Origin of the sequence: Alteromonas sp. BMJM2 (assembly GCF_027257845.1) — a bacterium.
Lineage (GTDB): Bacteria > Pseudomonadota > Gammaproteobacteria > Enterobacterales > Alteromonadaceae > Alteromonas.
In genome coordinates this window covers 57,672-246,934 of the sequence record NZ_JAPVOT010000004.1, presented here as the reverse complement: position 1 = coordinate 246,934, position 189,263 = coordinate 57,672, and the positions used below count along the sequence as shown (strand labels likewise).

At 44.1% G+C, this 189,263-nt stretch carries 143 protein-coding genes and 1 tRNA gene (1 of these 144 only partly in view); 61 read left to right on the top strand and 83 right to left on the bottom strand.

Annotated features, from left to right (window positions below; all coding sequences use genetic code 11):
- Nucleotides 1-319 precede the first annotated feature (319 nt).
- Entirely contained in the window at nucleotides 320-2,761 is a 2,442-nt protein-coding gene (locus tag O9X84_RS07095; protein ID WP_269518978.1) for a DNA polymerase II, read from the bottom strand.
- A 284-nt stretch (nucleotides 2,762-3,045) separates the two neighbouring features.
- Between O9X84_RS07095 and O9X84_RS07090 the strand changes: the two genes are divergently transcribed.
- A complete protein-coding gene (locus O9X84_RS07090; protein ID WP_269518977.1) occupies nucleotides 3,046-4,083 on the top strand; it encodes an MBL fold metallo-hydrolase in 1,038 nt (345 codons plus the stop codon).
- Nucleotides 4,084-4,265: 182 nt separating this feature from the next.
- On the opposite strand, the gene O9X84_RS07085 is transcribed toward O9X84_RS07090, so the two are convergent.
- The 5 genes from O9X84_RS07085 to O9X84_RS07065 form a co-directional block, all read right to left on the bottom strand.
- A complete protein-coding gene (locus O9X84_RS07085) occupies nucleotides 4,266-5,576 on the bottom strand; it encodes a sensor histidine kinase (RefSeq protein WP_269518976.1) in 1,311 nt (436 codons plus the stop codon).
- A complete protein-coding gene (locus tag O9X84_RS07080; protein WP_269518975.1) occupies nucleotides 5,576-6,160 on the bottom strand; it encodes a chemotaxis protein CheX in 585 nt (194 codons plus the stop codon). The genes O9X84_RS07085 and O9X84_RS07080 overlap by 1 nt, the downstream gene beginning before the upstream one ends.
- Nucleotides 6,157-6,522, bottom strand: coding sequence for a response regulator (locus O9X84_RS07075; RefSeq protein ID WP_269518974.1), 366 nt, complete (start codon nucleotides 6,520-6,522; stop codon nucleotides 6,157-6,159). Before O9X84_RS07075 ends, O9X84_RS07080 begins: the two co-directional genes overlap by 4 nt.
- 255 nt (nucleotides 6,523-6,777) lie before the next feature.
- Entirely contained in the window at nucleotides 6,778-7,959 is a 1,182-nt protein-coding gene (locus O9X84_RS07070; protein WP_269518972.1) for a pyridoxal phosphate-dependent aminotransferase, read from the bottom strand.
- A 44-nt stretch (nucleotides 7,960-8,003) separates the two neighbouring features.
- Nucleotides 8,004-8,825, bottom strand: coding sequence for a sulfite exporter TauE/SafE family protein (locus tag O9X84_RS07065; RefSeq protein ID WP_269518970.1), 822 nt, complete (start codon nucleotides 8,823-8,825; stop codon nucleotides 8,004-8,006).
- A 669-nt stretch (nucleotides 8,826-9,494) separates the two neighbouring features.
- Between O9X84_RS07065 and O9X84_RS07060 the strand changes: the two genes are divergently transcribed.
- Nucleotides 9,495-10,460, top strand: coding sequence for a LysR family transcriptional regulator (locus tag O9X84_RS07060; protein ID WP_269518969.1), 966 nt, complete (start codon nucleotides 9,495-9,497; stop codon nucleotides 10,458-10,460).
- Nucleotides 10,461-10,485: 25 nt separating this feature from the next.
- On the opposite strand, the gene O9X84_RS07055 is transcribed toward O9X84_RS07060, so the two are convergent.
- On the bottom strand, nucleotides 10,486-11,196 hold the full coding sequence (locus tag O9X84_RS07055; RefSeq protein ID WP_269518968.1) for an endonuclease/exonuclease/phosphatase family protein: 711 nt from the start codon (nucleotides 11,194-11,196) through the stop codon (nucleotides 10,486-10,488).
- Entirely contained in the window at nucleotides 11,184-13,391 is a 2,208-nt protein-coding gene (locus O9X84_RS07050) for a VTT domain-containing protein (protein ID WP_269518966.1), read from the bottom strand. The genes O9X84_RS07055 and O9X84_RS07050 overlap by 13 nt, the downstream gene beginning before the upstream one ends.
- A gap of 255 nt (nucleotides 13,392-13,646) precedes the next feature.
- Between O9X84_RS07050 and O9X84_RS07045 the strand changes: the two genes are divergently transcribed.
- The 3 genes from O9X84_RS07045 to O9X84_RS07035 all read left to right on the top strand — a co-directional run bounded on the left by O9X84_RS07045 (nucleotide 13,647) and on the right by O9X84_RS07035 (nucleotide 18,767).
- The gene (locus O9X84_RS07045) at nucleotides 13,647-15,389 is read left to right on the top strand and encodes a PAS domain S-box protein (RefSeq protein WP_269518964.1); all 1,743 of its coding nucleotides are present in this window, start codon (nucleotides 13,647-13,649) and stop codon (nucleotides 15,387-15,389) included.
- Nucleotides 15,390-15,714: 325 nt separating this feature from the next.
- On the top strand, nucleotides 15,715-18,015 hold the full coding sequence (katG, locus tag O9X84_RS07040) for a catalase/peroxidase HPI (RefSeq protein ID WP_269518963.1): 2,301 nt from the start codon (nucleotides 15,715-15,717) through the stop codon (nucleotides 18,013-18,015).
- A gap of 266 nt (nucleotides 18,016-18,281) precedes the next feature.
- Complete coding sequence (locus O9X84_RS07035; protein WP_269518962.1) at nucleotides 18,282-18,767, top strand: hypothetical protein; 486 nt, start codon at nucleotides 18,282-18,284, stop codon at nucleotides 18,765-18,767.
- A 46-nt stretch (nucleotides 18,768-18,813) separates the two neighbouring features.
- On the opposite strand, the gene O9X84_RS07030 is transcribed toward O9X84_RS07035, so the two are convergent.
- The gene (locus O9X84_RS07030; RefSeq protein ID WP_442864514.1) at nucleotides 18,814-20,058 is read right to left on the bottom strand and encodes a mechanosensitive ion channel family protein; all 1,245 of its coding nucleotides are present in this window, start codon (nucleotides 20,056-20,058) and stop codon (nucleotides 18,814-18,816) included.
- A gap of 575 nt (nucleotides 20,059-20,633) precedes the next feature.
- On the opposite strand from O9X84_RS07030, the gene O9X84_RS07025 reads away from it, so the two are divergent.
- Nucleotides 20,634-22,058, top strand: coding sequence for a DEAD/DEAH box helicase (locus O9X84_RS07025; RefSeq protein ID WP_269518959.1), 1,425 nt, complete (start codon nucleotides 20,634-20,636; stop codon nucleotides 22,056-22,058).
- Nucleotides 22,059-22,100: 42 nt separating this feature from the next.
- On the opposite strand, the gene O9X84_RS07020 is transcribed toward O9X84_RS07025, so the two are convergent.
- Nucleotides 22,101-22,943, bottom strand: a complete 843-nt coding sequence (locus tag O9X84_RS07020; RefSeq protein ID WP_269518958.1) for a thioredoxin family protein — start codon at nucleotides 22,941-22,943, stop codon at nucleotides 22,101-22,103.
- 227 nt (nucleotides 22,944-23,170) lie between these two features.
- Between O9X84_RS07020 and dld the strand changes: the two genes are divergently transcribed.
- Nucleotides 23,171-24,904 carry a D-lactate dehydrogenase gene (gene dld / locus O9X84_RS07015; RefSeq protein WP_269518957.1) on the top strand — a complete coding sequence of 578 codons (1,734 nt, stop codon included), beginning with the start codon at nucleotides 23,171-23,173 and terminating at the stop codon, nucleotides 24,902-24,904.
- Between the two features lie 197 nt (nucleotides 24,905-25,101).
- On the opposite strand, the gene mmsB is transcribed toward dld, so the two are convergent.
- Nucleotides 25,102-25,977, bottom strand: a complete 876-nt coding sequence (mmsB, locus tag O9X84_RS07010; protein ID WP_269518956.1) for a 3-hydroxyisobutyrate dehydrogenase — start codon at nucleotides 25,975-25,977, stop codon at nucleotides 25,102-25,104.
- Nucleotides 25,978-26,023: 46 nt separating this feature from the next.
- Nucleotides 26,024-27,523 (bottom strand): CoA-acylating methylmalonate-semialdehyde dehydrogenase, encoded by a 1,500-nt coding sequence (locus O9X84_RS07005; protein ID WP_269518955.1) that lies wholly within the window; start codon nucleotides 27,521-27,523, stop codon nucleotides 26,024-26,026.
- A 98-nt stretch (nucleotides 27,524-27,621) separates the two neighbouring features.
- Between O9X84_RS07005 and O9X84_RS07000 the strand changes: the two genes are divergently transcribed.
- Nucleotides 27,622-28,509: a LysR family transcriptional regulator gene (locus O9X84_RS07000; RefSeq protein ID WP_269518954.1), complete on the top strand. Its 888-nt coding sequence runs from the start codon at nucleotides 27,622-27,624 to the stop codon at nucleotides 28,507-28,509.
- A 24-nt stretch (nucleotides 28,510-28,533) separates the two neighbouring features.
- On the opposite strand, the gene O9X84_RS06995 is transcribed toward O9X84_RS07000, so the two are convergent.
- Nucleotides 28,534-29,466 carry an AEC family transporter gene (locus tag O9X84_RS06995; protein WP_269518953.1) on the bottom strand — a complete coding sequence of 311 codons (933 nt, stop codon included), beginning with the start codon at nucleotides 29,464-29,466 and terminating at the stop codon, nucleotides 28,534-28,536.
- Between the two features lie 188 nt (nucleotides 29,467-29,654).
- Here O9X84_RS06995 and O9X84_RS06990 point away from each other — a divergent pair, with 188 nt between their 5' ends.
- On the top strand, nucleotides 29,655-31,475 hold the full coding sequence (locus tag O9X84_RS06990) for a diguanylate cyclase (RefSeq protein ID WP_269518952.1): 1,821 nt from the start codon (nucleotides 29,655-29,657) through the stop codon (nucleotides 31,473-31,475).
- 108 nt (nucleotides 31,476-31,583) lie between these two features.
- Nucleotides 31,584-32,702 (top strand): adenosylhomocysteinase, encoded by a 1,119-nt coding sequence (locus O9X84_RS06985; protein WP_269518951.1) that lies wholly within the window; start codon nucleotides 31,584-31,586, stop codon nucleotides 32,700-32,702.
- Nucleotides 32,703-32,850: 148 nt separating this feature from the next.
- Here O9X84_RS06985 and O9X84_RS06980 read toward each other — a convergent pair whose 3' ends face one another.
- Nucleotides 32,851-33,312 carry a tetratricopeptide repeat protein gene (locus O9X84_RS06980; RefSeq protein ID WP_269518950.1) on the bottom strand — a complete coding sequence of 154 codons (462 nt, stop codon included), beginning with the start codon at nucleotides 33,310-33,312 and terminating at the stop codon, nucleotides 32,851-32,853.
- 239 nt (nucleotides 33,313-33,551) lie between these two features.
- Between O9X84_RS06980 and O9X84_RS06975 the strand changes: the two genes are divergently transcribed.
- Nucleotides 33,552-36,023 (top strand): winged helix-turn-helix domain-containing protein, encoded by a 2,472-nt coding sequence (locus O9X84_RS06975; RefSeq protein ID WP_332108318.1) that lies wholly within the window; start codon nucleotides 33,552-33,554, stop codon nucleotides 36,021-36,023.
- Nucleotides 36,024-36,055: 32 nt separating this feature from the next.
- On the opposite strand, the gene O9X84_RS06970 is transcribed toward O9X84_RS06975, so the two are convergent.
- A complete protein-coding gene (locus O9X84_RS06970; RefSeq protein ID WP_269518949.1) occupies nucleotides 36,056-36,421 on the bottom strand; it encodes a hypothetical protein in 366 nt (121 codons plus the stop codon).
- A gap of 302 nt (nucleotides 36,422-36,723) precedes the next feature.
- On the opposite strand from O9X84_RS06970, the gene O9X84_RS06965 reads away from it, so the two are divergent.
- From O9X84_RS06965 to O9X84_RS06955, 3 genes are all read left to right on the top strand, one after another.
- Nucleotides 36,724-37,257, top strand: coding sequence for a retroviral-like aspartic protease family protein (locus O9X84_RS06965; protein ID WP_269518948.1), 534 nt, complete (start codon nucleotides 36,724-36,726; stop codon nucleotides 37,255-37,257).
- A 156-nt stretch (nucleotides 37,258-37,413) separates the two neighbouring features.
- On the top strand, nucleotides 37,414-38,622 hold the full coding sequence (locus tag O9X84_RS06960) for a M24 family metallopeptidase (RefSeq protein WP_269518945.1): 1,209 nt from the start codon (nucleotides 37,414-37,416) through the stop codon (nucleotides 38,620-38,622).
- 171 nt (nucleotides 38,623-38,793) lie between these two features.
- On the top strand, nucleotides 38,794-39,948 hold the full coding sequence (locus tag O9X84_RS06955; RefSeq protein WP_269518944.1) for an acyl-CoA dehydrogenase family protein: 1,155 nt from the start codon (nucleotides 38,794-38,796) through the stop codon (nucleotides 39,946-39,948).
- Between the two features lie 67 nt (nucleotides 39,949-40,015).
- Here the strand turns inward: O9X84_RS06955 and O9X84_RS06950 are convergent, their stop codons facing one another.
- A complete protein-coding gene (locus O9X84_RS06950; protein WP_269518943.1) occupies nucleotides 40,016-41,227 on the bottom strand; it encodes a saccharopine dehydrogenase family protein in 1,212 nt (403 codons plus the stop codon).
- A gap of 80 nt (nucleotides 41,228-41,307) precedes the next feature.
- Nucleotides 41,308-41,871, bottom strand: a complete 564-nt coding sequence (locus O9X84_RS06945) for a DUF1439 domain-containing protein (protein WP_269518942.1) — start codon at nucleotides 41,869-41,871, stop codon at nucleotides 41,308-41,310.
- 383 nt (nucleotides 41,872-42,254) lie between these two features.
- Between O9X84_RS06945 and O9X84_RS06940 the strand changes: the two genes are divergently transcribed.
- Both O9X84_RS06940 and O9X84_RS06935 read left to right on the top strand, forming a co-directional pair.
- Entirely contained in the window at nucleotides 42,255-44,360 is a 2,106-nt protein-coding gene (locus O9X84_RS06940; protein WP_269518941.1) for an LruC domain-containing protein, read from the top strand.
- A 10-nt stretch (nucleotides 44,361-44,370) separates the two neighbouring features.
- Complete coding sequence (locus tag O9X84_RS06935) at nucleotides 44,371-44,886, top strand: hypothetical protein (protein WP_269518940.1); 516 nt, start codon at nucleotides 44,371-44,373, stop codon at nucleotides 44,884-44,886.
- A 40-nt stretch (nucleotides 44,887-44,926) separates the two neighbouring features.
- Here O9X84_RS06935 and O9X84_RS06930 read toward each other — a convergent pair whose 3' ends face one another.
- Both O9X84_RS06930 and O9X84_RS06925 read right to left on the bottom strand, forming a co-directional pair.
- Nucleotides 44,927-45,361: a DUF3010 family protein gene (locus O9X84_RS06930; RefSeq protein ID WP_032097312.1), complete on the bottom strand. Its 435-nt coding sequence runs from the start codon at nucleotides 45,359-45,361 to the stop codon at nucleotides 44,927-44,929.
- A gap of 130 nt (nucleotides 45,362-45,491) precedes the next feature.
- Nucleotides 45,492-45,944: an RrF2 family transcriptional regulator gene (locus O9X84_RS06925; RefSeq protein WP_032097313.1), complete on the bottom strand. Its 453-nt coding sequence runs from the start codon at nucleotides 45,942-45,944 to the stop codon at nucleotides 45,492-45,494.
- Nucleotides 45,945-46,076: 132 nt separating this feature from the next.
- On the opposite strand from O9X84_RS06925, the gene O9X84_RS06920 reads away from it, so the two are divergent.
- The 5 genes from O9X84_RS06920 (at nucleotide 46,077) to O9X84_RS06900 (ending at nucleotide 50,418) form a co-directional block, all read left to right on the top strand.
- The gene (locus O9X84_RS06920; RefSeq protein WP_269518937.1) at nucleotides 46,077-46,877 is read left to right on the top strand and encodes a sulfite exporter TauE/SafE family protein; all 801 of its coding nucleotides are present in this window, start codon (nucleotides 46,077-46,079) and stop codon (nucleotides 46,875-46,877) included.
- A 10-nt stretch (nucleotides 46,878-46,887) separates the two neighbouring features.
- Entirely contained in the window at nucleotides 46,888-47,742 is an 855-nt protein-coding gene (locus O9X84_RS06915; protein WP_269518936.1) for an MBL fold metallo-hydrolase, read from the top strand.
- 10 nt (nucleotides 47,743-47,752) lie between these two features.
- Nucleotides 47,753-49,423: a bifunctional protein tyrosine phosphatase family protein/NAD(P)/FAD-dependent oxidoreductase gene (locus tag O9X84_RS06910; protein WP_269518935.1), complete on the top strand. Its 1,671-nt coding sequence runs from the start codon at nucleotides 47,753-47,755 to the stop codon at nucleotides 49,421-49,423.
- Nucleotides 49,424-49,620: 197 nt separating this feature from the next.
- Nucleotides 49,621-50,172 (top strand): DUF2938 family protein, encoded by a 552-nt coding sequence (locus tag O9X84_RS06905; RefSeq protein WP_269518934.1) that lies wholly within the window; start codon nucleotides 49,621-49,623, stop codon nucleotides 50,170-50,172.
- A 66-nt stretch (nucleotides 50,173-50,238) separates the two neighbouring features.
- On the top strand, nucleotides 50,239-50,418 hold the full coding sequence (locus O9X84_RS06900; RefSeq protein WP_269518933.1) for a hypothetical protein: 180 nt from the start codon (nucleotides 50,239-50,241) through the stop codon (nucleotides 50,416-50,418).
- A gap of 6 nt (nucleotides 50,419-50,424) precedes the next feature.
- Here O9X84_RS06900 and O9X84_RS06895 read toward each other — a convergent pair whose 3' ends face one another.
- The 9 genes from O9X84_RS06895 to O9X84_RS06855 all read right to left on the bottom strand — a co-directional run bounded on the left by O9X84_RS06895 (nucleotide 50,425) and on the right by O9X84_RS06855 (nucleotide 59,626).
- Entirely contained in the window at nucleotides 50,425-52,083 is a 1,659-nt protein-coding gene (locus O9X84_RS06895) for an amino acid ABC transporter ATP-binding/permease protein (RefSeq protein ID WP_269518931.1), read from the bottom strand.
- A complete protein-coding gene (gene cydD, locus O9X84_RS06890) occupies nucleotides 52,080-53,783 on the bottom strand; it encodes a thiol reductant ABC exporter subunit CydD (RefSeq protein WP_269518930.1) in 1,704 nt (567 codons plus the stop codon). Before cydD ends, O9X84_RS06895 begins: the two co-directional genes overlap by 4 nt.
- A 3-nt stretch (nucleotides 53,784-53,786) precedes the next feature.
- Nucleotides 53,787-54,788, bottom strand: a complete 1,002-nt coding sequence (cydB, locus tag O9X84_RS06885) for a cytochrome d ubiquinol oxidase subunit II (RefSeq protein ID WP_269518929.1) — start codon at nucleotides 54,786-54,788, stop codon at nucleotides 53,787-53,789.
- Nucleotides 54,789-54,790: 2 nt separating this feature from the next.
- Entirely contained in the window at nucleotides 54,791-56,188 is a 1,398-nt protein-coding gene (locus tag O9X84_RS06880) for a cytochrome ubiquinol oxidase subunit I (protein ID WP_269518928.1), read from the bottom strand.
- Nucleotides 56,189-56,424: 236 nt separating this feature from the next.
- On the bottom strand, nucleotides 56,425-56,694 hold the full coding sequence (locus O9X84_RS06875) for a hypothetical protein (protein ID WP_269518927.1): 270 nt from the start codon (nucleotides 56,692-56,694) through the stop codon (nucleotides 56,425-56,427).
- Nucleotides 56,695-56,702: 8 nt separating this feature from the next.
- Nucleotides 56,703-57,104 carry a rhodanese-like domain-containing protein gene (locus O9X84_RS06870; RefSeq protein WP_269518926.1) on the bottom strand — a complete coding sequence of 134 codons (402 nt, stop codon included), beginning with the start codon at nucleotides 57,102-57,104 and terminating at the stop codon, nucleotides 56,703-56,705.
- Nucleotides 57,105-57,113: 9 nt separating this feature from the next.
- The gene (locus tag O9X84_RS06865; protein WP_269518925.1) at nucleotides 57,114-57,983 is read right to left on the bottom strand and encodes an MBL fold metallo-hydrolase; all 870 of its coding nucleotides are present in this window, start codon (nucleotides 57,981-57,983) and stop codon (nucleotides 57,114-57,116) included.
- Nucleotides 57,984-58,067: 84 nt separating this feature from the next.
- Entirely contained in the window at nucleotides 58,068-58,718 is a 651-nt protein-coding gene (locus O9X84_RS06860) for a peroxiredoxin (RefSeq protein ID WP_269518924.1), read from the bottom strand.
- A 509-nt stretch (nucleotides 58,719-59,227) separates the two neighbouring features.
- On the bottom strand, nucleotides 59,228-59,626 hold the full coding sequence (locus O9X84_RS06855; RefSeq protein WP_269518922.1) for a DUF3718 domain-containing protein: 399 nt from the start codon (nucleotides 59,624-59,626) through the stop codon (nucleotides 59,228-59,230).
- Nucleotides 59,627-59,941: 315 nt separating this feature from the next.
- Here O9X84_RS06855 and O9X84_RS06850 point away from each other — a divergent pair, with 315 nt between their 5' ends.
- Nucleotides 59,942-62,182, top strand: a complete 2,241-nt coding sequence (locus O9X84_RS06850) for a penicillin acylase family protein (RefSeq protein ID WP_269518921.1) — start codon at nucleotides 59,942-59,944, stop codon at nucleotides 62,180-62,182.
- 130 nt (nucleotides 62,183-62,312) lie between these two features.
- On the opposite strand, the gene O9X84_RS06845 is transcribed toward O9X84_RS06850, so the two are convergent.
- Both O9X84_RS06845 and O9X84_RS06840 read right to left on the bottom strand, forming a co-directional pair.
- Nucleotides 62,313-66,854 carry an EAL domain-containing protein gene (locus O9X84_RS06845; RefSeq protein WP_269518920.1) on the bottom strand — a complete coding sequence of 1,514 codons (4,542 nt, stop codon included), beginning with the start codon at nucleotides 66,852-66,854 and terminating at the stop codon, nucleotides 62,313-62,315.
- A 604-nt stretch (nucleotides 66,855-67,458) separates the two neighbouring features.
- Nucleotides 67,459-67,545, bottom strand: a tRNA-Leu gene (locus tag O9X84_RS06840).
- 442 nt (nucleotides 67,546-67,987) lie between these two features.
- Between O9X84_RS06840 and O9X84_RS06835 the strand changes: the two genes are divergently transcribed.
- Nucleotides 67,988-70,066 (top strand): GAF domain-containing hybrid sensor histidine kinase/response regulator, encoded by a 2,079-nt coding sequence (locus O9X84_RS06835; protein WP_269518919.1) that lies wholly within the window; start codon nucleotides 67,988-67,990, stop codon nucleotides 70,064-70,066.
- On the opposite strand, the gene O9X84_RS06830 is transcribed toward O9X84_RS06835, so the two are convergent.
- Nucleotides 70,037-71,098, bottom strand: a complete 1,062-nt coding sequence (locus O9X84_RS06830; protein ID WP_269518918.1) for a methionine synthase — start codon at nucleotides 71,096-71,098, stop codon at nucleotides 70,037-70,039. The two genes, O9X84_RS06835 and O9X84_RS06830, sit on opposite strands and share 30 nt — an antisense overlap.
- Nucleotides 71,099-71,233: 135 nt before the next feature.
- A complete protein-coding gene (locus O9X84_RS06825; protein WP_269518916.1) occupies nucleotides 71,234-72,211 on the bottom strand; it encodes a DUF1852 domain-containing protein in 978 nt (325 codons plus the stop codon).
- Between the two features lie 461 nt (nucleotides 72,212-72,672).
- Here O9X84_RS06825 and O9X84_RS06820 point away from each other — a divergent pair, with 461 nt between their 5' ends.
- A complete protein-coding gene (locus tag O9X84_RS06820; RefSeq protein ID WP_269518915.1) occupies nucleotides 72,673-75,813 on the top strand; it encodes a WD40/YVTN/BNR-like repeat-containing protein in 3,141 nt (1,046 codons plus the stop codon).
- An 84-nt stretch (nucleotides 75,814-75,897) separates the two neighbouring features.
- Here O9X84_RS06820 and O9X84_RS06815 read toward each other — a convergent pair whose 3' ends face one another.
- The 6 genes from O9X84_RS06815 to O9X84_RS06790 form a co-directional block, all read right to left on the bottom strand.
- Nucleotides 75,898-77,031 carry a HupE/UreJ family protein gene (locus tag O9X84_RS06815; RefSeq protein WP_269518914.1) on the bottom strand — a complete coding sequence of 378 codons (1,134 nt, stop codon included), beginning with the start codon at nucleotides 77,029-77,031 and terminating at the stop codon, nucleotides 75,898-75,900.
- An 82-nt stretch (nucleotides 77,032-77,113) separates the two neighbouring features.
- Nucleotides 77,114-78,265, bottom strand: coding sequence for a hypothetical protein (locus tag O9X84_RS06810; protein ID WP_269518913.1), 1,152 nt, complete (start codon nucleotides 78,263-78,265; stop codon nucleotides 77,114-77,116).
- Between the two features lie 184 nt (nucleotides 78,266-78,449).
- Nucleotides 78,450-78,977 (bottom strand): Ig-like domain-containing protein, encoded by a 528-nt coding sequence (locus tag O9X84_RS06805; RefSeq protein WP_269518912.1) that lies wholly within the window; start codon nucleotides 78,975-78,977, stop codon nucleotides 78,450-78,452.
- An 11-nt stretch (nucleotides 78,978-78,988) separates the two neighbouring features.
- Nucleotides 78,989-80,581 (bottom strand): DUF4331 domain-containing protein, encoded by a 1,593-nt coding sequence (locus O9X84_RS06800; protein ID WP_269518910.1) that lies wholly within the window; start codon nucleotides 80,579-80,581, stop codon nucleotides 78,989-78,991.
- Between the two features lie 169 nt (nucleotides 80,582-80,750).
- Entirely contained in the window at nucleotides 80,751-81,452 is a 702-nt protein-coding gene (locus O9X84_RS06795; protein WP_269518909.1) for an anti-sigma factor, read from the bottom strand.
- Entirely contained in the window at nucleotides 81,449-81,982 is a 534-nt protein-coding gene (locus O9X84_RS06790; protein WP_269518908.1) for a sigma-70 family RNA polymerase sigma factor, read from the bottom strand. The genes O9X84_RS06795 and O9X84_RS06790 overlap by 4 nt, the downstream gene beginning before the upstream one ends.
- A gap of 576 nt (nucleotides 81,983-82,558) precedes the next feature.
- Between O9X84_RS06790 and O9X84_RS06785 the strand changes: the two genes are divergently transcribed.
- Complete coding sequence (locus O9X84_RS06785; RefSeq protein ID WP_203565055.1) at nucleotides 82,559-83,002, top strand: RDD family protein; 444 nt, start codon at nucleotides 82,559-82,561, stop codon at nucleotides 83,000-83,002.
- Nucleotides 83,003-83,228: 226 nt separating this feature from the next.
- Here the strand turns inward: O9X84_RS06785 and lptG are convergent, their stop codons facing one another.
- The gene (gene lptG / locus O9X84_RS06780; RefSeq protein ID WP_269518906.1) at nucleotides 83,229-84,290 is read right to left on the bottom strand and encodes an LPS export ABC transporter permease LptG; all 1,062 of its coding nucleotides are present in this window, start codon (nucleotides 84,288-84,290) and stop codon (nucleotides 83,229-83,231) included.
- Nucleotides 84,291-85,391 carry an LPS export ABC transporter permease LptF gene (lptF, locus tag O9X84_RS06775; protein WP_269518905.1) on the bottom strand — a complete coding sequence of 367 codons (1,101 nt, stop codon included), beginning with the start codon at nucleotides 85,389-85,391 and terminating at the stop codon, nucleotides 84,291-84,293.
- 260 nt (nucleotides 85,392-85,651) lie between these two features.
- Here lptF and pepA point away from each other — a divergent pair, with 260 nt between their 5' ends.
- The 3 genes from pepA (at nucleotide 85,652) to O9X84_RS06760 (ending at nucleotide 90,488) form a co-directional block, all read left to right on the top strand.
- Nucleotides 85,652-87,157 carry a leucyl aminopeptidase gene (gene pepA, locus O9X84_RS06770; protein WP_032097563.1) on the top strand — a complete coding sequence of 502 codons (1,506 nt, stop codon included), beginning with the start codon at nucleotides 85,652-85,654 and terminating at the stop codon, nucleotides 87,155-87,157.
- A 6-nt stretch (nucleotides 87,158-87,163) separates the two neighbouring features.
- Nucleotides 87,164-87,586: a DNA polymerase III subunit chi gene (locus tag O9X84_RS06765; protein ID WP_269518904.1), complete on the top strand. Its 423-nt coding sequence runs from the start codon at nucleotides 87,164-87,166 to the stop codon at nucleotides 87,584-87,586.
- Between the two features lie 127 nt (nucleotides 87,587-87,713).
- Nucleotides 87,714-90,488 carry a valine--tRNA ligase gene (locus O9X84_RS06760; protein ID WP_269518903.1) on the top strand — a complete coding sequence of 925 codons (2,775 nt, stop codon included), beginning with the start codon at nucleotides 87,714-87,716 and terminating at the stop codon, nucleotides 90,486-90,488.
- Nucleotides 90,489-90,702: 214 nt separating this feature from the next.
- Here O9X84_RS06760 and O9X84_RS06755 read toward each other — a convergent pair whose 3' ends face one another.
- The 5 genes from O9X84_RS06755 to O9X84_RS06735 form a co-directional block, all read right to left on the bottom strand.
- On the bottom strand, nucleotides 90,703-93,417 hold the full coding sequence (locus O9X84_RS06755; RefSeq protein ID WP_269518902.1) for an ATP-binding protein: 2,715 nt from the start codon (nucleotides 93,415-93,417) through the stop codon (nucleotides 90,703-90,705).
- 27 nt (nucleotides 93,418-93,444) lie between these two features.
- Nucleotides 93,445-94,728, bottom strand: a complete 1,284-nt coding sequence (locus tag O9X84_RS06750) for an ABC transporter substrate-binding protein (RefSeq protein WP_269518901.1) — start codon at nucleotides 94,726-94,728, stop codon at nucleotides 93,445-93,447.
- A 340-nt stretch (nucleotides 94,729-95,068) separates the two neighbouring features.
- A complete protein-coding gene (locus O9X84_RS06745) occupies nucleotides 95,069-96,187 on the bottom strand; it encodes a choice-of-anchor H family protein (protein WP_269518900.1) in 1,119 nt (372 codons plus the stop codon).
- Between the two features lie 157 nt (nucleotides 96,188-96,344).
- Entirely contained in the window at nucleotides 96,345-96,755 is a 411-nt protein-coding gene (gene rraB, locus O9X84_RS06740; protein ID WP_269518898.1) for a ribonuclease E inhibitor RraB, read from the bottom strand.
- Between the two features lie 39 nt (nucleotides 96,756-96,794).
- Entirely contained in the window at nucleotides 96,795-97,520 is a 726-nt protein-coding gene (locus tag O9X84_RS06735) for a 1-acylglycerol-3-phosphate O-acyltransferase (protein WP_269518897.1), read from the bottom strand.
- Between the two features lie 353 nt (nucleotides 97,521-97,873).
- Here O9X84_RS06735 and O9X84_RS06730 point away from each other — a divergent pair, with 353 nt between their 5' ends.
- Nucleotides 97,874-99,016 (top strand): HD domain-containing phosphohydrolase, encoded by a 1,143-nt coding sequence (locus O9X84_RS06730; RefSeq protein ID WP_269518896.1) that lies wholly within the window; start codon nucleotides 97,874-97,876, stop codon nucleotides 99,014-99,016.
- A gap of 261 nt (nucleotides 99,017-99,277) precedes the next feature.
- Here O9X84_RS06730 and glnG read toward each other — a convergent pair whose 3' ends face one another.
- The 4 genes from glnG to glnA form a co-directional block, all read right to left on the bottom strand.
- Nucleotides 99,278-100,687, bottom strand: a complete 1,410-nt coding sequence (gene glnG / locus O9X84_RS06725) for a nitrogen regulation protein NR(I) (RefSeq protein WP_269518894.1) — start codon at nucleotides 100,685-100,687, stop codon at nucleotides 99,278-99,280.
- Nucleotides 100,677-101,762: a nitrogen regulation protein NR(II) gene (glnL, locus tag O9X84_RS06720; protein WP_269518893.1), complete on the bottom strand. Its 1,086-nt coding sequence runs from the start codon at nucleotides 101,760-101,762 to the stop codon at nucleotides 100,677-100,679. The genes glnG and glnL overlap by 11 nt, the downstream gene beginning before the upstream one ends.
- A 125-nt stretch (nucleotides 101,763-101,887) precedes the next feature.
- Nucleotides 101,888-102,478, bottom strand: coding sequence for a DUF4124 domain-containing protein (locus tag O9X84_RS06715; RefSeq protein ID WP_269518891.1), 591 nt, complete (start codon nucleotides 102,476-102,478; stop codon nucleotides 101,888-101,890).
- A 116-nt stretch (nucleotides 102,479-102,594) separates the two neighbouring features.
- Nucleotides 102,595-104,004 carry a glutamate--ammonia ligase gene (glnA, locus tag O9X84_RS06710; protein ID WP_269518889.1) on the bottom strand — a complete coding sequence of 470 codons (1,410 nt, stop codon included), beginning with the start codon at nucleotides 104,002-104,004 and terminating at the stop codon, nucleotides 102,595-102,597.
- Nucleotides 104,005-104,457: 453 nt separating this feature from the next.
- Between glnA and typA the strand changes: the two genes are divergently transcribed.
- The 3 genes from typA (at nucleotide 104,458) to O9X84_RS06695 (ending at nucleotide 108,224) form a co-directional block, all read left to right on the top strand.
- On the top strand, nucleotides 104,458-106,287 hold the full coding sequence (gene typA / locus O9X84_RS06705) for a translational GTPase TypA (protein WP_269518887.1): 1,830 nt from the start codon (nucleotides 104,458-104,460) through the stop codon (nucleotides 106,285-106,287).
- Between the two features lie 259 nt (nucleotides 106,288-106,546).
- Entirely contained in the window at nucleotides 106,547-106,924 is a 378-nt protein-coding gene (locus O9X84_RS06700; RefSeq protein WP_269518885.1) for a response regulator, read from the top strand.
- Nucleotides 106,925-107,072: 148 nt separating this feature from the next.
- On the top strand, nucleotides 107,073-108,224 hold the full coding sequence (locus tag O9X84_RS06695) for a MalY/PatB family protein (RefSeq protein WP_269518883.1): 1,152 nt from the start codon (nucleotides 107,073-107,075) through the stop codon (nucleotides 108,222-108,224).
- A 222-nt stretch (nucleotides 108,225-108,446) separates the two neighbouring features.
- Here the strand turns inward: O9X84_RS06695 and O9X84_RS06690 are convergent, their stop codons facing one another.
- The gene (locus tag O9X84_RS06690; RefSeq protein WP_269518882.1) at nucleotides 108,447-109,643 is read right to left on the bottom strand and encodes an Nramp family divalent metal transporter; all 1,197 of its coding nucleotides are present in this window, start codon (nucleotides 109,641-109,643) and stop codon (nucleotides 108,447-108,449) included.
- Between the two features lie 233 nt (nucleotides 109,644-109,876).
- Between O9X84_RS06690 and O9X84_RS06685 the strand changes: the two genes are divergently transcribed.
- Nucleotides 109,877-110,578 carry a UPF0149 family protein gene (locus O9X84_RS06685; RefSeq protein ID WP_269518881.1) on the top strand — a complete coding sequence of 234 codons (702 nt, stop codon included), beginning with the start codon at nucleotides 109,877-109,879 and terminating at the stop codon, nucleotides 110,576-110,578.
- A gap of 22 nt (nucleotides 110,579-110,600) precedes the next feature.
- Here the strand turns inward: O9X84_RS06685 and O9X84_RS06680 are convergent, their stop codons facing one another.
- The 3 genes from O9X84_RS06680 to O9X84_RS06670 all read right to left on the bottom strand — a co-directional run bounded on the left by O9X84_RS06680 (nucleotide 110,601) and on the right by O9X84_RS06670 (nucleotide 113,283).
- The gene (locus O9X84_RS06680; RefSeq protein WP_269518880.1) at nucleotides 110,601-110,792 is read right to left on the bottom strand and encodes a hypothetical protein; all 192 of its coding nucleotides are present in this window, start codon (nucleotides 110,790-110,792) and stop codon (nucleotides 110,601-110,603) included.
- A gap of 384 nt (nucleotides 110,793-111,176) precedes the next feature.
- A complete protein-coding gene (locus O9X84_RS06675) occupies nucleotides 111,177-111,605 on the bottom strand; it encodes a CopD family protein (protein ID WP_269518879.1) in 429 nt (142 codons plus the stop codon).
- 1 nt (nucleotide 111,606) lies between these two features.
- Nucleotides 111,607-113,283 (bottom strand): chloride channel protein, encoded by a 1,677-nt coding sequence (locus O9X84_RS06670; protein WP_269518878.1) that lies wholly within the window; start codon nucleotides 113,281-113,283, stop codon nucleotides 111,607-111,609.
- A gap of 119 nt (nucleotides 113,284-113,402) precedes the next feature.
- On the opposite strand from O9X84_RS06670, the gene O9X84_RS06665 reads away from it, so the two are divergent.
- A complete protein-coding gene (locus O9X84_RS06665; RefSeq protein ID WP_269518877.1) occupies nucleotides 113,403-114,143 on the top strand; it encodes a DUF6776 family protein in 741 nt (246 codons plus the stop codon).
- A 131-nt stretch (nucleotides 114,144-114,274) separates the two neighbouring features.
- On the opposite strand, the gene azu is transcribed toward O9X84_RS06665, so the two are convergent.
- The gene (gene azu / locus O9X84_RS06660; RefSeq protein ID WP_269518876.1) at nucleotides 114,275-114,748 is read right to left on the bottom strand and encodes an azurin; all 474 of its coding nucleotides are present in this window, start codon (nucleotides 114,746-114,748) and stop codon (nucleotides 114,275-114,277) included.
- Between the two features lie 321 nt (nucleotides 114,749-115,069).
- Here azu and O9X84_RS06655 point away from each other — a divergent pair, with 321 nt between their 5' ends.
- The 9 genes from O9X84_RS06655 (at nucleotide 115,070) to erpA (ending at nucleotide 125,081) form a co-directional block, all read left to right on the top strand.
- Nucleotides 115,070-116,482 (top strand): class II fumarate hydratase, encoded by a 1,413-nt coding sequence (locus O9X84_RS06655; RefSeq protein WP_269518875.1) that lies wholly within the window; start codon nucleotides 115,070-115,072, stop codon nucleotides 116,480-116,482.
- Nucleotides 116,483-116,793: 311 nt separating this feature from the next.
- A complete protein-coding gene (gene minC / locus O9X84_RS06650) occupies nucleotides 116,794-117,564 on the top strand; it encodes a septum site-determining protein MinC (RefSeq protein WP_269518874.1) in 771 nt (256 codons plus the stop codon).
- A gap of 33 nt (nucleotides 117,565-117,597) precedes the next feature.
- Nucleotides 117,598-118,407, top strand: coding sequence for a septum site-determining protein MinD (minD, locus tag O9X84_RS06645; protein ID WP_071980489.1), 810 nt, complete (start codon nucleotides 117,598-117,600; stop codon nucleotides 118,405-118,407).
- Nucleotides 118,407-118,658 carry a cell division topological specificity factor MinE gene (gene minE, locus O9X84_RS06640; RefSeq protein ID WP_032097356.1) on the top strand — a complete coding sequence of 84 codons (252 nt, stop codon included), beginning with the start codon at nucleotides 118,407-118,409 and terminating at the stop codon, nucleotides 118,656-118,658. The genes minD and minE overlap by 1 nt, the downstream gene beginning before the upstream one ends.
- A gap of 239 nt (nucleotides 118,659-118,897) precedes the next feature.
- Nucleotides 118,898-119,431 (top strand): hypothetical protein, encoded by a 534-nt coding sequence (locus tag O9X84_RS06635; RefSeq protein ID WP_269518873.1) that lies wholly within the window; start codon nucleotides 118,898-118,900, stop codon nucleotides 119,429-119,431.
- A gap of 11 nt (nucleotides 119,432-119,442) precedes the next feature.
- A complete protein-coding gene (locus tag O9X84_RS06630; protein ID WP_269518872.1) occupies nucleotides 119,443-120,417 on the top strand; it encodes a GGDEF domain-containing response regulator in 975 nt (324 codons plus the stop codon).
- Nucleotides 120,418-120,534: 117 nt separating this feature from the next.
- Nucleotides 120,535-122,790, top strand: a complete 2,256-nt coding sequence (locus O9X84_RS06625; protein ID WP_269518871.1) for an EAL domain-containing response regulator — start codon at nucleotides 120,535-120,537, stop codon at nucleotides 122,788-122,790.
- A 2-nt stretch (nucleotides 122,791-122,792) separates the two neighbouring features.
- Complete coding sequence (locus O9X84_RS06620) at nucleotides 122,793-124,646, top strand: sensor histidine kinase (RefSeq protein ID WP_269518870.1); 1,854 nt, start codon at nucleotides 122,793-122,795, stop codon at nucleotides 124,644-124,646.
- Between the two features lie 90 nt (nucleotides 124,647-124,736).
- Nucleotides 124,737-125,081 carry an iron-sulfur cluster insertion protein ErpA gene (gene erpA / locus O9X84_RS06615; protein ID WP_269518869.1) on the top strand — a complete coding sequence of 115 codons (345 nt, stop codon included), beginning with the start codon at nucleotides 124,737-124,739 and terminating at the stop codon, nucleotides 125,079-125,081.
- 297 nt (nucleotides 125,082-125,378) lie between these two features.
- Here erpA and O9X84_RS06610 read toward each other — a convergent pair whose 3' ends face one another.
- A complete protein-coding gene (locus tag O9X84_RS06610; RefSeq protein WP_269518868.1) occupies nucleotides 125,379-126,356 on the bottom strand; it encodes a D-2-hydroxyacid dehydrogenase in 978 nt (325 codons plus the stop codon).
- 164 nt (nucleotides 126,357-126,520) lie between these two features.
- Between O9X84_RS06610 and O9X84_RS06605 the strand changes: the two genes are divergently transcribed.
- Together O9X84_RS06605 and O9X84_RS06600 are read left to right on the top strand one after the other, a co-directional pair.
- On the top strand, nucleotides 126,521-128,323 hold the full coding sequence (locus O9X84_RS06605; RefSeq protein ID WP_269518867.1) for a trans-sulfuration enzyme family protein: 1,803 nt from the start codon (nucleotides 126,521-126,523) through the stop codon (nucleotides 128,321-128,323).
- Nucleotides 128,324-128,608: 285 nt separating this feature from the next.
- A complete protein-coding gene (locus tag O9X84_RS06600) occupies nucleotides 128,609-129,055 on the top strand; it encodes an SRPBCC family protein (RefSeq protein WP_269518865.1) in 447 nt (148 codons plus the stop codon).
- A gap of 156 nt (nucleotides 129,056-129,211) precedes the next feature.
- Here O9X84_RS06600 and O9X84_RS06595 read toward each other — a convergent pair whose 3' ends face one another.
- The 3 genes from O9X84_RS06595 to O9X84_RS06585 form a co-directional block, all read right to left on the bottom strand.
- The gene (locus O9X84_RS06595; RefSeq protein ID WP_269518864.1) at nucleotides 129,212-130,333 is read right to left on the bottom strand and encodes an alkene reductase; all 1,122 of its coding nucleotides are present in this window, start codon (nucleotides 130,331-130,333) and stop codon (nucleotides 129,212-129,214) included.
- 180 nt (nucleotides 130,334-130,513) lie between these two features.
- Nucleotides 130,514-131,836 carry an anhydro-N-acetylmuramic acid kinase gene (locus tag O9X84_RS06590; protein WP_269518863.1) on the bottom strand — a complete coding sequence of 441 codons (1,323 nt, stop codon included), beginning with the start codon at nucleotides 131,834-131,836 and terminating at the stop codon, nucleotides 130,514-130,516.
- An 8-nt stretch (nucleotides 131,837-131,844) separates the two neighbouring features.
- The gene (locus O9X84_RS06585; RefSeq protein ID WP_269518982.1) at nucleotides 131,845-133,194 is read right to left on the bottom strand and encodes an OapA family protein; all 1,350 of its coding nucleotides are present in this window, start codon (nucleotides 133,192-133,194) and stop codon (nucleotides 131,845-131,847) included.
- Nucleotides 133,195-133,552: 358 nt separating this feature from the next.
- Between O9X84_RS06585 and tyrS the strand changes: the two genes are divergently transcribed.
- The gene (gene tyrS / locus O9X84_RS06580; protein WP_269518862.1) at nucleotides 133,553-134,752 is read left to right on the top strand and encodes a tyrosine--tRNA ligase; all 1,200 of its coding nucleotides are present in this window, start codon (nucleotides 133,553-133,555) and stop codon (nucleotides 134,750-134,752) included.
- Nucleotides 134,753-134,863: 111 nt separating this feature from the next.
- Here the strand turns inward: tyrS and O9X84_RS06575 are convergent, their stop codons facing one another.
- The 7 genes from O9X84_RS06575 to O9X84_RS06545 all read right to left on the bottom strand — a co-directional run bounded on the left by O9X84_RS06575 (nucleotide 134,864) and on the right by O9X84_RS06545 (nucleotide 140,004).
- Entirely contained in the window at nucleotides 134,864-135,475 is a 612-nt protein-coding gene (locus O9X84_RS06575; protein WP_269518861.1) for a GNAT family N-acetyltransferase, read from the bottom strand.
- The gene (locus tag O9X84_RS06570) at nucleotides 135,475-135,858 is read right to left on the bottom strand and encodes a DUF2721 domain-containing protein (protein ID WP_032097366.1); all 384 of its coding nucleotides are present in this window, start codon (nucleotides 135,856-135,858) and stop codon (nucleotides 135,475-135,477) included. Before O9X84_RS06570 ends, O9X84_RS06575 begins: the two co-directional genes overlap by 1 nt.
- A gap of 89 nt (nucleotides 135,859-135,947) precedes the next feature.
- Nucleotides 135,948-136,352, bottom strand: a complete 405-nt coding sequence (locus tag O9X84_RS06565) for a rhodanese-like domain-containing protein (protein ID WP_269518860.1) — start codon at nucleotides 136,350-136,352, stop codon at nucleotides 135,948-135,950.
- 93 nt (nucleotides 136,353-136,445) lie between these two features.
- Nucleotides 136,446-137,495 carry a cobalamin-binding protein gene (locus O9X84_RS06560; protein WP_269518859.1) on the bottom strand — a complete coding sequence of 350 codons (1,050 nt, stop codon included), beginning with the start codon at nucleotides 137,493-137,495 and terminating at the stop codon, nucleotides 136,446-136,448.
- Between the two features lie 5 nt (nucleotides 137,496-137,500).
- Nucleotides 137,501-138,442 carry a cobalamin biosynthesis protein CobD/CbiB gene (locus O9X84_RS06555; protein WP_269518858.1) on the bottom strand — a complete coding sequence of 314 codons (942 nt, stop codon included), beginning with the start codon at nucleotides 138,440-138,442 and terminating at the stop codon, nucleotides 137,501-137,503.
- 37 nt (nucleotides 138,443-138,479) lie between these two features.
- Complete coding sequence (locus O9X84_RS06550; RefSeq protein WP_269518857.1) at nucleotides 138,480-139,178, bottom strand: 5'-methylthioadenosine/adenosylhomocysteine nucleosidase; 699 nt, start codon at nucleotides 139,176-139,178, stop codon at nucleotides 138,480-138,482.
- Between the two features lie 238 nt (nucleotides 139,179-139,416).
- Complete coding sequence (locus O9X84_RS06545; protein ID WP_269518856.1) at nucleotides 139,417-140,004, bottom strand: DUF2726 domain-containing protein; 588 nt, start codon at nucleotides 140,002-140,004, stop codon at nucleotides 139,417-139,419.
- 413 nt (nucleotides 140,005-140,417) lie between these two features.
- Between O9X84_RS06545 and O9X84_RS06540 the strand changes: the two genes are divergently transcribed.
- Complete coding sequence (locus O9X84_RS06540; protein WP_269518855.1) at nucleotides 140,418-144,293, top strand: PAS domain-containing protein; 3,876 nt, start codon at nucleotides 140,418-140,420, stop codon at nucleotides 144,291-144,293.
- Between the two features lie 314 nt (nucleotides 144,294-144,607).
- On the opposite strand, the gene O9X84_RS06535 is transcribed toward O9X84_RS06540, so the two are convergent.
- The 7 genes from O9X84_RS06535 to gltB form a co-directional block, all read right to left on the bottom strand.
- A complete protein-coding gene (locus O9X84_RS06535; protein ID WP_269518854.1) occupies nucleotides 144,608-145,540 on the bottom strand; it encodes a S41 family peptidase in 933 nt (310 codons plus the stop codon).
- A 515-nt stretch (nucleotides 145,541-146,055) separates the two neighbouring features.
- A complete protein-coding gene (locus O9X84_RS06530; RefSeq protein ID WP_269518853.1) occupies nucleotides 146,056-147,156 on the bottom strand; it encodes a hypothetical protein in 1,101 nt (366 codons plus the stop codon).
- Between the two features lie 152 nt (nucleotides 147,157-147,308).
- Nucleotides 147,309-148,451, bottom strand: coding sequence for a topoisomerase IV (locus tag O9X84_RS06525; protein WP_269518852.1), 1,143 nt, complete (start codon nucleotides 148,449-148,451; stop codon nucleotides 147,309-147,311).
- A 10-nt stretch (nucleotides 148,452-148,461) separates the two neighbouring features.
- On the bottom strand, nucleotides 148,462-148,875 hold the full coding sequence (locus O9X84_RS06520; protein ID WP_269518850.1) for a phosphate ABC transporter substrate-binding protein: 414 nt from the start codon (nucleotides 148,873-148,875) through the stop codon (nucleotides 148,462-148,464).
- 735 nt (nucleotides 148,876-149,610) lie between these two features.
- Entirely contained in the window at nucleotides 149,611-150,030 is a 420-nt protein-coding gene (locus O9X84_RS06515; protein ID WP_269518849.1) for a hypothetical protein, read from the bottom strand.
- A gap of 336 nt (nucleotides 150,031-150,366) precedes the next feature.
- Nucleotides 150,367-151,782: an FAD-dependent oxidoreductase gene (locus tag O9X84_RS06510; protein ID WP_269518848.1), complete on the bottom strand. Its 1,416-nt coding sequence runs from the start codon at nucleotides 151,780-151,782 to the stop codon at nucleotides 150,367-150,369.
- 13 nt (nucleotides 151,783-151,795) lie between these two features.
- Nucleotides 151,796-156,262 carry a glutamate synthase large subunit gene (gene gltB / locus O9X84_RS06505; protein WP_269518847.1) on the bottom strand — a complete coding sequence of 1,489 codons (4,467 nt, stop codon included), beginning with the start codon at nucleotides 156,260-156,262 and terminating at the stop codon, nucleotides 151,796-151,798.
- Between the two features lie 592 nt (nucleotides 156,263-156,854).
- On the opposite strand from gltB, the gene O9X84_RS06500 reads away from it, so the two are divergent.
- From O9X84_RS06500 to O9X84_RS06480, 5 genes are all read left to right on the top strand, one after another.
- Complete coding sequence (locus O9X84_RS06500; RefSeq protein ID WP_269518846.1) at nucleotides 156,855-157,862, top strand: N-acetylmuramoyl-L-alanine amidase; 1,008 nt, start codon at nucleotides 156,855-156,857, stop codon at nucleotides 157,860-157,862.
- A gap of 126 nt (nucleotides 157,863-157,988) precedes the next feature.
- On the top strand, nucleotides 157,989-160,343 hold the full coding sequence (gene arcB / locus O9X84_RS06495; protein WP_269518845.1) for an aerobic respiration two-component sensor histidine kinase ArcB: 2,355 nt from the start codon (nucleotides 157,989-157,991) through the stop codon (nucleotides 160,341-160,343).
- A gap of 207 nt (nucleotides 160,344-160,550) precedes the next feature.
- Nucleotides 160,551-161,102, top strand: a complete 552-nt coding sequence (locus tag O9X84_RS06490) for a PH domain-containing protein (RefSeq protein WP_269518844.1) — start codon at nucleotides 160,551-160,553, stop codon at nucleotides 161,100-161,102.
- Nucleotides 161,102-162,817 carry a PH domain-containing protein gene (locus tag O9X84_RS06485; protein ID WP_269518843.1) on the top strand — a complete coding sequence of 572 codons (1,716 nt, stop codon included), beginning with the start codon at nucleotides 161,102-161,104 and terminating at the stop codon, nucleotides 162,815-162,817. Before O9X84_RS06490 ends, O9X84_RS06485 begins: the two co-directional genes overlap by 1 nt.
- A 70-nt stretch (nucleotides 162,818-162,887) precedes the next feature.
- Nucleotides 162,888-164,504, top strand: a complete 1,617-nt coding sequence (locus O9X84_RS06480; protein ID WP_269518842.1) for a sodium:solute symporter family transporter — start codon at nucleotides 162,888-162,890, stop codon at nucleotides 164,502-164,504.
- A gap of 140 nt (nucleotides 164,505-164,644) precedes the next feature.
- Here O9X84_RS06480 and prpF read toward each other — a convergent pair whose 3' ends face one another.
- The 5 genes from prpF to O9X84_RS06455 all read right to left on the bottom strand — a co-directional run bounded on the left by prpF (nucleotide 164,645) and on the right by O9X84_RS06455 (nucleotide 172,040).
- Nucleotides 164,645-165,826 (bottom strand): 2-methylaconitate cis-trans isomerase PrpF, encoded by a 1,182-nt coding sequence (prpF, locus tag O9X84_RS06475; RefSeq protein ID WP_269518841.1) that lies wholly within the window; start codon nucleotides 165,824-165,826, stop codon nucleotides 164,645-164,647.
- Nucleotides 165,827-166,435: 609 nt separating this feature from the next.
- Nucleotides 166,436-169,027 (bottom strand): Fe/S-dependent 2-methylisocitrate dehydratase AcnD, encoded by a 2,592-nt coding sequence (acnD, locus tag O9X84_RS06470; RefSeq protein ID WP_269518840.1) that lies wholly within the window; start codon nucleotides 169,025-169,027, stop codon nucleotides 166,436-166,438.
- A gap of 11 nt (nucleotides 169,028-169,038) precedes the next feature.
- A complete protein-coding gene (gene prpC / locus O9X84_RS06465) occupies nucleotides 169,039-170,163 on the bottom strand; it encodes a bifunctional 2-methylcitrate synthase/citrate synthase (RefSeq protein WP_269518839.1) in 1,125 nt (374 codons plus the stop codon).
- Between the two features lie 273 nt (nucleotides 170,164-170,436).
- Nucleotides 170,437-171,312: a methylisocitrate lyase gene (gene prpB / locus O9X84_RS06460; RefSeq protein ID WP_269518837.1), complete on the bottom strand. Its 876-nt coding sequence runs from the start codon at nucleotides 171,310-171,312 to the stop codon at nucleotides 170,437-170,439.
- Between the two features lie 65 nt (nucleotides 171,313-171,377).
- The gene (locus O9X84_RS06455; protein ID WP_032097383.1) at nucleotides 171,378-172,040 is read right to left on the bottom strand and encodes a GntR family transcriptional regulator; all 663 of its coding nucleotides are present in this window, start codon (nucleotides 172,038-172,040) and stop codon (nucleotides 171,378-171,380) included.
- 863 nt (nucleotides 172,041-172,903) lie between these two features.
- Here O9X84_RS06455 and O9X84_RS06450 point away from each other — a divergent pair.
- Nucleotides 172,904-175,168 carry a TonB-dependent receptor gene (locus tag O9X84_RS06450; RefSeq protein WP_269518836.1) on the top strand — a complete coding sequence of 755 codons (2,265 nt, stop codon included), beginning with the start codon at nucleotides 172,904-172,906 and terminating at the stop codon, nucleotides 175,166-175,168.
- Between the two features lie 273 nt (nucleotides 175,169-175,441).
- Nucleotides 175,442-175,765: a hypothetical protein gene (locus O9X84_RS06445; protein ID WP_269518835.1), complete on the top strand. Its 324-nt coding sequence runs from the start codon at nucleotides 175,442-175,444 to the stop codon at nucleotides 175,763-175,765.
- A 27-nt stretch (nucleotides 175,766-175,792) separates the two neighbouring features.
- Here O9X84_RS06445 and O9X84_RS06440 read toward each other — a convergent pair whose 3' ends face one another.
- The 3 genes from O9X84_RS06440 to O9X84_RS06430 all read right to left on the bottom strand — a co-directional run bounded on the left by O9X84_RS06440 (nucleotide 175,793) and on the right by O9X84_RS06430 (nucleotide 178,308).
- The gene (locus tag O9X84_RS06440; RefSeq protein ID WP_269518834.1) at nucleotides 175,793-176,398 is read right to left on the bottom strand and encodes a response regulator transcription factor; all 606 of its coding nucleotides are present in this window, start codon (nucleotides 176,396-176,398) and stop codon (nucleotides 175,793-175,795) included.
- A 9-nt stretch (nucleotides 176,399-176,407) separates the two neighbouring features.
- Complete coding sequence (locus O9X84_RS06435) at nucleotides 176,408-177,583, bottom strand: sensor histidine kinase (RefSeq protein ID WP_269518832.1); 1,176 nt, start codon at nucleotides 177,581-177,583, stop codon at nucleotides 176,408-176,410.
- A gap of 134 nt (nucleotides 177,584-177,717) precedes the next feature.
- Entirely contained in the window at nucleotides 177,718-178,308 is a 591-nt protein-coding gene (locus O9X84_RS06430; RefSeq protein ID WP_332108320.1) for a DUF7010 family protein, read from the bottom strand.
- 367 nt (nucleotides 178,309-178,675) lie between these two features.
- On the opposite strand from O9X84_RS06430, the gene O9X84_RS06425 reads away from it, so the two are divergent.
- The 7 genes from O9X84_RS06425 (at nucleotide 178,676) to O9X84_RS06395 (ending at nucleotide 185,829) form a co-directional block, all read left to right on the top strand.
- On the top strand, nucleotides 178,676-181,471 hold the full coding sequence (locus tag O9X84_RS06425; protein WP_269518828.1) for a monovalent cation/H+ antiporter subunit A: 2,796 nt from the start codon (nucleotides 178,676-178,678) through the stop codon (nucleotides 181,469-181,471).
- Entirely contained in the window at nucleotides 181,471-181,839 is a 369-nt protein-coding gene (locus O9X84_RS06420) for a Na+/H+ antiporter subunit C (RefSeq protein WP_032097389.1), read from the top strand. Before O9X84_RS06425 ends, O9X84_RS06420 begins: the two co-directional genes overlap by 1 nt.
- Nucleotides 181,836-183,362, top strand: a complete 1,527-nt coding sequence (locus tag O9X84_RS06415; protein ID WP_269518826.1) for a monovalent cation/H+ antiporter subunit D — start codon at nucleotides 181,836-181,838, stop codon at nucleotides 183,360-183,362. Before O9X84_RS06420 ends, O9X84_RS06415 begins: the two co-directional genes overlap by 4 nt.
- Nucleotides 183,359-183,859: a Na+/H+ antiporter subunit E gene (locus O9X84_RS06410; RefSeq protein ID WP_269518825.1), complete on the top strand. Its 501-nt coding sequence runs from the start codon at nucleotides 183,359-183,361 to the stop codon at nucleotides 183,857-183,859. Before O9X84_RS06415 ends, O9X84_RS06410 begins: the two co-directional genes overlap by 4 nt.
- A complete protein-coding gene (locus O9X84_RS06405; RefSeq protein ID WP_100972823.1) occupies nucleotides 183,853-184,122 on the top strand; it encodes a K+/H+ antiporter subunit F in 270 nt (89 codons plus the stop codon). Before O9X84_RS06410 ends, O9X84_RS06405 begins: the two co-directional genes overlap by 7 nt.
- Before the next feature lie 91 nt (nucleotides 184,123-184,213).
- The gene (locus tag O9X84_RS06400) at nucleotides 184,214-184,600 is read left to right on the top strand and encodes a Na+/H+ antiporter subunit G (protein WP_269518824.1); all 387 of its coding nucleotides are present in this window, start codon (nucleotides 184,214-184,216) and stop codon (nucleotides 184,598-184,600) included.
- Between the two features lie 470 nt (nucleotides 184,601-185,070).
- Nucleotides 185,071-185,829, top strand: coding sequence for a hypothetical protein (locus tag O9X84_RS06395; RefSeq protein ID WP_269518823.1), 759 nt, complete (start codon nucleotides 185,071-185,073; stop codon nucleotides 185,827-185,829).
- 49 nt (nucleotides 185,830-185,878) lie between these two features.
- Here O9X84_RS06395 and O9X84_RS06390 read toward each other — a convergent pair whose 3' ends face one another.
- The 3 genes in view from O9X84_RS06390 to O9X84_RS06380 are tightly spaced (at most 59 nt apart) and all read right to left on the bottom strand, a layout consistent with a single transcriptional unit that may run on beyond the window.
- Nucleotides 185,879-186,691: a hypothetical protein gene (locus O9X84_RS06390; protein WP_269518822.1), complete on the bottom strand. Its 813-nt coding sequence runs from the start codon at nucleotides 186,689-186,691 to the stop codon at nucleotides 185,879-185,881.
- Between the two features lie 59 nt (nucleotides 186,692-186,750).
- Complete coding sequence (gene fabG, locus O9X84_RS06385) at nucleotides 186,751-187,482, bottom strand: 3-oxoacyl-ACP reductase FabG (RefSeq protein WP_269518821.1); 732 nt, start codon at nucleotides 187,480-187,482, stop codon at nucleotides 186,751-186,753.
- Nucleotides 187,472-189,263: the 3' portion of an MMPL family transporter gene (locus O9X84_RS06380; RefSeq protein ID WP_269518820.1), read on the bottom strand. Its footprint extends 521 nt past the window's final position; only the last 1,792 of its 2,313 coding nucleotides appear in the window; its start codon lies off the right edge, out of view — the gene reads right to left on this strand; its stop codon occupies nucleotides 187,472-187,474. The genes fabG and O9X84_RS06380 overlap by 11 nt, the downstream gene beginning before the upstream one ends.

Below are 189,263 nucleotides of genomic sequence, written 5' to 3'. Positions count from 1 at the left end.
CATGGTTGTTTGGTCTCAGTGATGTTTGGCGATTGATCTGATCACCAAACGTCATGAATGTTCCCTTCTTTTTTATCTCACTGATTTTGCTATTTTATTTGTGGGGATACCTCAGGGTCAGAACCCAATATATTGTCATCTTCAGCTTGTAAGTTTTGCTGTCGAAGTAAAAAATAAACGGGGTCAGAACAGTATTTATCCCCAACCTAAACAAACATAATCAAACTCAACGCTCATAAAAGAGGAATAGAACCCACTGTTGTTATCTATAGGCTCAAACGAGAATAGATAACAGAAAATGTGGATCTGACCCCCTTTATTAAAAGAGCATGAGTTGATCGTTGACGATGTCGCTGAAATCTATTCCGACTAATGGGAGGATACTTTCTGCGATTGGGCGAATTTGCTTGTCAACATAATGATTATAGTCTAGCGGGGAGCGCACCATATCGCTGGTCTGGGGGCCATTTAATGTAATCACATAGGATATGGTTCTATTACGTTGATACTGCAATGGTGCTCGACGCTCTGCATTTAGTTTGTCGGCCAAAATAGCGGCCTTCACATGAGGTGGATGAGATTTTGTATAAGACGACAGCGGTTTTCTTAAACGCTTTTTATAAATCAGCTGTTGGTCTGCATCCCCACTATTTATCTTATCAATCGTATCTCGTATAAATTGATTCACAGGCTGCTGTTTAAATACTTTACTGTAAAGCTCGTACTGAAAGTCCTTTGCTAATTGTGTCCAATCAGAGCGAACGTTTTCTAGCCCTTTAAACACTAATTCTTCGGTCTCAGTACTCTTATTTATGTTATCTTCAGAGAAAGTGGTACCGTCATCGTCGTTAGATGCCCGTTGAGGCTCAGTATGTTCTATCCCCGTATCTCGAATACCAGCATAACGTTTCTTACTTCCCTCTGATGAACCTCTGATAGTAGGCATAAAGAACTTGGTAAAATGAGATTCAAACTCAATCTCTAGCTCGCAGGTGAGGTTAAATTCTTTAGCGATAAGATTCTGCCATTTTTGATTGATAATTGTAGCAAGCTGCTTACCTGTTTCCTTAGGCGTACCGAGTGAAACATTATCATTTAAGTGAACAAAGGTTGAGTCTGTATCACCGTAGATAACCGTATATCCTAACTCTTCAATCCATTTCGCAGTGGTCTGCATAATGTCATGGCCACGTAGGGTAATTGAACTGGCGAGTCTAGGGTCGTAAAAAGGGCAGCCGCCACTACCTAATACGCCATAAAACGAGTTCATTATAATCTTGATAGCCTGAGAGCGGGGTTTGTCTTCTTGACGCTTTGCTTCGTCACGTTGTGCCCAAAGATTTTTGATAATGTCGGGCAAGAAGTGTTTGGTACGGCTAAAAACAGCTCCCTTGAAGCCAGGAATGGCTTTTTCAGGAGAAAGCAAACCTTCAGCTAACCCCAAGGGGTCGATATTAAATGTGCGTATTATTGACGGATAAAGGCTTTTAAAATCTAAAACCAGTACATCATCATACAGTCCTGGTAAGGAACGCATTACGTATCCACCAGGGCTTGCAAGCCCGCCATTTGACGGTCGCACGCCAGCAACATAATGCTCTCTATGCAGCTTTGGTAAATATACGTTTAAAAACGCGGCAACTGACCCACCGGGTCTACCTAACTCAAGTCCCGTCAACGTGCCTCGCAGCGTTAAGAAATCAATAAACTGGGTTTTTTGTTGGATACTGTTTACGAGTTCGCTGTCTTTAAAGTTGTAGTCGGCAAGAGATAAGGGCGCGTGCAAATACTGATGCTTGATTGCCTTGAGTTTATCGTCTTCTTGAATAAGCTTATTTTCGTTTAAAAGCTGCTCGGCTACATTGTCTAAAGAAAACGAGTCGAAGTGATATGTCATTGTTTTTAGCGCTTCTATACCGTCGACAATGCAGCGGCCCGGTATATTAACCAGTACTTGGTCATCCCATTCTCTCGCCGTGGCCTCTCTACCCTGTCGGCCCATCAATAGTTTTTCATTAACGCGCTTTGCACGTCGCGCTATGACAGCGAAGTCAAACTGCTTCACATTCCAGCCCAAAATAATATCAGGGTCGATGCTGCAGATTCGGGAGAAAAATACGTTGAGCAGCGTTTTCTCGCTATCAACCACCGTCAACGTGTAATGCTGACTCGTTGATACTAATTCCTTACTTTCGAAAGTAGGGGGCCTAACTAAGATGACTTCGTTATGGCTCTCACCTGCGATTGAAATGCTAAATAGTGATTCGGTCTCATCGCATTCAATATCAACACTTACCCAGGTGAATGCTGGCAAATAGTTAGACGGTCTAATTCGAGCGTTAGTTATTTCATTGTCGTTGCTAGGAGAAACAAACTCTATAGCACCATAAATGAAACGTTCCATAAGGTATCGGTCGGCTAACCGAATATCTGCTTCATAAAGCGTGATACTATTTTCGGTCGCAATTTTTCTGAGCTTGTGCATTTGGCTTTCGGTATTGGTTTTTACAGTAACAACCGATATTTGCTCTAGTGTTTTAAAGTGGTCAGAGGGAAAGGACACATCACGGCGCAACATACCTGAGGCGGCTAAAGCACTTATAAGTTTGTCTTTATTATCCATAGCAACAAAACAAGTGGGCTGCTGAGGCGAAGACACTAGCCTTACCGTCTTTTCGTGTGTTTTCACCCACAGCTCAACAAACGCCTTACCCTTTTCGGTAAACGTGCTTTTATTGAGAATATAACCTTGTTTAATCACGCCATGCTTTTCTTTTGTTTATCAACTCTAAACAATGAGCTACTACCACTTTTCAAAACCTATTGCTGCTAATTCGCTATTAGAAACCCGATTCCCAGCCAGAAAAGCTAAGTATACCGCACCTCGCCGTCGGTTATCCTCATTCCATTATCTACAAAGTCAGCACATTGTTATAACTTACTACTATAGATGTTCATTCGAGAGATACGTTTGTTTTTACGTTTAAGCCGCGTTAGAAGTAACATCCCGTATAATCAGTTTTATATCTTTAAAAGAGGTATGCCATGCAATATCTAGCAGACAAACAGCCACAGCCTGGTGAACTTGTTGAAATTGCGAACGGTGTTATGTGGCTAACTATGCCTTTGCCGTTCGAACTTGACCACATTAATCTCTATCTTATTAAAGATGGAGACAACTGGGTGGTTGTTGATACGGGTATTGGTACGTCGACAACGAAAGCGTTGTGGCAACAGATATTTGAAAAGCTCGATGGCAACATATCCGCCGTTATCGTCACCCATCTTCATCCCGACCACATTGGGCTAGCGGGTTGGATTGCCGACGAATTTGACGTTCCTTTTTATATGTCACAAACAGAGTACTTCACTGCTAGAGCGTTTTGTGCGGGTAAAAATGGTGCGTCGAATAAAAGAGATGTCCGTTACTTTAGTCAAGCTGGCCTAGACAGCGAGCTAGTTGAGAAGCTTACTCAGGGAGACGGCAAGGGGTTTAGCCAGGTAGTATCGCCTATTCCAGTGAGTTATAGGCGATTGAAGCACAATGATGTGCTGTCATTTGATAATAAAGAGTGGAAAGTATTGGTTGGAAGAGGACATTCTCCAGAGCACGCTTGTCTCTACTGCGAAAGTAAAGGGGTGTTAATTTCGGGGGACCACATACTGCCCATGATAACGCCTAATATTGGCGCTTACTCTACCGAACCTGACGCGCTTACTTTGCATGACTACCTCACCACGCTCCCTCCGTTCAAAGCGCTCCCAGAAGATACAGTTGTATTACCCGCTCACAAGCTCCCGTTTGTAGGCTTGCACCAACGGGTTGATGAGTTACTTGCTCATCACCATCAACATCTCTGCGCATTAAAAAAAGCCTGTGCAACACCCCAAACAGTGGCTCAGTTGTTGCCCGTGATGTTTAAGCGAAAACTCTCTAGTAGAAATATGGTTTTTGCCGTGGCGGAGTGTTACGCCCATTTGAATTATTTGGTTGCCGAGGGGGAACTAACAAAAACGCTAGTAGATGATAGTGTATTAACGTTTACTCAGTGCTCGTCCGCTAAACTGACAGCAGCTAGTTGAGAGCGGCTAAACTAACAGGCCCTAGAAAAATACGTATTACGTGTTTATTTTACGTGACTAATACAAGTGTTGAGCCCAGCACTACCTCACAAAATGCGCTGGAACTATTAGCAAGGAGCTATAAACCAGTAACTATGTTAGAAACTGAGCCAGAATCTAGGCAAGTCGCTTTTTCGTTAGCGCTATTTTGAAAGCGCTTCAGTCGCGGTCTCTAAATTGTCAGTAGACGGAGATTGCGGGGGGCTTTTGGGGATCGTAATTTGCACAACGGTGCCTTTTCCTTCTTTACTGCTGATAGACACTTTTCCCTGATGTTTCTCTATTGCGGTATAGGCAACAGATAAGCCCAATCCCTGACCTTGCCCTTCAGGTTTGGTAGTAAAGAAAGGTTCAAATATACGCTTTACGTTTTGTTCAGCAATACCACACCCGCTGTCTAAAATTTTAAACGCAATATCATTGTCGTTTTCGATAACGCTAAGCTTTATAAAGCCTTTATCTTCAATGGCCTGGGCTGCGTTAACCATTACGTTCATCAGTGCTTGCTTGAGCGTGCCAGGGTCGCCAATGATTTCTAGCTTTTCCTTAGCACATTCAAACTTATACTCAGGCTTTGCATACTGCGCCGATATTAATGTAATAAGCTGTTTTGCCACGCTGCATACTTCAATCGTTTGATAGCCATCAGCGGTCTCTAAAGAAAAGTTTTTAAGGTTTTCGACGATGTCTCTCACACGACCCAAACCTTCGCTCGACTCATCAATAAGCTCGGTAATATCGTCCTTTAGCATTGCATAGTGGTTACTTTCATACAGAGATTGAATCTGTTCTTGCATCTCTTCTGTGAAATGAGTGATTTGAGATTCCACACCATCACATATTGCCAAAAGATGTGATGCATACTGAGACAAGGTATCTAAGTTTGCAGTAACAAAGCCTATAGGATTATTGATTTCATGAGCTATACCTGCTGCTAACTGTCCCGTAGAGGCCATTTTTTCAGCTTGAATAAGCTGGCTTTGTGCGGTATCCAGTTTTCTGATGAGCTTACGCTGCTCAGCGTGTTCTCTTTTTAGCGCCTGAGAGAGCTTTTGCTGGGCACGAAAATAGCTAGCCTGGGCGGTTACATCTTGAAGGAATATGCAGGCTAATTTTCTGCTGGATGTATTATCTTTTATGGGAATGATTTCCATATTTTGATACATCTGGGTTTCTTCACCCGTAATGGGGCGGCTACTTTTAAACGGGAATATGTGTGGCCGTTGTTCCCAATAACTAAAGCTGGGGTGTTGCAACACAAACACCGACTTAAGTCGCCGTTTGAGAAATTTTCCTTGGCCTTTGAATAATTCAGTGACAGGTTGTTCTTTATAGTCTTTTCGCAACTCGTGTGGCAAGCGGTCTAAAAAAAAGTCATTCAAGTAAACCACGTTGAATGCTTCGTCAACAATGCCGATCCCAACGGGAAGTTTACCAACGAGTTGTTCGAACATTACCCGAGTAACTCATCCAATGTGTCTTTCATTCTGATGAGAGATTCATCGTCTAAACAAAAAACGACGCGCATGCTGAAAGAGGATATCGCGATAACAAATTGCACTTCCATGACCAATGTATGTTGCCACTGCAAATCAGTGAAGTTCGACTTTTCAGGTTGAAATAGGGTTGGCATATTTAAGTTCGTGGTCAGCTCTAACTGATCAGACAGTCCCGCTAAGCAGGCACCTGCAAGAATGTTGCAAAGTTCTAGTATGATTTCTTGAACGTCTTCTTTTGTAAGAGGCTCTTCGTAATCCATAAGTTTTGCCACCTCTGCCAGTCCAGACTGAGATAGCACCGACATGACTTCGCCGTGAATATCGCCTAAAAATGACTGGCGGGTATAAAATGCATCTTTGGTTTCAAACAATAGACTGTATAGCTCATCCGGCGTAACGGTAGAGATTAATGGAATAGATATATCAATTTTCGTTTCAATAAGTTGAGCAAGTGAATTAGCAGCTTGCCCCATTGATATATTGAGCAACTCTTGCAGCGCATCTCTTTGATCTTCGTCAAGTGGTAACACAATACTCATAAGTACCCCAATTCGAACATCGCCATCGCGAGCTCTTCTTTGTCTAGTGGTTTTCTCAAAAAACGCTTTGCGCCAAGTGATATCACAATCTTTTGTTTCTCTGGCTGAAAATCAGCACTGATAACAATAACGTTGAGTGTACTTGCTTGGTCATGAAGGTATTCCAACACGCCAACGCCATCTACCTCGGGCATAGTGAGGTCGAGCAATAGTAGATCAAACGTTGTGTCTGTCAGCAAGTTTATGGCCTCTTGGCCATTCGTTGCTTCACTAATGGTATAGTCTAAATCTTGTGGCAATGCGCGAATTACACTGCGTCTTGACAGCTTAGAGTCATCAGCAACTAAAACAGATATCGACATTAAAAATCTCCTAGATGGCATCTATCATGTCTGCACAGTAGTAAAGTATGTGCAAGATTAGCGTTACTGCAACAATCGATGAAAAAAAGTTTGCAGATAGCCGTACTTTTAATATTTTTGATTATATGGCAAAAGTGACTTTTGTGCGTATTATACTTTAAGTCTAAAAGTGTGGCCAAAGAGGTAAATGAATAGGTCTATAGAGGTTTTAGGTCTGTGCGCCGGGATTGAAGACGCACAGGAAAACAGTGCTGATTAAACGTTTTGGGCTTTTTCCATCTTTTCTAGGGCTTCTGGTATTGCATCAATATACCTTTGCACATCGCTAATTGTGCCCATGCTAACCCGAGACCAATTGTTGTAACTTCTGTAAATACCGCGGATCAATATGTCTTTTTCAGCCATTGCACGTCTGAAGTGTTCAGCATTTCCACTTCCTAAATTGACAAAGACGAAATTAGTACTCGATGATGCGGCTGTCAAACCGTTAGCTTTCACAGCATCCATCACCATCGCGCGGCCCTGTAGAATTTTATCTTTTGAAAACGTGAGAAATGCATCATCGTTATAGCTTGCAATCGCTGCCGCAAGACCGGCTTGGTTCAACGTGTAATTACCCATCCCGTATTGATTTACCCATTCAGTATTTTGTTCTGATGCTATTAGGTAACCCACCCGCATACCCGCAAGGCCATAAATTTTCGAGAAGGTACGAGCCACGACTATATTGTGGCCAGCTTTAACGAGTGGGATCATGGTATGTGCCGATGGGTCATCGGTAAGTTCGTTGTATGCTTCATCTACCAGCACCAGCGTTTTCTTAGAGGCTTTAATGCAAAACTCTCTCAGCGCTTTAGGGTCTAAAATTTTTCCAGTTGGGTTATTAGGGTTACATATGTGCACCATACCAATAGAGCCATCGATAGCGTTGTAAATAGCGTCTAAATCAATATCTAGCGCGGCCGTATTAGCTACGCGGATAATTTCACGACCCCCTTGTTTTTCAGGCGCTTTGGACGTGGTATCCCAAAATAGATCAGGCCCTAAAATATTGCCCTTTTGACTAGCCGCTAACGCGGTATAAGATAAAATTGGGCTTGAGCCTGCGCTTAGCGATATATTTGTTTTTTCAATGCCGTGTCGCTCTGCAATCATGTCTATTAATCTCATGGCTGCAGGATAGGCATAGTATGCACCACCTTGCGCTGCAGCATCCGATATGGCTTTAAGTGCCGCAGGGCTGGGGCCAAATGGATTTTCGTTGGCATTAAGTTTGGCTACCCCTGGTTTAGGGCCATAGCGAAGTGGCGGTTGATTTTTTAATGCCTGAGCGGTTGCTGCCTGGGCGCCTAGGGTGGTAACAATGCCGCTTGCTCCTAAAGCCGTAGCCGCGGCGCTTCCGCCAAGAAATAAACGTCTTGAGCGATTCATAGTCATGGTGTTATTCCTTTTTCTTCATCATTAATTTTTCTGTTACTCGCCTACATTGCTTTGTAAAACATAGCGCTAGACACAAGGACGAGATAGATACCAAATAAGCGCTTCAGTCTTTTTTCACTAAAGTTATGGGCCATTTTGGCCCCAATAGGCGCGGTAAAAATAGCGCCAATGCTAATAGCCACAAGGGCAGGTAGATTGATGTAGCCAACGGTACCAAACGGCAGTGCACCAGTTTGAGAATGTGTCATAAATAAAAAGCCGATAGCACCGGGTAACCCAATTAAAAAGCCAACGCCTGCAGCGGTAGCTACCGCTTGCTGAATACTGCGTTTGCACATCACCATGGTGATAACGGTTGGTGTGCCGCCACCAATACCCAGCAATGCAGAAAAGCCTCCTAGTACGAAGGCAAGCAACGCTTTACCCTTTCCCGAGGGCATCGCGAATACAAGGCCTGGTCGAACGACGAATTCAGGAAATAAAAAATACACCGAGTACAATAATACTCCGGCCGCGAATACCACGGTGAGGCCGTTAGCGCTGGTATAACTTGCAATCGCCACTCCACCTATTACACCCAGCACAAGCCAAATGCTCCACGAGCGAAGTATATCGAAATCCACAGCACCTTTTGCTTTATGGGCCATGACAGAACGAGCACTAGAAACAACAATAGAGGCTAATGAGGTTCCAATGGCCACTTTTACCAATGCCTCTGAAGGAGGAGTAAAGAAAGGAAACACGGCTAAAAGGGCAGGTACTACGACAAAACCTCCACCATTGCCGAACAGGCCTGCAGTTATCCCTGCAATTGCACCTGTTGCACATAACGTAACTACAAACAGCAGTAGTTCTATTTCCATTAACGCTTTTGCTCCGTTGAAAGTTGTTGCACTGATAAATTGATGAACTTGAGCGTTTAACAGTAGTCAGGCTTGGCGTTCTTGTATGCGTTCTTATATGTATTGTTATAAGTGTCGTTATTTACGTCGCTTATATGCACTTATTTTAAGCAATACAATGCACAACAAAGGCGCTATGCAAGGAGACTATTCCAGCCTTCGCCCATTTTAAAAAATGCGTTTCATGTTCGTAGGCTAAAAGCTCTTTTACCAGCGAGGAAGAAAGAACATTATTTAGGGGTATAAGGAAAGTATTGAGCCTGTCCTCGAACCATTGATTTTATTGGTCTGTAGCTAGTTAAGTCGATGCTTTAAATTTTTAGGGATGAGACGCCAGAAAAACCCATGCTGTATGTCGTAGTCGATAGATACGGCTGTACGTGAGAGGTTCTGTGAACAAAATTGGGAGCAAATCTGTGAGCAAATTTGGTGGCATATACTTTGCTGCTCTCGTCTATACAAAAGAGCAATGCTAAGCATGCTTGCTGTAAACGGCCTTATTGAGAACAGTCTCTGGCGATAAACCACTTAGCTATAAATTGCCGGCTTATTACTACCTATTCAACACAGCGACTGCGTGAGCAAGTATGCATCGGTGTGTTGATTTATCAATTTTACCGAGGTGGTGTTGTGCATTCAAAACAATTGGAATATTTTGTTACCGCCGCGAAGAAAGGCAGTATTGCGTCTGCAGCACGAGCACTTAGTATTGCTCAACCAGCAGTGAGTCAACAACTGGCAAGTCTAGAAAGAGAGATTAAAGCCACCTTGTTTAACCGCAGCTTTGCGGGAATTACCCTCACTGCTGCGGGTGAAATTTTTCTTACTCATGCAATAGCACTGTTAGAGCAAATGGATATTGCCAAAAATGCAGTAAGCGAGAAAAGTCACTCGCAAAATAGAGTAATTAAAATTGGCGTTATTCCCTCTATTGGAAATGTGGTCTCGCTGCCGCTGCTTACTGAAATGGGTAAATCGAGTGAAAGATTAAAAGTAGAAATAAGTACAGGTCCTTCCTACACCATCAAAGACTGGCTTGAATCAAAGCACATCGATATCGCGTTAACTTATCGAGAAGCTATCGATGATAAAAGCACACATGCTACCCCTTTGATTCAAGAAGAAATGCACCTGGTGTTTTCTGCATCCACTGAAAAGCGAGAATTTGAATTTCTTCGTCATCGAGCAGAAGTTTCGTTTCGTGAGTTGCGGGAGGTTCCTTTACTCTCGCCGGGATTAAAAGATTCACTAGGGCAGTTAATTGCGAATTACGAACAAAAAACAGGTGTAATGTTAAATCACGATCACGCTTATTCCGGACAATTAATGACAGGCTTGCGACAAGTTATTAATGGTGAAGGCGTAATGATTCTGCCTACATCCGCTATTTTTCATCTCAAAGAGTCTGGCCTAGTGGAGTCAGTTAAAATCGTAGAGCCAGATATGCACCGCACGGTGTTCGCATTTACAGACAAAAATGCAGTTAAACAACGGCATATTCAACAAGCCTTGGGTACTATCAAAAAGGTGGTTAGCGCCGAATATGACCTTCAGCACTGGTGTGGCAAGCTTGAATTTGCCACATCAGTTACTTAGTGTAGATAGTGATGATAACTGGTTACTAACCTTGTTCTGGTAATTCGATATCGATAAGCACAGGAAGATGATCAGACATTACTGCGGTTCTCTTGTCCTTAACTTTGCCGTACTTCTGCACGCGAATATCACTTGATACCCACACTCTGTCGAGGGAAAAAACAGGGAAGCCACTAGGAAATGTCGCCCCCATTTTTTGCTGGTGTAGCAATGAATTTAAAGACGTAAACGCTTTTGAGAAAAACTGCCATTCGTTGAAGTCGCCTGCAAGCACCATAGGTGTTGGGTGACTCTCTAACCGCTTTTCTAAATAGGTATGCAACAGCGAGAACTGAGATTTTCTCTCTTTTGTTTTAAGCCCTTTGTGCGTATTTACCACTGTTAACGGGCCTTTTTCCGTTTGAAGCTCAACTAACTGAACATTTCGCGGTTGTCTACCGTCCTGACTTACATCCAATGTTTCTGTAGACAAAACGTCAAAGCGACTCAATACTGCATTGCCGTACCACCCATCGGGCTCAGTAAGTGCCGGGGATGCAGTCAGACTAAACGCATTGTTGGCGCAGATATCGTTAATATCCTGCGCCGTATCCCTGTCACTTGGGCGGGTATCCATTTCCTGCAATAACACAATGTCAGCACCAAGTTGTGTTAAATACTGCCCAATCCTTTTGTAGTCATGCTGCTTATCTGTTCCTATGCCACCGTGAATATTATAAGAAACTATGCGGCACATTCTTCACTCTCACTGTTTTCCGATTGTTTATCAGACGCATTGGCCTGTTTCTTCTGTTGATAATAGCGTGCAAATTTTTGCGAGCCCCATATCAGAAACGCCCAAAGTAATATGCCTGCTACAAGGTAGCTAATCGACTCAATAGACGGGTTACGCCAAATCTGAGTAATCGAGTCTCCCACTAGGCCTTTCGCTATCATCGGTGGAAACATACCAAGAAAGGTCCCTACCAAGAATTGAAAAATACCGATAGATGAAATACCCGCCACCAGGTTCACTAAGCTGAAAGGGGCTACAGGCAACATACGTATAGCTGCAACACCTACTATGCCGCTGCGCTTAAGTTTTTCATCCACTGCAGCAACTTTCGGCCCGCCAAGTTTTCGTAACCCAGCATTGCCCGAAAGCTTACCAATACCAAATAGTATGGCCGAGCTTAATAATGCCCCCATCATTCCGTAAACTGGCCCCCATATAGGGCCAAAAATAGCCGCAACGGCGAGGGATAATACGGTAACAGGGAAAAAGAGAATGCCGCCTATTACATAAACTAGAAGCACAGTGGGTAGGGCAAAATAGGTGCCGCGACTTTCTTCTAAAAATGCATTGATGCTATCGGCACTTAGCCAAGAAATAGATTGGCTGGCCCAAAACATAAGACCGCCAAGTACCGCCAATACGGTTAAGCCGATGGCTATCATTATACTGCGGCGCCTTGGGTTTCTAGCAGGTGTCACAGCGCCGCCTAAAGTGGGAATAGAAATAAGCGGCTCTTCGGGGTCTGACAATGATCGAAAAAGATTGCTACTCGACTGCTCAGTAAATATTTCATCTCGCACTTCAGTTAATACGTACCCGTGTGCGATTTGGCCGCGCATAAGGGCGTCAACAGGCTGTGATTCTTTGAGAATCGTTTCCATGTCTTCTATCGTTCTGCCCGTATGCTCTGCTAAAAGGTCATTTCTCACATGGGCAATGCTTTGTCTATTTTGAGGTGTATTACCAAACAGTACGGTGTCAATTTCAGTATCTAAGGTCATTGAGCGGTTGCTCAAATTTGATGAGCCGATAACGAGATACTTATCATCAATGGTCATTACCTTTGAATGAATACGCTTGTATGCTCTGCGACCCTGCATATCTTCAATAGACGAGTACGTAACTTTTACTCGCTCAGGGGCGATGCCTTTCTCTAAGATAGATTTAAACTGTATTCTACTTGCCCAGAACGCTTCGCATTCAAACTTTCCCTTGGGCTCGTAAGAACTCACAATACACACGCTTAAGTCAGGCTTTAATTTGAGCTGCCTATTTAATGCTTCTGCTATTTCTTGGCGGGTGGTGAACTGATTTTCAATATAAATAATTGATTCAGCTTCGTTTATGAGGTCGAGCAGCATGTTGCGTACTTCTTGCGCAGGTTCTACTTCATCCATAAATGGGATGGTTCTAGCAAGTGCACACTCAACATTCTCAAAAATAGGTGGGTAATCTTGCGGCCATGATGGTGGAATAGGCGCATCCATACTTACATTTGCGTCATCTCTCACCATAATAGGAGTTTCGTTTGCTACGCGCTGCCATCTCCAACGAACGAGTTTAGAGAAGTCGGCCACTACAGGGCCACTTGATACCATTTGAACATCATGCAGGGGGCCATATTCGCCATCTGGTCCGTCACGCTCTTCAGATACAACGGGGTGATCTCTTGTGTCCCAACGGTTGGTTGATACATCCATGCCACCAGAAAAAACTAGCTCGTCATCAATAAGCACAATTTTCTGGTGCTGGCTTCCGCCCATAGGAATGGTATCGTCGAGTTCGGTTTTTACATTGTCAGGCGTCTTTTCATCCCACGCCTCTTTTGCCCACATTTCTCGCTGTGCGAAAAAAGCTAATGACGAATCCCAACGTAGCAGATAGACTTTAATTTCGGGGTTTTGTTCAGCCTTCCATTTAAGCAGGTCGCTTATTCTACTTGGCGCTTCGCTTTGCTCCTCATCTTTACCTCGGATGAGGCGAATTCGACTATCGATGTCCCAGCCAACGATAAATATGCTGTGTTGTGCTTTGACAATCGCACTGTGCAACGCTTTGTAATAGTTGCCGCAGTCAATGAGGGGCGCTGCGTAGGCTGCATTGCTTTTTACCCAACAGTTTTCACCCGGTTCAAATATATTATTTTGCGATGTCATTACGGTACCCTTTGGCTAATCATTTCCTTCAACAGTACACAGCTGCAGAAATTGTTCCGCTTTTACCGGTGATGGCTGCCGATTTAAGAGTATGTTTTTATTAAATAAATTTTAAATTTAACGCCGTCTGTATCTGAATGTACGGTAGTGTATTGTAATTCTTTCACGCCGTAGGGCCTTATTTTCGTTCTAATTGGTAAAAACCGTATTTATCGCCTATATATTGTTTTGGTAATACATCGGAGTTTGATAAAGATGGCGTTTTTTTTCCGAGAGAATGCGGCGAAGCAGGCATTATCCCAATCCATTCTTGCTGTTGTTACGATAGATGAAAACAATAATATTACGTTTTACAACGAAGCAGCTTCAAAAATGTGGGGCTATGCTCCCTCAGAAGTCCTTGGTAAAAACATTAAGATGCTCGTACCAAGAGAACATCAATCAAATCACGACAGTTATGTGAATACTCACCGTAACACTGGCGTTAATAAGATTGTAGGGAGTTCACGCGAAGTAGAACTTGAGACTAAGTCGGGGCAGCGGATATGGGTGCAGCTTGCGCTTTCTCAGGTTCTCGTGGGCGGAAAAAAACATTACACGGCATTTGTGCGTGACGTCACGGAAGAGCGAGAAGCTCGAGAAATTGTAGAGCAAACCCTCGAGCAAGCTCTTGATGCGGTTGTATGCATTAATGAGCGCAACGAGGTGACACTTTTTAATGCATCCGCTGAGAAATTTTGGGGATACAAGCGTGAAGAGGTTATTGGTAAAAACGTCAAAATGCTGGTTCCTCAAGCCATTCAGGCAAATCACGATAATTACGTGAACGCAAACAGAGAGACGGGACAGGATAAAATTGTTGGTACTAGTCGCGAGGTACGGGTAGAACGAAAAGACGGTAAAGAATTATGGGGTAGGCTGTCTCTTTCTAAGGTGCGTCTTGCCGATAGAACGCTGTATACCGCATTTGTAAGAGACGTTACCGTAGAAGTAGAACAACGTGAATTACAACGAATGCTGTCGTTGGTGGCTAACGAAACTGATAACGCGGTCATCATTTCTGATTCAGAAGGGCTGATTGAGTACGTTAATAACGGTTTCTATCGCCTCACAGGCTGGAGCTTAGAGGAAGTAAAAGGTAAAAAGCCAGGCTCATTCCTGCAAGGCGAAGAGACCGACCACCGAACCGTAGACGTTATTCGGCAAAAACTTAAAAATCGCGAAGCGTTCTACGATGAAATCCTCAACTATCGCAAAGACGGTTCACCTTACTGGACATCACTGTCTATCAATCCGGTTTTCAAAGAAGGCCAGTTAGTTAACTTTATTGCGGTACAGGCTGACATCACTCGCGTTAAACAAATGGCCCTCGACTTTACCAATAAACTCAATGCCATTGGTAGTGCGCTTGTGCTCTTAGAAATGGAACCAGATGGTAAATTAATAGAAGCTAATAAGTTACTCAGAGAGACTATTAAAGGTGCTTACGATTCTAAAGATTTTGCACGAGAGCTTATGTCTCGCCTTACCACTGAGGATTTATCGCAGCTGAATTCAACTGGCTTTGTATCTAAGATTTTAGAGTTTAAGAGCAATGACAAATACTTAGCGTTTGACGCGAGAGTAAGTGCACTGAAAAACTTTAATGGTCAAATTACCCGATATGTATTTTTTGCCATTAATGTGTCTTCTCGCAAACAAGCGGTTAACGATACACAAGGAGCAATGCAAGAGCTACTCACTACAAGTCAGACTATCAGCACCATTGTCGGTACTATCAACTCTATATCGGAACAGACAAACTTACTGGCACTTAACGCTGCTATCGAGGCTGCGCGTGCCGGAGAAATGGGTAGGGGCTTTGCAGTTGTAGCTGATGAAGTAAGAACGCTCGCTGGTAACTCTCAATCCTCATCAAACGAAATCGACAACCTTGTTAAAACGACGGTGTCGAAAATTGAAGAACTCGCAAAATTAATCAAAGGCATCGACGGTTAAATAATACAGCGGCGTGGATAACACGCCGCTTCTGTTTGTCATTCAGCAGAAGATGTTAAATAAAGTCGCAACGCCCATAACGTTGTCGCTGATGGTGTAATAAAAAACAGAATAGTAGCCTTGAATTTTCTCTAAGCTAAAGAAAATTAACAAAAAATTTATTGATTGGAAAATACTATTAAGTGAATCCAATTTATTAACTATCACTAGTAGCCACTTCTGACTATCTTTATCTGCGTTAAAAGTAAAATTATTGTTAATCAAATAACCAAACAAGACATTTCTTTTTTGGTTTTGGTACAACTAGCACCAACGGGATGAAAACATGACCATGATAAGGTTTAAAAGAACAACGCTATCCGCACTAGTAGCATTATCGTTAAGTGCAACAGGCGCCTTTGCTAATCAAGAAATCAGCAAGCCAGCAGGGGCAAAAGGTACTGGGATGACTAAAGCATTTCAGGCAAAAACCAATCAATTTTGGTGGCCCAATCAATTAGATCTTTCATCTCTTCGAGATCATGACAGCCGTTCTAATCCTCTTGGTGATGAGTTTAATTACGCTAAAGCGTTCTCAAAACTAGACCTAGACCAAGTAAAAGCTGACGTAAACGAGTTGCTTACGACATCACAAGACTGGTGGCCAGCAGATTATGGTAACTACGGTCCATTCTTTATCCGCTTGTCTTGGCACAGCGCAGGTACTTATCGCACGCTTGACGGAAGAGGCGGCGGTGATGGCGGTCAGATGCGGTTCAACCCGCTTAACAGCTGGCCAGATAACGGTAACCTAGACAAAGCACGTCGCTTACTATGGCCAATTAAGCAAAAGTATGGTGAAAGCCTTTCATGGGGTGACCTAATGATACTTGCTGGTACCGTAGGTATGGAAAACATGGGCTTCGACACCTATGGCTTTGCCGCCGGTCGTACAGACGATTGGGAACCAGACATGGTGTACTGGGGTCCAGAAGTGGAAATGCTAGCAAGCGATCGTGAAGAGAGTGATGGCGAGCTTAAGCGTCCGCTGGGCGCAACGCACATGGGGCTAATATACGTCAATCCGGAAGGCCCTAAGGGTGTTCCTGATCCGTTGGGCTCAGCGAAGAACATTCGAACTGCGTTTAAACGCATGGCGATGAACGACGAAGAAACCGTAGCGCTAATCGCCGGTGGTCACACCTTCGGTAAGATGCACGGTGCGCACAAACCTGCCGATTGTCTCGAGGGCGAGCCGGGGGCTGCTGGTTTAGAAGAGCAAGGTTTAGGATGGAAAAATAACTGTGGTAAAGGGCATTCTGAAGATACAGTAACCAGTGGTTTGGAAGGAGCTTGGACACAGGCGCCGACAAAATGGACAAGTTTGTATTTATCAAACTTGATGGGCTTTGAGTGGAAACAAACGCGCAGCCCAGCAGGTGCAGTACAGTGGATCCCTAAAGACGAATCTGCTCATCAGTCTGTTCCAGATGCCCACGTTGAAGGCAAAATGCACGCGCCAGTGATGACCACTGCCGACCTTGCATTAAAATACGACCCTGAATATCGCAAAATTGTAGAACGCTTTTTAGCCGATCCAAACGCGTATCAAACTGCATTCGCGAAAGCGTGGTTTAAGCTTACTCACCGAGATATGGGGCCGAAAGCTCGCTACTTAGGTAACGATATTCCAGAAGAAAACTTCATCTGGCAAGACCCGGTACCGGTTGCAGACTATAAAGCCATTTCTGCAGGTGATGTGAAAAAGTTAAAAGGCGAAATTTTAGATACAGGCCTTTCAATACAGGAGCTTGTTAAAACAGCGTGGGCCTCTGCGGCTAGCTTCAGAGCATCGGATTATCGTGGTGGCGCAAACGGTGCACGCCTAGCGCTTGCGCCTCAAGCAAGTTGGGAAGCTAACGAACCAGAATTAGTTAAGTCTGTTATCGCTAAGCTTAGAGAAGTACAAGGCAACTTTAATTCGAAAATGTTTACGAAGAAAAAAGTATCGTTGGCCGATTTGATTGTTATCGGTGGCGCTGCCGCTATTGAGAAAGCAGCATCAAATGCTGGTGTTAGCGTGGAAGTACCTGTTGTAGTGGGCCGAACAGATGCGACGCAAGAGCAAACAGATGTCAACGCTTTCTCGTTGCTTGAGCCAACAGCAGATGCATTTAGAAACTACTATGATGCAGAGGCAAGCTATCGCTCGCCTACTGAAATGCTAGTAGACAAAGCCGATCAGCTTAACTTGACGGTGCCAGAGATGACGGCACTCATCGGTGGCATGCGCACACTTGGCGCCAATACTGGCAATAGTAAGCACGGCGTGTTTACGGACAAGGTTGGTGCGCTAAGCAACGATTTCTTTGTTAACTTACTTGATATGTCGACAAAGTGGAGAAAGACTGATGATCCTGCTGTTTACGAAGGTGTAGATCGCAGCTCTGGTGAAGTGCTGTATACAGGTACGCCAGTGGATCTTGTATTCGGTTCAAACAGTGAGTTGCGTGCAGTTGCAGAAGCTTACGCTTACGACAATGCCAAAGAACGCTTCGTTACTGACTTTGTAGATGCATGGACAAAAGTTATGACGTTAGACAGATTTGACCTACGTCACGATGTTACTGCAAAGCTAGGTAGGTAGTAAAAGGGTAACCATCAATAAAACGGGGCTTCAGCCCCGTTTTTTGTTTGTAAGGCGTGCTTGCTTTTACAATGTGAGTGTAAAAGCCGCCCGTGATCTGTACGCTAAGAATTATGGGGTGAGGGGGTAAAGATTTCAGTCAATCTGCTTTACAGTCAAATACGCGATGGTTACGATTATCAGCGATGTATTTATGGCCTACTAGGGCATCAAGTCAAGAACAGCGCTTTATGCAAAGCGTTAGGTAATTCACAGGCAATAAATTTATGACCAGCCCACAGCGCACGCTAGTTGCGCTAGACATGTTAAGTGACGATATAAACCTATTGAACGATTCGCAAGTTAACAGCGAACTTCATTTTAAATTGCTCAGCGACTTCCTATTGCAGCTCAAGCAATTAAACGACAGTGTTCAACAAGAATCGGAAGCTGCGATGAGATGTCTGTTTGTTGGCTCTCAATTTGAACAAGCTATTGGCCGTAAATCTATGCTCATTGTTTATATGAAACTACTGAACTATGTATTGACAGCATGGGACGCAACTCTCAAAGCCGAAGCCATTATCAACGACAGCTTTGATGATAATGCGGATGTGCGATTGGAGCTTTTGCAAGTAAAGGCGATAAAGGCTAAATCACAACTAAAAACAGTGGCCTCGGCTATGGGCAAGCAAGACTATGAAGTGTTTTGCAGCTTACTAGGGCTTACTGCTGATAAGTGGCAGTGGGACACACTGCGCGCCCGTTTTTAAGGTTTTTACGCGCAGGTAGCATAGATAAATTCAGCCCAGTTAAGGGCTACTCTGATCCCTTAATACTCATCTTTGAAATAACGTCGCTTTCATTGAGTACACGTACTTCACGTTGAGGGAAAGGTATCTCAATATTGTGTTCTCTCAAGGTTTCAAAAACCATCAACAGCAAGTCGCCACCCACGCGATTTTTACCGTCGTCTACCCCTTCCATCCAAAACTCAATGAACATATTAACCCCTGAGTCGCCAAAACTATCGATTTCACAGTCTGGCTGTTCTTCAAAGGGTACCCCTTCACCGCCTATCACCTGCGGGTGGTCAGCGACAGCAGATTTCACAATTTCAACCATCGCGCGAATATCCGTTTTATACGCCACTGAAAAGTCGATGCGATAGCGTTGTTTGGAATCTTTGTGCGTCCAGTTAATGAGCAGTGAGCTGATGAACTTTTCGTTAGGAACGAGTATATCTTTACCATCAAAGGTTTCTAATACCGCGTAGCGCATTTTAAACTCGCGAACGATACCTTTTCGTCCATCCTCTAGCTCTACATAGTCGCCAACGGTTAATGAGCGGTCGAGTAGAATAATAATGCCGGAGATAAAGTTGGAGGCGATAGACTGAAGGCCTAAGCCTAGCCCAACACCTAGGGCTCCACCAAATACGGCTAATGCGGTTAGGTTAATGCCCATCACATTGAGCAACAAAATAAACGCTACGCAAAATAGCGCTACTTCAAAAAGCTTTGCAAATACTTCTTTTGTCGATAAATCTAGCGACTTATGGTTTCTGATAATGTCTTGGCCAATGGCATTGGAGCTTCGGCCTAACCAAAAGAGCAGCCCGCCGAATATGACCACGCGAGCAACGCCATAGGCAGAAATTTGAACATTGCCCACCGAAATAGCGATAGATGCCAAGGCTTCATTAATTATAGGGAGTAGCCCAATAAGGTGTAAAAACAAAATAGGCAAACCCACAACTCGCATAAGCCGAGCGGTAGATTTATTTTCTACAAAACCGTTAATAATAGAATTCACAAAAATGAGCACGGCAACTACAACGGCGATATCTAATAGCCATGCATCAAACTGAAACCGTTCTCCAAGTACAGTAGAAAACTTGAGTAAACTAATAGTAATGATAGGGAATAGGGCGCGGCCGGCGTTGTACAAAAAACCATGCAGTGTATGGGCCCCGTGCTGCGGCTTGCTTTTGGTAAATCTGAGTGACTTTTCAATCTGTCTTGAAAACAAAAATGCGCTTAAATAAATAAAAGCAATAATCATCAGTTGAATATAAAAGCTAGTCGACAGCAACGACGACTCAATAATGAGAAGCTTACTTTCGATAGCTTGATAAAATTGCTCTATGTTCATTCTTAAATTTTCTCCAAGAGCATACGAGTATGTATGCAGAAAACGGGTTTTATACTGAATGGAAGATTTGGTAAAGGTTTATTTATCATAGGGGCTGTTTATTTTTGCCTATAGGATTTTCAAACAGTTTGTGCGTTGTTTAGATAAACATGACTTAGTCTAGCACAGTGACTAAATTACCTTAAAAGCGATAAATAACCATGTTCACAAGCGCAATGCTTAAAAAGTGTGCTGGTTATGATGCGCTTTAAATGATAGACTCCGCGCGCGCTTTGACAGGATAGTAGCGTGCGTTTATTCCATCTTGTACTATAAATCAAAAGAGCTTTTTAAGTCGCTTCGGTGCCTTGGTCATCCCCTTTATATTTTAAACCCATCGGTTAGCAAAATAGCCCATCGGTTAGCAAAACGGCATTCTCGCTTCACCCAAAGGTACCTACTGCTTTATCAGACAAAGCAACAATTTTTCAGGAGTTAGTTATTTAATGTCATTTTCCCAGCTAGGGCTTGCCGAGCCGTTGTTGAAAGCAATCGAAAAACAAGGGTTTAGCAAACCATCACCTATTCAAGAAAAAGCAATTCCCGTCGTGATGGAAGGGAAAGATGTACTTGCTGCTGCGCAAACCGGAACCGGAAAAACTGCAGGGTTTGGGTTGCCTATATTGCACAATCTATTAGATGGTAAAAAAGCGTCGGGTAATAATATTAGAGCCTTAGTGCTGACACCTACTCGAGAGCTAGCCGCCCAGGTTGAAGAAAGTATTCGTTCGTTTAGCACTTTTGTGCCGTTAACGACGGCAGTTGTATTTGGTGGTGTAGGTATAAACCCGCAAATGATGAAGTTGAGAAAAGGTGTTGATGTGCTTATTGCCACCCCAGGCCGTCTTCTCGATTTATATCAACAAAATGCTGTGAAGTTTTCTCAGCTAGAAGTACTTGTGTTAGATGAAGCAGATAGAATGTTGGACATGGGTTTTATCCACGACATTAAAAAAGTACTTAAACTGTTGCCCGCGAAGCGTCAAAGCCTACTTTTCTCTGCCACATTTTCACCAGAAATTACAGCATTAGCGCAAACAATTACTCGCGATCCAGTTCACATCTCTACGGCGCCAGCAAACACGACTGTAGACTCAGTAAAACAGCATTTGATTACTGTCGACAAGTCTAAAAAGACCTCAGCACTTATCAGCTTAATTAAGCAGGAAAAGTGGAGCCAGGTACTCGTATTCAGCCGTACCAAGCATGGTGCCAATCGCGTTGCCGATAAACTGTCGAAAGCGAAGATTCCAGCTGCCGCTATTCATGGTAATAAAAGCCAGGGTGCGAGAACCAAAGCACTATCAGATTTTAAATCAGGCGACATTAACGTATTGGTAGCAACCGACATCGCCGCTCGAGGCATCGACATTAGTGAACTACCTATTGTTGTGAATCTTGATTTGCCCAATACGCCTGCAGACTATGTTCATCGAATTGGTAGAACGGGAAGAGCAGGCTCAAGTGGACAGGCATGGTCTTTTGTCAGTGTAGATGAACTTCAAAGTCTTAAAGATATTGAAACCCTTATACAAAAACTGCTGCCAAGAGAGACGTTAGAAGGGTTTGCACCCCAAGTGCCGGTTCCTGTCACCACATTGTCTGCGCCGAAAAAGCCTAAGAAGCCTAAAGCGGCAAAAACGTTTGATAGTGCAAATCGCTCTCAGGGTTCTGAGAATGGACGAAGCGCAAATCGAGGCGGGGCTAATAAAAGCGGTGCAAATAAAACTGGAGCTCAGTTTAAAAACAAGCGACGCAGCTCATCAAATACGGAAGGTGGCAATCGCGGTAATTCTGCGGGCCAAAGTCAGTCTAAAGGTAACGGCAGCAGTCATTCTGCCGCCAGACGTTCAAAGCCTCAAAACGCTTAATACGCTATTTAGGGCGCTATTTAGCACGCTATTTAGGACGGGTCACTGCCATGAAAAAGGGCCATGCTCATTGAGTGTGGCCTTTTTGGTTTCTAACACCCCTTCACTTGGGTTTAGTTGTGCTTGAGTTCGTTCCATTAGCTCTTTTTGCAAAGTCGCACGAAACTGGCGAACTTCTTTCCACATAGCGTAAAAATTGTCCATTGTGTCACCTTCTAAGTCACCCTTGATATCATCCTTTAACAAAGGTGATAGCTCCTCGTAGGCTGCCTGTAAACGAGCAGCATACTGTTCGTTATAAGACATCTCTTCAGGCGTTGGAGTATAAGACTGCAATATAGCGATTTCGTGCTCACTTAATTCTCCATGAGCGGTAAAATATTCAACATAATCAATAAGCGGAATGCTATCAGCATGTGCCCACCTCGCCATACTGGCGCGATTAAGTAAGGTTCCTGTGTTAGGTTCAACGATCATTACTGTGGGTGTGGCATAGTAAATGGGGTAATCAAACCGCTTGGTAATGTTACGTCTATCCTCTAGTAAGCCAACATCCACAAGCAGGGTGGTGTAATACTTTTCTAAAATAGGTTGAAGTGCTTCTGATTCAAAGTGCGAGGCTAGACCTGTACTGTCATGACACCATTGAGCACCCAACACTACCAATAAAAGCGTGTCGCTATTTTTTGCTTTCTCTTGTGCATCAATCACATCCTGTAAAGGAGATTCGCTAGGCGTATAAGAGAGCGTACTTTTATCACTACCATCATCGCTACTTTTGCTATTGGCCGCCATTGTTGATGTAGCAAATAGCAGTGAGGATAGGGCGGTTATCATCATTACGGTTAATAGAAATTGTAGAAGGTGCTGAGTTGTTGATTTCATTTTACGATGTCATGTGAATATGTTGTCTGCATTCAATGTATCACAACTCAACTAGGAACCGCATATTCAACGCTACGCTTTAAAAAAGCTTATGCGTTTACCAGTTTTAGGCTCATTAAATATAAGTAAATTGTATTAAGAACCTAACGGTTCCCTCTTTGTTCTATTTAGCTTTCGTGTATAGTTCCTCACCAGCGAAGAATTTCTGTTTTAACGTAGAGAGACCCATGGCCGTGCACCTTGATACCCAGTCGTTGATTGCGTCTATGCAAAATGTTGTTGGACAATCTTATTTACTTACTGACCCAGCAAAAAAGCAGCCTTACTGTAAAGGCATTCGCTTTGGTTCTGGTGAAGCGCTTGCGGTTGTGCGCCCAGGTTCGTTGGTGGAAATTTGGCGAGTGCTAAAGCTGTGTGTCGACGCAGACGTAGCAGTGATTATGCAGGCAGCAAATACAGGCCTTACTGGCGGCTCTACGCCTGATGGAAAAGAGTACGATAGACCGCTCGTTATCATCAGCACTATGCGTATCGACGATATTCAGTTAGTGAACGAGGGCAAGCAAATAGTCGGTCTTGCAGGCAGTACGTTATTTGGTTTAGAAGAGCAGTTAGCGCCCTATGGTCGAGAGCCACATTCGGTGATTGGCTCTTCATGCATCGGCGCATCAATAGTAGGCGGCATTTGTAATAATTCCGGCGGGGCGCTTGTTAAGCGCGGGCCAGCCTATACAGAGCTTGCTTTATTTGCACAAATTGACGCAGACGGCACGCTCTCATTGGTGAATAACCTCGGCATCAAATTGGGCAATGATCCTGAAGAAATCCTCGAGAATCTAGAAAACAAACGTTGGACAGATTCTGATGTAGAGCAGCCTGACGCAAGGGCGTCGGACAATGAATACGATGCTAGGGTGCGAGACGTCGATTCAGACACACCATCGCGCTATAACAATGACGGTCGCAGGCTGCACGATGCCTCTGGATGTGCGGGAAAACTTGCCGTATTTGCTGTTCGCTTAGATACCTTCCCTATACCTGACAAAAAACAGGTGTTTTATGTGGGGTCAAACGATGCGAACGTATTTACTTCGGTTCGCAGAGATATCCTCTCTACTTTTAAGCATTTACCAGATTCCGGTGAGTATTTGCATCGGGACTGTTACGACGTGTCGAAGAAATACGGTAAAGACATGTTCATTGTTATCAATAAGCTGGGTGCAAAGTTTATCCCTCGACTGTTTGCGTTTAAACGTAAATTCGATGCGTTTGCGGATAAGTTAGGTTTTTTACCCAATAAAATGTCAGACCGTGTTATGCAGGCTTTTAGCTATTTGTTTCCCAATCATTTGCCCAAACGCATGGATGAATTCAGAGATAAATACCAGCACCACTGGATTTTAGAAATGAGTAATGAGGGTGTTGATGAAGCTCGCCAATACCTTAATGAATTTTTCAAAAACAACGAAGGTGGCTATTTCGAATGTACCGAGGATGAAGCCGACAAAGCGATACTTCATCGTTTTGTAGCCGGTGGTGCAATTGGTCGTTATCACATTATGCACGGCAAGGAGGTGGGCGCTATGATGACGATAGATGTGGCCCTTCGCCGTAACGACCCCGCATGGTTTGAAGTGCTCCCTAAAGATATTGATGAGCAGATAGACACGAAACTGTATTACGGCCATCTGTTTTGCCACGTGATGCATCAAAATTACATTGTCAAAAAAGGCGCTGATGCAAAAGCGCTAAAAAATAAGATATTAAGCACTTTTGATGAACGCAAGGCGGAATATCCAGCCGAGCACAACGTGGGGCACGAGTATGCAGCCAAAGAAACATTGCGTAACTTCTATAGAGAGCTCGACCCAACAAATAGCTTTAACCCAGGTATCGGTAAAACCACGAAGTTTAAAAACTGGGCTGATGAAGCTGGTGGCTGTTGTGGCGGTCACGACTAAGCAGTTATAAAAGACAGTTATAAAGAAGCAGGTTTAGCTAAGCGGTGTTAACCACAAGCCTTAACAACAGACTTCAAATTGTTAAAAATAAAAAAAGCCGATATTGATATGTCCACAACGTGACGCTCAATATCGGTTTTTTTGTGGCTTAGTTTTTAAATATTTCAAGCTCTGAAGCGTGAAGTTTACAGGCTAGCTTAGGCAAGCTTATTGATAATCGATGAAAAATCGAGTGAGCCATTGCCTTCATCACAGTGTTGCTCAAACCACTTGGCCGCAAGTTTGCCCATAGGCACTTGAGCATCAACCCCTTCAGCGCCCTGCATGGCTAGCGTTAAGTCTTTAAGCATAAGAGCTGAGGCAAAGCCGCCAGCAAAATCTTTATCAGCTGGGCTTTGCGGACCTACACCTTTTACTGGGCAGTACGTGGTTAATGACCACGTTTGACCGGAGGCATTAGACGCAATATCAAAAAACACTTGAGGGTCTAAGCCTAGTTTTTGCGCTAGCTGCAGACTTTCGCAGGTGGCTATCATTGAGGCACCTAACAACATGTTGTTGCAAATTTTAGCTGCTTGACCTGCGCCATGGCCTCCTGCATGGACAATTTTCTTGCCCATTGCACCGAGTACGCCCTGCGCTTTTTCAAATGCATCGGCATCACCGCCCACCATAAAGGTAAGCGTTCCCGCCGCTGCCGCCGCTGTTCCACCTGAAACAGGGGCATCTAGCATCTTAAGTCCGTGGCTTTCAGCTAATTCAGATACTGCCTTTGCTGTGCCCACATCAATGGTTGAGCAGTCTATTAGCAACGTATCTTTATCCACATTAGCCAGTATTTGATTGGCGTATATATCGTGCACATGCTTTCCAGCAGGCAGCATGGTTACTACGATTTCAGCGCCTTTTACAGCGTCAACCGCAGATGATGCGACCTTACAGCCAAACCCTTTAGCTTTGTCTAGCGCGGCCTCGCTAAGGTCGAACGCCGTTACATCAAAATTGCCTTTTACCAGGTTGTCGGCCATGCCAGAGCCCATGTTACCTAGGCCAATAATTGCAACTGTAGTCATCTTTTACATTCCTTATCCTACGTGTTATCGAGGGCGTGTTATCTCATTAGCCCATGGTAGGGATGACAAACGCGTTATCGTTGGTGTCAGAACCGTCGGGCCAGCGCTGGGTGATAGTTTTCACTTTCGTCCAGAATTTAACGCCTTCCATACCGTGCTGGTTAGTGTCTCCAAATGAAGAGCGCTTCCACCCACCAAAGGTGTGATAAGCAACAGGCACCGGGATAGGTACATTAATACCCACCATGCCCACGTTGACTCGCTGGGCAAATTCACGGGCCGCGTGACCGTTACGGGTGTACATGGCTACACCGTTACCGTATTGATGCTCGCTGGCAAGATTAACCGCTTCATTAAAATCGTTAGCTCGTACAATTTGCAGTACCGGGCCAAAAATCTCTTCTTGGTAAGAACGCATGTCTTTAGTTACATGGTCAAACAACGTAGGTCCGATAAAAAAGCCTTTGCTGTCATTGGGGATTTGCGAGTTACGACCGTCGTAAACAAGTTCTGCGCCTTCCTCAACAGCAAGGTCGATGTAGCCTTCAATACGCGCTTTGTGCTCGCCGGTAACTACAGGTCCGTAATGGGCATTAGGATCTTCAGAATGGCTAACCATAATGTCTTTGATTGCTGGAATGAGTTTTGCCTTAAGCTTCTCAGCCGTTTCTTCACCGACAGGCACTACTACCGGCAATGCCATACAGCGTTCGCCCGCAGATCCATATGCCGCGCCAACAAGATCAGCGACAACTTGGTCGAGGTCGGCATCGGGCATAATAATACCGTGGTTTTTAGCGCCGCCCATGGCCTGAACTCGTTTGCCAGCTCGTGCTCCACGCTCGTAAACGTAGTTTGCAATGTCGCTTGAACCTACAAAGCTCACTGCTTTGATATCTTTGTGGTCTAAAATGCCGTCTACGGCTTCTTTGTTGCCGTGAACCACATTGAGTACGCCGTCGGGTAAACCTGCTTCTGTCATTAGCTTCGCTAACTCTACCGGTACAGATGGATCGCGCTCAGACGGCTTTAAAATAAACGAGTTACCGCACGCTATTGCCACACCAAACATCCACATTGGGATCATGGCAGGGAAGTTAAACGGTGTTATACCCGCTACCACGCCTAAAGCCTGACGCATAGAGTACACATCAATGCCTGGTCCTGCGCCTTCGGTATATTCACCTTTTTGAGCATGAGGTATGCCGCAAGCAAATTCGATAACTTCTAAACCGCGCTGAATGTCGCCTTGCGCATCGCTTAATACTTTTCCGTGCTCGCTTGATAATAACTGCGCTAGTCTGTCGCGGTTAGCTTCAAGAAGCTCTTTAAACTTAAACATTACCCGTGCGCGGCGCTGCGGGTTAGTCGCTGCCCATTCAGTTTGAGCTGCTAGCGCAGAATCGACAGCTTTTTGTAAGGTATTTTGATTGGCTAAGAATACTTCAGCTTGAACATCGCCTGTGTTTGGTGCGAAAACCGACGCAGTGCTTTCTGACTCGTCGCTGTATGATTTACCGGCGATATAATGATTAATTTGTCTCACGTAATTACTCCTAGATTTTTTTACAATATTGAAACCTTGTGTTTGCAAGATCAATACATATACTTACAGCTTGGTGCTGTAAAAATGCAGGTGTATTGATGAATTGGGATGACATGAGGCTATTTCTCGGGCTGGCGAGAAATGGTCGGGTAGCAATTGCAGCTAAAGGACTTGAGTTAGATCCCACTACACTTATACGCCGTGTAAAAAAGCTTGAGGATTCTCTAAACTGCAAATTATTTGAGTTAACGAATAAGGGTTATGTCTTAACGTCTCATGGCGTTAAGCTAGTTAACTACATCGAGAAAGCGGAGCATTATTTTCTTGAGGCGCAAAATGAGCTACATGATGAGCGCTCACATCTAGCGGGTACTATTCGAGTAAGCGTATCAGAAGGGTTTGGCAATTGGTTTTTAGCCCCGCGGCTTCCCGAATTTAAGCGTCTGTTTCCTGGTATTTGTATTGAGCTGGTGGCAACGAGCGGTTTTTTAAACTTGAATAAACGAGAAGCGGATATTGCCATTCTTCTTGAGAAGCCAAGCAAAGGGTTACTCGTTACTCAAAAGCTCACTGAGTACTGTCTATATTTGTATACCAAAGCGTCTTTAGTTGAAGAGGGCAAGCCAGAGTCTCTTAGTGAACTCGCCCATTTTAACCTAGTAAGCTACGTGCCTGATTTGGTATTTGCCCCACAGCTTAAATTTATTGAGGAAACCGCACTATCTCAGCTGAGCGCGTTAAGAAGCACAAGTATTCATGCTCAATACCAAATGTTAATTAACGGCGCAGGGGTAGGTATATTGCCTAAGTTTATTGCAGAGCATCAGCAAGGGCTTACTCGACTATTAGAAAAAGATATTCATATTAAACGTACATTTTGGTTAGCTACCCACAAAGAAACCCACTCCCAAGCTCGCTTTCAAGCCTTTATCAACTGGCTTACTGACGAGGTGGAAAAGGAAAGTAAACGTTTCTGCGACAGCTAGGTCAATACTGTCTGGCTTTTTGAGCTACACCAGCCCAAGCGCTGACAAAGTGCCGAACCCCAATGCCGTAATAGGTAAAGAGACTAGGGTGCTTACTGCAATAATACTTGCGGCTAAACGGTGATCTCCACCTAAATTTCGCACCATGATATAGCTGGCCGCTGCCGTAGGGGCGATAGAAAGTAACAGCAACACGCCCAAACTCATCCCTCTTATGCCCGTCATGTATGCCATGCCAACTAACAGTGCGGGATAGATAATACACTTACTTATTGTCGTGATAACAATGTTGTACCAATCGCTAGAAAAAGACCGAAACTGTAACGAGGCACCGGTACAAATTAATGCGAGCGGAAGCGTTAATTGAGCAAAGTACTCCCCAGTTTTAAGCACAACTTCGGGTAACTGCCATTGATAGTACGAAAATGGCAGGGCCATAACGATAGACAAAATGAGCGGGTTTTTCGCAATTCCTTTTATTTGGTTAATTGGCGAACTAAAGCCTATTTGATAAAAATTGAGAATAAAAACCGATAAAACATTGTACAAAATAGTAATACAACCCATATATACCGAGGCAGCCGCTAGCCCTTCCTGCCCGTAGGTATTAGCCGCATACGCAAGGCCAATAATGCCCATATTTGCCCTAAATCCGCCCTGCACAACAACGCCTTTTGCATTGGTATCGGTAACGGTGAAGTGAGCAAGAACCACAAGGGCACCAAACATGGCCAATGTACCCACAAGACCGATAGCAACCAATGGTAGATTCGCCGCTTTTGAAAAATCAGACTGACTAATAGAGAGAAACAACAGCGCGGGTAGGGCTAAGTTAAAAACCAACTTAGACCCAGATTCTACAAAGCCATCGTTAAGCCATTTGATGCGTACAAAGTACCAACCCAAAAGTAATAGGATGAGAACGGGAAATAAGGTGCTGGTAATAAATGAAAGCATTGGCTAAATTGAGTGATCGACAGTGTTAATTAGAGTATCAAAATTTTGTCCTGCACGAGGGTTTTCTCGAGGAAAGTGGGTGAGCCCGTACTTAATTTTCTCTTAAATTAACTTATCAATACAAAAAATATTCACAAATTATTATAAAAAGAGTAAATTTCATTCATCGGCTGTTTTAGGGAAGTATGGTGAGCCAGCAAAATAGGTTGAAGGGGGTCCGCGCCTTTTTCACAATAATGATTTATTTCGTTTGTGGGTATATCTCGTGGTATGCCTCTGCTCAGCCTAATAGTATCAATAGTGATACAAGCTCTAGCTTTAACTCTAACTTAAACACCGATACCGAAACCAAAAGTAGCGCCGACAGTCAGTTTGTAGTTATTTCATCCTCCGACGATCACCGCTCTCTGGTGAACAATAAACTCTTTTTAAGTAAGCCTGACAATACTATTACTACCGCTCAACAAGCGCTGACGGCATTCAATGACGGTGAATTCATTGAAAACACCGCTAATCGAGTGAGTTTTGGTTTTACTGAAGAGGTGCTGTGGGCTGTATTACCTATTCAAGCGGATACAACCACGGATGGCGGGTTATCCAGCGTTATCGAAATTGACAATGCGTGGCTAGATGTCGTCGATATCTTTTTTATTTCCGGTAATGAAATAGTGAGGCAGGAGTCGCTAGGCGACACTGAGGCGATAAGCGGGCGTACATACAACGCTAGAATGCCCTCGGTTAGTCATGTCTTTGCACCAGGCAATACGTATGTGTTGTTTCGCTTCATCTCTCAAGATCCAATGACAATTCCAATCTACCTCTGTAGTGAAAAATCGAAGCAAAGTGTCATGCTTGAAAATGCCTATTTTTATGGTTTTTTATATGGTGCCTTACTTATTTTACTGGTGTATAACTTGGTGCTTTACACCTACCTCAGAGAGCGTAGATACTTACTTTATTCCTGCTATCTACTCGCTTTTACTGCCTTTAATTTCACTTATACCGGTCATGGTTACTGGTGGCTTTGGGGTGAAATGCCAACGGTGCAGCAGTGGCTCATGCCCACTCTTATGCTGTGTTACATAACCGCAGGTGTAACTTTCACTATTGAGTTTTTAAATGTTAAGAAGTACTTACCCTCGCTGTTTGCCAAACGCAAATACATATACGCAGGGTTGCTTGCCTTAGCCGTGGTTATGCTGGCCTATGGTAGTCAGCAATTTGCCATTATGGCGCAGCTGGTTATTTTAACCACGCTGTCGTTGTGGATGCTTCTTATTGGCGTGATGTGTTACAAAAACGGCAATGTGTTAGCGGCGTTTTTTGTGCCGGCAATTGCACTTGGCACTGGCGGTGCGACGGTATCGAGCTTGGCAACATGGGGCGTTGTGCCCTACTCACAGTGGGCATTTAGAGGTATAGAGCTTGGTATGCTGCTGGAAATGTCCCTACTGTCAGTTTCCTTAGGGTTTAATTTTAAAGAAGTATATAAAGCTCGGTTAAGCGCAGAATTTACGTCTAGAATCGATCCTCTCACTAACCTGTATAACCGCAGAGCATTTACGCAATTGGTGTATCCTATCTGGGAGCTGGGCGTTCGTAAAAAGCAGCGCATGTCGATTGTATTAATCGACTTAGATTGGTTTAAACAAATTAACGACGAATTTGGACATGACGCAGGTGACGGTGTTCTAGAGTTAGTTGCCAAAACTATCAAGGCGAGAGTACGCAGCTCTGATTTGGTTTTTCGATGGGGAGGAGAAGAGTTTTTACTATTTTTGCCAGACACCAGTGAGAGTGATGCCAAAGCACTCGCAGAAACCCTGCGTTTGAGTGTAAAAGAGGTAACCAGTGAATCCATTACTACAGTGACTACCAGTATTGGTGTTGCGGCTTTCAATCCCGATCAAGCTGGCGATAGCAAAATAGAGAAACTCATAAAAGTCGCTGACAATGCGCTTTATCTGGCAAAACAAAATGGTAGGAATTGCGTACAGGTAAGCGCGTAAAAAGGTTCTTATCTTTTCGTAAATATCCACGGTTTTATGTGTTTGTCCCATTGTTGAACATCACTGTTCTAGCGTATGCTTTCTCTTTTCTTTCGGTGGACATCATCCATGTATCAAAATTTTCAAGCCGAGCTAGACTGGGCAAGCCTTCACATGCCTCGTACCAAGCGAGCTGTCTCTTCATTACCCGATTTAAGCAATGTAAAACTAGCCTGTAATATGCATCTTGACTTAAAAATGGCTCCTTTAGTTGAGGGGCTGCTATCGCAGGGGTGCGAGATATTTTTAACAACCTGTAATCCCACCACCGTTCAAGACGACGTGGTAAATTACTTAGTTAAAAAGGGTGCAAAAGCACATGCATGGCGTGATATGAGCGAGGCTGAGTGGTCGGCGTCCTTCGATAAAGCCTTGAACTGGCAGCCCACACATTTATGCGAAATGGGCGCAGATCTCACCACTCGCTTACATGACAATGCCGACAAAGGAGAGTCTACGCCCACTATAAAAGCGGGTTTGGAAGCCACAGGCTCTGGTATTAGTCGTTTAAACGGTATGGCACCACGCTACCCTATATTTAACTGGGACGACTTACCCGTGAAAGAGGGGCTGCATAATCGGCACATGGTAGGGCTTAGCGCCTGGCAAACCTTTTTTCAAACCACACATCTCACGCTGCACGAAAAAGTAGTGGTAGTAGTCGGTTACGGTTTAGTTGGCCAAGGTGTGGCGGCGTCAGCCAAAGCATTTGGGGCACAAGTTCAGGTTGCAGAGTTGGATCAAGCTCGAGCGCTGCAGGCAAAATATGACGGCTGGCCGGTGGTAGATTTAAAAGAAGCGGTTAAAGACGCTGACATCATTGCCACGGCAACAGGCGCTGAAGGGGTTATTGGCGCTAGGCATTTAGATACCATGAAAGATAACTCGTTTATCTTAAATGTGGGTCATGTGGCTAAAGAGATTGACGTTGCCTATCTAAAAGACAATAGCAGTCACAGCGAGCCCATGCCTTATGTCAATGCGTATAAGCTTAAAGACAAAACCATCTTCTTATTAGCAGATGGCTCTATGTTTAACTTAACGGCAGGTTACGGCGACAGCCTGAATGCGTTTGATGTCACACTGGCTGTGATGGCGTCAGGCATAGGGCATATTGTAGGCGAGGGCTCGACACATCAAAGCGGGCTTTATTTGCTGCCTGAGAAAGCCTGGAAGTCCGCACTGTAGGCCCGTGCTTTAATGCTGCATTTTAAAAGTGTATGTTAAGTTGGTGTTTTAACGCTCAAAAAAGGCAATGACTTACGCCATTGCCTTATGCTGTTGCTTTACGCTTTGTTCTACATAGGCTTACTCAAGTCAAGAACAAAACCTTGTGTTAGTTTTTAGAAATTTGAAGGCGAGTATTCGCAAGCGTTAGGTTATTTGATGAGAAGCGGTTGAGCTTATTAGCTGCAACCGAACGCTCGAAGTTCTCAACACACAGCGTGGCTTTGTTTTCTAAGCAATTCAACACTGCTAGGTTATTTAGGGCGATACTCTTATTACCTGACTGGTCAACGGCCCTTGCGCAATGGGTTTGGGCTGCTTCTAAATTGCCTGTTGCGATGTGTGCCACACATAGGTTTGTGTGCAGTGGAGCCTGCTTGGTCATTACCGTAGTGCGCGCGAGTTGCGCATTTAATTTGCGAATGCCATCTGTATAATTGCCGTTCTCTATTTCCTGAACGCCGTACACATTTTCCACAGTAGTACGAAGCTTATAAACGTTATTGTTGTTTTGCGCTAACGCAGTAGTCGCAAAAAGAAGTGTGGCTGCTAGGGTTAAAAGTTTAGTCATGATAATTTTCCACTTGTCGCGCTAGTTGAATTGCTTTTAGTCTAATCGCGTTGCCGTGAGTCAGACGCTGGTTAACGTTTTGTTAAACGATGGGTGGAGAATAGTGAAATTCGATTTAATTACATGATGAAAAGATAATAACGAACAAATTTCTTTCTAATGAAAACCTAATGTTCATTATTTTTCTGTTTTAGTTCAAATAATTCAATTATTTATGTTTTTTGAAATGAGGTCGCTTGGTGCCGTCTACGCTATTTAGTATTGAAAATTATATTGTTAATACCGCGGATAATACGATCTCCGGCGACGATAGCACTGTGAAAATTGAGCCGAAATGTATAAAAGTGTTAAAAGTTTTGGCAGAACATGCACCTGAGGCAGTGAGTAGAGAGCACATGCACAAGGTGGTGTGGGGAGAACGAATTGTTGTTGATGAAGCTCTGTCACGGGTTATTTCTCAGTTGCGTCATGCGCTAAACGATAATAAATCGAAGCGGCTGATCAAAACCATTCCCAAACTAGGCTATAAGCTTACGGTAACGCCTGTTGAGCTATCAGCCGCTATGAGCTCTTCGAATAATCAGCTTTCAAATACGCCGTCTGCAAATAAGTCCTCTTCAATTACCCCAACGGCGCAAGCAGCAGTTAACATTAATGCTGAAACCAGTGGCAACACTGCCGACCAAAGCCTGAACCAAAGCCTGGACCAAAACCCAGGCCTAAACAGAAACCAAAACCAAAAGTCTGCAACTGCATCTATCGAAGGCAGCCCTTCACTTATAAATGAAGATGCAAATAAAGACTCAAGCAGAGACTCCATCATTGGCTTAAGCACAGACTCAGCCGCAGGCCAAACGGAAAGTATAGAAAAACCAGAGAGCGCTGCGAATACTGAGTCGGCGCCCAACAGTGAGAAGGCCGAAGAGTCTTCTGTGAAAAGCGGAAAAAGCCAACGTCAAAGCTCTCATCAAAGCACTCGCCAAAGCGCTCATCATTCTATACAGAAGAGTACATTAAAAAAGAACCAGAGGTTTTGGTTGCTAGCTAGTGTGCTGGTGGTTGCTGTTATCGCAACCGCTATCACATGGGTATTCACAGGGAGTGATAACCCGTTGGTAGACAGCACCAAGCAATCGTCGCTTGAGAGCAATTCTATTGCAATACTGCCTTTTAGCCAGATTTCAGATGATACCGACTCGTCGTATATTTCACTTGGGCTTACCGAGGAAATAATTTCGAGCTTGTCTACGACTCCTGGCTTTAACGTGCCTTCGCGATACTCTACTTTGGCGTTGACCAAGAAAGGACTTTCTCTCGCTGACATTGCCACGGCCTTAAACGTAAATTATGCCCTTGAGGGAAGCGTCAGGCGTATTAACCAAAGCTTTAGAATATCTGTTCGACTGATTGCTCCGTTTGAAGACAAAGCCTTATGGACCGCTCAGTTTGATGTCACTAACAATGATTTACTAAAAGTGCAGCTTGAAATTTCCAATGCAATTATTGCGCAGGTTTCCAGCAGCCACTCTTCATCTAAGGCGCCAATAAAGGCAGGGATCACCGCAAATGCTGCTGCTTACCAAGCATATCTAAAAGGCACCTATTGGTGGATGAATGGTACTACCAGCGAGTGGTTTAGCAAAGCAGAAACAGCGTTTTTAGACGCCGTTAATTACGACCCTGCGTTTTCTGCTGCCTATGGCAGTCTTGCGTACATTTATGCGCGGTATAATTTTTATGATTTATATATACCTCAAGAGCAGGCGTTGCCTAAGGCAAGGGCTGCTATTGATAATGCACTGCGTTTAAACCCAAGCGACGCTAATGCCCATAATGCCACAGCTATTTTGGCAACTTTAAGTTTTGACTTTAAAAAAGCAGCTTCCTCGCTAAATCGTGTGCTTAGCGAGGATGCAAACAATGCAACCAGTCTTTACTTACATTCAGAGTTGGCGCTAGCGCAGCTATCACCCGATAGAGCGCTGTCATTTGCAAAACAAGCTCGTGAGATAGAGCCTCTATCACCGTGGGTGAATGTTAACCTTGCTATTGTTCATTATTGGCGAGGTGAAACGACGCAGGCGCTGGCCGCGCTCGATAACGCATTGGAGTTAGATAGCGCTTACACATGGGCTTATGTGTGGAAGGCTAGGGTGCTAGCATTACAGGGCAACAATAATGACGCCATCGATGTTATGGAAGCCTGTTTGACCATCGATCCATTTTCAACGATTAACGCCGCATACCTTGGCACGCTTTATTCAGTGCAGGGTAATGCAAATAAAGCGAATCAGTGGTTTACCCATACCGCCTCATTGCTAGGCGATACCACTACGGCCAGGTTCTGGAAAACCCATGGAGACAGGCTAGAGAGGGAAGCGATTAGCAATACAGATATCGCGCTTATGGAGCCGCTTCTCCAAAAGCAGACGCAAGCATTCAGTGTTATTCCAATGCTTACCGAGGGATACATAGCGACACAGCAAGAAAGTGTTGGCTTTGATGTTATCCGCGCCCATTTCCCATCGCTAAACACCGTTAACCCAATGGTAAATAGCCAAAACGCGGAGGCTGCGTTAGCACTACTTCAGCTTTCTTCTCAATCGGAGCCTAATATTAGCAAAGCGATGACGACGTTTATTAATGCTTACCCAGTATGGGCAAAGCGGACTGGGTTTAAAGACAGATTTGAAAAAGCGGTGTCAGATTGACACCGCTTTAAGTTCACATAGCCGATAGGCTATTAACGGCGTTTGAATGGAGGATGACCGCTAAAGTTGGTTGAACTGCTGTTCTCTTCAATGGTTTCAAATTGAGCAACGTCAATAACTGGAATGCATTCGACTGAGCGTTTAAATGGCGGCTTACCGCGCATGTCCACGCTTATTCTATTTTCACATTCAGTGGCGGCACCTAGCATTTCAAACTGAGCCACATCGTGCTCCTGTACTTCAACAAGCCTACGCTCAAATGGCGGCTTGCCAGTACGATCCACAATAATCATTTTTGTTACGCTAGTATTGTCTGCGCCTTCGTTGGCAACAGCAGTAGCGAACGGTACAGCGGCTATCGAAGATAGCATTAAAAGAGGTAATAAACGTTTTTTCATGATAAACCCTCGTTTTGCGAATAATCACTGATTTGTACGTCTAAAGTCTAACTTTTGATGACAAAAAAATAACCCCATCTCGCGATAGCTAAAAGCTATCAGTTAAGAAGGTAATAGCAAAAAGGCTTTATCAACAAACAAGGGGAGTGCACGTTTTATGTGCTCTTTTGCACGCTGCTGGTGCGATGCGTTATTGAAAAATAAAGTAACTATCGCAAAATCATAGGCTTATTATTTGGCTTCGTTATTGCTGTGTTTATCTTCATACCATTCATTGCTGCGAATGAAGCTAATTACGATATATGAAAATACACACTAAGCGCCTTTCACTAAGCACCTTGTTGACGATCTTTATTGCAGTATTCACAGGCAATATATTGAGCACTAGTGTGGCTAACGCCAATTCGTTTTCGTTAACAAGCAGCAGTGGCGGAACCTTGTACTTACAAAGTTTTGATGCGGACAAGCGCGAATTCAACTACCTCATTGATACTGGCTCTTCCCTCACTATTTTGAATAAGGCTACGTTTAAGGTTTTTGCAGCTCAGCAAAATGTGACTGAAGAAGGCGTGGTCATTGCTAAACTAGCGAACGGTAAAAAGCACAAGGTGAAGCTTTACACCATACCTACATTGGCGTTAAGTGCAGACTGTCATTTTGATAATGTAAAGGTGGCTGTAATGGACAATCAGCACAATATCCTCGGAATGGAAGTGTTGGGCAGAGCAGCACCATTTGGTATTCAAATGTCGCCACCCACATTAACGCTGCACCAATGCGACGATGATGTAAGCTCAGAATTACTTGCAAAAAGCCCATCAAAACCTGATTTATAACCGCTTTAATAACCAGCGCAATAAAAACGTGTTGTGAAAACCAGTTTCCATTGTTTTATCTTTTTCATTCTGTCCTCTATAGCGTTTTCCTATCGGCACCGTTACCAATCATGTAGATTAGCCACACTGCATTTGACGTAACGAGGCAAACATTTCATGCAAATTGGCGGAAAAACTCAGCAAGAAGCACTAGCAACACTGCGCGACATGACAACAGATATGGAACAACCTTCTGTTTCAGAGCACACAAGTAGAATTGAAAAAGCGCAGCGCTATATGCAGGCCAATAATATAGCTGCACTTTATCTCAATGCGGGTACTAATTTAGCCTATTTTACTGGAATGCAGTGGTACGCCAGCGAGCGCTTGGTTGGCGCCATATTGCCAGCTCGTGGAGACGTTGTTTATATTGCCCCGACCTTTGAGATTGATTCCTTAGAAGAGCGTAAGCTTATTGCTGGACACATAGAAGGTTGGCAAGAGCACGAGAGCCCCTACGCCTTATTCGCAAAGCTACTGAGTGACATTGATACCGCGAATGGCAGCAAGATTGCTGTCGACGAATCAACACAGTTTTTCATTGTGGATGGGTTCAGTAAAGCCTTGCCTAATACCATTGAAATAATTAATGGTAGCGAAGTGTCTGCCCATTGCCGAATGCAAAAATCGCCTCATGAGCTAGCGCTTATTCAGCGAGCCATGGATATGACGTTAGCGGTTCACAAGGCAACCGCAAGTATGCTCAAAGAAGGAATGACAACTACGGAAGTAGAAGCCTTCATCAACGAAGCCCACAGGAAAGTGGGTGCAAGTGGAAGTTATTTCTGTATCGTTTTGTTTGGCAAGGCCACCTCATTTCCACATGGGGTTAAAGATCCTCAGGTTTTAAAAGCCAACGATCTTGTTTTAATCGATACTGGCTGCAAGCTGCATGGATACCTATCAGATATTACGCGAACCTATTGTTTTGGCGAGCCAAGTGCAAAGCAAAGGCTGCTGTGGAACAGTGAGAAACAAGCGCAAATAGCGGCGTTTAATGCGGCAACGGTGGAAAGCACATGCGGCGACGTAGATGCAGCTGCTAGGCACAGCTTAGAAGCTGAAGGCTTAGGGCCAGATTATACGCTGCCTGGATTGCCTCACCGCACGGGTCATGGTATTGGGATGGACATCCATGAATGGCCTTATTTAGTTAAAGACAACCCTCATCAACTAGCGCCCGGTATGTGTTTTAGCAACGAGCCTATGATTGTTGTGCCCGGTGAGTTTGGCATTCGTTTAGAAGATCATTTCTATGTCACTGACGCCGGCCCTGTATGGTTTACCGAGCCAAGTAACTCAATCACTGAGCCGTTTAATGACTAAACGGCTTTTAAAACCCTATCTCATATCGGTCAATAAATGGCAGTGATTACGCATACTAGATAAACATCATTCGAACCCTTCAGAGGGATCCTCTACACTCAGCGTAATGTAAAAAAGTTGTAAATTTAAAAGGGCGAATTGCCGCCCGACTAAGTCTCATGAGGTAAAATGATGTCTGACAATAATGCTGCAATCAATGAAGAGCTTACGATGTTCAAAGACATGGTATTGCGTTTTATGGACCAAGAAATACTGCCCCATTATTCAAAATGGGAAGACGACCATCATATGCCTCGTGAAGTGTGGCATACCATGGGACGAGCGGGAATGTTGCTTGTTGATATGCCTGAAAAGTATGGGGCAGCTGACGCTAGCTTTGATGTTTGTCAGATGATTCAAGGAGAAATGTGTCGTCTCGGTCTGCACAGTTTAGCAACGGGCTATAATATTCACGCCAATATTGTTGCGCCCTATCTGTTAAACATCGGAACCGAAGAACAAAAAGACTACTGGTTGCCGAAAATGGCCACAGGGGAAGTGCTTACCGCACTAGCAATGACAGAGCCCAATGCAGGCAGCGATGTGGCAGGCATGAAAACTAACGCTGTAAAAGAGGATGATAGCTACATTCTCAACGGCTCAAAGGTGTTTATCACCAATGGCAACCAGGCCGATATGATCATTGTTTGCGCCAAGACCGACCCAAAAGCAGGTGCTAAAGGGGTGTCGTTGTTTTTGGTCGACACCAGTCTTCCTGGGTTTTCTACCGGAAAACCCATTCACAAAATAGGTCAGCACAGCAGCGATACTGGCGAACTCTTTTTTGAAAATATGAAAATTCCAGCTAACGCACTATTAGGCGAAGAGGGACGTGGGTTTGCCTATTTAATGCAGGAGCTACCCAGAGAGCGCTTGGGTTGCGCAGTGCAAGCTATTGGCCATGCACAAGGTGCACTCGACCTTACCATCGATTACGTAACCCAACGCAAGGCGTTTGGTCAAACAGTAGGGCAATTTCAAAATACGCGGTTTAAATTAGCCGAATGCCAGACTGAACTTGAAATGTGTAAAGCGCTTTTAGAAAAACACATGGACAAGTTTAGTCGTGACGAAATGACGGTGACCGATGCAGCGATGCTTAAATTGGCAGCCACCGAGATGCAGCTAAAAATGGTGAATGAATGTCTGCAATTATTCGGCGGCTATGGCTATACCGATGAATATCCTATTTCACGTTTTTATCGTGATGCTCGGGTACAAACCATTTATGCAGGCAGCTCCGAAATTATGAAAGAGGTCATCGCAAGAGGGATGTTAGGGCGTTAACTTGTGTCATTTATGAGCCCGCTTATTTTGCGGGCTTCATTTTTTTTACGATTCTTTTATGGTGCTTTTATAATTCTTTTATAACGACTCCGGCATGCTTGCCCAATCGATTTATCAGCGCATCACCGAGTGCTGAGGCGGGGGTCCAAAAGCCACCTTTTACATCGGGGATATCTTTTGCCAAGCAAAGCGAGGCTTGCGAAAGCATTTTTGCAGTACTGCCATATCCTGGGTCTTTGTCACCGGTAACTTGTACCACCTGTCTCTTGCCATTGTTTAATTCAGCATAAAAGCGCATGTCGAACATGCCGTTTTCTTGATCTTCAACCGATGGGCCTTCACCAGGCTTTGGTAAAATGTGATTTGCGAGTAAATTCCTTATTGGCGCAAAACTGGCCGCCCCTACAAATGCACCTAAACCAAGGGTAGTTATCCATGCCGTGCTTGCGGTTTTACTCGACATAGCTTCATCGTATTTGAAGTCTTTGCCATACATGGTACCAAGCAGTTGATTACTGCGATGAACAATACGCTCGTTAATGGCAGCCATAACAAAGGGCATTGTCCAAATACCAAGGTCGTTGTCGTATTCTGCTTTTTTATGATTTTTTTGGCGTAAATGAAAAGGGTGTCCAGCATTGCAAAGCATGTAAGGGTTTACCAAAAGCTTTCTAAGGCTCGGGTTGTCACTGGCCTCTTTAAGTACGTTTAACATGCTTGCGATAGTGCCTCCAGATGCTGCGCCTTTAAGCTTATATACCCGCATCTTTATTTGCGTGGCAGGGCTTTCCGTTTTTTCGATAGCGCTTCGCTGGGAAAAATAAACCCCTAAATCTGATGGAATTGAGTCGAATCCTGAACAGTTAATAATACGAGCTCCTGAGGCTTGTGCCTGAGGTTCATATTTATCGAGCATTGCTTTTATCCATTGAGGCTCACCGGTTAAGTCGCAGTAATCTGTGCCGGTGCTTGCGCATACTTTTACCAGAGTCTCACCGTATAGTGCATAGGGCCCCACAGTGGAGATAATAACCTTGGTTTTCTCGCACAACGCGGTAAGCGCGGTTTCGTCGCTGGCATCAGCAACAAAGTGAGGGACTGATGCTAAGCCGTGCTCTTTTTTTAATGCGAGAAGCTTTTGCTCGTCTCTTCCTGCAATAGCCCAAGAAAAGGTTTCTTCAGCGTAGGTAGCAAGATAGGAAATCATAATTTTGCCAACGAAGGAGGTGGCGCCATATAACAGTATGTCGAATTCTTTTGTGGGCGTAGTCGTGTTCATATTCTTCTTATAATGATGTGGTTGTAAAATCTAGGTACGAATATTTAAGCTAGGTCAATTTCTCCACTTTTCTATCTACTCTACTTGCCCTGCTGAGGGCGAAGAGCCAGCTTTCCTTGCTCAACAGATAATGTGATGGGAATACTAGAGAGAAGGTTAACCGTTTTATTTGTTGTGTCTAATTTATACACGGGGTTAGACACTAAGTAGCCATTGATAAGCTGCATTACTTCTTTGCTTAAAGGTGCGAGGTTGCCTTTATATCCCGCCGCATCCACAGTGCTATCAAGCAACGACAATGAGTGAACAAAAATCGCTTTTTTCTCACTGTCATAATAAGGGGTGCCTTCTAAAGACAAGCGTATTTTAGCGGGATAGCTAAATCCAAACGCGTTTATGCTGGCTGTGGCGTCGGTGCCTAACTGAACAACATCTCTTCCTTCGGGGCCAATGTTTACCGATATATCGTTCACCTCTAAGAGCAGAGGGATACCCGCGAGGGAGGCTTTTTGTTGAAGTTTATCTAGCTGACTACCTAATACCTGCTCTACATCTGCATTTGAAACCGTATACACAGATAGCTGAGAAAGTGTTGCGCACCCATTCAAAAATACAATGGCGGCCAATAGGGATAAAAACTTCATTACGTTTACTCTCTTCTTACATTCAGGATGTCACATAGTAGACATTAAAGGCTGTGTGAGGTCTACCTTTTAACGTCATATGGCGTTTTCCTATTAGCAGCGAGACTCGGGTGAACCTCAATAAAAGACTCAAAGTTACAGTGGTTACGAAAGGATTTTTCAATTGCGAAATTGTCTTAATTTGAAATTCTCAAAATGAAAATCGCGATTTCGGTTTTACAAAAAAGCAATAGAGTGGCCAGGATTTTCAACAAAATATAAATTTTAAGTATCTGTTTTAATGTATTTATTTTGAAGTTTTCACAGTTTTGAAAGCAGTGCGATTTTACTGGCATATAAATTGTTACCACAGTAATTAACATCCTTTTACTGTGAGTAATTCAATGAAAACACCTTTTAAGCCGACAGCTGCAATGTTATTGGCGTTCTCATCGCTTCATGTGTCTGCTGATGCTTTTGACACGTGTCCTTCTCAAGCCTTTTTGATGCAAGATACAACTGCTCAGTTGTACGGTGTTAACTTAGTCACAGGGAACGTTGATTTACTTTCAAGTAATCTTGGCACCAACAATCGAATTAACGGGTTTGGTTTTAGTAACCACGATAGGTATTTATACGGCTGGGGGTATGAAAGCAAAACGATTGTGCGAATTGGTGACGATTTTCAAATAGAGCCGTTAAACCTGACCAACAAGCCCGGGGCCGATTTCTTTGTAGGGGATGTTGCGCTATCAGAAAACGCCTATTACCTCTATAAAAAAGGCAGTAAGTATGGCCTTTATCGCGTTTCACTCGATGAGAACGACGACAGCTATCTAGATATGCAGCAGGTAATAGATGGTGCCTCTCTTTCAATGCTTATTTACGATTTAGCATTTCACCCCTCTGATGGTTTTGCGTATTCCGTAGACAAATACGGAGACTTATATCGTATTGACGTTGCTAACGGCAGTAAAACTAAAGTAAGTAACGTAGGGCAAAGAGGTACTTTTGGTGCTGTGTATTTCGACGTTAATGGCACTTTCTATATCAGCCGAAATCAAGATGGCAATGTTTTTAGAATTGACGTAGCGGGAGCTAACCCCAAAGCAGAGCTTTTCGCTTACGGGCCAAGCTCGGGTAACAACGATGGCGCTCGTTGCGCAATGGCGCCCATCATTGATGAGTCGATTCCAGCGACAACGGATTTTGGCGATGCGCCAGACACTTATCTTACGTCATTATCAAGCAACGGAGCCAGACATGGCGTGGTAGATGGGATACACCTAGGTAACGGGGTTGATGCTGAGTACGACGCCCATGTTTTCCCTAATAGCGATGAACTTACAAACGCTGATGAGGACGGGGTTAACTTTATTACCGCGTTTGAAGCGGGTCTTGAAAGTTTCATGCAAGTCTCCGTAGAAGGTGACGGCTATTTAAGTATGTGGGTTGACTGGGATCAAAACGGCACGTTTGAAGCCAGCGAACAATTAATTGCAGATAAAAGCCTAACTACCGGCACGCACTTTATTTTTGAAGACACGCCGCTAGGGGTAACCTCTGGTGTTACCTGGGCACGGGTACGATACACATCAACCAGTGGTGTTGGTGCCAGTGGTGGAGTAATCGATGGTGAAGTTGAAGATTATCAGGTGGCCGTGGTCAATCCTGGCAACAGTTTAGTTAATAACACTCCTTACTTTTTAGCATTTGAAGACAACTGGCCTGAAACCGGAGACTATGACTTCAATGATGTGGTGATCCGCTTGGACTCATCAATGATTGTGTCACAAGAAAGTACAGTGAAAAAACTGAGTCTTTCTGGTGAGTTAACCGCAATGGGGGCTTCGTATAATAACGGCTTCGCTATTCAACTTGAAGGCATCACTAACGAAGATATCGATAGTGACAGTATTCGATTCAGCATTAATGGAAAAACGGTGAATACTGCCTTGTTAGAGGATGGAACAGACAATGCCGTGCTTAAGATCAGTGACGATTTATGGAAGCACGTCACTGCTGGCGGCTGCTGGTTTTATAAAACTGAAGAGGGATGCACTTCTCAGTACGAATTTAAATTTTCAATCTCGCTGCAGCTTAACCGTGACATAAGTTTAAATAGCTTTCCGCAGGCACCCTATAAACCGTTTATTTTTGCAACGGAAAATACGCCTCATGGAGACGCTTTTGCAAACAATCCTGGTAGGGGGCTAGAGATTCACCTCAAAAACAAGTCGCCTACTTCGCTGGCAAATATGAGTTATTTCGGATTAGCCGAAGATGCGTCGGACGTCTCAACATCAACGACATATCAAACAGAAAATGGCTTACCTTGGGCAATAGCGATAAATGCAAGTACGCACACTAACTGGCTACATCCTCAGGAGTATGTGGATATTTTAAAAGCCTATCCTAAGTTTTCAGATTTTGTGACCACCAATGGCGAAAAGAATCAGTCATGGTTTACAAAAGAAAATGCCGACTCAACTAAAGTGTATTCTTACTAAGGGGCTACCAATGAAATATCTTTTACTCGTACCAACAATAGCAATGTTAGCCGCGTGTGGCGGGGGCGGCGGTGACTCGTCTGTATCAACAAGCAGTGGCACTGCGCAAGCTGCGCCACCTGCAGCTAGCACTCCTTCTCCGGCTACGACACCACCACCTGCGCCTGAGCCAGAGTCTAATGATGAACCTGAAGTGATGGGAGATCTCATTAGTGATGAAGAGTTTGATTTTATCGGCGAAAGCAGTCTCACTTTAGCGTTGGACAATAATACCGATGCACCAAGGGTATACCTCAACGTGTGCAACGACTTTTCGACGGTTAATGGTGAGGTAAAGGTGAACTATAACACTTGCCAACTTCGCACCACTTTGCCGTCTGGCTCTGCTGAGTACCAGTTGACAATAGGTGGTGATGTTGAAAACTTAGTGGCTCAAGTGTGGGTTGTTGAAGAAGGAGCGATGCCTATCAACTTCTATTGGTCGGCGTCAGAAGATGATGCTAACTGGGCAATAGTCGTCAATTAATCAGCAAAGCGCCTGTAATAACTGCAGGCGCTTAATGCTATTATTCTTGATGAGCACGTTTCATTAACCAGGCATAGGCCGTGGTGAAAGCCGGCTCTTGAAATTGTTTTAACCCTGTATCTGAAAATGGCACTGCAACCGGATTTCTGCGCAACGATTCTTTAATTTCAGTGGGACCAAATACAACAACCTCTAGCCCATCTATTAATTCAATAGCCGCTTCAAGCTTAAACCCAATGGCACTTCCAGCAAATTTGCCCTTACTCTGGCGCTGACGAATAACGACAGCATCAATTTTGTAGTCGGCCATTAATTTTTCAAACGTACTTTGAAAACTTTTAAGACCTTTCGCACTGGTATCGGCCAGCGTTAAACGGCGGGTTCGGCAGTCAGGTACATGAAACAAGCCGTCTATTAATGACAAAAGACATACTGTCGCTTCATTACCTTTTAGATCTACACCACAAACTTTCATACTATTTCCTATTGATATCAGCACACCATTATAGCCTGTTTCAGTATACTTGAAGAGCTATGTCTAAAATTTTCATCCATCAACCGCAAGGTGCAGATAAAAGTGGGTGAGGGTCGAGAAAAGAAAGGGGCTATTCTAGCTCAATAAAATCTATTGCCAAGTGCATCGCCAACGCCCCCTCTCTTCCTTCAACTAGGTCGTAAAGAGAATATTGGTCTAATTCTGCAATGAATTTAGCTGTTGCGTCCTCAAGAATCGTTCTTAATCTGCAGGTGGGGGAGATGACGCATTGATTGGTTGGTGAAGCAAAGCATTCAGCCAGTGCAATATCTTCTACCGTAAGTCTGAACACTTTCCCAATATTAATATCTTTCGGCTCTAAGGCTAGCCTGATGCCGCCACCACGCCCTTTAGTGCCCAAGATATATCCGTGCTCAATGAGTAAAGAGATAACTTTTTTCAAATGGTTGTATGAAACAAAGTATGCATCAGCAATCTCACTGGTTTTCACCGTTCTATTTTTTCGTAAAGCTAAATAAATAAGAACGCGAAACGCCAAGTTAGTAAACGTGTTTATTTTCATATGTCATCTAAAAATCCGATTGCTGTGATTTCTAAATTTTACCGTAATGGATAAATTAAATATATATTTAGAATATACTTTATTGTATATTTTGTTCTAAGATATATTTTTATGTAATAAGGTGGCGTGATAATGATGATTCTTGGTTACATTGCAGCTGTACTCATGGGGTTGGTACTAGGCGTAATAGGCGGAGGTGGCTCAATACTTACCGTTCCCATATTGGTCTACTTAATGGGAGTTACTCCAGATGTAGCGACTGGATATTCATTGTTAATCGTCGGTGCTACGGCAGCCTATGGTGCAGTGCGCTATTTCAAAGAAGGCTTGGTCGATGTGAAGTCTTCCATATTGTTCGCCATTCCCTCCATTATAGCGGTCTACCTATCTCGTGCTTACCTAATGCCCGCAATACCAGAGACCATCGAGTTTCAATCAATATCGATAGATAAAAATTTGGGCATCATGGTGTTGTTCGCCTCTTTGATGCTGGCCTCTGCGGCAATGATGTTGAAAAAAGCGTACAGCAAAGCAGGTCCCGCCAAAGAAAATACTGAAAATACCTCTCCCAATATTGCACTCATTGTCGTAGAGGGAGCGGTTGTTGGTTTGATAACTGGAATACTTGGTGCCGGCGGCGGTTTTCTTATCATTCCAGCACTCGTTCTAATTTTAGGAATGCCCATGAAAAATGCCGTGGGTGCTTCTCTATTTATCATTGCACTCAAGTCGTTGCTTGGCTTTGTTGGCGATTTACAAACCGGAATTCAATTGGAGATGCCTTTGCTGCCACTTATGTTGGTTGCGACGTTTATTGGGATGGCAATCTCCACAAAAGTAGCGGGGAAACTAGATGGTGCAGCTTTACAAAAGTTCTTTGCATTTTTCACTCTAGTTATTGCCGTTTTTATTATGTCAAAAGAGCTTCTTTAAGGGGAATACCATGAACGTTGAAACATTTTACGACAACAAGACAGCAACATTCACATACGTACTTTTCGATCCCATTTCCAAAGAATGCGGTGTTATAGATTCGGTTGCCGATTACGACATTTTTTCAGGTCGAGTATCGATGGAAAGTGCCGATAAAGTTATTGCATTTATTAATGATAAACAGCTTATTAATCAATGGATTTTAGAGACCCACGTACATGCAGATCATATAACAGCAGCGCATTATTTAAAGTCAAAAGTGGGTGGCAAAATTGGCATTGGCTCTGGAATCAAAGAAGTTCTGGATACGTGGTTAGACGTTTTCGAAATTTCAAATGACACGCCAAATGATGGCAGTCAGTTTGATGTTTTATTTGAAGAAAGCGATACGTTTAACATTGGTGAATATGAAGTGACGGTATGGCATACGCCGGGTCACACACCAGCATGTGCGAGCTTTCTAGTCGACGGGAAGATTTTTGTCGGTGATACCATGTTCGCGCCGAACTTAGGTACAGCGAGATGTGATTTTCCGGGCGGTAGTGCAGAGCAACTTTATAACACCATTCAACGCTTTTTTACTCTGCCCGAAGAGACCGTTGTCTTTCTTGGGCACGACTACCCGAAAGAAGGTAACGAACCACTCTCTACCCTATCCATCAAAGAAGCAAAAGAAACCAATAAGCAAATCCGCCCTGATGTGCCTTTAGCAGAATACGTTGAAAAACGTGAAGCGAGAGATGCAACCCTCGCTGTACCAAAGCTACTGCTGCCCGCCATTCAGGCGAACCTGAGAAATGGACAATTTGGCGCACCTTCAAAGAGCGGTAAACAATTTATCAAAATTCCTGTAAACGCTATTTAGGAGGTGGAATATGAAATACGCTAATGTTACACAACAGCTTTCAGTTTCACCCCAAATTTTAGTTGAAGATATAGAGGCAATTAAAGCTGCCGGGTTTAAGTCAATTGTTTGCAATAGGCCAAACGGTGAAGGCGCAGATCAGCCTACATTTTCTGAGATAGAAGCGAAAGCAACCTCTGTGGGTATTCCCTGCGTTTATCAACCCGTAGTGAGTGGGAAGGTAACAACGGAAGATGCCGTAAAATTCGAAGAAAACCTACAAAAATTGGAAGGGCCTGTTTTTGCGTATTGCAGAACGGGGACTCGCTCCATATCGTTATGGGCTATGACCGCAGTCAAAACCTTATCATTTGAAGAAGTACTGTGTTTATCTCAAAAAGCGGGTTATGACTTAAGTGGGGTGGTAAGGCGACTTAAAAACGGTGGAGAAACGCCCACTGATCATGCTGATTACTCCCATGCGGTAGTTATTGTCGGTGCGGGGGCAGGTGGCGTTGCGGTGGCATCGAGCCTCAAAGCACGATGTCCAGAGCTCGATATTGCTATTGTTGAGCCAAATGAGGTGCATTATTACCAACCTGGATGGACGCTTGTTGGGGGCGGTGTATTTAACGCAAATGAAACTGTTCGAACTGTTGCATCGGTCATTCCACAAAATGTGAAATGGATAAAAGCAGGAGTGGCAGCGTTTTCTCCGAAAGAAAACATGATTGTGGTCGATGGATGTAGAACAGTTAAATACGAACACCTGGTCGTGTGTCCTGGCATAAAGCTCGACTGGAGCAAAATTGCAGGACTCAGCGAGGCGCTTGGTGAGAACGGCGTCACCTCTAACTACCGGTTCGACTTAGCGCCCTATACATGGGAGCTAGTAAAAAATCTCAAAAAAGGGAAAGCGATATTTTCTCAGCCGCCAATGCCAATAAAGTGTGCTGGTGCACCTCAAAAAGCCATGTACCTATCGTGTGATCACTGGCTTAAAGAAGGCGTACTGGATAAGGTTGATGTTCAATTTTATAACACGGGAGCGGTTCTTTTTGGGGTTAAAGAGTACGTGCCCGCCTTAATGGAATACGTTAAAAAGTACAATGCAAATCTTAACTTTGAGCACCAGTTAGTAAAAGTTGACGGTAAATCAAAAGTAGCATCATTCAAAAATGTTGCGCAGCCGGATGCTCCGCTTGTGGAGACTGAGTTTGATATGCTCCACGCAGTGCCTCCTCAGTCGCCACCCGATTTTATTAAAGTAAGTCCGCTTGTAGATAGTAATGGCTGGATAGATGTAGATCAGTCGACGTTGCAGCACAAATCTTTCGATAACATTTTTGCCCTAGGTGATGCGACAAACTCACCCAATGCAAAAACAGCAGCAGCTGCTCGTATGCAAGCACCGGTAGTCGCAAATAATTTGCTGTATGAGCGCGGAGTACAAACGGGTAAGGCGATATACAACGGTTACGGAAGTTGTCCACTCACGGTGGAGCGAGGTAAAGTCGTACTCGCAGAGTTTGGCTACGGTGGGAAGATTCTAAATAGTATGCCTTCATGGGTCATTGATGGCACAAAACCATCACGCCTTGCATGGTACTTAAAAGAAAAATTGTTACCGCCGATTTACTGGGAAGGAATGCTTAAAGGACGTGAGTGGATGGCAAAACCTAAACCACAATCACCGCAATAGTTTTTCTGTTCTCATACTGCACAACATCCGGTCGTTAAATAGTTTAGCCTCCGGATGATATACATTATTTAGCCTCATAAATTAATAACTTCATAAACGAAAATTACCGAGATTTTGTAGACACTTATAAAGGTTATGCATTAGGCATGGGCAGAAATATTCTACTAAGTATGTCGGTTCAATTTAGGTAGAACCTTATGAATGCAAATGCATCAAGCAAAGTAAATAGCTTTCGAATTATTGCCGCCGCAGTGGTATTGGGGGTTCTCGCTACAGCCTTCCTCGATATTATCAATTACTTACAACATGTTGTTTTCAATAAGCCGTTAACTCGATATGAATATATCGGGCGATGGGTTATCTATTTGACTGACGGTATGTTCTTTCATCAATCCATCAAGGCGGCAGAGCCTCGAGCAGGCGAATTATTGCTCGGCTGGATAGGCCACTACGGAATCGGGGTTGCCTTCGCAGGGCTTATGTTAGCGTTTACCGGTTTAAAATGGATACAAGCGCCTTCACTCTTACCTGCTTTTATTGTGGGTCTTGCTACCTGCAGCATTCCTTTTTTTATTATGTACCCTGGAATGGGCTATGGTATCGCCGGATTATCAACGCAGGCCCCTACCATGCTTCAATCGAAAGTGTTGCTATCTCATTTGATTTTCTCGGTTGGCCTTTACTTAGCCGGGCGGCTAGTTGAAAAATTGTTAGTCGGCAAATGGAAAGGAAAGACGGTTGCACGATAACTATTGATTTACACCAAAAATTAACAGCTCTCCAATTGGCCAAAATTTTTAATAAGGGCATCTATTGTGCAGGTGGGGCCAGGTTTTGAACACTCTAGTGAACATGATTTCGCAGTCACACGACTGGGGACGCTTTATGAATATCGCTATCATGGATACACAGTATCGCCACAGCTGCACGTAGATTATCACTTTGGGCACGGTAGCTCAGTGGTAGCTGGTTTAGCATTGGGCTTCGATTTTTAATCGCTATTATTTCAAATCTACATCCAACTGCTGATAATTAACTCCTTTTCCTAAAACAAAACTAGGCACTTCATGCAGCAAAATAATAGATTTGCGCGCTTCAAGCCATGGCGATATCCGGTCATAAATACGTTTGGCCATGGTGTTATCTAGCCCATTAAATGGTTCATCTAATACAACCATGGCGGGGTCTCTGAGTAATAGCCTTGCAAGGCACAAGCGCCTAGCTTGCCCGCCTGAAACCTGTCCCCCGCTTTCACCAAGCCAAGTATTTAGGCCCTCTGGAAGTGCATCTGCCCATTTAAGAAGCTCAACCTTAGCGAGAGCATCAAATACTCTTTGTTCATCTACATCCTCAAGACCGAGCGTTAAATTGTAGTAGAGGCTTCCCGATAATAAGCTAGGAGATTGCTCAAGATAACTACAAACCCTGTATAAACTTTTTGATGAAATTGCAGTTAAAGAGTGCTCATTAATCTCTATGTTAACGCCGGGTTGAACTGCAGGAGTAAGCTTAAATAAAAGCTTCGCAAGTGTGGATTTGCCGGCGCCTGAACGACCCGTTATAAAAAGTGGTTTAGTATCAGTAAGGGTAAAAGATATCTCTCTTTGGAAACTTGCCGGAATAGTGGAGAGGTTATTTACTTTACACGCTATCGCTTGTATGTGGTTGATATGGGTTAAATCCGTTTCAATTTCTGTGGACGCCAGTTTTTTGAGCCGCTCACTTGCATATTCTGTTTTTCCCCAAGTGCTAAATTGCTCCGGTATGGTTTGCAGCAACTCAGATACTCCAATAAATAAAAGCGCTAACATAATGGCGGTGGGGCCTTCAATTATTTCATTGCCCACCGCCCAAAGACCAGAAAAGAAAACCGCGCTAAGCGCAATACCAAAAAGGCTGTCGGTGACAAACTGTAGTTTAGCCACGCGCTTTTGTAATACACAGTGATGCTCTTCAAACAGTGATAATTCAACGAGAGTATGGGCTTGATGTGCAGCCATCATATCTTGGCTAGATAAAACAAACGCTCCTTTTATATGGCTTATTAAAGACTCTCTCGTGCGATTAAGTTGAGCAATTGAAGCTTTCGCAGCACCTCTAGTCTGTGAAACAGAATATCTGATCAGCAACATCCAAGAGAGTACTGCTGTAAGAAAAAATACAGCGGCAAAATCAAACCAGATAAAGCATAAAAATGCACTGACCAATAAGATGACTAACCCTGTAGCAAGTGTTGGTATTGTATAGCGAATTAAAATACCGTCTAAGGCATCTAGGTCTGAGGTAAGACGGCTTAACCATTCACTGTCGCAGGTTTGTCTTATTTCGTGAAGCGGCTTGTGGGAAAGCGCTTTAAATATTGTCACTCTATACGTAGCGATAAGCCGCAAAATTGTGTCGTGATTATAAAGCCTTTCGATATAGCGGCCGACAGTTCGACTCAAGGCAAAGTAACGAATACCTGAGCCTGGCATATACATATCAAGTTTTACAATCAAACCTGCACTTATAGCTAGCCCTGCTAGTGCAGTGGCGGTAATTAGCCAGCCTGATAGAGCCAGTAGCCCAACTCCTGATAGCATGGTTAATAGCGACCAAAAAAGACCAATGAAAAGTCGCTTACGTTCGCTCTGATAGATTATCGATAGCCAAAACTTCATTGTTCGTTTTCAACCTTTTTGGTTAGGTCAATATGGATATCGGACATCGCTATTATCATTGGATCGTGGGTCGCAATAACGATCAGAGCCCTTTCTTTGAGTTCTTTAACAGCGTCATTTATCAAATCTTTACTTTTAAGATCTAGGCTCGCAGTAGGTTCATCTAGCAAAACTATTTGAGTAGGGTTAAGCAACACTCTGGCCAAAGATATCCTTTGCATTTGACCGCCTGATAGGCCTTGACCATGCTCACCTAATACGGTGTCTAGTCCTTGATGCTTAAGGGTGATCTCATTCGTCAAATCGAGTTTGTCTAAAGCAGTCAGCATTTGAGCTTCGTTGGCATTTGGAGCCGCTATCGCAAGGTTGTGTCGGATGCTAGCATTTTTAATCCACGTTTTTTGCGGTAAGTAGGCGATGGAATGCGTGTTTTTAAGGGATAAGTTCACTTCCCCCGAAATAGGGTGAAGATAACCTGCAATTGTGTTTAAAAGGGTGGTTTTACCGCAGCCAGAATCTCCTGAAAATACGAGCAAACCGCGCTTTGAAATGCGAGTGGTAACACTGTTGTTTAATGGCAAGTGAGACCGGTAGCCCACCACAAGATTATGCAGTTCAAGTTTTGCATCATGCTCAGATAGCGTAACCTTGCGCGCATCACTGTTGCCGTACTGCTCTTCTTCAGACTGCAGGTGGGATAACGATGCTAGTATATTGTTGGCAGCCCCCACTGCACTGGCTTTGTCATGGTAGTAGGCTGATAGGTTTCGCAGTGGCTTAAAAAATTCTGGCGCTAACAGTAAGATAGCAAGCCCTGAAAATAAACTAAGCGACTGAGCGGGGCCCCAGTCAATAGCACCATAAAGTGAAAAACCGATGTAAATGGCTAGGCTGGCAATGGCCACACTGGTAAAGAACTCAAGCACAGTAGAAGATAAAAACGCAAGCTTGAGTGTTTTCATAACAACGTGCCGATAATTATCTCCCCGGGCTGCTACTTCGTCCGACATGGTTTGCTGGGCACCCAATAAAGAGATGGTTGAAAGGTTGGCAATGCGATCAAGAAAATGCCCGGCGAGACGTTGTCGAAGCAGTGAATACTTTTCGTTTATATGCTCAGCGCCCATACCGACTAAAATCATAAATAGCGGAATGAGTGGAGCAGAGACGAGCAGCAATATTGCGCAAAGCCAATTTAAATAGCCAACGACGATTATAATCAACATTGGCGACACAACAGCAAGCATCTGCTGAGGCCAGTAACGTGAGAAGTAGCCATCAACAGCTTCTATGTCTTCAACCCATTGCGATGCAATAGCCCCGCCTGAGAGGGTTTGCAACGCAATGGGGCTTGTCTTATTCCAGCGATTCAGTAGTGTGGTGCGAATACTGCGTTTTACTTGCGCGCTTGCATCTTGTGCAAGATTACTTTGTTGAAAACTAAGCCATGGCTTAACCATACTTACAATGACTAGTAGTAACCAAGGTACCCATAAACTAGATAAGCTAGAGTCATCGACGAGTACGCTATGCGCTATAAAGGCAAGCAGCAGCCATTGCGCAATCATAAACAGCGAGGCTCCGCCCCCGAACATAACAGAGCGGTTAAGTAGAGCACGCTGATTAGTGACTTCCTGTTTAAGGAACTGGGCGCCTGATATGTTTGTCATATCAGGCGCAAGAGCGGGCTTATCTTTCATAATTTAGTGGTAACCTGCGTCGCCCACTTTTCCTCTAAATACCCAATATGTCCAGCTTGTGTATGCCAAGACAATTGGGATGACAAATAAGAAGCCAAGTAAAAGGAATAGCTGTGAGTTGTATGCTGACGCTGCATCGTAAATAGTAAATTTAGGTGGCACAATGTAGGGCCACTTACTTGCTAGCAAGCCTAAATAGCTAAAGAGGAATATTCCCATGGTCGCTACAAAAGGCATGCCGTCCTGTTGCTTTTTCACTGCGCGAAGAACAATAACTGCACAAAATAATGCAAGTGCGGGTAACGCCCATATTAGGCTTATGCCATCGAACCAACGTGTCATTACCGAACTATCAACAAACGGGGTATATACACAAACCGCAGCAAAAACTGCCATTAAACCCATCAAAAGTTTTGGCGTTATTTTATAGGCCCACTGTTGAACTTCACCATCGGTTTTCATAATTAACCACGTACTACCTAAAAGCGCGTAGCCGATGACGAGGCCAAAGCCGGTCAGCACGGTAAATGGAGTAAGCCAATCTAGCGGGCCTCCTGAATATGCAAATCCTTCGGTTTCAAATCCCTGAATGTAAGCACCTACAACTGCCCCTTGCGCAAACGAAGCAACGAACGAACCGACAGAAAATGACCAACTCCAGAGGTATTTAGAGGTTTTTGCTTTAAACCTAAATTCGAACGCCACGCCTCTAAAAATTAACCCTGCAAGCAGTAGAAATACGCCTATATATAAAGCGGGCAAAAATATGGAATAAACTAGAGGAAAGGCGGCGAGTAAGCCAGCGCCTCCCAATACAAGCCATGTTTCATTGCCATCCCATACAGGGGCGACAGAATTCATCATTTTGTCCCGTGCTTTTTCATCTGGGGCAAAGGGGTAGAGGATACCTTGTCCCAAGTCAAAACCATCCATGAGGACATACATCATGATGCCAAAGCCAATTATGCCGGCCCAGATTAGTGTTAAATCAAATGTTTGTTCCATAATTATAAGTCTCCATCAATGGCAACATGGCCTGCAGAAAAAGGACGAGCCGGTCTTTCTATTTCATCCATCTCGTGAGGTGCATTGGCTTTTTCTAAGCCACCTTTGAAAACTTTAAGGAGGTAATAGATGCCTGCACTGAACACCAATGCATAAACTGTGATGTAGCCAATTAATGAAAACAGTGCCATACCGCCTGTAAGTGAAGGCGTTAGGCCTTCTGCGTGTGTCATTTGACCATAAATAAGCCACGGTGCACGGCCGGCTTCAGTCACTACCCATCCTGCCAGTACCGCTAGAAATGGACTAATACTCATCATTCTTAAACCCTGCAAAAAGGCAGGAGAGGTATAAATTTTACCGCCTCTTCGAAAGATAAGTCCCCAGAAACCAAATACCACCATAAGAAGGCCTAATCCCACCATAACTCTAAAAGACCAGAATACGATAAATACAGGAGGTTGCTCTTCAACAGGAACCGCTTTTAACCCTGGTACTTCACCGTCCCAATCATGAGTAAGCACATAACTTGCTAGTTTCGGTATCTTTATTTCAAAATGGTTTTTTTGCTCTTCTTTATCTGGAATGGCAAACAACAATAGTGGAACACCCGTACTTGTCTCCCAGTTTCCCTCCATTGCAGCCACTTTAGTGGGCTGATATTTCATTGTGTTTAAACCATGGAAATCGCCAACCACTGTTTGAAGTGGCGCGAGAAACAGTAAAAACCAAAGTGCGACTGATAGTGCCTTTTTATTCGCTTCTAACTCACGTTTTTGCAATATAAACCATGCACTTACACCGGCAACAACTAGGGCGGCCGTTAGGAAAGAGGCCAGTGCCATGTGGGTGAATCGATAGCCAAATGATGCGGTAAACAACGCATCAGCCCATGACTTCACGTGGTACATGCCGTTAATAAGCTCTAAGCCGTCTGGCGTTTGCAGAAGTGAGTTAGCCGATAGAATCCAAAAAGAAGAGATGAAGGTTCCCGTTGCAACCATAATGGCTGCAAAAAGGTGAACACCTTGGGGTACTTTGTCTCGCCCGAAAAGTAATACTCCCAGAAATGCAGCTTCTAAAAAGAATGCTGTTATTACTTCGTAGCTTAATACCGGCCCTAAGAAGTTAGCAGTGGCATATGAGAAGTTGCTCCAATTAGTGCCAAACTGGAATGACATAACAATACCTGAAACCACACCAATGCCAAAAACTACGGCAAAAACTTGAATCCAAAACTTAGATAGTCGCTGCCATATCGGGTTTTCAGTTTTAAAATAAAGCGTCTCGAATCCTGCAATTGTACTTGCTAGACCAATTGTAAAGACGGGGAATATGGCGTGAAAGCACACCACAAAAGCAAATTGTATTCTCGATAAGACGAGGGGATCCAATTCCATAGCACAAACCTCTTTGTAAGATAATTGGCGATAACGTATTAGGTATCGTTCCCTCATTACCAGCCGGGAACCATACATTAAATGTACTACAATTTTCTTTTAATGTATATCTAAAATGCATATTAAAAGGTTGTATGAAGTTATAAATGATGTTGAAAAAACAACAGCGAAAATAAAGCTTCAATTCCTATGTTGTCACTTAGTTTCACTCGCATACGGAGCTCTGAAAGACTTCCTTAAAAAGCACTATTTTCTAAAACCGCTCCATTTAACCGTCCTGAGTCACCACTCTTATGAATATTGAATTGCCTGTATTCAAGTTGTAATTCTGTATCTTCACTAACGGCGATGGTGGTTGAAATACCCGGTGTACTCATGTTGTTTCGAGCAAACACACTTCGTCTGGCTGGCTCTTGAGAAATTAGATTGCCCGATGCAGCTGATGGTGCGGGAACATACACTAAAAGGAGTAACGCGATTGTTCCCGCTTTTTTGTTGAAGCGCATTTTATGCTCTACCGATTAGTGTTTACCGGCAAACTTTTTCTATGCCACTCATCCATACCGCCTGCTACAGAAAATACGTATCGATGACCCATTTCGTAGAGAGACTTCGCTGCCAACGCCGAGCGTCCACCAGATCTACAGATTAAATAGATACTTCGTTGGGCTAAATCCTCAATAGCATCTTTCTCTTCACAATGATGTGACAACAGCGGGTGACTACTTATCTTCATCTCAAGTAGCCCCCTTGGCATATTAACCGCTGCTGCGATATGCTCGTGTTGATACTCTTCGTTTTCTCTCACGTCGATTAAAATGACATCGGGTTGCGTTAACGCAATCATAAGGTCGTCCACGGTAACTTCTTCAACACAGGCCTTTACTTCACTAATGTAAACCTTTGGTGTTTTCATTGGATTGCCTCAAAGTTGGTTAATCGGTACTTTGATATAGCTTACATTGTTACCCTCGGCTGGCGGTAATTCACCTGCTCGTACATTTATCTGTATCGAAGGAAGTATCAACCTGGGCATGTTCAATGTAGCGTCTCGTGCTTCACGCATCTGAACAAATTCAGCCTTTAAAACGCCGTCTTTAACGTGAATATTGAATTCCTTTTGTTCACCAACTGTCACTTTACTTTCGTGAGTACGATGTTGTGTTGGATAGTCATGGCAAACGTAGATGTTCGTTTGTTCAGGTAGTGCCAAAATTCGATGTATTGAGTCGTAAAGGGTGCTTGCACTGCCACCAGGGAAATCACAACGTGCGGTTCCCACGTCCGGCATAAACATGGTGTCACCTACAAATACCGACTCTTTATTAAGTAAATACGCAATGTCTGCTGGTGTGTGACCGGGTACGTGCATCACTTCAAAGCGCAGGTTGCCAACTTCAAGAATATCACCCTCCTCAAATAGCTTGTCGAACTGCGCACCGTTAGGAAGAAACTCTTTTTCTAAATTGAAGAGCGCTTTAAAGATCTTTTGGACCTCTGTAATGCGCGCCCCAATACCAATTTTTGCGTTGTACTTGCGCTTGAAAAAAGGGGCGGCCGACAAATGGTCAGCATGGGCGTGGGTTTCTAAAATCCACTCAACGTGTAACCCCCTGTCGTTTATAAACTGTGCAATTTTCTCTGCGCTTTCTGTATGAATACGGCCTGCGCTGTAGTCGAAATCTAAAACTGGATCAATGATAACGGCTTTAGATGTGGACTTGTCCTCCACTACATAGGTAAATGTCTCACTGTCGTTATCTAAAAATGACGTGATTTCAGTTTGTATGCTCATCGTAATCTCCATGTAAATTCAGTGATATAGGAATTATATATCACTGATAAATCTTCAAAACGTAAGGTCGTGCTTAGTTAAAACTTACAGAGACTTTTTACAGAAGTACCAATCTACATAGTTGTAGCCTGCAGTGTCTCTACCTTCAGCGTCTTCTACAGTGTGTGGAGGTGGTACAATAACTTCTTCACCAACCTTCCAGTTTTCAGGTGTAGCACAGCTGTGCTCATCACTTGTTTGTAAAGCTTCAACAAGTCTGACAAATTCATTAATAGCGCGACCGTTACTCATTGGGTAGTAAACCATGGCGCGAAGAATACCCTCAGGGTCAATGATAAAGGTTGCACGAACCGCTGAAGTATCACTTGCTCCAGGTTGCACCATACCGTAAGACTTGGCCACTTCCATTGAAAGGTCAGCAATAATAGGGAAGGGTATTGTTACACCGAACTTCTCCTTGATATTGCGTACCCAAGCGATGTGTGAGTGAGTGCTGTCAATAGATAAGCCCAGCAATTCAGTATTCAAAGAAGCGAACTTGTCTGACGCGTTGGCAAAGCCGATAAACTCGGTAGTACATACCGGAGTAAAGTCTGCTGGATGTGAAAAAAGTACTAACCACTTACCTTTGTAATCAGAAAGTGATTTCTCACCGTGAGTTGTTTTTGCACAAAAGTCAGGTGCTGGGCGGTTAAGCTGTGGAAATGTAACTGTGCTTTGATTTTCAGTTGTCATAGTAATGCTCTCTCTTTTTAAGGTGCATTTAAAATACACATTTAATATAGCGAGGAATATAAGTTATATCTAATCTAATTTGATGATTACTTGAATTGAGTTACCAGATTGAAGCTGTAGGGGAACCACTGAGGGGCAGTGGAAAAAAAGCTAAAGGGCTCTTTATGTGCTCTTAAATGAAAATTACTCGCTTAAAATGTCGAGGGAGCTCTCTTTAACGATATAGGCAGGCAACCAAAAATATTGTCAATTGACTACCGAGTTAAATCTGAAGTCTTACTTTTGGTTAGTTTTTGAATCGAAAATAGAGTTACTGTTTTTTTGGCAATGTGTTGAATTGAGGAATGTAATGTGTGGATGAAAAAATAGGAAATTATGTTGGGAAGAGGTGATAGGTGCATGGTAGAAAAAGGCGAGGCCCCAATAAAGGGGCCTCTAGTGCGGCCCGGAGCCGCTACCATGTTGAAACTGTTACTCACATGGTGTGATGTATTAGGTTCGGTTAGAAATTAAATTCTTCCGTTAAGCTCTGCCGAAATAGGAGAGTCTTGTAGACCTTGCTCAGCAATCCACGCTTGAAGTGTTTTGCCGTCTGCCTCAGGGGCTTGTAAATCTTTACTCGGCATTTTTTTCACTAACAACGTACCTACTTCAATCGCATTGTTAGCTACTGCCGTGCGGATAAGGCTGTTACCATCACATGAAATACCAGAGTAATAATCGCGAAGTTTTAAACGAAAATCTGACTGAACGCTACGCATTTTTTTACGAAGCTCACCTTTGTCGTCAGCCTGCACGATAGTACAGATGTTAGCGAGTGCATCGCTGATGCCGTCTGCTTGTGCTGCGTTAGAGAAAGCAAGTGTAGATGCTGCGATGATGATAGAGGTTTTAACTATTTTCAACATGGTTAAAGTTCCTGTGGTTAATTGTTTAATGTTTTTTGCAACTCACTCGTCGTTGCTTGAGTTGTATTAAACGCCACCTTCACAAAAACAAAAACATGTTGGGCGATATATAGGTATTCAAAACTATACTTTAGACTAAGCCCTTTGCAGCAAAGCCAATAATGGTCATAAAAAATCAGCGTCGCGGGCTTTTTAATTCGCGCGGGCGCTTTAATCGACATTGAGGGCACTTTACACATCAATACTAGGGGCTTTCTTTACAGTTGAATTAATGAGTAGTAGGTTTTGCTTACAACTAAAAATAAGGAAAAGCACATGAAGTGCCTGTCGGTTTGTTTTGCTGTATTTGTGATTATGTTTATTTCCGCGTGCTCGTCAGATCATAAGACGCCCGCAGTCGATCAGTTCACTGATAATCAATCAAAGGACATCTTGCGCTGGGAAGCAACGGCAAAGAACGTGACTATTACCCGCGATAATTGGGGCATTCCCCATATTAAAGGGAAAACTGATGCAGATGCAGTGTTTGGAATGCTTTATGCCCAGGCCGAAGACGACTTTAATCGAATAGAGCGCAATTATATTAATGCCATGGGTCGTTTAGCTGAAGATCTCGGCGAGGGTGAACTATACCGAGACCTTCGCATGAAGCTGTTTATTCAGCCTAAGCAAATTAAAAAGCAGTATGAAGAAAGCCCTGAGTGGCTTAAAAAATTAATGGTCGCGTTTGCCGATGGCCTAAACTATTACCTTTATACGCATCCCAAGGTAAAACCCAAAGTAATAACACGTTTTGAACCATGGATGGCGCTCACCTTTAGTGAGGGCAGTATTGGTGGCGATATTGAGCGGGGCGTAAGCATGGCTCGATTGGCCGAATTTTACGGTGATGATATGGCAGACATACCTTCTGGACCAGATTCAGTAAATGCACCTGACGCGTTAAACGCAGAGCCGGGTGGTTCGAACGGTTTTGCCATTGCACCGAGTCGTACGAAAAACGGTAATGCACTTCTTTTAGTAAACCCACATACCAGCTTTTATTTCAGGCACGAGGCGCATGTGCAATCAGAGGAAGGGTTAAATGCCTATGGGGCATCTACGTGGGGGCAATTCTTTATCTACCAGGGCTTTAACGAGCGAGTGGGGTGGATGCATACATCAACCTATGTGGACGTAATAGACGAATACGCTGAGACAGTCATCGAAAAAGATGACGCTCTGTATTATCAATACGGCAATGAGCAGCGCAAACTCGAAACACGACTCATTGAGCTCCCTTTTAAAGCCAAAGATGGCAGCATGAAGCAAAAGCAAGTGACCGCTTACTTTACCCATCGTGGGCCAATTGTGCGTTCTCATAACGGCAAGTGGGTGTCGGTGCGCTTGATGGAAGAGCCAGTTAAAGCGTTGATACAGTCTTATTCGCGCACAAAGGCGCAAAATTACGATGAGTTTTATGCAGCAATGAAAGGCTTAACAAACTCGTCTAACAACACTGTGTATGCAGACGCCGATGGCACTATTGCCTACTTCCACGGTAATTTTGTACCTCGTCGAGATACGGCTTTCGATTTTACTCAACCAGTAGATGGAAGTAACCCCGCGACAGATTGGCAAGGTATTCATCCATTAGAAGAGCATATCCATATTAAAAACCCGGGTAATGGCTGGATTCAAAATACCAATAACTGGCCTTACAGCGCGGCGGCAGAGTTCAGCCCTAAAAAGGCGGATTATCCTGCGTATTATTCGGGTACTACTGAAAACTATCGCGGTATTCACGCCATTAATTTACTCAAAAATACGACTGATTTTGACGTCGATAGTCTTATTAATGCCGCTTACGATAGCCACCTAACTGGCTTTGATGTGTTGCTACCACCCTTGTTCGAGGGCTTCAATTCACTGCCAAGCTCCGACCCACGCAAGAAGGCATTGGCAGCACCTATAGCAGCATTACAAGCATGGGATAATCGCAGTAGCGTTGAGAGCGTGCCTACTTCCGTTGCCGTTTATTGGGCTACTGATTTTATGAAGTCGGTGCGCAATAAAGCGCGAAGCGCGGGACTCAGCGTGTATACCTATATGGAAAGCGTTGCATCAGATGAAGAGCGATTGGTGTCTTTAAGCGCGGCAGTAAATAAACTTAAGACCGATTTCGGCTCGTGGGAAACGCCGTGGGGCGAGATAAATCGCTTCCAGCGAATAAGCCCAGATATTCGACAGCACTTTGATGATAACGCCCCCAGCTTACCCGTTGGTTTCGCATCAGGTCGTTGGGGAGCATTGGCGGCCTATGGGCAAAACTATGGTCAAGGCGAGACAAAGCGTATTTATGGCACTCGGGGAAACAGTTTTGTGGCGGCGGTTGAGTTTGGTGAAAAGTTAAAAGCTAAGGCAATTACCGCTGGTGGATTAAGTAACGACCCTAACTCTCCACATTACAACGACCAAGCGGCAGTGTATGCCTCAGGCAAACTGCGAGATGTCTATTTTTACGATGAAGATATTTCGGCAAACGCCGAGGAAACGTATCGGCCTGGGCAGCGGTAAATTCGACAATAAACAGATAATCAATAGATAATCAATAGATAATCAATAGATAATCAATAGACCACTGCCAGACTTATGGCAGTGGAGAGATTTTATGTCAAATGCCATATCTCGTATGGCATTTGTGCAATCAGGGGTTAAGAGTAATAAGACGGCCAATACTGTCTGCATCGACGGGTTTTGAATAAAAGAAGCCTTGCAAATATTCACACTTTTGAGCTTTGAAAAAGTCTACTTGCTGTTGCGTTTCAATGCCTTCGGCAACACACGTAATGTTTAAGCTTTCAGCCATTCTTAATATTGCTAGCACAATACCTTCATTACCTTGATTTGTTCCCACGTCGTTGACAAAGCTTTTATCTATTTTAAGAATATCTATAGGGAAGTCTTTTAAGTACTTTAACGATGAGTACCCCGTGCCAAAATCGTCTAATGCAATGATAAAGCCGCTGTCTTTCATTAACGATACTGTTTGCAATGCTTCTTCGTAATTAGACATCAATGAGCTTTCGGTAATTTCAAACCTGATAGCGCTGGTAGAGATACTATGCGCATTGAGTAACGCGATAATTTCTTGGATCTTTGTGGGCTTGGAAATATGCATGGCGCTGAGATTAATGGAAAGGTATAGCGCGTTCTCATTCCATGCGTCTGTTTTTAAAAGTGGGATGGCTTTTTCAATAACCTGAATTGTCATGTCTTCAATAAAGCCTATACTTTCAGCCACGGGAATAAAAACATCGGGCGGGATCAATCCATTTTCACTAGGCCACCTCATTAGTAATTCAAAACCACTAATAGCTCCGTTGTCTGAATACACTATTGGTTGATAAAACCCAGTGAAGTCATTATGTGAATATGCTTGTTTGATAGCGTTTTCTAGTTGTAAACGTGATTGTGCCCTGTCGTTCATGTGCTGTGTGAAATATTGGAAGTTGTTACTGCCAAGTTCCTTAGCATGGTACATGGCTATATCAGCATTCTTAAGCAGTTCATCGGGTGTACTTGCGTCTTCTGGGTATAGCGAGATGCCAATGCTAGCGGAAACACTCACTATCTGATTCGAAAGCGTTACACTTTTGGCTAATTCGATAATCATTTTTCTGGCCAATCGGTTTATATCTTCTTCGGCTTCAACCTTTTCAATCATGACAACAAACTCGTCACCGCCTAGTCGTGCTACGGTATCTGATTGACGTACGATATCTTCCAACCGCTTACCTATAGTTGTAAGTAAAATGTCGCCAGCATCGTGCCCCAAGCTATCATTAATTTGTTTGAAGCGATCTAAATCAATGAAAAACAGACACAGAGATGTGTTTTCAATTATTGCTTGGTCGAAAGCATGTCTGATACGGTCCAGCAAAAGTGAGCGGTTCGGCAAGCCGGTTAAACTGTCGTAATTAGCAAGTTGAACGAGTGCGGTTTGTGCGTCTTTCTGTTTTGTAATATCGGAAAGAATAACTAGGTATCGACTAATTTCATTTGCATCTTTTGCGCTACTCACTGCGGTGACACCGACATTGACCGTATATTTTCTACCTTTTAAGCTTTCAATTTCTGTCTCCCCATTCCAATGGCCTTGGGGAGGAATTTCACGCATTCTATCGAGTAACTCTTGTAACGTACTTTTTTGTTTAGAAAATACCAGAGCAAGTTGTGACGCAATATCCTCGTCAGCTGATATCTGAAGAGCTTCTTTAACCGATTGGTTGGCAATCATCGGATTAAGTTGGTTATCAAAAATAACAACCCAATCTCTAGTGTGCGCGAACGCTTCGCCATACAACTGCGCTTTCGTTTGTGTGTCGATTGACTCTGTTATATTAGAGTAAGTACCTGTGAGTCTCTTCGTCTTTGATGTGGTGCCTTCAGTAATCACTGAACCTACGTCTCGATACCATTCAAAATCGCCATTCTGTGCTTTAAGCCTGTAAATAATATCAATGCTTTTCTGTTCTCCAGACAGAACTCTCTGCCATTGAAGTTCAAAAGCATGAACATCATGCTTATGTATAAGCATGCAGTGTTCATTAAAATTCAATGTGCTTCTTGATTTTGGGTAGCCTAACTCGCTCGCTATTCTCTCTTGAGCAATCACATTAGTATCTTCTCGCCACTCCCAAACTTTTGTATTACTGGCAATAAGCGCCATGGAAAGTCGGTTCTGACTTTTAATCGCTTCTGAATGTGCCGCTTTTAAAGTTTCTCGATGGATTCTGCGGCGCTTAGCAATGAATGCCGCAACGACAAGAGAGAGCAGGGCATACAGTGTGTAAGCAATAGGTGATGTAAATAACGGATAGTTTACTTTTATGCGTAATGTAGCTGTTGGGCCTGCTGTGTTGGTTGCCCTATCGAAGGTGCTTACAGTAAAGGTGTATTTTCCGGGTTCAAGTTGGGGAAAAGTCACTTCTGTCAGTTTTGTTGGGGGGTAATCTATATCTACCTTTCCCTCTAACATATATTTGTAATAGCTAGAATGTGTTGCACCGTAATGCATGTCTGAATAGTTTATTGTAAGGCCGATATCGTCGTGCTCAAGAACAATGCTTTTCTCATTTTTTGCCCCTGCACCAAGTGGTATATCGTGGGATATTAACCGAACATCTGTGATAGACACTTCTTTACTGAGCTCGTCATTTACAATGAAATTACTAGGGTCAAATAGCGTGAACCCTTTTATAGAACCAAATGCTAAGTTATTGTTCTGTAATTTTTTTCGAGCACCCCACGAAAACTCATTATTAACTAAACCCTCTTCAGTAGTAAATTGTTGGAACGCTAATGTTTTAGGATTGAATTGCAATAACCCCATGTGAGAAGCCATCCAAATACTACCGTGGTCATCTTTAATAAGGCTAAAAATAATATTCGTAGGAAGTAAATTCGACGAATCAAAAAAGTACTTCTGTTCATAGGTGTTTGCGTCGATACCATAAAGTCCATGGCCAGGGTAACTAATCCACATTGTTCCATAGTCATCTATAACGGCATCTGTAGGCTGTATGACATACTCAGCTTGCACGTTCCTTGCTTCATGAACCTTAGTAAGTGACTTTGTGGCAAACGAGTATTGCCAGAGTGAGCCCGTCATAGCAATGAATACACTTTCATCGTTATCCGAATGGCCGGATATAAACGTATAAAATTGATCCACGTCTAATGAGGATGAAAGGGTCTCATTTCGCATAAAGTTATTGCGAGCGGTGTCAAGTTGAAAAAATCCCTCTTTTGTAGCAACGAAATAGTTATTTTCAGATAGGCGCAGAATGTCATAAGCTTTATCAGAACTTAGCATACTGTTTGAATCGCTATCTAAATTTAGCGGGATCACACGTTTATGCCTCAGATCAAACTTAACTAAACCGTCATAGGTAACCAACCAAACCCAGTCTTTTTCACCTTTTCTAATAATAAAAATAGAACTGGGTGACGCTACTGCCTTTATATCATTTGTTACGAGAAACTGCTCAATTTCGCCAGTTTGTAAATCGTACAGGTTTAAGCCATTTTTGGTAGCAGCCCACAGGTTGCTTTCATTTTCAACATATAAGTCGTTAACGGTGTTGTTACTCAATTGCTGTTTGGATTTTTTATCAGCAAAAACGTTTTTGAAAGCAACGGACTTCGGGTCCCACAACAAAACACCCGAAGAGTTTGTGGAGAGCCATAACTGCTCATTTTTGGTTTTAATTATATTAGTAATATTGTCATCGGTAATCAAAAGATTTGAATCAGAAGGTTGTAGAAGGTGTTTTATTTGTCTGCTTGCGCCATCAAAAACGTATAAGCCTTTGTCAGTGGCAAGGTAATACTCAGTATTGTTATACCTAAGCATATTCCAAATATTAAGCGAGGGAATGACTTCAACAGCTTGCGGGAGTATTTCACTATTTTTGCTGGCAAAAGCGACCAATTCAGTAGTGGAAAAAAGGAATAGCCCTTCCACCGTACCTAGCCAAAAATTACCATCGTTATCGGTGACGATTAACTTTGCATTGAGTTTGTCTCTGTTACTTTCAGTCTCTGGAATGTGTTTAATGTTCTTTATCGCTTTGCTAGGAAAGTGATAGGTGTAAAGGCCTTCTGAAGTTGCGATAAACAACACTTCACCATGTCGTTTTATATATCGAATAATGGCATCTTCGGTGAGGTTTAACTCTGGTTTCATTAAGTCGAAAAAGATTTCCCACTCGCCAGAGTCAAGGTCGAACTCGAGAATGACGTGATCATAGGCAACATAAATAGTGTTGTTGGGTCCATTAATAAAATGAGACACATACTGATACCATGCAGGTTGGTCCTTGTACTTAATTGCCAATTCTCGCTTACTTTCTCCTGTTTCGTAATCGACTCGGTAAACGCCACTGCTGTAAGTACTTACCCAAAGGTCAGCATTTTGATCTTGAAAGAGTGAATAAATGCCATCGTCTGCAAATTCATTGGCAAAGCCTATATAGCGCTTATTAAAATTGCCGTCATATCGATTTAACCCTGTTCCAGTAGCTATCCATAGAAATCCATCGCTATCTATTATCATGTCGTTGATAAAATCTTGCGATAGGCCATTTGCAGTTGAAAACTGAGAAAACCGAGGCATCTCGACTATAGGCTGGGCATTCAGCGATACACTAAATAGAAATGTTAAGAATATGAAGGCAGTGCACATTCGACGGTTTTTTATCATGGCTTTGAGTCTACCAAGGATGAAATCTCTCAAAAGGTTTTTAGCAGCTTGCGACTGGTAACTTGCTACTCAAAAAATGAAATCTCATGCTAATGTAACAAATTATTACGAGTAAATAATAACTCAATAACGTTTGATCTACACTGCAACTTTCGAATATTTAAGTGATGCTCTGTTGCTTAGATAGTCCTATTTAATAGCTGAAAAATAATAAGAGCCTGACCGCTAACGTTACCAGCGTGCCGATTAATCAAACCGCAGATACAAAAAAACCAACTAAAAAGTTGGTTTGCTCTCTATTCAAAGAGAATGGTACCAGAGGCCGGACTTATGATTGGTCGCCACGCGATGGGCCGACACTCGGACGGCACGCCAGCGTGCCGATTAATCAAACCGCAGATACAAAAAAACCAACTAAAAAGTTGGTTTGCTCTCTATTCAAAGAGAATGGTACCAGAGGTCGGGCTTATGATTGGTCGCCACGCGATGGGCCGACACTCGGACGGCACGCCAGCGTGCCGATTAATCAAACCGCAGATACAAAAAAACCAACTAAAAAGTTGGTTTGCTCTCTATTTAAAGAGAATGGTACCAGAGGCCGGACTTGAACCGGCACGCTATTTCTAGCAACGGATTTTGAATCCGTCATGTCTACCAATTTCATCACTCTGGCATCACATTGTAATGGCTATACGCCAATGCGATGCATTATAGCGATGCAGCGCGCGCATACAACACTTTTTTTGAGAATTACCTTCAAGTGTTGAAAGTTTGTACATTGGGTACGAATAACCTCACGCTGAAATAAGCGTTTCACAATGTGGTCTTATGAGTGACTTTAAGGGCAATACCTATACTTATTGGGAATAGGGAAGCGGGTAGGCAGGTGTTAAGCTAGCATTTCAAATGCTACACCAGTGCTGGTATATCAAGAATGCTGTCTGATCCAATCAGCTCGCTTAAAACGCTAGTAGGTCTGTTGAGGCCACTGGAACCTTTATTCACGATGTATCGCACGGTAGCTAGTAATAACTATGAATATTTCCCAGTCTGAAACGCAAATACTCAAAACAGTATGTACCCCGCGTGATGTTCAATTCAATGGAAGACACCAAATGAAAGCGGAAAAAGTGAACCCACTAAGAAGCTTCCACAATATCGTATCTAATCAGTCGCTAGATTTTGATGAGAAAGTGGATGCATTACTGCGCTTTGGTCTCGACCTGTTTGGCTTGGAAGTCGGTATTGTGAGTCAAATTGTAGGTGATGATTATACGGTATTTAGAACTGTTAATAATGTTGATGGTCTTGATGCCGGAATGCATTTCGACCTTGGCTTAACCTATTGTCATTACACAATCAATAGAAACAAAGTGGTTGGGTTTAACCACGTAGGCTTTTCAGAAATTGCTAACCACCCCTGCTATGAAGCACAAAAGCTCGAAGCGTATCTCGCTGCCCCAATAATTACTGGTAACACGGTATTTGGCACCATTAATTTCTCGGCTGCTAAACCTGTTGACCGGTTTGAGTCAGAAAGTTATGAGTTTATCGAGCTATTTGCTCAGTGGTTAGGTTCTGAGATATCAAGAAGAGAAGTGCTTGAACAGTTAAAATCAAAAGCATCGACCCTCGCAAAACTAGAGAACGTAGGGAAAATAGGCTCTTGGTCTATCAACGTCGAAAGTTTAAAAACAAAAAAGACCAAAATTAAAAATAGCATTTTAGAGAAAGTCGACCATAACCGGAACAATGTGGAATGGAGCGACCAGACCCGGAAAATTCACGAAGCTCCCGAACATTACCAACCAACATTTGAAGAGGCGTTTAACTTCTATACCGCTGGCGAACACCGAAACGAATTAATGAAAGCAGTGGATTCGGCTATTCGGCACGGTAAGCCGTGGGATCTCAAAGCACAGATAACAACGATGAAGGGACAGCGTCGCTGGGTCGTCACGAAGGGCGAGGCAGAGTTCGTCGAAGATAAATGTACAAGATTGTTTGGTACGTTCCACGATGTAACCGATAGCGAGGAAGCATCAAAAAAACTACAAGAAGCAAAGGTTAAAGCCGAGCAGGCCACTAAAGCTAAAAGTGACTTTCTTGCCAATATGAGTCATGAAATAAGAACCCCAATGAATGGTGTACTCGGCACGCTGCAGTTGTTAGAACGCTCAAACTTAGATTCAAAATCACAGAAGCTTATATCAAAAGCAAACTTCTCTGCTACAAGTTTGCTTACAATCATCAACGATATTCTGGATTATTCGAAGATTGAAGCTAACCAGCTGACGTTAGAAAAGCAGCCTTTTTCAATGTGTAGTGTTATGGAGCATGTGCACTCAGAATTAAGCCTAGAAGCCACTGAAAAACAAATAGCGTTAAAATCCAGTATAAGCAAAGATTTTGTTGATGGGTGGAAAGGCGATGTAGTGAGGGTGAGGCAAGTCCTTCTTAACCTGTGTGCCAATGCCGTTAAATTCACCAAATCGGGACAAGTCAGCATAGCATTGATGAACGATAGTTCTTATTCTTCAGGCGCGTTACGTTTCACCGTAAAAGATACGGGTATTGGCATGTCTGAAGAAGCGCAGGCACGGATATTTGAACGTTTCACTCAGGCTGACTCATCCACAACTCGTAAATTTGGTGGCACTGGATTGGGTATGTCAATCACGGTAAGTCTAGTTCAAATGATGGGGGGCAACATTGAAGTTGATAGCGTTAGTAATCAGGGCACAACAATTACGGTAACCTTACCCCTTGAGCACGCAAACTTAGAAAGCAAAAGCACCGTTTCCAAAACGGACGATGTTCCTAATCTATTTGGTAAGACAATTCTTATTGCCGAAGACAACGATATAAACACCCTTGTTATCGAATCTATGCTAGCACCGACCCAGGCAGACTTATATTTTGCTAAAAATGGGGTTGAGGCACTTGAACAGTTTTCAAAAAATACATTCGATTTAGTGTTAATGGATATCCAAATGCCTGAAATGGACGGACTTCAGGCATTTGCTGAAATACAAAAGCTAAATCAGAGTGTTCCCGTTATAGCACTAACTGCAAATGTAATGAGTACTGACATAGCGCACTACGCCCAGGTCGGGTTTAATGCGCATTTGGCTAAGCCAGTAAAACTAACCGTATTGTATGATTTACTTCGCAGCGCACTGACCGACGTTTAACTGTTGTGTTACTAGTTCTTGTCGCACGAGCTCAGCACCTGCTGCTAATGCACTTAACTTTGCGCGAGCTACATGGCGAGGTAACGGGGCCATTCCACAATTGGTGCAGGGATACAATTTGTCTGCTTCCACAAACTTCAGCGCCTTTCTTAACGTAGTGGCTACTTCCTCTGGGGTTTCAATATTATGGTTGGCTACATCTATTGCGCCGACCATCACTTTTTTTCCGCGGATAAGCATCATCAGCTCCAGCGGAACCTTAGAGTTGTGGCACTCCAGTGAAATGATATCGATGTTTGATTTTTGAAGCTTTGGAAAAATGGTCTCGTACTGACGCCATTCTTCTCCCAAGGTTTTTTTCCAATCTGTATTCGCTTTTATGCCATAGCCGTAGCATATGTGCACGGCTGTCTCGCACTTAAGCCCTTCAATCGCTCGCTCTAAAGCAGCCACGCCCCATTCGTTAACGTCATCGAAGAACACATTGAAAGCAGGTTCATCAAATTGAATGATATCGACGCCAGCGGCTTCCAATTCTTTGGCTTCTTGGTTCAGAATTTTAGCGAACTCCCAGGCCAGTTTTTCCCGGCTTTTATAGTGAGCGTCATATAACGTATCAATCATAGTCATTGGGCCGGGTAGGGCCCATTTAATGGGTTGGGATGTTTGGCTTCTAAGAAACTTGGCATCTTCCACAAACACGGGGCGGGTGCGCTTAACGGCACCAATTACCCTTGGTACGCTGGCTTCATAGCGATTTCGAATTGTCACCGTTTCTCGATTCTCAAAATCCACACCGCTTAAGTGTTCGATAAAGGTGGTAACAAAGTGCTGACGAGTTTGCTCTCCGTCACACACGATATCAATGCCGGCGCACTGCTGTTCGTGAAGTGACAGCTTTAACGCATCGTGCTTGCCCTCAGGCAAAATATCTTGCGCTAGTTTCCACGGTGACCAAAGCTGTTCAGTCTGCGCCAGCCATGCGGGTTTTGGAAGACTGCCTGAGGTGGAAGTGGGTAATAGTGTTTTCATAATGTATTTTTGAATAATAACCTAGTTAAGCTATTCCCATAGAAAACTAAAACCTTTAGAAGACCAAAGGGTCTACAGAAATAGTGAAAATGAGAAAATCGACAGCGAGCTAGCTGGCACAAGGCTGCTTGGCCTTTACCAAGCGCATTGTCGTGACCATTGGGTCAGCACGGTTTGATAGGGTTTAATAAACTTCTCCTCAACAAACTTGCCTTGTTCAACCGCTAGTTGTGAACGTTCGTCTCGGTCGTAAACAATTCGGGTAATGGAATGATCTTGGTGATTGAGGTTCGGTTTATAGTGTTTACCCGCAATAGCATTTGCGTTATAAATTTCAGGCCGATAAATCTTTTGAAACGTCTCCATTGTGCTAATAGTGCTAATAAGCTCTAAATTGGTGTAGTCGTTTAGCAGGTCGCCAAAGAAATAAAAGGCAAAGGGGGCGACGCTATTCGGCGGCATAAAATAGCGCACGTTCAGTCCCATCTTTTTAAAATAGCTTTCGGTTAATGAGGTCTCGTTAGGGGTGTATTCTACGCCTAAAACGGGGTGTTCATTTTCTGTTCTGCGATACACCTTGTTGTCAGACACGCTGATGCATATTACCGGCGACTTCGTAAACTGGGCTTTGTAGGCCTCAGAGTGTAAGAAGTGCTGGAATAGTTTTCCGTGCAGCTCACCAAAGTCATCAGGCACACTGAAATGCGACTGTCCTTTGTTGTGATTAGACAGCACCACACTAAAGTCGTAATCGCGTATATACGATGAGAAATTATTGCCAACAATACCTTGCGAGCGTTTGCCCGTTTGTGTGTCAACAATATTGGTTTGAAGAATTTCAATGGTTGGAAAGCTCTCTCCGTTGCCCTCGACATCCACATCAACCGATATGATATCAAGCTCAACAGCGTATCTATCTGCAGCAGCATTATCCCAAGTAGCAAGTGCGTTAAATCGATTGTCTATCATTTGCAGTGCATTGCGCAGGTTAGCTTTTCGCTGCTTACCCCTCGCTAGATTAGCGAAGTTTGTGGTTACCCGAGTATGCTCAGAAGGCTGATAGTCTTCATCAAAACGAGTACGAGTGATAGTAAATTCAAATTCGTTAGTCATCGCGGTGTTGGCTCTATGTTTAGTGCTGAAAACGATAACCATGTTATACGCAATAAAAACTATGAATAAAAATGACTTAATTTCATTTTTATATGATTTTTGTTCATGCTTTGTTGCGAAATTAAGTGGTTCAATTTCTCGTAACACACGCTGTTACGTTTTCTACGTTGCGAACGCGATAGCTTTGTAACGCGTTAACCAAACAAACATAACGAGAAGAAATTTAAGAAATAACTAAAGAGTGGGGCATCCAGTGAAATGAAGAGCTAGATTTGGTGCCAAAGAGCGAGCAGTAGATGGCGTTTTGTAGCTTTACTTATTTAGGTCTTTACCTTTGATAACAGTACACTGCATTATAAAGGAGAATTTTACGAAACGTTTCCTAAGTTCGTTTTTAATCAAGGCTTTCCCAAGCACTTAAGAATCAACACATAAGAATAAACACCATAAGGCGTTCAACAATGATATCACCACGAGCATTAGTGGCTTTAGTTGTGTCTATTACCACATTACTAAGTACATCATTTTCAACCAGTGCATTAGAAGAAACCGTCAGCGCAGAGCTTTTCGACAACATGGAGTACCGATTTATTGGTCCATACCGCGGCGGTCGCTCTGTCGCCGTTGCCGGAGTTGATGGAAAACCTCAACTTTACTACATGGGCACAGCAGGTGGAGGGGTGTGGAAAACCACTAATGCGGGATTGTCGTGGAAGGCAATTTCGGATGAACATTTCGCTGTAGGGAGCATTGGTTCTATTGCCGTTGCGCCCTCAGACAATAACGTTATTTATGTTGGCACCGGCGAAGGTCCTATTCGAGGAGTAACCACAAGCCACGGTAAGGGTATTTATAAGTCTACTGATGCCGGTGAAACGTGGGAACTCGTTGGTTTAGAAAATCGCGGTCAAATTCCAAAAATACGTATTCACCCCACTAATCCAGATATTGCTTGGGCTGCAGTTCAAGGCAATATTTGGTCGGCTAATGAGCAGCGGGGTATTTTTAAAACCACTGACGGCGGCAAAACGTGGCAACACGTTTTAAAAGTGAATGGCGATACAGGGGCAGCGGATTTAGCCTTAGATCCGTCTAACCCTAGGGTACTGTACGCCAGTATGTGGCATCACGGCAGAACCCCTTGGTTTATAAAATCTGGTGGTGAAGGCGGCGGTATATACAAATCTACCGATAGCGGAGAAACATGGGAGCAACTTGAAAAAGGCTTGCCTACACTCATTGGCAAAGTTGGTATTGATGTATCACCCTCTAATCCTAAGCGTTTGTACGCCATTATTGAGGCCGATGAGGGCGGCTTGTATCGCAGTGACGACGCGGGCGCAACGTGGACATTACTGAATGACGACAATATTCTGAAAGCCAGGGCGTGGTATTACAATCATATCAAAGTAGACCCTAACGACGACAACACGCTTTATGTGATGAACGTTCAGCTACACAAATCCATCGACGGTGGCAAAACCTTTGAAATAAAATCGCTGCCTCACGGTGATACCCATGACATGTGGATTAACCCAGAAGATAGCTTAAACATGATCAACGCTAACGATGGCGGCGCAACCATCACCTTTGATGGCGGAGAGTCGTGGTCGAGCATTTATAATCAACCTACCGCACAGTTTTACCGTGTGACCACAGATAACCTTAAACCCTACTATGTATATGGTGGCCAGCAAGACAATACCACCATGGCGACGCCATCTGCTACCCTCGATAGCGGAATAGGCATAGAGGAACAGTTTGCCGTTGGCGGTGGAGAAAGCGCTCATATTGCGTTTAATGCCGATGATCCCACGCTTATATACGCGACTACCATTAACGGTACGCTTACTGAATTTGATAGAAGCAGTGGGTTAACCCGTCCTATCATGCCTTACCCTGAATACGTGTTTGGTCGTAATGCAAAAGACCAAAAGTATCGCACTAATTGGAATGCGCCAGTTTTAGTATCACAACACGACCCTGATACGGTGTATTACGGGACACAGATGATACTAAAAACCACTGACAGAGGCGTAAATTGGCAAGAAATCAGCCCCGACCTTACCCGTAACGATGCTGAAAAGCAGGGGCTAAATGGCGGGCCAATTACTAACGAGCAGGCGGGCGCTGAATATTACAATACGGTTTTTTATATCGCTGAGTCGCCAACAAACGCGGGAGAGCTTTGGGTTGGCGCCGATGACGGCAAACTGCATCTCACTAAAGATGAAGGCAAAAACTGGACAGATATTACGCCCCATAAAAAAGAAGCGCAGGTAAATGCCATAGAGCTAAGCCCTCACGCCGAAGGAAAAGCCTATGTAGCGGTTACTGGTTACAAGCTTAACGATTACAGTCCCTATATTTATAAAACGACGAATTACGGTAAACGCTGGACGCGTATCGATAAAGGCTTACCGGAAGACGCTTTTGTAAGAGTGGTTCGCGAAGATAGTCAGCAAGAAGGCATGTTGTTTGCCGGCACAGAAAGCGGAATGTTCATCAGCTTTGATGATGGTAAAAATTGGCAAAAGCTTTCGCTCAACTTACCGCCGGTGGCAATAACCGACCTTAAGGTGAAAGGCGATGATTTGGTGGTTGCTACTCAAGGGCGGGGCTTTTGGATATTGGACGACATAGCGCCACTTCGCGAGGCTAACAATACCTTGGTTGATGAAGTGTTGTTTCAGTTTAGCCCTGTTGATGGGGTACGCCTTCTAGCTGGAGGCAATATAAGTGGTCAATTAGAAGCAGAAAACCCTGCGAGAGGAGCTACATTTCGCTACTTCTTAAATGAGGCATTAGATGAAGACGAAACCCTTCGAATAGATATATTTGATGCCAATAACCAACTGGTGCGCGCGTTATCTTCTTCAGCAAGTGCGTTTGAAATATGCGCGAAAGGAAATGAAGACATTCGCAGTCCGTTGAAGTTTACGCATCCATCTACCGATGCTGGATTTAACGCTTTTGAGTGGGATTTACGTCGTCAGCCCCTTAATTGTATTGATAACGTAAAATTGTTCGGTGGCTGGAATGGCGCGAGAGTGATGCCGGGGGAATATAAGGCAACAATCACGGTAGGCGAGGTATCGCAAACGCGCCCCTTTAATGTGTTGCCCGACCCAAGAGAGAATGCTCAGCCTGCGGAATTACAAAAAGTAGAGCAAAGTATTCAGGCGAGTGAAGATGTGCTCAATGAATTATTCGCCCACCTTCAAAAAGCCCGTGATGTCCGTGACCGGCTTAAGCATGTGGCAACGTCTAACGTCATGCTAGCGAACGACGTGTCAACATCCATCGAAAGCATTGTGAGTGAAATAGATGAATGGGAATCGTTAGTTATCCAGCCCAAACATCAAACCTTCGAAGACGACATTAATTGGCCAAATATGCTCGACAGACAAGTACGCTTTTTAATGGATAACTTTGATAGAACGGGTGCACCAGCGCAAGCCGGCGCGCTTAAGCGGTTAGACGATCTTGAAGCAAAATGGCAGCAATATAAGTTGAATCTGCAAACCTTATTTAACGAGCGAATTGCGCCGTTAAATGAAAAGCTTTCTAAGCAAGGCGTGTACGATTTAGAGGGTTTGTAAAATCGGCATAGGTTGAACAAAGCGGCAAAAAATGAAACGCCCCCGTTTGAAATAAATATCAAACGGGGGCGTTTTCTTTTGAGGCTACCAGCGCTGTAAAGTCCAGTTTAATGCAATAATCGCGATGACTGATGAGGCGATAGGCATGATGGTTTTGGCATACACGTGCCAGTTTCGCACTAATATAAGTAGGGGCAGCAGTAGGGATACGATGGCGAGCTGCCCAACTTCAACGCCAATATTAAATGCGGCTACGCTCATTACTAGGCTGTTTGATTGTGCGTTTAATTCTGCAAACACGCTGGCAAAGCCCATGCCGTGAAGAAGACCAAAGCCAAAGGTTAAAAAGCCGAGCCTAAATACCACCGGGAATATATTGTTCAGTGCCGTTAGCATAACGGAAATTGCAATGCCCAGCTCTACCCATCTGCTGTCTAGCGTAATGATATCAAGGGCGGTAGCGGTAAGCGTAATAGAATGAGCTAGGGTGAAGGCACTCACTAAAATTACCGTATTTTTAACAATATCGCGCTTCTTGTCCTCTTTTTTCCACGTGCGTTGATGTCGAGCTAGGTTCACAGTAAGTAAGGTCGCCACGAGAAAGAGAATATGGTCCAGACCAATAAAAATATGCCAAATGCCTTGGTATACCATTTCAAAAAATTGCGACGTGGTCGACAGTACTTTAGGCGTCAGGGTCAGTATGCGTTTGTCTTCGGCAATCACCGATGTCAGGGTTTCATCTTGCACATTTACCGTAGTAAGAAGCTTATGGGTTGGCGATATGTCAAAAATACCCTCGTAGCTAATGCTGATTACTCTGCTGTCTTCACTGCCGTCTTCACTGCCGATTTCACTGCCACGCGCCTGGCAACTAACCGACAAAGGATAAACGACAAGAGATTCGGCGGAGATAGAACGCGTAGTGGGAGAGGCAGCAGAAACACGACACTTGCCGCTTCCCTGCTTTATCTGTAGCGCGTTGGCAATATAGGCGGCAGCCTGTTGTTGATTCGCTAACACTTCACTCCACAATAGCCGTCCGTCATTATTGGTGTCTAAATTAGCGGCTTGGCCGATGTCTTCTGGCTTGAGTAATAACTCGCCCTGAAACACGCCAGCTTCCTGCTGGCTCAGTGTAAGATACCCACTGCTCAACTCATGAGACACGCATTGTGTGCTAAAAAAAATGAAGAAAAATAATACTACTCGTTGCATAACCTAGCTCTAACTCCGTTAGCTTAACTGTAAAAACGCCCTAGCTCTCAGTGATTTGAGATGTCTGAGAGACCTGAAAGCTCTAAGAAGCGTGAGAGACATGTGTTGCTTGAGCAGCTTCTGCGCCCTTCGCGCTCAGGGCATGTTCCGCTCGTTTCAATAAATGTTCATCGTGTTTGGTTTGGGCATATTCCCAGTTTAGGCGAGCAAACTTTATCGCTAGCTGTGGCTGATAATCTACATCTAGGTAATAGCTTGCTACTTGGGCAGCGTGTGATGTGTCCTCTCGCCATGCTCTTATTTGCATGCGCTTACCTAAAAGGCGCATCTCTTTTGTGTTATCTAAGTTTAGGGCCTTTTGTGCTTTCACCCATCTTAACAACAGTGCATCGTCTAAGCGGGATATATCACTGACTTCTTGGCCAAGCACTGTCGTTATAGTGCCATATTGCCCCAAAGCATAATGGGCATCGGCCCATGTTATCAAAGCACTTACTGGCAGCGTTGATAAAGTAAATTCTGATAGCTGCTGAACGGCAAGATTTGGCTTTTCAAGTGCTAGCGCCATGCTTGCTAGTGTTTCTCTATACCATAGATATTCAGCGTCATTAACCGATTCAGCATTCGTAAGTGATGTGTAACGCTCAAACTTTTGCAGCTTGTTATATACATCTTCTGAAGGCGCTATGGAGAAATCGGCATTTAACACACAGCCAAAAGCAAGAAGAAAGCTGGTTTTGCCCATTAGCTGTTCGCAGTGTAGTTTCGCCTTGTCGCCTTGACCTCGCTGAATGTTGATATCTGCCAGTAGTAACTGCGCAGCTCCAGAGTGCGTGGTATCAATGGCATTAAGATGTTGAAGAGCGTCATCGAATTTATGTACGCCTTGCATCAACCTGGCTTCGAGAATTACCAGGCGCTGTCGCTGCTCGTAGTTAAATTCTGCCTTTGATGAACGAAGTCTATTAACAAACTGGGTAACTTGCTGGCGCTCATTTCCCGATGCTAATAAGAAACGACTTGCGGTCAAAAGTTTCTCTGCATCAGAAATAGTAGAAAGTGTTGTGGCAGTAGGTTGCCAAGTGGCAATGATGGTGTCTTTAGATACTTCTTGTGTAGCGTTGTTACTTTCAGGTTCTGCATTAACTATTGTTGGCATTGAAAGCAGTAATGAAGCGCTTGCAGTAATTAAAAAAGAACAGAAAGTGACACATGAAGGTAGAGGTTTGAACATGAAAATTCCCTAAAAAAAAGGCCATCCTTGGCCTTGCGGTTATGCTCTTTTACAACGATTTATTAATCAGGCTTTTATTACGTGCTGTCAAAAAGATTGTTGTTTAATTTCATCGATAAAAGACAGTCTAATTGACAAAAGACAGTTTAATTGACAAAAGACAGTCTAATTGACAAAAGACAGTTTAATCGATTAATAGATCGTCAAACGCTGCATCATCAGCATCCTGAGTAAACTCCCGTCCATTGACTGGAAGAGGCTCATCAGTTGGGGCTTGATTAAACGCCGCTCTGGTATAGCTTGTTACTGATAGTTGCTGAGCTTCAATTGTCACTGTGACGGTTCCAGTCACCTTCTGATTAAAGCTATCGCTAACACTAAAGGTAAAGCTGTCTGAGCCTGTTACCTGAGCGTTAGGCGTGTAGGTGAAACTACCGTCTGCGTTTACAGCGGCTGAACCTAACGAACCATCTTCTTCTAATGCAAACGAAAGTGGATCGTTTTCAGGGTCAGACGCGCCAAGCGTCCCTTCAAATGCAATGTCTGCCTGCGTTGTCAGCATGTCATCTACTGCAACAGGTGCTTCATTGATTTCAGGCGCTTTGTTGTCATCATCACTATCAAAACAACCCGATAGAGCTAGTGCCAACGATGTAGCGATCCAAATTCGATGAATGTTTCTATTTGATTTTTTCTCAATAGGTTTATTCATAGTTGTGCTCCTTACTCAGAGCCAGCAATAGGCGTTCTTAGGTATGGGAATGATGAATCAATCATGCTTGCATCCACAGGTGCACCGTCAGTAAATGGCACTGTACCTACGCTTGCATCTTCAGGTGCACACAAACCAAGGTCTGTATCTTCACCTGCTACTGGAATTGGGTAACACAGACGACCCATCACTACGCGAAGCGCAATATCCACAACATCATCACCTGGACGACGACCGTTCGGGAAGCCAGCTAAATCATCGCCTGCTACACCAAATGCCGATTGTGACTCTGCTGGTGTGGCTGGAATACCCGTGTTTAAACGAAGCATTTCAGACGGCGTCACCGTTGCTTGCTGGTTAACACCAGGGAAGCCAGTAAGGAACGCTGTTACCAAGTCGGTTCTTGGGAAGTTTGTTGGCGCTAATGTTTCAATATCCGTACCTAGCGTGGTGTTAACCGCGTCTTTAAACAAGATGTTGAGTAGTTCTGGTAGCGACGGGTGAGTAACGTAATCAGCGAACTGACCGTCGTCACTTGGGTGCGCACTTGAGAACGTATCTTTGTCACCAATACCGATAACTAATTCATTCACTAGCGGACTGCCTAAACGAGATACCTGTGTCATAGCACCACCACTTACTGATGGTTTTGCGAACGTTGCATCTGGGTTTAGGATGGTTGCTTGTGGCAAGCTTGCTGTAGTCCAGCTGCCTATTACGCCGTTGCCATCACCGGTTACGCACGTTGCAGGTACTTCAACAGACAGTGACGTTACGTTTTTATCTAGTAAGTCATCGTTGTTTTCGCTTTGTGTAATACCACCTGGAAAACCTTCTCCATCGCCAGCACCCGGCGCACTATCACCTTCAACAGGTACATAATTTACCAAGTCGAATGTTTTACCAAGGTTAACTACAAAGGGGTCTTTACGCTGACCTACGAATACGCGAGCCATGTCATCACAGCCAGGAATAGCAAACGAGTAGATAAAGCTTTCTGCATAACGAGCATATTCAGCTTCACTGGTGAAGGTTTTGTTACCAATATAATCAAGCGGCTTCTTAAACATATCACCCATAGAAGGCGTTAATGTAGTGCGCTCGCCGCTCTGCATGTCGCCAGAAACCATCGTTAGCGAGTACATTTCAGAGAAGTTCGCCGCGCTTGAATCATCGGCGCTAATACCACCGATATTTTTAAGCGGTACTTTCACCATTTTTTGGTTGCCTTCTGGACCAATCGGAAGGGCAATGCCTTCGTTATCGGCAGCAAGCATGTTAGTGAAATTAAATACAAAGCTTACGTCTTCAACGGCATCACCATCGCTATCGATGTGAATGGCATAGTGCGCGTTTGGATCCATAGCAAAATAATTTGGACCACCGTAAGCATCTTGCAGTGGAATATAGTTGGCGATAAAGGTTACGTAGCCGTCGCGGCCTTCTTCATAACTGTTAAAAGCGTAAAAATCTGTGCTGTCTAAAGCAGGTGCGCGTGTAATGTTTGGCGCTTCTCTGTGACTTGATGCGAAGGCACCAGCAGTAACGGCAGCGCAAGTGAGAGCTATTGCAACCGATAGTGTTTTGCGTTTTAAGATTGTCATTGTGTATCTCTCTGTTTGATGAGTTCACAAAGCCAAACGAGTGAGATGCGCTATTAGATGCAAAAAAAACAAAAAGAATTAAAATAAATGCTTAAAAAAGGTAAGCAAAAAGAAGAAGGCCGCATTTTTACCAGTAAAAATGCGGCCTTTAGAGCAGTTGAAAAATATTTTATACCGACAAGATTGGCGCGATATAAAGTACTTCGGTTGGCGAACCCGTTTTAGAGCCGCCTGGCTCTTCTAAACTAATCGCGAGGGCCGCTATGCTGCTATCAAGTAAAATGTCCGGCGTGTTTCTGCTATCACCGCCCAGTTCAGGCATAAGTCCAAGTGATATCGGCGCTTCACCATTTGCAGGAACCATCCATAGTTCGTAATCTTTATTAGCAAGTGCAGTGAAGGCATTGGTCACTTTCACGTCCAACGTGCTTGGTGACACTTCAATCACCCACAATGGGGTGTTATCCGCGTTATTCACTACAGCAATATGCGACACTTCTTCAACAGGAGAAGGTTGCATAACGACAAGCAACACAGCAAGTACTAATGCAGCAGCGGTAGATAGTGCAGACAAGCCTCTCCAGCGATTGCGTTTTGCACGCTCAAAATCAACAATTTGCGCTGATGTGTCTTTAGAATCGGAATGCCCCAAGCGCTGTTGAATCACATCCCATACCCGTTCTGGCGGTTGAACGGGGGTAACCACATCGTTGAAACCCGCTAAATATTGTTCCCATTGCGCAGTGGCGTCGCTCACCGCTTGATACTGCATCATCAATTTTTGATAACGAACGCGGGCCTTTCCTCGTAGTGTCCCTACCACATATTCCGCTGCAAGCGCGTTAAGCGTTTCTTCTTTTAAATAATTCATAGTGATAAGCACCTTTGAAGGCTTTGTAATCCTCTTCGAATCCAGCTTTTTATTGTGCCTAGCGGCGACGATAAATAATTCACCACCTCCTGGTGAGATAAGCCATTAATGTAAGCAAGGTGGATAGCTTGTCGTTGTGGTCCGTCGAGTTCATCTAGGCAAGCGACGAGTTTCTCCTGCTCGCCGCCTAACTTAAAAGCCTGTGGAGTGTCTGGAATAGCGGTAGCATCTTCAGTTAGCTCAACTTCATTGCGTACATTGTGGTAGCGCATCAAATCGAGTGCTCGATAGCGCACAATACTCACCATCCACGTTAATACCGTACCTTTAGTTCGTTGATAGCTTCCTGCATTGTGCCAAATTTTTATGTAGGCATCTTGCGTTGCTTCATCCGCAAGTTCTGGCCGCTTAAGCATTTTAAGTGCTACTGCGTATAGTTGTGAACTGGTTGTTTTATAAAGCTCGGCAAAGGCGGTTTTATTACCTTCAGCAGTTTTACATAACAGCGGAAACAGAATTTCGTGTTCCATTTTGGCTCCTTGAGTACAGCTATGTGGGCTAGGCCCGTTGCCGTACGTTTATTTATTGTTGTTAGCCATAATAAGACTTACATGTTTTTAATATATAACGATCGTCGCGCGCATCTAGATGCACAAAAAGATGCAAAAACCAGTTAAGAATGACAATAGCATGCTTTGTGCAATTGTCATTGCTTCCTGATAATTGCCAGTACACATTTTGTGTGTCGTGCCGGTCTCTTCTATTCGCTTCTTATTCATTGTGTATTTAGAACGCTCGAAGTGCTTTTAGGGTTAACCCTTTTTTTAATAAATCGCGTAGCTTTAAAGCCCAATAAATATGAAAAGCACGTAATTGAGCGGTGTGCGTGTTTATGCAAACTCAAGCTTGTGTCACACTACACCGTGATAATGTCAGCACCTAAGTAGTGAAAAGAGAACACCGTGGCCAAAAACAAAACGAGACCTCAACAACGAGTTCGCAATAAAAGTGAGAAAAGTGAAAAAAGTGCTAACGCTGAGCCGAATACGGCCCAGTCTGCCAATGATTTTGGTGAGAGGGCTGGTTTTTTTAGACGCCTTGCTGCCATGGTATATGACGTACTCGTCGCGGTTGCGGTAGGTATGTGTGCAGCAATGGTGATGATAGTGACGCTCATTGTCATGCTTAAAAATGGCGGGCTCGATATGCAGGGCTTTGCTGAGCCAGCAGACCTCATTCAAGCTTCCACGGGGTATAAGCTATTAATTCAAAGCTGGGTAGGGCTTTGGGTAGCGGGTTTTTTCTTGTGGTTTTGGAAACGAGGTGGTCAAACTTTGGGTATGCGAGCATGGCGTCTACGCATATTCAGCACGGTAGAAGAGCCGGTAACAATGACTCGACTGATAACGCGTTTGGTCGGTTCGCTTTTCGGGCTAGGTACGTTATTGGTTCTATTTGATGTGAAAGAAAAGCAGTCACTTCAAGATAGGCTAGCAAAAACAGAGGTGTTAAAGCTGTCTAAAGAAGCTAACGATCATAAAAGCTGGTAGAACATTTAAATAAACAAAAAGCTGAAAATAAAAAAGGGCAGTAACACTGCCCTGGTTTAGAAAAAAATCGGCTCAAAACGACCTGGCCTCTAAGGACTGTTTTATAGTAAACAGGTCCCAAACGGACTGTTTTACAACAAGCTGGTCCAAAACCGTCTTGTTATAAAGAAGGGTGCCAAACTTAGCTCAAAACTGATTAGTGCATACCAGCTCAAGCCAAAACGTTTTAGCGCCTGAGCATAATTCCAGCCACGGCAGCGAACAGTAGACTCGGTAAAATAGCGCCTAAGAAGGGCGGCAACTGATAAACTAAACTCACCGGGCCGAACACTTCATTTAAAATAAAGAATCCAAAGCCTGTCAGCACACCCATAATAACCCGAGCACCCATGGTTACGCTTCTTAGCGGACCAAAGATAAAAGACAGCGCCATGAGCAACATAACACCAACAGACACCGGTTGGAGTATTTTGCGCCATAGGGCCAGTTCGTAGCGAGCAGGGTCTTGGTCGTTACTTTCTAAGTAATTGACGTAATCAACAAGCCCGGTAATCGATAACGCCTCTGGTTTTACAGCAACAATGCCCAATTTGTCTGGTGTAAGTGTTGAATTCCAACGCTTTCTTTCAAAGCTTTCGCTGGTAATTTGTTGCTCGGTAAAAGACGTGACATCTACATTATTTAGCCACCACCCGTCATCATCAAATGCCCCTGAATTTGCATAGCTGATGCTTTGTAAGGAGAGGTCTGGGTTGAACGTATAAATGCGAATGTCCTTTAATGAGTCTTGGCTGAGTACTTGGCCAATGCTGACAAAACGCTCTCCATCTTTCGCCCATACCAGCTTATCAGACGAAAACAAGCTTCCCCCGGAAATAGCTTCTGTGCGAATTTGTTTGGCTTTTGTTTCGCTAATAGGTGTTACCCATTCGCCTACTGCCATTACCACAAGGATCATTACGAGAGTAGATTTCATTGCAGAGTTAATGATATTCCACCGGCTTAATCCCGCAGCCTGCATTACTACCAGTTCGCTGTTGCTGGCAAGTACACCCATGCCTATTAAACCACCGAGCAGGGTAGCCATGGGGAAAAACTGCTCTAGATCACGAGGTAAGCTTAGTATTACGTAGAGAAAGGCAACGAGCATATCGTAGTCGCCCTCGCCAATTTTTCGTAGCTGCTCTACAAATTTAATGAGAGCGCTTAGGCCAATTAGCACGCTTAAGGTTACGGTTACCGTGCCTAGTAATGTGCGAGCGACATATAAATCGAGGATTTTGAACATTTACTTTTTCCCCAGTACCCAAGCGCGCAGCTGCGTGCCGGTTTTCCTATCGCGCACAATTAACACAAACCCAATAACCAACATGACAGCATGAACCCACCACAAGCCCAGCTGAGGAGGCATTTTTCCATCTTCTAATACGCGGCGGCTAGCCAGCAATAATAAGAAGTAGCCTAGATAAAGAAGAATGGCAGGGAACATTTTTCCAAAGCGACCTTGTCTTGGGTCAACGGCACTTAACGGCACAGCAATGAGTACTAAAAACGGGATAGACAGTGGAATAGCAATGCGCCACTGCAATTCTGCTCGCGCTTCAATACTGCTGTCGTTCCATAACTCTACCGTGGGCAAAACGCTTACCTTTTTACGGGGCTCTTCAGCGGGCTTATCTGCAATTTGAATCTGATATTCATCAAATTCTACTTTTCGATAGGCCTTGCCAGATTGAGCGCCTTCGTACTGTACGCCTTGCTTGAGAATAAGGTTTCGGGTGCCGTCGGCATTGGTTGCCACGTCGCCGCTTTGCGCGTAAACCACACGAACTTGCTCTTTGCTATCGTCGCTCTGATTTTGCGATAAAAATACTCGCTGAAGCTTATCGTTTTCATCTACGTCGTGAGCAAAGATAACCGCCTTTTCGTTCCCGGTTTGTTGAAAACGGCCGGGCATTAGGGCGGAAATGCCTGCTTCATTGCGCGCTTTTTCTCTTAGCTGGTATTCGTTTTCTGCAGCTAAAGGCGCAAAGTATAGCGTGATTGCACCAGTCACTATCATGATCAGCACCGATAAGAACAGCATCACTCTGGTAATGTACCATTCACTGATACCACAGGCGCGCATGACGGTCATTTCACTATCGACGTATAAACGACCGTGAGCCAGCATTATTCCAAGATAAGCGCTTATCGGAAGAACAAGAGATGATAGTATGGGGGCATAAAGCGCTAGAAAGCCTAAAACGAGCCCGGCTGGGATATCGCCATCAGAAGCGTCACCTAAAACGCGAACAAAGCGTAAAGTGACAAAAATGGCCATTAAGATAAAGAAAATCGCTAGCTGAGATTTAAGCGTTTCCTTAAGTAAATAGCGGAATATCAGCATCTCAGTCTGCCCGGATAATTAGGAATTTTAGTGAAAGAAAGCACAATTTTGTTTAAACTTACCGTTTTTACAAGTTTTGCCTGCAATCATAAACCGTTTGCATGATGTTTTGACGCAAAATTGGCCTATATTTATGGGCAAACGCGTTAATTGCAGCGAACTAAAAAGTTATGCTGCGTATTAAAACATAAAGCAGCGCGAAACGTTACGTGATTTTAGTCATCGTGCAAACTATAAACGACGAAAAGCGAGGTAATATCGTGGAGTTTAGTGTAAAAAGTGGCAGCCCCGAAAAACAACGTAGTGCCTGTATCGTTGTAGGTGTCTTTGAACCACGCCGATTAACGGCAGTAGCAGAGCAGCTTGACGAAATTAGCAATGGCTACATTAGCAATCTGTTGCGCCGCGGCGACCTTGAAGGTAAAGCCGGGCAAATGTTGCTACTGCATAACGTACCAAACGTATTAAGCGAGCGTGTGCTTCTTGTCGGTTGTGGCAAAGAGCGAGAGCTAGACGAGCGCCAGTACAAAAATATTATCGCTAAAACAATTCAAACACTGAATGAAACGGGTTCAATGGAAGCGGTGTGCTTCTTAACCGAGCTTCATGTAAAAGGTCGTGATACCTACTGGAAAGTGCGTCAAGCAGTAGAAGCTACTGAAGACTCTCTTTACACTTTTCTACAGTTAAAAACCAAAAAAGGCGAGCCTCGCCGCCCACTGCGTAAAATCGTGTTCAATGTGCCTACACGTCGAGAACTGACAGTAGGTGAGCGCGCAGTAGATCATGGTCTAGCTATCTCTCGCGGTGCAAAGGTGACCAAAGACGTGGCTAATATGCCGCCAAATATCTGTAATCCAGACTATTTGTGGAAACAAGCCCAAGAGCTCGCGAGTCGTTATGACAGCGTCACGGCTGAAGTAGTGGACGAAACGCAAATGGCCGAACTAGGCATGCAGGCGTATTTGGCTGTAGGTCGCGGTTCAGAAAATGAAAGTATGATGAGTATTATGCATCATCGCGGCGGTCCTGCAGATCAAGCGCCTATTGTACTAGTAGGTAAAGGCCTTACTTTTGATTCCGGTGGTATTTCAATTAAGCCAGGCGAAGCCATGGATGAAATGAAATACGACATGGGCGGCGCTGCCGGTGTATTGGGAACCATGCACACCATTGCTGCGCTGAATTTGCCAATCAACATTATTGGCGTGTTGGCTGGCTGTGAAAATATGCCCAGTGGCAACGCCTATCGCCCTGGCGACATACTGACTACTATGTCGGGACAAACCGTTGAAGTACTTAACACCGACGCAGAAGGTAGGCTGGTATTGTGCGATGCGCTTACCTACGTAGAGCGTTACGAGCCCGAGTTAGTCATTGATGTGGCAACGCTCACAGGCGCGGCAATTATTGCGCTAGGTCATCATGCTACGGCGGTCATGAGTACGCACAACCCACTTGCACACGAACTGTTAAATGCTTCTGAGCAAAGTTCAGATCGTGCGTGGAGACTGCCGCTATGGGATGACTACCAAGAGCAGCTAGAAAGCCCGTTTGCTGATATGACAAACCTAGGTGGACGACCTGCAGGCAGTATTACTGCTGGGTGCTTCTTATCGCGCTTTACGAAAAAGTACAACTGGGCCCACCTGGATATTGCAGGAACAGCATGGCGCAGTGGCAAGAACAAGGGCGCAACCGGACGCCCAGTACCTATGTTGTCACAATTCTTGATGAATCGTGCCGACATTAAGCTAGAGGATTAATCTTCTATGCCACAGGTTATTTTTTATCAACTCAGTGCTAGCGATAACGGCGTAACGGGTAAAGCCAGTGAAGTCGTTGCTAACGCGTTTGCTAATAAACAAAAAATTAGCGTGCTGTGTGATACACAAGCACAAGCAGAAGAAGTTGATGAATTGTTGTGGCAACTACCGGCGAACCGTTTTGTTCCTCACAACCTTTATGGTGAGGGACCGCAAGCGGGCACGCCGGTAGAAATATGTTGGCAGCCTGAGCAGGTTGCCAGACGACAAATGGTGGTCAACGTGGGTTCAGGGATGGTGTCATCGCCTAACCATCACCGCCAAATCATCGATTTTGTGCCCGTGGATGAAAATGCTAAGCAAGCAGCGCGGGTGAGATACAAAAACTATCAGCAAGCTGGATGTAATATGCAGTTTAAGTCTGTGTGACATGGCGTACCTTGATACCGCTTATTCAACGCAAATCTATACAGTGCATGACTAGATTTGAGCGAAACAACAAAAATCGCCTACAGTCGTCAACTTTTTTACATCAGCTTTTAAACGAGAGTCAGTAATGGATAAAACCTTCGAACCGCAGTCTATTGAGCAGCAATGCTACCAAAAATGGGAAGAGGCGGGTTTATTTAAAGCATCTGGTAGCGGCGACCCCTATTGTATTCTTCTTCCTCCACCGAACGTGACGGGTAGCCTGCACATGGGTCATGGTTTCCAGCAAACCATTATGGATGCACTTACTCGCTATCACCGCATGAAGGGTGACAATACCCTATGGCAGGTGGGTACCGACCACGCTGGTATTGCTACGCAAATGGTGGTTGAACGCCAGCTAAACGCTCAGGGCAAAACTCGCCACGATCTAGGTCGAGAAGACTTTATTAAAAAGATCTGGGAATGGAAAGAACACAGTGGTGGCACAATCACTAGCCAAATGCGTCGATTGGGCACCTCGCCAGACTGGTCTCGCGAAGTCTTTACTATGGACGATGACCTTTCAACAGCAGTAACCGAAGTGTTTGTAAAACTGCACGAAGAAGGGCTTATCTATCGCGGTAAACGCTTAGTTAATTGGGACCCTGTTCTTCACACCGCCGTTTCTGACTTAGAAGTGCTAAACGAAGAAGAAGACGGCCATATGTGGCACATGCGTTATCCTCTTGCCGATGGCAGTGGTGAGCTTGTGGTAGCCACAACTCGTCCCGAAACTATGTTAGGTGATACCGCAGTAGCCGTTCACCCTGACGATGAGCGTTATCAAGATTTTATCGGCAAAGACATTAAGCTGCCTATTACGGGCCGTTTAATTCCTATTATTGCTGATGACTATGTAGATATGGAATTTGGAACCGGTTGCGTAAAAATAACGCCGGCTCACGATTTCAACGACTATGACATGGGTAAGCGCCACGACTTACTTATGATCAATATCTTAACCGACGATGCCAAAATTAACGAAGAGGCGCCAGAGGCGTATCGCGGTTTAGATCGCTTCGATGCGCGCAAGCAAATTGTTGCCGACCTAGACAGCCAAGGTGTATTGGTTAAGATTGAACCGCATAAACTTAAAGTGCCTCGTGGGGATCGCACCGGCGCGGTTATCGAACCGTATCTTACCGACCAGTGGTATGTAGCGGTAGAGTCACTTGCTAAGCCAGCCATTGACGCTGTTGAAAGTGGAGAGATTCGTTTTGTTCCAGAGAATTGGAACAAAACCTACTTCCAGTGGATGAACAACATCCAAGACTGGTGCATCTCTAGGCAGCTGTGGTGGGGACACAGAATTCCCGCATGGTATGACGAAAGCGGCAAGGTATATGTAGGGCGCACAGAAGAAGAAGTGCGTGCAAAACACAGCCTTGGCAATGATGTAACGCTTTCACAAGATAACGATGTACTTGATACCTGGTTCTCAAGCGCATTATGGCCATTTGCAACAATGGGATGGCCTAAAGAAACCCCTGATTTAGAAACGTTTGTTCCTTCCTCAGTATTGGTAACAGGCTTTGACATTATTTTCTTCTGGGTAGCCAGAATGATCATGATGACTAAGAAGTTTACCGGCAAAATTCCGTTCAAAGACATCTATATCACGGGTCTTATTCGCGATGAGAGCGGTGATAAAATGTCGAAGTCGAAAGGCAATGTACTTGACCCTATCGACCTGATTGACGGTATCGACCTCGAGTCGCTTGTTGAAAAGCGCACAGCCGGAATGATGCAGCCTCAGCTAGCAGAAAAAATTGTGAAGCGCACCCGCAAACAGTTCCCTGACGGCATTCATGCCTACGGAACAGATGCACTTCGTTTCACCTTTGCTGCAATGGCATCTACCAGCCGTGACATTAATTTTGATATGTCTCGCGTTGAAGGCTATCGCAACTTCTGTAATAAAATTTGGAACGCGTCACGTTTTGTATTAATGAATACAGAAGAGCACGATACTGGCGTTAACGGCGGCGAGATGGTACTCAGTCTGGCCGATCGTTGGATTTGGGCGAAGTTTCAGCAAACTCTCGTTGAGTTTGAAAAAGCATTGTCTGACTACCGTTTTGATATTGCAGCACAAACAATTTACGAGTTTACGTGGAATCAGTTCTGCGACTGGTATTTGGAATTGACTAAGCCGGTACTAAGCAACGACGCGAGTAGCGAAGCTGAAAAGCGCGGAACCCGTCATACGCTCATCAATGTGTTAGAAAGCCTTTTGCGTTTAATGCACCCAATTATGCCATTTATCACTGACACTATTTGGCAGCGTGTAGTGCCTTTAAGTGCGCTTAAGATAGAAGACGGCGCTAGCATCATGGTGCAACCGTTCCCAGAAGTAGACAGCGCTAAGCAAGACGACACGGTTCTCGCTGATATTGAATGGGTGAAGAAGTTTATTGTCGGTATTCGTAATATTCGAGGCGAAATGGATATTTCACCGAATAAGCCGCTAAACGCGCTGCTTAAGAATGTCAGTGATTCTGATGCGCTTCGTTTAGACGCTGCGAAAGGCTTCTTAGACAAGTTATCTAAACTTGAGAGCGTAACTATCTTAACCAAAGACGATACCGCGCCAGCGAGCGCTACTGCGTTAGTGGGGGAGATGGAGATTCTTATTCCTATGGCAGGATTGATTGATAAAGATGCAGAACTTGCTCGTATCACTAAAGCCATGGAGAAAGTAGAAAAAGACGTGTCTCGAACTCGCGGAAAGCTGGGCAATGAAAAGTTTGTCAGTAATGCACCAGAAGCCGTTATTGAAAAAGAGCGCGCAAAATTAGACGAAGGTGAAAAGGCACTGGCTAAGCTTAAAGAGCAGTACGATACTATTGCCGCACTCTAAGTGAATGATTCAGCTAACGAATATTCAGGTTAGTTAAACGACGTTTGTTAACGCTAAGCCTTTTTAAGGCTTAGCCTCTTTAATGCCTATACGACGTTTACCTTTGCCTTAAAGGCTCAGTACTCGTGTTCGTCAGTATGCTAAATAAGCCATAAAAAACGGGGTCACTGTACGCTATACGTATACAGTCGGCCCCGTTTTTATACATAAAAGTTTAAATGTGATAGTGGTTTTTGCTATTCCCCTCGTAAGCTTCTTTCGTGAGAAATTTCGCAAGTTTCACGGTGAGCGCCTTTTGTTTGATAGGCTTAGTAAGATAGTCATTCATTCCTGCATCAATGGCATGTTGCTTATCTTCTTCCATTGCATTGGCTGATAGGCCAATGATGATAATGTCGGTAAAGCCTCTCGCCCTAAGTGCTTTGGTAGCCTCGTAACCGTCCATAACAGGCATTTGAACATCCATTAAGATAAGGTCGTATTCCGAAGAGTTTTCAATTTTGCGAACGGCTTGTTTACCATCTTCGGCCACGTCAAAGGTTAGCCCTACGTTGTTCAGCATTTCACCCGTCACAAGTTGATTGATATTGTTATCCTCTACTAGAAGAACATGCCCTTCAAAGAATACGTTTTTCTCTTCACTCTCTTTATCTTTTACAATCTGAGATTCCTCAGATGTGTCTTTTGATATCACCTGCTTAATAAATCGCTCAAATTGAACCGGTGTAAACGGGTGCATAATGAGCGGATTGTGCCAAAGGGATGCATATTTTGCTTGTAGCGCACTACCCGCACTCTCCATCACTAGGCCCACAGATTTGCCGTCTTCAACCAGCGTTTTAAACCAGCTTAAATTTTGCCTGAAGGTAGCAAAGTCGGGGACATCAATAAGGATATGCGCAGGTAGGTCAGCCCTATCTTTCCCTTGTTCAATCGTCACAATTGACTGTGACGAAAGCTGAATATGTTGAATATAAGCTTGAGGTAGCAGTGCGCAGTCAGTTAAATACATACTGTCATTGGGTAACGCTGGTGTTTGATGCAACACGCCTTTCTGCCGATTAATCACTTTAAGCGGAAGGGTAATAACAAATTCGCTGCCTTTACCTAAGTCTGATGTGGCGTGTAATTCGCCGTGCATAAGTTCCACAAGTTGACTCACAATGGCCAAACCTAAGCCCGTACCGCCATAGGTTCTATTTGTTGAGCCGTCTGCTTGCGTAAAGGGTTTAAATATTCGGCCAAGCTGAGCTTGGCTCATTCCTATGCCAGTATCAGACACTCGTATAGTCAGATTGAATACGTCACCAGAATCACTTAACGCACCGTCAAACTCTATTTCAATACGCCCTTGTTCAGTGAACTTAACCGCATTATTACCTATATTCATGATGATTTGAGCAATGCGTAAAGGGTCGCCAACAATTTGTGAATACAGAGAAGGGTTGACTGAAAAGCGAACTGAAAGGTTTTTCTCTTTCGCCCTAAGCGCTATTACGGCAATTAAGTTATCAAACAGTGAATGAAGGGAGAAATTCACTTCTTCAATTTTTAATTCGCCCGCTTCAATTTTTGAAAAATCTAAAATATCGTTTATCACACTCAGTAGAATTTGACCGGAATAGGCGGCTTTATCAAGGTAGTCTCTTACCGTATTGCTGAGTGTTTGCTTTTGAGCAAGTTCTATTAAGCCAATAATGCCATTCATAGGAGTACGGATTTCATGGCTCATGTTCGCTAAGAAGATGCTTTTTGATGCGGTGGCCTGTTCCGCTTTAAGCTTTGATATTCTCAGTTCGTGATTAAGACGCTCTTGTTCAACGTTTAAATTTTGTGCATCTTCTAGTAGCTTTTGGGTTTGCCGGTTCTTATCGCTAAACACCATAGCGGCTCTCGACAGCTTGCCGATTTCATCAATGCGTTTGCTACCGGGAATATTTTCAATCTGCACATCTTGAGAGAGCTTGTTAAAAACACGGGTAATAGACTGAATAGGCCCAAGTATTCTTACCATGGTAAAAATGGCGGCTATAAGGGCTAATAAAATTGAGATTAACGAAAATAGCTCACCGTTTTTCTGCGTTCTTGCTGCAAGTTCATAAGTTTGCATAGTGATAGCATCAGACTGTGCCGATACGTTATTTGCTAACTCGCCGCTTAAGTACAGAAACTCTCTCGCCGAGCCAGCCATCACCACATTAACTAAAAACAAATTTCCTTGAGTAATTTGAGTCAGGGTTAAAAAGTCGGCTTTAAGTCTATCCACTCTTGCAGTAATACGTTCAGCTGAGGTATCACTCTCTCTATTCACAATTGAGTCAAACGGGCGCAGTGCCTGGTTAAAGGCGTTAACAAAAATGATATCTGGTTTTTGCAGGTATTTAAGGGTGGCGTTTTCGGCAAGAATAAGCTGGTTTTTAATCTCATTAAAAGTAGTAACGCTTATTTCGCTTTGCTCTACAAGCCGAGTTGTGAGGTTTTGTAAGGAAATAATGTTGGCAAGGGTGCCCTCAGAGACTAAGTTATCGCGCTTTGCTCGAGCATCAACAACTTGAGTGAAGTTGTCCTTGTACGCATCGAGATGCTCATGCATTCGAGTAAGCACATGATTCTCATCGGATTCTGAATACACGATGTTTGATTGCGCTAGCGTGTCGAGCTTTACATCTATCGAAGCCATTAAACGGGTGAAACGGGTAATGGCTGATGAGCTAGCATTTTCTTTAAAGATCAGCACATTTCGCTGTAGGTCGACTACATCACGTTCTAGTTCTTTTACCGTGCCTACCGCAGTAATTGCAGCGCTGGCAGAGTCTACCCCCCGATTTAATACTACTTGGTTCTCATGAGCGATATAACTTTGAAAAAGTATCAGAGCAATAAGTGCAGCGAGAACAATAACAAGCTGTGTTCGTATTGAGGATAGCATGCAGCGCGAATGCCTTATTTTTATTTACTAGGAGGTAATAAACTCATACCACTTTTGTAGACTGTATTCATAAGTAGGCATTACTGTATTCCAAACTGCCACATTACTAAAGCGATTTTCGTAGCTACCACCGTTTCGCTGTGCACCTTTTAAAACGCTTATTTTGCCATCTGTTCCAGTGAGGTTAGAGGACGCGGGTTTACCTTCATACCAATAATTCCACTCAGCATTAGATAAATATTTCGCTGAACGCTGAGGATTAGAAATATAGTACCCCTGTCTTGCGATAAATGCGCCAGGCCAGCCCGACAACCACCAGTTCATATATTCATAGGCTACGTCTTTACTGCGCCCTGTAGAGGCAGAGGAGAGGCACATCACGCCATGCCATCCGCGATACCCTTCTTTAGGCGCAGCAAAGGTCACTGGTATATCTTGCCCGTTGAGTGCTGAAACCGCAGGCGAAAACATACTTTCAATGGCCACTCTGCCACTTTTCATAAACTGTACCGATTCCGGGACGGAAGTCCAAAAGCCGTTAAAATGGTTAAGCTGCATCAGTTCAATTAACACGCTGAACAAGTTATCCAGTTCTTGCTCGGTCATGGCGCCCACATCGTTGAATGTCACAAAGCCTTTAGCTTGAGCGGCTAACGCTAAGTCGAAAAGACCAATAGTGGGGTCGTTAACAATAGCAACGCTTCCCGAGTAACGGCTATCTAGTAGCCATCCCCAGCTTTCAGCTTCGCCCTGCATATCTTTAGGTAAACGTCTTCTATCGTAACCAAAAGAATCGACGTTGTGTACGTAGGGCAGAAAGCTGACTATATCAGTAGAGTTAGCACCTAAAGTGCCATCATTTTGAATATTTAAAATTTTATGAGGGGCATCTCCTGCTCCCATTCGCGCATTCGCGGTGAGCTTACCTGTTTTAGACAGATTGTTAATTTCTTCCCAATACCCAATGCGTTTTTTCTCAATAGGCTGAATAGCACCTGCGCGCCACAGTACGCCTATACTATTAGACCATTGCTCGTACAAATCGAAAGAAGTAGGGTCCATCGATGCTTTTTGCAGTACGGTTGCACTGCCGCCGGGCTCAAACTGAATATTGATACCCAAATCTTCCATTGCCTGCTGCCTGATGGCTTCTTGAAGCGTTACGTGGGTTCCCATTACCTTAAGCGTGGGTTTAGGCTTACCAATGGCAAACGGAGTAACTCCGGCCGTAATGCCAAGGGCGAGTGCGCCTTTAAGAACGTTTCGTCGAGTAACTAAAGCCGGAGTGTGTTTAATTTTATTCGCAGTCATTCACTTATAATCACTCTTTGAAAGATTGTTTTTACAGTGTGGCACTGATATCAAAAATTTACTAAATAACCTAAGTGCAAAAAACAAAGTACCGCGTTTCAGCGATAACTCAAGACCGAGTAATATTTTCTATACTAATTGAGTATTTAATCAGTCAATTGTTTGAGGGTGTCAGGCTGCTATAAATAAGAAGGTTATACGCTGAGTGCTTTTTGGTTAATGATGACTTGAATAAACAGTGCACGACAAACACGAGTTAAATCCAGACTTATTAAATCATCACCTATTATGTCAACACGCCTTTGGTTTCTAAAACCAAAGGCGTATCAAATAAAGTTATTCACTTTTTAAGGGGGTGTTTAACGCTTACACATCGCAAGCTCAAACTGGCAATAATAAACAGCAGTGCAGCCCAATTGAGCGTGCCGCCATGCTCCTCAACAATCACCACAGTCTCTTCTACAATATATTCGTTTGTCTCACTTTCTAGTGGGACAAAAGCAAACTCAGCATTGTCGTAGCCGTCAGAAAACGCCACAAGCTGTTCAGTTTGTGCATCGTACAGTTCCAGTAAAATGTCGTAATCGTAAGCGGGAAACCCAGACACTAAGGTACTTTCTATCACAAAGCTGTCGCTAGAATCCTCGCCATAAATAAAGAATTCTGATGACACATGGATTGCGTCATAGACGCCGTTTTGACCTAAATAGAGTACGGCATAGACAGGCGCATCGATAAAAATGGTGTCGGCATCAAATTCCACTGAAAACGTAGAAAAATAGCCGTCGTAATCTAAATCTTGCTGAAGTCTTACCCAGCTGTCGTAAATCCAAAACTCATTCACACTGCTAATGATGATATCGCCGGTTGATTTTGGTGCGTTTGCATGTAGCTGAATACGTGCAGCTTGTTTTGAGTCGCTCGGGGCGGTATTCAAAACGCTCCCTGTAGAGACGGCACTAGCTTCAGCATCTCTATCATTCTCACTAGGCTGGGCGGGTAAACTGTCAGTATTGGCTTTAGTTGGCGTAGGAGGTGCACCTTTACCTTTTTCTTGCTTGCTATTTTCGTTAACGGCAGCTTGCTCTGCCTCAACGTAGGGTTCGTTGTAGCGATACTCTTTTGACGTCACCGTTTTTTTAACAGAGCTGCTTTCTACAGTATTTTCCGCCGCATTCTCTACAGTATTTGCAGTATTTGCTGCATGTACGTACGCCACAGGCAGTGCCATAAATGTAAGCACGGATAATATTCTTAAAAAGGGAGTGCTAGCACCAAGCTTACTTCTTCTATTAATGGCGCTGCTATGAGCGGTGCTTCCGTGCACGGTGCTACTATAAGAAGCACTATTATTAGAAGTACTGCTTTGAGCCGCGCTGTTATGAGCACTATTACTGCATGCGCTACGTTTTTGAAAAACAGCGTTTTGAAGTGCAGTGACAACAGTTGATAATTTCATGTGTACATCCTTTTCCAATCAATAATGACACTGTCATTGTTGACGGAAAAAGATGAACCAAAGCTGAAGCGAAACTTAATAAATGGGGTTTACAGTTAGCTAGCGCTTATTTCAAATATTCGCGCTAGCGATTTACCGCGGGTAAATGGAGAGTGTGCTAGTCGTTTAAGTGGTGGTGTTCATCTTCACCTTCGCCATCCATTACGCCATCTTCGCGAGGCTCAAAATAGGTGCCCCAACCATCATAAGTAACGTCGTGTTTGTCAGCTATTTTCAATAGTTTATCAATATCGTCGTTAAGCAAGTTGATATCGAGTTTGCGTTCCACAACGGCGTCGAAGCAAAACACCTCCTCGCCATCGTCTAATACTAACTCTTCGGCATCAGAAACCTCAAAGCCCGCTTTGAAAGCATCTACTGCTGCTTTTTCGAGTACATCGAAGTCGGTGCTCGCAAAGTGATGTTCAATGGCGTAATCAGCATCGGCTTGGCTGCCATCTTCTAGTAGTGCATCAATCGTTTCTTGATTGAATTCATACCATTCTTCTCTTTCGTCAAATTGATTCATTTTTTTTGCCTAACCTATGCGTTGATGTTGGTGGCAAGTTTACCTGCTTTTCTCTAAATCATCGACCTGCTCATTCAACTGTTCGAATTTTTCTTTCATTTGCTCGTTAAATATTCCCATCCACTCTTTAATAGAATGCTCTTCGGTTAAAGGCTGGGGGGCGGCAATGTCGATAAGTACGATACCGTTGTCCCACTTATTCCAGCGAACTTTCTTGTGAAGGTTGCTAGCCGTTACCATCACTACTGGCTCGTTGGTGGTTTTTGCCAAACGGAAAGCGCCTTGCTTAAATGGCAAAATACCTCGGCCATTACTGCGGGTGCCCTCGGGAAACAGCCACACTGAGGTTTTCTTCTTGGCAATACGGTTTGCAGCGATGTCTAGCGTGTTTCTGGCCGCGCCTGAATTTTTTCTGTCAATCATAATATTGCCCGACAGCCAGTAGATTTGACCGAAAATAGGGATCCACTTAAGGCTTTTTTTACCAATGGTAACAACCCCAGGCAGTGCGGCTTTGCAAATCGTCATAATATCGAAACTGTTTTGATGATTTGCAATAAACACATAGGGCTCATTCAGTTTTACCGCTGGGTCTCGCCTAATAATAATGTTTAAGCCTACAATTTTAGCCATTTGAGAATACAGTGCCCCAGCGGCCTGAACGTTATCTTTATGAAACGGGCGTAAAATACAGACAAGTAGCAGCACTAGGTTGATAACCAAGAATGCGACAAAAAGAATGGGAATACGAAACAGTGCTATCAAAACAACTCCTAGCGAAAAATATTGCGCGCAGTATAGAAGAATTTTCAGCGTACACTTGTCCGATGAGTTTTTGTAGTGAAGTTTCTAATCTAGTCTACACTTATCGGCTGTGCCTTGTGATTTTGTGAGTTACACAGCTTTAGCTCAACATAGGTGTAACCCAAAGTGTTTCTGTAGCAATTAAGGTGTCAAACCGCTTACATTCAAAATCATGCCGTCAGCAAAAGCAAACAGGGGCTAAGGAAATTGTGTTAAAACGATGTTTTTATCACCTTTAGTATGAAGCATTTTTATTGATAGCCCATTACAATGGAGTAGAACGTGCAGCCTAACCGTAGTTGGTACCATTAAGTATGTTGACATTTACCCCTGACGAACTAGAAGAAGATATTCTTGCAGACCTCATGGAAGAAATTAACGAACTCTACGAGTCAAGTGAGCAGACGTTAATCGAACTTGAGCTACGCCCAGCAGACAACGAATTGCAACGGGCCTTGTTTCGCTCAATCCACACCATTAAGGGCGACTTAGGACTCGTTAACTTCTCTCCTATGATCCCGCTTCTGCAGCACGTAGAGGATTTGCTCGACTTTCTTCGCAAAGGCCAAGTTGATTACACCAGCACGATGAGCGACCTCGTTCTGTTAACTATGGACAGGGTAAAGGCGTTTGTTGAAGAGGTTATGCAGCGAGGTAAAGCTGACTATGACAATACACTTCACGAGCAGCTAGTACTTGCGATAAGTCGAATTTCACCCGACAATTCTGCTGAGCACGAGCGCCTGCTTACAGACGCTGTATTGCTATTAAACCCTGCACTTGACGTCGCAAGAGATGACAGTGCTGCGATTCCCGCAGGCCAGGCAAAACCCCCTGTACTGGCATCGACAGGTATCCCTAAAGATATTAGCAGTGAAAAAAAGCAAGATGTATTATTTTTCAGAGAGCTAATGCAAACGGTAGAGCGCCGATCATCTTTCTGGGCGGGTAAAGGGGATCGCATCGCTAAACTGGCTATGTATATCAACGACGTTGCCGATAATATTATCGATGAAGACCAACTTGCGGTAGCCAGCTATGTCCACGATTTCGGTATGGCTTTTATGCCCATGAAGTTACTCACCAAAGGTGATACGCTGAGTGAAAATGAATTCAATTTGATGCGCTCTCATGTCTATAAAAGTGCCCGCTTACTTGAACATTTAGACGAGTGGGATGTAGCGAGAAAAATTGTTATGCAGCACCACGAACGCACTGACGGTTCAGGGTATCCATTGGGCATAAAAGAGGACGATATTTGTGAGGGAGCAAAGTTATTGGCAATTATTGATACTTACGATGCCCTAACGCATGCAAGAGCTCACACTGAAGACAAGGTTATGTCAAAAAAAGAAGCGGTCATTCATATCAACAAACAGGCAAAAGGCCAGTTTAGTATGAAATGGGTACGCTTCTTCAATCAGGGAATGACAGGGCTATTAACAAAAGGGCACTAAGTCCTTTTGTCGATCACGTCCGTAAGCTAATCAAGCCCTCTCATCCATTGAGGACGGGTCTAGTTAACCTGAATCCTGTTTAAGAAAAGGCGCTCAGCACCACTAGAAATGCGAATTACTGCGTTGCAAAAGTAAGTAATAGAACAACTATTACGTGACTTTTGCGCCTTGCACTTCGCATTTCTAGCAGTACTGAGTTTGAAATTTTAATTTATATTTTATAGAACAAATGCTTGCACCATTCTTTAAACAGGATTCAGGTTAGTTAATTCCAAGCTCTTTTAACTTACGGGTAAGCGTATTGCGGCCCCAGCCCAGTCGCTTAGCAGCTTCTTGTTTGTGACCGTGAGTATGCTGAAGTGCACGCTCTAGCATCACTTTTTCAAATGTCAGCATGGCATCGTTTAATATGTCATTGCGGCCATCTCTTAGCTGTTTATCAGTCCAATTCGCAAGTAAATCAGGCCAGTCGCCCACGGTTGCAGCGGTGGGTTCTATGCTTCCATCACTATGTATCTCTGGCGGCAAATCGCTCGGTATGACTTCTTGCCCGCTTGCCATTACGGTAAGCCAGCGACACACGTTTTCCAGTTGCCTTACATTTCCTGGCCACGGCAACTGCGACATGACGCGCTCAGCGCTTTTACTAATACTTTTGGCATCTACATCGAGTTCTTTTGCCGCGCGGCGCAAAAAGTGTCTGGTCAACAGCGGAATATCTTCCCTTCGCTCAGACAGTGAGGGCAGGTGAACTCGAATTACGTTAAGTCGGTGAAACAAATCTTCACGAAACTTGCCTTCGGCTACTCTTGTTTCTAAGTTTTGATGGGTTGCAGCAATAATTCGTACATCAACGCTTACCGACTGGTGGCCACCCACTCGGTAAAACTGACCATCAGCAAGTACCCTTAATAAACGGGTTTGTACATCAAGCGGCATGTCGCCTATTTCATCGAGAAATAACGTTCCACCATCTGCCTGTTCAAACCTACCTTGACGGGCTGCTTGTGCGCCGGTAAATGCGCCTTTTTCATGCCCAAACAATTCGGACTCAACTAAATCAGCGGGTATAGCCGCCATATTTAATGCAATAAACGGTTTGTGTGATCGCGGGCTGTGCCTGTGAAGAGCGTGAGCAACCAGTTCTTTACCTGTTCCTGATTGACCATTTATTAGCACGCTGATAGATGAGCGCGAAAGTCGACCGATAGCGCGAAACACCTCCTGCATTGCGGGGGCTTCACCAATAATCTCAGTAACTACTTCATCAGGTTGTACCTTAGTGGCTGAAGACTGTTCTCTGGAATGGTCCAATGCACGCTGGGTGAGCGTAACGGCTTCGTCGATATCAAAGGGCTTAGGTAAATACTCAAATGCACCCTTTTGATAAGCATTTACTGCACTGTCTAGATCGGAATGCGCAGTCATAATAATAACTGGAAGCAATGGATGAGAACTGTGAACTTCATTTAACAGCGTCATGCCGTCCATCTGGGGCATGCGTATATCCGAGATGATAACTTCTGGTGCCTGACCGCTCTGAATTTGACGCAGCAAGTCTTCAGGGTTTTCAAAACTTAAACAGCTAATGTCAGCTGCTTGTAAGGCTTTTTGCAGCACCCAGCGAATTGAACTGTCGTCATCGACAATCCATACCGATTCATTCGTCATCGCCTGTCTCCTTGCTAATAATTGGAATGTATATTACGAATTTTGTGTAACCGGGGTGGCTATCAACATCTATTTTGCCACCGTGATGGTTAATGAGGGTTTGTGATATGGATAACCCTAAGCCCGATCCATTCTGCTTACTGGTCACCATGGGGTAAAATAACGTGTCCTTTATATCAGCAGGGATACCAGGTCCGTTATCGATAATTTTAACTTTTGCTACCAATGCGTGACGCTCAGACTGAATGGTCATTTGGCGCTCAATACGCGTAATAAGTCGAATTTCTGGGTTTGGTGTGTCGTGTTCTTCTAGCGCCTGAATACTATTTCTGACAATGTTCAATACTGCCTGCTGAATCATGTCCGGATCGATCTTGAGGTCGGGAATGCTCGGATCGTAATCCCTAATAATTGTGATGGGCTTGACCGAATCCACCAACATAAGACTGCGCACTTTTTCTAATGCTTGATGGACATTGCTCATTTCAAAGCGGGGAAGAGAATTAGGGCCTAATAATCTATCAACTAACGTACGCAGTCGATCAGATTGCTCAATGATCATGCGGGTGAATTCTTTGTGTTGTTCTGATAGCTCTTTTTCGAGTAGCTGAGCCGCGCCGCGGATGCCCCCTAGAGGGTTTTTTATTTCATGAGCTAGACCGCGCACGAGTTCTCTAGCTGCATAATGTTGGGCGTTTTGCAGATTTTCTCGAGTAATTCGCTTTTGCTGATCAATTTTCTTAACTTCAAAGAGCAAGCCCGGACCATTAACCGTAGTGATATTGGTTACGGTTAAATCAACAGACACGTAGCGGTTATCCTTAAAGGCGAGTTTTATTTCGTTTTCAGTAAAATCTTCGCCTTTTCTAATTGCCGCTTTAAGTCGTGTGGTTTCAATCGTATCGGGCAAAAAAAAGTCTGGCAGTAAGTGCCCTTGCAGTTGTTTCATGCCCGTTTCAAATAGTGCTTCACCAGCGTGGTTGGCATAAACAATACGCAGGCTACTATCAACAATAACCAGCGCTGTATTTAAACTATTTAATAGCAGATGTCTCTCAGACTCGGTAGATACCATCCGAGCGTGTCTCCTTTGCACCAAATCTGTGCATTGTAGCGTACAGCTAAGAAGACCGCCTCGAATTCATTCGTGAATTAATTTGAATGAACCGCCGTGGTGCGCTTGTTTGTAGGGACTGCACGCTAGTTGTTATTAATAAACACCGATGCCTGATGTAGGTAAAGGGTTTGCACAGAAGACGATGCAAGAGTCTTGCCCTTATTGTTGGTGAGTTCAACTTTATATTCGTGAGCTCCACGGTTAACGCCTTCTAGCTTAAAAACGCCAGAAGAATTGCGCTGAACTGGGGCGCCATTAAAAATTAAACGATAAAAGGGGGCTTTTGATGCACTGTTTTGTGTCGCTCTAATGGTAAAGTCACCCGCATTATTTCTAATCGTGGCTTCAGGAGCGGGACTTGCAATGCTAACGCTGTAATCAGTTTTTTTCTTTGTCACTTTAGTTTTTTGTTGTTTAGGTACCTTGATGGCAGATACGACGTTTTGAGTTTTGACGTCTAGTTCAACAATATTTGCATTAGCGGGAGGCGTATCGGTATAGGTGATTGAGCCGTCTTCGTTGACCACCTTGAATATTTGAGGACCGCTCTTAGCGGGAGGCTGCTGGGGGGCGCTTTGACTATCTTGCCACGCGACTGCACTTTGCGTGCTCAGCAATAACCAGCACAATGATAACGATGAAAGCAGCAAAGCGTGTTTTGTTAAATGGCTCATAATAATATTCCCTTAAAATAATATAGTCATCATAATAGATACTGTTTAACCAATAAAAAAGCCCGCATAAGCGGGCTTTTTTATTTATTTGATAAAGTATCAGTGTAGATACAATATTAAACGCTGTAGTACATGTCGAACTCGATAGGGTGAGTTGTCATGTTAAGCGTGGTGACTTCTTCTGACTTAAGATTGATATACGCATCAATCATGTCGTCTGTCATTACGCCACCAACAGTAAGGAACTCGCGATCACTATCTAGTGCGTCTAACGCCATTTCTAGTGAGCTAGCAACCGTTGGAATTTCAGCTGCTTCTTCTGCCGGTAGGTCGTACAAGTCTTTATCCATAGCATCGCCAGGGTGGATCTTGTTTTTGATACCGTCAAGGCCAGCCATAAGCATTGCAGTAAATGCAAGGTATGGGTTAGCTGTTGGATCGGGGAAACGAACTTCGATACGGCGTGCTTTGTCACTTGTTACATAGGGAATACGAATAGATGCTGAACGGTTACGTGCAGAGTATGCAAGCATCACCGGCGCTTCGAATCCTGGTACAAGACGTTTGTACGAATTAGTTGATGCATTAGCAAACGCATTAATTGCACGAGCGTGCTTAATGATACCGCCAATGTAGTACAGTGCTTCTTCAGAAAGGCCTGCGTATTTGTCACCCGCGAAGATGTTTTTACCATCTTTAGAGATTGACTGGTGGCAGTGCATACCAGAACCGTTATCACCAACAAGAGGCTTAGGCATAAAGGTCGCTGTTTGACCGTATGCGTGTGCCACATTGTGAACAACATACTTGTATATTTGAATTTCGTCGGCTTTCTTAACAAGAGTGTTAAATTCGCAGGCAATTTCGTTTTGTCCAGCAGTTGCTACTTCATGGTGATGTGCTTCAATAACAAGGCCCATCTCTTCCATAACCATACACATTGCAGCGCGGATGTCGTGAGCAGAATCTACTGGAGGTACTGGAAAGTAACCGCCTTTCACACCAGGGCGGTGAGCCATGTTGCCGCCTTCAAATTCTTCGCCTGAATTCCATTTTGCTTCTGATGAATCAATTTTGTAGAACGAACCCGCCATGTCTGTATGGAATCGAACGTCATCGAACAAGAAAAACTCTGGCTCTGGGCCGAAGAATACGGTGTCACCGATACCCGTAGATTTAAGGTACTCTTCTGCGCGGCGAGCAACAGAACGTGGGTCGCGCTCGTAACCTTCCATCGTAGTAGGCTCAACGATGTCGCAACGGATATTAACTTGAGTCTCTTCTGCGAAAGGGTCAACAACGCAGCTGTCTGCGTCTGGAAGAAGAACCATGTCAGATTCGTTGATGCCTTTCCATCCAGCGATTGAAGAACCGTCGAACATTTTTCCTTCTTCAAAGAAATCATCATCAACTTGGCTCGCAGGAATAGATACGTGTTGTTCTTTACCTTTAGTGTCGGTAAAACGTAAATCGATAAACTTCGCTTCGCTTTCTTTAATCAGCTCTAATGCCTTTTCAATTGACATCGTGTCCTCCAGGTTTAATGTAAAAATGCAGAGTGATCAGGCTCACTCCAACAGTGAAAATGTGAAAGCGATAATCATGCCATCTATCCAACCGCCGTATTCTGTGACGTGAGAAAGGATCAAGACTGAATAAATGGCTTCAATGCACCAACATGGTGCTTTACGGCTGCTTTTTGGTGCAGTGCGGAACCGCTTTAGAATTTCAGACTAGAATACTTTTTCATCTCTTGCCACCACTTTTCCAGTGTATCGAGAGTAATGATCAGTGTTTGAGGGGGCCAAAGGCCTTTAAAAACATATGATAAGGGTAAACATTCACTGTAAAGTAAAAAAAGATGCGCAAACGGCGCGTTTTTTCTGTACAATCCGCGAAAATTTTCTATCTGCATCTTTGCAAGAAATCTCATGCATGCCGTGTTGGCATGTATCGATTTATACAGGCTCTATATAAGCATGAATACCACTGATATAAGTAAGTTGCGTAATATCGCAATCATCGCCCACGTTGACCACGGTAAAACTACCCTGGTAGATAAGCTTCTTCAGCAATCTGGAACGTTGGAATCTCGCGGCGTACAAGAAGAGCGCGTTATGGACTCGAATGACATCGAGAAAGAGCGTGGCATCACCATCTTGGCGAAAAATACTGCAATTAACTGGCAAGACTACCGTATCAACATTGTTGATACCCCGGGACACGCCGATTTCGGTGGTGAAGTAGAGCGTGTAATGTCAATGGCTGACTCAGTGCTGTTGCTTGTTGACGCCCAAGAAGGCCCAATGCCGCAAACGCGCTTTGTTACTCAAAAAGCGTTTGCTCAAGGCCTTAAGCCTATTGTTGTTATCAACAAAATCGACAAGCCAGGCGCTCGTCCTGATTGGGTAATGGATCAAGTATTTGATTTGTTCGATAACCTTGGCGCTACTGATGAGCAGCTTGATTTCCAAGTTGTTTACGCTTCTGCACTAAACGGTTGGGCGTCTAACGATGCTGACACACCGTCAGAAGATATGACTCCGCTTTTCCAAACTATTGTTGACCAAGTTGCTGCGCCAGATGCTGACGCCAACGGTGGTTTCCAAATGCAGATTTCACAGCTAGATTACAACTCGTATGTGGGTGTAATCGGTGTAGGTCGTATCAGCCGCGGTTCAGTTAAAACTAACCAACAGGTCACTATCGTGACTGCCGATGGCAAAACGCGCAACGGTAAAGTTGGCTTGGTATATGGCTACCTTGGTTTAGATCGCCACGAAGTAGAAAGCGCAAGCGCTGGCGATATTATCGCTATCTCTGGCCTTGGTGAACTTAAGATTTCTGATACCATTTGTGACGTTAACGCCGTTGAAGCGCTTCCTCCATTATCGGTAGATGAGCCAACGGTTACGATGACGTTCCAAGTCAACACGTCTCCGTTTGCAGGTAAAGAAGGTAAGTACGTTACCTCACGTAATATTCTAGAGCGTTTACAAGATGAGCTAGTTCACAACGTGGCACTACGTGTTGAAGAAACGGCTGATCCGGATAAATTCCGCGTATCAGGTCGTGGTGAACTTCACTTAGGCATATTGATTGAAAATATGCGTCGTGAAGGCTACGAGCTTGCCGTTTCTCGTCCAGAAGTAATTCTGAAAGAAGAAGACGGAAAAACAACTGAGCCGTTTGAAACATTGACGGTTGACTGTGAGGAGCAGCATCAAGGTTCTATTATGGAACAGCTTGGTCTTCGTAAAGCGGAAATGACTGATATGTCGCCAGATGGAAAAGGTCGTGTTCGTATCGATTTCGTTATTCCAAGTCGTGGTCTTATCGGTTTCCAAACAGAATTTATGACAATGACGTCTGGTTCTGGCTTGCTTTACCATACATTCGACCACTACGGTCCTTACAAAGGCGGCATTATTGGTAAGCGTAAAAACGGTGTTCTCATTGCCAACGCTAACGGTAAAGCGCTAACTAACGCATTATTTAACCTTCAAGAGCGTGGTCGTTTGTTTATCGGTCATGGTGTTGAAGTTTATGAAGGTATGGTTATCGGTATTCACAGCCGTGACAACGACCTAACGGTAAACGCGTTGAAAGGAAAGCAGCTTACTAACGTTCGTGCCTCTGGTACTGATGAAGCGCAAACACTTGTACCACCAATCAAAATGTCTCTAGAGCAAGCTTTAGAGTTCATCGATGAAGATGAATTGGTAGAAGTTACGCCTGTATCTATTCGTATTCGTAAGAAGTTGCTTACAGAAAACGAACGTAAGCGTGCATCACGAGCGCCAAAATAGTTAACGCGATAGTCTCATCGCTTAAACGTTAAAAAATGCCAACCTCGTGTTGGCATTTTTGTTTTTGTTTCTCTGATATTTGAATGCACGGTGCTCAAAACCATAACGTTTAAACCCATGATGATTGAAGAATGAACGATGTAAAAATTAGACAAACTTCTACCAAAGGTGAGTAGCCATTTTGGCTATTTGACCCTACACTTTAAGTCATTGTTGCTATGGGCTGCCTAACTAAATGGCATTTCTTGAGAGGTTTGTAATGCTATCTGTCGCTGTTATTGAAGATGATCTCATCACTCTCGATTTAATCACTGTCACTCTTGAAACCGAACTTAATGCAACGGTTTATCCTTTTAGCAGAAGCAAGTTGGCCCGAGATTTTCTGTTACAGCAAACCCCCGATTCTCTTAATTTGGTTATAAGCGACCAAGTCATGCCTGATTATGACGGCCTAAGCTTGTTAAAGGTATGCCGTGCGAACGGGTTAGATATTCCTTTTCTGTTGATAAGCGCCGACCCAAATAAGGCGCTTGTGTTAGCTGCAGTAAAACTAAAGGTAGCCGGCTTCCTCGCTAAACCCATTAAAATGGAGGAACTCGTCGCAACATCTACCAAAGTGACAGCAGCGTTAAATTAAGCAACAGCAAACCTCGATACGCTCCATCACTTTCCAGCTAGTCCTAATTAAGTACAAATTGTTATAGGGAAAGTTGTTGTTTGCCCTAGTTTCTCATGATGCAAAAATTTACACTCAACGCATAACTTTCTCGGCAACAGGATGTAGTGTGAGCGCATTATTTGATAATACTCCTTCTCGTAAAGATACCCATTCATTTAAATGGCAGAAATATAAGGGCAAAGACATTATTCCGGCTTGGGTAGCGGATACTGAATTTTCTTGTGCCCAGCCCATACTCGATGCTATTTCGGCGCAAGTTGCACATGGCAACATGGGTTACATGCTCCCTGCACAACACACCAGTGCTATTAATGCAGTAGTACGTTGGCTAAAAGAGAAGCACGATTGGCATATTGAACCTGAGTGGTTGGTATGGACGCCAGGCGTGGTGCCAGCGTTTAACACAGCGTGTAAAGCATACTGCAATACGGGTGACAAAGTACTCATTCAAACCCCTAACTATCCGCCGCTTTTAGCTGCTCCCAAGCTTAACGGATTAGAGCGGGTGGATATTGGTACGGTTATCGACACAGAAAGTGATGGTGATAATCCCCGTCACACACTGGATTTTGATGCCCTTGAGCGCGAAGCTGCCGATCCAAAATGTACGCTCTTCATTTTGTGTAACCCCATGAACCCTGTAGGTACGGTGTTAACGCAAGCGGAAATAGACCGAATAGCTGATATTTGCAGCAAAAATAATGTGAAACTGTGTTCTGATGAGATTCATTGCGATCTCATTTTAGAGAAGGGAAAGAAGCATATCCCAGCCGGTCGCGAAGCGTCACTCGCTGACAACAGCGTTACCCTTATGGCGGCAAGTAAAACGTTCAACATTGCAGGCCTTGGAACGTCTTTCGCCATCATTCCAAGTAAAACTCTTAGGCAGTCATTCACTAATGCAGCGGCAGGCATTGTTCCATGGGTGAACGTATTGGGCTTAGCCGCCACTGAAGCAGCTTTCACACAATGTGACGACTGGTACCAACAAGAACTCGACTATCTTCGTGTTAATCGAGACAGAGTGTATGAGGCTATCAATAACATCGACGGGCTTAGCATGTTAAAAGCCGATGCCACCTTTTTGGCATGGGTAGATGCAAGTGGGCTGGGCGTTGACAACGTGCAAACGTGGGCAGAACAAAAGGGTGTGGGTCCATCTCCGGGCATAGACTTTCATAAGGCTGATCATTTTCGAATAAACTTTGGCTGTAGTCGAGACATGCTAGAGGATATATTGGCTCGTCTGGGCTCATAAAAGATTGTATAAAAGCAGCGTTTAAAAAGAGCATTTAAATTAGCTCTGGCGCGTTAATTTATAACAAGAAAGCCTTGTCATCGCGACAAGGCTTTCTTTTTTGGTGATACTGAGTTTCGTGAAATTGTGTTGATATCACGTTGGCATAAATCGCTGCGCCAATTGTGTCTATGTTGCAGCAAAACCTTTTATAACGCTCAAAGCGCCTTTGTAAAAAATAGGCTAGCTAAAAACTTTCAACAATTTATAGCAGCCCAAGCCCACAACGGTGCCAACCACAATAATACCGGCAGCATTGCTCATCCAAGAGTTCTTAAACGCGCCTAAAGCCTGACTTTTATTCATAACTACCAGTAGGAAGATAGCGATAACGGGAAGTAACAGCGCGTTAGTCGCCTGGGCGAACAATATGGCTGGTAAAGGCTTAAAACCAAGAGCGGCTACACTTACCCCGACCAAAATAATCACCATCCACACCGCTTTGAAGCTTTTGCTCTTCATGTCATCGCTTAAGCCTAATGCACCTGTTACCGCATAGGCCGCAGCTAACGGTGCGGTAATAGCGCTAGTTAAACCCGCTGAGAATAAACCTAAGGCAAAGAACCACTGCGCTTTATCGCCAAGAACAGGCTTTAGCTGCTCACCCATATTACTAGCATCCATGGTGGCCGCTTGATTGAAAAATGCCATCATGGCAGTTGCCATGACAATTAGGGTGATAAGGCCGCCCATGCTGATGGCTCTTGCTGACTGGCTTCGACAGGCAACAACCGCTTGCTGCTTATCTTGTCCCTTAGAGGATTTAGCAACAAGGCTGGCGTGCAAAAACAAATTGTAGGGGACTATAGTTGTACCGATTAACGCCAGTACGGTAGTAATGGCATCGCTGTTAAGCTTAGGTGATGTTAACTGACTGAACATAGCCGATAGGTCGGGTTTGGCGACGAGAAGGGTTATTAAAAATACCCCAGCCATAATAAAGACTAAATAAACCAGCACGGTTTCTATCCACTGGTAGCTACCAGAGTACAGAAGAATAATGGCAATGGCACCTAAAATACTGGCCCAAGGGCCAATACCAATACTGAAAAATGCATCAAGGCCAATAGCAGCCCCTGTTAAGTTTCCAGATTCGTAAGCGGCATTTCCAATACCAATGGCACTTACAATAAGCACAACAAATACCGTTTTAAGCCATGGTTTATAGGCCATGTCTTTCATAGCGCCGGCAAGGCCTTGACCTGTTGCCACACCGAGTCGAGCGGCCATATCTTGCAAAACAATGGTTGCGAAAACAGAAAAAATCAGCGCCCATACAAGGTGAAAACCAAAATTTGCGCCTGCTAAACTGGCGGTGGTAACAGTGCCGGGGCCAATAAAGGCGGCTGCGATGATATATCCTGATTTATCTTTTGCCATTTGCAACGACTCTTAGTTATGTTTTGCCAAGGCGTGTTTATCTTTGTTGTACGAGTTTTGGGCTAAATGTACAGCAAAGATCAATACGCCCTAGTATGATAACAGCTAGACAGACAATAGGTAGACAGGCCCGAAACATAAAAAGCAGTCTGCGCTATTTAATATCAATATTAAAAAAGGCGCGCAGCCTAACGTTTCAAAAATCATAACGCAAACGAAAATGAGAAGAAGCCGTGAAAGAGTCATTACCAATAGAAATTATAAAACCTGTAATAGAACAAGACAGTTTTCGCAGCGTATTACCTTGCGTAGAGAAGGTGGATGGAATGATTTTTGCTGTTGCTGCATGCCCTGAAATACCCATGCCAGAACAATGGATGCCCTGGCTTATTCAAAGTGGCTCTAGTCGACTAGTAGACAGCGATGTGGATATTTTGGCCGATACACTGATGAATGGCTTGCGTTCTCATTTAGACTATATGCGTCAAGGTCGTATTGCATTGCCGCCTTATTGTGTGGATGGTGTTGAGTCTAAAGGTGACACCAAACGGCCAAGCTATGCCCTATCACAATGGCTAACCGGTTTATTGTTCGTTCACAAAAACGTGGAATCAGTATGGCAAAACGCGTGGCAGCAAGCAGAAAAAAAAGAGAGTAATATTGACACGGACTTAGGTGAGAAAAAGGGTATTAGTGAGCCACCAGAAGCACGACTCACACGGTGTTTGAAGATGTTTTCAACGCTGGCGAACATAGAGCTTGCGTACCAGCAAAGAAGTGCAGAACAAGTCACACAACTTAGCGAGAATTTGCCCTTACTTATTCAGCAACTACCCGCATTACTTAAAGACTACACCAACCTTGCCGGTGATTTGGCGTGCGCTCTGCCTAACCAGTTCGAGACCTTTGCTGAACCAATGGGCGACAAGTTCTAGGGCACAGCCCTTATAGTGACCGCTAGCGATGTCGTTGTTGAAGGCATTTTTCACTCAGGGTTTGTTTGAGTGAAGAGGTGTAGGTATCGAGCGCTACTTTCGCTTCTTCATACTGCTGATTAAGTGGTAGCGAGTTGGGCTCACGCATAAGGGCTTTAAATGCAATGTCGGTTTGCTTCAATAACTCTTTCAAGTGTTGATTACTGTCGTCCATGGTTTTCCCTGTATTTTAGCGTTACGTGCGAACGTGAAGTTTGTGTTCCTAAAGCATTACTTCAAATGACTGAGTACTGAGTACTGAGGCAACGTGGCCTAGTTTCTATCACAAACGTTATCATAGACCTAGAAATTGAATGTGACACTGCAATTGAACGTATTAAGCTGCAATAAGTCGAACTTCCTTTGTCGCAGCTATTGCGACAGTGCTTTGCTAGTCTACTACGCCATCTCTTTACTGCTCTCTTACTTTACCACTTTTCTGCTTTACTAGGCCGCATACCGCATACCGCATATCGCATTTTGCTCGCCGTTTAGTGTCTCATCCATTTACTTTGCATTCGCTTGTATAAGGTTAGAGACGCACGTGAAGCATTAGGTGTTAAAAAGGCTTCAAAATAGCAAGGCATACCACTGCGAAGATAATCAACACCGGCGCTTCATTTAATATGCGATAAAAGCGAGGCGTATGGGTATTTTCATCTCTAGCAAATTGCTTCATTAATTTAAATAAATAGAAGTGATAACCATAAATGGCAAGTAAAAGAAGAATTTTTATATGCAGCCATCCCGATGCTTTAAACCACGCACCACCGTAACTGACGATAAGCGCAATACCAAAGGCCAGTGTGAGAAGCGCAAAGGGCGTAACAAAATACCAAAGGCGTCGCTCCATAACTTTAAATTCGTCTTTCACTATTTGTGACTTGGTCGTAGCGTGATAAACGAAGAGGCGAGGTAAGTAGAAAAGGCCAGCCATCCACGCCAACATAAAAAAGAGATGAAGCGCCTTAAACCATAAAATGTGCATATTAGTAATTTGCCTTTTGTAAAAAGCTTTGGAGAATGTTCCAGGTAATAACGCCAATGATATCGTTAAAGTCTTGGTCGTAAATATAAACTGCGCCAGAACGCGATTTTTTAAGATGTTCGTACACTTCATGCAGTGTCGACTGCGCGCTAAGCCCCTCCATCTGATAGTAACTTAGGGCAGTAGCGTCGTGATCTAAGCTTACGTTATATTGAACCAGCTTATACTGCACATCGATTTCAAATTTAGACTGTTGCACCACTATTTTTGTAGGCTCGTTTTCTAAGAAATTGGTGAGCGCTTTTTCTGGCGCATCGTTGAACAGCTTATAATCCGTATCCATAGCCGCTAGCACTCCCGTTTTTTCCAATGCCTCTCGTATTGACGATATTGCATAGGGAAGATTCTGATAGTCGAGCTGAAGAATAAAAATAGACCGATTTTTAAAAAATTGCGTTGAGGTAACGTAAGCCGGAACAATAACCAGCATTGCTGGAAGTATAATTTGAGGGCTGTAAGACAGCTCCATTACGGCAGATAGCGCAGCTAAGGGAGCATGCAATACTGCGGTAAGCATGCCTGCTATCCCTAAAAGAGCAAAACTATTGGTGAATTCGGGCACATTGATGAAGTATGACAACGGCAATAGCAGCACTGCGCCAGCGAGCATGCCAATAACCATTACGGGGCCAATTATGCCGCCTGGAACTCCAAGTCCAATGGCAAAGACAGCAAGAATGACTTTAAACACCAGCACAGCCACTAACAGCAGTGTGCCGGGGTTGCTGTCGAAGAGGTGCTCTACGTCTATAAAATTGGCGCCAAGAGCTTCTGGAAGTAATGCGCCTACGGTTCCGGTGATACACGCGGCAAGAATTAAACGCCACACCATGGATACAGGTCTGAACCACGTCATCACCCGCATTAACTGTCGGTTGAACAAGGTCGCTAACATGCCAAGCAATATACCCAGTACGACTAGATACAAATACATCCACTGACTAAACGCGGTGAATGAGAGAAAGGAGAGTTCATTGACCTCACCAAATACGCTACGCGCAAGCACCGAGCCGCAGGCCGCTGCAAGCATAATAGGTACAAAAATGTGAATTTTATACTCTCTTAATACCACTTCCATCACGAAAATGACGGCAGCGAAAGGAGTATTAAACGAGGCGGAAATACCTGCTGCGATGCCGCAGCCAACAAGAATTCTTATACTGTTATAGGGCAATCGCAACCACTGACCTAACAGACCGCTGCTCGATGCCCCCATGTGCACCGAAGGACCTTCTCTGCCAACCACAAACCCGCCAGCCAGCGCGAGCATGCCACCAAAAAATTGGTTGATTGTGGTTCGAAAGGGGATGTTGCCGTAAAAGTATTTTACCCGGTGAATAACGAAGGGAATTCCAAGCCGATAATGTTTGAACCCGGTTAAAAATGCAATGAAAAGAATAATCGCTACACTGATAAGCGGCATGAGTAACCACACCAACCAATCGTGAATCAACCACGACTGTAATGTGTCTACGCCGCTCTCCCGTATCCATTCAACGCACAGGCGAAACAGAATAATGATAAGCGCAGCAAGGGTTCCGCCAACAATGCCCAAAAGGCATAATTGAACCGATGTGCGTGGGTGAGCCACTTCCTGTCGTAAAGCCTGAAAGCGCATGATGTGGTACAGTAAAGTAATTGTGCTATAAAGCTTACCACAACCACTTAAATTTCATAATGTTAAGAATATAGACTTAGCAGCAATCAGCATTGAACACTATTTGAATACAGCCAACCATGACTACAGACCAACTTAAATCCCTTCTAGGCAATCATAAATTCGCTTTGTTAGTCGCGTTTCTAATGCTGATGATGCTTGGCTTCGGCTTTCAGTTAGCGCGTTATATAGACAAAGGCGATGGGTTAATTGTGAAAGCGCAAAAAGAAACTATCGCCATCCTGTCCAAAGACAATAATAAGCTGACCACGCGTGTGAATCAGTTAGATGTAGAAATGGAACTCACGCAACTTGAGAATGAGTCGCTTACAAAAACACTTGTCGAGACAAAGCAACAGCTTGAAGAGCAGCAGCAGCTACTGACTTTCTACGAGAGAGTAGTTGCGCCTGAGAAGTCTGACAGAATATTCGTTGCCGATTATATTGAACTATTTTCACTTGGCGATAATAACTATCAGTTGCGAATGGTATTGCTACAGCCGACTCAGCAGAAATCTGTCATTAACGGTTCGCTTCAGCTGAGTATAAAAGGGGAGCAGGGAGGAAAGGCCGTGGCGTATAAGTCAAACGATGATAACTTTATTGGCAATGACATTACGTATCGCTTCCGCTACTTCCAAGCAGTGAGCGTAGACTTTTCGCTCCCTGAAACCTTTGAGCCCGAATCTCTCTCGCTCTCCACCACCGTTTATCGATATAAAACCAACGAAGGATCTTATGAGCGAACACTACGTTGGAGCGACATTGAATCAAATGTTAGCAGCAGTGGCGTATTGCAAAGCCCAGTTAGCACACTTTAGTGAAGCCAGTCGCCTGGAGCGAACTGGCTTTTGGTTTACTAGCGCTTGGGTGAAACCGCAGTAGCGCTGCGGCTAAATTTTATAGTGCTAAATCTATACCTTAACAGCACCACGCTAATATCTTTACTGCGCTACGCTTCGACCGTCACCGTACCTTTCATAATGCCAATATGGCCTGGGAATGAGCAGAAGAACATGTATTCTTCGTTCGCATTTAGCCCTTTTACTGAAAAGGTTGCTGTTGCTTCTTCGCCACCACCAATCACACCGGTAGCGCCAATCACTCTTGCATCGTTTGGCTTCAAGTAATTATTCGCAAGGCCAGCACTCATGCCGTCAGTGGCGACAGCTTGGCCGTCTGCTTTTGTCGTCATTACCCAGTTGTGCCCCATGGCTTGCTTCGGTAACTGGCCTGTGTGTTTCAATGTTACGGTAAAATCGTCACAGGCTGCAGGAATAACCACATCAGCTGTGTTAAATTTCATTGCATCATTACTTTCAACCGTTATCGCGCATTCGTCCGCAGCCGCTGCGTGAGTTGCTGTCAATAATGATGCTATAGCCAATGGAAACAATAGCGCCGTACTGAAAAATAATTTTCTCATTACATTTTCCTCTTTTTACTACATGAGGCGGCGAACGCCAGCCTATTAATTTTACTCCCTTTTTTACGATGTGGGTAAGTGAGAGATCACCTTGTTGATAATAGTTATCATTAATTTCTTGTTGGCTTTGTTATAGAGTTGTTTCACAAGCAAAGTGATCAAAACCGTCAAATCGCATTACAAACTTGTAAGGTTAATAACCAAGCGTTAGAAACTGGATACAGGGCAAAACACATCAAGGTGTTTTACTTTTGTTAGCGCTACTTATCTCCCCCAACTTACTGAACGACATGTTTTGAACTGCAAAAAAGGATAACTGCTATGACTACAACGCGAGTGGAAAAAGATAGTATGGGCGAATTAAACGTTCCTCATGAGGCGCTGTATGGCGCGCAAACACAGCGTGCTATTAATAACTTTCCCGTTAGCGGTCAGCGGTTACCCGAGCCTTTTATCCGCGCCCTCATCACCGTTAAAAAAGCAGCCGCGTTAGCCAATATGAAGCTTGAGGCCCTCGACGAATCAAGAGGGAAGGCAATTGTAAGTGCCTGCAATGAGCTACTTCATAGTGATGATGTTATGGTGCATTTCCCAGTTGATATTTTTCAAACGGGCTCGGGAACCAGTTCCAACATGAACGCCAACGAAGTGATAGCCAACGTGGCGAATCGCTATTTGAAAGAGACTATTCACCCAAACGAGACTATTCACCCACATGAGACTATTCATCCTAACGATCATGTCAATTATGGGCAAAGCTCGAATGATGTTATACCCACCACTATTCATGTTAGTGCGGCCTTAGAATTAGAAAAACGTCTCATTCCCGCTGTTGAAACACTGATTGCGCAAATAGAAGAAAAAGCAGAGTCGGTCTCACAGTACTGTAAAACAGGTCGCACACACTTAATGGATGCCATGCCAATAAGAATGGATCAAAGCTTACTATCATGGTCGGCGCAGCTTAAACAGCAGGTAAATACACTTCGCTCCCATCAACCTGCGATTCAATCTATTGCCCAAGGCGGCACTGCCGTGGGTACAGGCATCAATGCCCATCCAGATTTCGCCGCTACATTTGCAGATACCATCAGCGAGTTAACAGCGCTAAAATTTACCCCGGCAGAAAATTTTTTTGCTGTTATTGGCTCTCAAGATACCGCGGTTAGCTTGTCAGGCGCAGTAAAATCTCTTGCCGTCACCATGATGAAAATTTCCAATGATTTACGCTGGATGAATTCAGGACCTCTTGCCGGTTTGGGAGAAATAGCGCTAGAAGCATTACAGCCAGGCTCTTCAATTATGCCGGGAAAAGTTAACCCGGTTATACCTGAAGCTGTTGCCATGGCGAGTGCGCAGGTTATTGGTAACGACGGGGCAATAACCGTTGGCGGTCAGTCTGGTAATTTCGAGCTCAATGTTATGCTGCCGATGATAGCGAGCAACTTACTTTCCTCTATCACCTTAATGACAAACAGCGCTTCGCTTATTGGCGAAAAGGCGATTAAAACATTTTCTGTCAATAAGGAGGCTTTGGAGGAAGTACTTTATCGAAATCCGGTGTTAGTAACCGCATTAAACCCGGTTATTGGGTACGCTAAAGCGGCCGAAATAGCGAAGGTGGCCTACAAAGAAAACAAGCCTATTTTGGAGGTGGCAGAAGCGATGACGGATATACCGAAAGACGAGCTGACTGCATTGCTCGACCCCAAAAACCTAACGTCAAACCGTTAGTGAAATAATTGACATATTGGGCAATCGGGCTACTCGCAGCCTAACAAAATAGGGTCTTTGTAATTGTTTTTGCAAGTATTTCCCATAAGGTTTTTCTTATCGATTTTATTTATTGAAGGCTGCCCTTCGATGCAATTGCTCAGTCTTTTGCTTTTATTTGCATTTATTGGCTATTAAGTAGACGTTTATGGGAATGATGTTCGCTTTATAGTTGCTGTAAAGGGGATTTTTGATACAGTTAACACACAAATGTGACGCAGCGTTTTACGGCCTTTACAGCCTGCGTCCTATAAGTCTTTCGGGAAAAATAAATGACAGCAACGTGCTTTCGCATGAAGGGTACTACGCTCACCAGCATAGTACTGGAAGTAATCGACTTTGAGCCAGATGCATTTGCATCGCAATTGGAGAGTAAAGTCGCCAGTGCACCTCAATTTTTTACGCGTTCCTCGGTTATTATACATCTAATGAAACCGCTCTCTGCAACAGAGTTTGAGCTGCTTATAGCACTTTGTCGACGTGTGCAGTTGCAACCAATGGCAGTTAAGGGCGAAGTGGGAACACTAAAGGCCGTTATTAACGATCTTGGACTTGCTGATGTTAGTCAAAGTAAGTTCAGTGACAGCGAAGTTAATGCGCCTGCGGGTAATTCTTCATCACAAGAAGTTGCAGACGGCAAAAAACCAAATTCACACTTGAAGGTTAACTATCAAGCGCCGAAACCCGAGTCGACGCCTGCCGTCGCTACTTTAAAACCGGCAAAAGTCATCATGCGCCCTGTGCGCTCAGGCCAGCAAGTTTATGCTGAAGGCAGTGACTTGGTGGTAACTGCATCCGTAAGTGAAGGGGCTGAATTATTGGCCGATGGAAATATTCACGTTTACGGCACGTTGCGAGGCCGGGCCCTTGCGGGTGTTAAAGGAAATAGTAGTGCACGAGTTTTCTGCCAATCTCTGGATGCAGAGCTCGTTTCAATTGCAGGGCAGTTTATCATGCACGACACTGTGAAAGGCGAATGCTGGAAAAAACCTGCTCAAATATATTTAGAAGAAGATACATTACGCATAGAGGCGTTGGTTTAACGGTTTGTGCGCGTACAAAGGGAAAAATAATAAATGGCTAAGATTATAGTAGTAACGTCGGGCAAAGGCGGTGTGGGTAAAACTACATCAAGTGCAGCAATAAGCACAGGTTTGGCATTGGCAGGTCACAAAACCGTGGTTATCGACTTCGATGTAGGCTTGAGAAATCTCGACCTTATTATGGGGTGTGAGCGTCGCGTGGTCTATGACTTCGTTAACGTGATTAACAAAGAGGCGTCTCTTAAGCAGGCTCTTATTAAAGATAAGCGAACCAGTAACTTGTTTATTTTGCCCGCATCGCAAACGAGAGACAAAGACGCTCTCACTATCGAAGGTGTACAGGCCGTTCTTGACGAACTTAAAGAAAGTTTTGATTTTATTATTTGTGATTCTCCCGCAGGTATAGAGCAAGGCGCTCAGATGGCGCTATACTTTGCTGATGAGGCTATTGTGGTGACTAACCCTGAAGTGTCATCAGTACGAGACTCAGACCGTATTCTTGGTATTTTGCAAAGCAAATCCATGCGTGCAGAGCAAGGCAAAGCAGTAAAAGAGCATTTACTGCTCACTCGCTATAACCCAGCTCGAGTAGAAACAGCAGAAATGCTGAGCGTTGCAGATGTAGAGGAAATCTTAGCTATTCCGCTATTGGGGGTAATACCAGAGTCAGAGTCTGTGCTTAAAGCATCTAACCAAGGCCAGCCTGTTATTCTTGATGAAGAAGCCAATGCAGGGCAAGCCTATACCGATGCCGTAAAACGCCTGCTTGGCGAAACTGTTGAACATCGTTTCCTTGATGCTGAGAAAAAAGGATTCTTCAAGCGTCTACTAGGAGGTAAGTAATGGGCATTTTTGATTTACTAAAGAAGAAGCAAAAGCCAAGCACAGCGGCGGTTGCAAAAGAGCGCTTACAGATTATTGTGGCTCATGAGCGCAGAAAGCGCACTGAACCAGATTATTTGCCGATGATGCAGCAAGAGATTATCCAAGTTATTCGCAAATACGTGGCAATAGCAGACGATCAAGTGTCTGTACAGTTAGATAACAACGATGACTGCAGTGTATTAGAGCTAAACGTCACTTTGCCAGAATAGTCATAAGAGCCCCGGCCTCTTTATACAGAGTCTCTTTTTACAAGCTCACTGCTCGTTGCAGACCCCATACTAATTGATAGGGCCTCTTTTGAGGCCCTTTGCTTTCCTAAACGTTATACTCCACTTTGATGTTTTATGCTGTTTTGTTGCACACAACGCTTTCGAATTGTGTTGCATCACTGTAGTTCAACTACACTGAGTAGTTCCCAGGTCAATACGCGTAAAGTCGTCGTCATATTTTGATTGATGATAAGGAAACAGTTCAAAGTACATGGTGTGCAGAGTTTTACTTTACTGACGAAGACCTTGCCAACTTTGAATCAGAAGATACGTCTTTACCATTTGCAAAACGTAAAAAGTACTATCGAATAAACAATGAATCTATTCGTTTTTTTAAGAATGCTCCAGGCAAAATGTGGAGTGGCGGTTTTCGAGACAATACACCGAGTTGGGTAACATCATTAGGAAAAACAGCGTCTGTACTTATGCGATTCTCAGAGCGTTCTCCTAAACAAATCCGGCTTAAAGCTAACTCAGATCCTAGATGTGAAAATATACTAGATAGTGACAAGGGCCTATCGTTATTACCTCTGAAAAAGGCTAAAGGGCTGAGTGTTTATAGCAATAATAGTGAGTTCATTTTGCATAACACCACGCGTTTAATTTGTTATGTAAAAGCGTTTTTACTAACAGCAAAGAGACTGACGAAGCAAATCCAGTCGAAGTTTCAAGTTCGTCTCAAGAAAACTAACCTACAATCGACAACGCTGTAAAGAAGCATCCCATGTCAGTTCAAGAAGTAAAAAAGCACCATACTATTATGATTGTTGACGATGATGCTCTTTTTAGAGCTACCTTAGTGGGTATGCTGTCAAATTGTTACACGTGCATCGAAACTAGCTCTGGTAGAGAGGTAGTGGAATATTGTCGCAAGTATGGCCAACCAGACCTTATTTTGATGGATTACAACATGCCAGTTGTTGACGGTGTCACGGTAGCGAAAAGACTGAAGCAAACATTTAATTCTACTATTGCTCCCATTGTTTTTTTAACAGGCCACACAGATGCTGATCGTCAAACGGAGTGCTGGCATGCTGGCGCGTGTGACTTCATATCAAAGCCAGTGGTGGCAGAGGTATTAAAACTTCGTATAGAGCACCAAATAAATATCAAAGAACGTGAGCGGTTTCTTGAGAAACTGTCTTGCACCGATTCGCTTACAGGGCTTTACAACCGACAATACGTTAAACAGCACGTACCTGACTTGGTGAGAGCATTAAATAGAGAACACCGCTCTATGTCTATGCTGATGATTGATATCGACGATTTCAAAAAGTTCAACGATGGTTATGGGCATGTGGAGGGTGATAACGCCTTAAAACAGGTAGCTAGGGCCCTAAAAAGCATAACTAAGCGCCCAACTGACTGTGTCATACGTTTTGGCGGGGAAGAGTTTGTTGTGCTTCTGCCAAGAACAAATTTAGATGGTGCCAAAATGCTCACCAAAAAAATGTCAGTAGCCGTGGAAAGGCTGGGTATCACTAATCGCCATTCTACTTACGGCAAAGTCACGGTGAGTATTGGCGTGGCGAGTTCGAAAGAGCATGCATCTTTAGATTTTATTGAGACCATGAAAAAAGCCGATAAGGCGATGTATAAAGCCAAAAAGTCTGGAAAAAACAATGTTGTTGCAGACGATATTCCTGGGAATGAAAGTTTTCGATATGCAATGGTAGGGGAAAAACTGAAGGCGGTGTAAGGTCGTGCAGCGCTTCACCTCTGTGAAATTTTCAAAAGCAAACTAAGATATATGGGATTTTTCACATATATACGCTACTTTTTAGATAGAAAGTTTCGTAACAGGAATACAAGTTAGATGTCACTTAAAAGCATAATAAATTTTAATGAAAAAACTAAGGATAGTCATTATTCAGTTTCCGACGACGTTTGGACGATTCTGAGCGTAGAAGATGATGTTAACTATCAGAAATCTATCGAACTTAGTTTAGATGGATTAGAAGTTGACGGGAAAGGCATTGAGGTACTTACAGCAAACTCTGCAGTAGAGGCCGCAGCAGTACTTTCGTCTGTTAGCGATATAAGCGTTATTTTGCTAGACGTAGTGATGGAAAGTGACGATGCAGGGCTGCGGGTTGTCGATACCATTCGAAACGTCATTGGCGACGATAATGTCAGAATAGTGTTGGTGACAGGCCAGCCAGGTGTTAATGCGCCTCGTCAATCCCTAATGAAACAGTATGATATAGACGACTACTGGACGAAAACCGACCTCACTGAAGAAAAACTGCGCTCGGTTGTAATAAGCAACATACGAACATGGCATTCGCTTAGTGAGCTAAATAGAGCCAAACGTGGCTTACAAATGATTGTTGATGCTTCTCGTGTAATTACCTCAAAACTTGACGTTGAAGGGTTTTCAAAAACAGTATTACAAGAAGTGGGAAAAATTGTCGGTGTGCCACACAGCGGCGGTATTGCCTGTTTGGTTTCATCAGAGCTCCAGCCTTTAGAAACTAATGAAGTGGTTGCCGCAACAGGGTCGTTCTCTCTCTCTAGAATGAAAGTCCTTCAGGATTTGTTATCTTGTGATAGTCATCCTATTTCAATTGAAAAAATGACCAAGTTATTAAATACAGCCAGGGATGAAAAGCGACATATATTTGGTAAAGAGTTATCGGTTCTGTACTTTTCTACAAAGGATATCGATAGGCGAAGCTATCTTATGCTTGTGGAGTCTCCGAACTCCCTGAATGAACAGCACGTTGCCCTTTTGAGGGTGTTTTGCGAAAACGTGAAAACGGGATTTGCTAATCTCGCACTTCTCAACAAACTGTCAAAGTTGGCCTATTACGACAGCGAATTAAACATACCAAATAGAAATTGGTTGGTTCGAGAGATAACCCAATCTAATGATTTTATGCTAGCTAATCTAGATATGGTTATTATCAATATCGCTAATTTTTCAGAAGCGACAGTAATGTTAGGTTCTAGCCACACAGAACTTATGGTTAGAGCACGTTATGAAAATATAAGAGCTCATTACAAACACGCGAAAGAAATATGCAGAATTTCTCATAATCAGCTGGCCATTCTGTTTTCTAGAATTAACACCCCTTCAGAGGACGAATTAAAGTCACTGACAGAACAATCGATTAATGTAGATGGCATTAATCACACTGTGGTGGCCACAGTGTGCGTTGCGGAATTAAAAAGCATAATCGGTTATTCGGCATCGGACATGATTACTCTCGTTGAGATGGCGCTTATTGATGGCCTAGAGCGCGGCAAGGCGGTGGTGAAATACAGCCCAAGCTTTACAAGCGATATAGCGGTGCGACACGAGATATTGCAGGACTTATATAGTGCACTAAGAATGGAAGACGCTTTCAACATTGCACTACAGCCAAAAGTGAATATGTGCTCAGGAGAGCTGGTAGGCGCCGAAGCGTTATTGAGATGGACTAAGCCAGATGGCTCGGTTGTCCCTCCATCGTTGTTTATTCCTATTGCTGAAGCATCGGGGATAATGAACAAAATAGACTCAATGGTTATGGAGAAAACCATTAATACTATAAAGCGGCTTTGTAGTATTGGTATCAATATGCCTATTTCATTCAACGTAACCTGTAGTGATATAACCACCACTGACTTTATTGAAAAGCTGGTTGGCCTTTTGAGCGCTTCTGGCATCGAGCCATCTTTACTAGAAGTTGAAATTACTGAAAGCCAGGCCATGGAAGACTATGAAGAGGTTAATCCAGTACTTCAAAAACTCTTATCAATGGGAGTAAAAGTAAGCGTGGATGATTTTGGCACGGGCTACTCTTCTTTAGCACACATTGCTGATTTGGCAGTCTCTACACTTAAAGTAGATAAAAGCTTCGTTTCAAAATTATCAAATGATAAGTGTTCTGAAGCAGGCCTTGCGGTTTGTGAAATGGTATTTCGTCTAGCTAATCGTTTTAATTTTAACATCATTGCAGAAGGTGTAGAAACGGAAGAAGAAAAGGAGAAGCTTATTGAGTGTGGTTATGAGTTTGCGCAAGGCTATTTATTTGCCAAACCAATGCCGATTGAAGATTTTGAAGCATTGTGTAAAAAGAGCGCATAAACGTGCAGATTAAAACGCTCTTACTCATTGTAAAACAGCCTAGCGCAATGGTTTCGATTGCGCTTACTTTGATTGCATCAATGTCTATCGGTGTTGCTGTTTTTCATTATGTACAAGATAGTGAGTATGTTGAGATAAACGCAGCGCACAATGTGCTACTAAGCCAGGCTAATCAGATTTTCAACGCGCGAGTGGGAGATATAGAAAATAGCACCAGGCTACTTAACGCTCACTTCGAATACGCTCTTAAAAGTGCCGACATCACAAATGCAGCAGGTGCACTTGCCGAGATAGGCCTTACTCTTCCATCAATCTCCCAAATTAGGTGGATTGATAATTCAGGTGACGAAACCTTACGGATAAATTTCAAAAACGGTACTGCACAGCGAGTTTCTGATGAGCAGCTCCAAAACAAAAGCGCTCGATACTTCGTTAAAAGTGCGTTTAGCTCGAGTCCGGGTAAAGTATCGTTATCCGATATTGATTTGAATGTTGAACGCGGGCAGATAGAGAGACCTTTCGTTCCTACCGTAAGAAGTATTATCAACTTTAATGAACATCCTAATGGGAAGGGGTTATTTGTCGTTAATTTTCAGCTCAACGATATGCTAGAAGAACTAAAAGCACTTAGCTCAAACTCGCATGAGCTATTAGTTGCCAAAGACAACGGTAGTTGGCTGCTTCACACCAATTCGACAGTGGAATGGGGGGCAGAATTAGAAAGCGGACACTTAGCAATGAATACCGTACCTTTACTGTGGCGTAAGCTCAACAATGAACGCTCTGTTTCACTTGTTAAAGGAAGCGAGGGTGACATGTATAGTGCGCGAAGAATATCCCACGATGTTAAAGATAGCTTTGCTGATGAGTCGCTAATCTTTTTTGTCCGCACACACCGAGATTTTTATCAGCAGAAGTTTTACAACGCGTTGGCTCTTGCTGTGTTGTTATCCGTGTTTTCAGCCATAGTATCCTTGGCCTTTTTACTTAGGGACAAGTTAAGGGAGATGCAGTTAAGTGTGTTGGCCAGTAGATTGGAAGAGGAAAAGCAGTCTCTTTTAAAAGCCCTTGAAGAACAGAGAATACTGCAAGACGAATTACTTGAGTCAGAAAAAATGGCTTCACTTGGAATGCTGGTGTCGGGGATGGCTCATGAACTGAATACGCCTATAGGTGGAGCACTAATGATGGTCAGCAGCGTTCAGCGGCGTGCAGATGAACTCGAACAATTGATTCCTAACGAGCTGACTTTAGAAAAGCTGCATAGACACATTAAACACAACAAAGAAGCCTGCGAATTAGCGCTCTCAAATTTAAATCGCAGTGCAGATTTAATTAAACGGTTCAAACGGGTGTCCGTTGACCGAGGAAGTGAAGATATTGTGCAATTTTCACTTGAAAAATTAGTCACCGACCTTTGCATCTCTGTAAAGCCGCTATTAAAAGAAAAGAAAGTGGAGATATTGCTGGATTCAGATGATGATATTACCTTGCAGAGCTATCCGGGCGTTCTGTCGCAAGTACTACAAAATTTTGTTGTTAATAGCATAGAACATGGTTTTCAAAAGCAATCAAATAATAAGGTTGTCATATCATTTCGAATCGATGGAGATAGTGCTGTTGTGACTTACACTGATAATGGCTCTGGTATATCTGAGGATATTGCACCCAAGATTTTCGATCCATTTGTCACGTCCGCGAGGGCGTCGGGTAATACAGGTCTAGGCTTACACTTAGTATATCAATGGGTAACGGGAATGCTTAAGGGAAAAATAAGTGTGGCTTCACGAGAAGGAGAAACCACGTTTACTATCACAATGCCAATTGCACTTGAGGTGAACGACGAAAAAGCATGATTAAACTCACGTTATTTGCCGTAAATACTGATGTATTAGATACTAAGGCGTAGTAAAATGTATGAAAAGTAATTAACGTTAGGGGTAAATATGTCAGTCGAAACGGCGTTGCCAATAGAGTTTTCTGATGCGGCGGCACATAAAGTAAAGACGCTGATTACCGAAGAAGAGAATACAGAGCTTAAGTTGCGTGTTTACGTTACCGGTGGCGGGTGCTCAGGGTTTCAGTATGGTTTCACTTTCGATGAGAAAGTCAATGAAGGCGATATGACCATTGAGAAAGACAGCGTAACATTGGTTGTTGACCCAATGAGCTTACAGTATTTAGTAGGCGGTGTTGTCGATTATGTTGATGGCTTGGAAGGCTCTCGATTTTTAGTTCAAAACCCCAATGCAACCACCACTTGCGGTTGCGGTGCTAGCTTCAGCGTTTAAGGTCGCCCACTTTAAACCCAGTAACGGGCAGATATAGTTTCTTTCATTTTATATCTGCCTAATTAGCCCTCTTTTTTTGTTCCTCATTTTCTCCCTTTTCATAGAGGCAGCTTTGTGTCTACACTATGGTTTGACCATAGCTATGGAAGGACGCAATTGTGAAACTATATGGCTCCACAACATCTCCGTATGGCATAACAGTTCGCATAGATAGTTACCCACTCAGCGAGACTTAAAATGTTCGCAATCGCGGCGTGTTATCTCAGACTTGGCTTCACTATAAAGCCGCTAGCACTGCTAATAGCCCTTCATAAAATCGAGTTTATAGCGTAGTGGTTGATGGTTGATGTAGCGCTCGGCATTGTCTAAAAAAACCTGTGCGACATCTTCAGCTTGAGACTCTGCCGCGGTGTGCGCAGTTACCGTTATTTTTGGGTGATGCCAAAATGGGTGAGTAGCTGGCAATGGTTCATGGTCAAAAACATCTAAAACAGCGTGAGCCAGCCGGTTTTCGTCTAACGCATGAATTAATGCGTCATCGTCTATAGCGCTTCCTCGCCCTGCATTGATTAAAATAGAATGGGGCTTTAAATGGTCAAAGAAGCGTTTAGAGAGAAGCTGCTGGGTGTGCGAGGTGTCCGGCATTAGATTAACAACGTGATCGACATTCTCGGCAAATTGGGTAATTTGCGAAGGCATATACATGGCGTCTGCACCGTCGACTGGCTGAGCGCTTCTCGACACGCCAATCACTTTCATTCCAAAACTATGCGCTACAGGTATAAGTGCACGACCAATATTACCTAAACCAATAATACCCAGTGTTAACCCGTTAAGTGGAAAGCGCGTCTCGGCATGCCACACCGGTGGCTCAGCGTTTTGATTCGCGGCAAATGCGGGTATGTTTCGCGCAAAATGCAGTAAGTAGGCAAACACATACTCACGCATTAATTCTCCAAATACGCCTTTTAGCCCCGTTAATTCATAGTCAGTTTTCTTAAGGTTGAGAAGCGGAGCATTACCAGCCCAAGTAGATTGGCACCATTTCAAATGCTGGCAGCGCGGAATAACACTTGCCGCTAGATTGGGATCTGCAAGCAGCACTTCGATATTATCGCAATTGATATTGTCTGGGTTATCGGTAGCGATACAAATATCAATATTCTGAAAAAGTGGTGAAGGTAGCGCCGTTTTATCGCGGATCGACTCGGCAATTTGCTCTGCCTCGTTGCTTAAAATGACGACCTTTAATGGTTTTTGAGCGCTTTCATTCATTCAGATTTTACTCTTAAGTAAACTTTTCTTTCCTAGTGCATGTTCATCTATCGCACGTCTTTTTGTTCTCAAATTGTAAATATCGTTTTAAGTTTTAGTTAATGGCCTGCTTTTTAGCTTAGCCAACAGCCCTAATCCAATTTCACTATTTTAATGGAACTATCATGCAGTCGGATAATACTCACAATCATTCTATCTCGGTTGAACACGCTAAAGTACTTTCACCTAAACGCAATACCACTGAGGCCAATACCACAGAGGATTTAGTTAGCGAACAGCTAAGCCATTTTGGCATCGACGCGTCTAGCGATTACGGCAAGGCCCTAGCCCAAACTGCTCATCACCTTTACGGCGCCCAATCTAGTGTAATGGAGTTGTGGAATATTACTACCAACACACTACAAACTCTGGATAAAGAAGACAGGGTCGCCTATTTTAATGCTAAGAAGTTTTTATCTTTTCAAATTGCTAAGGTACTAGATACATTACAAAACCCGTTTCGCGCCACTTATCAAAGTTTGTCTAGTGGCAATGGTTCTCAAGGTCACTACCCGATGTTTGATAACGTTACTGCACTATTTTCAGCCACGCCAGTGGTAGTGAGAACGGCAACGTACGTGTATGCCTGCACCGAGTGGGTAGACGATGCATTTCAAGGCAAAGAGTTTACTCACCAAATATATTCTCGCTTACTCAACCCAACCAATATTTCCCTGGCGAATGCCATTGTGGACATGGAGGCTGGACCTTATGCATCACAATATCTTGCTTGGAATTTCAATTCAGGGATGGCAGCAATCGATGCCATGTTGTCGAATGTATTAAGTCATGGCGACGTGTTAATTGTGTCTAGAAATGTGTATGGGGGCGTTTATCAGCTTCTTCACGATTTCTTCGCCAGAGAAAATAGGATGGATATTCAAATTGCTTGGTTCGACGGATATGACAAAGCGAGCTTTGCAGATTTTATGGCACACACCAAGCACCAGCACGCTGAGCGTTTAAATAATGGCGCTTCATTGCATGTTTATATGGAGTCTCCGTGTAACCCCCATGGCTATGTTCTTGATGTGCCTGGTATCAGTGAGCTTGCTCATGCTGAAGGTGCGCTGGTCATGCTTGATTCTACGCTTGCCACGCCAGTACTGCATCAGCCGCTGCAGCATAAAAATAAAGCCGCACGACCAGACTATGTTGTCCACAGCTATACCAAGGACTTGTGTGGCAGTGGTGCAACAACTGCGGGTGTGGTGATAGGGGAAGGCCACCGCATGTTTCAGCCTAAGGGAAGCAGTGTAGATGGTGTAGATTGGTCGCAAACCATGTTCTGGGACGTGTATTACATCAAGGGCGCTTTCCTAGACTCTGAAAAAGCGTTTGATGTATTAAATGGCATGAAAACGTTAGAACAGCGAATGATGACAAAGGTTATCAATACACAAGTGTTTACGACATTTTTAAACTCTCATCCTCTCATTAGAGTGAATTGTCATGGACTGGCAGAGCACGACAATGCAGGGCTTAGGGAAAAACAGCATGCTCATGGCTGGCCGTGCACGCTATTTACTATCGATATGGCGCCCGCTGGTTTAGCGAGAGACGTATTTACTCGCTTTTTCGATGCCTTAGAGCCTGCTTTTAGTCATCAGGTGAGTATTGGTCAGAACAACACTATTGTGCTTTGCCCTGCGTTAACCTCGCATTCTGAGTTAAGCAAAGACGAGCAATCAAAAGCCGGAATTGAGCTTACTACTATGCGCATTGCGATGGGCCTTGATAACGTAAAGCAGATCATCGCGCATTTCATACTGGCTTCTCGTCATTTCATTGATGCCAGCACGCCAGGGTTTAGTCATCAATTTATGGACAATGAGGCAATTGATGCGCTGTATTTAGCGGTAAGCGAAAGAGTCTGCGCACAGCATTTTGGCAGTAAGCCTAGTATGAAGTCGCTTATGGGTGAGTGAGTTTGACCTTATGCAACTTGTAATATGTATGTCGTAATATGACATATGCAGAGCTGGACTGACGTCGCCACGATAGTGCTACTAGCAAGTTATCGTGGAATCACAGAAGTGGCGGCGCTCACTCATTGAGGCTTTACCACGAATGGAAATGGGTAGGCGAAAGTGAGGGTTAAAGATTTAAGCATTTAAAGATGCTGGTCGATAACCCCAGTAAGAGAAAAGCAAAACCCTTAACGCTTACGCCAGATGTTTAGGGGATTAAAAATAAATGACAAAGGCCATTTCATGTACCAATTCACCATAGACGTCACTTTCAACGCGCCGCTACCTTTTATCTATGCGTCGTTTCATGAAGTTGAGTACCTCTCACAGTGGTTTGCTCCTGGAAGCTGCTCGGTTACTCAGGTAATGAACGACTTTAAAGAGGGCGGCAGATACCGCATTAAAATGATGGAGCCTTCCGGAGTCGAAATGTCGCTAACCGGGGAGTACGTTACCCTGTTAGCTAACGAGCAATTAGTATTCTCTTGGGCTTGGGAAGATGACTTAGAAGATTCTGTCATGACTTCAGTGAATATTCACTTTACAGAAGATGATGAAGGTCACGTTAACATGGTATTGGAGCAAAGCGGCTTTGTGAATAAAGAAGAATGCCAGCAACATGAGCATGCATGGATGTCATGCTTAGAAAAATTGGCCGTGTTGGCGAGTAAACAAAAGGCGCTAAGCTAAAGTTGCATGCCCCAGAGCTACACCAAATTACACGCTAATAAAAAACGCCTAATCGTTGTTAAACGAATAGGCGTTTTGTGTTTATTAGTAACGCTTACTTAATTCTGCGCTTATTGCTTCGTAATTCGTACTTAGGCTGTGGTTAAGCAAACCCTATTACGTTAACGACGACATAGCGTCTTTACCGCTAGATTCGCGATAGGTTTCGTAATCGGTGTAGCCTTCTTCATCGCCGCCATACCATGTAGATGGATCATCAAACGGGGTTAGCGGGTAGTTGTGCTTAAAACGCGTCACAAGGTCTGGATTGGTTATCCAAGGTCTGCCAAAAGCAATCATGTCACCGTCGCCATCGCTAATGCGCTTTTCTGCTTCTTCTTTCGTGTATCCGCAGTTACCAATAATTATACCGTCAAACAGCGCTCTAAATTCTGCAAGAGTCATTGGCTCGCCACGTTCATGGAAACCAAAAGCCAGTCCGTCCATTACATGCAAATAACCAACTTTCAGCTTGTTAAGTTGCTGTGCTACGTACGTAAAGGTTTCTCTGTAGTCGTCGGCGCCCATGTCGTTGAACACACCATTAGGCGATAAACGCACGCCAACATCTTCTGCAGGCCAAATGCTTAGCACTGCTTCCATAACTTCAGAAAGAAATCGATAGCGATTTTCCAAGCTACCGCCATAATTGTCGTCACGCTGATTACTGCGGCTATCTAAAAATTGATTAAGCAGGTAACCATTGGCTGCATGAACTTCGATACCATCAAAACCAGCGGCTTTTGCATTTATCGCCGCTTTTTTGAAATCTTCTACGGTACGCTTGATGTCATCAGTGGTCATGGCGCGGGGCACTTCGTAAGGCTTTTTACCCTTAGGGGTATGAATTTCGTCGCCTTCAATTTTGATAGCCGATGCTGAAACAGGTAGCTCGCCATCGTGAAAGTCGCTGTGCGAAGCGCGACCTGTGTGCCATAGCTGTAACACAATTTTTCCGCCTGCTTGGTGCACGCGATCTGTTATTGAACGCCAGCCTTCTACCATTTCATCGTTATAAATACCGGGAGCATTAACCCAGCCCACACCTTCTGGAGAAATTGACGTGGCTTCAGAAATGATAAGTCCTGCATCTGCACGCTGTACGTATTGATCGCCCATGATTTTATTCGGAATGCTTTCGTTGCCAGCGCGTCCGCGGGTCATTGGTGCAAGCACCATTCTGTTCTGTAATGTTTTTCCTGCCCACTCTATGGGTTGGAATAATGCTGAATCTGTCATTAAGTGTCCTTTATGGTTTCTACTTTAGTCGTAGTGAATACATAAGTGGATGTAACTTGGATTGATTCAATAGGCGATATTAGTGCGAAATTATATATTAAAGATGTTTTGAGTCTTTAAAGGCTCGCTTTGTAACTGAGGAAACCGGTGAAATGTTCGTATTGATGCAAAATCAGCACGCTAGTTCTTTTTGTAAAGCGCTCCAAGAACAGCAGCTCTGCTTGCTCCGGTAACCTGCGGCACATTACCTGTAATATCATGAAGGTAAGCAAACGCTAGCCACGCAAATGCGGCACCTTCAACGTGCTGAGGGTGAATACCCACATGGTCAGAAGTGAGTACGGTATAGCTCGATGGCTGGCTAGAAAAGTTAGGGAGTGAACTAGCAGCCAAGTTAGCAGCCAAGTGAGAAGAAGATTCAGTAGGTGCCTTGCAAGCTAAGTCGGAAGCTAACTGATTCATTAATACGCTATTAAAAGTGCCGCCGCCACAAACAATCACTTCAATATCGCTCTGTTCAACAGAGCTCCCTTTATGGTTTGTGTGCCGAGTGTTCACTACTTGATGTATCTCTTTGGAAATAGTGTTAGCCGTGAGTTGCAGCAAAGTGGCTTGAATATCGACGGGGCGAAAAGCATTGTCTTTACTGCTCTCGTCAATATGCCCCGTTCTCTCGGAGAAAAAGGATGATAAATAATTACTTAGCCAGTCAATATTAAAATACTCTCTTCCCGTGCTCTTAGGAAAAGGCGAGGAAAAATATCTATCGCTTAGCATGTGATCTAACAGCGACTGATTTACGCACCCTTGGGCTGCCCAGCTACCGTTACTGTCATAGGCCTCGTTCAAGTGCAGTCGTATCCAATTGTCCATCAGTGTATTGCCTGGCCCTGTATCAAAGCCTAAAGGTGGAAGTTGCTGATAAGCGGGTGGAACAACAGTAATATTGGCAATGCCGCCAATATTAACCAGTATCCGGTATTTTGAAGGATGGGCGAATACCGCATTATGGTAGGCCGGCACAAGAGGAGCACCTTGACCTCCAAGGGCAATATCTTTTTTCCTAAAATCGGCCACCACATCGATTCCGGTGAGTACGGCAAGGGTATTGGCATCGCCAATTTGACAGGTAAACGTACGCAAGTTGCCTTTGCTAAAGCTCAATGAAAGCACGTTACGGTCTGGGTGGTGCCTTATGGTTTGTCCGTGGGAGCCGATTGCTGTGATATCGCTAGCCGCTAGGTTTTCTTGTGCCAGCAAGGCCTGCACAGCGTTGGCAAATACCTCGGCGACTAACCTGTCGGCTACCGCTAAGGTATTGAGTTCATTGCTGCCCTCTGTGCATAACGCATTTAAGGCGCTAAGTAATTCATCGGGATAGGAAAGAGAGTAAGCGGCAAGCGTTTGGCATTTGAAACCAAAAGCATCATTGGAAATATCACAAAGGACGGCGTCTACGCCGTCCATACTCGTCCCTGACATCAATCCAATGTATTTAGCCATTTATAGATTTATCGCATTGCAAGCATGATGCGCTTGTTATTATCCAGTTGCTGTTGTCTTACCGACGCAATTTCCATAAATCGTGCTTTCTCTTCTTTTGCAATGGGAAGTGCTTTAGGTAACTGAACCGTTCGTGGATTTCGGTGCACGCCATCCACTAAAAACTCATAATGAACGTGAGGGCCTGAAGCAAGGCCTGTGCTTCCTAAATAACCCACTGTTTGTCCCTGTTTGACAGTATCGCCAACTTTTACCGCACGCTTTCTAAAGTGTAGGTATTTTGTGGTGTACTTTTCACCGTGCTTAATAAACACGTGGTGACCGTTGTACTTATCGTAAGCCGATTTGACTACTTTGCCATCGCCTGCTGCCATAACTGGCGTCCCCACTTTCGCCACATAGTCGGTGCCTCTGTGAGCCTTCCATCGTTTTTGTACCGGATGAAAACGGGCTTTAGAAAAGTTAGAGCTAACATATCGAAAGTTAATAGGCGCACGCAAAAAGCTCTTGCGCATGCTGCGGCCTTCAGGCGTATAGTATCGGCCATCTTCGTGCAAAATAGCGCTAAATTGCTCGCCTTGGTTCGTAAATTCAGCGGCAACGATATCGCCATAGCCAACAAATTCACCGTCGATGTACTGCTCTTCAAATACTACGTTGAAAGTATCTCCGGCGCGTATTTCTAACGCAAAATCGATGTCCCAACCAAAGATCCCCGCAAGGTTCATAATTTGGTTGTTACTCATCCCCGCATCGCGAGCTGCGTTCCAAAAGCTTGACGTAATTTCGCCTTGAGCAAAGTTATAGCGAATATCTACGGTGCGTTTTTCAATTTCTGCAACTAATTCGTCTGAATTACCGCCAGTGTGCTCATTAGCAACGTGCGATGTATCGCGATGAACCAGCAGCGTTTCAGTTGCTGATAAGGCATATTTTAGTTCGCTAAAACGACCTTCGCGATCAGCTTTAAATGACAGTTCGTCGCCGGGGAGTAAAGTCACTAAGGTTTTCGCTAACTCTCCCGCATTGGTAACGTTGTAAACGTCTCGCGCCGTAAAACCCGCGCGTTTAAAAATTTTTGCTAACGTGTCACCACTTCTTACCTTGTAAGTCTGCCAGGGCGATTCTTCTTCACCAATGAAAACGTCGGAAGACGAGGTAAGTTGAAGTGCAACAGGGTAGCGTATGCCTGCATCAAGCGATAATGCCTCCTGATGGCGACTCGCTTCTACGGGCTCTGATGGTAAAAGGATAAGCGCACCTAAGAACATACTGGCTATTGCGAGGCTTGTTCTGTGCTGCTTTGGTAACTTTTTAATCAAATTGACAGCTTTAGAAGTGTCTATTTTTTTCGCCATTTCTTTTCTCATTTCTTTTCTCTTTCTACTGCATTTTTAGAGAAATACTGCTTACATAGTACTATCCATCAAATACTATGTCACATAGGTTGCTTAAAAAAACAGCTTTTCTTACTGTTTATAAAGTAAAGGCCGCTATTTTTATGTGTGTTCAGCGCCGTGTAGTAGGCCACGCTGTTTATTCAAAAGCTTCTTAAAAGCAGGATAAAAAGAGTATAAATACAACGTTGGAATCCTACTTGATAAAACGGCAACCGCTTATAATCCAATTTCGACGAGTAAACCTTTAAATGGTTCCGTTGTATGCGTAAAATGCCGCACAAAATGAATTAGTGTTATCAAAGAGTGTGAATAACAAATGAATGACTGGCAAACAGCTCTTGCTGAAATTAAACGGGGTGTTGATGAAATTCTCCCTGAAGACGATTTAATAGAGAAACTTAAATCTGGCAAAACCCTAACAATCAAAGCTGGTTTTGATCCAACTGCGCCTGATCTTCACCTTGGTCACACTGTTTTGATCAATAAGCTTCGTACTTTTCAGCAGCAAGGTCATAAGGTTGTTTTTCTTATTGGTGACTTTACCGGTCTTATTGGCGACCCAACAGGTAAAAACGTCACGCGTAAGCCACTAAGCAAAGAGCAAGTTTTGGAGAATGCAAAAACCTATCAAGAGCAGGTTTTTAAAATTTTAGATAAAGAAAAAACGGAAATACGTTTTAACTCTGAGTGGATGGATAACCTTGGCGCGGCTGGCATGATAAAGTTAGCGGCCAGCCAAACAGTCGCTCGTATGCTAGAGCGTGACGACTTTAAAAAGCGTTATAGCAACGGTCAGCCTATCGCAATTCACGAGTTTCTTTACCCTCTGGTACAGGGCTGGGATTCTGTTGCCCTGAAATCTGATGTGGAGCTTGGAGGAACTGATCAGCGCTTTAATTTACTGATGGGGCGTGAGCTTCAAAAAGAGCAGGGCTTAAGCCAGCAGTCTATTGTAATGGTGCCGCTGCTCGAAGGCTTAGATGGCGTTCAAAAGATGTCGAAGTCGCTAAATAACTATATCGGTATTACCGATGCACCTAACGATATGTTCGGTAAAGTGATGTCAATCTCTGATGATCTTATGTGGCGCTACTACGACTTACTCAGCTTCAGACCGTTAGAAGAGATTGCCAGCCTTAAAACTCGTGTTGCTGATGGTGAAAACCCTCGCGACATTAAAATTCTTTTAGCGAAAGAGATCATTGCTCGCTTTCATGACGAAGCGGCTGCCGAAGGCGCTCATCAAGACTTTATTCAGCGTTTTCAAAAGAACGCCATACCCGATGATATGCCTGAGGTAGAAATTGCACTGCCGACTGATGGCATTGCCATTGGCAACTTGCTTAAAGAAGCGAAACTTGTGGGTTCAACCTCAGATGCAATGAGAATGATTAAGCAGGGCGCGGTTAAAATTAATGGCGATAAAGTGGAAGATACTCGCCTTGTACTTGTTGAAAAAGGCGAAAATGTTTACCAAGTGGGTAAACGTAAATTTGCTCGTATCACTCTTTCTTAATTCGAAGGACTGCACGGGAAACGTGTGAGCGCGTTACAAGCGAAGTTGTAAGTATTTGTAGAAGCCTGCTAACGAAAGTTAAGCAGGCTTTTTTACTGATAGGGTTATTCTTTAGATAAACGAAAGCATCATTTCGGCACCTTCGCAGTAACAATGCTCGTCGCAAACTGGACAATCGTAACCTTCGTAGATTGAAGCGTATTGCCATTTATTAGGATGTTTTTTGATAAGTACACCGCCATTTTTCGAGAAATATTTAAACGCACTATTTCCCGGACTGGCTAGCCATATATGAGCTAGCCCAGCAAGGGCGCCCTGTGACAAAGCGCTTTCAATCGACTTGGCCAACAGTTTACTCCCAATCCCCAAGCCTTGTTTGTCAGGAACAACAGTATTGCATTTAAAATAACAGACTTTATCTTTGTCGACTGTCCAAAGGTTTGGCGAACACCATTTATCTGGCGTCCATTGCGTGTGCGCAAACGTAAGCCTGAATCCCACGACTACGTCATTGTGCAGAGCTAGCCAGCTAGCATTGACGGTATTGTGAAAGCTACGCGTGTAATAATCAGACATGAGCTCGGGAGTTAAGTAGTTATCGCCATGAACGTGATTTCCAAGTGCAATTACGCCCTCAAAATACTGCGGGGCTAGCTGAACATAGTGTATGTCATGGCGAGTTGTTTCTTCGCGTGCGGCGTCTTTGGGGGCGGTATTGTGCATCAGTCACCCTTCATACCGTCTAAATGAACGTCGAGGGCTTCAACAGAAATCAAGATTTCTCGTACAGACATCCAAAGTGAATAAAGTAATGACACTAAGCTTGCTGCAAATATCCAATTACCGACTTTTTGGTACGTCAGGTAAATGGCAAGCATAGACACCACGCATAAAAAGAAGCTGCCTACGCCAGCTATTTGCATACGCTTTATCAGTGAAATGCGTTGACGCAGGTTTGTGATTTGCGCAACGGTATTGTCGTTGCGTTCTTCTTTCGCAAAGTTCCTAATGATAGTCGCAAGGGTGAGAAATCTATTCGTATATGCAAGTAGCAGTAACGAAATAGCGGGAAACAACATGGCGGGAGTAGCAATATCTATTTGCATTAGGTTTTCTTAAGGTTACATATATGAAAACGTGTAATGCAAAAAAGTGTACCACACAGTTGTGCAGCTTCGCACGAACTGCCGAGCAGCTACATTTTTTCCATTGCGTAGCCAGCTTCATTCCAGCCCAATATATCGCCTTCCAAATGCATAACGTCGGTAAAGTCTTGCTCTTGCAGTACTTTCATTGCGAGTTTGGCTCGTCTACCTGAGCGGCAGTAGAGGATGATGGGCTTGTCTTTATATTCCTGCAATTCGCTTATGTAGTCATCGATGCTTTTATGGGGCATGTTGATGGCGCCAGGAATGTGTCCGTTGGCGTATTCTTCAGGAGAGCGAACATCGATTAGTAGCCAATCGTTACTGGCCACTCTTTCAAGCAGAAAAGGTGACGCTTCAATATTTCGATACGTGGTGGCTTTAGCGGTAAATTGCAATGATAAAAACAATGCAACGCCCACAGCAATTAAGAAACCTGTCACTACAAATCGCATGATGACCTTTCCCGTTGCGATAGTTCAATGAACAATATACTACAAAATTTTAGAGCTTGTTGACCTTTGCAGATATTTACAGCATCGGTTCGATTAGTTAATACCGTGGCAAAGCCGGTTTAGTTCATCTGCAAGACGCAATGAGAATCGGCTGGTAATGTCGGGGTTCACAGTAACTATTTCTGCATCTAAAAAGTCTGAATGAGGTTCCCAGAATGATGACAATGACGCTTTACTTTCGTTACTTGCGGCAATTATCACATCAACCTCACGCATTAGTACTTCTGAAACGGATACTTGAGGGTAATCGATGGGGCTGTCATAAAATGCAGTCTGCGCGCCGCATACGTTCAGTAGTTTGTTTGGCCATGCTTTAGGACCTACTGTCATCAAAGGTGTAGACCATGAGTAATAGAACACGTTTTTGGGCGTCTCCCTTGAATAAGCACTTTTTAACGCCGCTATCTTCTTACTAAATGCTTCCGCCAGGGATTTCGCCTTCAAATTAGTATGCGTTAGCGTGCCTAAACGAATGAGTTCTGATGGGATATCGTCTATTTGCGTAATTGCGCTATCAAACACGTTAAGCCCCAAAGATGACAACTTTTGTATATCTTGTGGCTTATTTCCTCCTTTCCACGCCAATACCAAATCGGGCTTAAAAGCGAGAATAGCGGCCATATCTACGCCTTGGTAGTCAGCAACCCGAGGCAGCGCTTTCGCTGCATCGGGGTAATCGCTGTAATCACTTACTGCCACAAGGTTAGGGCCTAAACCCAAACTGTACGCCCATTCGGTGAGGTGTGGAGCCAGGCTAACTATTCGCAGGCTATCTCTTTGAGGTGCCTGTTGCCCCTCGCGTAGTGCAGGACTTTCTGTTTGATAATATTCAGTGTTGAAGCTATTAGATGAGCCTTTATTTTGCTCTTGTGGCAATAAGCTGGCGGCAACAGTTACGTTTGCTACAAGTAAGAAACTAAAGATAGCACTACCTATTAAACCTTTAGCCAGAGACAAACTACAAAAAGCAGAAGGGCGGCAAGCAAAGCGAGAAAAGAAGTGGGAAGCAAGGCGAGTAAAAAGATGAGAAAGAAGGCGAAAAGAAAGAGGAGCGCTTCGAATACAGTAATTTAGTGTGGTCATTAAATTTATTGGCCTAATACAATGAGTAGCAATGTGGCAATGGCAGTTACACCAATCATCGCGCTGGTGATCGTTCTTTTTACATAAACCATACTTGAGAATTTAACATCCTGTTCGCCACCCACCCGCGGATAGCGAACTTTTTTGTTGGCATAAATAGCAGGCCCGCCCAGTTTGATATTGTGTATACCTCCAAGGATTGCCAATAGCAGCGAGGTTTTATCTTTAACAGAACAGCGTTTAACGGCTTTTAAACCGCGAATGGGCCTACTGCTTATCAACGTGATGAGCGCGCCTAGCAAAGCGGGTGGAAGCACTAATACGCTAACGACTTTTCTTATAGGTTTAGCAAATAACGCCATTTTGGGGTTTCGATAGTGCCACTGCCATGAGGTTAAAAGCAGCAGTCGATACACTAAGGCACCAATGGGCCCAAAGACGACATAGTAAAAAATAACGCCACAGAAAAGATAAAGAAATTTCAGCCATAGCGACTCTATTGCTGCTTTCGCAATACCTATATCAGTTAGCGTATCGCATTGACGCGCTGTGATGCTAGACACCAATTCACGGGCTAGCGACTTTTTATTTCTGCCCACAGTAACTAATACTTTTTTGTACTGCTGGCGCTGGTAGCCGTAATCAAGTAGCACCACCATGATGACGGCATCAAAAAAAACAGGGTACTCAGCCATCGAAACCAAAATGGCGAGGCAGGTGACTAAAGGGCTAAGTAAAACAATAGATGCCAGTGTACCTGAAATGTAGTGCTGGCTAGGAGCGTACGATGGGGAAGGCAACACTTTACGCCCCATCTGATTTACCACGTAGCGCATAAGTGTAAGCGGGTGGGTACGCTGCGGCCATCGCCATGAGGCGTCGATTGCAATGGCCAACCAAAGTATCAGTAGTGGTTGAAAATCAATGCCACTAATTAGTGCATTCATTGGTGTGATAAATCTTCGTTCACGCTTCTATTATCAGTTATGCAAAGTCTTTTATCATTGCCATTACCAGCTGCGCAGAATGCTTTGCTGCGGTCTCTAAATACTCTTTGAAGCTAACTGACGAAGTCTTTCCGGCAATATCTGATAACGAGCGGATAACAAGAAATGGCGTGTTCAGCATGTAACAAACCTGGCCGATTGCCGCACCTTCCATCTCAACGGCTTTCATTTCAGGAAAGTCTTCTCTTAATTTCGCTACGGCTTCGTCGCTACCAATAAAGGCGTCGCCAGTGCAAATTAAGCCGCTGGTAGATTGTATTTCTGCAATGTGCGATGTCGCATTTTTGGCTTTTTCAATGAGTGTATCATTACAGCGAAAGTCTTCTGGCATTCCGGCGCATTGGCCAAGTTTGTAACCAAAGTGAGTGAGGTTGGCATCGTGATGAATAACGTGGCTGGCTATAACCACATCGCCAATGTTCAAGTTTTTATCAAAACCACCCGCAGAGCCTGTGTTAACCACCGCATCAGGAGCATACTGCTCAATAAGTACTGTGGTTGCGATAGCCGCCGCTACTTTACCTATGCCGCACTTAACTAGTATGACTTCAATGCCACTGAGTGTGCCCTCGTAAAACGTTAAATGTTTCCACTTCGTTTCTTTTACGTCGTCTAGTGACGCTTTAAGTAGCGCAACTTCTTCGTCCATTGCACCTAAAATACCAATTCGTTTCATAATTGTACCGACAAGTTAACGTGTTTAAATGTGCTGTCGCACTGCTTTGACCGCTATACTATAGCTGTTATTACAGCGGATTTATAAGCTAATACAAAGCCTGTATGCAGTTAATTGTATAAGGAATATTGGGAAACTGACAGAAAAATGCCTTTGTTACTGTTACTCCGTGTAAGTTTGAGCCGTAACAAAGGCAGGGGGAAGCGGGGGAATTATCTATACGCGCCGATATAGGTGGTTAAGCGGCAGCAGGGCGGCTTGATCTAATCGGTCTCGTTGGGCGTTTAGTTGGCTCTGGGTTAAGCGTAGGCTGCTGCGCCATCTTTTGCTGTAGACGGCGGTATGGCACTAATTTATTTTCAAGGCATTCTCGAATATCTTCAATGCTGTAGCCTGACTTCACTTTAATACGAACATGAGGAACTCCAGCAGCATCTAATGCGCCAGTGACAAACCAATCCTTTTGAGTTTTATACCCCTCTTTGCCTTGGTTGTGTACTAAATCAATGGCTAAAACAGGGCTCATGGTATCTTTTTCAACAAGCACGAAGTCGAGCTGACGGCTTGCTGCGCGTGAGAGTGCCTGTGACGCCGTTTTCTTTTTCGTCGATTGACGAACGGCAACCATGTCGTTTAAACGAACCCGGCACATGACTCTAAATTCGCGGCCAACCGCCTGTTCAATCAACGTTAAAAATGAATATTCCACTTGGGTAAACAGCTGTGGCTTACGTCGAAACGGGAATGCCATTCCTCCATCAGACAATTTTATGGCGCCTAGAGCAACGACAATAAGTAACATCATCAAAATAATTGCCAATTCCATCTTTATCCTCACATATATCAATCAATATTAGCGTCAAAAAGGTGACGCATAATCAAACTAGACCTTTGGTGATTAAGATATTGCAAAGCAGATGCCAGAAATGACTATTTGGTAGATTTATACTGCTTGTTGAAAAACGAAATCGACTGAGCTTGGCTTCGTTCATTAAAGAGCAATCAACACAAGGAATGGTAAATTACAATGTCACCGTGCCGCTTCTTAGTATGAATAAAACGAACTGTTTGAGTCCTAACAGCCCGCAGTGAATAGTCATGTATTTTTCATGTGAGCGGTTAGTCTCGGCAATTAACTTTACGATGTACGAATATCTCGATATATTAGGGGCTTATTTTGAGATTGACGTATTGTCTACTCTCATGCATCTAGTGCATTTAGTGTATAGGGCTTTATAGATGGATTTACGCTTTAAGGCGTCGCGAAAAATTCCCGCAGCGTGTATTTCAAGTTTGTTATTTTTTTATCCCGCAGGCGCTTTCGCTTTCAGTGATTTTGCAAAAGGTAACCCCAATAATGCGGCTGCATTAATATACCTTTTGTTATTTATTTTAGTTGTACTTTTGATTGTACCGCTTTATCAATTTTATATTCATGCAGTTGAATCATTAAAACTAGAACAAGAAAGAAAAGCGCATAATGATATCTTGGATTCGTTTAGCACTGGCGTGGTTTATTTAGACAGCAATGGACACATTGTTTCTGCAAACGAAACGGCCCCAACGTTATTTAAAACTAGCGAGTCGCAACTCCTTAATCGTGAATTCAGTTCACTATTCTTTGATGGAGATAAGCAAAGAATAATAAATGCCTATGCAGGCGAACACGAAGTCCTTGAAGCTAAGTTAAAAAACTCAAGTGAAATGTTATCGGTTAGTTTTGGAGAGTTGCTGACGCAGGGTAAAGCCTCTACTCGTATAGTGACCATCCACGCAGCGGTAAGCGACGCAAGTGGCGATAGCGGCAGAAACGTCAAACTTTTGAACGAACTCTCGCAGGCTAAAAAAGCGTTAGTAAGCGCACAATCTAAAAATAAAATGATGTTTACTACTGCGCCAGTTGCAGTAGGGAAAATGACGAAAGAGTTTAACGTAGTCGATGTAAATGAAAACTTACTCAGTCGATTGAGTTTTAAGCGAACTGATGTTGAGAATAGCCAGTTTTTCAAATTGTTTGCTGAGAAAAATGAAGCCAATGCTGCTGAAAAGGAGCTTCGAAAATCTAAATCTTTACGTGACTTTAGAGCGACTATTGTCGGCAAAAACGGCGCTCGTTATGAAGCCCGTATAGACGTTGAACCTGCGAATGATAAGAATGAAGAGTTTTTATTCTGGATTGTTGAACGTGTAGATGAGTCGTTTAAAACCCAAATAAGTGAACTTGAAAACAAACTAGATAAGACATCTAAAGACGTTGAGCAAAAAGAGGCTCAGTGGGGCAAATCTCAAAAAACCTTACAAGCAACATCTTCTGAACTTGAAGAAACAAAGCGAGCATTGAAGAATGCAGAAGCTAGTGTTTCCTCAAAAGAAAAAGAACTTAAGGCATTATCAAAAGCGCAAAAGCAGAGTGAAGGTGATGCAACTAGTCTACAGAAGTCGCTTGATGAAAAGTCAAAGGCTCTAGAGAGTGTTGAGGAAAAAGCATCTTCACTTTCGCAAAAAGTCGCATCGTTAACTGACGATATTGCTCGATTATCGAAAGAAAAAGAAAGCCAAATAAAGTCATTAGAGAAAGAAAAGCAAACAGAAAAAACCGCCCTTGAAAAAGAGATGTCGAGAGTCTCGTCAGATTTAAATGAATTAAAAACCCAGTTGAGTAACAAAGAGACTGATCTTTCCAAAGCTGAAAATGAATTGGCTGACCTGAAGGAAGCGTTAAAGCAGTCACGCGCTGAAGCGGATGATTACAATAATGCATTAGACAAACTCCATAAAGAGTCGGAAGCGGCGCTGCAGGGCGAGCGAAGTGCCGCAGAGAAAGCGCACGCCAATGCGGTCAACGAATTACAGACGAAATTAGCTACACTTAAATCAGAAGCTGACGCTGAGTCATCGCGTTTGAAAAGTGAACAAGCAGCGTTAAGTGATGCTTTGAAGGATGCTCAGAAAAATCTGGCCGACGTTAAAGATGAATTAGCGCAAAGTGCTAAAGATGCTGAGCATAAGGACTCAGAAAGCGAAAAACACAATCAAATAATCGCAGAGCTCAACGCTCAGATTTCCACTTTAGAGCAAGAATCTAAACAACAAAAACAGCAACTCCAAGAGAAAGAGGCTGCTCTGGACACTACTCAGTCGGAATCTGAGAGCAAAGTTGAGCAGTTGAACAGAGAATTGTCTGAACTACGTGATGCGAATGAGGACTTACAGAAGAGGTTAGCACTTGAGTCTAGTGCTTCTACTGATGCCGTTTCTCAAATTAATCAGGTCGAAGATGCGAAAGCTCGTCTTCAACAAGAACTTGAAGCGTCTCAGAATGCGTTATTTGCGTTAAAGCAATCGGTAGAAGATAAAGATGCTCACAACAAAGCAGTCAGCGAGCAAATAGATGAGCTTAAACGAGAGAACAGCTCATTAAAAGCAGACGCCGATAAACAAAGCAAAGAATTAGTCAAAAATGAATCTAAGTATGAAGAATTAAATACTGCTTCAAAAACGCAAGTTGATGAGCTTGAAAGACAAGTTCAAAAATTACAAAGCGATAATGATTCATTACAGTCACGTCTAGTGGGCGACTCAGATGCAATTGCCCACGCCTCAGAAAAAGTGCAGCAACTTGAAATTGAACGCTCTGAGCTTGAGAAAGCGTTGGCCGACGAGAAAGCAGCGGTCGCAACCCTGCAGCAAGCTGAACAAGAAATACAGTTGCAAAACGATGAGCAAATTAAGCTGCTGGAAGCTGAAAAACAAAAGCTTGTAGAAGCCTTAGCCGACGAAAAAGCTGCAATAGAAGTACTCAAGCAAGGTGAGCAGGAGTCACAGTCGTCTATTAACGAGCAAGTTACGCAATTAGAAAAGGCGAAACAACAGCTTGAAAAAGCGTTGGCCGACGAAAAAAACATGGTTGCAAAATTGCAGCACAACGAAAAAGAAATGCTGTCGCTTACAGATGATCAAATTAAGCAATTAGAATCGTCAAAACAAGAGCTTGAGAAAGCCTTAGCTGATGAAAAGTCTACTGTGGAACTGCTGAAGCTAGGTGAACAAAAATCACAGTCGTCTAGTGATGAGAAATTAGTTCAGTTAGAGAAAGCTAAGCAAAAACTTGAAGAAGCGCTTGCCGCTGAAAAAGAAACGGTTTCAGCATTGCAGCAAAGTGAACAAAAAGCACTGTCGCAGAACATTGAGCAAGTTAAGCAGTTAGAGAAAGCTAAACAAGAGCTTGAGAAAGCCTTGGCTGACGAAAAAGCGTCCATGCTTCAGTTGCAATCAAGTGAGCAAGAAAAGCAACTGCGTGTAGATGATGTAGAGAGAGAAGTTGAAAGTTTAAAAGAAAATAATGCAGAGTTACTCAGTAAGCTCCAGCAGTCCTCTGAAGTAGTTGCGCAAAACGACAGTAAAGTTGGCCAACTAGAGCAGTCGAAAAAAGAGCTTCAAAAAGCACTTATTGACGCTCAACAATCTATTGCTTCTCTAAAGCAGGTATCTACTGACAAGCAAAATGTAGAGAGTGAACTTGAGGCGCAAGTACAAAAAGCGCAAAGTATCGAAAATGAACTCGCCCAGAAAAAGCAAGAAGCTTCAATAGCAAAGCAATCTTTAAAAGAGTCTCAACAAAACCAAGCTGAACTAAAAGAGAAAGTAGAGTTGCTTGAGGCTAAGTTAGAAGAGACTAGTAGGAGTGCACCTCAAGAGCCAAATAAAGCGACTTCACCAGTTGCTGGTAGCATGTTTCGTGCTGACATAGAAGAACTGCCGACACCAGAAAACCCAACGGCCTTTTTCGACTTAAATTATTTTTGGGCATCGCAAGGCGAAGGGGCAACATTAACCTCTGCATTACAAGACTTGCTTGTCAGAATTGAAGAGGTCATTGAAAAAGGAGAAAAGGCCGTTGATTCCGAAAAAATTGGCGAGCTAATCATAACCTCACAGGCGCTCATGAAGCTATCTCGCTCAATTAATGCTGAGCCTTTAGTTGACCTGGCTCAAAGCCTTGAAAACGATTGTCGTCAAGGTTTACTTGATAATGCACTAATACGTTGGTACCCGACAAAGCAAGGTTTACAGAAAACTCTACGTGTGGTGTACAACCAAATCCAAAGGATCTAACGCGTCCCCTAGCTTACATAAAACGCGGAGTCCATACTCCGCGTCTTTTCACTAATATCATTTTAAATGTTCCCAGGCTTTCGACACGCTCTAGCTTTTGTAAAACGTAAATCACAGCTTTCAATGGCCCGAAAAATAAAAGTATTTATTCTGAGTATACTGTAAGAAGAATCGGGCTTCTTACGGCCAATAAGTTTCAGGGATGGGAAAGATGAAAAAGTTGTATGTTGCTTTCGGCTTTTGGTTAATTACTTCGATGGCTCAGCATCGTCAATGACATGGGCTGTGAGCTCTATCGATGGTATTCAACTTAGTTAGCCACAATCTAAGGAATCAATTTGTTTCTGCGCATCTAACGAGCTAGGAGCTTTAGGAGAACTCCCCGCTTGGTCTTCAAGGGCAAAGCAATATGCCTTTTTAAAAGCATTCTCGGCCAAGACTTCGACATTTGGTTTTACACCTATACCCTCCCAATTACTTCCTGTAACGGGATTTATTGCTTTGGCATATGGAATTGCAACAGCGAATCCCTCTTCGTAAAAATACGTTCTAATTGGATTAGCGCCGCCACCCGTTCTCTCACCAACTACAATAGCCCTTTCGTAATGTTGAAGGTCGTACACAAAAGCCTCTGCGGCTGAAAAAGTGTCGCTACTGGTTAAAAGGTAAAGCGGCATTTGGGGACGTCGTAAGTCTTTTGATGCCGGCTCGGACGCAAACTCAATGGTCGTGTCAGAAGCCCTCTCATAGATGCTGCTTAGTTTGATTTCGTTTTCGAAAAAGTATCCGGCAAGCACCGAAACCATATCTGGCGAACCGCCGCCATTTTCGCGTAAATCTATGATTAGACTGTCAACGTCACTCATGAAAGCCATTGCTACCTTGGCTCTTTTCACTGATTTGGTATCTACTTTGTCAAACCCTGTTAGGCTAAGAAAACCAATGTTGCCTTCCAAGATTTGAACTGATTGGAATCCTGAGTTTTTTCTTCTCAGCCTGTGCCAATATGACTCGGTAGCAATCTCTTGTTCACTGTCAAAGCTTTGATGAACAGATACTACAAAATGTTTATCAATTCTTGTTAACGCGTTCGTTAATAGTGTTGCGAGAGCTTCTTTGTCAGTGATATCCCCTGTAACTATTGAAGCAGCGGCGACCTCTATGCTCGCTTCTATCGATTCCATTTTCTCTTCCGACACATAAACCGATTTTGCGTTTTCGGTAAAGATATCTAAAAACTGCAACATGTTTTCTTTGGTCGATGCCTGACCGCTCGAACAGAATACAAAGAAAAAAACATTGAAAATTATTACTGAATTCTTTTTCAAATTAACACGGCCATCGTTAATAAAATCATTAATATAAGTATTTGAATTGCTCTTGTTTAAGTTATCACTAAAGCGAACCGTAAGGTCAATATCCCCATAATTAGAGGTCTCAGTGTTTTTCAGGTGGTTCTTCCGTTTTGAAACAAAAGCGCTATTTGGAATTAGTGGAACAAACAACTCATCGACTGATCGCTCGATGTCTCTAGCTGCTTTCAGAGTATTTACGCAAAACCTTGTTAAAGCAAAAGAAAAAATGGGTGAAAAGAAGCGAGTCTCAATGTTTTAGTCTCAAGAAACACTATTACTCTTCTAATCTTTAATATCTGTCGAAAGCACGGTTGAAAGGAGTTTAGAGAAAATTAGAGGAGCAACTAGGCAGGGTGGGTAAAAGCCACTCTAGCTGTTGCAGAGTGGCTTAACAGACTGGCTTTGCGCTAACCTGCCGATGGTATCGTAAAAGCTTCACTAACTTTTAGCGGGTTTAATACATCATTTGTAGAAAGCTCTACCGTGTACTCACCCTCTAAGGTAGGCTCACTTGAGTCAAACTCTATAGTGAACTTGGTATTGGTGCGCCCTGCAATTGATTGTCTATCGACTGTGCTTCCGTTAGGTCCGCGGGCTCGCATAGCGATAAAGCCCCCTGGTCTGAAGTTAAATGTTGCAGTAACGTCTACCGATACTACGCAACGAGAGCCATCCTGATAGCTTTCATCACAGTAGTTAGGGATTGCACTGAAACTGACAATTTGAAGCTCGCTAGAAATAGCAGCAGGACTAGATTCTTCTGATTCCCCCTGAAACTCGCTCAATAGCGACTGTAGACGTACATTTTCTGCATTAGCCTGTGCTAGTTGAGCTTCAAAGCCCGCATTGCTAGTGTTTTGCTGTAATCGGTCAACCTCGATTTTTAGTTCATCGAGTTGGCTAGTTAACCTCTCGTTTAGCGCTTGGACGCTTGCAAGCTCTTCTGCAGCTTCTCCATTCTCAGTGTTTTGAGCTAGTAATCGCTCGTTTTCTTCACGGAGCGTTGTGAGCTCTTCCTCTAATTCAAGCTTTGCTGCCTCAGTATCTTGAAGTGAGTCACCTGAATTGCGAAGTGCTTCGACTCGTTTTTCTAGAGAGCGAATTTTGTCGTTGCGTTTGTCTAATGATGCACTGCATGATTGCTGTTTTTTCTGTGTTGTTTCCAGCTTGTTTTTAATTGACACAAACTCGTCAGAAGGCGGAAGGGCTGCACATTGTGATGACAAATCACTGTCGTTATCGCGCTGTTGAATTTGCTCGATAGTAGACTCTTTGTCGTTAATTTCGCTCTCCAGCTCAGACACTTTTTTTGAGAACGCTGTGAGCTTAGATTCAAGTTCTTCTGATTGTGAGGTGAGTGTTTGATTTTCTTCTACAATGTCATCTATATAAGACTGATCTGCGGAAAGAGACTGATTCATTTTAAAGAAAAAATACAGTGCCAAAATCACCAAGAATCCAATCACAGCTCCTAAATATTTTGCTGCATGTTGAACTACTTTTTCCATAAATACGACAATTCCTCGTTAATATTGGCTTAAATAGAATAAAGATACAAAAGTGCTGCTAAATTACTACTGCAATTTTAACTTTACCAACTCTTTAAGGGGTAATAAACAAAAAAGCCCACTAAGAAGTGGGCTTCTACACGTTTTTCAATTTAGAAAACGTAATTAATAGCAATACGGCTTAATGTTGCATCTCTAGTGTCATTTAAATCATCAGAGTAGCGACTAATTTCTGCTTTCAGCGCAATATTCGAATCATAATCGTATCGAACTGTTGCTGATGTAACAGTATAGTTTTGAGCAAATACCCCATTGATAGCCATCAGGCTTGGCGTAATAGCAGTTTGAAGAGGCTCTCCAAGAGCTGCTAACTCATCTAAACCTTTAACCTCGTCACCTTTAAATGATTGATAAGTAAACGAAGGGGTCCACTTACCGAAACGCATGCCAGCGGTAACATACCATGCCTCATCTTTAGGCGTATACGACTCTTCGATGTCGATATCGGTGTATTCACCACCTACAAACCAGTCGAAAGTATCAATCTGAACACCAACACCAACAAAGCGCGCAGTATCTTCTTCCATTAGAAGAAAATCTCTCAATCCTGGCGCAACAGCTGAAAGCTGATCAGTAATTTGAGCATTGAGGTCTGGTTGGTCAAAGGTTGTCTTGGCCGAGCCGTAAACGCTTCGAATGCTCAACCAATCATTTGATACTTCGGCACTTACCAAATAGGTGTTGTCACCCTCAATCGTACCCGCAGATATTTCATTCTCAAACGTACCAACAGCGGCACCCAACTTGTATTCCCAGTCGCCTGCGAAATCTGAATAGTCGATACGGAAACCGTCTAAGTCATTAAATGGTACGTCATACACTGCTTGAGGTGCAGAGATCCAGTGGTGCGAATAGCCCACATCTAATGAATCAGAGAGTCGGAATAATGGAAGGCGAAAACGACCCGCCGACACAGCCATGTTGTTAGTAACACGATAAGTTAGGTAAGCCCACTCGAAGTCGACTTCAAAGTCGTTTTCGCCTCGAGCAAGTACCTGAACTGTGGCTGACATGCGATCGTTAACATCTCCACTTGCTTGAAGAGCGAATAGACTCTCTTCACGGAAGCTAATATTATCATCGTAGCCGTAAAGTGGATCTTGCGTTGGGGATACTACTCTGTCTTCACTTGCCATACCGCCGATAAAGTTGGCGAAACCATTTATTCTTATATTGGCGTGTGCTGTGTTGGCAAGGGCTGCAGTCAATGCAACTGCTAAAAGTGCTTTTTTCATGACAAAATCCTTAGTCTAAGTTTACGACTTTAACGTCGCCGTTTACCGAGGCCGAATCGATGTATCCAATTGCGTTTTTATCGCCTTGAATAAATTCAATTACTTCCGCATCCGTTTCTACTTCCTGAGGGGCAATGCCACGGCCGGTAAAAACCAGTTTTGCCCACATAGCTGAAACTTGAGCGGTATTGCGCCCAAGTACATCGCTATCAAACTCTGCGCGTAATGGTTGAGATGCAGGTTGAGTTACGATGGTTGCAGCTTCACTTGAAGGAAATGCGGTTTCCTTGCCTAGAAAAAGACGTTGAACATTTTGCTTAGTTATTGTTGCCTGATTGTCAGGGTGTACTACAACAACGACTTCAGCAACGGCTTGCAAACTAAGTAAGGCGCCGAATAGAGTTGCGCCAATTGTGCGTTTCATTATGATCGTTTCCTTGAATCGTTATTATCGAATACTGCTTATAACGCTGACGCCTAATTGACGATCCGCGGAGTGTGTTAAGCATGAGTATTTTGTATTCGATTTATTCTTATTTTTAGTTAGGGTCTTACCTACAGCATTTTAGCGCACGTTTGGTACACGCTGCTTTTCGGAATCAGCCTCCCAAAAACGAGAAAAGAATGTCTTTTTGCTCGTAAAATGTCAAGGAAAAGTAGATGGTTAGCGTATTAAATTTCATCAGATTTAATAATTTAATATACAAAATCACCTGATTTTAATTAGTGTAATGATGAGATAGGTATAATAAAAAACACGGTGAGCGACCGTTATGCGAACCGCCGTATCGCACACATTATTGAATGGCTATTCATTATTAAAAGCTCAAATAGCTTTAGAGCTAGACCTTGACCTTGAGATTAGAATCTAACGACAGTTGCGGGTATTGTTAATGCCTACCAATCATTTTTTATGAGCAAATGCGTTGAGCGGGAAAGTGATACTTCCGACACAAAAGTCATTGGTGATTGCTATCGGCAGTTAGTAGAGCGGGGATAGCACACATTCCACCTAAAACGCCTTTACGCTATTGCTGGCGTAGCTTATGGCGCCGATGGGCAAGACAAGCTTAATGAAGCGATTAAGTCGTTGACTAAGAACTCTTAGTCAACGGTTGCTATTTAGTCGCTGAATCAAGGCCGTGAAAACCAATGCTTACTACTTCGTAACCAAAATATCTACTTGCGCTCCTGCATTGTCAGGCGATACCACTATTTTAGTGTTTCGTTCTGTAGATGTGATCAGCGTACGCTGATTGATTGCCGTGTGGGTTTTAAACATGGGTAGGCGTTCGTTGTAAAAGCTGATCATTTGTGAGGGAGTCAGCGAGGTGTGGTAAACCATAGCAGCTGGAATATCACTTTCAAACTGCTGACATTGCGTAGCGTCTAAAGATAGAACGACTGAATGAAACTCAGTTGGGCATGTTGTCGTGTTAGGTTTACTCACGCTTTCAGTGACAGCCAGTGTGTCTGCGAAGACCGATGCGCTTCCTAGAAAAATCGCTATACAGGCGATGGTATTTTTAATCAATGTAAAATGCGCAGTAGGGCGGTATGCTGATTTTTTATTTTTCATGGTGTTACACATTCTCTAAATTCTTATTAACGGGCTTTTAATGGCCCTTGCTACTCGCCTGCCTACACATTTAATAGTATGGGTATCTGGAAGTCGGACCGTGATGATTAGTTTTTGTCAATGTTATTAATTACCATAGTAAGAATAATACCAAGGAAGTTCAACTAGAGTTTGTTTGCTTTTGTATAGGAATTATACCTTTATCAGAAATAGTAAAGTGAGAAGTATCACGACTTGGTTCAATACGTGTCGGTCCGAAACAGTGGGTTGCACACAGAAAACAAAAAAGGTCTAAATGCACATTGCAAATAGACCTTTTGTTCTTGCTGTTGAGGGCTATACGCCCATAAAGTCCATCATGCCTTCAGCAGCTTTACGTCCTTCATCAATGGCAGTCACCACCAAATCACTTCCTCGAACCATATCGCCACCGGCGAATATTTTCGGGTTAGACGTTTGATAAGCAAATTTACCTGCACGCGGAGCGCGCACTCGGCCTTTTTCATCAAGCATAATGCCGTACTCGCCAAACCATGGTGCAGGACTTGGCTGGAAACCAAAGGCAATAATAACCACGTCTGCTTCAAGAACGTGTTCTGAGCCTTCAACTTCGATAGGACGACGACGACCATTTGAATCTGGCGGGCCCATCTCAGTTTTAACCAGCTTAACGCCAACCGCATTGCCGTTATCATCTACGGCAATATCCAGTGGCTGAAGGTTAAACCTAAACTCAACGCCTTCTTCTTTGGCATTAACCACTTCGCGACGTGAACCAGGCATGCTTTCTTCATCACGTCGATAGGCACAGGTCACGCTTTTAGCGCCTTGACGAATAGATGTACGCAGGCAGTCCATAGTGGTATCACCACCACCTAGCACTACAACGCGTTTGTCTTTCATATCGATAAAGTCAGCAGGGTCTTTTTCTAACCCCATTACGCGGTTGGTGTTAGCAATCAAAAACGGCAGCGCCTCGTGAACACCATGTACGTGTTCATTGTCAAAACCACCCTGCATCGACTTGTACGTACCCATTCCTAAAAATACGGCATCGTACTTGTTGAGCAGATCATCAAACTGGACGTCTTTACCAATTTCAGTGTTAAGTACAAACTCAATACCCATATCTGAGAAGATTTGGCGACGCAGTTTAATCACGTCTTTTTCAAGTTTGAAAGAAGGGATACCGAAGGTCAGTAGGCCACCAATTTCTTCGTACTTATCGTAAACTACTGGCTTAACCCCGTTTCTGATAAGAATATCAGCACAGGCTAGGCCAGCAGGCCCGGCTCCAACAATAGCCACTTTCTTATCTGTCCACTCAACATCAGACATGTCTGGACGCCAGCCCATTTCAAAGGCTTTGTCGGTAATGTATTTCTCAATACTACCGATAGTAACAGCGCCAAAGTCGTCGTTTAGCGTACATGCACCTTCACAGAGTCTGTCCTGTGGGCAAACTCGCCCGCACACTTCAGGCAAGCTATTAGTTTTATGTGAAAGTTCAGCAGCTTCAATAATTCTGCCTTCGTTAGCCAAATCCAACCATTGAGGAATGTAGTTGTGCACGGGGCACTTCCATTCGCAATATGGATTACCGCAGTCCAGGCAGCGATCTGCCTGACCTTCGGTTTGCGACTGGCTTAGCGGCTGATAAATTTCCGCAAACTCTTCCTTACGCACCATGATCGGCTTTTTAGGCGGATCGATACGTTCAACATCGACAAATTGATATACGTTCTTTGCCATTAAGTAAATCCTCCTATTGAGCCTGAATGCGCAGTTCAGCGCTTGAACGACTGATGTGACCAAGCAAGTTTTTCACATCACTTGTTTTAGGCTTAATAAGTTTGAAGCGCGCTAGCGTTGCATTGAAGTCAGTAAGCAGTGACAAAGAGTGCTCGCTGCCTGTTTCTTCGTAATGCTGATTAATAAGACCTCGTAGATGCTCAATAAGAATGGCTTTGTCACCAATTGGCATAATATCTACTAAGTCAGCATTCACGCGGTTATCAATGTCATCGCCATCGTCCATTATGTAAGCGAAACCACCTGTCATACCTGCGCCAAAGTTAACGCCCACAGGGCCAAGCACAGCAACAATACCACCGGTCATGTATTCACAACCGTTGTCACCAATACCTTCCACAACGGCTATTGCGCCAGAGTTACGAACGCCAAAGCGCTCACCCGCACGGCCGGCAGCAAATAACTTACCGCCCGTTGCGCCATATAAACAGGTATTCCCCATTATTGCGCTTTCGTGTGCATCAAATTCGATGTTTTTTGTAGGGTGGATAACTAGCTTACCGCCGGTCATGCCTTTACCTACGTAATCGTTAGCGTCGCCTTCTAAGTGCATGTGTAAGCCACCTGCGTTCCACACGCCAAAGCTTTGACCCGCAGTACCGGTAAGCTCAACTTTAATAGGTGTATCTTCAAAGTCTTGATTACCGTGGTGCTTAGCAATTTCACCAGAAAGCAGGGCACCCACAGAACGGTCTGTGTTGCGAATAGGGTACTTCAGAGTGATTGATTTGCTATTCACTACAGCGCTTTGTGCATCGGTAAGCATCTTAGCGTTAAGCTCGCCCTTATCCATTGGCGCATTAGTCGTTTGCGAACAGAATAAACGGGTATGTTCACCAGCCACAGGCTGTGCCAATAGCGGCGACAAATCAAGACGGTTTTGCTTCGCCGTAATACCATCAAGTACTTTAAGAAGCTCCGTACGGCCTACTAAATCGTCGAACTTGCTGACACCAATAGACGCCATGATCTCGCGCACTTCTTGAGCAATAAACTTAAAGTAGTTCATTACCATGTCAGGAAGACCAATAAAGTGATCGTCACGCAGTTTCTGATCTTGTGTTGCAACACCGGTGGCGCAGTTGTTTAGGTGGCAAATTCGAAGGTATTTACAGCCTAACGCTACCATTGGGCCAGTACCAAAACCGAAGCTCTCAGCACCTAAAATACCCGCTTTGACTACGTCTAAACCGGTTTTCAAACCGCCGTCAGTTTGTACGCGCACTTTATGGCGTAAGCCGTTTTCAATAAGTGCTTGCTGTGTTTCAGAAAGACCAAGCTCAAATGGGCTACCGGCGTATTTCACCGAGGTTAACGGGCTCGCACCTGTTCCACCGTCGTAACCAGAAATGGTAATAAGATCGGCATAAGCCTTTGCCACACCGGTTGCGATAGTACCTACACCCGGTTCAGAAACCAGCTTCACAGAAATTAGCGCTGTTGGATTTACCTGTTTTAAATCGAAAATAAGCTGGGCTAAATCTTCAATAGAGTAAATGTCGTGATGAGGTGGTGGAGAAATAAGCGTTACACCCGGCACAGAGAAGCGCAACTGCGCAATGTACTTGTTAACCTTATCACCCGGTAACTGACCACCTTCACCAGGCTTCGCGCCCTGAGCAACTTTTATCTGTATAACGTTAGCATTAACTAAGTAATGCGGCGTTACACCAAAGCGACCAGAAGCAACTTGTTTAATTTTTGAGTTCTTTTCAGTACCGAAGCGAGATGGATGTTCACCACCTTCACCCGAGTTAGACTGACCGCCTAAGCGGTTCATCGCAATAGCAAGGGCTTCGTGGGCTTCAGGACTTAACGCCCCAATTGACATAGCCGCCGTATCGAAGCGAGGGAAAAGCTTCTCCGGCCCTTCTACATCGTTTATATCAATAGGATCGCACTCTGGGTTTAGCGCAAGCAAGTCGCGAATGTGCGATGGCGCACGCTCGTTAACCAGCTTAGCGTATTCTTGATAGTCGGTGTATTCACCCGATACCACCGCTTTTTGCAGTGTGCTAACCACGTCTGGGTTATACGCGTGATACTCGCCATCGTGTACATATTTCAGTAAACCACCATGTGAAACTGGCTTGCGTTTTAACCACGCAATACGGTTTAAGTTGATGTGGTCTTGATGGAAGTCATCAAAGCCGGCACCTTGGATTCGCGAGGTCACGCCGTTAAAGCAAAGTTGCATGACTTCGCTGTTGATGCCAATGGCTTCAAACAACTTAGAGCTTCGGTAACTGGCCACTGTACTAATGCCCATCTTAGACATTATTTTGTACAAGCCTTTGTTAATTCCTTTACGGTAGTTCAACGTTGCCTGCATAGGTGAAATATCAAGTTCGCCTTTTTCGCAAAGCTGTTCAATCGTTTCGTAGGCAAGGAATGGGTAAACCGCAGTTGCACCTAAACCAATAAGCACGGCAAAGTGATGAGGGTCGCGAGCACTTGCGGTTTCTACTACAACGTTTGCATCGCAGCGTAGCGACTTCTCTACAAGGCGTTTCTGAACCGCCCCTACTGCCATTGCCGCAGGAATAACTAAGCGGTTTTTCTTAATGTTGCGATCTGAAAGTATAACAAACGCCGCGCGCTTGTTTTTTACCAACATTTCAACTTCGTTACATACGCGTTCTACGGCTTTCTTCAAGCCCTCTTGTGGCGTGTATTGAAGTTCAACCAACTCAGAATAATAGTTGTCTGGGTTAAATTCGCGAAGCTGTTTGAGGTCGGTGTACATCAATATAGGCGAGTCGAACAATACGCGGTCAGCGTAACCGGACGTTTCGCTAAATACATTCTGCTCTCTACCAATACAGGTTGCCAACGACATAACGTGATTTTCACGCAGTGGATCGATAGGCGGATTAGTGACCTGCGCAAATTGCTGACGGAAGTAGTCATATATTGTGCGCTGACGCGATGACATGACCGCCATTGGCGTATCGTCACCCATTGAACCAACCGCTTCTTGACCGTCTTTTGCCAACACTTTCACTACTTGTTGAATTTCTTCGTAGCTGTAAGCGTGAAGCTTGTGATAAACCGCCATTGCATCATCATCAAAAACTCGTTTGCCGATAAGTGACGCATCAAGTTCTTCAATAGGCGTTAAGTGGCGGATGTGCTTTTGTAGCCACTCTTTATAAGGGTGTCTCGCTTTTAGCTCGTCATCAATTTCGGTAGAACGCCAGATTTTGCCTGTATACGTATCTACAGCAAGCATTTCGCCTGGGCCTACACGTCCTTTTTCAATGACGTCGGCTTCTTGATAATCCCAAATGCCTACTTCTGAGGCCAGAGTAATAAAACCATTTTTGGTAATAACGTAGCGCGCTGGACGCAAGCCGTTTCTATCAAGGTTGCATGCGACGTGGCGACCGTTGGTTAGTACGATACCCGCAGGTCCATCCCACGGCTCCATGTGCATCGAGTTAAACTCGTAAAATGCACGAAGGTCATCGTCCATTGTTTTATTGTTTTGATAGGCTGGCGGCACCAGTAAACGCATGGCACGGAATAAGTCCATACCACCTGCTAGGAACAGTTCAAGCATGTTATCTAGTGAAGACGAGTCAGAACCTTCGGTATTGACGAACGGTGCTGCATCTTTCAGGTCTGGAATAAGCGGCGTTGAGAATTTTGCCGCTCTTGCCATTGCCCAGTCGCGGTTGCCTTTAATCGTGTTAATTTCACCATTATGAGCAAGAAAGCGAAACGGCTGCGCAAGTGGCCAGCGAGGTAATGTATTCGTTGAGAAACGCTGGTGGAATACGCAAATAGCGCTTTTCATGCGTTCGTCAGCAAGGTCGAGGTAGAAGGCTGGTAAGTCTTTCGGCATTACCAAACCTTTGTAAATAGTTACTAACCCAGATAGACACGCCACATAAAAGTCTGGATCGTCTTCTAGGCGTTTTTCAGCACGGCGTCTAATCATATAAAGACGTCGTTCTAGGTCGCGCTTTCTCCAACCTGCAGGGGCGTTGACAAATACCTGTTCTATTTGCGGAACACCAGTAAGAGCAAGCTCGCCAAGTACTGACTTATCAACAGGTACTTCCCGCCATCCTACAACAGAAAGCGTTTCTTTTTCTAACTCTTCGTTAAGTACGTCACGAGCTGCTTGTGCAAGCACAGGGTCCTGATTCAAAAAAATCATTCCTACGCCGTATTTTTTGCTCAGCTTCCAGCCATTTTCGTCGGCAATTGAATGGAAGAAGGCATCTGGCTTTTGTAGTAATAAACCACAGCCATCACCGGTTTTTCCATCGGCGGCGATACCGCCTCGATGTTGCATTCGGTCTAAACCGTGAATTGCAGTGGACACCAATTCGTGACTGGCTTCCCCGTGAGTGTGGGCTATTAAGCCAAACCCACAATTATCCCGGGAATCGTTGGGATTGTATAAACTCATCTATTAACTCCTTCAACCTTATTGACTGGGCAAGGTATGCGTTGCGTGCAGATGCGCCTAGGTGTGCGTATCGAAACATAATTAGACATCTTTTAGCGCTTGAGCAATGTATCTCAGCGCATGCGTCTTTCTTGTCGTTAATTATTATTAGAGGATTCCAGCCGTTCCGCATTTTTATGCATTGATGCGATGCGGGCCGTACAAAATACCCACATTGAAAACTAAAATCAAACGCAAAAAAAGCTACATCACTAATGAATTAGTATAAGTCTGAAAAAGCTATGTAATTTCAATGTTATACGGAGGCTGATTTAGGTTTGTAACAATAATGTTATAAAAATATTCATGCAAAATTTAAACACGATGGAGATGATAATACTTCTCATTTGAAATTTCGTTTTGAATAAATATTCAGTGATTGAGTTGTTTTATACAGTCAAAAGCGTGTTTTCTGTATTTTTATTTACTAGTAAATAAATTCTTTCACTCATATTAGTAAACTGCTATGTTAGGTTGAATTGATTAAAAAGTGAGCGCTGCTTTAGGGCGTGCTGTCCTCGCTACTCATACAACACACCATAGGGATTCGGTAATGACAAGCACATACTCAGCGCCCCGTGATGCACTTCGTATTACAAACAATAGGTTAAACGGAAGTGAAATAGTCCATGTGACCTCGCCCAATAGCTCCGGTGAGTTTTTACAAGGGCAGCCCGATACCTTGGTTATTCATTTTACGGGCGGCGGTAGTGTGTCGTCGTCAGTTGACTATATGCTAAACCCAGACAGTAAAGTATCAGCCCACCTTGTAATAGGACGAAATGGAGAAGTGACACAATTACTCCCATTTAACGTCATTGCTTGGCATGCGGGGCAGAGTAGTTTTGCTGACCGAGAACAACTTAATAACTACGCCATAGGCATAGAATTAGATAATGCCGGTCCATTAGATAAAGATGAAAATGGTGAATTTGTTAGCTGGTTTGGAAAGCGTTTTCACCCTGACGACGTCTTCATTGAAAATTCGCACTCCAATTCCAAAAGCCGCTTTGGCGCAAACAATAACAGTGATGTGCAAGAAAACCCAAGCGCACATCCTTCTTTGTTTTGGCACCGATATAGCGAGGTGCAGCTTCAACGTACTTTCGATTTATGCAGGCTGTTGTGTAACACCTACCATATTAATTACGTACTTGGACACGAAGAAATTTCACCAGGAAGAAAGTTCGATCCTGGGCCTGCATTTCCACTTCGCCAACTTCGCCGCTATCTCACCGCTCAACCCTCTGATGTCACCGTAGACGAACTGTCCCGAGAGCTACCACCTTCATTGCAATTTACTAATGATAAACCGCTAACTGTGTCGCGAAAGCCCATCACAGCGCCACAAGACTTTCCTTATACATCTGCCATTGTTAGCGTGAAACGTTTAAATGTGAGGTTTGGCCCTGGCACAAAGTTTACTAAGGCAAGTAGTCAATTGACCTCGGGGCAGGTAGTAAGGGTATTAGAGCGAGACGATACGTGGTCTCGCGTTGCGTACACCGCGGAAGGCTGGGTGTGCAACGAGTACCTTACTTTTGTTAAACAGAAACGGTGAAAATATGCGAAGCTGTGGTTTATGTGTTTGAAATTCGAACAGTAAAGTGAGGTGCGTTTACTCGTGGATTCCAGAACGTCAGAAAGACTGATAGGATAGGACAAAATGGTTATAGACTAGACGTATATGCATTCAGACTCTCCAAACGATTCATGGGCTATCCGCTTTGCCCAATTTGTGCAGCGATTTGGCACACTAAAATTAAGCATACTATTTGTTGTATTTTCACTGGTATTTACCCTTGGCGGCTCGTATGTGATACGCGTAAGCCTAGGCAGCCAGGTGCAGCCTGACGACTTTATCAGCGCAGTAATCTTAACAATGCTGTCAGCACCTTGGGTGTTGTACTTTTTTAGTGAACTGATAAAGCAACTCGAAAACTCACGTACAAATCTTAAAGAGGTGGTTAGCCAACTTGAGAGCCTGCGCGAAGAAGATGTGTTTTTGAATCGCGAGTTGCAAACCAATATTCGACAGCTGAATCATGAAATTGAACAGCGAAAAATTGCTCAAGAAGAGCGCGAGGGACTGTTTAAAGACTTAGAGCAAGAAATTAAAAATAAGTCTGAGCAGGAATCTCAGGCGCGCAGGCTGTCTACCTTATTACGTTCTATCATCGATGCTTCTCCAGATCTTATCTATTACCGCAATGAAGAAGGACAGTTTGCAGGCTGCAATCGTATTGCAGAGCTAATGACGGGGAAAACTGAACTTGAGCTGCTTGGATTAACTCCAGAAGATGTATACGAAGAAGAATTAGCGCGACAGATTGTAGCCAGTGATAACGAAGTACTTGAGACTAATGCCAGTATTACAGAAGAGCTGTGGCTTAAGTTTGCCGATGGGCGACGTCGCTACTTCGAAATGAAGCGAGTTCCGTTTTTCGACAAAGAAGGCAATCGACTTGGTTTGTTATCGTTCGGGCGAGACATGACCGAGCGTAAACAAGCGGAAAATGCGGCGGCAAAAGCCAACACAGACAAAACCCGCTTCATTGCCACAATTAGTCATGAGTTGCGCACGCCGCTAAACGGTATTGTGGGTTTAAGCCGGATGCTTCGCGATACTGAGCTTTCCGAAGAGCAGTTTGGTTGGGTGAGTACCATTTACGCCAGTGCCATTACGTTAGGTAATATATTTAACGATATTATCGACCTCGATAAGTTAGGCCGAGACAAACTAGAGCTCAGCCTGAAAACTATATCGCTGAAAGACTTTACGGAAGAACTTAGCAGTATTATTCGCTTATTGGCTGGTGATAAACAGCTTGAATTTAAAACCGCAATTAAAGATCCCTTGCCCCGTTTAGTTGAAATAGATGGTACGCGATTGCGCCAGATTCTCTGGAACATTCTTTTCAACGCGGTGAAGTTTACTCAAAAAGGTCACGTGAGCCTGTCGGTATCTGCGACTAAGCCAGAGAATGACAAAGCCTTTGTCACCTTTATTGTGGAAGACACTGGGGTGGGGATTCCAGAAAGCGATATAGACAAAATTTTTGCGATGTACTATCAAGTTGATCACCCCGATCACCAATCGGCCACAGGTACCGGCATTGGCTTGGCAATTTGTAAGCAAATGGTCGATTTGATGAGCGGTGAAATTAACGTGACCAGTAGCGTAGGCAAAGGTACTCGCTTTGAGATCATCTTGCCGGTGCAAATATCAAACAGCCCAATGAAAGTGGCTGAGCTTGAGGTAACGGGATTAAATATTCTTCTGGTGGAAGATATAGAGCTTAATGTGATGGTAGCCAAAGCGCTGCTTGAAAAACTTGGGCAGCGTGTTGATGTTGCGATGACGGGGCAGGAAGCTCTAGATAAAGCCAGAGAGACGCAGTACGATCTGATTTTACTCGATATTCAGCTACCGGATATGACCGGGTTTGATGTGGCCAACACGCTAATAGAAGAAGATTTAGTGATGCAAACCCCCATTGTTGCACTAACCGCTAACGTCATTAAAAAGCGTGATGAATACTTAGAGAACGGCATGGACGATGTTATCGCTAAGCCAATCAAAAAATCTCGAGTTATTGAAGTATTTAATGACCTGTTCCATGCGCCGCCAGCGCCGCTAGAAATAGAGGGGCAGGTGGAACGAGTGCAGCCTAACAAAACATTAAGTAACATTTTAGATATGGACTTGTTAGAGATGTTAGTGGATACCATAGGGGATGACATGGTTCGGGCGAGTGTGAAAGTTTTCCAAGAGAAAATGCCTGAATACATGGAAATACTGCAGCTTAGCTTAACCGCTGATGAAAAGTCTGAGGTGTGTTCTCAAGCCCATAAAATCAAAGGCGCTGCGGGCTCGGTTGGTTTAGCGAGAGTGCAGCGTATTGCTAACCAAATTCAGCAGGGCGATCACCCTACATGGTGGGAGAACGTTCATGACTGGGTGGAAGAACTACAAATGGCAGTGCAGCACGATATGAAAGGGCTGAATAGCTGGCTTAACGAACAGCAATTTGACGACTAGTGCACTGCTATGACTATGTAGCATATCAGCTGTGTAGGCTAAGCTGAGTGGTTCGATTACAGTGGTTGACTAATAGCAACTACTAGAAATGAAGAGGGGGCTGATGCTCCCTTTTTATTCTTTTTGAATTACTGGTTGGGGCATTTGGCCGCTCTGGCAATAACGCGATGCAGTGAGCTTGCGTAAATTTTTACAAGGATAAGGTGTATGTTTTCAGCGTCAAAGGCGGCCGAGTTTTCTAACGAACCGCTTTCTCAGCAGAATTTACCCGCGTTAGATTTACTGGCGCTAACGCCAGTGTCGAAAAAGTATCGCACCATTAATTTAGGCGTATGCTCCACCGTCACTGTGCTTTTGCTCGGCGCGCTATCCGTAGCAAAATATCAACCTTGGTTTCGTGTGCCAGACGACCTTCACAATGCCTACCCCTATGCGTGCCTAGTCATTTTCACGTTGGGTTTTTTGTGGTTTACCTATCATTTTTTTGCCGACAAGAAGGTGAAATTTGCTGTTAGAGAGCAAGATGTAAGTAAGGAGTCGGGCCTTTTCTTTCGGCAGTTATCTTGTCAGCCTATTCTTCGTGTACAGCATGTTGAGTTAAAGCGAGGCCCACTTGATAGATGGGCTGGATTGGCTTCGTTACAGGTTTTTTCAGCTGGCGGTGAGATGCATACCTTTGAAATTCCTGGGCTTGAAATTGATGAGGCCAACCAAATTAGGCAGTTTATTCTTGATCATAAAGATGTGAGCGCCCGATAGTGGAAGAGCAAGAGATTACCTCATCGAATGCTGGGAGTTCAGTCAAAGTAGAAACCGGTGATGCGTGGCAGCGCTTAGCCATCATCGCTATCTTATATTTCTCGGCACGCAACATTAAAAATTCTGCCCAAGGGCTTATTTATATTATTCCCGCGTTGGCCATAGGCTCTAACGTACTCTCCAAGCTAAACTCGCCAGAGGCGTATATTGCCATAGGCACCTTGGTGTTGCTGGCGGTGGGCAGTGGCCTGGTAAGCTTTTTTATGTACACCTTTCGCGTGCACAATCAGCATGTTGAGATTCAAACTGGCGTATTTCAACGTCGCTATACTAATTTACCATTTTGGCGCATTCAGAACGTAAAAATAGAGCACCCCTTCTATTATCGTCCGTTTGGCTATGCATTAGTGGTGCTGGATACCGCAGGAAGCGGTAAAGAAGAAGCTAATATAGTAGCGGTGCCGGTTTCCTATGCCAATGCGCTTAGAAAGCAAGTGCTGGCTGAAAAGAAGAAAGAAGAGTATTCCTCCGCCCATTCATTTTCAAACTTAAATGAGAGCTCAGTTCAAAGCCCAGTTAAAAAATCAGATCAGAGCACTCCCGAGCATCTTTCTAGTGATAATGGGGCGGCTCACTTTGGCACGTTAGCAGGGGACATGCTAGAAAAGAAAAAGCTAGAAAGGGACATGCTAGAGAACGATAGTGCAGAGAGTGAGGAGGTACTCAATACCCGCTCTATTGGCGATATTGTCATTCATGGCATTACCAATAACAGGGTGTGGATAATACTCGGTGCCGCAGCCCCTTTTTACGATGACGCTATAGGTTTAGTCTCTGACTGGTTGGCGGATAAAGGCCTACAGCTTAACCAACTCGTGGGTGAACAAACCGTCGCATGGTGGCAGTTTGGGCTTTATGCGTTTGTGATCCTTATGATGATAATGGCTGCCATGGCGCTACTTAGCGTGGGTGGAGCACTATTCACGTTTTATGGATATACCCTCTCGCGCTCTGACGACAGATACATTCGCCGCAGCGGTCTATTGAATAAACAAGAAGTCAGCATGCGTGCGTCGCGCATTCAAATGATTACCGCTAAACAAGACTGGCTCGACAAAATACTCAAGCGAGTTAATTTGTATTTTGAGCAAAATTCCACGGCAGGTCAGCAAGTACAAGAACTGATGTCGCCCAATAAGCTTATTGTGCCATCGGTTACCGAACAGGAAGCGGTTGAGCTTAGCCAAGAAGTCATGCCTGATTGCCAACTTCACCGCGATGATTATCTAAGCGTTAGCAAACGCTTTATTCTGCACTGGTTGATAGTAGCGTGGAGCGTACCCATTTTAGCATTGTTTATTGTTGGTATTGTCTCATCTCAGCTCGACATTTTTCTTGGCTCTATCGGGCTTTTGGTTGCAGGGGGCCTGTTACTCACGCTGCGCTGGTGGCGGTGGGGCATAGCGGCCGATGGCAAATACGTATACGTGAGGCGAGGGCGGATTGGTGTTGACTACCTATGTTTTGAGCCATACAAAATACAACAAGTTATTGTTAAGCAAAGTGTGTTTATGCGACGGCATCAACTTGCGTCCATCAAGTTTGTATTAGCGTCAGGGGCGGTTACTGTTCCTTTCTTGCCAGAGCATTACGTTAAAGCGCTTGCTGACAGCGTGCTTTATGAGGTGGAGTCTACGCGTAAGTCATGGATGTAATACTTTACTCATGCAAAAGCTCGTAAATTATGTAATGGTGTTATCACCGTGAACTACAATTTCACTTTATATGGATATTCTCGACTACACCGTTATTTGTTTTTACCTATTAGGTTTATTGTTTGTAGGTTTTTTATTAAGAGGTCAATCATCTAGCAAAGCTTACTTTCTGGGCGGACGTGACTTGGGTTGGAAGCCGCTTACTTTATCGGTAATGGCCACTCAGCTTTCTGCAGTAAGCTTTATTTCTGCTCCGGCCTTTGTTGGGTTTAGAGAAGGGGGCGGCCTCATTTGGCTAACTTACGAATTGGCCGTTCCTTTGGCGATGTTGTTTCTCCTTGGCACTGTACTACCTACTTTGTATCGCAGCGGCGTTGTCAGTATTTACGACTATTTGGAGCGTAGGTTCGGGCTATCAACACGCCTTATCATCAGCGTTGTATTCCAGTGTAGCAGAGCCTTCTCAACTGGTATTATGGTGTATGCGCTCACTATTATTTTGCAAAGTACGATGGGGATAGAGGCCTGGCACGCAATCGCACTCATTGGTGTGGTTACACTGCTCTACTCTTTGCAAGGAGGTATGAAAGCAGTGGTATACGGTGATGCTATTCAAATGGTCATCATCGTGCTGGGTACAATTATATGTGCGGTTGTCGGGCTTGAGGCGCTTGGCGGCGTGTCTGAGTTCTTACAACGCGTTCCAGCAGAGCGTACTATCGCAATAAATTTTTCATCATTAGGTTTTAATGGCGACGGCTTTGGTTTTTTGCCAATGGTTATGGGGGGAGTTATTCTGTATGCCTCATATTATGGCTGCGACCAATCGGAGGCGCAGCGAGCACTTTCAGCAAAAAACGAAACAGACCTTAAAAAAATGTTGGTCGCGAATGGGCTTCTGCGCTTCCCAATAACGCTTTTGTACTGCATGTCGGGTTTGATAGTTGGCACGCTCGCCTTCTCTGACCCGAGCTTTTTAAATCAGATCCCCTCTGATAACCCAGATTGGCTGATGCCTATATTCATTCTCAATTATTTACCCCACGGAATTATTGGCTTGTTGGTTGTCGCTATACTTGCTGCGGCAATGTCATCACTGAGCTCTGCTATTAATTCGTTGGCCGCGGTAAGTGGTGAGGATATTAGTCGGGCGCTGAATAAAGACATAGAGCCACAGCGATATCTGTTTATTGCGAAAGTGATGGGAATTGTGTGGGGCGTTATTATTCTTATTTTATCTTTAAATGCTGGCAATATTGCGCCTACTGTTATCGAAGCAATCAATAAAGTTGGCTCAGTATTCTTTGGCCCTGTGTTAGCAGTGTTTCTCCTTGGTATGTTAAGCAAAGTAGTGAGAGGGTTTGATGTAAACCTAGGCTTGGTCACAGGGGTGTTCACCAATATCGTTATTGCGTTTTTCATCCACAACATATTTTGGTTTTGGTGGAATGTCATAGGATTTGTGACAGCCATTGTAATGGCTTTACTCGCTTCACAATTACGCTCGGGAGGAAGTGTAAACGACGCTCATTCCAAGAGCATTGAGAGCACTGAGCAAAGTGAAATCAAAGAAAGCATTGCTACCAAAAAGCATTCGGTTCTCACACCTGCGGTGAAGGCAGTGTTGCTAAGCTATTTTTTATTACTTGTGTTCGTGTGTTGGAAAATGCCTGATTGGTTTGCATAGCTATTAATGAAAGGTGTTTAAAACAGCTCAATAAAACTAGGGCGTGTCGGTAAAATGCGCTGTTTAAGCGAAACACATCTACATCAAAAAAAAACGCCCATAACAATGAGCGTTCGATAAGTTGGCGGTCTAAAAATTAGCTAAATTTGTGGTGCAGGCACTCTCACATTGCCTTCCATCAGCACCCGAGCACTTCTACTCATGGTTGCTTGTGCAATATGCCAACGATCATTTGAAAACTCAGCTTTTGCACCGACGCGCAATGTGCCTGATGGATGGCCGAAGACAACGGCATCACGGTCAACACCACCCGCACTCAAATTAACTAGTGTGCCCGGAATTGCTGCGGCGGCTGCTATGGCAACCGCGGCAGTTCCCATCATAGCGTGATGCAGTTTGCCCATGGACATGGCGCGAACCAATACATCGATATCAGAGCCCAAAATATCTTTTCCGCTAGACGCTTTATATGGCGAAGGTGGGGCAACCATAGCAACCTTAGGAGTATGCTGGCGACTGGCCGCTTCACCAATGTCGGTGATCAAGCCCATTTTTACTGCGCCATGGGCTCTAATTGCTTCAAACTTGGCCAACGCATCAGGGTTGCTATTAATATCGTCTTGAAGCTCGGTACCGGTATAACCAATGTCTTGTGCATTAATAAAAATAGTGGGAATGCCAGCGTTTATCATAGTTGCATGCAGCGAACCCACTCCTGGGACTTCAAGGGTATCTACCAGTCTTCCCGTAGGAAAAATAGCACCCTCGCCATCGGCCGGGTCCACAAAAGCGACTTCTACTTCTGCTGCAGGAAACGTTACGCCATCAAGCTCAAAGTCACCGGTTTCCTGTACTTCGCCATTAGTAATGGGAACGTTAGCGATAATAGCTTTATTGATATTTGCTTGCCAAATCTGCACAACAGCAATGCCATTGTCTGGAATTTTACTTTTATCAACGAGACCATTATTAATGGCGAATGCACCTACAGCTGCAGTTAAGTTACCGCAGTTTCCGCTCCAATCTACGAAGGGTTTATCGATGGCAACCTGGCCGAAAAGATAATCAACATCGTAACCTTCTCGTTCACTCTTACTAATTATCACGGTTTTACTGGTGCTTGATGTCGCCCCGCCCATGCCATCGGTGTGTTTACCGTAAGGATCTGGACTTCCGATGACTCTAAGTAGTAGGGCGTCTCGCGCTGCCCCAGGTTTTTGAGCTGCCTCTGGCAAATCCGTTAAATTAAAAAATACACCCTTACTCGTACCGCCGCGCATGTAGGTAGCTGGTACTCGAAGCTGTGGCGCATACTGTGTCATGTTTATTCCTTTTTCTTTTGAGTAAGGGGAAGTTTGATTGCGATTTGAAACACGCGGTGAATACATCCATGTACGCTCCCCAGCCGCATCCATGCGGCTGGAGGGTTTCAAATCGCAATCAAACTCCCTCTAAAATAACTAAACTTCGTTAGAGGAGAGTGTTTAGTCCATGCCCGAAGGTCTCACCTAAGCTCTCGCTCCTCGCTTAACATTCGAATCAAAATGTTCTGAAAAGAGAGAATGGTTAATTTGACCCAAACTCCAAGTAAAAACTACAACCTTCGCTAAAGAAGGCTGGTGAGTTAGGTTCAGGGCCCTCAATTCGCATGGATGCGAATTGGGAGCCTACAGGGACGTATTTACGGCGTGCCCTGCACCTAACTCACTTGCCTTCCCCTCGCGAAAGTTGATTCGCCCCAATCCACACGGATGCGAATTGGGTGCCTGCAGGGACGTATTTACAGCGTGCCCTGCACCTAACTCACTTACCTTCCTATTGCGATGGCTGATTTGACTCAATCCACATAGGTGCGAATTTGGGTGCCTACATGGACGTATTTACGGCGTGTCCCAAACCCGGCTTAGTGCTCGCTCGTCAATCAGAGCAAATTAGTCAACCTCGGCTTCTAAGAAGTCTTTTGCAAAGCGTTGTAATACGCCGCCAGCGCTGTAAATAGAGACTTCTTCCATGGTGTCTAATCGACACGTCACTGGAACATCTAATTTTTCGCCATTAGTGCGGTTTATCACAAGAGTAAGCGTTGCTCCTGGTGACGGCTCGCCCTTAACATCATAGGTTTCAGTACCATCTAGCTCGAGTGTTTTGCGGGTGGTACCCGGTTTAAACTCTAGCGGTAGCACGCCCATTCCGATTAAGTTGGTGCGGTGAATACGCTCAAAACCTTCCGCGGCAATCACTTCAACACCTGCCAAACGCACGCCTTTTGCGGCCCAGTCTCGTGACGAGCCTTGTCCGTAGTCGGCGCCAGCAACAATGATCAAAGGCTGTCTGCGGGTCATGTAGGTTTCAATAGCTTCCCACATGCGCACAACGTTGCCTTCGGGTTCAACGCGGGCAAGAGAGCCTTGCTTGGCTTCGCCATTTTCCTGCACCATCTCGTTATACACTTTTGGGTTAGCAAGCGTGGCACGCTGGGCAGTTAAATGGTCCCCTCGGTGGGTTGCATAAGAGTTAAAGTCTTCTTCAGGTAATCCCATTTTCGTCAAATACTCGCCCGCCGCGCTGTCTGCCATAATGGCATTAGAGGGAGATAAATGATCGGTAGTAATGTTATCGCCTAATATGGCAAGGGGACGCATACCCGTCATGGTGCGTTCTGCATCCATAGCGCCTTCCCAATAGGGTGGGCGACGGATGTACGTGCTTTGTTCGCGCCATTCATAGAGCGGGTCAATATGACTGCCATAATCTACGCTTAAGTCGAACATTGGCTCGTACACTTTTCTGAAGTGTTCAGGCTTAACGCTTTTGGCAACAATCGCATCAATTTCTTCGTCACTTGGCCAAATGTCTTTTAACGTTACTGGGTTGCCGTCGTTATCAATACCCAATACATCTTTTTCGATATCAAAACGAACGGTACCGGCAATCGCGTAAGCAACAACCAGAGGTGGCGATGCTAAGAACGCTTGTTTGGCATAGGGATGAATACGACCATCAAAATTACGGTTACCCGATAGTACTGCGGTGGCGTACAGGTCGCGGTCGATGATTTCCTGCTGAATTTTAGGGTCTAATGCACCACTCATGCCGTTACACGTAGTACAAGCAAAAGCCACTACGCCAAAGCCAAGGGCTTCAAGTTCACTCATCAGGTTAGCTTCTTCAAGGTAAAGCTTAACTGCTTTCGACCCAGGCGCTAACGAGCTTTTTACCCACGGTTTGCGGGTGAGGCCGCGTTCGTTTGCGTTTCGAGCAATAAGACCAGCAGCAATCACATTGCGTGGGTTAGACGTATTGGTACAGCTTGTAATGGCAGCGATGATAACCGCGCCGTCAGGCATTTTGCCGTCTTCTTGTTCCCACTTTGCCGCAATGCCGCGACTCGCAAGGTCGCTAGTCGCTAAGCGAGCATGTGGATTAGATGGCCCCGCCATGTTACGACCTACTGACGATAAATCGAAAGTGAGTACGCGCTCGTATTCAGCGGTTTTTAAATCATCAGCCCATAAGCCCGTGTGCTTCGCGTAGTTTTCTACCAAGGCTATTTGGTCTTCTTCACGACCGGTAAGGCGCAAATAATCGATGGTTTGCTGGTCGATATAGAACATAGCGGCAGTGGCGCCGTACTCTGGCGTCATATTCGAAATGGTGGCACGATCGCCAAGAGTAAGGTGTGAAGCGCCTTCGCCATAAAACTCTAAGAAGGCAGAAACTACTCGCTGCTTGCGCAAGAATTCAGTAAGTGCCAATACGATATCAGTTGCAGTAATACCAGGCTGTGGTTTACCGGTTAACTCGACACCCACAATGTCAGGTAGACGCATGTAAGACGCACGACCAAGCATGACGCTTTCAGCTTCAAGTCCACCCACTCCAATAGCAATAACACCTAGCGCGTCTACATGAGGAGTATGGCTGTCTGTTCCTACTAAGGTGTCGGGAAACGCCACGCCGTCGCGAGATTCAATAACAGGCGACATACGCTCCAAATTGATTTGGTGCATGATGCCGTTACCTGGAGGAATAACGTCTACATTTTTAAACGCTGTTTTCGTCCAATTAATAAAGTGAAAACGATCGTCGTTACGTCTGTCTTCAATGGCGCGGTTTTTCTCAAAAGCGTCTTCTTCAAAACCTGCGTGTTCAACAGCTAAAGAATGGTCGACAATAAGCTGGGTAGGAACCACTGGGTTCACTTTGGCCGGATCGCCCCCTTTCGCTGCAATGGCGTCTCGCAAACCCGCCAAATCAACCAGTGCGGTTTGGCCGAGAATATCATGGCATACCACACGAGCTGGAAACCAAGGAAAGTCTAGGTCGCGTTTGCGATAGATTAACTGCTCTAGCGCTTTATTAAGTTGCTCAGGTGCACAGCGGCGCACCAAGTTTTCAGCAAATACCCGAGAAGAGTAGGGCAGCTTTTCATAAGCCCCTGGCTCTATCGTATTTACCGCCTCGCGGGTATCGAAGTAATCGATACTCGCGTTAGGTAAGGGTTTACGGTAATCAATATTCATAAATGGTTACCTTATGCGCGGTCAGAAATAGCTGGCACTGGACGAAGTTCTTCACCGGTATAGTCTGCTGATGGACGAATAATGCGGTTGTCAGAACGTTGTTCCATTACGTGAGCTGCCCAGCCTGTTAAACGAGACATGACAAAAATTGGTGTAAATAGTTTTGTAGGAATACCCATGAAGTTATAGGCAGAGGCATGGAAAAAGTCTGCGTTGCAGAACAGTTTCTTTTCACGCCACATGACTTCTTCACAGCGCACTGAAACAGGGTAAAGTACAGAGTCACCCACATCAGCAGATAGCTTTTCAGACCACTCTTTAATAATGCCGTTACGAGGGTCTGAGTCAGCATACACCGCATGACCAAAGCCCATGATTTTTTCTTTGCGCGCTAGCATGCCCATCATCTTTTCTTCGGCATCGTCGGCAGAGGTAAAGCCTTCAATCATTTCCATAGCGGCTTCGTTTGCGCCACCGTGAAGTGGACCGCGAAGTGAGCCTATGGCACCTGTTACGCACGAATGCATATCGGATAGGGTTGACGCGCATACGCGGGCTGTGAAGGTTGATGCGTTAAATTCATGCTCTGCATAAAGAATGAGTGATACATGCATTACTTGTTCGTGAAGTTCACGAGGCTTTTCGCCGTGAAGCATATGCAGGAAGTGGCCGCCAATGGAGTCGTCATCGGTTTCAACTTCAACGCGAACGCCGTCGTGAGAGAAGCGATACCAGTAACAAATAATGCTAGGAAAGCACGCCAGCATACGATCAGTGGCTTCTTGCTGCTCATCAAAGCTCTTTTCCATCTCAAGGTTACCCAGCATAGAGCAACCAGTGCGAAGTACATCCATTGGGTGTGCGTTTTTTGGAATGCGCTCAAGCACTTCTTTAAGTGCGTCAGGTAAGCCGCGCATACCACGAAGCTTTTCTTTATAGCTGTCTAGCTCTGCTTGAGTAGGCAATTTGCCCTTTAAGATAAGATAAGCGACTTCTTCGAACTGACATTTATTGGCAAGATCTTTTACGTCATAGCCGCGATACGTTAAACCCGAGCCTGATTTGCCTACGGTTGATAATGCTGTTTTACCTGCAACTTGGCCGCGTAATCCCGCGCCACTTAATTGTTTAGCCATCTTGTAATCTCCGGTCTTTTAAATTTGTAAGGTACGTTAGTAAAAAAATCTATTATGAAAAAGGAACGGATTCCTTAGTCGCTGTTAAATGTACACTTTTAAAAACGGGCTCAATGCATTGAAAAGTGGGGGCGGTACTTAGGTCGTTACCCCTGCGAGGCATGGATGCCGAGCCGGAGCCCCCATGGATGGGTTCACGGCGTGGTAACGACCTAAGTACCGCTCCCGCTTCAATAGTACATTGCGTCCCAGTTACTGTTTACTGTGTTTACTTTAGTTTTTACCTTTTGCGAAGAGCTCATCTAGTTTTTGCTCGTAATCGTGGTAACCAAGGTAATCATAGAGATCCATGCGGGTTTGCATGCTGTCGACAACGGCTTTCTGATCGCCATTTTCAAGTATAGATGTGTACACCATTTCAGCGGCTTTGTTCATGGCTCTAAATGCGCTTAGTGGGTAAAGCACCATACTGGCTCCCCATTCGCCAAGCTGTTCTTTGTTCCACAATTCGGTTTGGCCGAACTCGGTAATATTGGCAAGAATAGGCACGTCTAGGGCGTCGGCAAAGGCGCGATAGTGTTCTTCGGTTTTGACCGCTTCAGCGAAAATGCCGTCTGCACCCGCTGCCACATACGCTTTGGCCCGTTCGATAGCACTTTCTAGACCTTCCTGTGCAAAAGAGTCGGTGCGAGCCATAATGAAAAAGTCAGGGTCTGTGCGGGCGTCTACTGCAGCTTTGATGCGATCAACCATTTCTTCTGTGCTAACAATCTCTTTGTTTGGACGGTGACCGCAGCGCTTTTGCGCAACTTGATCTTCCATATGCACAGCGGCTGCTCCCGCTTTTTCCATATCGCGAATGGTTTTGGCGATGTTAAAAGCACCACCCCAACCAGTGTCAATATCGACTAATAAAGGAAGATCGCATGCTGAGGTAATACGCTGCACATCCACAATAACGTCGTTAAGCGACGTCATGCCTAAATCTGGAAGGCCGTAAGATGCGTTTGCTACGCCACCGCCAGAAAGATATATAGCTTGATGACCAATGGATTTTGCCATCATGGCTGAATAGGCATTAATAGTGCCTACAATTTGTAGTGGCTTGTTCTTAGAAAGGGCGTCTCTAAATTTTTTTCCTGCACTCATTATAGTTACTCGCTTAATTAGAAGTAGGGGAGAGGTGAATGAAAAATACCGAAGCATCACTGCACTTATGCATGATTGAGCTTCTTTTCTATATTATTTTTTGAATAAAGAATGTGTCTGCGCATGAGTATTTCTGCTAACTCTTCATCGCGATTAGCAATGGCGTTTACAATGTGTCTGTGTTCATCAAATGCCGTTGTTACCCGCGGTCCTGCCATGCCAAGCTGAACGCGATACATTCGCACCAAGTGATACAAGCCATCTATTAATACGCTGATTAAGTGGCTGTTTTTGCTACCAGTGACAATACGATAATGAAAATCAACGTCACCGGCCTCTTGATAGTAGCTTTCGCCGCCTTTCACTTTATTGAAGTGACTGTCTAGTAAACCCTGCATCGCGGCTATTTCATCATCGCTCATATAGCGTGCCGCAAGCCTAGCCGCCATTCCTTCTAGGGCTTCTCTTACTTGATACAGCTGCACTAAGCCTTCTGGAGATAGTGCAACAACGCGAGCGCCCACGTTGGCCTTACGTTCAACAAGATGGCAGGTTGCAAGGCGATTAATTGCTTCGCGCACTACGGCGCGAGACACTTCATATTTTGTCGACAATTCAGTTTCGCTTAACTTAGAGCCGGACGGGATAATGCCTTCGACGATATCGTTCCGAAGCTGATAAAACGTTTTGTCTGCGCTAGTAATAGCTTGCTCGTTATTTAGCGTCACAATAAGCTGCTTGTTTTCTCATAATGTCGACAATATAGGCTCTTTGAAACTCAATATCAAATTTTAAGCCTCTTATTGTCGACAAATTAATATTATTGTCATATTGAGATGGTCGGTAGTACCTGTATTGAAATGCGCTTCAGTGTGGAATAGCAAAGCGCGTGGTTTGAGCTTCCAATCTAAGCTCGTATTCTGAGTTCGTGATTCAAGCTCGTGATTCAAGCTCATTGTCCAAGCTCAAGGTATTGGCAGATTTCAAAAAGATTGGCAGTTCCAAAACAGATGCTGATGTTTTTTGTGATGAAGCTGGTTTACTGGGGTCTTAAAATAGGGGGTTTAAAAGAACTTCTGTCTAAAGTGCATTTGGTTTTTAGTCTTAATTTTTACGACCAAAGGCTAAAGACCAAAGGTTATGTAAGGGGCGGGTAAGTTGATAATGGCAGCTAGCAGAGTTGTCTATATGGTCAATTCGAGGTGTGGATTTTACAATTAAAAAGACTTATTTAGTATGTATTTATCTTATTGAATTATAAAACTATTGTGCGATTAATTTTTATTCTTTAAAGGTCGTACCAGCTAACCAATTAGTCTATTTTTGGTTTTTTAGTTTGGCGAAAAAATGATATTTAGCTTTGCAAGAAGGCAATCTGTCGGTATCATATTCATCCAGTTTTCGAGCCTAAGTAACGCACTTAAATGGCGAAGGCTGGTGCACGCATTTACGCATGCTTTCAGTAAAATACATATCAATAATGTACTCCTTTGCCTTTAACGTTTTTAGGTTGTAAGAGTTCCGCAGAAGAACTCGAAACACAAACCATAAGCCGTAAATACCAAACACTCACGCAAAGGGGTTCCACCAAATGACCACACACACTGACGTGTCTAAGACACTAGCCAGTAAGCTTTCGCCTGTCGCTTTAGCAGTAGCGATGACCGTTCCAGCACTTACCAATGTGGCTGTTGCACAAGAAGCAGAAGCAACAGAAGAGCAACAATTCGAAGCAATAACCGTTACCGCGACTAAGCGTCCGCAGGTTATTTACGAAGTGCCAATTGCACTAAGTGCTTTTGACGGAGACAAGCTTGCTGCACAGGGTATTACGGACCTAACTGACGTGGGTAAATTTGTACCAAACCTAAACGTTACTGGTTTTTCAGCAGGCCATACCTCATCAGTTAACCCGTTTATTCGCGGCATTGGTTTACAAGATCACTTGATTACAACCGATCCAGGCGTAAGCGTATACGTTGACGGTGTATATTTAGGTCGTCAGGTTGGTCAAAACTGGAGCTTAAACAACATCCAGCGTATTGAAGTACTGCGTGGTCCACAGGGTACGCTGTATGGTCGTAACTCAATTGGTGGTGCAATCAACATCATTACCAAAGAGCCAGACCAAGGCGATGTAACCAAAATCAACACAGAATTTGGTACACGCGGTCGTGTAAAGGCAGATTTATTCCTTAATCATGCGCTTTCTGACACAGTAGCATTTAATGCAAACTTATCGTTTAACAAGCGTGATGGCTTAGGTGAGTTTATCAATGTTCCAAATGCAGAATACGACGTGGGTGAAACCGAAGACGTATCTGGACGTGTATCAGTTAAGTGGGAACCATCTAACGATTTTCGCATGGTGCTAACGGCGGATGCGAACAACGGCGACGGCGGCCTTCGTCCATACACTGTGCTTATCGATGAAGTTGGCTCTGCGCGTTATTTTGGTGGCGGAAACGGCCTAGGTATTGAACTACGTAATACCGATGTTACCCCAGCGGGTGCGGATCGCTACGACAACGCTACTGGCACTGAAGCGGTAACCGGCGTATCTAACGAAGCCCGCGGTATTGCACTTACTACCGAATGGGATATTAACGAAGACTACACTGCTAAAGTAGTGGCAAGTCAGCGTACGTCAAAATATAAAGCGGGCCTAGACGACGACGGTACTGTTTTCTCACTAGACCAATTCCCAGAGCGCGGCGAAGCTGACCAAACCTCTATTGAACTTCAGTTAAATGGTTACATTAACGAGTATACCGACTTTGTTGCTGGCCTTTACTACTTCAACGAAGAAGGTAGTAACCGCCAAGGTGAAGATTCGAGTTTCGACGGCGGTGGAAACCTACTTGAACTAGACCAAGAAACGACGTCTAAAGCAGCCTACATCAACCTTCGTCACGACATTAACGACGAGCTATCTGTGTCAGGTGGTTTGCGTTACACGAAAGACGAAAAAGACGCTTCTGCAAACGTATTCTCTGCACTAGGTACTATTTTTGATTCTAACGACTGGAACGAATTGACGTGGGAACTAGCCACTAACTATACGTTTGATAACGGTATGACGGGTTACGCTACCATTCAGTCGGGCTATCAGTCTGGTCAATATCCAGCGCGTCCATACTGCCTAATAGGTCAGTTCTTTGGTGCCGGTGGCTTTGACGACATCGACGGTGCACAAGCCGCAGTGCGTGCCAATAACTGTTTTACTGCCTCTGACAACATCACTGCGACAAACTACGAAGTGGGAATTAAAGGCCGTATTAACCAATATATGGATATGAGTGTTGCAGTATTCAATACTGAATTTGATGACCTACCTTACCAAGTAAGCCGTGTAAGTGAAGGTGGTTTCGACACTGCTAACTTAGTGGTTGAACAGACTTCTCGCGGTATCGAACTAGATACAACGTTTAATTACGGTAACTTCAGCATGATGACCAGCATTGGTTACATGGATGTTGACGTAGAAGAGCAGGCAGGATTTAGTCCAGTTGCTCCACTTACACCTGATTTAACCCTTGCGATTGGTCCACAGTATACCTTCGAACTTGATGGCGGTGATTCAATTCGCGTACGTGCCGATTATTCATATCGTTCAGAGATGTATGGCGAGCCAACATCTGCACCAGAGCGTATGACAGAGCTTGATAGTCGTGAGCTTGTAAACTTTGATATTGCTTACACGCCAGCAGACGAAGCGTACACAGTGGCATTATACGGTCGTAACATTTTTGATGAGCGTTATGACAATGCTCGCTTAAATACTGGCGATTATATTCTGCAAATACTCAGCAACGATGCGAGTGAGTTTGGTGTGAGATTCTCAACCGAGTTCTAAAAAGCGCGCTTAAATAAGCATGCGATAGCGCACAAACATAAAAGCCGGTCCTTTGTAATGAAAGCGACCGGCTTTTTTATACCTATAAGCTTGAGAGATACTGCAAAAAGTAGCTATAACTCAGTTTGTATACGTAATATGTAACTAAATACATCGGTAATCTTGTTTTACTGACGATATTAGAATAGTTTTATTACATCGACCTTGTGTGACTAACTCTACATTAACAAACATCGGTTAGTGACAATCAAATGGACAAGAGGATTAGCAGGGGTGGGGATACTATCTAAGTTACAACGTTCTTGGACTGAACGAAAATTCAAAAAGCATGACTGGCGTATCATTCAGCAGATCCCCTTTGACGCCTTTGAACAGCTTATCGTTTCACATGTGGATGACGGTTGGGAAATTGAAGAAGATTACCTTCCGCTTAAAGAATCTACCAAAAAGTGGGAGTGTGAGCTAAAAAAAGGCACCAGCATTTTGGTGTGTACATGGTCTAGCTACAAGCTAGGGCAGGTAGTAGGGCCAGAGAGAGTGGTGACTGGACTTGCAACAAAATTGAATTTGCCGGCGCACACGTCTCCCCAATATTAACTCAAACCAGCGGGAAGATGTTATAGTCTAAAGCCATCCTTTTTGCTGCGCTATTCGAGCGGCATCAATGCGGTTGGTTGCGTTTAGCTTTGAGATAGCCTCTGAGAGATAATTTCTTACCGTACCTTCAGATAAAAACAACGCGCTAGCAATATCGTGGGTTTTCATTCCCTCTGATGCAAGCTTAAGTGCTGACATTTCCTTTTCCGACAGTGGGTTATTATCGTCTAACGCCATTAGTGCCAGTTCCGTAGATATAACGACTTTCCCAGCAATTACGTCCTTAATAGATGCAATTAAGTAATCGCTATCGGCTTCTTTTAAGACAAAACCTTTTACGCCAACACTCATAGCTCGCTTGATATAACCAGGCTTGGCAAACGTCGTCATTAACACCACGTGACTAGCAATATGATGACTTGCCACATGCACTGCTAAATCTAGCCCACTCATTTGAGGCATTTCAATGTCGCTTAAAATGATATCTGGCGCGGGGTTATTTTCTAAAAAGTGAATAGCCTCTTGTCCATGGCTGCATTTTCCTACCACCTCGAGTTCTTCTTCTAGAGACAACAGCATAGCAATAGCGTCGCGCACGAGTGATTGATCTTCAACAACGAGAATGGTGGTCATCTGCTTCCTTTATAAATGAGTACGCTTAGGCGTGTTAGATGTAAGCGTAAATGTAAAACCAGGGTGAGAGGAAAATGTCATAGTGGCTTCGGCGCTTATTGACGCGGCCCTCTCTCTCATTCCTTTTAAGCCATTGCCTTCTTTTATTTTATTGACGTTATCTAGACGACCAAAGTCGTGATATTCCAGTGTATATGAAGGGGCGGGCGTATCAATCTGCGATAGCTTTAAGCTCAAGGTGACGTGGGTAGCATTTGAGTAGCGAAGTGTATTGGTAAAGAGTTCTTTAACAATAAGCGCCAGCTGGGTTTCTTCCATCGCGCTAATATGTTGATTGATATCATCATCAATATCCAAGTTAACATTGACGTCTTTCTCCATGAGTAATGCTTTGTTTTTGGTAATTTCATCAGTTAATGAAAGTTGTTTTATGTCGGATACTGCATGGCGTATTTCACTTAGGAGTGACTGCGATAACTCTGCTAGCGCCCTCACTTCTTGCTGTGCTAATTCAACGTTATTTTTGCTCAACAGCTTATCGGCAAGTTGTGCTTTTAAAGAAATAGAGCTTAGCGCGTGGCCCGCAACGTCGTGTAAATCTCGGCCAATGCGTTCACGTTCTGCAATGGCTGACAGTGTGCGTAACGACGCAGCGTGCTGGGACTCTTTTAATTGATGAAAGGTTTCTTTGCGCTCCATAATGCCAAAGCCAAGAAGTACGACACTGTTTATCGCAGCCGCAAGTAAAAAGTAATCGTTTGTTTTGATGAGATAAATTTGAAGTGCGGCAAGTGAGATAAGCACCAATGACATGATGAGCAATGACCGTTTCAGCGCATAATAATAACCGCAAATAAACGCGACAAAGCCAAAAAATACTGCACCACCTGGATTACTGTAGGTGGTGATATACCCGAGTGCCAATATAAAGGCTATGTAAAACGGAAGCTGATGCTGTGGTTTATTAATCGCGACAAGGTAAGTAATTACAAACAGCGTATAGGCTAAAATGTTAAACGATATTACAGCGTTGCCTAGCGGCGGTGAAAGTATAAGCGGCACAAAAAAGAACAAGGAAAAAAATAGGCTGCTATACGACCATCGCTTCTTGCGCCCACTAGCAAGCAACGGCATGGTGGGCGATTGGCTTTGCTCTAATTGGGTTTGAGCATCATGTTTAAGCACAAGTACTTCTTCCTTATTGAAATACGACGGCAGACTTACTCGTAATAAGCACGGTACCAGACACAATCAGTATAATACCTATCACGGCAAACATGTCGAAGGTTTGTTTATAGAAAACAACTGATGCCGCTGCTTCAAAGCGACTGGTAGCGACGTTCTAATGCATACAGAGACACAATGTAGACGGCAACAATAACCGCTGAAATGGCCTCTACCCGTGCATCGGGGAACAAGTACCATACTGCTACAATACCTGCAGTGCGGGCGCTAGTATGAAAGTAGCCCACCCAATGTTCGATAGACCAAGAAAGGGGCATCCACATCAGTCCTGCTAATATGCCTAAGGTTAACGGTACGGTCGTATGGTCGATGGCAGCTACAGGCATAGCTATCCCAAATACCATTAAGCTCATAATCATGCCCACGAAAAAGAGCGTGTCGAAACTCGTTCTAGGCTTATCTTTTGAGAAAAAGCGTTCGCCAGTGAGATAAGACAAACCTGCGCCGAGATAAAAAATAGCGCCTGTGCCGATGTACAACATCCAAGTTATCGCAACCTCAGAAACAAAAGGCGCCGCAATACCTAGCAAAGCCCATACGATGGTGCCGGCCAGAGGCATGGCAATAAATCTATTTTGCTTAAATAGCGTGCGTTGCTCATCAAGTGATAAATCACGAACCGATAGAGGTTGGTTTTGGGCTTGCTCTAGTGAGCTGCCTTCTATTTGGTTGTTCGAGTGGTTGCGTGCACTTTGGTGTAATGCTTGCTCTGCAATAACATCGTTCATGTTCGTTTCCTTCAATGCTGTGTTGATAGTGCTGAGAAGGTTGAAGTATGAAGATGTGACTGCATTAAAGTAAGTCACAAACATCACCAATGCAGCATGACAATTGTCATCAATACGGTGACCAATGAACACGCGTTAAGAAGGCCCTTTGTAAACCAAATAGGCCTAGTTTCAGTATTCTACTGTCTTAGTAATACGCTTTTTAGTATCGTGTTGCTTTGCCTGAGCGTGTTGGATGCACCAAAGAAAAATCACCAGGGCCTTTGTTGAAGGTAATGAAAACTAGAAAGGAAAGTTTCATCTAATGAGCCTATTTTGGATCCCGATTTTATTACTCATCGGCACCCTTGTACCTAAAGCTACCGAAAAGCTCGGTAGAAATGTATGCACAGCAATGACTATGTTCGCCCCTGCGGCATCATTGGCTATCATCGCAAGTTTTGCTCCCGCTATATTTGCTGGCGACGTTATTACCGACTATTTCGAATGGATCCCCGCCATAGGTCTTACACTGTCGATGAGGCTTAACGGCCTAGCGCTGCTTTTTGCTTTTCTTATCCTAGGTATTGGCCTGCTTGTTATCTTTTATGCACGCTACTACCTCTCTGCAAAAGAGCCGGTGGGGCGGTTTTATGGTTTTTTAATTTTATTTATGACCGCAATGCTCTCTATTGTGCTGGCAAATAATTTGCTGCAGCTTTGGATGGCATGGGAAATAACCAGTATAAGCTCGTTTTTATTAATAGGATTTTGGTCTTCTAAGTCGGCGTCTCGAAAAGGGGCGCGTATGGCCCTTACCGTGACGGGCGCCGGCGGGTTAGCACTACTCGCAGGGTTTCTGTTAATAGGCGATATTGTAGGAACTTACGATATCGGTGTAATCGTAGATAGCGCCAACACCATCAGAGATCATAGCCTCTACCCAGTGGTGTTGGTATTAGTGCTTATTGGTGCATTTACCAAATCGGCTCAATTTCCTTTTCATTTTTGGCTACCCCATGCCATGGCAGCACCGACGCCAGTAAGTGCCTACTTGCACTCTGCTACTATGGTAAAAGCAGGGATATTTCTTTTAGCGCTACTTTACCCCGTATTAGCAGGCACTGAGTTATGGTTTTTATTAGTTAGTTTGGCGGGGTTAATGACGTTTTTGCTTGGCGCTTATGTGGCTATGTTCAAACACGATTTAAAAGGCGTGCTCGCGTATTCCACTATTAGCCACCTAGGACTTATTACGCTATTGCTAGGTTTGAATACCGAGTTGGCAGCGGTGGCAGCGCTTTTTCATATTATGAATCACGCTGTGTTTAAAGCCTCGCTATTTATGGCTGCGGGTATCATCGACCATGAAACCGGTACACGAGATATGCGTGAGCTCAGCGGGCTGTGGCGTTTTATGCCCTATACAGCCACACTAACAATGGTGTCTGCTTTATCAATGGCAGGTATTCCTTTGTTCAATGGTTTTCTGTCAAAAGAAATGTTTTTTGCAGAAACTCTAGAACAAGCTGTGTTTGGCTCTCTATCTTGGATGGTGCCACTTCTTGCCACCGTTGGCGGGGTATTATCGGTTGCTTACTCATTGCGCTTCATCAAGGACGTGTTCTTTAAAGGTGAGCCAGAGGCATTGCCTAAAACACCGAAAGAGCCTCCTGTATTCATGATGCTGCCTATCGCGCTTTTGGCTGTGCTGTGTATTTTAGTCGGCGTCTTCCCTGGCTTTATGGCAGGCGATTTACTCGCCATTTCAGCTTCTACGCTATTCCCTGCGTCATCTTTACCCTACTACAGCTTATCTATATGGCACGGGCTCAATATTCCCTTGTTAATGAGTGTTATCGCTATTGTGGGTGGGGCTGTGCTGTATATCAACCGCCATCCCCTTTACCGCTTTCAGTTTCAGTTTAACAACCCTGATGCAAAGCAAATTTTCGAACAGGCCATGCAGAGGCTCGTAAAGTATGCTCAGCAATTGCATAACGGCTTAGACAATGAATCATTACAGCGTTATATAGGGTTACTGTTTCTTTTAGTCATTGCGATGACCGCACCACCGCTAATTATGCTTAAAAATGCTGCGGGAAGCTTACCGCTTCAATCTGTCAACGGTATTGAAATTACATTGGCGGCAATACTGTGTATTGGCGCCATTGCCACCGCTATTTTGCATAAACAGCGCATGACCGCACTCATTGCTATTTCGGTAGTGGGGCTTGTGGTCTCTATTACTTTTGCGCGTTTTTCAGCGCCGGATCTTGCGTTAACCCAGTTAGCCGTAGAAATTGTCACGGTAATTTTGCTCATGTTAGCCCTGTTCTTTTTACCCCAAAAAACCTCTGCCGACTCAGCGCCAAAGCGGGTGGTTCGCGACTTAAGCATTGCGGCCGTTATCGGCGGCATAGTGGCTACCATTAACTATGCAATTATCACCCGTCCCTTCGAGACTATTTCTGATTTCTTTGTAGAAAACAGTAAAACAGGCGGCGGTGGGACCAACGTTGTCAATGTGATTTTGGTGGATTTTCGTGGCTTCGATACCATGGGCGAAATCACGGTGTTAGGCATTGCCGCGCTGGGTATCTTCAAATTGTTGACGAGAATTCCACTTGCCATGCCCTCGGCCGATGATAAGGGGATTTCATGGACTAAGGATATTCATCCGCCTATTTTAGTGATGATTTCTCAGTCTTTACTTCCCCTTGCGCTATTGGTGTCTGCCTATATTTTTGTTCGAGGTCATAATTTACCCGGTGGTGGTTTTATTGCAGGCCTTGTTACCTCCGTAGCGTTAATTCAGCAATACATTGCCCACGGTGTGAACTGGGTTACACCACGTATACCTGTTAATTATCAAAGTGTGATTGCATGGGGGGTATTGCTGGCGGTGCTCACCGGTGTAGGCAGCTGGGCGTTCACAAAGCCATTTTTAACATCGTGGTTTGATTACTTCGATATTCCCTTCATCGGAAAAACAGAGTTGGCCAGCGCGCTTGTATTCGATTTAGGCGTTTATCTAACGGTAGTAGGGGCTACGTTATTAATTTTAGCAAACCTAGGTAAGCTAACAACCCAGCATCGCCCAACAATGGAGGAAAACTAATGGAATTATTGTATTCGCTATGTGTTGGCGTGATGACTTTCAGCGGTGTATTCCTATGCTTACGAGGCCGTACGTTCCCAGTGGTTATGGGGTTAATGATGCTCGGTTATGCCGTTAACTTATTTCTATTTTCAACCGGGCGGCTTAGCTTAGATGGCGCTGCTATTTTAGGTAAATCAGAAACCTACGCAGACCCTCTTCCTCAAGCGCTGGTGTTAACGGCCATCGTGATTGGCTTTGCGATGACGGCCTTTGCCGTCATATTGTCGATGCGAGCCCGGGCCGACCTTGGTAATGATTTTGTGGACGGTAAAGAGCCACCTGGCAGGCCAAAGCAGTCGGTGTCTCGCTGGAGCAGTAAGCAATGATGGACCATTTACCCATACTACCAATTTTGGTGTCATTGATAGGCGGGTTACTTCTTTTACTGCCGCCTTTTGCTGGCATTGAACGCTATGTGAATCGAAGGGTTGCAGCATTATTTTTATGCTTACTGCAAATCGCTGTTGCAATAGCGCTAATGGCAAAAGTCATTGATGCTGGGCCTATCATGTATGCGGTGGGTAACTGGCAGGCGCCTTTTGGCATCATATTGTATGCAGATTCTCTTGCTGCACTTTTGGTTCTTCTCACCGGCTTTTTGGGATTAGCATCAACACTTTATTCATTCGCTGGCACAGACCGCGAAGGGCATTATTTTCACCCCATAATGCAGTTTCAGTTAATGGGTATAACGGGAGCGTTTTTAACTCACGATCTGTTTAATCTATTTGTTTTTTTTGAAGTGCTGCTAATTGCATCATATGTACTGCTTGTTCACGGTGGCGGGAAGCAGAGAACCCAAGCCAACGTGCATTATGTGATATTAAACCTAGTAGGCTCTGCCATATTCTTGATTGCCTTAGGAACTTTGTATGGCACTACCGGAACACTCAACATTGCAGATATGTCCCTTAAAATGAGTACTTTATCAGAGGGAGAGCAAGTGCTGGCCAAAGTAGGCGGCATGATGCTATTGGTGGTGTTTGGGCTTAAAGCCGCCATGCTGCCATTACATTTTTGGTTGCCCAATACCTACAGCGCTGCCAGCGCGCCCGTGGCCGCGCTATTCGCCATAATGACTAAGGTGGGCATTTACAGCATATTTCGGGTGTTCACTGTCATCTTTGGTGAAGGAGCGGGGGCGCTTAGCAACATGGTTTTACCTTGGGTATGGCCGCTCGCTATTTTAACAGTAATTGTTGGAACAATTGGCGTGTTAGCTAGCCCTAACTTACGCAATATTGCAGCTAATACCGTGCTTATATCAGTAGGCACCTTGCTGATGGCTTTTTCCATAAGAAGCCCAGAGGCAAGTGGGGCTGCGTTCTACTATGCACTTCACAGCACATTAATTTCAGCGGTGCTCTTTATGCTTGCCGATATGATAGGGCAGCAGAGAGGGAAAGCTTTCGACCGCTTTGTCATCGCCAAAAAGGTGACTCAGCCAACTCTGCTAGGCGCACTCTTTTTTGTGGCCGCCATGGTGGTGGTTGGTTTGCCGCCTTTTTCAGGTTTTATCGGCAAGGTGGTTGTTCTGCAATCTGCCGCAACGGGATTAGATAAGGCTCTATTGTGGTCTACCGTCCTTATCTCCACGCTACTCACTATTATCGCGCTAGCACGAGCCGGTACAACCCTATTTTGGCGGCATGCTGGCGAGAGCGCTAACTCAGAAGATGAGTCTGCATCTGTGTGGCAGGTAGTGGGTGTTGTATTATTGTTGATGGCGTCTCCAATAATGGCAATTTTTGCTGGGCCTATTACCGAATACACTGCAATTGCTGCTTTGCAACTTCATGACATTCGACTTCCTGTGAGTGTGTTGCAATTACAGGGAGGTCAGCAATGAGCCTGTTGTCACGCCTGCTGCCTACGCCTGGTCGCAGCGCCATATTACTTGTTATTTGGCTTATGCTGAATGTGACCGTAAGCCTAGGCCACATTATTTTTGGGTCTGTGTTTGCTATAGCAATACCCTTATTGTGTGCACCGCTACAAATTTCACAGCCGAGAATTAAAAAGCCCCTTAAAGCACTTAAATACTTCTTTATGGTGCTTGGCGATGTGGTGGTGGCGAATGTGCAGGTGGCGATTTTAGTACTTGGGCCCATAAGCAGAATAAAACCTGGCTTTGTTGCCGTGCCGCTAGATATTAAAGAAATTCGCCCTATTACCATACTGGCAAGTACGGTAACTATGACGCCAGGAACGGTTACTGCCGAGCTCTCAAAAGATAAGCGCTATTTGTATGTGCATGTGCTGCAAATGCCGGATGACGAGCAGGAAGTGATACGGTTCATCAAAGACCGATACGAGTCGGCGATTAAGGAGATGTTTCAATGTTAGCATTTACTCTGCTTTGTGTAGGGATCATGATTTCTATAGGGTTAGTCCTTAATCTATGGCGCTTATTAGTCGGGCCAGATGTGGTAGACCGCATACTGGCACTCGATACTATGTTTATTAATAGCATTGCGTTAATCATGGTGTACGGCATACACAAAGGCACGTCGCTGTATTTTGAGGCGGCACTACTTATTGCCATGCTAGGTTTTGTGAGTAGCGTTGCCTTTGGAAAGTATATTCTTCGCGGCGATATTATTGAGTGAAAAGTGAATAAAAACCGAATAAAAGACTAATAGCTAAAAGTAAGTAATCGAATGAGTAATAAAATGAATAGACTGCGGATAAGGATACGTAATGAATTTTTGGCTTGAGTTAACCGTGTCAGTTCTACTTATGATTGGCGGTATATTCGTGCTGGTGGGCTCAATAGGCTTGTTTCGCTTGAAAGATGCCTACACACGCCTTCATGCCCCTACTAAAGCGACTACAGTAGGCTTAGGAGGCATTTTGCTGAGCTCGGTTATTTACATGTCTCATCTTCAAGGCTACATCAATATTCACGCACTACTGATCACGCTGTTTTTAGTGATTACTGCGCCGGTAACTGCACACATACTGGCCAAAGTTGCCATGCATCATAAAGTAAAAACTATGGAGCCGACACAAAACGAAGGATTAGTTGATACGGCAAGAGAGCAAAAATCTGTGGATGATGATGCTGGTTCGAGCAGTGACAACTAGAGCAATATATATTTGCGCCTAATTACGGCAAGCGCTTAGAAAGTCGTGTTCGATGTCAGCAAGGTAGAACAGTAGTAAATTTGGTCTGATACAGGCTATAGTGGTATCACAGTTCAGCGAATCGCAGAGATCAGAAACGAGTAGTTGGGATAGAGACTAAATTCACTATCACTAGTTTTCTGACAGCAAGCATTGGCTAGTGAAATATTAGAGGTCTGCTTAAGACTATGTATAGTTAATCGTACCCTAAAAAAGAAAATTCGTTTGTAGGGTTTTTACTCGGATCATATGTATATCAGACAACAACATTCGATGTTTTCCTAATACCATTAAAAATGGTCCGAGGCAGAATGGTGGGCTTATAGTGCTCATTCATTATTTGATACCCCATTGGAGTCGGTTGTATGGCAAGGTATGCATTTTTAAGAAAAGTATTCTATAAACGAACTATAAAATCTTGGCTTATAATTTTGTTTGTCTGGCCCGCGGTTCCTTTTCTCTTAATCACCATAAGCCTTTTAGTTTTTTCTTATTTTCCTTGGCCTGTGAAGTTCAACGTTGAAGCGCCAGTTGTCAGTGACAATAAAGACGAACTGATAATTTTAATTCACGGTAAAGACGATTCTCCAGATACCTGGCCTACGGCTTTTGCAAAAGCGCTTGAAATATCGGTATTAACCGATAAACAGCAGGTGGCAACAGTCGATTGGTATGACTATTCAACTAACCTTTTTCGAGTTGCTAATAATGCTCGCCGAATAGGCCATCAACTGGGTAGGGAGCTTGTTGAACATAGTCGGCTAAAAAAAGTTCACATAATCGCACACAGTGCAGGCGCATTTATGGCTTATGGTTACTGTGAAACGCTAAAGCAATTCAACCCTGATCTGTTTGTTCACACAACTTACCTTGATCCATTAGGCCCATATAGTGGATTTCAGTGGCATTACGGAACACAACATTTTGGTTCCTGTGCAGACGTCAGCGACGCTTATATAGACATCCATGATAATATTCCGGGAAGTAATGTTCCGGTAGAGCATACTCATACCTTTGACGTCAGTGCGCTGAGACTAGCAGACAAACACTATCAGGGAACTGCGCATATGTGGCCAATTCACTACTATCGCATGGCCGTTCTCAGTGGGCAGCTACCCTTCTGGGAGCCTGGAAAGGAAGTGTTAGGTCGCTACCCCAGAAGAAAGCAGACAATTTTCGAAGGACAATGAAGTATGATAGCCAGACAAAGTTACCTTTCTATGGCCACCAGCTATCATCTTAGTAAGTGTAATCGGCCATGGGTTCGTCAAACATTCCTTGTTGATATTGCACGACATTATCCTCAGCCAGTTTAGCTTTGTTCTTTTCGGCGTATTTACTTAGTTTTCTGAAATCGCTGTTGTCCTCGACTTCCTGCAACACCTTCTTATAGCGCGCGAGGCCTGTGCTGCCAATGGCATTGGTTAACCAGGCCAATGTATCAATCTGCGCTTTGGTGGCCGAAGAATAATTCCGCAATAACGCCTCGGCAGCAATATCAGTGAGCTCCTGATCAGCGGTTCTGGTGCTAACAATCTCTTTGGCTGCTTGCTTTAACGAAGCGAGATCGCCAGCCAGCATCAATTTTTTTAAACGGGCCACCAGTTCTGACGACTCTTCTTTTTCGAAAGCGCCTTCTGGCAGTGTGTACATGCCCGCTACATATTGCTCACTTGATGCGCTGGGTAAGTTATCCAGTGCTTTATCCGCGTGGCGCTCGAGTTTGTCGATTTTCGTTTTGCTTACCACTTCTGATAGTACATCGTAATAGCGGCCATTTTCTGAAGCGCCCAAGGCACGAGCAAGCCATGCCAGAGAGTCAACTTCGCTGGAATACGCTTCAGGGTATTTGGTAAGCAGAATTTCGGCGACAATGTCTAACAGTTCCGAATTACTGATTTTATCTTTAAAGATACGTTGGGATGCGGATTTTAGCTGTCTTATATCCCCTGATAGTAGCTGGTCTGCTATTTCCTGCTGGCCGTCAGTCAATTCGGCCATAGCACTGAAAGAGAGAGTAAAAGCCATAAAGGCAGCGCTGATTCGTCTCATTGGACACTCCTTTTTATGAGATCATTATTATTTAATGCGGCTAGAGCAGGTGACTTCGCCTAGTACATCCCACCATTAACACTGATAACTTGTCGGGTGATGTATTTTGCCTGGTCTGACACTAGAAAGCTGATGGTATTTGCCACATCATCGACGTGACCAAATGCCCCCAGCGGGATCATTTTTTTAGCTTCGTCTGCCACTGCGCCTTCTATCATACCGGTTTCAATAACACCGGGGGCGACACAGTTGACCGTGATCTTACGTTTACCAAGCTCGATAGCTAATGCTTTAGTGGCACCTACAATTCCTGCTTTAGAGGCACTGTAGTTAGTTTGACCCCGGTTACCCATTAGCCCAGACACCGATGATAGCGTGACAATGCGGCCGCCCTTACGCAAACGTATCATGGGCATAATAGTAGGTTGCAGAACATTGTAAAAGCCGTCGAGATTGGTATGTACTACGCCATCCCACTCCTCGCCGGTCATCGCTGGAAACGCGGTATCCTTAGTGACACCGGCATTACAAACTACGCCATAGTACGCACCGTTTTGTTCAATATCATTTTCGATGGTCGCTTTCGTGCCTTCCCGGTCAGCAATATCAAACTGCACGGTAACGGCTGTGCCACCACTTTGAACAATATCCGTGGCTACTTGGTCGGCTGAAGCCTTGCCGCTGCGGTAGTGAACGGCGATGGCGTACCCTTGCTCGGCAAGCTTATAAGCGGTTGCTTTACCAATACCACTGCTGGCACCGGTGACCAGAATTCGTTTTTTATCGGCCATAATTTCCTTTCTCGTATGTAGTCTGATTAGTATTGAACAGGCTGATTGCTGCTATAAAATTAATGGTATTGCCAATGAGTATAATGCTACCAAAGGCCTGAACAATCGGCATTGAACTGAATGCGAGGAGTCCAAATGACAACAGGCTGGTAACGGCTGAAAGCAAAATGGCCTGTTGAGCGGTGTCAGGGTGGCTGGTCATTTCTTTGGCAAATATAATGTAATCCATGCCTAACCCGAGTACTAAAAATAACGCCATGACATGGAACACATTAATGGGGTGTCCCAGTGCGCAAACCAGTGCGATGGCTATGAGGCTGGCTGAAGCAGGGATAAGTAACATTAACACGGCTGACACCTTTCGATAGTATGCACCAAGCAACAGCGCAATCAGGGCATAAGCTAAAAATAGCAATTTTGTAGCAGTTTCTCGCTGGGCTTTTAATGCGCTGCTGGCGTTGGCCAATGTATTGACATACTCCACCCCATCAATTGTGATGCTGGCCGCCTCGATGGCTGCTAGATTACTGCCTTTTTTAATCAGGGCGAAGCTGTAAATGGTGTTTGCATGCTCGAACCACAAAGGTGGTAACGTCGGCACGTGCTTGAGTAATTCATTAAAGCGAAGAGGGTTGCCTGCAGCTAATTTATAATCCTGCTTTACCTGTTCACTGATTTTTGGGGCAATGCCAATGGTAGCGGCGAACGTATCGAGGGCACCGCCATCTTCGTATAGCTTAGCTTGCAGTGTGTAGTTTTTGAGTTGTTGATGCTCAGATTGTAAGTAGTTCGCAACGGAGATAATGGCATGGGACTCGACACCTTGAGCGTTATTGATAGAGTTTAAAGCAGTAAATATTGCCTCAGAGCTATTCCCTCGGATCAGTAAATAGCGTCCTGGTTCATAAATCTGAGTTAATTTAGCGATTTCCTGCTCCTGGCTTAACAAGGATTCAGAGACGTGGAAGAAGCGCCGTGGGTCGTCGTTAGTTTTGAGGTTTCCGGAATAAATATAGCCACAACAGGCAGCACTGAGAGTGAGCCCAGCAAGTACTAATAAGCGAGGGCGCTGCCCTAGGGCTTTTTGACATCCATGGATAATCCCTTTTAACAGTGACTGACGTGCTTCGATAGGTCGGCGAATGACTAGCGGACCCAATAACATGACGCTTAGCCAGGCCATCGCCAGGCCCGAACATGAAAACAAGGCAACTTTCTTCAGGATCAGAAGATCAGATAGACCCAATGCACCGTATCCCACTAAAGATGTGACAACACTCAACAACATAGCTCGGAACAATACGTTTGAGTGAGCTGAGTTTGAAACGTGCCGGTGAGCCAGATAATGGTAAAAGTAATGTAATGAGTAATCGACTACAATTCCAATGAGGCTGGCACCAAAGACGATGGTTAGAACGTGAATGGAACCAAAAACCAGAGTACTGGTAATTACGCCGAAGCCAATCCCAATTGCGATGGAACTTAACGACAAAAGCAAGGGAAGTAATGAACGAAAAACTAACATCATTAACAGCAATATGCCAGCCACAGAGCCTATCGCAATAAGCTGAATATCGGCTTTTGCAGACTGCGCCGAGTCTACGGCAAAGAAGAACATTCCAGAGCGCAAAATGGTAACGTTATGTTGCTGGCTAACCTGGTTTTCCACCGCCTGAATCCGGCTATAAACAGACTGTTGCGCTGACATACCGACTGGAAAGGTGCTGAAAATCACGGAAAAAGACGTGGTTTGATCTTTGAGGTTTACATTGGACGACTGG

Coding starts and splice junctions, on each gene's coding strand:
- O9X84_RS06895 (WP_269518931.1), bottom strand. CDS start 52,083: ATGAAGTTTTGGCTATCGATAATCTATCAGAGCGAACGTAAGCGACTT.
- O9X84_RS06525 (WP_269518852.1), bottom strand. CDS start 148,451: ATGAAAAAAGCACTTTTAGCAGTTGCATTGACTGCAGCCCTTGCCAAC.
- rraB (WP_269518898.1), bottom strand. CDS start 96,755: ATGAATCAATTTGACGAAAGAGAAGAATGGTATGAATTCAATCAAGAA.
- O9X84_RS06805 (WP_269518912.1), bottom strand. CDS start 78,977: ATGAATAAACCTATTGAGAAAAAATCAAATAGAAACATTCATCGAATT.
- O9X84_RS06955 (WP_269518944.1), top strand. CDS start 38,794: ATGTCTGACAATAATGCTGCAATCAATGAAGAGCTTACGATGTTCAAA.
- O9X84_RS06600 (WP_269518865.1), top strand. CDS start 128,609: ATGTACCAATTCACCATAGACGTCACTTTCAACGCGCCGCTACCTTTT.
- O9X84_RS06680 (WP_269518880.1), bottom strand. CDS start 110,792: ATGGACGACAGTAATCAACACTTGAAAGAGTTATTGAAGCAAACCGAC.
- O9X84_RS07035 (WP_269518962.1), top strand. CDS start 18,282: ATGACCAGCCCACAGCGCACGCTAGTTGCGCTAGACATGTTAAGTGAC.
- O9X84_RS06390 (WP_269518822.1), bottom strand. CDS start 186,691: ATGAGACGAATCAGCGCTGCCTTTATGGCTTTTACTCTCTCTTTCAGT.
- O9X84_RS06535 (WP_269518854.1), bottom strand. CDS start 145,540: ATGTTGCAGTTTTTAGATATCTTTACCGAAAACGCAAAATCGGTTTAT.
- mmsB (WP_269518956.1), bottom strand. CDS start 25,977: ATGACTACAGTTGCAATTATTGGCCTAGGTAACATGGGCTCTGGCATG.
- O9X84_RS06925 (WP_032097313.1), bottom strand. CDS start 45,944: ATGAAAATAAACACGTTTACTAACTTGGCGTTTCGCGTTCTTATTTAT.
- O9X84_RS07055 (WP_269518968.1), bottom strand. CDS start 11,196: ATGTGCCGCATAGTTTCTTATAATATTCACGGTGGCATAGGAACAGAT.
- glnA (WP_269518889.1), bottom strand. CDS start 104,004: ATGTCAATTGAAAAGGCATTAGAGCTGATTAAAGAAAGCGAAGCGAAG.
- glnL (WP_269518893.1), bottom strand. CDS start 101,762: ATGGTATCTACCGAGTCTGAGAGACATCTGCTATTAAATAGTTTAAAT.
- O9X84_RS06415 (WP_269518826.1), top strand. CDS start 181,836: ATGATGGACCATTTACCCATACTACCAATTTTGGTGTCATTGATAGGC.
- O9X84_RS06795 (WP_269518909.1), bottom strand. CDS start 81,452: ATGAATTATTTAAAAGAAGAAACGCTTAACGCGCTTGCAGCGGAATAT.
- O9X84_RS06865 (WP_269518925.1), bottom strand. CDS start 57,983: ATGAGCATACAAACTGAAATCACGTCATTTTTAGATAACGACAGTGAG.
- O9X84_RS06510 (WP_269518848.1), bottom strand. CDS start 151,782: ATGGCAAAGAACGTATATCAATTTGTCGATGTTGAACGTATCGATCCG.
- O9X84_RS06820 (WP_269518915.1), top strand. CDS start 72,673: ATGATATCACCACGAGCATTAGTGGCTTTAGTTGTGTCTATTACCACA.
- dld (WP_269518957.1), top strand. CDS start 23,171: ATGGCCGTGCACCTTGATACCCAGTCGTTGATTGCGTCTATGCAAAAT.
- O9X84_RS06935 (WP_269518940.1), top strand. CDS start 44,371: ATGAAATATCTTTTACTCGTACCAACAATAGCAATGTTAGCCGCGTGT.
- gltB (WP_269518847.1), bottom strand. CDS start 156,262: ATGAGTTTATACAATCCCAACGATTCCCGGGATAATTGTGGGTTTGGC.
- minC (WP_269518874.1), top strand. CDS start 116,794: ATGACAGCAACGTGCTTTCGCATGAAGGGTACTACGCTCACCAGCATA.
- O9X84_RS07030 (WP_442864514.1), bottom strand. CDS start 20,058: ATGATTATTGCTTTTATTTATTTAAGCGCATTTTTGTTTTCAAGACAG.
- O9X84_RS06625 (WP_269518871.1), top strand. CDS start 120,535: ATGTCACTTAAAAGCATAATAAATTTTAATGAAAAAACTAAGGATAGT.
- O9X84_RS06790 (WP_269518908.1), bottom strand. CDS start 81,982: ATGGAACACGAAATTCTGTTTCCGCTGTTATGTAAAACTGCTGAAGGT.
- typA (WP_269518887.1), top strand. CDS start 104,458: ATGAATACCACTGATATAAGTAAGTTGCGTAATATCGCAATCATCGCC.
- prpB (WP_269518837.1), bottom strand. CDS start 171,312: ATGAGTGCAGGAAAAAAATTTAGAGACGCCCTTTCTAAGAACAAGCCA.
- O9X84_RS06555 (WP_269518858.1), bottom strand. CDS start 138,442: ATGAATGCACTAATTAGTGGCATTGATTTTCAACCACTACTGATACTT.
- O9X84_RS06830 (WP_269518918.1), bottom strand. CDS start 71,098: ATGAAAACACTATTACCCACTTCCACCTCAGGCAGTCTTCCAAAACCC.
- O9X84_RS07065 (WP_269518970.1), bottom strand. CDS start 8,825: ATGGAAATAGAACTACTGCTGTTTGTAGTTACGTTATGTGCAACAGGT.
- O9X84_RS06845 (WP_269518920.1), bottom strand. CDS start 66,854: ATGTGCACTGCCTTCATATTCTTAACATTTCTATTTAGTGTATCGCTG.
- arcB (WP_269518845.1), top strand. CDS start 157,989: ATGCATTCAGACTCTCCAAACGATTCATGGGCTATCCGCTTTGCCCAA.
- minD (WP_071980489.1), top strand. CDS start 117,598: ATGGCTAAGATTATAGTAGTAACGTCGGGCAAAGGCGGTGTGGGTAAA.
- O9X84_RS06950 (WP_269518943.1), bottom strand. CDS start 41,227: ATGAACACGACTACGCCCACAAAAGAATTCGACATACTGTTATATGGC.
- O9X84_RS06905 (WP_269518934.1), top strand. CDS start 49,621: ATGAATGCAAATGCATCAAGCAAAGTAAATAGCTTTCGAATTATTGCC.
- O9X84_RS06595 (WP_269518864.1), bottom strand. CDS start 130,333: ATGACAGATTCAGCATTATTCCAACCCATAGAGTGGGCAGGAAAAACA.
- glnG (WP_269518894.1), bottom strand. CDS start 100,687: ATGACGAATGAATCGGTATGGATTGTCGATGACGACAGTTCAATTCGC.
- O9X84_RS06670 (WP_269518878.1), bottom strand. CDS start 113,283: ATGCGCTTTCAGGCTTTACGACAGGAAGTGGCTCACCCACGCACATCG.
- lptF (WP_269518905.1), bottom strand. CDS start 85,391: ATGCTGATATTCCGCTATTTACTTAAGGAAACGCTTAAATCTCAGCTA.
- O9X84_RS07080 (WP_269518975.1), bottom strand. CDS start 6,160: ATGAGTATTGTGTTACCACTTGACGAAGATCAAAGAGATGCGCTGCAA.
- O9X84_RS06945 (WP_269518942.1), bottom strand. CDS start 41,871: ATGAAGTTTTTATCCCTATTGGCCGCCATTGTATTTTTGAATGGGTGC.
- O9X84_RS06405 (WP_100972823.1), top strand. CDS start 183,853: ATGTTAGCATTTACTCTGCTTTGTGTAGGGATCATGATTTCTATAGGG.
- O9X84_RS07070 (WP_269518972.1), bottom strand. CDS start 7,959: ATGACTATGAATCGCTCAAGACGTTTATTTCTTGGCGGAAGCGCCGCG.
- O9X84_RS06860 (WP_269518924.1), bottom strand. CDS start 58,718: ATGACAACTGAAAATCAAAGCACAGTTACATTTCCACAGCTTAACCGC.
- O9X84_RS06515 (WP_269518849.1), bottom strand. CDS start 150,030: ATGAAAAATAAAAAATCAGCATACCGCCCTACTGCGCATTTTACATTG.
- O9X84_RS06420 (WP_032097389.1), top strand. CDS start 181,471: ATGGAATTATTGTATTCGCTATGTGTTGGCGTGATGACTTTCAGCGGT.
- tyrS (WP_269518862.1), top strand. CDS start 133,553: ATGAATGACTGGCAAACAGCTCTTGCTGAAATTAAACGGGGTGTTGAT.
- O9X84_RS06575 (WP_269518861.1), bottom strand. CDS start 135,475: ATGCACAATACCGCCCCCAAAGACGCCGCACGCGAAGAAACAACTCGC.
- O9X84_RS06810 (WP_269518913.1), bottom strand. CDS start 78,265: ATGTTCAAACCTCTACCTTCATGTGTCACTTTCTGTTCTTTTTTAATT.
- O9X84_RS07090 (WP_269518977.1), top strand. CDS start 3,046: ATGCAATATCTAGCAGACAAACAGCCACAGCCTGGTGAACTTGTTGAA.
- O9X84_RS06765 (WP_269518904.1), top strand. CDS start 87,164: ATGCCACAGGTTATTTTTTATCAACTCAGTGCTAGCGATAACGGCGTA.
- O9X84_RS06940 (WP_269518941.1), top strand. CDS start 42,255: ATGAAAACACCTTTTAAGCCGACAGCTGCAATGTTATTGGCGTTCTCA.
- O9X84_RS06490 (WP_269518844.1), top strand. CDS start 160,551: ATGTTTTCAGCGTCAAAGGCGGCCGAGTTTTCTAACGAACCGCTTTCT.
- O9X84_RS07045 (WP_269518964.1), top strand. CDS start 13,647: ATGGCGTTTTTTTTCCGAGAGAATGCGGCGAAGCAGGCATTATCCCAA.
- erpA (WP_269518869.1), top strand. CDS start 124,737: ATGTCAGTCGAAACGGCGTTGCCAATAGAGTTTTCTGATGCGGCGGCA.
- O9X84_RS06750 (WP_269518901.1), bottom strand. CDS start 94,728: ATGACTGCGAATAAAATTAAACACACTCCGGCTTTAGTTACTCGACGA.
- O9X84_RS07085 (WP_269518976.1), bottom strand. CDS start 5,576: ATGTTCGAACAACTCGTTGGTAAACTTCCCGTTGGGATCGGCATTGTT.
- O9X84_RS07075 (WP_269518974.1), bottom strand. CDS start 6,522: ATGTCGATATCTGTTTTAGTTGCTGATGACTCTAAGCTGTCAAGACGC.
- O9X84_RS06665 (WP_269518877.1), top strand. CDS start 113,403: ATGACTACAGACCAACTTAAATCCCTTCTAGGCAATCATAAATTCGCT.
- O9X84_RS06520 (WP_269518850.1), bottom strand. CDS start 148,875: ATGAAACGCACAATTGGCGCAACTCTATTCGGCGCCTTACTTAGTTTG.
- O9X84_RS06985 (WP_269518951.1), top strand. CDS start 31,584: ATGTATCAAAATTTTCAAGCCGAGCTAGACTGGGCAAGCCTTCACATG.
- O9X84_RS06605 (WP_269518867.1), top strand. CDS start 126,521: ATGCAGTCGGATAATACTCACAATCATTCTATCTCGGTTGAACACGCT.
- O9X84_RS06965 (WP_269518948.1), top strand. CDS start 36,724: ATGAAAATACACACTAAGCGCCTTTCACTAAGCACCTTGTTGACGATC.
- O9X84_RS06530 (WP_269518853.1), bottom strand. CDS start 147,156: ATGGAAAAAGTAGTTCAACATGCAGCAAAATATTTAGGAGCTGTGATT.
- O9X84_RS06980 (WP_269518950.1), bottom strand. CDS start 33,312: ATGACTAAACTTTTAACCCTAGCAGCCACACTTCTTTTTGCGACTACT.
- O9X84_RS06825 (WP_269518916.1), bottom strand. CDS start 72,211: ATGACTAACGAATTTGAATTTACTATCACTCGTACTCGTTTTGATGAA.
- O9X84_RS06630 (WP_269518872.1), top strand. CDS start 119,443: ATGTCAGTTCAAGAAGTAAAAAAGCACCATACTATTATGATTGTTGAC.
- O9X84_RS06915 (WP_269518936.1), top strand. CDS start 46,888: ATGAACGTTGAAACATTTTACGACAACAAGACAGCAACATTCACATAC.
- O9X84_RS06560 (WP_269518859.1), bottom strand. CDS start 137,495: ATGACCACACTAAATTACTGTATTCGAAGCGCTCCTCTTTCTTTTCGC.
- prpF (WP_269518841.1), bottom strand. CDS start 165,826: ATGACACAGTATGCGCCACAGCTTCGAGTACCAGCTACCTACATGCGC.
- O9X84_RS06655 (WP_269518875.1), top strand. CDS start 115,070: ATGACTACAACGCGAGTGGAAAAAGATAGTATGGGCGAATTAAACGTT.
- O9X84_RS06835 (WP_269518919.1), top strand. CDS start 67,988: ATGAAAGCGGAAAAAGTGAACCCACTAAGAAGCTTCCACAATATCGTA.
- O9X84_RS06785 (WP_203565055.1), top strand. CDS start 82,559: ATGGTATATGACGTACTCGTCGCGGTTGCGGTAGGTATGTGTGCAGCA.
- O9X84_RS06500 (WP_269518846.1), top strand. CDS start 156,855: ATGACAAGCACATACTCAGCGCCCCGTGATGCACTTCGTATTACAAAC.
- O9X84_RS06565 (WP_269518860.1), bottom strand. CDS start 136,352: ATGCGATTTGTAGTGACAGGTTTCTTAATTGCTGTGGGCGTTGCATTG.
- O9X84_RS06585 (WP_269518982.1), bottom strand. CDS start 133,194: ATGGCGAAAAAAATAGACACTTCTAAAGCTGTCAATTTGATTAAAAAG.
- O9X84_RS06850 (WP_269518921.1), top strand. CDS start 59,942: ATGAAGTGCCTGTCGGTTTGTTTTGCTGTATTTGTGATTATGTTTATT.
- O9X84_RS06755 (WP_269518902.1), bottom strand. CDS start 93,417: ATGCTATCCTCAATACGAACACAGCTTGTTATTGTTCTCGCTGCACTT.
- O9X84_RS06730 (WP_269518896.1), top strand. CDS start 97,874: ATGTTGACATTTACCCCTGACGAACTAGAAGAAGATATTCTTGCAGAC.
- O9X84_RS06400 (WP_269518824.1), top strand. CDS start 184,214: ATGAATTTTTGGCTTGAGTTAACCGTGTCAGTTCTACTTATGATTGGC.
- O9X84_RS06700 (WP_269518885.1), top strand. CDS start 106,547: ATGCTATCTGTCGCTGTTATTGAAGATGATCTCATCACTCTCGATTTA.
- O9X84_RS06550 (WP_269518857.1), bottom strand. CDS start 139,178: ATGAAACGAATTGGTATTTTAGGTGCAATGGACGAAGAAGTTGCGCTA.
- lptG (WP_269518906.1), bottom strand. CDS start 84,290: ATGTTCAAAATCCTCGATTTATATGTCGCTCGCACATTACTAGGCACG.
- acnD (WP_269518840.1), bottom strand. CDS start 169,027: ATGAATATTGATTACCGTAAACCCTTACCTAACGCGAGTATCGATTAC.
- O9X84_RS06610 (WP_269518868.1), bottom strand. CDS start 126,356: ATGAATGAAAGCGCTCAAAAACCATTAAAGGTCGTCATTTTAAGCAAC.
- O9X84_RS06875 (WP_269518927.1), bottom strand. CDS start 56,694: ATGCGCTTCAACAAAAAAGCGGGAACAATCGCGTTACTCCTTTTAGTG.
- O9X84_RS06690 (WP_269518882.1), bottom strand. CDS start 109,643: ATGGCAAAAGATAAATCAGGATATATCATCGCAGCCGCCTTTATTGGC.
- O9X84_RS06760 (WP_269518903.1), top strand. CDS start 87,714: ATGGATAAAACCTTCGAACCGCAGTCTATTGAGCAGCAATGCTACCAA.
- azu (WP_269518876.1), bottom strand. CDS start 114,748: ATGAGAAAATTATTTTTCAGTACGGCGCTATTGTTTCCATTGGCTATA.
- O9X84_RS07050 (WP_269518966.1), bottom strand. CDS start 13,391: ATGACATCGCAAAATAATATATTTGAACCGGGTGAAAACTGTTGGGTA.
- minE (WP_032097356.1), top strand. CDS start 118,407: ATGGGCATTTTTGATTTACTAAAGAAGAAGCAAAAGCCAAGCACAGCG.
- O9X84_RS06800 (WP_269518910.1), bottom strand. CDS start 80,581: ATGACAATCTTAAAACGCAAAACACTATCGGTTGCAATAGCTCTCACT.
- O9X84_RS06675 (WP_269518879.1), bottom strand. CDS start 111,605: ATGCACATTTTATGGTTTAAGGCGCTTCATCTCTTTTTTATGTTGGCG.
- O9X84_RS06540 (WP_269518855.1), top strand. CDS start 140,418: ATGGATTTACGCTTTAAGGCGTCGCGAAAAATTCCCGCAGCGTGTATT.
- O9X84_RS06910 (WP_269518935.1), top strand. CDS start 47,753: ATGAAATACGCTAATGTTACACAACAGCTTTCAGTTTCACCCCAAATT.
- O9X84_RS06715 (WP_269518891.1), bottom strand. CDS start 102,478: ATGAGCCATTTAACAAAACACGCTTTGCTGCTTTCATCGTTATCATTG.
- O9X84_RS06410 (WP_269518825.1), top strand. CDS start 183,359: ATGAGCCTGTTGTCACGCCTGCTGCCTACGCCTGGTCGCAGCGCCATA.
- cydD (WP_269518930.1), bottom strand. CDS start 53,783: ATGAAAGATAAGCCCGCTCTTGCGCCTGATATGACAAACATATCAGGC.
- cydB (WP_269518929.1), bottom strand. CDS start 54,788: ATGGAACAAACATTTGATTTAACACTAATCTGGGCCGGCATAATTGGC.
- O9X84_RS06590 (WP_269518863.1), bottom strand. CDS start 131,836: ATGGCTAAATACATTGGATTGATGTCAGGGACGAGTATGGACGGCGTA.
- O9X84_RS06855 (WP_269518922.1), bottom strand. CDS start 59,626: ATGTTGAAAATAGTTAAAACCTCTATCATCATCGCAGCATCTACACTT.
- O9X84_RS06870 (WP_269518926.1), bottom strand. CDS start 57,104: ATGAAAACACCAAAGGTTTACATTAGTGAAGTAAAGGCCTGTGTTGAA.
- O9X84_RS07000 (WP_269518954.1), top strand. CDS start 27,622: ATGAATTGGGATGACATGAGGCTATTTCTCGGGCTGGCGAGAAATGGT.
- katG (WP_269518963.1), top strand. CDS start 15,715: ATGACCATGATAAGGTTTAAAAGAACAACGCTATCCGCACTAGTAGCA.
- O9X84_RS07020 (WP_269518958.1), bottom strand. CDS start 22,943: ATGAAATCAACAACTCAGCACCTTCTACAATTTCTATTAACCGTAATG.
- O9X84_RS06450 (WP_269518836.1), top strand. CDS start 172,904: ATGACCACACACACTGACGTGTCTAAGACACTAGCCAGTAAGCTTTCG.
- prpC (WP_269518839.1), bottom strand. CDS start 170,163: ATGGCTAAACAATTAAGTGGCGCGGGATTACGCGGCCAAGTTGCAGGT.
- O9X84_RS06815 (WP_269518914.1), bottom strand. CDS start 77,031: ATGCAACGAGTAGTATTATTTTTCTTCATTTTTTTTAGCACACAATGC.
- O9X84_RS06545 (WP_269518856.1), bottom strand. CDS start 140,004: ATGGAATTGGCAATTATTTTGATGATGTTACTTATTGTCGTTGCTCTA.
- O9X84_RS06440 (WP_269518834.1), bottom strand. CDS start 176,398: ATGACCACCATTCTCGTTGTTGAAGATCAATCACTCGTGCGCGACGCT.
- O9X84_RS06960 (WP_269518945.1), top strand. CDS start 37,414: ATGCAAATTGGCGGAAAAACTCAGCAAGAAGCACTAGCAACACTGCGC.
- O9X84_RS06480 (WP_269518842.1), top strand. CDS start 162,888: ATGGATATTCTCGACTACACCGTTATTTGTTTTTACCTATTAGGTTTA.
- O9X84_RS06995 (WP_269518953.1), bottom strand. CDS start 29,466: ATGCTTTCATTTATTACCAGCACCTTATTTCCCGTTCTCATCCTATTA.
- O9X84_RS06570 (WP_032097366.1), bottom strand. CDS start 135,858: ATGCAAATAGATATTGCTACTCCCGCCATGTTGTTTCCCGCTATTTCG.
- O9X84_RS06745 (WP_269518900.1), bottom strand. CDS start 96,187: ATGAAATTATCAACTGTTGTCACTGCACTTCAAAACGCTGTTTTTCAA.
- O9X84_RS06880 (WP_269518928.1), bottom strand. CDS start 56,188: ATGGAATTGGATCCCCTCGTCTTATCGAGAATACAATTTGCTTTTGTG.
- O9X84_RS06425 (WP_269518828.1), top strand. CDS start 178,676: ATGAGCCTATTTTGGATCCCGATTTTATTACTCATCGGCACCCTTGTA.
- O9X84_RS06970 (WP_269518949.1), bottom strand. CDS start 36,421: ATGAAAAAACGTTTATTACCTCTTTTAATGCTATCTTCGATAGCCGCT.
- O9X84_RS07025 (WP_269518959.1), top strand. CDS start 20,634: ATGTCATTTTCCCAGCTAGGGCTTGCCGAGCCGTTGTTGAAAGCAATC.
- O9X84_RS06920 (WP_269518937.1), top strand. CDS start 46,077: ATGATGATTCTTGGTTACATTGCAGCTGTACTCATGGGGTTGGTACTA.
- fabG (WP_269518821.1), bottom strand. CDS start 187,482: ATGGCCGATAAAAAACGAATTCTGGTCACCGGTGCCAGCAGTGGTATT.
- O9X84_RS06930 (WP_032097312.1), bottom strand. CDS start 45,361: ATGAAAGTTTGTGGTGTAGATCTAAAAGGTAATGAAGCGACAGTATGT.